Source organism: Streptomyces sp. NPDC012466 (assembly GCF_042955215.1).
GTDB lineage: Bacteria > Actinomycetota > Actinomycetes > Streptomycetales > Streptomycetaceae > Streptomyces.
This window is the reverse complement of record NZ_JBIBEQ010000002.1, coordinates 169,902-396,086: the sequence shown is the minus strand read 5'-3', so window position 1 is coordinate 396,086 and position 226,185 is coordinate 169,902. Positions and strand designations below refer to the sequence as shown.

Sequence of the window (226,185 nt, the reverse complement as noted above, 5' to 3'; positions counted from 1 at the left end):
ATGGCCTTGCTCGCCGCACGGAGGATCTGAGCGCTCTGCCAGCGGGGAAGGTCGCCGGCACGCTCTCCCGGCTGTTCTTCGCGCTGCGTCCTGACCTCACTTGGAGGGCGCGGGTTGTCTCTGTAGACACGAACCGGATTGCCGTGACGCTCAGCAGGAACGGTCGGCACGCGGAAAGTGTCATCTTCAGTCGTCTGGATCTTGGCCTGCCCGCAGACGAAGACGGAAAGGGCCAGGACCGCTTGCGCGCCCAACTGCTCACGGGAGCCGCCGCAATCATTCTCGTGAGGCTCAGCCAAGCTCACCCTGAGCTCCGGCCGAGTCTCTGCGGTGCGCAGCAGTGGAGGAGCGTCACCCTTCAGGTCATCGCGAGCAGCGCGTCTCTTATCGACAGTCCAGATCAACGGATTCCTATGCTGGGTGGAGCGGTTCACGAAGATCCAAAGAACATGCTGGCCCGCTTGGAGTATCTGTGGGCACTTCAGGGATCAGCCTCGTTCGGCAGCCCTCTCTATCGTCAAATTGCTGAGACTACCGACACGCTGCTGGAAGATCTGACCGGCGAAAGTTTGCGCGCACTCCGCATCCGCGGCTACTACCGCAGCACCGCCCAGTGGCTCAATATGCACGCTCAAGGCGGTTACACCGATCGCAGCCTGCTTCAACGTGCGCGGCGGTCCGTCGAGAAACTGGAGGAGGCCTGTACACCCATTGCTGATCAGTACACACTGGTTACTCACCTCGCCGACCGCGCCAGGCCGCTTGCTGCGACCTTCAGCGAAACGATCGAGGCTCTGCGGACACGAGAACCTCCGGCCACAGCACCCAAGCCCACGGAGTTCCTGTCACCCCGGCTCTCATATGAGAACGCCTGCCTCGACTGCGCGCTGTTGCAGATCAGCAGAGACAATGTGTCGCCGGCACTGCCCTATGCGGATCATGCCGTGCAGCACCTTCGGGTAGGGCTGCCAACTTCGCGGGACACAGAGCTCGCCGCCAAAGATCCCTGCCTTGCCTTACTCCGTGGCGAGTCCGGGTTTCAGTCTCTCGTCGGCGCGCCGCCTGCTGAGTTTCTGAAGGTGCAGACGTTCGCCGGCGCGGCATTTGCTGGTGTGGCCAGGAAACTCGAAGCAGCAGGACTAAGCAGCCCCGAGGAGATCATCCTTCGTGCATCCGGACCAAAGAGGAGAGCTGAACTGGCGGAATACCTGAGTGTATCGCCTCTCCTGGTCGACCGGATCCTTCAAATAGCTTTCCTCTCCAGGGTGCATCCGGACCTGGCCGATCCGAGGATGCTCAACATGCTTCTGAAGATCGGCATCGATTCGCCCGCCCGGTTGAGGGAGGTGGTCCGGACGGGGGCTGAGTCGCTGATGCAGCAACTGAGGGAATTGGCCGCGGCGGAGGGCGCATCAGCTCTGCAGGGGATCGAGCGGCCGGACGGCTGGTTGGCGGCTGCAACGCGCTGACCAGATATCCCCGGGGTGTGCAACTCGCGCACGGCGTCGGCATCCCAACGGGCCCGGCCGAGCAGGTGCTGCATGCCATCCGGGGTGGCTTCTCCGGCCCACTCGGCGATGCTCCAGCAATTCTTGCGTGGCAGGTCCGACAGCAGCCCCAGCATCAGATCCCGTACCCGACGCCGGGGTTCAACCCGGGCGAACCGGCCGGCTATCCGGCTCATCAGGCCCTCGAACGCTTCCCGCCAGCGAGCAGGGTCTACGCTGTGACCTGCGGCCACCGCAAGATCGTTAGTCTTCGCACACCGATGATCAGCGGTGGCCGCAGCCGTCTTAACGTCGGCCCTGACCAGCCAACATCACGATCTGTGCCTGGAGTAGGCGGCGGTCGAAGGGGCGACGCAGGCGCGCCGTCCCGTATCAGGAGGACATATGCGACGTGGCGAAGTCTGGTGGGCAGATTTCAACGAGCAGCGGGCAGTCCTGCCGTCCGCGAAGCTCAGCGAGATCGAGGATGCCCTTCGTCTCGGTGGACTCAAGTAGTCAGAGAGGGACGGACGCCGCCCATGGCGCGGCCGGTCTCGTCGAGATGGTCAATGGTGGCCGCGCCATATCAGCGGCGCCCCCACTCACAAGATCACGATCTACGGCTGGAGTACTAGTGATAGCTGTTAGCCGAATCTAGAACTCGACTGGCCAAAGCGCGAAAAAGACCGTAACTCCGTTCGCCAGCCATCCATCGGTAGAGGAACTCTCCACTTGGTAGCGGGTGCGGTGACGGAGGAGGTACTCGTGGAGGAGAAACGATCACTCGGCCCACTCCCAGGAGGCTTTCGGCCCAACTGCGGTACCAGGAGGCGGCTTCCGACGCAGCCGTCGCGACGTCAGGAGGTCCAGCGACGTTCACACGTTCAACTGCCTTCTCCATCGGGAGCTGCAGGGTCATCGCCTGATCCAGGAGCTCCCTCAAGCGTGCACTCGGGGGCTGATGCTCATGGTAATGCTCTTGGGCTGCGCGTACAGCGCTCACATACTCGGTCGTGGCATCAGTGAAGGCGGCGTAGGCATCATGGCGCTGTTGCCATACCCGTTGTTCATGCTGCGCCTGCCGCGTCGATCGACCGTTCGTTTGGGCTGCGCCCCAAGCTCCAAGTGCTCCGAGACCAGCGCCTACCACCGCCGCGACTGCCCCCACAAGAGCTATCTCCCCCGCATCCATAGTGGCATTGTCCCTGCTGCGTAAGTCATACCGGCCGCCAGCGCGCGAAGCATCCCGGTAGTGCCCTGTTGGAGACGCAGGCCGAGCGACGGAGTTGGACCGGCGACACCGCATGAATCTACCGTCGCCATTAGGGTTAATCGGAAGGGTTCGCGGTCATCGCCCCGTCGACGTCCATCGGAAGAACTTCCCGCCCAGGACCGTGTACATCGAGGACCGGACGAACCCCCGAAAGCCCCATGGCGCCATGCTCGGCTGTTGTGCACGAGCGAGACGGGCGGGGCGATCAGACGCGGTAGCTGGGCGAAGGTGTGGGGCCGCGCAAGGTACGCGTCCCCGAGGGCACCACGCTCCACGACCCGCGCCACTTCTACGCCTCCGTGCTGATCTAGAGCGGCGCGACGCCTAAGCAAGTTCAGATGCGCCTCGATCACGCTGAACGTCTACACGCACCCTCGGGAGGCGGAGGCGGAGGCGGATCGGACGGCCGACATGATGGAAGCCGTCCTGAGTGATGCCGCTGAGAGTGCCCTGAGGTCATGCAAAACGGCTGACTTCCCAGGTAGGGAAGTCAGCCGTACACCCTGTGCGGAGGTGCCGCCCCGCTCTCGCGCGTTCCGTCCAGGGCCTGAGGAGGCTTATCGCGGCAGACCGTCGCGCAGGCATACGACGGTGCCGGTCCGGGCCGCGGTCACCAGGGCGCCGAGGGTGGGCAGCCGGGTCGCCAGCGGGGTGGCTTCCAGGTCGGAGAGGGCGAAGAGGCCGTGGTGGTCGTGCTCCGCGCTGCGCTGGACGGGCTGCCCGGCCGGGAGCCGGCCGCCGTGGAAGTAGAAGTCGATCACCGGCCCGGTGCCCAGCACATCGGCCCGGTGGTCGTACCCGATGAACCGCAGGTCCCCTTGGAGGGTGATGCCGGTCTCCTCGTGCAGCTCCCGGCGCGCGGCACCGACGGGGTCCTCGCCGGGGTCGAGCATGCCGCCCGGCAGCCCCCAGAGCCCCGCCGCGGGCTGCCCCCCGGCGTAGCGCAGCAGCAGGATCCGGTCCTCGGCGTCGAGCAGCAGGACGCAGGACGCGACGATGGTCTGCGGCAGTGTCTTGACCCACTCGGCACGGGGCAGCACACGCGGCGCGTTCGGGGCGGGCACGGTCGTGTCCACGGTGGTGTTCCTTCCGTCGGCTGGGCAGCCCGGATCGAGCTGCCCGAACGGTGGAACGGCCGGACCCGCCGATGGTCACCGGCGCATGGGGCTCAGGTGTCGCACGCGACCCCGTCGTCGTCCCGGTCCAGGTGGGAGGCGTACCCGGGCTCACCCCGGTGGATGGGGGCGGCGCCGGCGGAGCGCACGGCGCTGCAGTTGGCGTAGTACACGTCCCCGCCGCCCTCCGAGCCGCTGTCGTCGGCCGCACCGCCCGCTGCCGGCTGTGCGGTGACCGTGGTGGTGACCTTGACGGTCTTCGTGGCGGTGACGGTGGGAGCGGGCTCCGGCTCCTGCGCGGGCGGCGTCGCGGTGGTGGTCGCCGTCGCGGTGACGGTGACGGTCGGCCGGGGCTCGGCGGACGCGGGCTTCGCGTCGCTCGTGGTCTCCCCGCCGCCGGCGCCCGCACCCATGCCGATGAAGAGGGCCAGCCCGAGCGCGGGCAGCACGTAGCGCTTCCTGGCCCAGCGGGGCGCCGGTCCGCCGGGCCGCGCCGGGGGCGGTGCGGGGTACGGGGTGTTGTGCGGGCCGGTGTACGGATTGGTCATGGTCATCCCCCCAGGGCTGATGCGTGAGGGGATGACCGTAGAGCCGGGCGGCCCGGCGTGAGGGAGGGGTGACCAACTTGTGATGGTCGTGTGAAGTCGGGCCGGGTGGCTACGAGCGGAACGGCCCCGTCACCTCGTACGTGATGCCGCCCGAGGACGAACCGCTCGTGCCTCGCTGGCTGGAGAAGTAGAGGCGGGTGCCGTCCGGGGAGAAGGCCGGGCCGGTGATCTCCGAGGCGGACTGGCCCTCGACGCGCAGGAAGGGGGCCACGACGTCGGCGGGGGTGATGACGCAGATCTCCATGGTGCCGCCGTCCTCGGCGACGAAGAGGTCGCCGGAGGCGGAGCCGGTGACGTTGTCCACGCCGGTGAGCGGGGCCGTACCGCCGGTGACCAGGGAGTCGTCGTAGGCGAGTTCGATGGTCTGGGCGGCGGCGTCGTACCGCCAGACGCGGTTGTCGCCCTTGGTGGTGAACCAGCAGGTGTCGTCGGCGTAGTAGCAGCCCTCACCGCCGTTGAACCGCTTGGCGCCGGGCACCTGGTTGCGGGTGGCCGTCGCGCCGGAGGGGTCGGGGACCCGGGACCAGGTCACCGGGCCGCTGGTGCCGGTGCCCGCCACCATGACCTCCAGCGTGCCGGAGGACAGGTCGCCCCAGGCCGCCGGCCGGAAGCGGTAGAAGCAGCCGTCGGTGACGTCCTCCGTCAGATAGACGACCCGGCGGACCGGGTCGGCCGCGGCCGCCTCGTGCTTGAAGCGGCCCATCGCGTCCCGGCGCACCGCCGCCTTCGCGCCCCACGGGTCCGTCTCGTAGACGTAGCCCCGGTCCACCTCTTCGCAGGACAGCCAGGTGTTCCACGGCGTCGTGCCGCCCGCGCAGTTCTGCCGGGTGTTCGACAGGATGCGGTACGCGCCCGTGATCACCCCGGCCGACGAGAACCTCACCGCGCTCGCGCCGCCCGAGGGGTTGATCTCGGAGTTGGAGACGTAGATCCAGCCCGTGCCGTCGGCGTAACAGGCGCCGCCGTCCGGGGCGTTGTGCCAGGTGTACGACGTGCTCCCGACCCGCTGGCCGGACCGGGCGATGACCCGGCTCGTGAAGCCGCCGGGGAGTCTGATGCCGTTGGCGTCCGGGGAACCGAGCGGCCCGTAGGGGCCGGTGCCGGGCTGGGCCGGGGCCGCGTACGCGGCGCCGCGCCACAGGGTTCCGCCCAGAGCGGCCGATGTGCCGCCGAGGACGGCCGCACGCAGGAGGCTACGACGTTCCACTCTCACTCCAAGAGGTGCCGTACCGCCCCGCCGCCGGTCGACGGCAGGGTCGTGCGTGGGGGGAGGCGGAAAGGACGCTAAGGGGGTGGGATTGACGGGACATGGACAATTCGTGGCCGGGGGGCGGCATGCTGGGTGCGGCCTGGGCCCCACGGCCGTCACCGCTACGCGGGCAGCGCCGGAACCTCTCGTCTGGGCCTCCTCGGACGCTCGCCGCCCGGCCCCGGGCCACCCTCGCCCGCAGGCCGCGCGGACGGCAGCCGGATCACCACGTCCAGGCCGCCGGTGGCCGCCGCGCGCAGGGCCGCCTCGCCGCCGGCGGCGTGCGCGAGACGCTGCACCAGGGCCAGACCGAGTCCCGTACCGCCCTTGGGCGCACCCGGGGCGCGCCAGAAGCGGTCGAAGGCGCGGGCCCGCTGCTCCTCCGTCATGCCGGGGCCCTCGTCGGTGACGTGCAGGTCGACACAGCGCGGGCGGCTGTCGCGCAACGCCCGCCGGGGCGGGGCCTGCCGCCGCAGCTCGATCGTGACGGTGCTGCCCGCCGGGGACGCCCGCAAGGCGTTGGAGAGCAGGTTGTCCACGATCTGCTCGACGGCCCCCGGCACCGCGAGCACCGGGCCCACGCTGCCCGCGAAGAGCACGAGGGAGACGTCCTGCCGCGCGAACAGGGGCTGCCAGGTCCGGTGCCGCTCCGCGCAGACCGCGCCCACGTCGACGGTGGCGGGGATGGCCGCGTGCTCCTCCAGCCGGGCCATGGCCAGCAGCTGCTCGACCATCCGGGCCAGCCGGTCGGTCTCCGTGACGGCGGCGGTGAGGCTGCCCCGGGCCCGGGCGGCGATGTCCGGCTCCAGGTTCTCCAGGCGCAGCCGCAGCGCCGCCAGCGGTGTCTTCAGCTGATGCGAGGCCTCACCGGCGAACGCCCGCTGCGACGCCAGCAGATGGGCGAGCCGGGCCGCGGTGCGGTTGAACGCGGCGGCCAGACTGCGCACCTCCGGCGGACCTCTCGTGATCGTCACCGGCGCGAACCGCCCGCCGTCGGCCAAGTCGTGCGTGGCCTGCTCCAGTTCACGGATGGGGCGGCCCGCCCAGCGGGCGAAGGCGAAACCGACCACGGCGACCGCCGTCAGCACCGCCAGTCCGCCCAGCGCCAGCAGCAGCCACACATGGTGGACCCGCTCGTGCACCGTCCGGGTCGGCACGGTCAGCCACACCGCGCCGGCCGGCCGCGCCTGACCGCCCACCGGAGCGGCCACCGACAGATACTCGACCCCGCCGATCGTGGAGGTCCGCACGTCCACCGTCGACGTGCCCCGCAGCGCGGCCGCGATGCCCGGCCGGGCGGCCAGGCCGCCGGACACCTCGGCATCCACCGGGTGGGAGGTGGCGAGCGGCGCCCCCGAGGCGCCGACGATCACCACCCTCCCGCCGATGCGCCGCGCGCAGTGCGCCACCCGCGCGGGCAGATCCCGCTCGGCCCGCCCCGCCGCCAGGGACAGCGCGGCGTACGCGGAGACCGACTCGGCCTCGTCCTTCGCCGCGTTGACGACCCGCTCCCGCTCCCCGCGCGAGTACACGAAGCCCAGCGGGATCTCCAGGCAGAGCAGCACCAGCGCCGCGAGGCTGAGGTAGCTGAGCAGCAGCCGGCGGGTCACGGAGAGGCCACCCGCGCGTCCGGTCCCGTGTGCACCGACAGCCGGAATCCGACGCCCCGCAGCGTCCTGATCCACGCCGGGTGCCCCAGTTTGCGGCGCAGCGCGGCCACATGGACGTCCAGCGTCTTGGTCGGCCCGTCGTAGTGCGGGTCCCAGACGCGGTCGAGGATCTGCTGCCGTGAGTAGACCGCGCCCGGGTCCTCGCTGAGCAGCGCCAGCAGGTCGAACTCCTTCGGCGTGAGCAGGACCGGGGCGTCACCGACCCAGACCTGGCGGGTACGGCGGTCCACGACGAGCGGGCCCGGGTCGTGCGCCGGATCGGGAGCGGACTCGTACGAGGCGGTCGCGGGGGGTTCGTAGGAGAGGGCCGGGGCCGGATCGTCAGCGGGAGTCGGCTCGTACGCGGGCACGGGAGCCTGCTCGTACGGCGGCGGTCCCGGGGTGCCCCGGGCGCCCGGAGCGCCGGAAAACGCCTGAGGGGCGCGGTGCGTGCGGCGGGTCACCGCGCGGACCCGGGCGACCAGCTCGCGCACGCTGAAGGGTTTCGCCAGGTAGTCGTCGGCGCCCAGCTCCAGGCCCAGTACGCGGTCGGCCTCCTCGCCGCGCGCGCTGAGGATGACGATCGGCACGTCCGAGACCTGCCGGATGCCCCGGCAGACGTCGATGCCGTCCATGTCCGGCAGCCCCAGGTCGAGCAGGACGACGTCGTTGTACGGACCTCTCAGACCGTCCGTCCCGGTGGCGACGTGGTCGACCGTCAGACCGAAATGGCCGAGCCCTTCGGTGAGCGGCTCGGCGATCGTCTCGTCGTCTTCGATGAGCAGCACTCGTAGGCCCATACGTCCCGTCTCTCCGTGAAACCGGCATGAATCCGGGCAGCGTGAATCCGCATTCGCCGCCAGGGAGTTCACACGCTACAAGAAGACGCCGCTCCTGGGAATCCGGCCGAAGAATGGTCAATTGCTGTCCGGGCTCTGGAGTTTACTTAACCTTCCTCTGTGGGTCGGCGGTCTACGGTAGGGCACGCAGGATGAACTCCCAGTTCAGGAGGCTGCGGTGAAAGCTTTGCTGGATCGTGCCCGCACATTCAGGACACGCGTCGATTTCGACAGCGGCGAATACCGGAAACTGGCCGAAGGGCAATATCCGGAGGCGCTGTTCATTACCTGCTCGGACTCGCGGGTCATCCCGGCGATGATCACCGGCGCGCGGCCCGGGGAAATATTCGAGCTACGGAACGCGGGCAATATCGTGCCGCCCTACGGACGGCCCGGGGTCTGTGGAGAGGCGGCCACCATCGAATACGCACTGGAGGTGCTCGGGGTTCAGGACATCGTGGTGTGCGGTCACTCACACTGCGGCGCGATGGGCGCGCTGAAGTCCGGCGACGACCTGTCGGCCCTGCCCGGCGTGGACGCCTGGCTCCGCATCGCCCGCCCGGAGCTGACCTCCGTACTGGAGAGCGCGCCGGACGACCCGTCCCTGCCGGAGGTGTCCCAGGGCAACGTCGTCAACCAGCTGGCCGCGCTGCGGAGTTACCCGGTGGTGCGGCAACGGCTCGACTCGGGCCGGCTCCGGCTGCACGGCTGGTACTACGAGGTCGACACCGGGTTCGTCTACGAACTCGGCGACGAAGGCGACTTCCGGGTGCACGCCGCGTGAGCGGGGCGCATGCGCGGGGGCGGGCGCGGGGCGGCGGCCCGGCGAGCGGACGGCCGCCCGGAGCGGCGGGATTCACGGGTGACCGGCGTGCCGGGGGACTGCCGGGCGGTGAGGGGGGCTGGAGGGAGGGCGGCCGCCCGCCGGGAGGCGACGCGCAGGGGTGGACCGGAGCCGTGGGGGACTCGGGGGGCTGGTCGGCGGGTGGTGTCGCGGGGGGCACGGGGACCTGGTCGGAGGGTGGCCCTGCGAGGGGCACGGGGACCTGGTCGGAGGGTGGCCCTGCGGGGGACTCGGGAGTCTGGTCTGCGGGGGGCTCGGGGGGCTCGGGGGGCTGGTCGGCAGGTGATGTCGCGGGGAGGACGGGAGTCTGGTCGGCGGATGGTTCCGCCGGGGGCGGGGGCACGGAGCCCTGGCCGGCGGGTGGTTCGAGGGGCGGGGTGCCGGGAGGCACGTCGGGTGATCCCTGGGGCGACGCGGGGGCAGGCGTGCCGGGTGATCCGGCGGGCCGTAGCGGGGGAGGCGGAGGCAGGGCCGGTGAGCCCGGCGGCCGGGGGCCCGGTGGGCCGGTAGGCGGCGGTTCGAGGGGTGGGCCGCCGGGGGGCCGCGGGGACGGCGCAGCAGGGCGCCGGGCCCGCGGAGGGAGTCTGGGCGGCCTGGGCACAGGCGTCGCAGGCGTCGTCGGCCGTGGTGCCCTGGGTGGGCTGATCCGCGGGGTGCTGGGCGGAGCCCGGGGCATCGCGGGCAAGGGCGGCGCGCGGGGGGACCTCGCCACCGACATCACCGCCTCCCTCGTCGTCTTCCTCGTCGCCCTGCCGCTGTGCATCGGTGTCGCCGTCGCCTCCGGCGTCCCCGCCGAACTCGGGATCATCTCCGGGGTGATCGGCGGTCTGGTCGTGGGCGCGGTCCGGGGCAGCACGCTCCAGGTCAGTGGCCCGGCCGCCGGACTCGCCGCGTTGGTCGCGGAGACCGTCGCGGAGGTCGGCGTGGCGATGCTGGGCGTGATCGTGCTGTTCGCCGGCGTCCTCCAGATCGTGCTGGGACTGGTGCGGCTCGGCCGGATGTTCCAGGCCATCTCGGTCGCCGTCGTCCAGGGCATGCTGGCGGGCATCGGTGTGCCGCTGATGTTCAGCCAGGCCTACCCGATGGCCGACGCCAAGGCTCCCGGCACCGCGCTGGAGAACATGGCCGGGATCCCCGGGCTGGTGGCCGCCGTCCTGACCGACCCGCAGGCGATGATCGCCACCCTGCTCGGCGTCGTCACGGTCGTGCTCAGCTTCCTCTGGAAGAAGGTGCCCGGCCCGGCCGGGAGGATCCCCGCCGCGCTGGTCGCCGTGGGCATCGGCATGGCGGTCGCCGCGCTGCCCGGCGTGAACGTGAAGACCCTCCAGGTGGGCAACCTGCTCAACTCGGTGCAGGTACCGGGCGCGGAGCAGTTCGCCGGACTCGCCGACGGGACGATCATCACCGCGATCCTCACCTTCACGGTGATCGCGTCCGCGGAGAGCCTGTTCACGGCCGCCGCCGTGGACCGTATGCACAGCGGTCCGCGCACCCGCTACAACACCGAGCTGATCGCCCAGGGCGCCGGCAACACCGTCGCGGGCCTCCTCGGCGCGCTCCCCATCACCGCGGTGGTGGCGCGCAGTTCGGCGAACGTCCAGGCCGGGGCCAAGACCCGGCTCTCCCGCACCCTGCACGGCCTGTGGCTGCTCGCGTTCGCGCTGCTGCTGCCGCAGGTGCTCGCGCTGATCCCGATCTCGGTGCTCGCCGGCGTCCTCGTGCACAGCGGCTGGAAGCTGTTCGGGCCCGCCGAGTTCCCGAAGATGTGGCGCCAGGACCGGGGTGAGTTCGCGGTGATGACGCTCACCATGCTGGTCATCGTGGCGACCGCGCTGCTGGAGGGGGTCCTGTTCGGTCTCGCCGCGGGGATCGTGCTGGCCGCGCTGCGCATGTCGCAGACCGTTGTCCGCCAGCACGTGGAACAGGACACGGCCAAGGTCGTCATGGCGGGCAACGCCACGTTCCTGCGGCTGCCGAAGGTCATCGACGCGCTGGAGGCGGCCGCCGCGTCCGGAAAGCCGCGGATCCGGCTCGACCTGACCGGTGTGACGCACCTGGACCACGCCTGCCGCAATCAGGTCGAGGAGTTCACCGCCCAGCAACGCGGACTGGGGCTGCGGGTGGAGCTGCTGATGCCGGGGGAGGCGAAACCGGCCGGTGCCGCGACGCCCGCCCGCGAGGCTCCGGAGACGGCGCCCCTGCCCAGGCGTCCGGTCACGGGGCCGGCCGAGCAGGCGGAACAGGTCAAGCAGGCGGAACAGGCCGAGCAGTCGGAGCAGGCGGGGGAACCGTCGCCCTGGCCCGCAGCCGACGCCGAGTGGTTCTACCTCGACACACGGCCCCTCCCCGGGGAGCACGCACGCTCGCCCCTCGTGGGCTGACCGACGCCCGGCCGGACATGCCGCGGTGGCGTGCGCACCCGAGCGGGTGTGCACGCCACCGCGTTCGTGCGGGGGGCCGGATCAGCCGCAGCTGCCCGAGATCCACCGGTGGGAGCGGACCTTGTACGTACCGGCCAGGTTGCCGCCGTGCTGCTGGCGGGTGCAGCCGATCCGGTCGGAGTAGTCGGCGCCCCGGTAGTACGCCACGCCGCTGGAGCTGCTGGTGCCGGCGTTCCACACGGACTTCACGTTGGTCGTGGCGGCCCAGGAACACCTGACGGCGCCGTTCTGCCAGTCGGGGTCGGCCACGTCCCACGAGCACTTGCTGCCGGTGAAGTTGGAGCCGGTCCAGAAGCAGACGTGCCCGGACGCGCAGTCCACCGCGGCGGGCGCGGCCGGGGCCGCCGACGCGGAGCTCGGCACGGCCAGGGCGGTGACGGCGGCGGCGCTGACGGTGAGAACCGCGAGCAGCGAGTTCGTACGAGAGTGCCGGCGTACGGAAAGGCGCATGGGGCTGGTCTCCTCGGAAGTCGGGGGACGGTGGAGCGGACGGCCCGACGCTGGCAAGGCACGACCGGGCCGGGCAAGGACGAAGCGGCCTGCTGGGATGCCGGGACGGCGTCCCGCCGCCCGCCTGGCGCGTTCCGGAACCGTTGGGACGGCCATGGGACGCCTTTGGTGGCACAGTGTCGGCACAAGACGCCCGACCAGCGTCCTGTTGGGGATTCCGAGGGGGGAGAGGCTTTGTCCGTATGCCCAGAAACGGAGCGGTTCGCCGCGCTCCTGCGTTCGCTGAAGAGCCGGTCCGGGCTGAGTTACGAGGCCCTCGCCAGGAAGTCCGGGCTGGCCGGTTCGACGTTGCACCGCTACTGCCGGGGCACGTCGGTGCCGCAGGACTACGGGAGCGTGCACCGGCTGGCCACGGTCTGTGGCGCGACCCCGGACGAACTGCGCACCCTGCACCGCCTGTGGGCGCTGGCGGACGCGGCACGGGCGGCAGCGGCCGGTGCGGGGGAAGACGAGGAACTCACAGCGCAGGACGAAACCGCGGAGCGGACTGACGACACGCGCCCGGCCACGGGCCCGAACACCGGCCGGTCCGGGGAGCCGGCTCCCGACCCGGCCGGGGAGCCGGGCCCGGACCTGGCCGGGGAGCCGGACGCCGCGCCGCGCACCCGCCCCGCCGGATGGTCACGCCGACGCCGACTGCGCACCTCCGTCGTCACGGCCGTGCTCATCACCGCCGTCAGCGTCTGTGCCTGGGCCCTGTCGAACGGCCGGTCGCCCGCAGGCGGCGGACGGAGCACCGGCGAGGACCGGCCGTTGTCCTCGGCCACCTGCTCGCCCGTGATCGCGATGGGCGAGCACGACGGCTGCGTGCGCGAGGTGCAGCGCCTGCTGCACGCCAAGGGCGCGGACATCGGCGTGGACGGGGACTTCGGGCCGCAGACCCTGCGCCGCGTCACGGCCTTCCAGGTGCTCGCCGGACTCCAGCCCAACGGAGTCGTCGGGGAGCCGACCAAGAAGGCGCTGTACACCTCGCGCGTCCGGATGGACGTGTGGTCGCCGAGGAAGGTGCGGCAGCGGGTCCGGGAGGTGTTCCCCGAGGTACCGGACAAGGCGGTGGCCATCGCCGACTGCCAGTCCTTCCTCGACCCGCTGCACATCCTCCCCAACACCAACGGCACCCGGAACTGGGGACTGTTCCAGATCTCCGACGCCCGGCTGCGCGAGCTGGGCGGCACACCGCGGGAGGCCCTGGACCCGGAGTGGAACATCCAGGCGGCCCGGACGCTGTGGAGCCGGGACCGCGACTTCGGTGACTGGCCGCACTGCGAACGCGCCGCCGACGCGCCCCGCTCCCCGACGCCCCGGCACTCGCCCGCGACGACACGGCCACCGCGCTGAAGGGTGACGACACGGCCATCGCGCTGAAGGGTGACGACACGGCCACCGCGCTGAACGTGACGACACGGCCACCGCGTCGAACGCCGTCTCCGGAGCTCCGCCGGCGCACGGCGAAACACCCCTCGGGGGAGGGGTGTTCTCACGCCGGTGTTCTCAGGCCCGGTCTCCCTACGCCGTGCGCACCTCGTAGGCCGTCACCCGTACCGACTCGTCGTCCAGGCACTGGCCGGACGTCAGGTCGAAGCGCTGCTTCAGCAGGGGGGAGGCCACGAAGGGGCGGCCCTGGTGGCTGCCGGTGAGACCCCGGGAGAGGACCGCGGCGCCGGTGAAGGGGTCGCGGTTGTCGATGGCGAACAGATCGCCGGAGCGGTCGCGGAAGATCGCGGCCTGCCGGCCGTCCGGCAGCAGTGCGGCCACCCCGCGGCCCGGGAGCAGCGTGCTCAGCTCGCAGACCGTGAACCAGTCTCCGTCCAGGGCGAGTTCGATCTTGAGGTCGGTGGTCTCGGGTGCCAGGGTCATCGCTGGGCGCTTCCTTCCAGTACGTCAGCGGCGGGTCGCATGCCGATGGACAGCAGCGGCAGGTCGGGCTTCATCTGGTCGCGCTCGGGCACGAAGGCGACGACCGGGTCCGGGGTGTCCGGGGCGTTCACGAAGGACACGAACCGGGAGAGCTTCTCGGGGTCGTTGACGGTCTCGGCCCACTCGTCGCGGTAGTGCGCGACATGCGCCCGCATCAGCTGCTCCAGCTCGTCGCAGATGCCGAGCGAGTCGTGCACGACGACGTCCCGCACGTGGTCGAGGCCGCCGGGGATCCGCTCCAGCCACGTCGAGGTGCGCTCCAGACGGTCGGCCGTGCGGATGTAGAACATCAGGAACCGGTCGATCAGCCGCACCAGTTCGGCGTCCGACAGGTCCTGCGCGAGCAGGTCCGCGTGGCGGGGCGTCGCGCCGCCGTTGCCGCCGACGTAGAGGTTCCAGCCGTTGGCGGTGGCGATCACGCCGAAGTCCTTCGACTGGGCCTCGGCGCACTCGCGCTGGCAGCCGGAGACCGCCGACTTCAGCTTGTGCGGGGAGCGCAGGCCCCGGTAGCGCAGCTCCAGGTCGATCGCCATCTTCACGGAGTCCTGGACGCCGTAGCGGCACCAGGTCTGGCCGACGCAGGACTTCACCGTGCGCAGCGACTTGCCGTAGGCGTGGCCGGACTCGAAGCCGGCGTCCACCAGCCGGGCCCAGATCAGCGGCAGCTGCTCGACGCGGGCGCCGAACATGTCGATCCGCTGACCACCGGTGATCTTCGTGTAGAGGCCGAAGTCGCGGGCGATCTCGCCGATCACGATGAGCTTCTCCGGGGCGATCTCGCCGCCGGGGATCCGCGGCACGACCGAGTAGGAGCCGTTCTTCTGCAGGTTGGCCAGGAAGTGGTCGTTGGTGTCCTGCAACGCCGCCTGCTCGCCGTCCAGGACATAGCCGCTCGCGCCGATCGTCGGGGCGAGGGAGGCGATGATCGAGCCGACGGTCGGCTTGCAGGTCTCGCAGCCGTCACCGCCCCGGGCCTCCTCGCGGCCGTAGCGGTCCAGCAGGTCCTGGTAGGTGGTGATGCGCAGCGCGAGGACGATCTCGTAGAGCTCCTCGCGGGTCTGCGAGAAGCAGCCGCACAGGCCCTTGTCGACCTCGACGCCGCTGGCCTCCAGTTCGGCGTTGACGAGCTGGCCGAGGACCTTGACGCAGGAGCCGCAGCCGGTGCCGGCCTTGGTGCACTTCTTCACCTCGGGCACGGTCGTGCACTGGTGGTCGGTGACCGCGCCGCGGATCGTTCCCTTGGAGACGTTGTGGCAGGAGCAGACGATCGCGTCGTCCGGCAGCGCGGACGGGCCGAGCTGGACGGACTCCCCGGCACCTGCGGGCAGCACCAGCGACTCGGGCGAGACCGGCGGGACCGAGCCGGTGAACGCCTTCAGCGTGCCGTACGCCTCCGCGTCACCGACCAGGATGCCGCCGAGCAGCGTGCCGTCGCGGCCGATGACCAGCTTCTTGTACAGGCCCGCGCGGGAGTCGGAGTAGACGACGTCCAGGCAGTCCTCGGCGGTGCCGTGCGCGTCACCGAAGGACGCCACGTCCACACCGAGCAGCTTCAGCTTGGTGGAGAGGTCGGCGCCGGTGAAGGACGCCTCGTCCGAGGCGATCGTGGCCGCCGCCGTCTCGGCCTGCTCGTAGCCGGGGGCGACCAGGCCGTACACCCGGCCGTCCGCCGCCAGCGCGCACTCGCCGATCGCGAAGACGTGCGGGTCGGAGACCGTACGGCACTGCTCGTCGACCGTGATGCCACCGCGCTCGCCGACCGTCAGACCGCAGTCGCGGGCCAGTTGGTCGCGGGGGCGCACACCGGCGGAGAACACCACCAGGTCGGTGGCGAGTTCGGAACCGTCGGAGAGCTTCATGCCGGTGACCGAGCCGTCCTCGCCGACCACCACCTCCTGCGTGCCCACACCCGTGTGGACGCTCAGGCCCATCTCCTCGATGGTGCGCAGCAGCGCGGCACCGCCGCCGTCGTCCACCTGGACGGGCATCAGGCGCGGCGCGAACTCCACGATGTGGGAGGTGAGCCCGAGGCCCTTGAGGGCGCCGGCCGCCTCCAGACCGAGCAGACCGCCGCCGACCACGGCACCCACCCGGGCCTTCTTCGCGTACTCCTCGATCGCGAGCAGGTCCTCGATCGTGCGGTAGACGAAACAGCCCTCTGCGTCCTTGCCCGGGACCGGCGGCACGAAGGGGAACGAGCCGGTGGCCAGGACCAGCACGTCGTAGTCGACGACGAGACCGGAGCGGGCGGTGACCTGGCGGGCCTCCCGGTCGACGCTCTCCGCCGGGTCGCCCACGTGCAGCTCGATGCCGTGGTCCCTGATGAACTCCATGTCGGTCATGGACAGGTCCTCGGGCGTCCTGCCCGAGAAGTACGAGGTGAGCTGGACGCGGTCGTACGCAGGGCGTGGCTCCTCACAGAGCACGACCACGCGGTGCGTGGCGGTCAGGCCGCGCTCGGCGAGCGCTTCGAGGAAGCGCTGGCCGACCATGCCGTGGCCGACGAGCACGATCGTGGGGGTGCCGGTGGACATCAGGAGCCTCCATCGTTGGTAAGCAGGTGGAGCAGAGGACCGCCGTCGGAGGGGAGCGGCTCTGCTCCCTCCCAGGCGCGGGCGAGCGCGCCGACGGTGCCGAGTTCGCCGACGAGGACCCCGCCGACCAGGCGGTCGTCGCGGACGACGACCTTGCGGTAGGTGCCGCGGGTGGCGTCGGTGAGCTGGACGACGTCGTCGCCCGGGAGCGCCTCGGTCTCGCCGAACGCGGCGAGGTCGAAGGGACTGTCGTGCCCCGTGAGCGTGAGCCGGGTCAGCGACCGTGTGCCGGTGTACCGGGCGGTCGTGTCACCGGCCAGCAGCGCAGCGAGCGCGTCGGCCTGTTCGAGCGCGGGAGTGGCGAGTCCGTAGAGCACGTCGGCGTGCTGGGCGCAGTCGCCGACGGCGTGGATGTACGGGTCGGAGGTGCGCAGCTCGTCGTCGACGACCACGCCCTTGCGGACGTCGAGTCCCGCGGCCTGCGCGAGACCGGCCCGGGGGCGGACACCGCAGGCGACGACCACCAGATCGGCGTCGAGCGCGTAGCCGTCGGCCATCTCCACGGAGCGGACCGCGCCGCCGACGCAGCGCACGTCCCGTACGCGGCACTCGGTGTGCACCTCGACGCCGAGGTCGGTCAGGTGCCGCTTGACGAGCTTCGACGCGGACGGGTCGAGCTGGCGCTCCATCAGCCGTTCGGACTGCTGGGCGAGCACCACCTGGGCGCCGCGCAGGGCGAGCGCCCGGGCCGCGGAGACCCCGAGGAGCCCGCCGCCGACCACGACGGCCCTCGCCCCCGGCCGGACCGCCTTCGACAGGCCCAGGCAGTCGTCCATGGTGCGGAACGCGTGGACACCCTCGGGCAGTTCGTGGTTCTCGGTGAACAGCCCGCGCAGCGGCGGCAGTACGGGGTTGGAGCCGGTCGCGAGAACGAGCCGGTCGTATGCGATCACCGTCCCGTCCGCGCAGGTGACGGTCCGCTGCTCGCGGTCGACACCGACGACCCGGCCGCGCATGATCCGCGCCGGTGCCGGGAGGGCGATCACCTCGGGGCTGTACCGTCCGGCCAGCACCTCGGCGAGCAGCACCCGGTTGTAGGGCCGGTGCTCCTCCTCGCCGATCAGCAGCGCGGGCGTGCCGAGCTCGCCGAGCCGCCGGGCGAGCCGTACGCCCGCGAGGCCGGTGCCGATCACCACCACACGCTCATTCGAGGTCATGTCCTCGACCTTGCGGTGCCGGTGTTACCCGGCAGCATCACCTCTGTTTCCCGCGGGGAACGCTGCCCTCAGCGGGGCGGGGTGGTGGGTGTGAGGGTTCCTGAAGTGCGGTGACGGCGGGCTGTGAGGTGCGTCGTACCGGCGCCGCGACGGCCTCGCATAGGGTCGCGATCATGCCCGACATATCGCTGACCATGATCGTCCTGCTGTGCGTCGCGGCCCTTGCCGCCGGCTGGATCGACGCCGTGGTCGGCGGGGGCGGCCTCCTGCTGCTGCCGGTGCTGCTGCTCGGACTGCCCGCGAACACACCCGCCGCGTACGCGCTGGGCACCAACAAGGCCGTCGCCATCGTCGGCACCACGGGCGCGGCCGTGACGTACGCCCGCAAGGCCCCCGTGGACGTCCGCACCGCCGTCCGCATCGGGCTGGCCGCCCTGGCCGGATCCTCCGCCGGGGCGTTCTTCGCGGCCGGCATGAGCACCGACGTCCTCAAGCCGGTGATCATGGTGGTGCTGCTCGGGGTCGCCGCCTTCGTGATCCTGCGGCCGGCCTTCGGCACGGCCCCCGCGACCGGCCCGGCCTCCCGCCGCCGGATCCTCGCCGCGATCGGCCTCGCCGGCCTCGGCATCGGCTTCTACGACGGTCTGATCGGCCCCGGCACCGGCACCTTCCTGGTCCTCGCGCTCACCGCCGTCCTCCACCTCGACCTCGTCACCGCCTCCGCCACCGCGAAGATCGTCAACTGCTGCACCAACGCGGGAGCGCTGGCCACCTTCGCCTGGCAGGGCGCGGTCCTGTGGCAACTGGCCGCCCTGATGGCCCTCTTCAACCTCGCGGGCGGCACCCTCGGCGCCCACACCGCCCTGAAGCAGGGCAGCGGCTTCGTCCGGATCGTGCTGCTGACGGTCGTCTTCGCCCTGGTGGCGAACCTGGCGTACGAGCAGTGGCTGGCCTAGGGCCTTCGCAGGTCCAGCAGTTCGACCATGCCCGTCCCGTCCTCGTCCCCGTGCCCCTGCGCGAGCCGCCGCTCCATCAGCTCCATGTACGGCGTCAGCAGTTCCGGGCTGACCCGCTGCTCCTCGGCCGTGCGCAGCAGGGTGGCGTTGCCCGCGACCTGCATCGCGAGGTTGGAGACGACGTTCCGGGTGTAGTCGCCGCCCTGGATCCGGTCGGCGCTCTGGTGCGCCGCCGGGGCCATCGCGGTCAGCCAGTCCACGAGCAGCGGTGCGAAGTCCTTCGGTGCGATGTCCTCCGGGCGGATCAGCGCGAAGGCGTGGGTGATGCCCGCGAACATGCCGCTCATGGCGCTCAGCAGCGCCACGTCGTGCAGCGCGGCGAACCCCGGATCGGTCCCGACGTAGCGGGTGCCGGCCGGGACGGCGAGGGTGTCGCGGTGCTCCTCGAACAGCTCGGGGGAGCCGCTGTAGAAGACGTAGCCGCCGGAGTCCGGGACGCCGATCATCGGCGGGACGGCCATGATCCCCGCGTCCAGGAAACGCGCGCCGCGCGCCTCGGCCCAGGCGGCGCGCGCACGGCCTTGGGCGGGGGTGCCGGTGGTGAGGTTCACGAGGTCCCGCCCGGCCAGATCGGCCCCGTCGAGGGCCTCGCCCACGGAGGCGTCGTCGAGCAGGCAGGCGATCACGAGGCGGTGCGCGGTCACCGCCTCCGCGGCGGTCCGAGCGACCGTGGCGCCCTCGGCGGCGAGGGGCTCGGCCCGGGCGGCGGTGCGGTTCCAGACGGTCACCTCGTGTCCGGCGGCCAGCCAGACGCGGGCGAGGGCGGTGCCCATGGCCCCGGTGCCGAGGAGGGTGAGAGGGGTAGGAGAGGAGTCAACTGCGGTGTCTGTCATGGCGTTTAGGCTCGTCGTGGGGAAGCGCCCGCTCAAGTACGTACTTGGAAGTGGGTGGTTACCCCGGGGGAAGGGTGCAGGCAGCGAAGGGGGAGGAGCGGCATGGGGACGACAGGGCGGCGGCCGGGGGCCTACGTGTGCGGGATCGACGCGGCGATGGACGTGATCGGCGGCAAGTGGAAGGTGCTGATCCTCTGGGCGCTGAACGAGCGGCCGTGCCGCTTCGGGGAGCTGCGCCGTGAACTGCCGGGCGTCACCGAGAAGGTGCTCGCCTCGCACCTGCGGGAGATGGAGTCCGACGGCCTGGTGCACCGCGAGGCGTACGACGAGGTGCCGCCCCGCGTGGAGTACTCGCTGACGGAGCGGGGCAAGTCCCTGAACGAGGCGCTGGAGCCGCTGGGGGCCTGGGGGAGGGCCAACGTCCTGGGAGCGTCACCGGCTGCCGGTCAGGTGGGCGAAGACGACGACGTTCCCCTGGTATCCGGTGCCGCGTGAGTAGCCGCCGCCGCAGGTGATGACCCGCAGCTCGGGCCGGCGGGCGGCGCCGTAGACCTTCTCGTCGGGGAAGTCCTTCGCGGCGTACACCTCGACGGCGTCCACGGTGAACACCGCGACGCCCCCGTCCCGCCGGTCCACCTCGATCGTGCTGCCCCTGGCCAGGGCGCCGAGGCCGTAGAAGACGGCGGGCCCGTCGGCGTTGTCGACGTGGCCGGCGACGATCGCGGTGCCCCGCTCGCCGGGAGTGGTGCCGGCCTCGTACCAGCCGGCGAGGTTCTCGTCCGCGGCGGGCGGTACGTCGAGACTGCCGGTCCTCGTCAGGCCGAGGCCGGTCAGCGGGGCGTTCACCCGGATCGCCGGGATGCGGATGCGGTCGGGCGGCGAGGGCGGCAGCGCGGGCGCGGCGGGCCGCTCACCGGCCCGGCCGTCCAGCCCGGCCCGGGCCTGCGCGGCGGACGGCTGCGGCGGGGCGTGCGTCCCGGCGCCGTCGCGCAGCAGCCACGCCCCCGAGCACAGGGCGAACACCGTCACGGCGGCCATGGCGGCGTCGGCCGGGGTGCCGAACCTGATGCCGTGCGGGAACCTGCGCATACCCGACCCCCTTTCTGATCTCCCCCGATGGTCCGGGAGCCCCACCCCGTACCCCCCTCCGGGCCGCGAGGGGCGTCGGACCCGGAGGGGGAGGGGACATGCGGTACCGGCGACGGACAGCGGAGGGTGTCCGTCAGATCCCGTCGCCTCTCGCCCGGCGATGCAGGAGCCAGGTACCGCCCGCGGCGGCGACGGCGAGAGCCGCCACACCGGCCGCGGTCTGCACGGGGTCGGGGCCCAAGGCGCCACCGACCCCCGTCTTCACGCTCCCCCGGGGATGCACCTGAGCGTGCACGGACGTCAGCGTGACCACCAGGTCCCCGGTGATCCGCCGGCCGCTGCCGGAACAGGTCGCGGTGATCTCGTACGTGCCCGGCTGCGCACTGGGCGGCACCCTGAACCGCCCGGTCGCGTCCTGCCCGTGTGCGTCCGGCGCCAGGCTGAGGGAACCGGCCCCGACCGCGCCGGCGTCGCCCGTCGCCGGGCCGCCGTCGCCGCAGGCCGCCGTGCGCACCGTGACCTGACCGCCGGGCACGACCGAGGCCGGGGAGACCTCCAGGTCATCGGCGGACGCGCCGTGCGCGGGGGCCGCGGCGAGAGCCGCGGCGGCGACGGCGAACGCGGTGGCGGTCAGCGGCCGGGCGGTACGTCGCATCGGTGCTCCCTCGAGCGGTTCGGTCGTGCGCCTGCCCTTCCGAGGTAACGGGCAGCGGCACGGCCGCGCTTGCTGAGGGGGCGTCAGAATTGGGGTGAATGGGTGTCAGGGGCTGTGCAGCCGGCCCGCGCTCGCGGTCGTTTCGGCAGGTCACGGGGGTTCGGCGGAGGGGGTTGCGGAAAAGCGCGGGGAGCGCGTGTGAACGGGTGACCGGGAGGTGCGCGCCGGCGCTTGACCTCAACAATGGTTGAGGTACGAGGCTGTGCCGCATGAACACCACCGCTACCGACTCAACCGCCCGGCAGACCACGACCGACCCGCTCCGACTGACCCTCGTCGTGGGCAGCAACCGGCACGGCCGCTTCGGCCCCGTCGTCGCCGACTGGCTCCTCGGCCGCATCCGGGACCGGGACGACCTGGCCGCCGAGGTCGTGGACGTCGCCGAGGCCACGTTGCCGATGTCCCTCGAACCGACCCCGGAGGCGACCGCCGCGCTGTCCGGCATCACCCCGAAACTGGCCCGCGCCGACGCCTTCGTGATCCTCACCCCCGAGTACAACCACTCCTTCCCCGCGGGCCTGAAGAACCTCGTCGACTGGCACTTCACCGAATGGCAGGCCAAGCCCGTCGCGCTCGTCTCCTACGGCGGAATGTCCGGCGGCCTGCGTGCCGCCGAGCACCTCCGTCAGGTCTTCGCCGAGCTCCACGCCGTGACCGTCCGCGACACCGTCTCCTTCCACAACGCCGGCGCCTCCTTCGACGACCGGGGCGTCCTGCGCGACCCGTCCGGCCCGAACGCGGCGGCGAAGACCATGCTGGACCAACTGGTGTGGTGGGGGCATGCGCTGCGAGAGGCCAGGCAGAGGCGGCCGTACGGCGGCTGAGCCCGCTTTCAGGCACGCCGGCCGCCCGCTCGCGCCTCCCTCACACCCGAATGCGCGCACCTCCACACCCGCGCGCTCCCGGACGCGCGGGCACCCTCACACCCGCGTCCGCCAGTCCCCGCTCGCGATGGTCCGCCCCCGGGCGCGCAGCCGCGCGGCGACGGCGGGCGCGGCCACGTACACCCAGGCCCGGACGGCCACTCCGTCGGCCTCCCGTACGGCCTTCCGCTCGACGCGCACGTACAGACTGCGCGGATCGCCCGGCACGTACTCCTCCAGCCGGTCCAGCTCGGCGAGCAGCCCCTCGTACGCCTCCGGCAGGGCGGTGACCAGCTCGCCGCCGACCGGGCCGCCGCCCGGTTCCTCGACCGCGTACGGATAGCCCGGCCCCTGGTACAGCACCGCGTCCGCGAGCCGGGCCGGTTCCTCGGAGCGGGTGCGGCCGCGCAGCAGGAGGTCGTGATTGACCTCCCCCGGACGGAGGGTGCCGTAGACGAAGAAAGGCAGGGTCACAGGAACGATTCTGCACCCTCACACACCTGCACAGCGGGGCTATGGACATGCCATGTCCACGCCGCCTTAACTCGCGGTCAACATCAACGCCGCCCCCCGGTCGACCCCACGCGACCGGGTGCGCCCGTATGAGGAGACCGATGAGTCGGATACGTCATGTCCGCGGTTCCCGTCTCGCCCTCGCCGGTGTGGCCGTCACCGGCACCACCGCCCTGCTGGCCGCCGCCCTCTCCCCGGCCGCCGGCGCGGCGGACCGGCCGGCCGGGGCGAGCGCGATCGAGCACGCCGAGGCGGTGCTCGCGGACCGGGCCGGGGCCCTGGGCCTCACGTCCGCCCAGGAGACGAAGGTCCGGGACGTCGTCGTCGACGAGGACGGCACCCGGCACGTCCGCTACGACCGCACCTACCACCGACTCCCCGTCCTCGGCGGCGACTTCGTACTCCACCTGAACCCGGACGGCACCTACCGCGGCGCGAGCCGCGCGACGAGGTCCGCGCTCTCCCTGGCGAGCGTCACCCCGAAGGTGACCGCCCCGAAGGCCGCCGACCTCGCGGCGAACCTGCTGCGCGCCGCGCACCTCGGCGAGACCCTGAAGAAGCTCACCGCCAAGCCGCGGCTGGTCGTCGACGCCCTGCACGGCGCCCCGAAACTGGCCTGGCGGACCGACGCGGTGGCCCACGACGAACTCGGCAACCCGGTCGGGCGCACGGTGCTGACCGACGCGGCGACCGGGGCCCGGATCGACGCCTGGGACTCCATGGAGTCGGCGTCGGGCGACGGCAAGTCCCTCTACGGCGGCACCGTCCCGCTGGAGACGACGGCGTCCGGCTCGTCGTACCTGCTGAAGGACGCGACGCGCGGCGGCACGTACACCGGCGACGCCGAGAACAAGACGGACAAGTGCCTGCTGACCGTCTGCCTGACCCGCGCCCCCGCGACGCTCTTCACGGACGCCGACAACCAGTGGGGGACGGGCACGACCGCCGACCGCTCCACGGTGGCGGTGGACGCCCAGTACGGCACGGACGTCACCTGGGACTACTACAAGAAGGTCCACGGACGCAGCGGCATCGCCGGCGACGGCAAGGGCTCCTTCAACCGCGTCCACTACGGCAAGGACTACAACAACGCCTTCTGGGACGACACCTGCTTCTGCATGACCTACGGCGACGGCGACGGCAAGCTCATGGGGCCGCTCGTGTCGCTGGACGTCGCCGGGCACGAGATGTCCCACGGCGTGACGTCGAAGACGGCGGCGCTGACGTACTCGGGTGAGTCCGGCGGCCTGAACGAGGCCACGTCGGACATCTTCGGCACGCTGGTGGAGTTCCACGCCGCCAACGCCGAGGACCGGGGCGACTGGCTCATCGGCGAGAAGGTCGTCCGCTCCGGCCTCGGCCGCCAGGCCCTGCGCTTCATGGACAAGCCGTCCCGGGACGGGAAGTCGGCGGACTGCTGGAGCGAGGAGCTCGCCGACCTCGACGTGCACTACTCCTCCGGCGTCGGCAACCACTTCGCCTACCTGCTCGCGGAGGGCAGCGGCAAGAAGTCCCTCAACGGCGTCGGCTACGACTCCCCGACCTGCGACGGCTCCACGGTGAGCGGCATCGGCCGGACCGCCCTGGGCAAGATCTGGTACCGCGCGCTGACGGTCTACATGACGTCCTCGACGGACTACGCGGACGCGCGCACCGCGACCCTGAGCGCGGCGAAGGACCTCTACGGCGGCGACAGCACGGAGCGGAAGGCGGTCGCGGCGGCCTGGAAGGCGGTCGCGGTGAGCTGACCCCTACCTCTCGACGGCCTCCAGCCGCACCGCGCACGCCTTGAACTCCGGCATCCGGGACGTCGGGTCGAGCGCGGGGTTGGTGAGGGTGTTGGCGCGACCCTCGCCCGGCCAGTGGAAGGGCATGAAGACGGTGTCGGGCCGGATGGCGTTCGTGATCCTCGCGGGCGCCACGGCCCGGCCCCGCCGCGACACGACGGCGACCGGATCTCCCTCGGCCGCCCCCAGCCGCGCCGCCAGCCTCGGGTGCAGCTCCACGAACGGCCCGGGCGCGGCGGCGTTCAGCTCCGCCACGCGCCGGGTCTGCGCCCCGGACTGGTACTGCGCCACGACCCGCCCGGTGGTGAGCAGCACGGGGTACTCGTCGTCCGGTTCCTCGGCGATCGGCCGGTGCGAGACGGGCACGAACCGCGCCCGGCCGTCCGGCGTCGCGAAGCGGTCGAGGAAGAGGCGGGGCGTGCCGGGGTGCGCGGCAGGTGTCTCCCGGGCGGGGTCGTCGCCTGCGTCCACCGCCTCCACGGCGGCCGGACACGGCCAGAACACCCCGTCCTCCTCCACCAGCCTCCGGTACGTGATCCCCGAGTAGTCGGCCGCCCCGCCCGCCGATGCCCGGCGCAGCTCCTCGAAGACCTCCTCGGGGTCCGTCGGGAAACCCTTCTCCACGCCCAGGCGGGCGGCCAGTTCGTGGAGGACCTCCAGGTCGCTGCGGACCCCGTCGGGCGGGGTGATCGCCCGCTGCCGCAGCAGGACCCTGCCCTCCAGGTTGGTCGTCGTGCCCGTCTCCTCGGCCCACTGCGTGACCGGCAGGACCACGTCCGCGAGGGCCGCCGTCTCCGACAGCACCACGTCGCAGACCGCCAGGAAGTCCAGCGACCTGATGCGCTCCTCGATGTGCGCGGCCCGCGGCGCCGACACCACCGGGTTGGACGCCATCAGCAGCAGCGCCCGGATGTCGCCGCCCAGCGCGTCCAGCAACTCGTACGCGCTGCGCCCCGGCCCGGGGAGGCTGTCCGGGTCGACACCCCACACCTCGGCGACATGCGCCCGCGCGGCCGGGTCGTCGAGCTTGCGGTAGCCCGGCAACTGGTCGGCCTTCTGCCCGTGTTCGCGCCCGCCCTGGCCGTTGCCCTGCCCGGTCAGGCAGCCGTACCCGGACAGCGGGCGGCCCGCCCGGCCGGTCGCCAGGCACAGGTTGATCCACGCGCCCACCGTGTCCGTGCCCTTGGACTGCTGCTCGGGCCCCCGGGCGGTGAGCACCATCGCCGACTCCGGCTCGCAGAACATCCGTACCGTCTGCCGGAGTTGGGGAACGGACACCCCCGTGATCCGCTCCACGTACTCCGGCCAGTGCGCCATCGCCGCCGCCCGCGCGTCCTCCCAGCCGGCCGTGCGCTCCCGCACGTACTCCTCGTCCACCCGCCCCTCGGCGATCACCAGGTGCAGCAGACCCAGGGCGAGGGCCAGATCCGTGCCCGGCCGCGGCGCCAGGTGCAGGTCCGCCTGCTCGGCGGTCTTGGTGCGGCGCGGGTCGATCACGATGAGCGTGCCGCCGTTCTCCTTCAGCTCGGTGAAGAACCGCAGCGACGGCGGCATGGTCTCCGCGAGGTTCGACCCGACGAGGATCACGCAGCCCGACTTCGGGATGTCCTCCAGCGGGAAGGGCAGCCCCCGGTCGAGACCGAACGCCTTGATGCCGGCGGCCGCCGCCGACGACATGCAGAAACGCCCGTTGTAGTCGATCTGGGACGTCCCGAGCACGACCCGCGCGAACTTGCCGAGCGTGTACGCCTTCTCGTTCGTCAGCCCGCCCCCGCCGAACACCCCGACCGCGTCCGGCCCGTGCTCCGCGCGCGTGCGTCCCAGTCCCGCCGCGATCCGGTGCAGCGCCTGGTCCCAGGAGGCGGGCACCAGCGCGCCGCCTTCGTCGCGGACCAACGGGGAGGTCAGCCGGACGTTCCGCGCGAGCACCGCGGGAGCCGTACGGCCCTTGCCGCACAGCGCGCCCCGGTTCACCGGGAAATCCGCACGCTCGCTCACCTCGACGGTCCCGTCCGGCGCGGGCGTCAGGTTCATCCCGCACTGCAGGGCGCAGTACGGGCAGTGCGTGGGCGTCGCGGTGTTCTGCATGCCGTTCAGCGTGCGTCGGCCGTGTTACGCCCGGGACGGTTCCCTGTTACGCGGCCGGGACGGCAACCTCCCCGCCACCGCCCCGCCCGCGTGAGGCGGGAGCCCGCTGCCCGGCGAGGCACAGGCCCGCCCTCCTTCAGGTCGTCGCCGACCGGCACAGACGTTGCCCGTGGGGCGAAAAACGCCACATGTGGCTCATTGCGTTCCTTTCTTGGCCGGTCCGACCTCGTTGAGAGTTGAAGCAGCCGCACTACGCTCTCGCTACGCGCAGCGCTCGCACGACTCCGCACGGCGTTCGACACCCGGGCATGCCCGCCGCTCACGGCTGCATCCACCCGCGGCACCGCCGCGGGTGGCAATCCGACCTCGAAACAGCCAGGAGGCCACCCGACCATGCCTCTGCGCCACTTGACCCCCCACGACCAGCGGCTCTTCGTGCAGTACGGCCGCGGCCCCACCGTCCCCGTCCCCGACCCGCTCCTGCACCACGCCGTCGCCCGGCACGCCACGGCCCGCCCGCACACCGTGGCCGCCGAGCACCAGGGCGCCCGCATCACCTACGGCGAACTCGACCGGTACGCCGGCGCCCTCGCCGCCCGGCTGGTCCGCGAGGGCGTCCGCCCCGGCGACCACGTCGGCCTGTTCGTCCGCCGCTCGATCCCGATGCTGGTCGGCCTGCTCGGCATCCTGAAGGCCGGCGCCGCCTACGTCCCGCAGGACATCGGCCTCGCGCCCCCGGCCCAGCTCACCCACGTCATCCGCACCGCCCGCACCCGGGTCGTCCTCACGGTCGCCGAGCACGCCCCCCGCGTGCCGCTGCCGGACGGCCATCTGCTGCTCCCGCTCGACGAGCCGCTGCCGTACGCCCCCGCCCCGCGCGTCCGTGTCACCGGCGACGACGGCTGCTACGTGCTGTTCACCTCCGGCACCACCGGCCGCCCCAACGGGGTGAAGGTCACCCACCGCAACGTCGCCAACCTCCTGCTCACCGCCCCGGGCGGGCTCGGCGTCCGGCCCGGTGACCGCGTCGCCCAGCTCCTCAACATCGCCTTCGACATGGCCGCCTGGGAGATCCTCGGCTGCCTCGCCCAGGGCGGCACGCTCGTCATCCGCGGCAGGGACCTCGCCGCGGCGGCCCGCACGGCGGACGTGCTCGTCGCGACCCCGACCGTGCTGTCCGGCCTCGACCCGGCCGCCTGCCCGAAGGTGCGCACCGTCGCCGTCGCGGGGGAGCCCTGCCCCCGCCCGCTGGCCGACCGGTGGGCCCGGCAGGCCGTCTTCTTCAACGGCTGCGGCCCGACGGAGACGACGATCGTCAACACCATGAGCCGCCACGACCCGTCCGCCCCCCTGCTCACCATCGGCCGCCCCACCCCCAACAACACGGTCTACGTCCTCGACGCCGACCGCCGCCCCCTGCCGATCGGCGAGGTGGGCGAGATGTGGGCCGGCGGCGACTGCGTCTCCGCCGGCTACCTCGGCGACGACGCCCTCAACGCCGAGCGCTACGCCCCCGATCCGTTCCTAGGCGGCGGCCGCCGCATGTTCCGCACCCGCGACCTCGGCCGCTGGACCGGCGAGGGCGAGCTGGAGCATCTCGGCCGTACCGACGACCAGGTCAAGGTGCGCGGCTTCCGCGTCGAGCTGGACTCCGTCTCCTCGGTCCTGGAGTCGGCCGCCGGCTGCACCCGGGCCGTCACCCTGAAACGCGACGCCCGCACCCTGGTCTCCTTCGTCTGCCCGGCGGACGTCGACCCGGACGCGGCCCGCCGCGCGGTCGCGGACGCCCTGCCGTACTACTGCGTTCCCGAGCAGGTGCTGCCGCTCGCCTTCCTCCCCGAGACCGACCGCGGCAAGATCGACAAACAGGCACTGCTGCACATGATCGAGGAGCGCGTGGCGGTGGCACGATGACCACGTCCCCGCCCCGGACCCACCCGGCCACCGGCGCACTCCCGCCGCTCCTCCCCGCTCCCCGCCGCCTGCTCAAGCACCCCCGCCTGATGCACTACAACCGCCTGGCGGCCCTGGTCCTGCTCGTCAACGGGGCCTTCGCGGCGACCGCTCGGCCGCTCGACGCGCCCACCCTCGGGCACGCGGCCCTCGCCAACCTCGCCCTCGCCGTCGTCGTACGCCAGCAGTACGTCATCAACCTGCTGTTCCGGCTGGCGACTTCGGCGCCGACGAGCTGGCCGCTGCGGGTCCGCTGGACGCTGGGCAAGGTGTACCACTTCGGCGGACTGCACGTCGGCGGGGCGCTGGCGGGCACGGCATGGTTCCTGGCGCTGACGGTCACGACGCCGAACGGCCCGCTCATGGCAGTCGGCTGGACGCTGATCGCCCTCCTCGGGCTCGTCATCGCCACGGCCCTGCCGCCCTTCCGCTCCCGCCACCACGACCACTTCGAGAAGATCCACCGCTTCGGCGGCTGGACGGCCCTCGGCCTGTTCTGGACGCACACACTGCTGTCGTCGCCGGGTCCCTGGGAGGTCGGCGTGCTCGCCGTGATCACCTTCAGCGTGGTCCTGCCCTGGCTGCGGCTGCGCAAGGTGGACGTCCACCTCGAACGCCCCTCCTCCCACGTGGTGCTGGCCCGCTTCGACCACGGCGAGACCCCCTTCGCCGGTTCCTCCACCGCGATCAGCCGCAGCCCGCTGAGGGAATGGCACTCCTTCGCCAACGTCCCCACCCCCGGCGAGTCCGGCTTCCGGCTCACGGTCTCCCGGGCCGGCGACTGGACCGGCTCCTTCATCGACGACCTGCCCGAGCGGGTGTGGGTCAAGGGCATCACCACGGCCGGCGTCGCCAACATCGAGGTCCTCTTCACAAAGGTGGTCTACGTCGCCACCGGCAGCGGCATCGGCCCCTGCCTGCCCCATCTGCTCGCCGCCCAGGTGCCCTCCCGGCTGGTCTGGGCGACCCGCGACCCGCGCGCGACCTACGGCGACGCCCTGGTCGACGAGATCCTCGCCGTCCAGCCGGACGCCCTGATCTGGGACACCTCCCGGCACGGCAAACCCGACATGGTGCGCCTCGCCCACGAGGCCCACCGGGACTTCGGCGCCGAAGCGGTCATCTGCATCTCCAACAAGAAGCTGACCTGGCAGGTGGTCCACGGCCTGGAACGGCGGGGCATCCCGGCGTACGGCGCGATCTGGGACTCGTAGAAGGGGATGTCGATGAACAACCTGAAGCTGGAGCGCAACGGCCGGGTGGTGACCGTACGTCTGCACCGCCCGCACGTACGCAACGCGCTCAGCTCGGAGCTGCTGTCCGAACTCCTCGACGCCGCACGCCCGTTGGACGCGGATCCCGAGGTCGGCTGTTTCGTCGTCACCGGCTCGGACACCGTCTTCGCGGCGGGCGCCGACATCAAGGAGATGGCCGGAAAGTCGGCCGTCGACATGGCTGCCGAGGACTACTTCGCCGCCTGGGAGGAGTTCGCGGACCTCCGCACCCCGAAGATCGCCGCCGTCAAGGGCCATGCGCTGGGCGGTGGTTGCGAGCTGGCGATGATGTGCGATCTGGTCGTCGCGGGGGAGTCGGCCGTCTTCGGGCAGCCCGAGATCAAACTGGGCGTGATCCCCGGCATCGGCGGCACCCAGCGGCTGACCCGGCTCGTCGGCCGGGCGAAGGCGATGGACCTGGTCCTCACCGGCCGCACCATGGACGCGCGGGAGGCTGGACGCTGCGGTCTCGTCTCCCGCGTGGTCCCGGACGAGCGGGTCCTGCCCGAGGCCCTCGAAGCGGCGGCGGCGATCGCCTCCTACGGCGGCGCGGCGGTCAGGGCGGCCCGCGAGTGTGTCGACCGGGCCCTCGAAACCGGCCTGCGCGACGGTGTCCGCTTCGAACGCCGCGTCTTCCACGCCCTGTTCGCCACCGACGACCAGAAGGAGGGGATGACGGCGTTCCTGGAGAAGCGCCCCCCGCGCTTCCACGGACGCTGACGCCGGACCGGTCAACCGAGAGGGTCTTCGGCCGTCGCCAAGGCCCTCTCCACCCCCGGCTCCCGGGGACCGAGGAACCGGGGATCCGGCCGGAACACCGCGTCCAGAGCGGCCTTGCCGGCGGCGAGGACCTCCCGGGCGCCCCCGTAGTACCAGGTCGCGTCGTGCACGGCGTCCACCCCGACCCCGTAGGAGGTGACCCCCGCCGCCTGGCACAGCGCCACCGCACGCCGGATGTGGAAGCCCTGGCTGATCAGCACGGCCTCGGCCACCCCGAAGATCTTCTTCGCGCGCACGCAGGAGTCCCAGGTGTCGAACCCGGCGTAGTCGCTGACGATCCGCCCGTCGGGCACCCCGTGCCGCGTCAGATACACGCGCATCGCGTCCGGTTCGTCGTAGTCCTCACGGCTGTTGTCGCCGGTGACGAGCACCACCTCGACCCGCCCCTCCCGGTACAGCCTCGCCGCCGCGTCCAGCCGGTGCGCGAGATACGGCGAGGGCTCCCCGTCCCACAGCCCGGCGCCGAACACCACGGCCACGTCGGTGCGCGGCACATCCGCCGCCGTACGCAGCCGGTCACCCGCCACGGTGTACATCCACGTCGCCGGAAGCAGCGCGAGCACGCACCCGGCCATCACGGCCTGCACCAGCCTCCGCTGCCCCCGCCGGGTACGCGGCAGCCGCGGTCCGCGGAACGTCACACGACGCATCGGACGGTCCCTCCCCAGGTCGGCCTCTCGACAGTCAGGGACGTCCTCCCGGGCCGGCCGGTTCATCCGCATCCGCGTGACCAGCTTCACTCGATTCACCGAAACCGCAGGTCACGCCACCTCACACGCCCCTGTCTCACATCGTGAAGCGCTGGAAAACACCCGTGACGCCCAGGCAACGGGAAGGCAACGTGGCGCCGCGACCATCGGTACATGCCCCGTCAGCTCAGCCTCGTCCCGCCGCCCGCCCCGCGCCGCCCGGCCCCGCCCGCCCTCGTGGTCGTGGCCCACGGCAGCCGCGACCCCCGCGCGCTGAGCACCGTGAGCGCGCTCCTCGACCGCGTCCGGGCCCTGCGCCCCGACGTGCCGGTGCACCTGGGCCACATCGAACTCAACGCCCCCCTGCTCCCCGACACCCTCGCCGCCCTCGGTGACCGGGAGGCGGTCCTCGTCCCCCTCCTCCTCAGCCGCGGCTACCACGTCAAGCAGGACATCCCCGAGATGGCCGCGGCCTCCCCGGCCCGCACCCACCTCGCAGCACCCCTGGGTCCTCACCCCCTGCTGGTCGACGCGCTCCAGGCCCGTCTGACGGAGGCCGGCTGGGGTACGACACCCCGCCGCACCAGCGCGGTGGTCCTCGCCGCGGCGGGCTCCCGCGACCCGCACGCGAAGACGGACACCGCCCGCACGGCCCATCTCCTGGCGGCCCGCCTCGGCGTCCCCGTCATCCCGGCCTACGCCTCGGCGGCGACCCCCACCGTCCCCACGGCCGTCCGCACCCTCCTCGCCCGGGGCCGCCACCACATAGCCCTGGCGTCCTACTTCACGGCCCCCGGCCGCTTCGCCACGGAGTGCGCCCAGAAGGCCCCCTGGATAGCGGCGGCCCCCCTGGGCACGCACCCGGCGATGGCCGAGCTCGTCCTCCACCGCTACGAGGAAGCACTGGCGACGGCCGCCGAACCGGTACTCGCCTCGGCCTGACACCGGCGACGGGGACACGCCCTCAAGGGGGCGGGGCTGTATCGATATGCGGCTCCGCCGCGTGGGCGCGACCGGCCCGAAAGAACCCGCACCCGCCCGGGAAAAGAGCCCGGCACTCGCAGACGCGCTTACTGTCGTCACATGGACGGCACCGCACGAACCCCCACCGCCTACGACCCGACGTCAGTCGACCGCTGGGCCCCGGAACCCGACAAACGCCCCGGCCGCACGGCCTTCCAGCGCGACCGGGCCAGGGTCCTGCACAGCGCCGCCCTGAGAAGACTCGCCGGCAAGACCCAAGTGGTGACGCCCGGCACCCTGGGCCCCGCCTGGGACGCCAGCCCCCGCACCCGCCTCACCCACTCCCTCGAATGCGCCCAGGTCGGCCGTGAGCTGGGCGCGGCCCTCGGCTGCGACCCGGACCTCGTGGAAGCCGCCTGCCTCTCGCACGACCTGGGCCACCCGCCCTTCGGCCACAACGGCGAACAGGCCCTCAACGAGTTCGCGGCCGACTGCGGCGGCTTCGAGGGCAACGCCCAGTCCCTCAGACTCCTCACCCGCATCGAGCCCAAACGGTTCACCCCGGAGGGCTCCGTCGGCCTCAACCTCACCCGCGCCACCCTCGACGCCGCCACCAAGTACCCCTGGCCCCGCGGCGCCCACCCCACCGACCCGGCCTCCCGCAAGTTCGGCGTCTACGAGGACGACCGCCCGGTCTTCGACTGGCTCCGCAAGGACGCCCCCGGCACCCGCACCTGCTTCGAGGCGCAGGTCATGGACTGGTCCGACGACGTGGCCTACTCGGTGCACGACGTGGAGGACGGCCTGCACGCCGGCCACATCGACCCGAACTGCCTGCACGCCGACCCCGAACGCCGGGACGTCTTCCAGGTCGCCCGTGGCCGGTACGTCCCGGCCGACACCGACCCCGCGGAACTCGCCGAGGCCCTGGACCGGCTCCTCGCCCAGGAATGGTGGCCGCACGGCTACGACGGCACCGCCGTCGCCCAGGCCCGCCTCAAGGACGCCACCAGCCAGCTCATCGGCCGCTTCTGCCTCGCCGCCGAGACCGCGACCCGCACCGCGTACGGCGCCGGACGGCTCACCCGGTACGCCGCCGAACTGGTCGTCCCGCGCGAGACCCGCATGGAGTGCGCCGTCCTCAAGGCCGTCGCCGACCTCTACGTCATGCAGCGCGCCGAGCAGGAGCGGCTGCGCGCCGACCAGCGGATCATCGTCGCCGAACTGGCCGAGGCGCTCACCGCCCGCGCCCCGGACGGCCTGGACCCGCAGTTCCGCTCCCTGTTCGGCCGGGCGGCGGACGACAGGGCGCGCAAGCGGGTGATCGTCGACCAGATCGCCTCCCTCACCGACCCCTCCGCCCGTTCGCTTCACGCCCGTCTGACGGGGCGGGGACGAGACTGACGCGACGGGCGGGACGCGAGCACCCCCGAATGTGACCCTCCGTGGCCTGATCGGGTCACTCCCTCTTCCCGCATCACGCTCCGTGCGGGACGCTCGCAAGTGGCGACACCCGCTGTGTTTTCTGGGGAGACACCCCCAGACCCCCGTAGGAGGCATCACGTGGTCGACGCGGATCAGACATTCGTCATCGTCGGAGGCGGACTGGCCGGCGCCAAGGCGGCCGAGACGCTCCGCGCGGAGGGCTTCACCGGCCGCGTGATACTGATCTGCGACGAACGCGACCACCCCTACGAGCGCCCGCCCCTGTCCAAGGGCTACCTCCTCGGCAAGGAGGAACGCGACAGCGTCTTCGTGCACGAGCCCGCCTGGTACGCGGCCCACGACATCGAGCTGCACCTCGGCCAGACCGTCGACGCGATCGACCGGACGGCGAAGACGGTCCGCTTCGGCGAGGACGGCACCGTCGTCCGCTACGACAAGCTGCTCCTGGCGACCGGTGCCGAGCCCCGCCGACTCGACGTCCCGGGCACGGACCTGGCGGGCGTGCACCACCTGCGCCGCCTCGCCCACGCCGAGCGCCTCAAGCAGGTCCTGACCAACCTCGGCCGGGACAACGGCCACCTCGTCATCGCCGGCGCCGGCTGGATCGGCCTGGAGGTGGCGGCGGCGGCCCGTGAGTACGGAGCGGAGGTCACGGTCGTCGAACACGGGCCGACCCCGCTGCACGGCGTGCTGGGTCCGGAGCTCGGCCAGCTCTTCGCCGAGCTGCACCGTGAGCACGGCGTGCGTTTCCACTTCGGCAGGCGGCTGACGGAGATCGTCGGCCAGGACGGCATGGTCCTCGCGGCCCGCACCGACGACGGCGAGGAACACCCGGCGCACGACGTGCTGGCCGCGATCGGCGCGGCCCCGCGGGTCGCTCTCGCGGAGGCGGCCGGGCTGGAGATCGCCGACCGGGCGCGGGGCGGTGGCGTCGTGGTCGACGAGCGGCTGCGCACCTCCGACCCCGACATCTACGCGGCCGGCGACGTGGCCTCCTTCCACCACGCCCTCTTCGGGACCGGTCTGCGGGTGGAGCACTGGGCCAACGCGCTGAACGGCGGCCCGGCCGCCGCCCGCGCCATGCTGGACCGGGACGTGACGTACGACCGGGTGCCCTACTTCTTCTCCGACCAGTACGACCTGGGCATGGAGTACTCCGGCTGGGCGCCCGCGGGCAGCTACGACCAGGTGGTGATCCGCGGGGACGCCGGCAAGCGCGAGTTCATCGCGTTCTGGGTGAAGGACGGCCGGGTGCTGGCCGGGATGAACGTGAACGTGTGGGACGTCACAGACAAGATCCAGCGCCTGATCCGTTCGAAAGCCCGGGTCGACACCGAGGCGCTCGCCGACCCGCACGTGCCGCTGGACGGCCTCGCCTCATAGCTGTCGGGAGTGCCGGTGCGCCCCCGCGCTGCAATTCCCGGGGGCGACCCCGGACCCCCGGCCGCAGAGCCGTCTCGCCCCAGGAGTGTCAGTTCGGCCCCGTAGACTCACCTCGTGGCAGGACGGATCAACGACGAGGACGTGAAGGCGGTACGGGACGCGGTCCCGATCGACGCCGTGGTGTCCGAGTATCTCCAGCTGCGCAACGCGGGCGGCGGAAACCTCAAGGGTCTGTGCCCGTTCCACGACGAGAAGTCCCCGTCCTTCCAGGTCAGCCCGAGCAAGGGGTTCTTCCACTGCTTCGGCTGCCAGGAGGGCGGCGACACCATCACCTTCGTGATGAAGATCGACCACCTCTCCTTCTCGGAGGCGGTCGAGCGCCTGGCCGGCCAGGCGGGCATCACCCTGCGCTACGAGGAGGGCGGCTACAACTCCTCCCACCAGCGCGGCGAGCGGATCCGCCTGGTCGAGGCCCACAAGATCGCCGCCGACTGGTACATGGAACAGCTCGCGACCAGCCCGGAGGCCGACACCGGCCGCCAGTTCCTCGCCGAGCGCGGCTTCGACCAGGCCGCCGCCCAGCACTTCTCCGTCGGCTACAGCCCCCAGGGCTGGGACCACCTCACCCGCTACCTGCGCGGCAAGGGCTTCACCGACAAGGAGCTGATCCTCTCCGGCCTCTCCCAGGAGGGCCGCCGCGGCCCCATCGACCGCTTCCGGGGCCGCCTGATGTGGCCCATCCGCGACATCGGCGGCGACGTCGTCGGCTTCGGCGCCCGCAAGCTCTACGAGGCGGACAACGGCCCCAAGTACCTCAACACGCCCGACACGGCGATCTACAAGAAGTCCCAGGTCCTCTACGGCATCGACCTGGCGAAGAAGGACATCGCCAAGGCGTCCCGCGCGGTCGTCGTCGAGGGCTACACGGACGTCATGGCCTGCCACCTCGCCGGCGTCACGACCGCCATCGCCACCTGCGGCACCGCCTTCGGCGGCGACCACATCAAGATCCTCCGCCGGCTGCTGATGGACAACGGCTCGGCCCGGGTCATCTTCACCTTCGACGGCGACGCCGCCGGCCAGAAGGCGGCCCTGCGCGCCTTCGAGGACGACCAGAAGTTCGCCGCCGAGACGTACATCGCCATCGCCCCGGACGGCATGGACCCCTGCGACCTGCGCCTCGCCAAGGGCGACGAGGCCGTCGCCGACCTCGTCGAACCCCGCACCCCGCTCTTCGAGTTCGCCCTGCGCCAGATCGTCAGCCGCTACGATCTCGACACCCCGGCGGGCCGCGCGGCCGCGCTGGACGAGGCCGCCCCGGTCGTCGCCCGCATCAAGAACAGCGGCGCCCAGCACGAGGTCGCCGTCCAGCTCGCCGGCATGCTCGGCATCCTCGACACCCAGTTCGTGGTCAAGCGCGTCGCCCAGCTGGCCCGCTGGGCCCGCGACCGCGGCGGCAAGGGCCCGGCCCCGGAGCGGCACCAGCAGGGGCAGCAGTACGCCGGCCCGCCCCAGCCGGCCACCTCGCGGGGCCCGGCCCTGAACCTGCGCAACCCGGTCTTCGCCACCGAGCGGGAACTGCTCAAACTCGCCCTCCAGCGCCCCGAGTTGGTCTCCCCGGCCTTCGACGCCTACGGCGTGGACGAGTTCACCGCTCCGCCCTACGCCGCCGTCCGCCAGGCCATCCAGGACGCGGGTGGCGCCGAACCGGGCGTCGCGGACCCCCAGGGCTACCTGGTCCGGGTCCGTGAGGCCGCCCCGGACGACGCGGTCCGCGCGATGGTGACGGAGCTGGCGGTCGAGGCGATCATGCTGCACAAGGGCGTGAAGGGAGTCGACGAGGTGTACGCGGGCGCCCAGTTGGTGACCGTCCGCCGCCGGGCCGTCGAGCGCCGTATCCGCGACATCACGGGCCGGCTCACCCGCCTCGGCGCCCAGGGCGACCCGGCCCAGCTGGCCGCCGTGCAGAACGAACTGTGGGTCCTCCAGCAGTACGACCAGACCCTCCGGGAGCACGGCGCCGCCGCGCTCTGACTCCGGTCAGGGCTCGATCCCCTCGAACGTCGGCGTCACCGCCCGCACCAGCCGGTCGGCGAATTCCCGCTCGTCGTCCCGGAAGCGCGGGTACTCGGTGACGAAGTGGTTCCACTCCACGTACCCGACGGCCTCCACCACGTCCTCCAGCAGGATCTTCTCGCGGTAGGGGTACGGCCACTCGCCCGACAGCCGGAACACCTCGTGCAGCAGCTCGTAGCGCAGCGGGTGCCGCTCGGCCAGCAGGACGGCGTCGTACAGGTCCTTGCCCTGGGCGTGCATGTCGTTGATCACCCACATCAGCTTCCACGCCAAGGACAGCTCCGGCGTCGCCGCCCGGACGATCGTGCCGCCGGGCAGCTCCACTGGCTCGGGCTCCTCGGGGAGCCGCTCGTTGAAGACGAAGTCCAGCTGGACATGGCCGCCGGGCAGTCCGGGCGCGTTCCAGGGGAGCACCATGCGGCGCCCGGGCACCCGCTCATAGGTCCAGATGTCCTCGACCACCGCGTCGCGCGCCGAGATCCCGACCTCCCGCCCCCGGGCATCGGCCAGCTCCTGTGCCGCCTCGGCGATCCCGGTCAGCATCCGATCCGTCCGGCCCTCCTCCATCCGCCAGGTGTGCGGTACCACGACGAAGTCCAGGTCGCCGGGCTCGCGGGCGGCCTCCCCGAACCACGCCGACATGAGCACGCTGCCGCGCAGCACCAGCGAGTCCACCCACTCCGAGCCGGACATCGCGGCCAGAACCAGATGCAGGGCCCGGCGGCGGGCGGCCCGCCACGCCTCGCCCCGCGTCGGGTCCGTGAAGCGCGGGTCGGTGGCCCGGTAGGCGTTCTGATGGTGTTTCAGGGCCGGGTCGAAGACCGGGCGCTGCGTCACGTCGTCCCCCGGTACGGGCCGCAGCGTCTTCGGCAACCGCCCCACCCCGCGGGTGGCGTCGTCCAGCGGCTCGTGGGGTATTACCCGGCTCTGCCAGCCGAACCTCTCCCACGCCGTCCCGGTCATGTCCGTACCCCCATCGTTTCCTCCAGCCATCCGTCGTCCAGCGACATGTCACTGTCGTGAAGCACGAACTCCCGTTCCACGCCCAGCACTTCGAGGTCGCCCAGCTCGGTGAGCAACCGCTCCAGCGCCCGGCCGGCGCCCCCGGCGTCGACCGAGTGGCAACGCTGGGTCACGAACCGCTCGTGCCAAGGGCCCCGCACCCGCCGGGCGTTCCACGACAGATGGGCGCCGTGCGGCACGACACGCGCGCCGAGGGTCGAAAGGTCCGTGCCCGAGTCGAGCAGCAGCTTCACGTGGTGCTCGAAGTACAGCCCGCCGCCGCACGGTTCGCGCGGCACTTCCGGCGCCCACGGCGACGACTCGATCTTCACGCGCACCGGTTCGAAACCGTCCGCCCGCAGGCGCGCCGCCACCTCCCGCGCCCGGGCCGCTTCGCGGGCGTACGACGGCGAACCGGACAGGGTGAGCATCGGCTGGTCGCGCATCCGGCCCCTGGCCAGCACGATGTGCGTGAGCTTGAACCCGGCCTCGGCCGCCCAGCGACGCAGCCGCGCGGACTCGCCGGGACCGGCGCAGCGAACCGTCACATGCGATTCGTACAGGGAAGCGGACATCGGCCGATCGTCCCAGACCGGGGACGCGTGTGGCACCCGGGTTTCCCACGAGGGGCGACCGCGCGGTCACGGACCGGAAGCAAAAAGTCATCGCACGCCCCTCGTGGCGGCGATGTGTCTTACCCCACACTGGGTTCCGGTGCCTGAGTCCTCGGAGCGCGGCCTGCCCGTCACCGACGGGTCCCGGACCCCCGCGGTTCCGCTCATCGCGTACGGGACGGAAAGCGGCGAGGCCGTCGACTCCGCCCCCGAAGTACCGCTGCCGCCCCCCTTGGCAGCGATCATCCTGGAGGTCGCCCCCGTGCAGACCCAGACCCTCACCCAGACCGACGTCGGTGCCGCCCCCGGCGCCGACGGCACCGCCCCGGACGCGGATCCCGACGCCCTGTCCGCGGTTCCGGCGCAGGGCCGCGCCGTGCACCACCCCGAGTCGGAACCGGAGCCGCAGGAGCCGCCCGCCGAGGCCGTCGAGACGGCGGAGCCCCCCGAAGCCGTCGAACCCCCGCCGGTCCGCACCGAGACCGGCGGCCCCTCCTCGGACCTGTTCCGCCAGTACCTGCGGGAGATCGGCCGCATCCCCCTGCTCACCGCCGCCGAGGAGGTCGAACTCGCCCGCCGCGTCGAGGCCGGCCTGTTCGCGGAGGAGAAGCTGCGGCTCACCCCCGACCTGGACAGTCAGCTCGCCCTCGACCTGGACCGGCTCGTCGTGATGGGCCGCGTGGCCAAGCGCCGTCTGATCGAGGCGAACCTGCGGCTCGTCGTCTCCGTCGCCAAGCGCTACGTCGGCCGCGGCCTGACCATGCTCGACCTCGTCCAGGAGGGCAACCTCGGCCTCATCCGGGCCGTGGAGAAGTTCGACTACGCCCGCGGCTACAAGTTCTCCACGTACGCCACCTGGTGGATCCGTCAGGCCATGTCCCGCGCCCTGGCCGACCAGGCCCGCACGATACGGGTCCCGGTCCACGTCGTGGAGCTCATCAACCGGGTCGTCCGCGTCCAGCGCCGCATGCTCCAGGAGCGGGGCTGTGAGCCGACGCCCGAGGAGGTCGCGGCCCACCTGGACCTGCCGCCGGAGCGGGTCGGCGAAGTCCTGCGCCTCGCCCAGGAACCGGTGTCGCTGCACGCGCCCGTCGGCGAGGAGGACGACGTCGCGCTCGGCGACCTCATCGAGGACGGCGACGCCGCCAGCCCCGTCGAGTCGGCCGCGTTCCTCCTGCTCAAGGAGCACCTGGAAGCGGTCCTGTCGACCCTGGGGGAACGGGAGCGCAAGGTGGTCCAGCTCCGCTACGGCTTGGCGGACGGCCGCCCCCGCACCCTGGAGGAGATAGGCCGCATCTTCGGCGTGACCAGAGAACGCATACGGCAGATCGAGTCCAAGACCCTCAACAAACTGAGGGACCACGCTTTCGCGGACCAGCTGAGGGGTTACCTGGACTGACGTCGGCTGAGGGCCGGCGGGGGCGGGCCGCGCGGTTCCCGCGCCCCTGCGGGGGCGCGGGAACCGCGCGACCAGCCACGACACTGCCGCGCTCGACCGACGGCGGATCGCGGCACCTCCAGCGGAGCGCTCAGTCGACCTCGGCCACCGCCTGCGCGAACTGCGCCTGGTACAGCCGGGCGTAGGCCCCGTCCGCGGCGAGCAGTTCCGCGTGCGCGCCCTGCTCCACGATCGACCCGTTCTCCATGACCAGGATCGTGTCCGCGTCCCGGATCGTCGACAGCCGGTGGGCGATGACGAACGACGTACGCCCGTGCGCCAGTTTGGCCATCGCCTTCTGGATCAGCACCTCGGTGCGGGTGTCGACCGAGCTGGTCGCCTCGTCCAGCACCAGGATCACCGGGTCGGACAGGAACGCCCGGGCGATGGTGATCAGCTGCTTCTCACCCGCGCTGACCCCCGTCCCCTCGTCGTCGATCACGGTGTCGTACCCGTCCGGCAGCGTCCGGACGAACCGGTCCGCGTGCGCCGCCCGGGCCGCCTCCTCGATCTCGCCCCGGGTCACCTTCCGGGACGCGCCGTACGCGATGTTCTCCGCGATCGTGCCGCCGAACAGCCAGGTGTCCTGGAGCACCATGCCGACCCCGGCCCGCAGTTCGTCCCGCGACATCCGCGCGATGTCGACACCGTCGAGGGTGATGCGCCCGCCGGTGACGTCGTAGAACCGCATCAGCAGGTTCACCAGCGTCGTCTTGCCGGCGCCCGTCGGGCCGACGATGGCGACCGTCTGCCCCGGCTCGACCTTCAGCGACAGGTCCTCGATCAGCGGCTTGTCCGGGTCGTAGCGGAACGACACGTGCTCCAGCGCCACCTGCCCGCGCAGTTCCTCGGGCCGCACGCCCGGCACCGGATCGGCGCCCTGCTCCTCGGCGTCGAGCAGCTCGAAGACCCGCTCCGCCGAGGCGACACCCGACTGCACCAGGTTCGCCATGGACGCCACCTGCGTCAGCGGCATGGAGAACTGCCGCGAGTACTGGATGAACGCCTGCACATCACCGATCGACAGCGAGCCCGAGGCCACCCGCAGCCCGCCGACGACCGCGACCAGCACATAGTTGAGGTTCGACACGAACATCATCAGCGGCTGCATGACCCCGCTGTTGAACTGCGCCTTGAACCCCGCCTCGTACAGCGCGTCGTTCTGCTCGGCGAACTGCCGCGCCGACTCCTCCTGCCGCCCGAACACCTTCACCAGGGCGTGCCCGGTGTACATCTCCTCGATGTGCGCGTTCAGCGTGCCCGTGGAACGCCACTGCTGCACGAAGTGCGGCTGCGACCGCTTGCCCACGCGCGTGGCCACGACGAACGACAGCGGCACCGTCACCAGCGCGACCAGTGCCAGGATCCAGGAGACGTAGAACATCATCGCGAGCACACCGATGATGGTCAGCACCGAGTTGATGAGCTGCCCCATCGACTGCTGGAGCGTCTGTCCGATGTTGTCGATGTCGTTCGTCGCCCGCGACAGCACCTCACCGCGCTGGCGCTGGTCGAAGTACGACAGCGGCAGCCGCGACAGCTTCGTCTGCACGTCCTCGCGCATCCGGAACATGGTCCGGTTCACGGCCCGGTTCACCATCCGCGTGGCGACCGCCATCAGCAGCCCGGCCACCGTGAACACGCCCAGCGCGAGCAGCAGCACATGCCCGACGGCCGTGAAGTCGATGCCCTCGCCCGGGGTGAAGTCGGTGCTGCGCAGCATGTCGGCGACGTCACCGTCCCCGCGCTGCCGCATGGAGTCGAGGACCTGCTCCTTGGTCGCCCCCTCGGGCATGCCCCGTCCGACGATGCCCGCGAAGACCAGGTCGGTGGCCTTGCCGAGGATCTTCGGCCCGACGACGTTGAGCCCGACGCTGAGCACCACGCACAGCAGCAGCACCCAGATGGTCACGCGCTCCGGCCGGAACTGCGCGACGAGCCGTTTGCCCGATCCCTTGAAGTCCAGCGAGCGCTGGTCGGGGCCGCCCCCGGCCATCATCCGCCCCATGGGCCCCGCCATCAGGCAGCCTCCGCTTCCGTCAGCTGGGAGAGCACGATCTCCCGGTAGGTCTCGTTGTCCGCCATCAGCTCGTGGTGCCGTCCGGTGCCGACGACCCGGCCCTCGTCGAGGACCACGATCCGGTCGGCGTCCCGGATGGTCGACACCCGCTGGGCGACGATCACCACGGTCGCCTCGGCGGTCTCCTGCGAGAGCGCGGCCCGCAGGGCGGCGTCCGTGGCGTAGTCGAGCGCGGAGAAGGAGTCGTCGAAGAGATAGATCTCGGGCCGCTGCACCAGCGTCCGGGCGATCGCGAGCCGCTGGCGCTGACCACCGGAGACGTTCGTCCCGCCCTGCGCGATCGGGGAGTCGAGCCCGCCCTCCAGCCGCTCCACGAAGTCCTTGGCCTGCGCCACCTCCAGCGCGTGCCACAGCTCCTCGTCGGTGGCGTCCGGATTGCCGTAGCGCAGGTTGGTCGCCACGGTCCCCGCGAACAGATACGGCTTCTGCGGCACCATGCCGACCGTCTTGGCGAGCAGCTTCGGTTCGATCTCCGCCACCTCGACGCCGTCCACGAGCACCTGCCCGTCGGTCGCGTCGAACAGCCGCGGGACCAGCCCGAGCAGGGTGGACTTGCCGCTGCCGGTCGAGCCGATGACGGCGGTCGTCTCACCCGGCCGGGCCACCAGGTCCACGGACCGCAGCACCGGTTCCTCGGCACCCGGATAGCGGAAGCCCGCCCCGCGGATCTCCAGATGTCCGTGCCGGCGCAGCTCCCGCACCGGCGCCGTCGGCGGCACGACGCTCGACGAGGTGTCCAGCACCTCCTGGATGCGCTCGGCGCACACCTCCGCGCGCGGCACCATCATGAACATGAAGGTGGCCATCATCACGGACATGACGATCTGCATCAGATAGGCCAGGAACGCCGTCAGGTCACCGATCTGCATCCCGCCGCTGTCGATCCGGTGCGCGCCGAACCAGACCACGGCGATCGACGACAGGTTCACCACCGTCATGACGATCGGGAACATCAGCGCGAGCAGATTGCCGGTGCCCAGCGCGACGTCGGTGAGATCGCTGTTGGCCTTCCGGAAGCGCTGCTGCTCGTACTCGTCCCGGACGAAGGCCCGGATCACGCGGTTGCCGGTGATCTGCTCGCGCAGCACCCGGTTCACCGAGTCCAGCCGCTCCTGCATCGACCGGAACAGCGGCCGCAGCCGCCGCACGATCAACGTCACGCAGATGCCCAGCACCGGCACGACCGCCACCAGCACCCCGGACAGCGGCACGTCGAGACCGAGCGCCAGCACGATGCCGCCCACACACATGATCGGCGCCGACACCAGCAGCGTGAACGTCATCAGCGCCAGCATCTGCACCTGCTGGACGTCGTTCGTCGTCCGGGTGATCAGCGAGGGAGCCCCGAAGTGACCGACCTCACGCGCGGAGAACGACTGCACCCGGTCGAACACGGCACCGCGCACGTCCCGCCCGAATGCCGACGCCGTACGGGCGCCGTAGTACACGGCGCCGATGTTGCACACGACCTGGACCAGCGAGATGCCGATCATCAGGCCGCCGTAGCCCAGGATGTAGCCGGTGTCGCCGTTCACGACACCCTGGTCGATGATGTCCGCGTTCAGCGTGGGCAGGTAGAGCGTGGCGCAGGTCTGCAGGAACTGCAGCAGCACCAGCAGGGTGATGGGTCTCTGGTAGGGCCTGAGAAAGGTCCGCAGAAGTCGTATGAGCACGCTGCTTCTCTCGGAGTGGGTGACGGGGGCGAGTGGTTGCCCCTGGCCCCTATCGTCGAACACTCCACCCGCGTTACCTCAACCGAATTGACCCAACAGGCCCTCAAGCCGGTCAGAGGGCCCCCGGATGCGTCTGCTCCCGCACCGCCACGTACTGCTGCCGCACCGCCTGCCCCACGGCCAGCTCGTCCCCGGGCTCCAGCACCTGCGCCACCGCGCCCTGCCAGGCCGGCGGATTGCGCACGTCGAGCGTGCCCTGCGACGCCCCGAGCGCCCAGGCCGCCTGGCGGGCGGCGCCGATCGCCGCGTAGTCCGCGGGCTGCGGCACCACGACCTGTGTCCCGAACAGCATGGGCGCCGCCGCCTGCACGGCGGGCAGTTCGGCGGCCGGCCCGAGCAGGAACACCCGCCGCACCTCCACACCCCGGCCGCGCAGTACGTCCAGCGCGTCCGCGAGCCCGCAGAGCATGCCCTCGAACGCGGCCCGCGCCAGGTGCTCCGCCTTCATCGACTCGCGCCTGAGCCCGGCCAGGGTCCCGGCGGTGTGCGGCAGATTCGGCGTCCGCTCACCCTCCAGATAGGGCAGCAGCACCAGTCCGTGCGACCCGGGGGTCGATTTCATCGCCAGGTCGGACAGGCTCTCCAGATCGGGCAGCCCCAGCAGCTCCGCGGCCCCGCGCAGTGCCCGTACGGCGTTCAGCGTGGTGACGACGGGCAGGTGCATGCCGGTCGCGTCCGCGAGCGCGGTGATCATCCCGGACCCGTCGACCAGCGCCTCGGGGTGCACGGCCATCACGGACCCGGACGCGCCCAGCGACACCACCGCGTCCCCGAGGCCGATGCCCAGCCCGAACGCCGCCGCCATGGTCTCGCCGGTCCCCACGGAGATCAGCAGCCCTTCCGGCGTCGTACCGGCCGCGTCCGCCGGGCCGATCACCTCCGGCAGCATCACCTGGTGCCCGAGCGCCAGCTCGACCAGATCGGGCCGGTAGGCACCCGTCGCCGCCGACCAGTAGCCGGTGCCGGACGCCCCGCCGCGGTCGGTGGTCCTGCGGACCGGCCGGCCCAGCAGCTGCCACACCAGCCAGTCGTGCGCCTGGAGGAGGATCGCCGTGCGCCGCGCGTTCTCCGGCTCGGTCCGGGCCATCCAGCGCAGCTTCGTGATCGGCTGCGCGGCCTGCGGCACACAACCCACCGCCTGCGCCCACGCCTCGCGCCCGCCGAGCGCGTCGACCAGATCGGCCGCGGCGACCTGCGTCCGCTTGTCACCCCCGACCATCGCCGGCCGCACGGTGTTGCCCTGGGCGTCCAGCGGCACGAGGGCGTTCTGCTGCGCCGAGACGCCGATCGCCTGCACGCCCTCCAGCAGCCCGCCGCCCGCGGCCTCGCCCAGGGAGAGCAGCCAGGCCTGCGGATCGACGTCCGACGGCCGGCTGCCGCTCTCGGGAACCTCCACCGGATGCTGCGCATATCCCTGCCTGAGCACGGCTCCGGAGTCCGTGTCACAGACGACGATACGAGTGAAATCGGGTGAACTGTCCAACCCGGCGACTATCCCCATGGCCAAAATTCTGCCGTACGCTCCGCCTGGGTTGAGCCGTGGGCGCCGTGGATCTTGGCGCCGGAGGGCGGGTGCGGGGTTCGTCGTGGCTGGTCGCGCAGTTCCCCGCGCCCCTTCAGGGACGCGGCTGTACCCGGCGCGGGGAACAACTGTTACGTGTTGCTCGTGCCCCAGTCGTCCTCGCCACCGTTGTGGGTGGCCCGCTCGCGGAGCTGGCGGACCCGGTCCGCCACGGACTCCGGGACCCGGTCGCCGACCTTGTCGCTCACCACGTGGTACGCCTTGCCCGCGAATTCACGGCCCTGGTGGGCCGCGGTCTCGGCGGTGTTGCGGACGGCGGGGTTCTGGGCGAACTGCCGGGCTGACTTCTTCAGCTGCTCGTAGCGCTCGCGCCCGGCCCTCGTGCCCAGCACGTAACCCAGGACGACTCCGGCGACGAACGTGAGCCGGTAACGCATCGCGGCCACCCTTTCCTTGCGTAGGTCTCCAGTGCGGCGTCGGTGCCGGGGAGTACCGATTGGCGGAGCACCCCCCTGCTTGCGCTAATGTATGTGTCGCAGCGAACGCGCGCCCCCTGGCGAATACCCAGGTAGGTGCGTTCGATGCACAACGAGACCTTCCTCGGTAGCTCAATTGGCAGAGCAGCCGGCTGTTAACCGGCAGGTTACTGGTTCGAGTCCAGTCCGGGGAGCTCGTTCCTCCGTAGCTCAATTGGCAGAGCAGCCGGCTGTTAACCGGCAGGTTACTGGTTCGAGTCCAGTCGGGGGAGCAGGTTGAACGAGGGCCCCTCTCAGGGGTCCTTTTTCATGTCCGATCCGCTGTCCCGGGAACCGCGCGGCGCCCTGCGCAGTCCTCAAGGTCACGTAGGCCGTGCGCAGCCGCCCAGCCGAAGCAGGAGATCGTATGAGCGGCTATGCTGCGGCAGACGGCGCGCACACATGTACGCGACACGCCGCTATGGGGCGGTAGCTCAGCCGGTTAGAGCAGCGGACTCATAATCCGTCGGCCGTGGGTTCGAGTCCCACCCGCCCCACCACGCGCTACACGCGCAGAACCGTTTCTACTCGCGAGTGCGCGAGAATGACGCCGCCGCTCCGCGGCGCGCACCCGGTTCACTCGCCCGGCCCCGCGGCACGAGCCGGGGAACGGTGGGCTGCTGACGGTCCGTCGGCAGGGGCGACCGGCGTGCCGGAGGCCGATCCCGTCGCGGCCGGTGTCGCGCCGTGGTGGCGTTGGCGGTGGGTGTAGGCGGTGATCGCCTGCCACAGGTCGCGGCGGTCGGCGTCGGGCCAGAGCCCCGCAGTGAAGTGCAGCTCGGCGTAGGCCGTGTGCCAGGGCAGGAAGTTCGAGACGCGCTGTTCGCCGCCCGTGCGCCAGAGCAGGTCCACGTCCGGCAGGTCCCCGAGGGGCAGATGGCGTGCGAAGTCGTCCTCGGCGATCAGACCGGGCTCCAGATGGCCGGCCCGGGCCCGGTGGGCCAGGGCGGCGGCCGTGCGGGTGAGCTCGTCCCGGCCGCCGTAGTCGATGCACATCGTCAGCGTCAGGCCGGTCCGGGCGCGGGTGGTGCGCTCCCGCAGGTGCAGGAGATCGACCAGATCCGGAGGCAGGCGCCCGGCGCGGCCGTGCCAGCGCAACCGGACGTCGAGGTCGCGGAAGGGGTTCTCCGCCAGTTCGCTGCGCAGGAGGTCGAGGATCGCGTCGACCTCCTCAGGGTCGCGACGCCAGTTCTCGGTGGAGAACGTATAGAGCGTCAGATGGCGCAGGCCGATCTCCAGCGCCCCGTGGACCATCTCGCGGACGGTGACGGCACCGGCGCGGTGGCCCTCGTGCCGGGGCAGGCCGCGCTGCTGGGCCCAGCGGCCGTTGCCGTCCATGATCACGGCGACATGGGCGGGCAGCCGGTCGGGCGGGATCCGGGGCGGCTGCTCTCCGCCGGGATGGGACGGCGGCTGCCGGAAGCCGCCGGTGGGTGCCGGCCGGGCGGGTGCCGGTGACCGGTGCGGGCCGGGGTGGTGCCGTGGCGGAACCGTCAGCGGGGTCAGGCTCCAGGCCAGGGCCGCCCGGGTCCGGGCGGGGGCGAGGATGCGGGCCCGGACATGCAGCGGGGGCCGGGGCGGTGAGCGCAGGAGGGCCGGGCCGGCGGCGTCGACGGCGTCGAGCTGGGCGCGCAGCAGGGCGGCCATGGTGTCCAGGACCGTGGCGGGCCCGGGGTGCATGCCGCGGGTGAGGGCCTCCTGGGTCACCCACTGGCGGGCCAGGCCGGTCAGATGCGTGACCAGGGCGGCGACGGCGGGGCTCCAGCGGCGCCGCACCAGGTCGGCGGCGGACCCGGGGTGACGGTCGAGGACCTCGGCGGGCAGCAGCAGGTCGCCCTGGGCGAGGTCGGCGGACAGGTCGGTGAGGATGTCGGTGAGCCGGACGCCGTCGAGGAACTCCTCGTAGGTCTCCCGGGTGTCCAGACGCAGCGCCACGGGGACACCGGCCCGGTCGAAGACGGTGCGGACCAGGCCGAACCAGGGCAGGAGATTGTCCCGGCCCCAGGTGCGCCACTGCCCCCAGTCGGCGAAGTGCCTGCCGTGGGTGTCGTCCTGGACCTGGGCCATGGCGTCCCGCAGCTCGGACAGGTCCAGACGCCAGCGGCCGGCGGTGTCCACCAGGGCGTGGCGGATCGGGTCGGGGCTGGAGCCGGTGGGCAGTTCGCGGTGCAGGGCGGTGGTCCACGCTTCGACCCGGGCGGCCCGCTCGGCGGCGGGCGCGGTGCGGTCGTCGCCCAGGTCGTCGAGCGCGTTGGCGGCCGCCCACAGGGCGTGGAGCGCCGGGCGCAGGGCCGCCGGCACCAGCTGGATCAGCGCGTACTCCGCCGGGTCCTGGTCTCTCGTCCGGCGCCGGCACAGTCGGTAGGCCGCCCGCAGCGCCGGATCGGCGCCGGTCACCGGCCGTCCGGCGGTTTCGGGGGTCACCTGTGGGTCTGCCGGTGTGGTGGTCGCGGGAGGCACATCGCTCACACCGAGGACGATACGTCCTGGTTGCGCGCGGTGATCACAGGGGCCGGGCGCGCGTCAGCGATCCACCCCGGGCGCGGGGCCGGGAACGTCACGGCCCCGGCCCGGGGTCCGGCCGCACCGCCTCGGTGATGCCGGCCCGGGCCGCCTCCAGCTGAGCGGCGAACGCGATGCCGAGGAACAGGGCCACACCCGTCAGGTTGGCCCACAGCAGCAGGGCGACGAAGGCCGTCAGCGGCCCGTACACGGCGCCGAAGGACCCGCTCTTGGCGACATAGAGCGCCAGCAGCCAGGTGGCCGTGATCCACAGCACCAGATGGACGGCCGAGCCGAACGCCAGCCAGGTGTAGCCCGGTTGGTCCCGGCGCGGCGCCCAGCGGAAGATCACCGACGAGGCGACCCAGGCGAGCACCACGCCCAGCGGCACGTCGAGAGCGCCCCACCAGTCGAGCCAGGTGCGGGACCAGCCGAGCGCCCGCACCACCGCGCTGCCGACGGCGTCACCGGCCACGAGCACCAGGAACCCCAGGACCATCGGCATGCCCGCGGCGAGGGCGAGCAGCAGGGACCGGCCGTACTTGAACAGGAAGGGACGGTCCCGCTCGATGCCGTAGATGCGGTTGGCGCCACGCTCGACCTGGGCCATCGCCGAGGCCAGGTTGAGGACGGCGAAACCCAGGCCCAGCCACATGGCGACCGCGCCCCAGACACCGGAACCGGCACTGCGCTCCGTGCTGCCGAAAGCGTCCTCGATCAGCTTCGCGCTGGCGCCCGGGACGATCTCGCCGAGCGTGAGTTCGATGATCCGTCCCACGCTCTCCGTGTGCACGGTGGTGGCCACGCCGACCAGGGCGATGGTGAACGGCACCATGCCGAGGACCACCTGGAAGGCGAGGGAGCGCGAGTTGCTGAATCCGTCCGCGTAACGGAACCGGGTGAACGCGTCGATGAGCAGCCGGCGGCCGCCGTAGCGCCGCAGCGCGGTGAACGCCTCGTCTCCGGAGAGTTCCTCCCCGATCATGTCCCGCGTCTGCGGGACATGCACAGCGGTACCCATCGAGAAGGTCCCCTTCTGCCTGCCCTGTGTACGGGACCAGCATGCCGGGTGATCCGGCGGCGTGGTGGGTCAGAAGGGCATGCGACCGCGCGTGCGGCGCCCGGCCGAGCCGCTGCGGCTCACGGCGCGGGAACTCGTGTGGAAGGGCTTGCTGAAGAGCCTGCCCAGGACACCGGGAGCCTTGCCGCCGGCGCGGGCGCCGGCGCCGAGAGAACGCTGGGTGCCGCGTTCGGGGTGGCGCGAGAGACGGGGGACGAGGAAGGCCAGGACGGCCAGGAGCACGCATCCGGCGATGACGACGGCGATGACCACGAAGCAACTCCCTTGAGTGGTGGGAAGATACGGGTGCCCCGTCGCGTCACCTCCATGTGGCCCGCTGGGCGCCGGTGCCGTCCGCCTCGTCGTCTTCGCCCTCGGCGCCCGCCTCGTCGCGGTCGCCCTCCGCCTGGGACGGGGTGGGACGCGGAGTCGTGTCCCGCTCGTCGTCGCGGTCGCCTTCGGCCTGGGAGGGGGTGTGGTCGCTCATCGTGTTCCTCCTTGTGCGGTTGCCGGCTGCCGGGTACCCCGGTGGGGCCGGGAGCACCGGCCCCGCGCGCGGTACCACTGGCCGGCCAGCAGCACGGCCAGGACGAGCTCCACCGCGTCACCGCCGTAGTACATGAGCTGCGAGGCGACGTGCAGGTCGGCGGGGGCGTGGGTGGTGCCGGACGGGCCCGTGGCCCACAGGCTCTTCGCGAGGATCGCGTGGGCCGCGGAGGCGGCCAGGAGGGTGCCGCCCCGCACGAGCTGGCCGGGCCGGTGACGGATCGGGTCCACGGCGAGGAGCGCGAAGGTGAAGAGCGTGCCGGTGGCGAAGAGGTGGAGGTACACCAGGGGGTTGTGGTGGACGGCGGGCGGGAGCGGGGCCCGGTGGAGGAGCCACAGGCCGCCGATGTCCAGGGCCGCGGCGACGGGTGGGAAGACGAGCGCCGTGACGAGGCGTGAGCGGGACAGCGAGACCAGGGCGCGGCGGCCGGGCGGCGGGAGGGTGCGCAGGGCCAGCGTGACGGGCCGGGCCAGGACGATCGGCAGCGGAGCCGCCATGCCGGCCGTCAGATGGGCGGCCGTGTGGGCGGTGAACGGCGGCAGCCACACCCCCCACGGCACGGCGAACGCGGCCACGAGCAGCACCCCGCCCAGCCAGAACCCGGCGTCGCGGCGCACCGGCCAGCGGTCCCCGCGGCGCCGCAGCCGGGCGGCGCAGGCCGTGTAGAGCAGACAGGCCACGAGGACGAGCACGGGCAGGGGAGCCGGGGTCGTCACCGTGCCCTCCCCTGCCGGGCGCGGCGCCCGGGGAGCAGGCCGGCCGGCGGGAACAGGACGGCGGTCACGTTCCGCGTCCCGCCGTGCGGCCGGGGGTCGACCCCGCAGTGGATCCGGCGCGGGCGCGGCGGATCGCGTTCGCGGGGCGGGCCGGTGTGGAGGAACGGGCCCGGTACCCCGGCCGGCCGGCCGCCGGCTCACCGGCCGGGGAACGGTGGCACCTCACCCGTCCCTGGTCACGGACACGGGGGTCGAAGCCCATGGGGTTCTCCTCGGCGGAGGCGGGCCGGAGCGGGCCGCCGGGTACCCGGGGCCTCCGGGCGCGAAACCGGGCGCCTCCGGCCCCTCAGGCCTCGCGGCGCCTCGCGACAGCCCTCTGCAACGCCGTGCGCAGCTCGGCCGACGGCGGCGGGCCGTCCGCTTCCGCACTCGCCGTCACCGCCGCGGCGACATCCCGCAGCTTCGTGTTCGACAGCTGCGACGCCTCCCGCAGGATGTGCCACGCCTCGTCGGACGTACAGCCGTGGGTGGCCATGAGAATGCCCCGGGCCTGGTCGATGACCGGACGCGAGGCGATGGCCTGGCGGAGCTGCTCGACCTCCTCCTGGAGCTCGTGCAGGCACTCCGCGCGTTCCAGGGCGACCGCCGAGGAGGCCGGGGCGGCCGGCGCCGATGCGACGACCGGGCCGGTGGCGTCCAGGCCGGTCAGCGGGTCGGTCGTGTCCAGACCCGCCAGCTCCAGGATCCGGCGCGGCTGGCCGTTCCAGTTCGTCGCCGTCACCGTCCGCAACCACTGCCGGCCGTGGTCGGCCAGCACGTCCAGGAACTGCAGGCCGGCCGTGTCCATGAAGTGCACGCCCCCCATGTCCAGCTCGACCCGGGTGACGGTGGCCGGCAGGTCGGCCAGGGTTCTGTCCAGGATGTCCGCGCAGCCGTGGACGAGCTCGCCCCGCGGGGTGAGCTCGGCGCGGTCCGCGTCGACGCGGCCACAGATGACCAGGGTGTCCAGCCCTCCTGTGAGTCGTGGTGATGCCGCTGAGGTCATGTCACCGCCTTGTCGGTCCTCGTCGGTCGTGTTCGTCTCGCCGGACTGCACGACGTCACTCGCCCCCGTGGACGTCGGTGTGACCTGCGCCTGCCCGCAGTACGGCGTACTACACACGTCTCGGGGGAATGAGCTTGTACCGTACGGGTACGAGCGCTGTGGTCCGGAAGAAGCGTGGGGAGAGGGGCTTGAACACTCGGCAGCAGGTGTCGGCGACCGGCCCGCGCGGACCTGTGCCGGGCTTGGCGGTGTTTCCGCTGGCCGGGCAGCAGGGCGTCAGGGCAGCCGGTGAGATCGGCCTGACGACGCGTGCGATCTGGGAAGGCGTACTCGAGCAGGCTGTTCGCGAGGATGAGGACGTGTATTACTTGGAGCTGTCCGAAGTGACGTTCGTCGACGTCGCGGGCGCCGGTGCGCTCGCGGCCGCCGCCGGGCAGCTCCGTGACGGCCGGAGGTTCGTGGTGCGCCGGCCGCCGGCGGCGCTGCGGCGCACGCTCGACCTGCTGTGGCCCGACCAGGCAGGGATCGAGGTGTCGACGTGACGACCACCGCGGTGACCGAGCCCTTCGGGCCCCTCGACCCCTTCGTCCACCCCGCGCTCTTCTACCGGGACGAGCAGGAGTACCTCGACGGCACCCTGCCCTTCGTGTACGCCGGCCTGGAGGCGGGCGAGCCGGTCGCCGTCGCCGTGCCCGGCAAGAACCTCACCCTGATCAGGGACGCGCTCGGGGACGCCGCCGAGTCCGTGCGGCTCCTGGACATGCGCGAGGCGGGACGCAACCCCGGGCGGATCATCCCCGGCGTGCTGCGCGCCTTCGCCGATGCCCAGCCCACCGGCCGCCGGGTGCGGATCATCGGCGAGCCCGTCTGGGCGGGGCGCTCCGACACCGAATACCCGGCCTGCGCCCAGCACGAGGCGCTCATCAACGCCGCCTTCCGGGGCCGCACGGCGACCATCCTGTGCCCGTACGACATCGCCCGGCTGCCCGAGCACTTCGTCGCCGACGCCTACGCCACCCACCCCACCGTCATCCACCCGGGCTCCGACGTCGCCCAGGAAAGCGACGCGTACGCCCCCGGGGACGTCGTCAGCCGCTACAACGAGCCGCTGGAGCCCGTGCAGGAGGCGCTGACGTTCGCCTTCGACTCAGACTCGCTCTCCCAGGCCCGGCACGTGGCCGTCGGGGAGGGGGCGCGGCTCGGCCTCGTCGGCGTGAAGCGCGAGGACCTGGCCCTCGCCGCGGCCGAGCTCACCACCAACAGCGTGGTGCACGGCGGCGGTTCGGGCGTGCTGCGGCTGTGGGCCGAGGAGGGGTACGTGGTGTGCGAGGTCCGCGACGAGGGGCGGCTCGCGGACATCCTGGCCGGCCGCCGGCCCGTGCCCCGCGACCAGCGCGGCGGGCGCGGGATGCTGCTGGTCAATCTGATCGCCGACCTGGTGCGGGTGCACCGGAGCGACAGCGGGACGACCGTGCGCTGCTGGTTCGCCCGCTGACCGGCGGCTGACGCTCAGGAGCCCAGCGGGTCCAGGGCCAGCGGCGCGATCCTGCCCTCCAGCATCGCGCCGAGCCCCTGCACGGCGCACACGTCCGGGCGCTCGGCGATGTGCACCGGCATGCCGGTCGCCTGCCGCAGCATCTGATCCAGGCCCGGCAGCAGGGCGCTGCCGCCGACCATCATGATCCCCCGGTCGGCGAGGTCGGCGACCAGGTCGGGCGGGCAGGCCCGCAGCACCTTGCCGATGCCGTCGAGGATCGCCGTGAGCGGTGTCTGGATGGCGTCCCGGACGGCCGCGGTGTCGACCTGGACGGAGCGGGCCAGTCCCGTGGCGACGTCCCGGCCGTGGATCTCCGTGGAAGCCGGGCCCTGCGGGGTGAGGCCGTTGCCGGACAGGGCGAGTTGCAGCGGCCGGACCGACTGGCTCGGCAGCATCAGCTCGTGCTCGTGACGCAGGTGCTGCACGATCGCCTGGTCGACGGCCTCGCCGCCCACCGGGATGCGTTCGGCGGTGACGATCGCGCCGAGCGACAGCACGGCCACCTGCGTGGCCGCCGCCCCGCACACCATGATCATGGTCGCCTCGGGCTGCTCCACGGGCAGTCCGCAGCCGACGGCCGCGGCGATGAGGGTGTCGACCAGTTCCACCCGGCGGGCGCCCATGCCGACGAGTGTCTCGATCGCCGCACGCTGGGCCAGCGGGTCGGCGTCGTGCGGGGTGCAGGCCGCGGCCCGCAGGATCGGCTTGCGGCGCAGCGCGCGGCGCATCTTGTCGCCCAGCAGGTGCCGCAGCATGCGCTGCGCCATCTCGATGTCGACGACGGTGCCTCCGGACACCGGCCGGACCACCCGGATGTAGTCGGGGGTGCGGCCCGTCATCTTCTCCGCGAGTTCGCCGACCGCGATCAGCGCGCCGGTGCGGGTGTTCACGGCGGCGGCGGACGGCTGGTCGACGACGAGACCCGCGCCCTTGACGTAGACGCGGGTGCGGGCCGCCCCCAGGTCGACGGCGAAGTGGCAGCGGCGCAACTGCTCCAGACTGGCGGTCATGGCAGGTCCTCCCGAGAGCACAGACCGTGGGGGGCCGCCAGGTGGCGGGCCTCGCGGGCGTGGGTCCGCCGGGCGGCGGGCCTCCTTCGCATCGTGCGCGGGAGCGGGCTCGGCCGCCTTTCTTAGGGGGCCGGGCGGGGCGCCGCCGAACGGGGGTATCGACCTCCGGTCACAGGGAGTGCGCGGCCTCCAGCAGGGGCGCGAGGGACGGCACCGTGGTCTCGCAGCCGGCCTCGCGCAGCTGCCGGTCGGTGGTGGTGTTCCGGGCGAGGCCGATGAAGCGCAGCCCGGCCCGCTGGGCGGCCGCGAGTTCGGCGATCGTGGAACCGATGACCAGGCCGGTGGCGGCGGACCCGTCACAGGAGTCGAGGGCGCGCAGCATGCAGTCCGGGTGCGGGGTGAGGAGCCCCAGGTCCTCGGCCCGCCCGTGGACGCCGGCCAGGGGGAGCGCGCCGTAGGGCCGCAGGTAGCGGGGCACGGCCTCGGCGCAGACGTCCGTGATGACACAGACGCGGCGGCCGGAGGCGTGCAGGGCGCGGACCAGGGGCGCGGAGTTGTGTGTCGCCGGCGCGTGCGGCACCGCCTGGAGTTCGAGTGCGTCGAGACGCTCCCGCAGCAGCGGCCCGAGCGGGTCGCGCGCGAACGCCCGGAGCAGGTCCAGAGGATGGGCGAACGTCTCCCGCACCGCGCCGGGCAGGGCGTGCCCCGGGTCACGGTGCTCGTCGACGAGGGTGAGCAGATCGCGTACGGCCTCGCGTGCGGTGGTCGCCGAGAACAGCCGGGCCATCGGGCCGTCGAAGCCGAGCAGGACCGTCTCGGCCTCGCCGAGGAGCTGGGGCAGCGGGCGCTGCGCGGGCGCGGCTGCCTGCGGTCCGGGCACGGCGGCGCCCTCCGGGCCGAGCTGCACCGACGCCGTCACCGACAGTCCGGGCACCGGCCAGCGGCGCAGCCCGGCGTTGACCGCGCGCTGGGCGGCACCGGCCCGGCGCAGCGGATGACGGCGGGTGATCCGGGTCGCCTCCTCCAGCAGATGGCCGAGCAGCGGCTCGGACACCCGGCCGACCTCGGCCCGCACGAAGGCGACCGGATCCTCCACGTGCCAGGACAGTTCGACCGCGGCGGTGAAGGCGCCCTTGCCGGAACTGGGCAGGGAGACGCGGTGGTGGGCCTGGCGCGGGGTGAGGTCCACCTCGTAGTAGGTCACGAGCCGCGGCGGCCGGTCGTCGTGCGGCCGGGCGGGGTCGAGGAGGGTCAGCGGGCCGTCGGGCCGGGTGTGGACGACGGCCGTGCGGCCCGGAGCCGGTACGCCCAGCAGGCGCAGGTCGCGTGTGATGAAGGGGCCCCGCACCAGGTCGCGCGCCTCGGGCTCCGGCGCCGTTTCGGGGGACAGGGGGCAGTGCCAGGCGACGGGCGGGGTGTCGGTGGCGCCGTCCTGGAAGAGCGGCTGGAAGCGCTGGGGGCCCTGGGCGGCCGAGCTGGCGGCGAACTGCTCGTAGACGGCCGGGGAGACGACGACCTGGATGCCGGCGGGCACGGGCGGCGGTCCGGGCGGCGGGGTGGGCCGGTCCCAGAACGTGACGGTCAGGGGCGGCGGGTCCACGAGCCCGGTGAGGACGCCGGGCAGGCCGCGCAGGACGGCGACCAGGACGGGGAGGAGGTAGGTGCCGGGTGCGGTGAGGACCTCGTAGCCGTTGCCGCGGACGCGTACGTCGAACCGGTGGGGGGCGAGCGCGCCGCGGGAGAGCATCTCGTGCACCGCGTACTCGAGGGTGATGCGGGCCTCGGGGCGGCCGGTGAGCTCGTCGGCCTCGAAGAGGATCGTGGGGGCGGAGATCCCGGGCCGGGACAGCAGGTCCGCCCTGAGGGTGCGCAGCCGTTCCCGGGCGGCCGCGGCGGCCGGGCCCGGGACGCCGTCGAGGGGCTCGCCGTACCAGAGGCCGAGGGCGCGCCGGGTGTCGCCGGTGCCGTCGGCGAGGAGTCGCTCGCAGTGCAGCACGTCGACGTACAGGTCGGGCGCGTGCAGGGCGTACGAGCGCGAGAAGGAGACGAGGCGGTCGGGGGGCAGCACCTCGCGGACCTCCGCCGCCAGGCGGGCGAGGCGGGCGGCGGCCTCGTTCTGCGGCAGGGGCTCCTCCCACAGGCCCCTGGCCAGCTCGTCGTGGGTGAGGCGCCGTCCGTGGCGGAGGAGCAGCATGCACAGCAGGGCCCGGGCCGTCGGCGAGGGCGGCTCGATGTCCCGCGTGCCGTCGCTGATGCGCAGCGGGCCGAGCAGGCTGAAGGAGCGCGCCGGCGGCCACGGGGCTCCGGCGTGAAGGCGGGCCGCGTAATCGGCGGCCTCGGGCAGCCGGTGCCGGTCGATCAGGTGGAGCAGCTCCTGGTGCTCGTCCGGGATGCGCGCGCCCGGTGCCACCTGCTTGAGCAGCCACCGGAACTCGGCGAGGTCCGACTCGGCGTCCTTGCCCGACGACTCCTCGCCCAGGGCGAACCGGCTCAACAGCAGGGTGCCGTCGGGCCGCAGCAGCAGACCCGCGGGCCCGCGCTCGCCCCGGACCAGACCGTGCGCGTGCAGGGCCCGGAGCCCGGCCGTGCCCTGGCTCACGAGGGTGGCGAACACCCGGAAGGAGAGGCCCGGCAGCACCTCGGACACGGTCAGTCCGTCCATGAACTCCGTCACCAGGTACGGCTCGTCGTCCTCCACACCGAAGTCGAGCACCCGCACGACATGCGGATCGTCCACTCCGGCCAGCACACCCGCCTGCTCCAGGAAGCGGTCGTGCTCGGCGGGACGGCCGCGGTAGCGGCGCACGATCACCTGCCGGTCCGTGCGGACGTCCAGTGCCTTGGACACCCGCCCGTCCCATCCGTGCCGCGCCCCCAGCCGGTACCGCCCGGCGAACAGTTCCTCCCCGCCCAGACGCCGCACGGTCTCCCGGCTGACCGTCGCGAACGCCGTGCCCGCCTCGCCCGGCCCATCGTCCGTCTCGGCCCGGAACGCCCCGGCCGCGAGCCCCGCACGCTCGTCGATGAGGCCCCCGACCTGTGCGAGGAACTCCCGTGTCCGGCCACGGGCCGTGCGGGGCAGGGAGCGCAGCAGCAACTCCCGTACGCCGGGCCGGAACGCGTAGGAGCCGGGTGGGCCGGGGGCGGCGGTGAGCATGCCGCTGAGGATCACCTCGGCCAGGTGCTGGGGGCGCGGGTCGCGCTCCAGGGTGCGCTGGACCAGGCGCATCACCGGGACCGAGGGGACCGCCAGCGCGAGGTGTCCGGCGAGACGGAAGGCCTCCGGGGACGCGGTCGCGCGAAAGCGCAGGACCAGGTCCTCGGGGGAGGAGGCGGTGATGTCGGGGGTGGGCTCGGCGGGGGGCGCGGGGGCGGGCGGCAGCCAGGCCGCCGCACCCGGTGTCCGGGCGCCGCCCGGGTCGGAGAGCAGGGCCGCCCAGTGGGCGAGCCAGGGGGCGCCCGGTTCCAGGACCGGCAGCGGCAGGGCCCGCTCCGGGGGCGGTGACGCGTCGTACGGGGTGAAGGCGAGTGCCGCCGAGGGGGCCGCGGTGGACGGGGACGTCAGCAGGCCCGGCTCGGCGGGCAACGCCGTGGTGGCCCACAGGTGTTCGGGCAGCGGCTGGACCACGGCGAGCGGCATGCGGTGGGCCCAGTGCCGCAGGGTGCGGTACCAGCGGTCGCCCGCCTCGCCGGGACGCCACTGCGGGCCCATGCAGTCACTGACGACGAGGGTGACCGTACGGCCGTCGTCGAGGACGGGGACCTGACGGGCCCGGCCGTCGGGCGTGGCCGGGTGCAGGGTGACCGTGCGGAAGATGCCCGACTGGGCCAGGGCGGTGTGCAGTTCGCTCACCAGGGGGCGCCAGACCGGCATGGTGGGGCCGGTGTCGTGCACGAGGTTCAGGCGCAGCCAGCGGTCGGGCGCCGGGCGCAGCACGGGGAACCACACGTCCGGGTGGGCGCCGAGCCGCGCGATCCGGTCGGCCGTCGCCCGCTCGTCCAGCAGGCGCAGATGCGGGGAGGGCACCTTGCGCTGGAGCGGACGCAGCGCGCGCTGGAGTGCGAGCGGGCGGGGGAGCATCGGAGGCGCCGGCGCGAGGAGGGGCGATCCGCCGCCGGGGCGGCGCGGGTGATCCTGGGAGCGCGGGGCGGGGAGACGGAGGGGGACGCGGTCGGGGGCGGCCGTGACCCGGGCAGCGGGCTCGGCGGGCTGCGGCGGTACGGGGGCGGCGGGGGCTCGCTCCCCGGGGGCGGGAGGCCTCCCCTCGGCAGCCGGGCCTCGGGGATCGAGGGCCGGGCCGGTCGCGGCCTCTCCGACCGGCTGCCCCAGCCGGCTCGCCAGCCAGAGCAGTTCGGCGATCTCCCGGGGCGTCGGCGCGGCACCCGCCGCCGACAGGGCCGCCGCCAGCCGGGCGACCGGGGACGGCCCGGGTCCGGCCTCAGAAGCCATCGCCGTCGGCCGTCGCGCTGAGGTACGGCATCAGCTGCTCGGCGAGGTCGTCGCGGGACTCGGCGTCCAGACCCGCGACCCCGGTGAGGTAGAGGGCGTTCAGCAGCTGGTCGGTGGCCAGCTCACCGCCGGAGGCCCGCTCCAGGAAGCGGGTGATCAGGCGGTCCGCGTCACCGTCCGGCGTGTCGAGGTGGGCCCGGACGATGTGGGTGAGCTGGTCCCGGTCGGGGCGGCGCAGCTTGAGCCGGACGCAGCGGCGCAGGAAGGCGGGCGGGAACTCGCGCTCCCCGTTGCTGGTCAGCACGACGAACGGAAAGGCCCGGCAGCGGACCCGGCCGCGCCGGACGGTGACCGGGGTGTCCGTGCCGTCGGCGAGGACCTCGGCCCCGCCGTCGCCGGAGTGCCGGGCCGCGCGGACCAGTTCCGGGATCTCGTACTGGCCCTCCTCCAGGACGTTCAGCAGATCGTTCGGCAGGTCGAGGTCGCTCTTGTCGATCTCGTCGACGAGCAGCGCGCGGGGCCGGTCGTAGGGGAGCAGGGCCGTGCCGAGCGGGCCGAGACGCAGGTGGTCCTCGACACCCCCGGGCCTGTCCCGCCCCTCCCGGGCCGCGTACAGCCGGGACAGCGGGTCGTACTGGTAGAGGCCGTCGGCCAGCGAGCTGCGGCTGGTGATGTTCCAGCGCAGCACCGGGCCGAGCCGCAGCTCGCGCGCCACCGCGTAGGCGAGGGAGGACTTGCCGGTGCCGGGCGGGCCGGTGACGAGCAGCGGCCGGCGCAGGCACAGCGCGGCGTTGACGAGCCGGACGCTCTCCTCGGTGGCGACGTACGTCTTCGCCCGGTGCACGCGGTCGGGGGAGACGGCCGTCGCGTCGTCGCCGTCGTGCGGCGGCGGCAGGGCGGGCCCGCCGTCGAAGGCACGCCAGGGCGGCGGGTCGGGCAGGTCGTCGATGCCGTCGTGCGGCTCGCTGCGGCCGGTGTAGACGGACCAGTGCGGCATGGGGAGTGGTCTCCGCTCTCCGTTTTCGTGCGGGTGTCTCTCGGGCGCGTGGCGGGCGGGTGGGTCAGGCCACCGGCGACCTCGCGTGCAGGGCGGCGACGGCGTGCGGGTCGGTGAAGAGCCGCGGGTCGTCCCAGAGCAGCTGGATGCCGCGGGCCCAGTGGTCCTCCTCCGCGTGCGCCTCCTCGCGCAGCGCGAGGACCTGTCGCGGGAGTTCGGCGGGCGGTACGGCCGCGACATGGGCGTCGAGCGCGTCGAGGAACGCCTTGCCGGTGCAGCCGTCCGCCCCCCCGCACTCCTCCTGCCCGGAGCCGCAGCCGCCGCGCGACCACACGATCACCGGGGCCGGCGCGGCGAGCGAGACGTCGAAGTGGGGCCGGGTGCGGGAGGCCGCCGGGGCGGTGCCGAACCCGGCGAGGCAGGCGTCGCGCTGCCGCAGCCGCAACCGCAGCCGCCCGGGCTCCTCCGGTCCGCCGCACTCCACCCGGTGCATCCGCGCGCCCGGCCAGGAGTCGAGGCGCTTCCACGCCCGGGTCAGCACGTGCCGGGTGCTGGCCTTGCGACGGGTGTGGTCGGTGACGACCAGCGGGTACACGCAGCCGAGCGGGGTGTCGTCGTCCGGGGCGCTCTCCCAGCGGTCGACCGGCCAGTCCAGCCAGTCCCGGGGCAGCGCGAAGGCGACCAGCTCGTCCGCGCCGGGCGTCAGATACCGGAAGGCCGCCTCGATGCCGTCCCGTACGTACGCGTGCAGCCGGTGCCGCTCGACCGTGCCGGAGTCCACCGGGTGCCGCCGCCCCCCGCTGTACGCGGACACCTCCACCCGGACCAGGCCGTCGCCCGCTCCGCTGTGCCCGAGCTCGACGAGGATCGGCGACCAGTCGGGCACCGACGGCTCCACGGCCGGGATGTGCAGCAGGTCCTGGAGCCGGTCGGCGAACCGGGCGACGGTCCGTGCGGCGCCCGGCCCGTCGAGTTCGCACAGCACGAACAGGGCCGCCGACCACAGCGAGTCGAACCCCTCCTCGGGCGGCGGGGGATCGAACGGGTCGGCCGCCGCCGTGTACAGCCGCACCGGGTCGCAGTCGACGCCGGCGCGGGCCGCCTTCTCGACCAGGGCGCGCAGCCGGGCCCGGTCGGCGCCGGTGTGGTCGGAGGTGGGGACCATGCTCTCCAGATCCGGCCAGTAGCGGGCCATGACCTGGGTGGGCATCATCCGGCCGGTGCGCACGTCCCGGCTGACGGAGTCGGCGGTGACCATGCCGACGACCTCGCCGGTGTCGGCCAGGGTGACGGCGGCCCCGCTGAAACCGGGGGCCAGGGGCTGGCCGCCCGGCTGCCAGGCCTCCAGCTGGAGCCACTCCCGTCTGATCAACTGCGGTGCGGTGACGCGGTATTCGGCGAGGGTGCCCTCGTCGAAGCCGTCCGGGAAGCCGTAGACGACGAGTTTGCGGGCCGTCGTGCCGTGCGCCGCGTCGACCGGGGCCAGCGCGGCCGGGGCGATCGGCATCTCCCGGTCGAGTCGCAGCACGGCCAGGTCGCCGGGGTCGGTGACGCCGCCGCTCCAGCCGCCGTGGGCGACGACCCGGGCGGGGACGGGCGGGGTGCCGGGCCGCTCCGTGAAGGTCACCGCCAGGTCCTCGCCGTCGGCCACGACATGGGCGCACGTCAGCACCGTGTTCGGGGTGACCAGGAAACCCGCTCCGGTCACCCGGCCCCGTAACTCGATGCGGGCGTGCCATTCGGCGCTGTTCAGAGCGCTCACCGGTGCGCTGCCCACGGCGCTGTTCATGAGGCGGCGCCGGCCTCCGGGGCGGCCGGGGCTCCCGGCGCGGACGCCGCTTCCGGGGTGGACGGGGACCAGGTCAGCTTGACCACCAAGTGGCCCTCGGCGGTGCCCTTGGCGATGAACGCGCCCGTCTCGGCGGCCAGTTTCACGCCGAACTCGATCTCCACACCGTCGGGCCTCAGGGAGCCGTCCCGGAAGACACGCAGCGCCGACTCGGCCGCCGCACGCACCCCGTCCAGGGCGCCCTCGAAGGTGTGGGCCGCCCGGACCGCGCCGTCGCCACGGGAGACCAGGCGGGAGCCGGACCGCTCCTCCACCGCCTCGACCGCGACCACGGCGCCGTCACCGGTTCTGAACTCGACCAACCCGTCCACGACACCCCCGTCGTCCGATTGCGCTGGGCAGCACCATTGTGACGGAAGGTACGTGATGACGCGGAGGGCATTCACCGAACTCACCCACCGACGGTCCCCCGGATCACCCCCAGCTCCACCAGGTCCTGCGGACGGATGCGGAGCTGGTCCGCGGTCGCCTCCACCTCGCGCGGCGGTCGTTTCAGGATGGCCGCCGCGAGCTCCGGGGCGATCACCGAGAAGTAACTGTCGGGTGTGGCCCAGGTGTTGCCGGGAGCGGCCAGGGCCAGTGCGCCGCCGGAGCCGCCCTCACCGATCACCAGCGTGGTCACTGGGGTGCCGGCGCTCGCGACCGCGCCGAACAGGTCGGCGATCGCCGCGCCCGCCCCCTGCCGCTCCGCCTCCGCGTCGTTGGCCGCGCCCGGGGTGTCCACCAGGGTCAGCACCGGGATGCCGAGCCGGTCCGCGAGACGGATCAGCCGGGCGGCGGTGCGGTATCCGGCCGGCCGGGTCGCGGTCCCGGTCTGCGCGGCGTACGCGACCGTACGGCCCTCGTGCGTGCCGAAGCCGCACAGCACGCCGTCCGGGTCGGTGCCGCCGCAGCGGTCGCCGCTGATCGCGACCCGGTCGGTGAAGTAGGCGTCCAAGTAGGCCGTGGCACGCGGTCGCCGGGAGGAGCGGGCCCGCCGGACGGCGTCCCAGCCCGTGACGGGCAGGACCCCGGACTCGCCGAGCGGCTCGGGCGGCGGGGCGGGCGTGACCGACGGGCACGTCAGCAGCCGCAGCCACCGGCCCAGCGTCTCGCGCAGCTCCTCCGGCCGTACGACCGCGTCCGCCGCGCCCGCCGCGACCTGCGCCTCGGCCGTGTACGCCGCCGGGTCCGCGTCCGCCGGCCGCACCCGGGAACCGGCGAAGCCGACCTGGGCCCCGGGCAGCGCGAGCACCACGTCGGCGCCCGCGCCCAGGGTGGCCCACCCGCCCCCGGTGGTCGGATCGCGCAGGACCGCGACCTGCGCGAGACCGGCCTCCCGGGTGAGCGCCGACTGGCGGGCCACCCGCTGGAGTTGGGTCAGCGCGAGCATGCCCTCCTGCATCCGGCTGCCGCCCGTCGCCACCAGCGGCACCACCGGGAGGCGGCGCTCACGGGCGTACGCGTACGCCGCCTCCAGCCGGTCCCCGGTGCGCTCCCCGAGGGAGCCGCCGAGGAAGCCGAACTCGAACGCGATCAACACGGCCCGGGTACCGCCGACGCGGGCGGTGCCGCACACCACGGACTCCTGCTCGCCGGTGCGTTCGGCGGCCCGCGCGCGGGAGTCGTCGTAGCCCGGCCAGGCGAGCGGGCCGTCGGGCCTCGACGGCCTTGCGGGGACGGGAAGTTCGGCGAACGTGGCGTCGTCGGCTAGGGCGGTGACGACCGCGCGGGCGGAGAGGCGCTCAGCCATGGGCCAGCGCCCGCTTCAGGATCTTCCCCATGTCGTTTCGGGGCAGCGCGTCCAGGTGGTGGACGACCCGTGGCCGCTTGTGCGGGGCGAGCCGCTGCGCCACATGGCCCGCCAACTCCTCCAGCCCAGGCGGCGACTTGGGGTCGGCCGGCACGATCCACGCCACGATCCGCTCGCCCAGGTCGGCGTCCGGCTCGCCCGTGACGGCCGCCTCCCGCACCCCGGGGTGTTCCAGGAGCGCGTTCTCGATCTCACCGGCACCGATCTTGTAACCGCCGCTCTTGATCAGGTCGGTGGCCTTGCGGCCCACGATCCGGACGTAGCCGTCGGGGTCGCGCACCGCCATGTCGCCGGTACGGAACCAGCCGTCGGCGGTGAAGGCGGCGGCGGTGGCGTCGGGGCGGTTGAGGTACTCGGTGAACAGGTTCGGCCCGCGCACCTGGATCTCGCCGACCGTCTCCCCGTCGTACGCGGTGACCTCCGAGCCGTCCTCCTCGACCAGCCGCAGCTCGACGCCCGGCAGCGGTACGCCGACCGTGCCCGGGCGGGCCTCGCCGTCGGCACGGACGCTGGTGTTCATCAGCGTCTCCGTCATGCCGTACCGCTCGATCACCCTGCGCCCGGTCGCGGTCGCGATCCGGCCGTGGTCGTGCACGGGCAGCGCGGCGGAACCGGAGACCAGCAGCCGCGCCCCGGTCAGCGCCTTCACCAGATCCGGGTCGCTCGTCACGGCCTCCGCGATGCGGTGGTACATCGTCGGCACGCCGAACAGCATGGTCGCCCCGCCGTTCAGCTCCCGGGCGACGCCCTGGGTGCTGAAACGGCCCAGGTGCCGCACCGAACCGCCGCGCCGCAGCGGGCCGAGGACGCCCAGGACCAGCCCGTGCACATGGAACAGCGGCAGCCCGTGGACGAGGACGTCGTCGCCGGTCCACTGCCAGGCGTCGGCCAGCGCGTCCAGGGTGCTCGCGACGGCCCGGCGCGGGATGACGGCACCCTTGGGCGGGCCCGTGGTGCCGGAGGTGTAGACGATCAGGGCCGGATCCTCCGCTCCCGCACGGTCCTCGGGGGCGGTGCCGGGGGCGTGCACGTCGACGTCCACACGGGTGAGGTCCCGCAGGGGGGCGGGGAGTTGGTCGTCCGGGGCGGTGAGCACGAGGCCGGGGGCGCTGTCGGACAGGATGTGCCCGAGCTCCTTCTCGCCCGACTTGGGGTTGAGCGGCACGGCGGGCACACCGGCCAGCAGCGCGGCGACGACCGCGACGGCCGTCTCCATCGTGGGCGTCGCCCAGACGGCGACCCGGCGGGCCTCCCCGATGCGTTCCGCCGTCGCACCGGCCGCGGCGGCGAGCTCGCCGTACGTCAAGGAGCGCTCACCGAACCGCAGGGCGGGCCGGTCGGCCGAGCCGCTGGTCAGGGCCGGGAAGAGAGAAGTCACGCGTCACATCTCCTTAGCTGTTCGCCTGTCACGGTTCACCGGCGGTACGCCCCCGGCCGGGGACGGACCGCCGGTGAACCGTCATGCCGCCGCCGGTACGACCGCCCCCCTCCCTCCGTACACCATCAGCCGCCGGAAGAAACGCTCACGCTCGACGTCCGGGCGGCCGTCATGCCGACAGCGCCGATCTCCCCTCTTGACCTCTCGGGGGACCTCCTAGACGCCCGCGCGGTCCGCGCTCTCCACCACGTCCGCCACCACGCAGCTGACATTGTCCGGGCCGCCCGCCTCGTTGGCCGCCCCGACCAGGGCCCGGACGGTTTCGTCGGGTGCGGCGGGTGCGGCGAGGAGTTCCCCGACGCGCTGTTCGGGGACGACGGCCGACAGGCCGTCGGAGCAGAGCAGATAGCGGTCGCCGGGACGGGCGTCGTGCAGACGGAGGTCCGGGGCCGTGGAGGTCCCGCCTCCGGTGAGCGCCTTCAGCAGCAGCGCGCGCTGGGGGTGGGTGGCCGCCTCCTCGGGCGCCAGCCGTCCCTCGTCGACCATCGACTGGACCATCGTGTGGTCGTGGGTGATACGGAACAGTTCGCCGTCGCGCAGCAGATACGCGCGGGAGTCACCGATGTGCACCAGCGCCAGCCGAGAGCCCGTCCACAGCAGGGCCGTCAGGGTCGTGCCGATGTCGTCGGAGCCGCCGGCGACGTCCCGGACGGCCTGTTCGGCGCCCCGCACCGCGTCCTCCAGGGCGTTGAGGACGCCGCCGGCCGGGACCTCGTCCGTGTCCAGGAAGCGCAGTGCCTCCACGGCGGCGCTGCTCGCGGGCGCACCCCCCGGCCCGTAGCCGTCGGCCACGGCGAGCAGCCGGGTGCCCGCGTAGGCGGTGTCCTGGTTGGCGGGGCGCACGCGGCCGGTGTCCGAGTGGGCGGAGTAACGGAGTTCCAGCATGGTGGTGTCCTTCCCGGGCCCTCGCGGGTCCGTCGTCAGGTGATCGACCAGGAACGCGGCGAGGTCCCGCCGGACCGCCGTCTCCGCCTCGACCCGCGCCCAGTAGGCCCGGATCTCCCGGGCGGCGGCGGTGGAGTCGCGGTCGTGCAGGAGGCACACCCGGCGGATCTCGGCCAGCGGCATCCCCAGCCGCCGCAGCCACGCCACCAGCCGAGCCTGCTCCAGCTGCCCGGCCGTGTAGTACCGGTATCCGGTGCCGGGGTCCACACGGGCGGGGCGCAGCAGGTCCAGCTCGTCGTACAGGCGCAGTGCCTTCGGCGAGAGCCGGCACGCCTTCGCGAACGCGCCGATCGTGAGCATGGCCATGCGTCCCCCTGCGGTCCTCGGGTTCGTCCGTTCCGCCACCGATGCTGGGGCTTCACCAAAGGTGAAGGTCAAACGGGGTGTCGCGGTTCCGGAGGGGATTGTTAGCCTGCGACGGACATCGAGTCGATCGCCCGTACGAGGATGGAGTCGCCGTGGCCGGCACCCCGCGCATCGCCGTCGTCACCTACGACTCCCGCGGCGAGGAGCACAAGGACCGGGACCTGCCGGTGCTGGTGGAGGCGCTGCGGGAGGCGGGGGCCGGGGCCGTCGCCGTGCACTGGGACGACCCCGCGGTGGACTGGGCCGGGTTCGATCTCGTCCTCATCCGGTCCACCTGGGACTACAGCTGGCGCGCCGAGGAGTTCACGGCGTGGGCCGAGCGGTGCGGGAAGGCGACGCGGCTCGCCAATCCGGCCGACGTCGTGCGCTGGAACGCCGACAAGCGCTACCTCGGGCAGCTCGCCGAGGCCGGAGTGCCCGCCGTGCCCACCCGGTACTTCGCGCCCGGCGACCCCGTCGACCTGCCCGCCGACCGCGAGTACGTCGTCAAGCCCGCCTCCGGAGCCGGTGCCCGGTACGCCGCCCGCTACCCGGCCGGGGAGCGGGACGCCGCCGCACGGCAGGTCGAGCGGATGCACGCCGAGGGGTTCACCGTGATGGTGCAGCCCTATCTGGCCGGCATCGACACGCACGGCGAGCGGGCCCTGCAGTTCTTCGGCGGACGCCTGCTGCACGCGAGCGTCAAGGGCGCCGTCCTCGCGCCCGGCACGCCCTACGACGCCGACAAGGTCGCCCATCCCGACCTGCGTCCCTGGGAGCCGACCGGCGCCGAACTGGCCGTCGCCGAGCGGGCGCTGGCCGCCGTGCCCGGGGACGCGGAGCCGCTGTACGCGCGCGTGGACCTCGTCACCGGACCGGACGGGGAGCCGTGTGTGATGGAGCTGGAGCTGATCGAGCCGAACCTGTTCCTCGATCTGCACCCGGACTCCGTGCCGCGCGTCGTGCGGGCGGTGCTGGACGCCGCCGCCGGCTGATCGACAGGGCTCCGCCCACGCCTTCCGGGAGACCGAGGAGCGGGCGGGCCCCGCACCTCAGGACCGCCTTCCCCGGCCGGTTCGGGGCCCGTCAGTCCTGACGGCCGGTGACGGACACCCGCTGCAGCAGCCCCCAGGTGAACTCCGCGACGGCCTCCCTCCGCACCCCCTGCGCGTCGGGCGCGGTGAACGCCAGGCCCCACCGGGTCGGTGCCGTGCCCTCCAGGGGGCGGGCCGGGGCGAAGGCGCGGGCCGCCTCGTCGACCGTGCAGGACCACGGGGTGAGATCGTCGAGCGTGCGCAGCTCGGGGCCCGGGACGCCGGGGGCGCGGACCAGCCACTCGTTCCACACCGCGCCGTTCGGCGCGGTCAGCACCTCGAAGCGCAAGGAGGGCCAGAGGGGCACCGGCCACAGCCAGGCCTCGCAGTCGAGATCGCCGATCCGGCGGGGCGTACGGGACTCGGGTTCGCCCAGCACTTGGCGGTACCTGGACAAGGGCGCGCGGGAGCGCGGGGAGCGGACCATGGCCTGCCAGCGCTTGTTCGCCTCGCGCATGTCCGCGATCGACACCCCCAGCTCATGCCGGGCGTCCTCCACCAGGCCGGGGTTGTGGTCGGCCATGCGGCGCAGCAGCACCAGCTGGAAGCCGAGCGGGGTGAAGGGGCTAGCGGGGTGTTTTGCGGAGGGCATGGGACCCATCGTCGCCCACCGGGGTCCTGCCGGGGCGGCGGCCGTCGGGCAGGAACAGCACGGAGTTGACGTAACGCGGGCCCCTGAGGGCGGAGGAGGGCAGAACCCTGCGGAGCAGCCCGTGGGAGACGACGTAGGAGGCGTCCGCCTGGTGGCTCTCCAGGGGGAACCCGGCCAGCGGCACCCAGGTGTCGCCGGGCAGCACCCAGCCGTCGTAGCCCAGCAGGGACAGATAGGTCACCACCGGCGCGATCGGCTGGATGCGGGACTCCAGTTCCACGAACAGGGCCGGCCGGTCGCGGGCCAGCAGACCCGTCGCGCCGCGCAGCACCGCCGGTTCGTTGCCGTCCACGTCGATCTTGATGAAGCCGACGTCGCGCAGGCCCAGCTCGTCCAGCGTGACGCAGGAGACGTCCAGCGCGCGGCCGTGGATGTCGCGCCGCACCAGCGAGGACACGCCCCGGTCGCCGGAGTCGTCCGGCGGCAGCCACAGACGGGCGATGCCCGGCCGGTCCGAGGCTGCCGCCCGGATCACGCGGACGTTCGGCGGCGCGGCGGCGGCCAGCAGCCGGGCCAGATGGGGCACCGGTTCGACCGTCACGACCTGCTCGGCGAGGCCGGCCAGGCGGTGCGTCCAGGGCCCGTACCAGCCGCCGACGTCCACCGCCGTGCCGCAGTCCGGCGGGCACAGCTCGGCGAGCCGGGCCAGCTCCGGTTCGAACCGGGGATAGAGCGCCCGGGCCGTCGCGGCCACCAGACGGGTGGGCAGGAGAGGAGCGAGGCGCGCTGCCAGGCTGGTCACGGTGCCATCCTCTTGAGGAGTTCCTCGTGCACGTCGTCCGGCACCTGCTCGCCCGAGGACGGCAGCAGCTGCGGAATGCCGTCGGTGATCGGGTAACGGCGGCGCAGGCGCGGGTTGTACAGCGCCTCCTCCTGCCCGTCCTCCCCGGCCAGCAGGTGCAGCGGGCCCTTGTCGATCGGGCAGGCAAGGATCTTCAGCAGCGGGTCGTCGGGCTTCATGGGGATGCCAGCTCCTTGGCGGGTGGGGAGGGTTGGGGAGCGGTGTCGTGCTTCGGCATGGTCAGCAGCACGGCCACCGCCAGGGCCGTGCCCGCCACCCGCAGCGCGAGCCGCAGCGGCTCGTCCGGCAGGGCCTCGCCGAACGACACCGTGCCGAGCACCGCCGTGAACAGACTGGTCACGGTCGTGCACACCGGCACGATCAGCGACGCCCGGCAGCGCTGGAGCGCCGCCTGCGACATCACCAGGCCGAACACGCCGGTGAACAGCAGCAGATACGGATACGGGGAACTCAGCAGGTCCAGGGCCGCGCCGCCGATCCCGCTGGTCGTCAGGTGGCTGGAGACGCCCTTGATGGCGAGAGAGCTCACACCGTAGAGCAGGCCCACGGCCACGCCGTACTCGACGCCGGTCGTCGGGCGCCGGTGCCGGTTGCGGGTGCGCCGCTCGGCGGAGGCGTACAGCCACACCCCGGCCGCCAGCGAGGGCACGCACACCAGCAGGATCAGCTGGTAGGGCGCGTCCTGGCTGACGGTGTCGGAGCCCTCCCGCAGCGACAGCACCACCATCAGCAGCGCCAGCAGGATCGCGCCCAGCGCGTACCGCTCCCGGCCGGAGGTCTCCTCCCCGAGCAGCCGCGCCGACAGCAGCACGAGCAGCACCAGGCCGGAGACGAAGATGCCCTGCGCGGCGGCGATCGGCAGGGTGCGGTAGACGACGAGCTGGGCGCCGAAACCGGCGGCGAGGGCGAGGGAGCCGCCGATCCACAGGGGACTGCCGAGGACGAGACGCAGCAGCCGGGCCGGCTGCCGGATCGACACCTCGGGCAGGGAGGTGAGCGCCCGTTTCTCCAGCACGAAGCCCAGGCTGTACAGGGTGTTCGCCAGCAGGGCCGCGGCCACTCCCCACCACATGCGTTACGTCCTTCGGGCGTGCAGCAGCAGGATCGACGCGAGCTGCGGCCGGGCGCAGGCCAGCCGGTCCAGCGGCCGCAGCGGGCGCGGCACGCCGTGGAAGGGGGCTCCTTCGAGCCGTACGACCGTGAATCCGGACGCGGCGACGAACTCCCTGAGCGCGCGGGCGGTGTAGAGCCGCAGATGCCCCACGACCTCTTTGCCCGGGCGGCCGTGGATGCCGCGCAGGCTGACCTCCGAGAACACGGGCTGCACCCCGGCCAGCAGCAGGCCCCGGTTGTACCAGGCGGCCAGATTCGGCGTGGACAGCATCAGGTGGCCGCCCGGGCGCAGGATCCGCCGGATCTCGTCGAGGGCCGCGTCCGGGTCGACGAGGTGCTCGATCACCTCGCTGAACAGCACGGCGTCGGCCGAGGCGGACGCGAACGGCAGCCCCCCGCCGGTGAGTTCGCCGCGGACCGCGTACGGGATGCGGGTGCGGGCGCGGCGCAGGGCGTCCTGCGACCAGTCGACGCCGATGACGCGGTGGCCGGGCAGGAGCGGGGCGGCGGTGGCGGCGGCGGTGCCGTCCCCGCAGCCGATGTCGAGGACCGTGCGGGGGGTCCGGGTCGCCGGTCCGAGGGCGCGGGCCAGCATGCGGGCCTGGCGGAGGCTGCGCGGGGTGCCGGAGGCGACCGGGACGGCCGGGTTCTCGTAGAAGTCGCGCAGGTCCCGGGGTGGGGGGCCGGTGGTCGTCGGCGTCGTCACGGGGTCACCTCCGTGGTGTGCAGATAGTGCTCGAAGAGGTCGCGGAGGTGGGCGCCGTCGCCATGGCTGAGCAGGGCCTTCGACCAGCGCAGGGCCAGATGCAGACGGCCGGCCGTGGAGGCGGTGGTCACGGTCAGACCGCGGGGCATCCGGGCCGGCGCGGAGAACCAGACGGCGTGCGCACGGCCCGCCTCCTCCCCGAAGTCCAGCGGGTAGGGGATACGGCCGATGTTGCTGAGCAGGGTCGTCGACGTCCAGGGCGCTGCGGCCCGGCGCAGGGTGCGGGTGAGGGCGGCGCGGGCCGTGACGGGCGCCCAGGGCGCGGTCAGGAGGGCCGCGCCGTGGCCGAGTTGGGGGCGGGGCAGGGACTTCAGGGCACGGGTCCGCTCCGCGGTGCGGCGCAGGAGGGCCGGCATGTCGGTGACGTCCAGCTCCCGCGGCGCGTAGGGGACCTCCACCAGACGCGTGCCGTTGCCGATGGGCATCGTCGTGTCGCGGGGGCGGTCGTCCACGGGCATGGTGATGCGCAGGGGGCGGGGCCGGGCGCCGTGCTCCCTGTTCCAGTGGGCGATGGTCAGGGCGGTGGTGACCATGAGCTGGTCGTTGACGGTGTAGGGGGAGCCCTTGGGGCGGTGCGGGAGGGGGAGTTCGGTGACGAGCATGCCGTTGCCCGGGGAGGGGTCGGGCGTGCCCCGCGCCACCCGCGCCGGGGGCGACCAGCCGGCCGGGGTGTCCGCGGCTTCCTGGAGGGCCTGAGGCGCACGGACCGGGGGTGCCGCGGGGGCGTTGTCCCTGCCCCCGTACAGCTCGGCGGCCGTGGCCAGGACGCGCAGGCAGGCCGGGCCGTCGAGGGCGGTGTGGTTGATGGTGAGGAGGAGGACCGAGTCCACCACCTCGAGCCGTATCGGCGGGGACGCCGACAGCGGCGGCGCGTCCGAGAGGGCCCGGGTCCTGGCGTCCCGCAGGGCCCGGGGGCCCGACGGGGCGAAGGTCACCACCTCCACATCCGGCTCCGGCGTCAGCTCCCACTCGTAGCGCCGCCGGTACCAGGGCCCCCGCGCCTCCCGCATCAGGATCCGCGGATGCCGGTGCAGGGCCTCCAGGAACGCCTTGCGCAGACGCGCCTGGTCGAGGGGGCCCGGGAGGTGCACCTCGATGTGGACCGTTTCCGGTTCCGCCTCCTGGAGGCAGTGGCGGGACACCTCGTCCACCACCGGGAACGGAATGCGTGCCGGTGCCGTCATGCGGGCTTGCCCTCCCCGGGGTCCGTCCTCGGCAGCTGTTGCGTCGGCGCCTGCGTGGACGGCTCCTCGCGCAGGCTCACCAGTCCCGCGAACAGGCCGATCAGGGCGAGCAGTTGGGCCGGATGCCCGAACGCGCCCCCGCCCGCGCCCACCGGTTCCCCGGCCCCGAGCACGGCGGCGATCCCCGCACCGGCCAGGGCGGCGAACGCGATCGGCACCAGCAGGGCGAGCCGCCGCGAGGCCAGCAGCGCCAGCGCCGGGACCAGCAGCGCGAACCAGCCCGCGATCACCACCCCGACCAGCGTCAGCGCCACCGCGCCCAGCCACAGGCCGGGTGGCGGCGGGACCGCCTGGGGCGCGTCGGGGTTGGCGGCGCGGCGCCGCCACAGCGCCAGGCCCAGCAGTACCGCGATGCCGACGCCGCTGCCGATCAGGGCGGCGTCGTACGTCGTGGCCGGCTCGTAGGACAGCTCGACGTCGCCGCCCGCCCCGGCCGGGACCCGCCAGCCCTGCTGCCAGCCGTCCAGCCGCACCGGGGTCAGTTCCCTGCCGTTCAGCGTGGCCCGCCAACCGTCGTTGAAGTTCTCGTAGGTCGTGAGGTACGAGGCGGCGCCCGAGCCGACCGTCACCTGGCGGCGGTCACCCAGCCAGTCCCGGATCCGCAGGTCGCGCCCGGCCGCCGCGGCCTCGGGGACCGTGCCGCGGGTCAGGGTCACGTCCGTGAGCGCGAGCGGGCCGGCGTCCCCGCCCTCCAGCCGGTGGTCTCCGGCGGGAAGCCGCACCTCGGTGCCGGCCCGGCCGTCCTGGCAGAGCGTCACCTGCACGCCCCGCCGCTCCACCAGGTCCCGTACGGTGCCCTTCACGCTGGACTGGTACAGCTCACCGTCCAGCGCCACGTCCGGGCCCTTGCCGCACGGCAGGGAGAACGTCCGAGTGCCGTCCGGCTGCGGCGTGCGGTACTGGTCGAGGGAGGGGAGGTACGCCTCCGTGAGGCCCACCGGGAGGCGCAGGTCCTCGTCGGCGACCGGGTTGTGCAGGGTCAGCGGGGCCGTCTCGGTGATCGTGATGTCGAGCCGGTCGGTGGTGATGGCCGGGAAGCGGACCCAGCCGTTCTTGTCGACACCGGCGATGGCGGCGCCGTCCGGGGAGCTGATGTGCACCTCGGAGGCCCGGGCGGACAGGCCGCCCGCGGGGGCCAGGACCAGTTCGCCGACCGGCTGCTTGCCCTGCCAGCGCAGGTGGATCGTCGGCCGGTCGCCCGCGATCCACGCCGTCGTCAGGTCGCCGTCGGTGAGGTTGCGTGCCGCGAGGCCCGCGCCGAGGCGCGCCGTGGAGTCGGCGGTGGCGACGATCCGGGCCTGCTGCTCGGGCGCGACCTCGTAGAGCAGCTCGTCGAGTTCCCCGCCCGGCACGGGCACCGCGCTCGCCCTCACCTCGTACGTCCCGGCGGCCGGAGTCGTGAAGCGGCGGTGCAGGCCCGCCTCGGTGCCGGTCGCGGAGAGGCCGGTCGGGTCGGAGGCGCGGTGCAGGGAGACGACGGTCGCGGCCGAGGTGGCGTCCTCGGCGTCCGCCGGGAGCCGCAGCAGCCGCGTCACCCGCACGTCCGGCAGGCCGATCTCGGAGAAGCCCGCCCCGGTCAGACCGGCCCTGCGCGCCACGGAGTCGACGATCGTCAGCTTCATCCACCGCGTCGCGCCCTCGGGCGCCTTGACCCGCTGGGTCGTGCCGTCGGGCCGGAGGAAGCTCGTCTTCGAACCCTTCTCGGTCTCCACCCGCACCTTCGTCGCCGCCGACCGCACGCTCTCCTGCGGCAGCGGCGTGACCTTGAAGGAGGACGGCATGTCGTAGGAGCCGGTGAAGCCGATGCGCAGCCACTGTCCGTCCGGCGTGTCCGGCGAGCCCTCCGCCCAGGCGGTGTCCGGGTTGCCGTCGAAGGCGTTCACCGGGTCGTACTGCGGGAGGTGGAAGAGCCAGTTGCCGTAGGAGGACGCCGACACCGAGCGGGCACCGCGCAGTTCGGCCACCGTCTGGTGACCGGTGCCCTCGGTGGGCAGGATCTGGCGCGGCTTCTCACCCGGGTCCTGCAGCGCGTCCGGCGCGTTGCGCTCGTCGCGCGTGTACGTGTACGACGTACCGGAGTTGACCAGCCCGAACCGGGTGTCCGCCCGCCGCAGCCCGTCCCCCACCACCTGCACGGCAGGGGTGCCGAGCCCGGGGTGGTTGTCGCCGGTCAGGACGGCCGCCCGCCCGCGCAGACGCGACGCCAGCGGCAGCAGCGCCTCCGGCCCGCCGGAGACCACGGCCGTGTCGGCGACCGGGGCGAGCCCGGCCTGCCCGGGCCGGATCACGTCGTCCCCCGTCGGCCGGTAGATCTCCACGGCCCGCTGCCGCGGATACAGCCCCTCCACCTGGAGCGGTGCGTCCTGCGCGATCCGGCCGCCGGTCATCACCGGCCCGAGCCCCGTCACCCGCTCGTACCCCGACTGTTCGAGGGTGCGTTTGACGGTCGTGGTGGGCACATACCCGATCTGGTCGGGATCGAGGTCGTTGCGGACCACGACGTAGTACAGCCCGGCCCGGCTCAGGTAGTCGGCCAGCCCCGGTACCTCGGCGCCGGACATCAGCGCCTGCTCGACGGCGTCCATCGCCCGCCGGTTGCCGGGCGTGCCGAACGGCACGTAGTCGCGCTGCGCCCACCGCGACTCGGCGAGCACGTCCAGCGGCTGGTCGATGGGGGAGCCCCAGGTGTAGACGCCGTGCGCGGTCGCGGGGACGACCAGGGCACGCGAGTCGGGCGAGTACTTCTCCAGCCAGTCGGCCGTGGCCTGCCAGTAGGCCGGGAGCTTCTGGAACGAACCCGGGTTCAGGATCGAGCCGTTGAGGTACGGCCACAGCAGGCCGGGCAGGATCAGCACCGCCGCGACCAGCGGGGCGAAGCGCCGGCCGCGCACCTGCCGGGCCCCGCGCGGCTCGGCCGCCACCCCCACCAGGTGGGCCAGCCCCAGCACCAGCGCCAGTGCCAGGCCCGTCTGGAACTTGTAGATGTTCCGGAACGGCGACAGCCACCCGTCCAGCCAGTCCTGCACCACCCCGTGGAACGGCGCCCCGAACGCCCCGCCGTACCCGGCGAGCAGCACCAGCGCCGTCACGAGCACCGTCAGGACCAGCCAGCGCCGCTCGGGCAGGTCCCGCCGGGCCAGGCCGGCGAGCCCGAGTCCGGCCGCGAGCGCCGAGCACAGGATCACGACGACGGAGGAGGCGACGGCCCAGCCGGCCGGCAGCCACGCGTCACCGAGGTGCAGATAGGCGACCCAGTTCCCGGCGCCGCGCAGCGCCTCGGTCGCCGACATGGTGTCCGTGGTCGTCCGCGCCGTCTCTATATAGGGGAGGAAGTTCTCGCCGTAGACCCCGAGCAGCAGCAGCGGCACCCACCACCAGGCCGTCACCACGATCACGGCCGGTGTCCACCAGGCGATCAGCTTGCGCTGCCGCGGCCCCGGGGGCCGGGACAGCAGATACAGCCCGACCGGCAGCAGGGACGCGAGCGTCGCCGACGCGTTGACCCCGCCCATGAACGGCACGAGCAGCGCCGACCGCAGGGCCGCGACCCGGGCGGTGTACCGCTCGTTCGTCAGCGGCAGCAGCACCCACGGCAGGAACGCGCCCGGCAGTGCCGCGGCCGACGTCGACCCGATGACGGTCGTGAACACCGGCCACAGCGCGTACGCCACCGCGCCCAGCAGCCGGGACGCCCCGCTCCCCACCCGCAGCCGCTCCGCCAGCCGCAACGCGCCCCAGAAGGCGACGGACACGATCAGCGACAGCCACAGCCGCTCCGCCAGCCACACCGGCAGGCGTACGAGGTCGCACAGCCAGTAGAACGGCAGCATCGGCCACAGATAACCGACGTACTGGTCCTGGATCCCGCCGAACCCGGCCCGGTCGTGCCACAACTGGCCGAGATCGGCGAGGAACTGCCCCGGATCGACCGTGACGCCGAGCTTGGTGTCGAAGGTCTGCCGCCCCGGCCGCACCGCGAGGAACAGCACGAACACCACAGCCCAGAAACCCAGCAGCCAGCGCCGCGACCGCGGGCCGTCGGGCGGGCCCGAGGCGGTCGCGGTGGTGGGAACGGCTGCCGGGGGAGGAGCCTGGACCGTGGTTGTCATGGGGGACACCGCCGCAGAATGAGGAGGAGGTTCCAGGTGGCGAACTCGCGGATGCCGGGCGCCTTGACGACGGTCTCCGCGAGGAACGGCCAGTAGCGGGAGCGCGCCGAGACGACCGTGACGTCGTCCCGGGCGCGCACCTGCCTGAGGGTGGAGCCGATGTGCACCGCGAACAGGTTCTCGCCGAGCGTGTGCTTGGCGGGCCGACCGGTCCGCCGCAGGTAGCGGGCCCGGGCCCGCTCGGCGCCGAAGTAGTGCCACGGGGCCCACTCGTGCCCGCCCCACGGCGACAGCCAATTGGTGAACGACACGTAGATCAGCCCGCCCGGCCGCGTCACCCGGGCCAGCTCACTGAGGAACGTCTCCGGATCCGCCACGTGCTCCAGCACGTTGGAGGAGAAGGTGACGTCCGCGACGCCGTCCCGCAGCGGCAGCAGGTAGCCGTCGGCGACCACGGCCGAGTCGGGCGGCCGCCCGCCGAGTTCGGCCAGGTCGGGCTCGAAGAGGAACGCGTGCGCCCCGCGGCGCCGGAACTCCTCGGTGAAGTACCCGCTGCCGCCCCCGACGTCGAGGACGGTACGCCCGGCGACGGACCCGTCGTAGGCCTCGACCTGGTCGACGGCGTCGCGGGCCAGCAGCGAGTAGCAGGCCTCGGGATCGTCCTGCTCGCGGAGGAAGGCGCGGAACAGGGCGATCGACCGCCGAAGCGAGGGGTCCTTGGAACCGGGGTGCCCCAAGGTGCCTTCCCGGGGACGCGACGCACTGCGCAGGGGCGGTGTCACGGGGCCCAGCCCTTCACCGCCTCCGCGGCGACCGCTCTGAACTGCCGGACCGTACGGTCCCACCGGAACTGCGCCGCCCGCTCCCGGGCCGCCTTGCCCATCAGCTCCCGCTGCCGGCCGGACAGGGCCAGCGCGCACCAGGCCGCGGCGAACGAGGACTCACCGCGCGCGAGGATCCCGGTCTCACCGTCCACCACGGAGTCCTTGAGCCCCGGCACGTCGAAGGCCACGCTCGGCGTCTCCCGCGCCGCGGCCTCCGTCACGACCAGACCCCACCCCTCCACGGCGGAGGGATGCAGCAACAGCCAGGCGGCACAGAGCAGTCGGTGCTTCTCGGCCTCCGTCACGTATCCGGTGAACTCCACACCGGGACCGGCGAGCCGCTCCAGACGTTCCCGCTCGGGCCCGTCACCGACGATCACCAGCCGGCCGCCGGTCACGGGCCGGACCCGCTCCCACAGCCGCAGCAGCAGATCGATCCGCTTGTACTCGACCAGCCGCCCGACGGCGACGAAGAGCGGCTCGGCCGAGCGATCGGCTCTCGGGCCCGGCTCCTCGACCCCGTTGTGCACGACTCTGATCCGGTCCCGTTCGACCCCGATCGCCCGCAGCGCGTGCGCGGTCGAGGAGGACACGGCGACGAGCAGGTTGCGCTGCTGCGCCCCGGTCAGCGCCCAGTGTTCGAGTCTTCGGCCGATGCGGGCCGCCGGCGCCAGCGGCCCGCCGAAGCGCATCTTCCACAGATCCGTGTGGACGTGGTTGACCAGGCACAGCGTCGGCCCCTGGTGCCACAACGGCGCCAGATACGGCATGCCGTTGCACACCTCGACCAGCAGATCGCAGTCGCCGACCCGGCGGGTGAAGGCCGATCGTGCGCGCAGGTAGTGCCCGTAGGGGCCGCCCGCCGACACGACCCGGTAGGCGCGGAAGGACGCGGGCCCCCCGCACAGCAGGGTCACCTGGTGGCCCAGGCGGGTCAGGCCGTCGGCGAGCTTGTCGACCAGCAGTTCGGAACCGCCGGCGGACGGGTTGTCCAGATCACGGTGGGCGAGGAAGACGATCCGGCGCGGAGGTGGGGGGAGCGCCGGAAGGTGCTGCGGCGCGCTGGGGGACGCGGTGCGCAGCGTGGACGGCACGTGCTGGGGCATGGGTGCTCCAACTCGTCTCGGGGTGCGGAACTCAGCGGGGGGAAACCGTGGGGGGTGGGTTCGTCTCGGAGGGGTCGGCCTGTGGGTGGCCTGAGCTCTTCCTGGGAGGGGAGTGTGGACGGGATGTGCTCGGGTGGGGTTGGACAGTTTTCGCCCGGACGTTCGCCACGGCTACTCACCGACGTGACAATTTCCGGCTTTGTTGGAGCTGACGTCACATCACATCGTGAGGGTGGGCTGGGGCATACCGGATGTATCCGTCGGAACGGGGTGCTCCGGCTCCTTCCGCCCACGTGCCACGAGAACGCCGCCCACCACAGCGAGTACGAAGCCGCCGATCGCCGCCCCGATCGGCAACGTCGTGCCCACCATCCGCAGTTGCCCGCTGTCCCGCTTCGCCTGCCGCACCGCCTCCTTCTGGGTCGCGGTGGTGAACGCGACCTTCCGGCTGTCCAGCAGCACCGCCGCGTCCTTCTTCCCGCCCGGCGCCCGCAGGGTCCGCCTCGGGCCGGTCTGCGCGTAGATCACGCGGCCCGTCGCCTGGTCCACGACCAGCTCGAAGCCGTGGTTGGAGTACCACTCCTCGGCCAGCACCTGCGGCCGATTCGGCTGGTCGACGAGGGTGCCGGGCACCATGCGCGTGCCGGTCCTCGTCGGCGGCACCGAGCCGGTGAATTTGTAGCCGGTGTAGCCCTGGACCTTCGCGGTGCCCCGGTAGTGCAGCACGACCGTGTCGCCGAGGGTGTTGTCCCACCACTGGTAGGAGCGTTTCTGCACGTCGAAGGGGAACTTCAGGTACGCCTCGCCCTCGATGTACGGCTTCTCGCCGCAGCAGTGCACCGGCCGCGTGGTCTTCCGGTCCATCACCCAGCGGTGCGGCACGAAGTCCAGCGCGTCGTGCGGGTCGGCGGCCGGCAGCGACTTGTCGGTGTCGACCGTGGTCGTCACGTCCCAGACGGCGTTGCCGCTGCGTTGGCTGTCCTCGACGTTGCCCCGCACCCGCTGGGTCACGGTGATCTTCCGGTCGGGCACCGTCTCGATCCGGTCAGTGTCGAAGACGCTGCCCCGGCCGGTGTAGACGGCGGTGGTGTCGATGTCGATCGGGTTCACCGCGGCACGCGGCTCCACGTACCAGGCGAGCAGGGGCGCCAGCACCAGCAGGAACGTGCCGACACCCAGCAGGACCAGGGAAAAGGGAGAGGTTGTACGGCGCATCCGGGCACTCCAGTGGCTTGGGACGGCTCGACGTACGAGAGGGCCGGCACGGCGGAGGGATCAGCGCGTGCGGCTGGGCCGGGAACCGTAGGCCGCTCTTGACGGGGTGTCAATGCTTGTCGAGACTGGGCGCGACAGGCAGGGACGGGACCCCGGGGTGGGGAAACCTCCGGACGATCTCCGGACGAATCCGGACAGAGAGGCTGACCCTGCGATGTCCAGACTGCTCGCTGCCGCGCTGACCGTCGCGCTCGCCGCCGCCCTCGCCGTGGGCGCCGCGCTGGGCGTGGTCGCGCTGCTCCAAGCCACACCCGACCAGCCGAACACCCCCCTGATCACGTACGAGCGAGCCGGTCAGGGGAGTTGACCGTGACGGCCGCCCGCACCGCAGCTCTCACCACCCGCTCGGCATGGCACGACGTACCGCGCTTCCAAGTGCGCCGGTTCGCCGCCATCGCCATGGCCGAGGCGCCCGCCCTCGCCGAGGAGATCCTCTGCGAGATCCAGCGCGAGTACCCGCATCTGCCCGTCGTCCTCGACGACTCCGGCGAGCCGATGGCCCTGGTCGGCATCCGCCGCGCCATCGAGGTCTTCGTGCAGCACCTGGAGCACTCGGAGGGACGCCCGACCGTCCCGCCCGGCGTCTTCCAGGAGTTCGGCCGCGGCGAGGGCCTGAACGGCCGCTCGCTCGACTCCCTCCAGGCCATCTACCGCATGGGCGTACGCCTGGCCTGGCGCCGCTTCGCCGACATCGGCCAGCGCGTGGAGATCCCGCCCCCGGCGATGTACGAACTCGTCGACGCGGGCTACGAGTACCTCGACGGCCTGGTCGACCAGTCCGTACGCGGCTACGCCGAGGCCGCGGCCCGCCAGGCCGGCGAACGCCTGCGCCTGCAACGCCGCCTCATGGAACTGCTCCTCGCCGAGCACCACCGCGGCGACCCCGCCGAGGCCCTGACCGAACGGGCCGCCCGCATCGGCTGGCCCTTACCGGCGAAGGTCGCGGTCGGCGTCCTGCTCCGCCCGGCCCGCGAGGCGATGGCGCCCGCGGTCGGCCAGGGCGTCCTGCTCGACATGGAGTACGAGCAGCCCCGCATGGTGGTGCCCGAACCGGACGCGGCGGGCCGCTCCGAGCTCATGCACCGGGCCCTGGCCGGCTGGTCCGGCGCGATCGGCCCACCGGTCCCGCTCACCGACGCGGCGAAGTCCCTGCGCTGGGCGGAGGCGGCGGTCCGCCTGATGGAACGCGACCTCCTCCCCGGCGGCGAGGTCCTCTACTGCACCGAACACACCGAGGCCCTCGTCCTCCTCCAGCCCGAGGAACTCATCGACGACCTGGCCCTGAGATGCCTGGCCCCCCTGACCCACTGCGGCCCCACCCACGGCCGCCGCCTCGCCGAAACCCTCCTGGCCTGGCTGGAGACCCGCGGCGGCGCCCCGGAGGTCGCCACCCGCCTCGGCGTCCACCCCCAGACGGTCCGCTACCGCCTGCGCCAGATCCGCGAACTGTGGGGCGACGAGATCGACGACCCCGACCGCCGCTTCGAACTGGAACTGGTGCTGCGGGCGCAGCGGCTGCGGGGGCAGCTGGGGGTGACGCGGGGGCGGCGGTGAGCCGGGCGGCACATCCGGCGACGACCACCGCCGCCCCGGTGTCACACCGCGGCCCGCTCCTTCGCCACCGCGCGCCCAGGGGCGGGGGCGTCCAGGTGCGCCACCGAGGTTTCCACGTGCGCCCACCTCTGCGACACCTGTGACGTGTCGCACACCGGGCACTTCCATGTGCACGCCACGCGCTCGTCGTGTGCTCGGGCGTTTCCGCTCGCAGGGGGTCTGCCCATTGCCCGGGCATACCTCTATGGCTAGCCTGTGTTCGTCATGCCGATCGCCTGTTGAAATCTCGAACGCAGGCGCCTGAGACATATTAGGGAGGGGGCCGGTCGTGGGACGCCTCGTACCAGCCGTGACCCGGGCTCTCGACATTCTCGAGCTCTTTCTCGACGGGGACGGGACGCTCTCCGCCCCCGACATCGTGCGCAAGCTCCAGCTGCCGCGCACCACCGTGCACGAACTGGTGACCACGCTCGCCGCCCGGAAGTACATCGTCCCGATGCCGGGCCAGCCCGGACGCTACCGGCTCGGTGTGCGCCCGTACCAGCTCGGCGCCCGCTACGCCGAGCAGCTCGACCTCGCGGCCGAGGGACAGCTGGTCGCCCGGTCCGTCGCCGAGACCTGCGACGAGACCGTGCACGTGGCGATCCTCGAGGACACGGACGTCATCTACATCGCCAAGGTCGACTCCACGCACGCCGTGCGGATGGTGTCGGCGGCCGGGCGCAGGCTGCCCGCCCACTGCACCTCCGTCGGCAAGATGCTGCTGGCCTCCCTTCCCGAGCCGGAGCTCGCCGCGCGCATCCCCGACGACGCCGAGCTGGTCGGGATGACCCCCAACAGCATCACCGACCCGGGCGCTCTGCGCGAGGCCCTGGCCGAGATCCGTGAGCGCGGCCTCGCCGTGGAGAACCGCGAGTCCAACCCGGACGTCTCCTGCGTGGCCGCACCGGTCCGCGACCGCACCGGGCAGGTCGTCGCCGCCCTGTCGATCTCCGTGCCCATGATCCGCTGGAGCGAGGAGCGCCGCGCGGAGCTGGAGCAGCTCGCCGCCAAGGGCGCCGCCGAGCTGTCCGAGCACCTCGGTCACCGGAGCCCGGCATGACGAGGCCGTACGAGGTCGCGGTGCGGGCCGAGGCCGAGCTCGGCGAGGGCCCGACCTGGGACGCGACGGCCGGACGGCTGCTGTGGATCGACATCCTCGGCTCGCGCCTGCACACCTACGACCCGGCCACCGGGCGTCGCACGGTCCGCCGCACGGAGCAGCACATCGGTGCCGTCAAGCCGCGCGCCGGTGGCGGGCTCGTACTGAACCTGCGCGACGGGGTCGGCCTCCTCGACCCGGACGGCAGCTTCGGCTGGCTCCACCACGAGCCGGTCCCCGGCCGCCGCGGCAACGACGCCGCCGTCGCTCCCGACGGCGCGCTGTGGGCGGGCACGATGCGCTACGACGAGGCGCCGGGGGGCGGGACGCTGTCCCGCGTCACCGGCGACGGCTCGGTCGGGGTCGTGCTCGACGACGTGGCCGTCAGCAACGGCACGGGGTGGAGCCCCGACGGGCGGCTGATGTACTACATCGACTCCCCGACCCGGCGGGTCGACGTCTTCGACCACGCGGACGGCCGGATCTCCGGGCGGCGGACCCTCGTCGAGATCGAGGAGGACGCGGGCTTCCCCGACGGGCTGACCGTGGACGCCGAGGGGTGCGTGTGGGTCGCCCTGTGGCAGGGCTCGGCGGTGCGGCGGTACACACCCGGCGGTGAGCTGGACCGGGTGATCGAGCTGCCGGTGCCGCTGGTGACGGCGTGCGCGTTCGGCGGGGCCGGGCTGACCGACCTGTACGTGACGACGGCTCGTGTGGGCCTGACCGAGCCGCCCGCGCTGGCGGGCTCCCTGTTCGTCGTGCCGGGGGCGGGCAAGGGACTGGCCCTGCCCGCGTTCGCCGGCTGACGAGGGACGGGGCCGGGCGGCGGACGGGGCGGGACGGAGGCGGCCGGGCTCCCGGCACGCCCGCACGTGAGGACGCCGACGCGCGCGGACCGGACCCGGCCGCCCCCGTCTCAGCGTCCCGTCCGGTCCAGCCGCCGCAGGACCGCACGCTCCTCCTCCGTCAGCGGCGCCCCCACCGCCGCCGGCAACGGCGGCCCGCTCAGCGTCGCCAGCACCGTCGAGGGCCGCAGCAGCCGCGTCGGCCTCGTCGTCATGCTCATCACGTCCCAGACCGCCGACGCCGCCGTGTACGAGCCGGTCGCGGTGCGGATCATGCGGCGGGTGTAGGCGGTGACCAGACGGTCGGCGACCCCGGGCGAACCCCCGCGCGTGCCGGGATACCAGACGTCCTGGCTCACCGCCATCGTCCACGCGGCCTCCACCGGCCCGGCCGCCCGCCGCTGCACACGCCGGGCGAGCCCGGGCTCGCCGAGGCCGGACCTTCGCAGCTCCCGGTCCAGCTCCCGGGCGCCCAGCGCGGCCACCGACATGCCCTGCCCGTAGGCGGGGTTGAAGGTGGCCAGCGCGTCACCGAGGACGACGAGGCGCTCGGGCCAGGAGCGCACCTTCTCCAGGTACCGGCGGTGATTGCTGGTGCTGCGGCTGACATGGACCTCGGTGAGCGGTTCCGCGCCGGAGATCAGCCGGCCCACGATGGGGTCGGGCAGGTCCAGGGTGTAGCGGAGGAACGCGTCCGGATCGGACGGCGGTTCACCGCCGCCCCGCGTGCCGGCGAGGCTGACCATCCAGCGGTCGCCCTCGATCGGCAGCACCATGCCGCTGCGCCCGGGCCGTCCTTGATACGGATCGGCCTGCACCATGGTCAGGGGGAAACGCCCGGCCCCCTCGGGAGTGCGGTAGAGGCGGGTGGCGTTCACCAGGCCGGCGTCCACCGTCTTCTCACGCACGTCGTCGACGCCCAGCCGTGCCAGCCAGGTCACGATCCGCGAGCCGCGTCCGCTCGCGTCCACCACGAAGTCGGCGGCGAGTTCCTCGTCCCCGGCGGCGGTCGAGAGGCGCACCCCCGTCACACGCTGCCGCGACCCCGTCAGCTCCAGCACCCGCGCCTTGCGGATCACCACCCCGGTGTTGTCCAGCACGGCGCCCCGGACCGCCCAGTCGAGCAGGGCCCGGGTGCAGGTCAGCATCCGCGGTCCGGGATGACGCCAGCGCCGGAACCAGCCTTCGGGCGTGAGGGCGACCATGCCCGAGCCGAGCGGAATCTCGTGCGCACCGGCGGCGAGCAGATGCTTGCGCATGCTCACGCCCGGCACCAGGTCCTCCATGGGGGCCAGACCGCCGGCCATGAGGAGATGCGCGTGACGTCCCTGCGGCAGGCCCTTGCGGTGCTCGGGCCCCTCGGGCAGATCGTCCCGGTCGAGCACGACCACCTCGTCCGCGACGGCGGACAGGGCCGCCGCGGCCAGCATGCCGGCCAGACCCGCACCGATGACGACAGCTCTACGCGACATGCGACTCCTCGCACTCAGCCATGAAGGCTCCCCCGCCCTGAGGGCATTCCCCGACGTCCGGCCACGGCCGTGCGGCGGACAACACCGGCCGCCGGCACCGGTTTCGAGCCATGTGGGCCCCGATCCGGACGGCTCTCACCGTACCTTCACGTACCGTGCGTGCGGCCCCCTGTGCGGGTCTCGTCCTCGAATTCGGCCGGGCGCGACGGGCAGGACGGGCTCCTGCCGCGGCCGGCACGGCACCCGTGGCCGCGGGAGGCAGCCCAGGGGACGAGGTCAGCCGGTGAGCGACCTGCCGTCCGTGTGGTCATGGGTCAGGGCGCGGATCGCCCGGAGGTCCTCCGTGCGACGCAGCGCCCGGGACACGGCGCCGATCTCGCGCAGCAGGTCCGTGGTGTCACGGGCACCGGTGCCGTCGTCCTCCCGGGTCCGGTTCCTGGCGTCGGCCGCGTCCAGGATCGCCGCGGTGGCGCCGAGTGCCTTCGCCAGATCGGGCGGGTGGCCGAGGGCGAGGGCCGCGTCGTGGAACCGTTCGCGCCGGTCCTCGTCGATGTGCCGGGCGAGCGGCAGCAGCACGTCGCGGATGAACGTCTCCCGGCGTACCAGTCGCAACTCCGGCGTCGCCCGCAGCAGGAACGGGACCCCTTCGCCGTTGACCGTCTTCATCAGCAGGTACAGCGGCCGCAGTTCGTGGTGGGCGAGCCGGACGTGCCAGCGGCCGTGCAGGTACTGCCCGGCGTGCGGGAGGATGAAACCGACCGCGATGAGCACGGCGGACAGGCAGGCGAGCGGCGGGGCGACGGCCGTGCTCAGCCAGTCCACGTTCCGCCCGGACCAACGGGCCGCCACGGCGCTGATCTTGGCCGCGTCGAAGAACAACTGCGCCGCGTAGCCCACGCCGAGGAACTTCAGTCCCCAGCGCAGCAGCGAGTCGAGCCCGTCCGTGCGCACCCAGTTCCAGATCAGCCCGTTGGTGACCAGCGCGGCCACGGTGTGCGCGAGCAGATAGAGCACGATCACTTCGCGCATGTACGGGGTGTTCGCGTAGTACGTGTCGAGATCTCGCAGCCGCTCCACCGGCACGTCCGCGAGGGCGAACAGCACCCACATCGCGACGATCACACCCGAATAGACCGCCACGACCCCGCGCATCGCGCGCCGGGTGCGGTCCGAGCGGTCGGACAGGCCGTTGCGCCAGGAGATGATCAGCAGCAGGCAGAAGGCGCAGAACGCGGTGAGCAGCGAGTAGACCCAGGGGCCGGAGAAGTTCGCCACCCCGGTGAGCCGGTTGACCCGGGCGATCGTCGACGGCGCCACGAAGACGAACACCGCGCAGGCGAGCAGCAGCAGCCCGCCGACCGCGCGCAGCATCGGGTCCTTCCACAGCCGGATGATGCTCGGCAGCTTGATGGCCAGGGCGGCGGCCAGGACCCCCGCGGGGATCCACCAGAAGTTCGGATAGAACTGGTTGACGAACTCGACCGGGGTCATCGCCACCGTCCTCACGGTGCCGCACCTCCTCGCGGCCCCCGGTAGCCCAGCGACCGCTGCACGGGTTCGAGGGGGACGTCCGGCCCGCGCCCACCCGGCAGCAGCGCCCGGCACCCCGCCGCCAGCCGCAGTCCGAAGGCGTCGGCATCGGCCTCGTCCCGTTCCCGGGAGCCGTTGCGGGCGGCCACCGCCAGCGCGCCGTCCTCCCATCCCGGCCGGTCGGCGAAGGCGTGGGCCGCCGCCGCGCCCGCCCCCCGGTGATGACCGTGCCCCGCGTGCAGATGCCACAGTTCGTGGCCCAGGATGACCAACTGCTGCACGGCCTCCGCCCGTTCCTCGACGATGACCAGGTCGAAGTCCTGGAACTCCACCCACAGACCGGTCACTTCGATCTCGTCGGGGAAGCGCTCGAACCGCAGCTGGATGGGCCGTCCGCCGCGCCGCGTGCTCATCTCCTCGCACAGCGCCCGGCACAACGACCGTACGTCGGTGGGGTGCTCCGGTCTCTTGCGGACCGCGGTGGCGAGCTGGGCGGCCAGGCCGCGCATCGCGGAGCCACTGCGCGAGAGCCGGAGCGCGGCGGTGACTCGGGCGGCTGTCATCCGCGCGCCCGCGATGTCCATCGCTCCCCCTTCTCGCCGCCGGCCGGCCTCTCGGCGGATCCGAGACTACGCGCCCGAAAGTGTGCGCGTCATGCGATCCGGTGTCCGATGTTCAACGCGGAACGACCGTTCCCGACCTGAATGTCCGGACCGAACTTGGGCCGGACCATTGACGCGCAAGCGCTTCGAACTTACGGTCCCGTTCGAAGTAACGAGCGCCATCCGACATATCGAACGGTACTGGTCATCGATCGTAAGGGCAGGGCATGGGACGACCTGACCTGAACCGCAGGCAGCTTCTCGGCGGGCTCGGCGGACTCTTCGTCGCCGGCAGCTTCGGCTTCGCCGCGCTCGGCACCGGAGCCGACGCGCTCGCCTCCAGCGCCGACACCCGTGTGCGCTACTGGAACCTCTTCAGCGGCGGCGACGGCACCAACATGATCGCGATGCTGGACGCCTTCCGTAAGGCGAACCCCCGCATCGACGTGAAGGACTCCACGCTCCAGTGGGGCAACCCCTTCTACACCAAACTCGCCATGGCGGCCGCGGGCAACCGCGCCCCCGACCTCGGCGTCATGCACCTGGGCCGGGTACCCGGCTTCTCGCCCGGCCGCCTCCTGGACCCCTGGGACGTCGGCCTGCTCGCCAAGTACGGCGTACGGGAGCAGGACTACAACCCCACCCTGTGGAAGCGCGGCGTCATCGACGGCAAGCTCTACGCCCTTCCGCTCGACATCCACGTCCAGCTCTGCTTCTACCGCAAGGACGTGCTGAAGAAGGCGGGGCTGCTCGGCGACGACGGCCGGATGATCCCGGTCACCTCCACCACCGAGTGGTTCGACGTCCTGAAGAAGGCCAAGCAGGTTCAGAAGAAGGGCCTCCAGACCATCGGCCTGTGGACCAACGACCAGAACTTCCAGTGGTGGTTCTTCGTCGCCTTCTACACCCAGCTCGGCGGCACCTGGTTCAACGACGCCCACACCGAGGTCACCTTCGACACCGACAAGGCCACCCAGGTCCTGGAGTTCCTTCGCCGGCACGTCACCGACGGCTATGTCGTGCCCGGCGCCCCCACCGGCGAGCAGTTCGTCAACGGCGCCCCCTTCACCTGGGAGGGCAACTGGTCGGTGCCGGTCTTCTCCGGCGCGAAGCTCGACTACGGCGCCACCCCGCTGCCGCCGGTCTTCGGCACACAGGCCACGCACGCCGAGTCGCACGCCTTCGTCCTGCCCCACCAGTCCGGACGCGGCGGCGCCACCAACGAGGGCGCGCACGAACTCGCCGCCTACGTCGTCAAGCACGCCCTCCAGTGGGCGGCCGGCGGCCACATCCCCGCATACACGCCGACGCTCTCCACGGCCGCGTACAAGAAGCTCGCCCCGCAGAACGAGTATGTGAGCGCCATGGACCACCAGGCCACCGAGCCGAAGGTGTGGTTCGCGGGATCCACCGGCGTCCTCGCCCAGGACCTCGGCCCGGTCGTCGTCTCCTCGACCATGGGCTCCGCCAAGCCGGCCGCGGTCGCGCAGCGGATGAAGAGCCGGCTCACCAGGCTCCTCGCCTCGCAGAACCCGATGGACGGCAGGACCGCCGCGCAGGGAGGTGCGGTCGCATGACGACCAGCGCTCAGACCGTCGTCGCACCGGCCCGGGCGAGGACCGCCACGGCCGCCGCGACCGTCCGCCGCAAGCAGGGGTTCCAGCACGGGGGCTGGTTCGTCGCCCCGTTCCTGGCGCTCTTCGCGCTGTTCGTGATCTGGCCGCTGCTGCGCGGCCTCTACCTCAGCTTCACGGACGCCAACATCACGGGCGAGGGAGCGAGCTTCGTCGGCCTCGACAACTACCGCGAGGCCCTGAAGGACGCGGCGATGTGGGACGCGCTCGGCCACAGCGCGTACTTCACGCTCCTCGTCGTCCCCTGCATCACCCTCCTCGCCTTCCTGCTCGCGATGCTCGCCCACACCATCGAGCGCGGGAAGTGGCTGTGGCGGCTGTGCTTCTTCACGCCGTTCCTGCTCCCGTCGACGGTCGCGGCCAACATGTGGCAGTGGCTGTTCACCCAGGGCATCGGCCTGTTCAACGAGACCTTCGGGCTCGACACGCCCTGGCTGACCGACAAGTCGTACGCCATGCTCGCCATCGTCATCACCACCCTGTGGTGGACGGTCGGCTTCAGCTTCCTGCTCTACCTCGCCGCACTCCAGGGCATCCCCGCCCACCTGTACGAGGCCGCGAAGCTGGACGGCGCCAACGCCTGGCACCGCATGGTCCACATCACCCTGCCGATGCTGCGCAACATCACCGGCCTGGTGATCGCGCTTCAGATCCTCGCCTCGCTCCAGCTGTTCGACCAGGCCGTCGTGATGATGGACTTCAGCCCCGGACCGGAGCTCAGCACGCGCTCCTTCGTCCAGTACACCCTCGAACAGGGCTTCACCAGCTACCGCGTGGGCTACGCCTCCGCGATGTCCGTCATCTTCTTCGTGATCATCGCAGTCGTCGCCCTGGCGCGGATGTGGCTGCTGCGCAACCGAGCGGAGGGCACCCGATGAGTAGCACCGAGATACGGCTCAAGCCCCGCAGTCCCTGGACGCCCGGCCAGATCGTCCTGACCGTGCTCGGCGTCGCCGTCTCCGCCGTCTTCATGGCGCCGATCGCCGCGGCCCTGCTCACCTCGCTCAAGTCCGAGGCCGAGGCGGCCGAGATCCCGCCGCACTGGGTGCCGGAGGACTGGACGGGCCAGGCCTGGAAGGCCCTCTTCGAGACCGGCAACATCACCAACTGGTTCGTGAACTCCCTGGTCGTCTCGGTCTGCGTGACGTCCGTCGTGCTGCTGGTGAGCGCCCTGGCCGGCTACGGCTTCGCCCGCACCGAGTTCCGCGGCAAGAACGTCCTGATGGGCGTGGTCATGGCCGGCCTGATGGTCTCCCCGGCGGTCCTCGGCGTCCCCCTCTTCACCACCGTCCAGCAGATGGGGATGGTCGACACCTACTGGGGCATGATCCTGCCGCAGTGCGCGCCGGCCGCGATGGTCTACATCCTCTACAAGTTCTTCCAGGGCATCCCGCGGGAGCTGGAGGAGGCCGCGTTCATCGACGGCGCCGGACGCTGGCGGGTCTTCTTCACCATCGTCCTGCCGCTCTCCCGCCCCTCCCTCGCCGCGGTCGGCATCTTCACCTTCATCGCCTCGTGGAACAACTTCCTCTGGCCGTACATGGTGACCAACAACCCCGACCTGATGACCATGCCGAACGGCATCGCGACCGTCATGAACTCCTACGGCATCCAGTGGGCCCAGCTGATGGCCGGCGGTCTCATGGCGGGCCTGCCGCTGATCATCGTGTTCGTCTTCTTCCAGCGCCAGATCGTGGCGGGCGTCGCCCACACGGGACTGGCGGGGCAGTGACCGTGCGCGGCACTCTTTCCGCCGTCGCCGCGGCCACGCTCCTGGCCCTGCTGCCCCCCGCGGCACAGGCGGCCGGGACCTACCCCGACCCGCGCCCCCTCACCGGCCAGGAGATCATCCACGACCCGACGGTCTCCCGGCTGACGTCCGGCGGCTACGTCGCCTACTCCACCGGCGGCGTCATCGGCGCCCGCCTGTCGAAGGACGGCAGGCACTGGACCGACGCCGGCAACGCCTTCGCCGAGCCCCCGGCCTGGTGGTACGAGTACAACGACAAGGCCGACCCCTGGGCCCCGGACCTCTCCCGGCGCGACGGCCGCTACTGGCTCTACTACGCCGTCTCCTCCTGGGGCACCAACCACTCCGCGATCGGCGTCGCCACCTCCCGCACGGGCCTGCCCGGCACCTGGACCGACCACGGCAAGGTCTTCACGTCCCGGACGAGCGACACCTGGAACGCCATCGACCCGGCCGTCGTTCGCGCCGACGGCAGACTGTGGATGTCCTTCGGCTCGTACTGGACCGGCATCCGCATGGTCGAGCTGGACCCCAGGACCGGCAAGGCGATCCCGGGCGCCCGGGTCCACCACCTGGCGACCCGCCCCGACGCCCCCTACGCCGTCGAGGGCCCGGCCCTCGTCCGGCACGGCCGCTACTACTACCTCTTCGCGTCCTACGACGCCTGCTGCCAGGGCGTGAACTCCACGTACCGGATCAGGGTCGGCAGGTCCGAATCGATCACCGGCCCCTACGTCGACAGCACCGGCAAGCCGATGCTGGAGGGCGGCGGCGACCTGGTGCTGGAGGGGCACGGCCGCTACATCGGCCCGGGCGGTGCGTCGGTCTTCAAGGACAGAGGTAAAGATGTCCTGGCATACCACTACTACGACGCGGAGGACGAAGGCACCCCGAAGCTGGGCCTGAATCCCCTGCGCTGGACGAGAACCGGCTGGCCAGTCGCCCTCTGAGGGCGCGGGGAACCGAGCGAGCACCCACCGACCACCCGCAGACGAAACCGAAACCCCGAAAGGCGAACATGCACACCGCCCGCTTCACCCTGGACCCCGCTTTCACCGTCGGCGAGGTCAACCCCCGTCTCTTCGGCAGCTTCGTGGAACACCTCGGCCGCTGTGTCTACACCGGCGTCTTCGAACCGGGCCACCCCACCGCCGACGACAAGGGGCTGCGCCAGGACGTCCTGGACCTCGTGCGGGAACTCGGCGTCACCGCCGTGCGCTACCCCGGCGGCAACTTCGTCTCCGGATACAAGTGGGAGGACTCCGTCGGCCCCGCCGAGGACCGCCCCCGCCGCCTCGACCTCGCCTGGCACTCGACGGAGTCCAACCGCTTCGGCCTCTCCGAGTACATCGACTTCCTGCGCAAGATCGGCCCCCAGGCCGAGCCGATGATGGCCGTCAACCTCGGCACGCGCGGGGTCGCCGAGGCCCTCGAACTCCAGGAGTACGCCAACCACACCTCGGGCACCGCCCTGTCCGACCTGCGTGTCTCCCACGGCGACAAGGACCCCTTCGGCATCCGGCTGTGGTGCCTCGGCAACGAGATGGACGGCCCCTGGCAGACCGGCCACAAGACGGCCGAGGAGTACGGCCGCCTCGCCGCGGAGACGGCCCGGGCCATGCGCCAGCAGGACCCCGGCGTCGAACTCGTCGCCTGCGGCTCCTCCAGCCAGTCCATGCCGACCTTCGCCGAGTGGGAGGCGACGGTCCTGAAGGAGACGTACGACCTCGTCGACTACATCTCGCTGCACGCCTACTACTGGCCCGAGAACGGCGACCTCGACTCCTTCCTCGCCTCCGCCGTCGACATGGAGTCCTTCATCGACAACGTCGTCGCGACCGCCGACCACGTGGGCGCCCGGCTCAAGTCGAAGAAGCGGATCAACCTCTCCTTCGACGAGTGGAACGTCTGGTACCTGCCCGAGTGGGAGGCCCGCGCCAAGACCTTCGAGCAGGACGACTGGCCCGAGGCCCCGCGCCTGCTGGAGGACAACTACAGCGTGATGGACGCGGTGGTCTTCGGCTCGCTGCTCATCGCCCTGCTCCGGCACGCCGACCGCGTCACGGTCGCCTGCCTCGCCCAGCTCGTCAACGTCATCGCGCCGATCATGACCGAACCCGGCGGTCCGGCCTGGCGGCAGACCACTTTCTTCCCGTTCGCGCAGGCGTCGCGGTACGGCCGCGGCCAGGTCCTGGACGTTCGCGTGGACTCCCCGAAGCACGAGACGAAGAAGTACGGCGAGACCGACCTGCTGCACGCCACGGCCGTGCGCGCCGAGGACGGCACCGTCACCGTCTTCGCCGTCAACCGCAGCCGCACCGACGCCCTGCCGCTCGAAGTCGCCCTGAGCGGCCTCGACCTGGCGCGGGTCGTCGAACACAGCGCCCTCGCGGACGCCGATCCCGACGCCCGCAACACCCTCGACGACCCCGAGCGGGTCACCCCCCACCAGGTCGACGGCACGGCCCTCCAGGACGGCACCCTGAGCGCCGTACTGGAGCCGCTGTCCTGGAACGTGATCCGGCTGGCGTGACGGGCGGACCGGTCGATCCGGTCAGACCGGTTTCACGGGCACCCCTCCGGCCGCGGCACCCAGCAGCGTCAGCCGCACGTCCCCCGGCCCGGAGGGTGTGGTCCCGTCGGACAACACCGCCAACGCCAGTGTGTTGGCACCACGTGTGCGCAGGATCCCGTTCGGCAGCACGAAGGTGTGCTGCGGGCCCACGTCGTTGATGTACTGGCCCATGTTCCAGCCGTTGAGGAAGATCTGGACGCGGTAGGCCCGGCCCGGGTCGTCGTCGAGGACGAGTCCGACCGAGGCGTCGACGCCCGGGTCGACGTCCAGCCGGAAGTCCGTCCGGTACCAGGTGACGCCCTGCCGCCGCTCGGCCCGGGGCAGTTCGGCGCCCTTCCAGTCCTTGTCGTCGTACTCCGGCAGGTGCCAGCCCTCGCGCTCCCCGTGCAGCCCGCCGGTGTTCAGCGGCCCGCGCACGGGGTCGGGCGTGGCGGTGCCCTGGATGCGCCAGGTGACCTCGGGGGAGGCGCCCTCGAAGGTGACGGCGGTCAGTCCGCGCGCGGCCTTGTGCGTGTCGAGCGCCTTGCCGTCCATGTCGTGCTGCATCCGCCGCACGAGCACGGACAGCACGTGCCGCTGCCCCTTCTTCTCCTCACGGAACCTCTTGCGCAGTTCCTTCGGCAGGCCGAAGCGGGCCTTCGCGGTCCACGTCCCCTGCCGCGCCCGGGCCTTGTCCGGCACCGGCATCCGGTGCGTGCCCAGCGGCTCGCCGTCCAGCCAGGCCATCAGCAGCCCCTGGGTGCCGGTGCTGTAGGCGAGGGACACGGAGTCGATGCCGCTCGCGCCGGTCCACTCGCCCCGGTACCAGACGTCGCCGTAGTGGAAGCCGTAGTCGTCGGCGAACAGGACGGGCTGCCCGTCGGGCACGGGCGTGGTGCTGAAGGTCGTCGTCCTGTCGGCCGTCGTCCACTCCGAGTCGTCGAAGTCCGGTTCGGCCTCCGGGTTCCCGGTCCGGCGCCGCCAGCCGTCCAGGGCGGGCAGGACCGGCCGGGACACGCCGGGCAGCGGCCGCAGCGCCAGCAGACTGCCGGAGGCGCTGATCCGGCTGGGGACCGGGCGTCCGTTCCAGGTGACGTGGGTGATCCCGCGCGGCCCCCACACCTCCAGGCCGGTCTGCCCGGTGGTGTCGCCGGTGAGGTGGACGGTGGAGCCGCGCAGCTCGGCCGAGCGCAGCAGGGCGGGGCCGTAGACCAGGAGCGGACCGGACGGGGTCTCGTAGGGCCACAGCCGCAGGGCGGTGGCGTCGTCGGCGAACAGCACCAGCATCGGCGTGTCCACACCGTCGCCCTCGACCCGCACCCGGCTCAGCCCGCCGGCGCCCAGCGGAGCCGTGATGTTCAGCTTGCCCAGGTTGTACGCCCAGGCGGGCTCCGCGTCCAGCCGCATGGGCGTCGGCTCGTCCGCGCACTCCAGGACGACCTGGGCCATCTCGCCCCGGCGGCCCGCGAACACGGCGATGTCCTGCCGCCCGGCGGTCAGGCTCAGCATGGGCTGGACGGTGGAGTGCACCAGCGTCCGCTTCCCGAGCCTCAGACCGGCGGCGATCAGCTTGGCGTCCCGGGCTGGGACGGTGACGGGCACGTCGATCCCGGCGTCCGGCAGCGTCGAGGAGACCGCCTCGCCGGTGTCGTTGCGCAGGACGTAGAAGTGGGCGCCGGTGTCGGGGTTGGTCAGGTGGTAGACCTTGAGCCGCTCGTCGGTGGCCCGCACCGTCTTCGCCCGGTTCAGCTTGGCGAGGTCGGGCACGAACCGCAGCAACTGCCCGGTCTGGTGCATCGGGGCGAGCTTCGGGGTGGCGTTGCGGGCCTCGTCGAAGGCGGCGCCGTAGTCGTACGAGGTGTAGACGGCCGGCGCGGGCAGCCAGCCCCAGGAGGTGCCGCCGTACGTCATGTAGACGTTGTGCAGCGTGATGCCGTTGGCGAGGTTGGTGAGGTGGAAGCGCCGCTCGTACGCCGCGTCCCGGGTGCGGCGCGCCTCGGCGTACCCCTTGCCGTCGAACCAGGAGCCGCCCCACGGGTCGAACCAGCCCCCGCCGAACTCGGGCAGGAACCCGGGCGTCTTTGGACTGGCCGTCGCCCCGCCCTTCGCGCCGCCGGCCCCGAAGAGACCCCAGTCCGGCGGCACCCGGTCCGGCTCCGGATACCCGTCGAACCCGTACAGCCAGCGCCCCTTCTCGCCGCCGGTGCCGAACGACCCCGGGGCCCAGTGGCCGTTGCGGCCCTTGTCGTTGTGGAACAGCGGCACGTCGATGCCGTCGGCGCGGACCTTCTCGTAGAGGTACGCCATGTAGGCGCGCCCGGACGGCTCGTCGACGTGGGCGTCGTACTCGTTCTCGATCTGGTAGAGCAGGACGGTGCCCGTGCCCCGCGTGAACAGCCGCTTGGCGACGATGGCGTTGACCGCGGTCAGCCACTCGTCGACGTAGCGCAGATACGTCGGGTCGGAGGTCCGGGCCCGGCCCTCGGTCGCGGTCAGCCAGCCGGGGAAGCCGCCGGCGTCGACCTCCGCGTTGATGTACGGCCCCGGCCGCAGGATGACGTACATCCCCGTCTCGGCGGCCGTCCGCAGGAACAGGTCGAGGTCGCGCACGCCGGTGAAGTCGTACCGGCCGGGCGCGGGGGAGTGGTGGTTCCAGGCGACGTAGACGCTGACGGCGTTGAAGCCGTGTGCGCGCATCTTCTCCAGCACGTCCCGCCACAGCGACGGGCTCGGCAGCCGGAAGGGGTGCATCTCGCCGGACCAGAGCACCAGGCGGCGGCCGTCGACCAGCAGCGAGTAGTGGTCGAAGCCGACCTCGTGCCGTCTGCCGTCCGCGCCCGGCACCGGGGGCGGCGGGCCGGTGGGGGCGGTGCGTGCCGGATTGGCGGAGGTCGGCGACCCGCTGCCGGTCAGCGCGAAGCCGAGCGCCGCCGTGCCGGCCAGAGCGTGGAAGGTACGCCTGCTGAGCTCCAAGGGAGCGCCTCCTGTTGTGCCTTGCGGTGCGTGGTGCGTGGTGCGTGTGCACGATGTGTTGCGCGGTGCGTGTGCTCAATGTCTACAGGGTGACGGCGACAATGGTCCTATGAGGATCTCGGCACGTGCGGACTACGCGGTACGAGCGGTCGTGGAGCTGGCCGTCCGGCAGGGGGAGGGGCCGGTCAAGGCGGAGGCCGTCGCCACCGCGCAGGACATCCCCCACAAGTTCCTGGAGGGGATCCTCGGCGATCTGCGGCGCGGCGGTGTCGTCGACAGCCGGCGCGGCGGGGGCGGCGGCTATCGGCTGGCCCGGGAGGCCGCGGAGATCACGGTAGCGGACGTGATCCGGGCCGTGGACGGGCCGATCGTCTCGGTGCGCGGCGAGCGGCCGACCGGCCTCGCCTACTCCGGCACGGCCGAGCCGCTGCTGCCGTTGTGGATCGCCCTGCGGGCCAATGTGCGCAGGATCCTGGAGGGCGTGACGATCGCCGACCTCGCGGCCGGGACGCTGCCCGAGCCGGTGGAGCGGCTGGCGGCGGAACCGGCGGCCTGGGAGAACCCCTGAGGGGTGGCGGCCGGGTGCCGCGCGGTGCGTGGTCCTCATTCCGTCCTCGGTCCTCGCTCTGACGCACTGGTGCAACGCACCCTATGCGCCTGCCGGTACCCGGGTGAATTCCCGCCAGTGTGAATGGCCGGACAGCGACCTGGCCCACCCCTGCCGCCCTGCGTACGATGCGACCGCCCCCGCTCTTCACATCTCCTTCATGGAACGGTCACAGGTGGGGGTGCGTGCACTTGCCGCTCTGACATGTGCATGTTCATCTACCCTCACGATCCACCCCCCACGAACGGATGGGAGAACCATGGCCGGTGGCCTGCTCCTGAGCGGCGCGATCGCCGCGCTGCTCACCAGCGCACTTCCCGCGCAATCCCCGTCCTCCGGGTTCGACGACCCGCCCCCGGACAAGATCATCATCAAGGTCGCCACGGTGAACGGCTCCGGCTGCCCGCAGGGCACGGCGGCGGTCGCCGTTTCCGAGGACAACACGGCGTTCACAGTGACCTACAGCGACTACCTCGCCCAGGCCGGCGGGAACTCCGACCCGACCGCGTTCCGCAGGAACTGCCAGCTCAGCCTGGTCGTCCACGTCCCCGGCGGCTTCACCTACGCCATCGCGAGCGCGGACTACCGGGGCTTCGCCGCCCTCCAGCGTGGCGCGAGCGCCTCCCAGCGGGCCTCGTACTACTTCCAGGGCTCGCCCAGCACGGTGTACAAGAACCACCCCTTCAGCGGCCCCCTCAACGACAACTGGCAGGCCACCGACGAGACGGACTGGGCCCAACTGGTCTACGCGCCCTGCGGAGTCCAGCGCAACTTCAACATCAACACCGAGATCCGAGTCAACGCCGGCACCCAGTCGGCCGACAAGGTCAGCTTCATGACCATGGACTCCACGGACGGGGACATCAGCACGGTGTACCACCTGGCGTGGAAGGAGTGCCCGAAGAAGTCGTGACGGTGTGAACGGGGCGGCCTCACCGGGCCCGTGGTCCGGTGGGCCGCCCTTCGTGGTCGTGAGCGTCGTCCGGCCGGTGACCGGGCTCCGCCCCGGCCAGCGCCGTACCGAGAAGCACGTAGGCGGTGAGGGCCAGGAGCGGTATGTGCCCGCCCGGGCGGTCGATGTCGTCGGTGAAGTACCCGGAGAGCACCGCCCAGCCCAGCCCGCCGACGAGCACGAGGACGGTGTTGCCGCTCTCCCTCATCACCCCCATGCCGGCCCACAGCAGGAAGGGCATGAGAATCCATGAAGCGGCCGTGGTGAGCAGGAACTCGAAGGCGCCGGCCCACATGGCGTCCTCGCTCGCGGCCGCGCTGTCGCGTGCCCCCGCGAAGCCGGCGTACATGAGGGAGTGACAGGTCGCGGTGGAGACCGCGACGGTGACGGCGCCTTTGACTGATCGTGCGTAGCGCATGGCGGGAATCCTCACTCTTCGATGGGGGGCGGTCAGTCCAGGGGCGTGAGCGCCGCCGCGGTGGCCGTCACGAAGGCCTCCGGGTTGTCCAGCATGATGTTGTGGCCGCAGTCGGGGATCGCGACGACGGACACTCCGGCCTCGGTGAGGGCGTCGGCGCCCGGGAGCGGGCCTTCGGACTGCGGGAGCAGGAAGGTGCGGGGGATCGTCAGCTCCAGCAGGAGCTCGCGCATGGTGGGGTCGGTGCCGCGCGTGAGGTGGAACGCGCTGCGGTGCAGGGCCTCCCGGCCGGCCAGGCGCATCGTGGACCACCAGTGGGGACCGACCCGGTCGCGGACCTCCTCCCAGCCGCCGCCCGTCACGAACTCCTCCTCGGAATAGGCGGCGATACCGCTGCTGCCCGACGAACCGGGTCGATCAGGACCAGCCGGGAGACCAGGTGGGGGTGGCGGGCCGCCAGGACGATCGCCACCGAGCCGCCCATGCTGTGGGCGATCAGCTCTGCGCCGGAGACACCCGCCGAGGTCAGGGCGCCGGCGAGCGCGTCGGCGTGTGATTCCAGTGTGTAGTCGAAGTGCGCCGGGCGGTCGCTGATGCCGTGACCCAGGAGGTCCAGCAGCAGTGAGCGGCGCCCGGCCAGCCTCGGATCGACCGCGACCTCCGTGAAGTAGGCCGGCGAGGTGGCGCCCAGGCCGTGCACGTAGACGCGCGGCGGCTCCTGCCCCGGAAGGTCGACCCAGCGGATTCGATCGCCCTCGGGCGTCACGGCGGCGCTGCGCACTGTCTGCATCTCCTGCGGTCACGAGTTGGCGGAGAAACGACAGTAGCCAGCGGTGGAGGTGGCAGGGTCTCGCACCATGGAGTTCTTCTGCTATCACCGTGACCGGTCCGGCTCCCTGCCGTTGCGGGAGGAACTGGGGGAGGCGCACTGGGCCTACATGGACCGGTACGAGGCGGAACTGATCGCCCGCGGGCCGACGTTCGCCGCCGACGGGGAGACGCCCACCGGCAGCGTCCACATCGTCGATCTGCCGGACCCCGCCGCCGCCCGCGCGTTCGCCTTCGACGAGCCCAACCAGCAGGCCGGCGTGTACCGGGACGTCCTGCTGCGGCGGTGGCGCAACCTGCTGGGGCGCACCATGTGGGACTTCCCCGGGAGCCGTACGGAGGGCCATCAGTACCTGGTACTCGGCCTCGGTGAAGGCCCGGGCGCCGACCTCGACGTACCGCCCGGCCGCGACGACCTGATCGCGTACGGGCCGCTGCTGTCCGACGACGGCGACATCTGGGTCGGTACGGCTGCGCTGGTCCGGGCCCCGGACGCGGAGTCGGCACGTGCCGTGCTGACCCGGGAGCGGTACGCCGTCGTCGAGGTGCACGACTGGGAGTTCGGCGGACGCCGGTGACGACCCGTCGAAGTGTCCTGTGGGGCGGGTGTGAAATTCCTTGCGTCTGGCGGGTGTTGAGCGCGACATGACCCAGAGACCGGCACCCCGCCCCCTGTCCGACGAAGCACTCTCCGACCTGCTCGGCAGACAGCAGTTCGGCACGCTCGCCACCGTCAAGCGCAGCGGCCACCCGCACCTGACCACCATGGTGTACAGCTGGGACCCCCAGGCCCGCATCGTGCGGTTCTCCACGACGGCCGACCGCGTCAAACTCGCGCACCTGCGCCGCGACCCGCGTGCGGCGCTGCACGTCCAGGGCGGAGACGTGTGGTCGTTCGCCGTCGCCGAGGGCGAGGCCGAGATCTCCGACATCACGACCACTCCGGGCGACCCGGTGGGCCGCGAACTCCTCGCCATGATCCCGCCGTCCGCCAGGCCGGAGGACGAGGAGACCTTCCTGCGGCACCTGGTGGACGAACGCCGCGTGGTCATCCGGCTGAAGGTCGACCGGCTGTACGGAACGGCACTCGACATCGACGGCTGAGTCGCCGTCCGCCGCCGATCACCGGTCAGGCGAGACCGTGGGTCTGGACGTCGCGCGGCAAGGAGGGGCCGGCGTGTCGGGAGCGGGGCGCCGGTTCCGCCAGCCGCCCTCCGCCGCGAACGGCCCGCCCCGGCTGCCGATCATCGCCACCGCTTCCTCCCGGGCCGCCCCGACCGCCCGGTGATCCCTCGGGCTCACCACGCCGAGCCGGCGGCCCTGTGCGTACTCGTCCTCGTCTTTCCAGTCCCCTTGCGACCAGAAGGCGTTCACGCTGAACCAGGCCTCCGGCGGGACCCACCGCAGGTGTGTACCGCGGAGCCGGGGCGGCGCCCCACGACCCGTGCCTCGGGTCGTGTCCTCGGCCACCCGGAGGGCGTGGGCGCTCCACACCTTCCGGCGGAACAGGCCACGTCGCGCGGCCACCTCGCCCGGCCGGAACCGTCGCATGGCGCACCTCCCGAACGCTGACGCGCCGCGTCGGCGCGGGGGTTGTCCCGCGGTCGCCGGCCTGTCGGCGTACGCGCCCGGGGTGAGCCGCTCGCGGTTGTTGCTGCGCGGAGCATTGACGCGCAAGGGGTTCGATTCTACGGTCCGTTCGAACTTGCGATCGCTGTTCGAGATATCGAGCAGCCTTTCACCCCCACCGCAAGGAGAGGACCCGCATGAGCCGCAGTCCCCGCACCCTCCGCAGGCGAACCGCCCTCTTCGCCCTCCCCGCCGCCGCCCTCCTGGCGCTGATTCCGGGCACGGCGTCCGCGTACCCCAACCCGGGCCGGGTCACCGGTGACGTCGTCACCCACGACCCGTCGATGATCCGCACCTCCTCCGGGCAGTACCTGCTGTACGCCACCGGCGGCGGCATCGCCAACAAGACCTCGAGCGACCGCACCGCCTTCCGGAACGGCAGCGACGCCTTCTCCAGCAGGCCGAGCTGGTGGCGGACCTACTCCTCCGTCCCGGAGGCCTGGGCGCCCGACATCTCGTACCACGGCGGCAAGTACCTGATGTACTACTCCGTCTCGAAGTTCGGCTCGAACACCTCCGCCATCGGCCTCGCCACCTCCAGCACCGGCCAGCCGGGAAGCTGGACCGACCAGGGCACCGTCTACACCTCGAACTCCGGCAGCGACTTCAACGCCATCGACCCGAACCTCTTCGTGAACGACGACGGCAAGTGGTGGCTGTCGTTCGGCAGTTGGTGGACCGGCATCAAGATGATCCAGATCAACCCGTCCACCGGGAAGCAACTGGCCGGCAGCACCACGCGGTACTCGCTCGCCTCCCGCCCCACCGGGACCAAGGCCGTCGAGGCGCCCTTCATCGTCAAGCGAGGCGGCTACTACTACCTCTTCGCCTCGTACGACACCTGCTGCAACGGGACGAGCTCGACGTACAAGGTCAAGGTCGGGCGAGCATCCAGCGTCACCGGGCCGTACCGCGACAAGAACGGCGTCGACCTGATGAACAACGGCGGCACGCCCGTCCTCGAGTCGCACGGCAGCGTCATCGGCCCCGGCGGCCAGTCGATCATGAACGACGGCGACGGCGACCTGATCGTCTACCACTACTACGACGGCAACGCCGGCGGCACACCCAAACTCGGTATCAACCTCCTGAACTGGAGCAGCGGATGGCCCGTCGCCTACTGACCCTGCTGGCGGCCCTGCTGCTCGCGCTGAGCCTCGGCCAGCCCTCCGCGAGCGCCGCCTCCTTCTCCAACCCGGTCAAGTCCGTCAAAGGCGCCGACCCCTGGATCTCCTACCACGACGGCAACTACTACCTGGTGACGACCAGTTGGACCGACGTCATCACCGTCCGCAGATCCACCACCCTCGCCGGGCTCTCGACCGCGCCCAGCGTGCAGGTGTGGAAGGGCGATGCCGCCTCCCGCTGCTGCAACATCTGGGCGCCGGAGCTGCACTTCCTCAACGGCCGCTGGTACCTGTACTACGTCGCCGGGCAGAACGTCTCCGACTACAACCCGACGCAGCGCAGCCACGTGCTGGAGAGCGCCGGGTCCGACCCCATGGGCCCGTACACCTACAAGGGGCAGCTCAACAGCGCGTGGATGCTGGACCCGAGCGTGCTGAACGTCGGGGGCAGGCTGTACATGCTCGGCAGCGCGAACACGGGCGGGACGCAGAACGTCGTCATCGCCCCGATGTCCAACCCGTACACCGTCAGCGGCTCGTACTCGACGATCTCGACCCCGACGTACGCCTGGGAGCGGCAGGGCGGCACGGTCAACGAGGGCGCGGAGATCCTGCAGCGAAACGGCCGGACCTTCCTGATCTACTCGGCGAGCGGCTGCTGGACGCCCGACTACAAGCTCGGGCAACTGGAGCTGACCGGCTCCAACCCGCTGTCCGCCTCCTCCTGGACCAAGAAGTCCACGCCCGTCTTCCAGCGCAGCGATGCCAACGGGGTCTACGGCCCCGGTCACAACGGCTTCTTCACCTCGCCCGACGGCCGCGAGAACTGGATCGTCTACCACGCCAACGACTCCGCCTCCGAGGGCTGCGACAACGGCCGTACGACCCGGGCGCAGAAGTTCACCTGGAACTCCGACGGCACGCCGAACCTCGGTACCCCGGTGCGGCTGGGGGCCTCCCTCGCCGGACCCTCCGGCGAACCCGCCTCCGCCGCGACGACCTACACGGTCACCAACCGCAACAGCGGCAAGTGCCTGGAGGTGGCGGGCGGTTCCTCGGCCGACGGAGCCGACGTCCAGCAGTACGGGTGCAACGGAGGCGCCAACCAGCGCTGGCGCCTGGAGGACCTCGGCGACGACACGCACCGGCTGGTGAACGTCGCCACCGGCAAGGTCCTGGACACCGCCGACTGCTCGACCGCCGACGGCGCGGACCTGCGCCAGTGGTCCTGGCTGAACAACACCTGCCAGCGGTTCCGGTTCGTCGCCACGGACGGCGGCCACGTCCGCATCGTCAATCAGGCCACGGGCAAGGTGGCCGACGTCGCCGACTGCTCCACGGCGGACAGCGCTGACGTACGCCAGTGGACATGGCGCAACAACAATTGCCAGCAGTGGAAACTGACGGCGGTGTAGTCACCTCGGAGGGCGCGGGGAACCGCGAGACAAGCCACGACGGACCCCGCGCCCGCCCGGTCACAGAATCCGCCTACGGCGAGAACGCGCTATCCGGCCTGCCCCATCCCCGCCGCGTTGGGCCAGTTCTGCGCGGCGGGCCACCCCGTGGCCGGCGCCGGCGTCAGCCCGTTCGTACCCCGCACCTGCGCGGCCGTCAGCCCACCCCGGGCCGGGACACCGGGCGGCGTGGGCCCGGTGAACGGCGCGGCCATGGGCGTCGGCGCGGCCATGGGCGTCGGCGCGGGCATGGGGGCCGGTGCCGGGGCTTGGGCCGCCGGCGCCAGGGGCGGTGCCGGGGCGGCCATCGGCTGGGGAGCGGGCTGCGGCACCGACTGCGGCATCTGGGGCTGCGGCATCTGCGCCGCAGCCGGCATCGGCATCCCACCGGTCGTGCCCGCCGGTACGGCGGACGCGGCGGCGGGGAGCGGCACGCCGATGCCGGTGACCGGAACGGGGGCGGGGGCCGGAGCGGGGGCGAGTCCCGGCCCACCGCCGGCACCGGTACTCGCGGCCGCGGGCGTGGGCACCGGCGCGGGGGAGAACCCCGGGCCGCCCGCACCCGCGCTCGCGGCAGCCGGAGCCGCGGCGAGCCCCGGCCCCCCGGCGGCAGCCGGCGCCGCGGCCATCCCCACGGCCTGCGCCGCGAGCCCCCGCATGCCCGACCCGTTCGTCTCGCTCACCAGACGGTCCACGGCCGCCGTACCCGAGCTGTAGCTGGTCCCGTTGCCCAGCTCGGGTACGGCGGCTCCCCTCCTGGACGTCCCGTAGAGCACCTGTTCCAGGCCGGACACCAGGCGACGCACGTCCACCTGGGGGCGCACCACGAGACGCAGGAAGCGACTGGACGAACCGATCTTGTTGCCGCACTCGCGGACCAGGATCCGGTGCTCGGTGAGCATCCGGTCCCGGACCACGGTGCCCTCGGCGCCCACGGGGAGGCGCACGAAGAGGAAGTTGCCCTGCGACGGGTAGACCGTGAGGCCGGGCAGGGAGGAGAGCTGGCCGGCCATGTCGAGGCGGTCGCGGCGCACCTGCGTCAGGCTCTGCGCGTACTCGGCGCCGTGCTCCTTCAGCATGAAGACGACGTGCTCGGCGAAGGAGTTGAGGTTCCACTTCGGGAGCATCGAACGGACCCGGCCCGCGAGCGCCGGGTTGGCGACGAGGTAGCCGAAGCGGATGCCGTGCAGGCCGAAGTTCTTGCCGAGGCTGCGCAGCACGACGACGTTGGGCCGCAGCATCGCCTCCTGGACGACGGACGGTTCGGCCTCGGCGTCCGCGAACTCCAGGAACGACTCGTCGACGACGATCAGGTCGAGGTCGGCCATGGCGTCCATGAACTGCACGACGGCGTGCTTGTGCAGGAAACCGCCGTCGGGGTTGTTCGGGTTGCAGATCACCGCGACGCGGGTGCCGCGGGCCCGGATGAACTCGGCGTACTGCGCGAGGTCGAGGGCGAAGCCATTGGACTCCTGGAGCGGGAACATGTCGACCCGCTTGCCGGTCTCCATCGGCTGGTCGGTCCAGCGGCCGAAGGTCGGGACGGGAACGGCGAGGGACTCGCGCACCAGCAGGTGGTCGATCCAGGTGATGAGCTCGGTCGAGCCGTTGCCCATGGCCACGCACTGCGGGGGCAGCTGGAGCAGGCTGCACAGCTCGGCGGTGATCGTGTCGGCGCTGCTCGGGTAGTACGTGATGATGTCGCGCAGCCGGCCCGCCATGTCCTCGAACATGGCCGGGGTCGGGAAGTACGGGTTGCAGGGGATACAGAAGTCCACGGGGCCGGCTCCCTCGCCGCCCTCGCGTGTCAGAGCCGCCATCGACGGGCTGTGTGCCGCGGTACTGCGGAACAGCGACGTGACGTTGTCGGCCATGGAACCTCCGTATGAGGCGGGCCCGTTGGGGACGGCCGGGCCCGACGTTCAAGGGCGGCCCGCGCGGGGGAGCGCGGGCCGCCCTCTCATACGGAGACCACGGAGGCACTGTTCAACCGTCGGGAAAACGGTCGGAACATGTGCTCCTTCTGTGAAGGCCTGTCAGGGGCCTCAGCAGCCGAACGTGTGGATCGTGGTCGTCCGGTAGGTCTGCCCCGGTCGCAGCACCGTCGACGGGAACTTCGGCTTGTTCGGCGAGTCCGGGAAGTGCTGCGTCTCCAGGCACAGCGCGTCGCCCTGCCGGTAGGTGCGGCCGGACGGGCCGGTCAGCGTGCCGTCGAGGAAGTTGCCGGAGTAGAACTGCAGGCCCGGCTCGTTCGTGGCGATCTTCAGGCTGCGGCCGGAGGCAGGGTCGCGCAGGGTCGCGACGTGCTCGGGCCGGGCGGTGATGCCCTTGTCGAGGACCCAGTTGTGGTCGAAGCCCTTGGCGGTCACCAGCTGCGGGTGCGAGACGCGGATGTCCCGGCCGATCGGCTTGGCCCGGGTGAAGTCGAACGGCGTGCCCGCGACCTTGGCCAGCTCGCCCGTCGGGATCAGGCCCGCGTCGGTGGGCGTGTAGCGGGAGCCCGCGATGTGCAGCTCGTGGTCCTCGATCGTACCGCTGCCCTCGCCGGCCAGGTTCCAGTAGACGTGGCTGGTGAGGTTGACGACGGTGGCCTTGTCCGTGGTGGCCTCGTAGTCGATGCGCCAGTCGCCGTGCCGGGTGAGCGTGTACGTCACCTTCGTCTTGAGCGTGCCCGGGTAGCCCATCTCGCCGTCGACGCTCGTGTAGTACAGGTGCAGACCGACGTCGGAGCCCTTGGTGAACGGCTCGACGTCCCACACGCGCTTGTCGAAACCCTGGGTGCCGCCGTGCAGGCTCTGCTCGCCGTCGTTCACGGACAGCTGGTAGTTCTTGCCGTCGAGGGTGAACTTGCCCTTGCCGATGCGGTTGCCGTAACGGCCGATCAGCGCGCCGAAGTACGGGGTCTTCGCGACGTAGTCCTCGAGGTTGTCGAAACCCGCGGAGACGTTGGCGTACCGGCCGCGACGGTCGGGGATCTCCAGGGACTGGACGACACCGCCCCAGGACAGGACCTTCAGGCGGGTGCCGCCGTTCTCCAGCGACCAGCTGTAGACCTTGGTGCCGTCGGCCAGCTTGCCGAAGAGCGTCTTCACCGGCTTCCTGCCTCCCGTGGCGTGCGCCGTGCCGCCGAGCGTGGTGGCGGCTATGCCCGCCGCCGCTGCTCCCGCGATGACCGTGCGTCTGTTCAGTTCCATGTGTGCGGCTCCCGATAAGGAGAGGGCCCCGCCTGGTGGCGGGGCCCCGATCTGACTTATGAACCGACCTTGCGCTTGTTCCACACGTCGAACCCGACCGCCGCCAGCAGCACCAGGCCCTTGATGACCTGCTGCCAGTCGGTGCCGATGCCGACGAGGTTCATACCGTTGTTCAGCACGCCCAGGACCAGGCCACCGATGATCGCGCCGAGCACGGTGCCGACACCGCCGCTCATCGACGCGCCGCCGATGAACGAGGCCGCAATCGCCTCCAGCTCGAAGTTGAGGCCGGCCTTGGGAGAGGCCGCGTTGAAGCGGGCGGCGAAGACCAGACCCGCCAGGGCCGCGAGCATGCCCATGTTCAGGAAGACCAGGAAGGTGACCTTCTTGTCCTTCACACCCGACAGCTTGGCCGCCGGGAGGTTGCCGCCGATGGCGTAGATGTGGCGGCCGATGATCGCGTTGCGCATGACGTAGCCGAAGCCGACGAGCAGCACGCCCAGGATGAGCAGCACGATCGGGGCGCCCTTGTAGCTGGCCAGCAGCATGGTGAGCGTCAGCACCGCGGCGCCGATCGCGACCAGCTTCAGCAGGAACAGCTTGGCGGGCGGGACCTCCAGGTTGAACTCCTGCTGCCGCTTGCGGTCACGGACCTCCTGGAAGATCACGAAGGCGATCATCGCGAAGCCCAGCAGCAGGGTGAGGTTGTGGTAGTTCGTGTTCGGGCCGACCTCGGGCAGGAACCCGTTGGCGACCTTCTGCAGCCCGTCCGGGAACGGGCCGAGGGTCTGGCCCTCCAGGAAGATCTCGGTCAGACCGCGGAAGATCAGCATGCCCGCCAGGGTCACGATGAACGACGGTATGCCGCCGTACGCGATGAAGAATCCCTGTACGGCACCCGCGACCGCGCCCACGGCCAGGCACAGCACCACGGCGAGGGGCCACGGCAGGTCCTGCTTGACCATGAACACGGCGGCCATCGACCCGACGAAGGCCGTCAGCGAGCCGACCGACAGGTCGATGTGGCCGGCGATGATGACCAGCATCATGCCGATCGCGAGGATCAGGATGTAGCTGTTCTGCAGCACCAGGTTGGAGACGTTGCGCGGCAGCAGCAGGTCACCGTCGGTCCAGACGGCGAACAGGACCACGATCAGGCCCAGCGCGATCAGCATGCCGTACTGCCGCATGTTGCGGCGCATGCCGTCGATCACCAGCTGCAGCAGGCCGTCGGCCGCGGCCCCTCCGCTCTTGCCCGGGGGCGCGGGGGCCGGGCTCTTGGCGGTCACGTCCGTGCTCATCGGGTTACCTCTTTGTCCTTCGTCATCTGACGCATCAGCGATTCCTGGGAGGCCTCGGCCCGCGAGAACTCACCCGTCAGCCGCCCCGCGGCCATCGTGTAGATGCGGTCGCACATGCCGAGCAGCTCGGGCAGCTCGGAGGAGATGAAGACGACCGCCTTGCCCTGGGCGGCCAGCTGGTCGATGACCGTGTAGATCTCGTACTTGGCACCGACGTCGATGCCGCGCGTCGGCTCGTCCAGGATCAGCACGTCCGGACCCGAGAAGATCCACTTGCTGAGGACGACCTTCTGCTGGTTGCCGCCGGACAGCTTGCCCACCGGCTCGAACACCGTCGGCGCCTTGATGTTCATGGACTTGCGGAAGCCCTCGGCGACCTGCCGCTCCTCGTGCTCGTCGACCACACCGCGCTTGGCGACCTTGCCCAGGGCGCTCAGCGAGATGTTCCGGTTGATGGTGTCGATGAGGTTGAGGCCGTAGTGCTTGCGGTCCTCGGTGACGTAGGCGATGCCGTGCTTGACCGCCTCGGGGACGGACTTCGTACGGATCTCCTTGCCGTCCTTGAGGACGGTGCCGCCCGCGTACCGGCCGTAGGTCCGCCCGAAGACGCTCATCGCGAGTTCGGTGCGGCCGGCGCCCATGAGACCGGCGATCCCGACGATCTCCCCGCGCCGCACGTGGATCGACACGTCGTCGCACACCTTGCGCTGCTGGTCGATCGGGTGGTGCACGGTCCAGCCCCGGATCTCCAGGGCGGGTGCCGCGCCCTCCTCGGGCTCGTGCGGCGACCGCTCGGGGAAGCGGTTCTCCAGGTCGCGGCCGACCATGCCGCTGATGATCCGGTCCTCGGTGGTCTCCGCGGCCTTCACATCGAGGGTCTCGATGGTCTGGCCGTCGCGGAGGATCGTCACCGAGTCGGCGACCTTGCGGATCTCGTTGAGCTTGTGGGAGATGATGATCGAGGTGATGCCCTGCTTCTTCAACTCCAGGATGAGATCCAGGAGTTTGCCGCTGTCCTCGTCGTTCAGGGCGGCGGTCGGCTCATCCAGGATGAGCAGCTTCACCTTCTTCGACAGGGCCTTCGCGATCTCCACGAGCTGCTGCTTGCCCACGCCGATGTCGGCGACGCGGGTGTCGGGGTGGTCGCCGAGACCCACCCGGCGCAGCAGCTCGGTGGCGTGCCGCAGCGTCTCGGTCCAGCTGATGATCCCCCGGGTGGCGTGCTCGTTGCCGAGGAAGATGTTCTCCGCGAGGGAGAGGTAGGGCACCAGCGCCAGTTCCTGGTGGATGATCACGATGCCGCGCTCTTCGCTGGCCCGGATGTCCTTGAACTGGCAGACCTCACCCTCGAAGAGGATGTCGCCCTCGTACGTGCCGTGCGGGTGGACGCCGGAGAGGACCTTCATGAGGGTCGACTTGCCGGCGCCGTTCTCCCCGCAGATGGCGTGGACCTCGCCCTGCTGGACGGTCAGTGTGACGTCCGACAGCGCCTTGACGCCGGGAAAGGTCTTGACGATCGAGCGCATTTCCAGGACGGGTCCCGCCATGGTCGTGCCTTCCAATCAGTGGTGAATCTCGGTCGGTGGCGGGGACTACTTGAGGTCGCTCTCCTTGATGTAGCCGGAGTCGACGACCTCCTTCTGGTAGTTCGCCTTGTCGACCGCGACCGGCTCCAGCAGGTAGGCCGGAACGACCTTCGCGCCGTTGTCGTAGGTCTTGGTGTCGTTGACCTCGGGCTTCTTCTTGTTGAGCAGCGCGTCGACCATGTTCGAGGACACCTTGGCGAGCTGGCGGGTGTCCTTGTAGACGGTCATCGACTGCTGGCCGGCGATGATCGACTTCACCGAGGCGACCTCGGCGTCCTGGCCCGTGACGACCGGCAGCGGCTTGCTCTTGGAGCCGTAGTCGTCGGACTTCAGCGCCGACAGGATGCCGATGGAGATGCCGTCGTAGGGGGAGAGGACGGCGTCGACCCGCTGGCTCTTGTAGGCCGAGGTCAGGATGTCGTCCATGCGCTTCTGGGCGGTGCCGCCGTCCCAGCGCAGGGTGGTGACCTGGTTGAGCTTGGTCTGGCCGGAGCGGACGACGAGCTGCTTCTTGTCGATGTAGGGCTGCAGGACCTTCATCGCGCCCTGGAAGAAGTAGCGGGTGTTGTTGTCGTCGTTGGAGCCGGCGAACAGCTCGATGTTGAAGGGACCCTTCTTGGAGCCGTCCTTCAGGCCGAGCTTCTCGACGATGTAGCTGCCCTGGAGCTCGCCGACCTTCTCGTTGTCGAACGAGGCGTAGTAGTCGACGTTCTGCGTGCCGAGGATCAGGCGGTCGTAGGAGATGACCGGGATGTTCGCGTCCTTGGCCTGCTGGAGCACGTTGTTCATCGACTTGTTGTCGATCGCGGCGATGATCAGCGCCTTGACGCCCTGCGTGATCAGGTTCTCGACCTGCGAGACCTGCTGGTCCGGGTCGTCCTCGCCGTAGACCAGCTTGGTCTTGTAGCCCTTGGACTCCAGGTCCGCGACGACGTTCTTGCCGTCGGCGATCCAGCGCTCGGAGGACTTGGTCGGCATCGCGATGCCGATGGTGGCGCCCTTGGTGTCCCCTTCGGCCTCCTTGCCGCCACCCTCGCCGCTCTGACCGCAGGCGGACAGGGTCAGGGCGAGGGACGCGGCTCCGGCTATGGCGGTGAGGGCGGCTCTGCGGTTACGCATGATCGTCATCCTTGATCTGTGGCAGGGCTCGGTCTGGGAGGCGCGAAGTCGCTCCGGGTGGTCGTGCCGGAAAGACCGAGAAGAGATGTGTCGGATTGTGGTCGGCTGTGTCTTCTTTTGTGAAGCCGAGTTTCCGGAACGTTATGCCGAGATTTCGAACCGTTGCAGATCGCCGGGCATCCGGGACCCGAGCGGTGCCATGTCGCCGTCCGCGCCGTGGCGGGCCAGCAGGTCCAGGGCGAGCCGGCCGCGGCGCACCCGCTCCTTGGCGGTGGCCAGCGTCAACTCCCGCATGTGGTGCCCGTACGGGTAGATCCCGGGGGCCTTGGACAGGCCGAACTTCAGGTACAACGGGGCCCCGCGTCTGATGAGTTCGGCCACCTCGTACATCCGGACGTAGCCGCCGAGGTCGTCGGGGGCCTCGATGTACATGTCCATCGGGGCGCTCGACACCCGTCGTATCTCGGTCAGGTGATCGAGCGTCAGGTCGCTGGGCACATTGACCGAGTCGGCGCCGAGGCGCTCGTAGACCGCGTACGCGGCCGGGTTGACGGGGCCGATGAGCGCGGAGACCTTCAGCGTCGTGTCGGCCGGGATGATCCCGGCGGCCCGGGCCCGGTGCAGCGTCCACAGCACGCCCTCGTCGGCGACGAGCAGGCACTTGACGCCCAGCTCCGTGGCCCTGACGGCGTCTTCGACGCAGCCGGCGACGGCGTCGTGGCCGCGGGCACGCAGTCCGGCGCCCCGCGAGTCGGTGCGCGTGGACCCGCCGATGTCCCAGGTGCCGCGCGGCCCGGTGAACAGGCAGAGCTCGATGTCGCGCTCGGCCGTCGCCTCGACCATCTCGGTGATCTCGGCGTCGGACAGCATCCACACGCCGCTGCCCTGGCTGATCCGGTGGATCGGTACGTCCAGCCGCGAGGCCTCCTTCAGGACCACCGCCAGTGCCTCGGGACCCTCACAGGAGGGGATCTCGGTGCGCCAGCGGCCGCCGCCCGGGAAGGAGTGCGGAGAGGCGTCGGCGGGGTCGGGAGCGGGCGCGTTCAGGCCCAGGGCGGTGAGCGCCTGCTCACCGGGCCTGCGTGCTGCCGGAGCGGAAGCGTCGGTCACGGGAATGTCCTTCGGTTCGATATGTCGGACGATGTTCGCGGCTCTGGGGCGCCGAGGCAAGGGGTACGGCAAAGTTGGGTGTACGCCGGTACGGGAGCCGTCAGGTTGCCCCCGTACCGGCGTACGTCTAGGGGCGGAGCAGGACCTTGCCCACCTTCGGGTCGCCGGCCCCGACCAGCTCGATGGCCTGCGAGAACTCGGTGAGCGGTAGCTCGTGCGTCACCAGCGGCAGCGGGTCGAGCAGACCGGCGGCGAACACCCGCACCGTGTGCGCCCAGGCGTCCGGCGGCGCACCGAACACGGTGTGCACCTCCAGCTGCCGTACGACGAGGTCGGTCGGGTCGAGACCGTCGGCGTCCGGCGCCGGGATGCCGGTCAGGACCAGCCGGCCGCCCCGCCTGAGCAGACCGGCCGAGATCCGGGCGGCGTCCGCGGACCCGGCCGTCTCGATCACCACGTCGAAGTCGTCGGGGAGTTCCTGGTCCTTCGTCCGGAAGTCCGTCGCGCCGTACTGCCGTGACAGCGCCTCGCGGTCCCGGCGGGTGCCGACCACCAGCAGCTCGGCCGGCGAGTTCGCCTTCAGGAACTGCACGGCGAACATGCCGAGGGTGCCGGTGCCGACCACGGCGACGCGCTCACCGGGCTGTGCGTTGCCCTTCAGCGCGGCGGCCGCGATGCAGGCGGCGGGCTCCAGGAGGGCGGCGGCCGTGAGGTCGCAGTCGTCCGGGAGGGCGTGCAGGAGGCGGGCCGGGAGGGTCAGCGTGGCCGCCATCGCGCCCGGCTGGGTGAACCCGGTCTCCTCGTACCCGGCCGTGCACAGGGTCGTGTCGCCCGCGTGGCAGCGGTCGCAGACCTGACAGTTTCGAAAGCCCTCGCCGACGACCTTGCGGCCGACGAGGGACGCCGGGACACCGGCGCCCACGGCCTCCACCGTCCCGGACCACTCGTGGCCCGGGGTCAGCGGATAGCGCACATAGCCCTCGGGGCGGTTGCCCTGGTAGACCTCGCGGTCGCTGCCGCAGATGCCCGAGGCGTGGACCCGCACGAGGGCCTCGCCCGGCTCGGGCGGCCGGGGCTCGTGCGGGACGAGCCGGTGCTCGCCCGGGGCGTCGACGACGACCGCGGTGCTCACTGCGAGCCCTTCGGCTTGCGCTGTTCCCAGCCCTCCGCCCAGAGGTCGAACCGGGCCTGCTGCTGCGGGAACTCGGCAGCGGCGTCGACGTCCAGCTCCACCCCGAGGCCCGGGGCGTCGGAGAAGTGGAAGCAGCCGTCCTCCGGGTTCACCTGCGGGGCGCCCTTGACGACCTTCTTGATCTCCGCGTCGGCGAAGTCGTTGAAGTGCTCCAGGATCTTGAAGTTCGGGGAGGTGAAGCCGACCTGAAGGGACGCGGCGGTCAGGACCGAGCCGCCCACGTTGTGCGGAGCCACCAGCATGTAGTGCGTCTCGGCGGTCGCCGCGAGCTTGCGGGTCTCCCAGATGCCGCCGATGTGGCCGACGTCCGGCTGGATGATGTCGACGGCCTGGCTGTCGAACAGCTCGCGGAACTCGATCCGGTCGTGGATGCGCTCACCGGTGGCGACCGGCATGTCGACCTTGGCGGCGACCTTCTCCAGCGCCTTGAGGTTCTCCGGCGGGACCGGCTCCTCCAGCCACGCCGGCTTGAACGGCGCCAGCTCCTTGGCCAGGCGCACGGCCGTGGCGGGGGAGAAGCGGCCGTGCATCTCCAGCATCAGCTCGGCCTCGGGGCCGATGGCGTCGCGGACGGCCTCGATCAGGGAGACGGCGTACAGCGTCTCCTTGTGGTCCAGCTCGAAGTGCCCGGTGCCGAAGGGGTCGATCTTCAGTGCCCGGTAGCCGCGCTCCATGACCCCCTGGGCGGCCTTGTGGTACGCCTCCGGGGTCCGCTCGGTGGTGTACCAGCCGTTGGCGTACGCCTTGACCTTGTCCGTGACCTTGCCGCCCAGCAGCTGCCAGACGGGGACGCCCAGGGCCTTGCCCTTGATGTCCCAGCAGGCCATCTCGATCACGGCGATGCCGGACATCACGATCTCGCCCGCACGGCCGTAGTCGCCGTACTTCATGCGCTTGACGAGGTCCTCGACAGCGAAGGGGTCGGACCCGAGGATGTGATTGGCCTCGGCCTCCCTCAGGTATCCGAGAAGGGCGTCGGTGTGTCCCAGCATCCGGGTCTCGCCGACTCCGGTGATGCCTTCGTCGGTGTGCACCTGGACGTACGTCAGGTTGCGCCACGGCGTCCCGACCACGTGTGTGCTGATTCCGGTGATGCGCACGGCGGTTGTCCCTCGCAGGTTCGTCGGCTCAGTTCTGTCAGTTTGTTCCGTCAGCGTCCCGTTCGTGCTCCGGCGACTCGGACTGTTCGAGATTTCGGCACACGTTCGAAATGCTGGCGTGACAGTAAGGATCGGGCGGCGGGGGTGTCAATGGGTCGCGCGCATAACGGTTTCGACAGTTTCGAAACCCTCGAGGAGGCGTGTCCCTACAGAACCTTCACAGATGGATCTAGGAACGTGACCGGCGCGGAACTTAATCTTCCCGCGTCATGGACTACTGCGACCCGTGCCGTCGGCACCTCAACGGCGCCCTTGCCTGCCCGGGGTGCGGCACCTCGGCCGAAGCGCTGCGCCGGCCCGAGCCGGAGTACGGCGGCTACGGCGCCACCGCGTCGGGGAGCACGGGCGACGCTCCGGAAGGGCCCGCAGAGCCGTACGCGCCGGACGACGCACACGGCGACGACGAGGGCGAGGACGAGGACGAGGGCGACGGCGAGCACCTGGGACGTGCCGCGCGTCGCCGCGGGCGGGGGCGCGGGCCGGCCGCCGACGGCCCGGGCGGGGCGAGCCGGCGGGACCGCAAGGCCGCGGCGCACCGCCGGCGGCGGCGCAGGACCCTCTTCGTGGCGGCCGGGTTCGTGCTGGCCGCGGGGGGCCTGAGCCTCGCGGAGCTCGGCATGGACGCCCCTAGCTCCACACCCAGGCCGGCCGCCGCCGGAGGCGAGTCCCCGGACGGGGACGCGTCGGCCGAGGTGGGGGAGCCTGGCAGCGCCCCGGGCGGCGAGACGGGGGCTGACGGCGCGTCGGATTCCCCGTCCCCGGACGCATCCGGTTCACCCTCCACGTCGGCGTCCCCGAAGGACGGCGCGTCGGAGTCCCCGAAGGGCGACGAGCCGAGCAAGGACGCCGAGTCGGCCACGGCGGGCGATTCCCCCGACCGCCCGACCGCCGCCCCCACGGCCGCTCCGCCGGCCCCGGCCCCGACGCCGACCTCGGACCCGACCACCCCGGCACCCGAACCGGAACCCACCCCGTCCCAGACGTGCAACCGGTTCCTGTGGTGGTGCACTTAGGGTCTGTCGTTCGCATCGTGTTGGCGTCGCGGAGCCCGGTGCGCCCGTGTGGGGCGTTGTCGCCGGCTGCCAACTCCCCCACGGGTTTCCGCACTTGGGCGGGAGAGGCCCCGAGCGCGTCGCCGCCCTCCTCCGCCTCGCCGCTGCACGCACCGGGCCCGGCTCGGCTCGGCTGACGGGAGCCGAGCCTCACGGCCGGCCTGATCGAAACGATGTGCCCCAGGGGGTGTCCGCACAGTCCCGCCTGCCCCGCGACGCCCGGCACGCCGGGAGTGCGCACCGGACACCGCAGGGCCCGCCTTCCGGGCGGACGGCGCGACTAGCGGAGCGCCCCCTGGCGCCTTTCGGCGTTCGGTCCCGGGCCGTGGTTCCGTCGAGGAGCGAGACGTGCCGCTCGACATCGTCGGTGTGTCGCCCCGGCCGAGGCCGGGGTCGCCGGTCTTCGTCGTCTGCGCAGACCGGGACGAGGGTGTCGACGGGCAGGACACGGCGGGCCGTCGCGCTCGCGAGGGCCCGGGGCCGCCTCGTCGCGCCAGGCGAAGGAGTGCCGGGCGAAGGAGTGCCGGCCCGCTCGCGGTGCGGAGCTCCTCGGGCAGGCACCCGAGGGCGGCGGGGCCTCAGCCCAGCATCCGCCGCAGCGCGTCCCGCAACGCCACCCGCTCACCCTCGGAAAGCCCGGCCAGGGGCTCCCGGGCGAACCGCAGCGACTCCCGCAGGCTCCGGGCCACCCGCCGCCCCTCCGGCGTGGCGGCCGCCACCTTCACCCGGCGGTCGGCGGGAGCCGGCTGCCGCTCGACCAGCCCCCGGGCCTCCAGCCGGTCGACGATGCCCGTCACATTGGACGGCTCGCACTTCAGCTGCTGGGCCAGCCTCCGCATGGGCAGCGGTTCGAGGCACAGCAGGCTGAGCAGCCGTGCCTGCGCGCCGGTCAGGGCATGCTCCGCAGCCGCCGACTCGTAGTCCTCGTGGAACCGCGCCACGACCTCCCCGATCAGCTCGACGACCTCGAGGGTCAGCGGATCCGGGTGGTTGGTCGTGTCGCGGGGCGTCGGGGTGGTGGAGGCCATGCCCTCGAGGGTACCCGGTTATTTGACAACCTGAAATTTTCAGGAGCATGGTTGTTTCAGGTACTGAAGCATTCATCGAGCCAGTGAGGTAAGGCGCATCATGACCGACACCCCCACCCTCCCCGCCGTCAGCCGCGAGTGGCACCTGGCGAGCCGCCCCGTCGGCTGGCCGAAGCCCGAGGACTTCGCCTTCGTCGAGGTGGAGGTCCCGCAGCCGGGCGAGGGGCAGGTCCTCGTCCGGAACAAGTACCTCTCCGTGGACCCGTACATGCGCGGCCGGATGAGCGACGCGAAGTCCTACGTCGCCCCGTTCGAGATCGGCAAGGTCATGCAGGGCGGCGCGGTCGGCGAGGTCGTGGCCTCGAACGCCGAGGGACTGTCCGTCGGTGATCATGTGCTGCACTTCTTCGGGTGGCGTGAGTACGCGGTCGTCAACGGGAAGAACGCCGTGAAGGTGGACCCGGAGGCCGCGCCGCTGTCGACGTACCTCGGTGTGCTCGGCATGACCGGCCTCACCGCCTACGCGGGCCTGCTGCGCACCGCCGCCTTCAAGGAGGGCGACACCGTCTTCGTGTCCGGCGCCGCCGGTGCCGTGGGCGGCCAGGTCGGGCAGATCGCCAAGCTGAAGGGCGCCTCGCGGGTCATCGGCTCCGCCGGGTCGGACGAGAAGGTGAAGCTCCTCGTGGAGGAGTACGGCTTCGACGCCGCCTTCAACTACAAGGACGGGCCCGTCGCCCAGCAGCTGCGCGCCGCCGCCCCCGACGGGATCGACGTCTACTTCGACAACGTCGGCGGTGACCACCTGGAGGCGGCCATCGGCTCCCTCAACGAGGGCGGCCGGATCGCCGTCTGCGGCATGATCTCCGTCTACAACAACACCGAGCCCGCCCCGGGACCGAAGAACCTCGCCCGCCTGATCGCCACCCGCGGCCGTATCGAGGGCTTCCTGGTCGGGGACCACTACGACCTGCAGCCGCAGTTCGTGCAGGAGGTCGCCCCCTGGGTCGCCTCCGGCGAGCTGAAGTACCGGGAGACCGTCGTCGAGGGCATCGAGAACAACCTGGAGGCGTTCCTGGGTGTTCTGCGGGGCGACAACACCGGGAAGATGATCGTCAAGCTCTGACGCCTTCATAAGGTTTTCGGCATGCGGTAACTTGTTTCCGAATCCGTCCCGGCCCGGGCGCGAGCCGCGGCGGACGACCGAAGGAACACAACCGCATGCCGATCCAGCAGTCCGACGTCCTGTACACCGCCGTCGCCACCGCAGAGAACGGGCGCGACGGACGGGTCGCCACCGATGACGGCACGCTCGACGTCGTCGTCAACCCGCCGAAGGAGATGGGCGGGAGCGGCGCCGGCACCAACCCGGAGCAGCTGTTCGCCGCCGGCTACAGCGCCTGCTTCCAGGGGGCTCTCGGTGTCGTCGCCCGCCAGGAGGGCGCCGACCTCACCGGTTCGACCGTGACCGCGAAGGTCGGCCTCGGCAAGAACGGGGACGGCTTCGGGATCATCGTCGAGATCTCGGCCGACATCCCGAAGGCCGACCGGGGCACCGCCCGGTCGCTGATCGAGAAGGCCCACGAGGTGTGCCCGTACTCGAAGGCGACGCGCGGCAACATCACCGTGACGCTGGTCTGACGACAGTCGTTGCACGGACGGAGGCCGCACCCTTGGACGTGGGGTGCGGCCTTCGCCCGTGTCCGGGCTCAGAGGGCGAGCGCCGCCGCGTGGACCGCCCGCACCAGACGGGCGTTCTCCGGGGCCGCCCCGCCGGGGAAGGCGAACCGGCGGCGCGTGTAGCCGTAGGCGAGGCCGCTCCACGGGTCCGCGAACGCCTGGGAGCCGCCCGCGCCGCTGTGCCCGATCGTCCCGGCCCCGAGGAACGGGTGCCACGTGTCAGCCGTCATCTGGAAGCCCAGCCCGAACGACTTGTGCGCCCGGGCCACCAGGTCGTAACCGGCCGAGTGGAACTGGCCGAACTCCGCCACCGTGTCCGGCTTCAGCAGCGCCGGCTGCTCGCCCACCTGGCTGATCGCCGCCGCGTACATCCCCGCCAGGCCCCGCGCGGAGGCCACGCCGCCCACCGACGCCGGGCCCTTCGCGCGGATCAGCGGCATGTTCGGAAGGGAGGCCAGGTCGGTCGGCTCCGCCGCGTTGCCGTTGAACGCGATCGAGGCGAGCGCGTGCGGACCCGAGGGCGTGGCGTCGAGGAGGGCCTGCTGCTCGGGGGTCGGGGCCATCGGCTGGGTGCCGCGGAAGCGGGGTTCCTCGGGTGCGGGCAGGCCCAGGTGGAAGTCCAGGCCGTACGGGGTCCTGATCCGCTCCTGGTAGACCTCCTGGAGCGTGCGGCCGGTCGCGCGGCGGACGACCTCACCGGCCAGGGCGCCGGCGACCAGCGCGTGATAGCCGAACGCCGTGCCGGGGCGCCAGAACGGCCGCTGGTCGGCGAGGCGCTCGGCGAGCTGGCGGTCGTCGGCCAGCTCCGCGAGGGTGAAGCCGCTGTCGGTGCCGACCACGCCCGCCCGGTGCGCCAGCAGATCCCGCAGTGTCAGGGCACCCTTGCCCTCGGCCGCGAACTCCGGCCAGTAATACGTCACTTTGCGGTCCAGTTCGAGCGTGCCGTCCTGGACGAGCAGGGCCACGACCAGATAGGCGGCGCCCTTGGTGGACGAGAACACACCGTAGAGGGCGTCCGCGCCGGCGCCCGCCCACAGGTCGACGACCTTCCGGCCGTGGACGTAGGCGCACAGCTGCCCCTCGTAGTCGGCTCGCTCCCCGGCGACGAACGCGGCGAACTCCTCGCGCACCGCCTCGAAGCCGTCCGCCACGGTGCCGTGGATCTCCTGCGTCATCCGCTCTCCTCAACTGAACCGCTGTGTGCCACTGTGAACAATGCCCTCGCCACCTGCGGGAATTCCCCCTTGGGGTGGTCCCGGAAGAGTGGTTCGGTACCGAAAAGGACCGTGTGACCTCCGCTGACGACCGACGCCTGCCCGGCGGCGCCGGCCGGACCGCCGGTGCCGTCCCGCAGCGGCCGCCAGTGCCCGGAGACCAGCGGGTTCCCGATCGCGTACGACTGTTCCACGCGGACGCCCGGTCCGGGGTCGGTGAACCAGAGCGGGGCGTAGACGAAGCCGTGCGCCGGCGCGCCGCGCGTGAGGGCGCCCGAATTCGTCACCCGCACGACGCCGTTCGCGTCTTTGTTGCCCTGAACCGGCTTGACGGCCAGCAGGCCCGCCGCCGCGTTCAGGGCCGCTCCTGTCGCGCCCCGGCCGACCAGGCCGTGGCCGTCGAGGAAGGAGTCCAGGGCCTGGCGGGCGGGGGCGGTCAGGGCCGCGTGGTCCAGCCCGGCGGACACGAACAGCACGTCCGTGCCCGACCAGTCGAAGCCCGCGTTCAGGACGGCCGTCGAGACCGGTGTGACGTCGAAGCCCATCTCCCGCAGGGCGAACAGCTCACCGGGCGTGACGGCGGCGGCGACGCGAAGGCGGTGGAGCCGTGCGGTGCCGGTGTGCCGCGTCGCCGTGAAGGAGACGTCGTGGGCGCGGGCGGCGGTGAGCGCCTCACGGCGGGCCGACGCCGGGACGATCACGCTGCCGTCCGCCGCGCTCCGGACCGGAACGCCCTGTCGCAGCAGCGAGTTGAGGGCGGCGACCTCGCGCGGATCGGTCAGTCGCAGCCGGAGATCGCCGCGAGCGGGCACGTGGGCGACGGGCGTGGCCTCGCCGATCGTGCGCAGGGGCGCGCCCCGCAGGCTGCCGGAGGGCACCCGCTCGACCGTGGCGCCCCACAAACTGCCCAGGCTCCAGCCGGAGATGTCGTACATCACCGACACCTTGTCGCTGATGTCCCGGCCGTCCGCCAGCAGCACGTTCGCCATGCCGCGCCTGGGCTGGTGCATGTCGACGACGTACGAGCCGCCGGGGTACGTCCGTCCGGCGAGCCGGAAGGGGCGGGTGGCGCGGGTGACACGGACGTCGTTGGCGAGGAGGTGATCGACCAGGCGCGCCGCAGCCGGGGCCGAGCGCTGGGTGCGGGCGTCACCGGGCGGGATGACGTAGGCGCGCGGGAACGTCGTCGTGTAGACGTCCTCCGGGCCGATCCCGGGGACGCCGGGGACCGTCTCCGGGGACACCGGCACCTGCGGGGCGCCCGTCGCGCCGCGGCGGAAGACCTCGATCTGGTCGGTGATCAGGGTGCCGCGGTGCTCGCGGACGTGGGTCAGGGTCGCGCGGATCGCCGCGCCGGCCACGGCCGTGTTGATCGCCGCACGGCGGCGCAGCTCCGGGACGGGCAGCTCGTCGTACTCCTCGTTGTTCACCGCCAGCGGGATCTCCACCGTGTGGGCGGCCACCGTGCCGTGGAAGGCCGCGTACTGCGGGGTGAAGATCGGCGGCCAGTCGTCCCAGCCCTCCTGCTGGTCGCGGAACGGGATCTGGGCCGGCTCCACACCGTCCCTCGCGGGCGTGTAGCCGAGGGCGTTGACCGCGGACTCCATGCCGAGGGCGTTGGCGTAGGTGTTCTTCAGGAAGAGGTCGTACTCGTAGTTCTCGCCGTGCGGGGGAGTGGTCGGCTCGATGAGGGTGCCGTTGACGTAGCCGTGCAGGTCGAGCAGGACGGCCGGCTGCTTGCCGAGCTCGATCTGCCGCATCGCCCGCGTCTCGGGCTGGGAGGCGGTGACGAAGTCCCGGTTCAGATCGAATCCGTTGGCGTTGGAGCGGGTTCCGGCGATGCGGCCGTCCGGGTTGGCCGTGATGTTGAAGTACAGGCGGCTGTGCGCGAGGAGGTCCCTGGTCTTGGCGTCCCCGGCCGTCGCGAGCTGCTCGATGACCTTCAGGGAGGCGTCCGTGCCCTCCCACTCGTTGCCGTGGATGTTGCTGTTGACGAAGACCGGTGTCTTGTAATCACGCTTGATCTCGGGGGACTTGGCCGCCGCCGCGGGTGCGTTCCCGATCAGCTCGCGCATCCGCTCCTGGGCGCGGGCCTGCCGGGCGGTCTCCGGGGCGGTGACGGTGACGAGGTACAGGCGGTGGCCGCCGGCCGAGCGGCCGGTGACCTCCACACTCACCCGGTCGCCGAGGCGCTGGAGTGCGTTCAGCTTCGGAGCGATCGCGTGGTACGGCGTGAGGCCCAGCTTCAGGGATCTGTCGCCCGGGTTCTCCGGGTCGGGGGAGAGGGTCCGGCGGCGGGGGTAACCACGGTCGGCCGTCGCGCCGGAGGCCTCCTGCGGAGCGGCCAGGGCCCTGCGGGCCGCGCTCTCGGGTGCCCGGGCCGCCCGGTCGTCCGCCCCGGCACCCTCCCGGGTGACGGGCTTCGGGTCCGCGCCGGCCGTGCCGGGGGCGAGCAGAAGTGCCCCCGCCGTGGCGAGGGCGAGGGTGACGATCAGCGCGGGTCTCGCAGGAACGGTTCTCGTGGTGCGCACGCGTACCTCCTCCTGGGTCTTCCTGAGATCGGTACGGCGAGGTGTACCGGTTCGACTCAACGGCAACAAGGGCGCGTTGGTGTCACCGGTGACCCGGATGGCTCCACCCGGCGCGCCTCGCCCGACCCGGGCGGCCTGTGACCGCGGTGTGACCGGAGCGCGTCAAGAGCGCGACAGGGGCCCGGATAGGGTTTCCCCATGCGCGATCTAGGGACGGGTTTCCGGTACCTCCTGAAGGGCCAGCGATGGGTGGCCCGGCACGGCAGGAGTTATGGCTTCGGGCTGCTCCCGGGCCTGATCACCCTCGTCCTGTACGCGGCGGCGCTGGTTGCGCTGGCGCAGTGGGGCGAGGACGCCGTCACCTGGGCGACGCCCTTCGCCGACGGCTGGTCCGGCCCCTGGCTCGGCCTCTTCCGCGGCTTCCTGACCGCCGTGCTGTTCGCCCTCGCCCTGCTCCTCGCCGTCGTGACGTTCACCGCGGTGACCCTGCTGATCGGGCAGCCCTTCTACGAGAACCTCTCCGAGAAGGTCGACCGTGACGTGTCGCCGGACGGGCACGCCCCCGAGTCGGGCCTGCCGCTCTGGCGCGAACTGTGGATCTCCGCCCGCGACAGCCTCCGGATCGTGGTGCGGGCCGCCCTGTGGGGGGTGCTGCTGTTCGCCTGCGGCTTCATCCCGGTGGCCGGGCAGACGGTCGTCCCGGTGCTCGGATTCTTCGTCACCGGGTTCTTCCTCACCGAGGAACTGACCGCCGTCGCCCTCCAGCGCCGCGGTGTCGAACTGCGCACCCGCCTCACCCTGCTGCGCTCCCGGAAGACCCTGGTCTGGGGCTTCGGCACACCGCTCGCCGTGTCCTTCCTGGTGCCGTTCGTCGCGGTGTTCCTGATGCCGGGCGCGGTCGCGGGCGCCACCCTCATGGCACGTGACCTGCTGGGCGAGGAGATCGACGAGGGCGGCGCGGGCGGCGAGAAGGGCGACGGGGCCGTCACGCACTTTCCGCAGCCACCTTCAGGATCGCCCTCACCTGGGCGATGATGTCCAGCCGGTTCCGCACGAACTCCGGGTCGGTGACCTCCGTGGTGTTCCCGGCGCCGAACTGAAGCACCGGTGTGTGCACATGCCCGCCCGGCAGGGTCTCGTGCAGCCCCAGCCGGTCCCGCAGCAGCGTCACCCGGTAGGCGATCTCGTTGGAGAGGTAGTCCCCGCCACCGCCCGCGCGAGCGGTGGAGCCGGGCGTCGGCCCGTCGGGGCGTACGACGGGCTCGGTGCCGCCGGCCGGGATCTCGGTGACGCCGGTGTTGTCGTACACGGGGAAGCGGCCGGTGTGCGCGGCGACGATCGCCGCGTGGGGCAGGGTGGTCGTCGTCCACTGCGGCTGCGAGGCCGGGTCGCTCACCGGCACCGTCTCGGTGCGGCCGATGCCGTCGTTGTCCCCGAAGCCGCCCCGCCAGGCCCCGTTGGTCCGCTCGATGTCGAACCTGCCGACCCGGCCCTGGCTCACCGTCGTGAACAGGTCGGCCTCGGGCAGGTGCGGCCGCAGGGCCCGCTCCACGGTGCCGTCGGTGAAGTCCTGCCAGCGCACCGGGAAGACGGCCGTCTCGATCCGGGCCGGGCCGTCCGCCGTCTCGATCACCGTGCCGTCGAGGGCCAGCGCGGTGGCGCCGGACGGGTTGGAGATACGGATGTCCCGGTCCAGCGTGAACGGGTCGAAGCCGGTGAGCAGGATCCGCTTCAGGCCCTTGCCGTGCGGGTAGCCGATGGCCTCCTGGCCGCGCGAGGTGCGCTCCAGTTCGTCCAGCAGCGCGGCCCGCTGCCGGTCCGTCAGGCCGAACGCGGGCTCCCAGGTGCGCACCTCACGCGTCATGCCGAGCCGCGCCCAGTACAGGGGCCGGTCGTCGTCGCGGCTGAGGTCCCCGGTGACGGGACCCCGCCCCTGCGCCCGGTCGACCGCACGCCGCCACAGCCGCGTGCCCTCGCGGGTGACCGCCCGGCGGGCCTCCCCGTAGGAGCGGGCCGCGTCGAGGGCCCGGGCCAATCGCGGGGCCACGGTCTCGAATCCGGAGCGGCGCAGGATCTCCTGGGGCACCGCTCGGTCGAGCCGCTGCTCCTCGACGGTGGGAGCGGGTGCCGCCTGGGCGGCGCTCGCGGCCGTCGGGGTGGTGAGGCCGGCCAGCAGGGCGAGGCCGAGGAAGCCGAGGCGAACGGGTATGGACTTCAAGGGTGTTCGGGCCTTCCGTCGCGGTGGGGGGTCGGTGCCGGACGGCCGCAGTATCGCGTGACGGGTGTGGTCCACGCCATGGGTGGGGGCGTGCGGGGCTCGTGCGGAGTTCAGACGGGGATCTTCGCCGTCGCCTCCCGTACCGCGTCCAGGAAGGCCGAGGCGGCGGGGGTCAGGGACCGGCCGCGCACGGTCGCCGCGTACACCGCCCGCGCCGGGGCGCCCTCGTCGCGCACCCGCAGCAGCGTGATGTCCGGGCGTACGGACGCGGCCGCGAGCGCCGGTACGAGGGTCACGCCGAGCCCGGCTGCGACGTAGCCCTGCTTGGCGGTCCACTCGCCGACGACATGGACGACCCGGGGACGGAAACCCTGGCGCAGCGCCGCGTCCAGGAGGGTGCCCTCGGGACGCGCGCTGCCGGAGATCCAGTCGGCGTCCGCGAAACGGCCGAGCGGCACCGGGCCCTCGTGGCGGGCGAGGGGGTGGTCGTCCGGGACGGCGACGTACAGCGGCTCGTCGAGGAGGTGGTGGAGCGCGAAGGACTCCAGCGGCGCGCGACCCGTGGTCGAGACGACCGCGAGGTCCAGGTGACCGGCCGTCAGCCGGTCCAGCAGGGCGGGGGAGAAGCCCTCCTCGCGGGTGACCCGGACCCGGGGGTGGCGGGCGCGGAAGAGGGCCAGGGCGTGCGGCACCAGGGCCGCGTCGGCGGTGGCGAAGGCGCCGAACCTGAGCCGTCCGCCGGCCGCCTCGCGCAGGGCGCCGAGTTCGCGCCGGGCCTCGTGCAGCGCGGCGGCGACCGTCTCGGCGTGCGGCACCAGCAGCCGCCCCGCCTCCGTCAGCGCCACCCCGCGCGGCAGCCGGTCGAAGAGCGGGCCGCCGCCCAGCGCGGCCTCCAGCGAGGCGACTTGCCGGGACACCGCCGACTGCGTCCAGCCGAGCGTCCGCGCCGCCACGGTGAACGAGCCGTGCCGGGCCACCTCCAGGAAGACCCGCAGCCAGACGGTGGACAGCTCGGGGCCCGTGTCATGCGTGTTCGGCATGGTGGCCATGCTAGACATTCGCTTGTCGCATCATCGGCGTCACGCCTAGCGTCGGCGGCATGCAGATCACCCTGGACAACCCCGCCTCCGCGCCCGGGCCTCTGAGCCCCTACTACTCCCAGGTCGCCCGCATCGAACAGGCCGACGGCAGCGCCCTGTTGTTCGTCTCCGGGCAGATCGCCGAGGGCGCCACACTCGCCGAGCAGACCCGGGGTGTCTTCGAGACCCTCGCCGCGCTGCTGGAGGCCCACGGCGCGACCCTGGCCGACGTGGTCAACATCCGCACGTACCTGACCGACATCTCCCGGCTGGAGGAGTACGGCGCCGTGCGGAGGCGGTTCCTGACCGGCACCCCGCCCACCAGCATGACCTTCGAGGCGTCCCGGCTCTTCCGCCCCGAGGCCCTCGTCGAGGTGGAGGTCGTGGCCGCCGTACCCGCCCGCTAGGTCAGCCGGCGTCCTCGCCGAGCAGGGTCAGGAAGTCCCGGAACGCGGACGCCATGTCGACCGACTCCGGGTCCAGCAGCCACTGGTACTGGAGCCCGTCCAGGATCGCCACGAGGAGCGGTGCCGCCCGCTCGGGAGTGAGGCCGCTCGGCAGCCGGTCGCCGTACTCGGCGCGCAGCACCTCGGCCATGCCGGCCCGCACCCCGACATAGCGCTCCGTGAAGTACGCCCGGGCCGGATGCCCCTCCGTGACGCTCTCGCCGAGCAGCGCCGAGAAGGTCTGGACGATGGCGGGCCGCATGGCGTTGTACTCGACCAGCGACGCCAGAAGGTCGAGCCGCAGCCGCCCGGCCGGCAGCGCGTCCCAGCGGTCCCGCTCCTGGAGCACCGCCACCAGCAGCGCCTCCTTGGTCGGGAAGTGGTGCAGCAGCCCCTGCTGGGTGAGCCCGACCCGCTCGGCGACCGCGGCCAGGCTCGCCCCCCGGTAACCGCGCTCGGCGATCACCTCCAGAGCGGCCCGCACGATCTCCGCGCGCCGTTCCTCGCTTCTCGTCCTGGCCGTCATGGCGTCACCGTACGACATGCCGAACAGCTCATCATCACGAGCAGATAACGAAACCTACCGCGTCACAGGCGACCGGTGCACGATGGTGACATCCAGCGGCTTTCGACGTGGAGGTGCCGACGTGGCGGAGACAGCAGAGGTACGGCGCGAGGCGGCGGTCGAGGCCGCGCTCGGCAAGCTCGACCTGGACGCCAAGACGCGGCTGCTGGCCGGCCAGGACATGTGGAGCCTGCCCGCGCTGCCGGAGGCCGGACTGGCCTCGCTGGTCATGTCCGACGGCCCGATCGGGGTCCGCGGCGTGCACTGGAGCGCCGACGACCCGTCGATCGCCCTGCCCTCCCCGACCGCTCTCGCCGCCACCTGGGACCCCGGCCTAGCCCACCGGGCCGGCGTCCTGCTCGCCCAGGAGGCCCGCCGCAAGGGCGTCCACGTCCTGCTCGCCCCCACGGTCAACCTGCACCGCTCCCCGCTCGGCGGCCGCCACTTCGAGGCCTACAGCGAGGACCCGTACCTCACCGGGCGGATCGGCGCCGCGTACGTCCGCGGCGTCCAGTCCGGCGGTGTCGGCACCACCGTCAAGCACTTCGTCGCCAACGACGCCGAAACCGACCGCCTCACCGTCGACAACCTCGTCGGCGAACGCGCCCTGCGCGAGCTGTACCTGGCCCCCTTCGAGGCGATCGTCGAGAACGCCCATCCCTGGGGCATCATGACCGCCTACAACTCCGTCAACGGTCCGACCATGACCGAGCACCACCACCTCGTCAACGAGGTCCTGCGCGGCGAATGGGGCTTCGACGGGGCCAACGTCTCCGACTGGACGGCCGCCCGCTCCACCACCGGCGCCCTCACCGGCGGCCTCGACATCGCCATGCCCGGCCCCGGCACCGTCTACGGCGAGGCCCTCGCCCGGGCCGTCCGCGGCGGCCGGGCCGACGAGGCCCGGGTCGACGACGCCGTGCGCCGCGTGCTGCGCCTCGCCGCCCGGGTCGGCATCCTGGACGGCGCCGAGCCGGTCGTCACCGACCTGCCCGCCCCCGTCGACGGCGAGGCGCTCGCCCGCGAGATCGCCCGCCGCTCCTTCGTCCTGGTCCGCAACGAGAACGGCGTGCTGCCGCTGAAGCCCGGCCGGATCGCGCTGATCGGCGCCGCCGCCCGCGACGCCCGCGTCCTCGGCGGCGGCTCCGCCACCGTCTTCCCCGCCCGGGTCGTCTCCCCGCTCGATGGCCTGACCGCCGCCCTCCCCGACGGCACCCTCACCTATCGGGTCGGCGCCGATCCCAACACCGAACTGCCCGTCGCCGACCAGGGCTTCGTGCTGCGAGCCGTCTGCCGCGACAGCGAAGGCACCGTCCTCGGCACCCGTTCCGCCCCCAGCGGCCACATCCAGTGGATGGGCGCCGACCTCCCCGACGGCGTCACCCACGGCACCCTGCACAGCGTCGAACTGACCGGCACCTTCACTCCGCGCGAGACCGGCACGCACACCTTCGGCTTCAAGGGCCTCGGCCCCTTCAGGCTGACCGTCGCCGGCACCACGTACTTCGACGGCGTCCAGCGCCCCGGCGAGGACGGCGATCCTTTCGCCGCGTTCTTCGGCGCGCCGGTGCCGCACGCCCGGGTCGACCTCACGGCGGGCGAACCGGTCGGCATCTCCCTCACCCACACCGTCCCGCCGCCGGACGACCACCCCATGCGGGTCATCGGCTTCACCCTCGCCCACCAGGACCCGCAGCGCGACCCCGACGACCTCATCGCCGAGGCCGCCGAGGCCGCTCGGGCCGCCGACACCGCCGTCGTCGTGGTCGCCACCACCGACCGCGTGGAGTCGGAGGGCTTCGACCGCACCGACCTGCGCCTGCCCGGCCGGCAGGACGACCTGGTCCGCGCCGTCGCCGCCGCCAACCCCCGCACGGTGGTGGTCGTCAACTCCGGTTCCCCGGTGGAACTGCCCTGGCGCGACGACGTCGCCGCCGTGCTCCTGTCCTGGTTCCCCGGCCAGGAGGGCGGCGCGGCCCTCGCGGACGTCCTCACCGGAGCCCACGAACCCGGCGGGCGCCTGCCCACCACCTGGGGCTCCCTCGCTGACGCCCCGGTCACCCGGGTCGTCCCCGAGAACGGCGAACTCCCCTACGACGAGGGCGTCTTCATCGGCTACCGCGCCTGGGAGAAACACGGCCGCAGCCCCGCCTACCCCTTCGGCCACGGCCTCGGCTACACCGACTGGACCTACGACTGCGTCGAGGTGGAGGAGACCGCCGAGACGACCACCGCCAAGGTCCGCCTCCGCAACACCGGCGACCGCCCCGGCCGCGAGGTCGTCCAGCTCTACCTCGCCCCGGGCGAGCCCGATGCCACCCGCCCGGCCCGCTGGCTGGCCGGTTTCGCGGCCGTCGAGGCCGCTCCGGGCGACAGCGCCGAGGCCGTCGTCGAACTGCCGCGCCGCGCCTTCGAGATCTGGGACGAGGCGACCGGATCGTGGTCGCTTGTGAAGGGTTCGTACGAGATCCAGGTCGGACGCTCGTTCGCCGACCGCAGGATCACCGCGACGATTAACGTCTGATCCGGGACGCGTTCCCCACCGAGCAGCCCCGGTCCGGGACCTGACCTCCGGACCGGGGCTCGTGGCCGGTCACCCGGCACCTCAGCGGGTGCCGAACCCGTACACCGTCTCCGAGCGGTACACCGCGCCCGGCCGCAGCACGGTCGTGGGGAAGTCCGGCCGGTTCGGCGAGTCGGGGAAGTGCTGGGTCTCCAGCGCGATGCCGTCGCCGGGCGCGAAGGGCTCACCCAGATGGTCGGCGGTGTACAGCTGGAGGCCGGGCTCGGTGGTCGCCACCGTCAGCACCCGTCCGGACGCCGGGTCGTGCAGCTCGGCGACCGCCACCGGAGCGTCCGTCACACCCTTGTCGAGCACGAAGTTGTGGTCGTAGCCGGAGCCGGTCTTGCGGGCCTCGCGGAAGTCGAAACGCGTACCGGTCACCTCGTCCGGCTCGCCGGCCGGGATCAGGTCCGCGTCGACGGGCGTGTACCGGGAGGCGGCCAGCCGCAGCTCGTGACCGCCCGTGTCACCGGAACCGGCCAGGTTGAAGTAGCTGTGGTTGGTCAGGTTCACCACGGTCGGCGCGTCCGTCACCGCCTCGTACGCGATCCGCAGCGCCCCGCCCTCGTCGAGCGTGTACGTCGCCGAGACCTCCAGCCGCCCCGGGAACCCCTCCTCGCCGTGCGGGCTGACCCGCGTCAGCCGCACGCCGTGCGCGACGGGCTCCGCCTGCCACACCCGCTTGTCGAAGCCGCACGCCCCACCGTGCAACGAGTTCGGCCCGTTGTTCGGTTCCAGTGCGTACGTCCGCCCGTCCAGGGTGAACCGGCCGCCGGCGATCCGGTTGGCGTAGCGCCCGACGAGGGCGCCGAGGTACGGCTCCGGGTGGGCGAGATACCCGTCGAGGTCCGGGAACCCCAGCACCACGTCCCCGGCCCGGCCCTCCCGGTCCGGCACCTCCACGGACTGCACGATCCCGCCGTACGACAGGACCCGCACCCGCACGCCCGCCCGCTCCAGCGTCCAGCGGTGCACCGGGGTCCCGTCGGAAAGTGTCCCGAAGAGTTCGTTCATGTGCGGAACTCTAGGACAGAGCCTGGGTCAGGGGTTCTTCGCGGTGACCGTGCGGTACGCGATCTCCGCCAGCCGGGCCTGTCCGTTCACGCTCGGGTGGAAGTAGTCCCAGCGGCTCAACTGGGCGGTGCCGAAGCGGTAGTCGTACACCGCGCCCCCGTCGTAGCGGCACCGCTTGTCCTCGGCGCAGACCTCCCCGAGGACCTTGTTGTAGTCCTCCACCCGCTGGTGCACCGTCTCCCGACGCAGGGTCGCCGCCGAGTCCAGGGCGTCCGGCTCGCCCAGCATCGACGGGCAGATGCCCAGCTTCCACACCTGCTTGCCCATCGGGCTGGAGCGGCCCTCGGACCACAGCCGCTTCAGGTTGGGCACGCTCGCCACGAACACCTGCGCCTTGGGCAACGCCTCGCGCAGGCTGCGCAGGGAGTCCTCGAAGTCGGCGCGGAAGGCGGAGACCGGAGTCATCGCCGAGGGCGTGGACCGGCAGGCGTCGTTCGCCCCGACCATCACCGTCACCAGCTGAGGTTTCCGCCGCACCGCCTGTGCCATCTGTCCGGGCAGATCGGCCATCCGCGCCCCGGTCACGGCGTAGTTCCAGCTCCGCCGGGCGGCCCCGGTCCTCCCCAGCAGCCGCACCGCGAGCGAGTCGACCTCGGGGCTCGCCCCGGTCGCCCAGGACGCCTCCGGACAGTCCGACAGCACGTCACATGCGTCGAACCCCCGCGTGATGGAGTCACCGACGGCGGCCACGGACCCCGGACTGCGGTCCCACAGGGGTGTGGGCTTCGGCGACGGCTTCGCCGTCTCGGACGGGGCCGCGGCGTCACCGCCCACGGCGTCACACCCGGCGGCACCCAGCACGGCCGCCGCGACCACGGCCACAACGCCCCGAGTGCGACGGCCTCGCTCCCGCATACCTGGTCCCATCCCCTCGCCACGCCGTGCCTGTCTCCCCAACCCATGACAACGCACGAGGGTTCCCGGCCGATCAGGTGCAACGGCTCACACCCGCACAAGCGTCCCCCTGGGTGAATGGCGGGCGTTTCCCGGCACCTGGACCGACCGTACGTCACACTCCTTGCGCCCCCGCACGGTAGCCTCGCCATCAACGTGACCCGCCGGTCACAGCCGTTCCGCCCGTTTGCACCATGTCCCGCTCTGCCCGGAGGTTCCGGTGACGACACGTGGAGTTCTGTACGTGCACTCCGCGCCGCGCGCGCTGTGCCCGCACGTCGAGTGGGCCGTCGCCGGGGTGCTCGGCACACGCGTCAGCCTGGACTGGATCCGCCAGCCGGCCGCACCGGGCACCTGGCGCTCGGAGTTCTCCTGGCAGGGCCAGGCGGGTACGGCGTCCAAGCTGGCCTCGGCGCTGCGCGGCTGGCACCTGCTCCGCTTCGAGGTCACCGCGGAACCCTGCCCCTCCGCCGAGGGCGAACGCTACAGCTGCACCCCCGACCTGGGTATCTACCACGCCGTCACCGGCATCCACGGCGACATCCTCATCCCCGAGGACCGGCTCAGAGCGGCCCTCCAGCGCTCGCAGCGCGGCGAGACCGACCTGGAAGCCGAACTGAGCAAACTCCTGGGCAAGCCCTGGGACGACGAGCTGGAGCCGTTCCGCTACGCGGGCGAGGGCGCCCCGGTCCGCTGGTTGCACCAGGTGGTCTGAGACACACGTGAAGGGCCCCCACCACTCGGGTGGGGGCCCTTCACGTGTGCATGAACGCTGCTCAGATCGTGCGGAACGCCAGCACCACGTTGTGCCCGCCGAAGCCGAACGAGTCGTTCAGCGCGGCGATACGGCCCTCGACCGGCAGCTTGCGAGCCTCACCGCGGACGACGTCGGCGTTCGCCTCGGCCTCCGGGTCCAGGTTCTCGACGTTGATGGTCGGCGGGGCCACCCGGTGGTACAGCGCGAGCACGGTCGCCACCGTCTCGACACCACCGGCACCACCCAGCAGATGTCCGGTCATCGACTTCGTCGCGGACACCGCGAAGTGGTCGGCGTCGTCGCCGAACACCTTCCGCAGCGCCTTGAGCTCGGCGATGTCACCGGCCGGCGTGGACGTCGCGTGCGCGTTGACGTGCACGATCTCCGCCGGGTCCAGGTCGTTGCGCTCCAGCAGGTTCTGCAGGGCGTGCGAGATGCCCCGCCCCTCCGGCTCCGGCTGCACGATGTCGTGCGCGTCGGCGGAGATGCCCTGCCCGACCGCCTCGGCGTACACCCGGGCACCGCGCTTGGCGGCGTGCTCGGCGGACTCCAGGACGACGACACCGGCGCCCTCGCCGAGGACGAAGCCGTCACGGGCGGTGTCGTAGGGACGCGACGCGCCCTGCGGGTCGTCGTTGTTCTTGGACATCGCCATCATGTTGCCGAACGCGGCGATGGGCAGCGGGTGGATCGCCGCCTCCGTGCCACCCGCGACGACGACGTCGGCGCGGCCGGTGCGGATCATCTCGATGGCGTAGCCGATGGCCTCGGCGCCCGAGGCGCAGGCGGAGACCGGCGTGTGCACGCCCGCCCGGGCGCCCACGGCCAGTCCCACGTTGGCCGACGGGCTGTTGGGCATCAGCATGGGCACGGTGTGCGGGGAGACGCGGCGGACGCCCTTCTCCTTCAGCACGTCGTACTGGTCGAGCAGGGTCGTCACGCCGCCGATGCCGGAGGCGATGACCGCGCCCAGCCGGTCGGGGTCGATGGCGGGGTCCTCGCCGGCCTTGGCTTCGAAGCCGGCGTCGGCCCAGGCCTCCTTGGCCGCCACCAGCGCGAACTGCGCCGAGCGGTCCAGTCGGCGGGCCTGCGGCCGCGGGATGACCTCGGTCGGCTCCACGGCGACCGGGGCCGCGATGCGGACCGCCTGGTCGGCGGCCCACTCCTGCTCCAGGGGCTTGACACCGGACTTGCCGGCGATCAGGCCCTCCCAGGTAGAGGCTGCGTCGCCACCCAGCGGTGTGGTTGCGCCGATACCGGTGACGACCACGGTGCGATTGGTCGAGCTCACGGGAATTCTTTCTCCAACGGATCCGAGGATTAAGCGGCGCCACCGCCGGGTGGCGGGGCAGTCAGCCAGTAGGTCTGATCGGCTGATCAGGCCTGGTGCTTGAGGATGTAGTCGGTCGCGTCACCGACGGTCTTGAGGTTCTTGACGTCCTCGTCGGGGATCTTGACGTCGAAACGCTCTTCGGCGGCGACGACGACCTCGACCATGGACAGCGAGTCGACGTCCAGGTCGTCGGTGAAGGACTTGTCCAGCTGGACGTCCTCAACCGGGATGCCGGCGATCTCGTTCACGATCTCGGCGAGACCGGCGACGATCTCTTCCTGAGTGGCGGCCATGTTGGCGCTCCTTCGTAGATATCCAGAGGGTGTGGCAGGTGTTTCCTCCCGTGCCGGATCGCATGATCCGGCACGGAGTGCCTAGGGGAGGGTAACGACAGTCGCGGCGTACACGAGACCCGCCCCGAAGCCGATGACGAGCGCGGTGTCGCCGCTCTTTGCCTCTCCGGTCGCCAGGAGCCGCTCCATCGCGAGCGGGATCGAGGCGGCCGAGGTGTTGCCGGTGGTGCGGATGTCACGCGCGACCGTGACGTGCTCCGGCAGTTTCAGCGTCTTCACCATCGAGTCGATGATCCGCACGTTGGCCTGATGCGGGATGAAGACGTCCAGGTCGTTCACGGTGAGCCCGGCCGCGTCCAGCGCCTGCTGGGCGACCTTCGCCATCTCGAACACGGCCCAGCGGAACACCGCCTGGCCTTCCTGGGTGATCGCGGGGAACTTCTCGACCGTCCCGTCGCGGTAGTCCGTCCACGGCACGGTCTGCTTGATGGTCTCGGACTTGTCGCCCTCGGAGCCCCACACGGTGGGGCCGATCGCGGGCTCCTGGGCCGGGCCGACCACGACCGCGCCGGCGCCGTCCCCGAACAGGAAGGCCGTCGCGCGGTCCTCCAGGTCCGTCAGGTCGCTCAGCCGCTCGACGCCGATCACCAGCACGTACTCCGCCGAACCCTCGACGACCATGCCCTTGGCGAGCGTGAGGCCGTAGCCGAAGCCCGCGCAGCCCGCCGAGATGTCGAACGCGGCGGCCTTGGCGGTGCCCAGCTTGTCCGCGATCTCGGTGGCGACGGCCGGGGTCTGCTTGAAGTGCGAGACGGTCGAGACGATCACGCCGCCGATCTGGTCGGCGGAGATGCCCGCGTCGGCGATGGCCTTGCCGGACGCCTCCAGCGACATCGCGGCGACGGTCTCCTCGTCGGAGGCCCAGTGCCGCGTCTCGATGCCGGAGCGCGAGCGGATCCACTCGTCGGACGAGTCGATCGTCTCCAGGATCACCTCGTTCGGCACGACCCGGGTCGGGCGGTAGCCGCCCACACCGAGGATGCGCGCGTACGGGGCGCCCTTGCTGGGCTTGATCTTCGCCATGCTCTCGGGCTCCTTCTCAGGCACTCTGCTCGGCGATGAGCGCGCGGGCGGCGTCGAGGTCGGCGGGGGACTTCAGGGCCAGCGTCTTCACCCCGGGCAGGGCCCGCTTGGCGAGACCGGTGAGGGTGCCGCCGGGGCACACCTCGATCAGGGCGGTGACGCCGAGCTCCTTGAAGGTCTCCATGCACAGGTCCCAGCGGACCGGGCTGGCGACCTGGCCGACCAGACGCTCCAGCACCTCGGCACCGCCGGCGACGGTCCGCCCGTCCTTGTTCGACACGTAGGTGACCTTCGGGTCGCCGGGCGCCAGCGCCTCGGCGGCCTTGGCCAGCGTGTCGACCGCCGGTGCCATGTGGTGGGTGTGGAAGGCTCCGGCGACCTTCAGCGCGACGACCTTGCGCACGCCCTCGGGCTTGTCCGCCTCCAGCGCGGCGAGCTGCTCCTTGGTGCCGGCCGCGACGATCTGGCCCGCGCCGTTGATGTTCGCCGGGGTGAGGCCCAGCTTCTCCAGGTGCGGAACCGTCACCTCGGGGTCGCCGCCCAGCAGCGCGGCCATCCCGGTCTCGGTGACCGCGGCGGCCTCGGCCATGCCGAGCCCGCGGGTGCGGACCAGGCGCAGCGCCTCCTCGTGGGGCAGCACCCCGGCGAGCGAGGCGGCGGTGAACTCGCCGACGCTGTGCCCGGCGATGGCGCCGACCTGGCGCGGGAGGTCGGCCGGGTCCTCGAAGAGCAGGGACGCGGACACCAGTCCGGCCGCGACCAGCAGCGGCTGCGCCACCGCGGTGTCGCGGATCTCCTCCGCGTCTGCCTCGGTGCCGTAACGGATCAGGTCGAGTCCCGCGGCGTCCGACCAGGCCTCGAGGGCACCGCGAACACCGGGGAGGTCGAGCCATTCGGTCAGGAAGCCGGGCGTCTGAGCGCCCTGGCCGGGAGCGACGAGTACGAGCACTCTCACACTCTCTCTTGGGTACGGGCACGGCCGCCCGTGGGGACAAGGACGAAGAACACGAGGGGGTTTTGTCGAGCCTCGACAAAACCTTAGGGCTGGAGATCTCCATCGACCAGACGCCCCAGGATCAGCGCGATCCGCAGTGTGAACGCAGAGCGTACATCGGAGGGTGACCAACCGGTGACGTCAGTCACACGTCGAAGCCGGTAGCGGACGGTGTTGGGATGGACGAACAGCATCCGTGCGGCGCCCTCCAGACTGCTCGCCTGTTCGAGGTAGACGCTGAGGGTCTCCAGGAGCGCGGCCCCGGCTTCCTCCAGTGGTCTGTAGATCTCCTCCACCAGTTGCTCACGGGCCGAGGGGTCCCCGGCCATCGCCCGCTCGGGCAGCAGGTCGTCCGCCAGGACCGGGCGCGGGGCGTCCTGCCAGGCCGAACACGCCTTCAGCCCGGCCGCGGCGGCCTGCGCGGACCGGGTCGCGGCGAGCAGGTCGGGCACCACCGGGCCCGCCACGACCGGCCCGGCCGCGAACGGGCCGATGAGCGACTTGGCGACGGCCAGCGGGTTGTCGCTGCCGCCCGCGATGACGACCAGCCGGTCGCCGAGCACCCCGGTGAGCACCTGGAGTTTGGCGTGCCGGGCCGCGCGCCGTATGGCCTCGACGGTCAGCTCGCTGTCCCCGTCGGGCGCCGTGCCGAGCACCACGCACACGTGCTCGGGGGAGTTCCACCCGAGGGCGGCGGCCCGTGACACGGCCCCCTCGTCGGCCTCGCCGCTGAGCACGGCGTTCACGACCAGGGACTCCAGCCGGGCGTCCCACGCACCGCGTGCCTCGGCGGCCTGCGCGTACACCTGGGCCGTGGCGAAGGCGATCTCGCGGGCGTAGACGAGCAGCGCCTCGCGCAGCACCCTCTCGTCGCCGGGGGCCGCGACCTCGTCGATCGCGCTCTCCATGACCTCGATGGTGGTGCGCACCATCTCCACGGTCTGGCGCAGTGTGATCGCCCGGGTCAGCTCGCGCGGCGCGGTGCCGAACACATCGGTGGAGATGGCCTGCGGGGCGTCCGGACGCCGGAACCACTCGGTGAACGCGGCGATGCCCGCCTGTGCGACCAGACCGATCCAGGAACGGTTCTCCGGGGGCATGGCCCGGTACCAGGGCAGCGTCTCGTCCATCCGCGCGATGGCCTGCGCGGCGAGCGATCCGGACGACTTCTCCAGCCGCTTCAGCGTCGCGGCATGCGGATGGACGTCGTGGGCTGCGGCTTCGTTCTTGCTGGTTTCGGGTTCGGGCACGGGGACAAGACTGCCTTATCCGGACGGGAAGGTGGGCTGCCGGGTCTACCGTGGACTTCGTGATGGACATGCGGCGCGCGGGCGAGCGCTACCAGGGCGGCGACCCGGCGGCCGGAATCGAGTCGCGGCACGCCTTCTCCTTCGGCCCCCACTACGACCCGGACAACCTCCGCTTCGGCGCGGTGCTCGCGTGCAACGAGGAGCGGCTCGCGCCCGGCGCCGGATTCGACGAACACCCCCACAGCCACACCGAGATCGTGACGTGGGTGGTGGAGGGCGAGCTGACCCATCGGGACTCCGCCGGGCACGAGTCGGTCGTACGGCACGGCGATGTGCAGCGGCTCAGCTCGGCGGGCGGGGTGCGCCATGTGGAGCGCAACGACGGCCCGGAGCCGCTGACCTTCATCCAGATGTGGCTGGCCCCGCTCCGGCCCGGCGGCGACCCGTCCTACGAGGTCGTCCGCGGCATCGCGGACTCCACGCCCTACGCGCTCCCGGAGGCCGGCGCGATGCTGCACGTGCGGCGCCTCGGGCCCGGGGAGCGGACGGCGGTGCCGGACGGGCCGTACACGTACGTGCATGTCGTCCACGGTGACGTCCGCCTGGACGGCGAGGAACTGCACGCGGGCGACGCGGCCCGGATCACGGACGCCAAGGGCCTGGAGGCCGAGGGTGTGACCGCCGCGGAGCTGCTGATCTGGGAGATGGCCTAGAGGCCGGGCCCCCTACAGCTCCGCCAGCACCGCGTCCGTGAAGGCCGGCCACGCCTCGGTCGCCCACGGCCCGAACGCCCGGTCCGTCAGCGCCACACAGGCCGCGCCCGCGTCCGGGTCGACCCACAGGAACGTACCCGACTGCCCGAAATGCCCGAACGTGCGCGGCGAGGACGAGGACCCCGTCCAGTGCGGCGACTTGGAGTCGCGGATCTCGAACCCGAGCCCCCAGTCGTTGGGGTTCTGGTGGCCGTACCCCGGCAGGACACCCTTCGTGCCCGGGAAGTGCACGGTCATCGCGTCGGCGACCGTACGCGGATCCAGCAGGCGCGGTGCCTGCACCTCGGCGGCGAACCGCAGCAGGTCCTCGACCGTCGACACCCCGTCCTTGGCCGGGGAGCCCTCCAGGGTCGTCGAGGTCATACCCAGCGGCTCCAGCACGGCCTGTCGCAGGTACTCGGCGAACGGGATGTCGGTGGCCTTCGTCACATGGTCGCCGAGCTGCTCGAAGCCGGCGTTGGAGTACAGCCGGCGTTCCCCGGGCGGTGCCGTGACCTTGTGCTCGTCGAAGGCGAGGCCCGAGGTGTGCGCGAGCAGATGCCGGACCGTCGACCCGGTGGGGCCCGCCGGTTCGTCGAACTCGACGGCACCCTCCTCGTAGGCGACGAGCACCGCGTAGGCGGCGAGCGGCTTGGTCACCGACGCGAGCGGGAACCGCTGCCCGGCCGGGCCGTGCGTGCCGAGGACGGTGCCGTCCGCTCGTACGACCCCCGCCGCAGCGGTGGGAACCGGCCAGTTCTCGATCAGCGCGAGGCTCTTCAGCGACATGCTTTCGAGCCTATGCGCTCAGAGCGTCAGCTCCGGCAAGGGGTCGGGCTTGGGCCGGAAACCGAGGGAGACGTACAACGGCTCGGCCTGAGCCGAGGCGGTCAGCTGTACACGCCGGGCGCCGCGCTCGCGGAACCACTCCAGCGGCGTGGTCATGCGGGCGCGCGTACCCTCCCCAAGCTCTCGACTTCGCTCGACCAGGGGATACCCCCATCGCCGCGCGCCAGGTGGCGACGCTGAACACAAAGCCCACCCTGCCCTGCGGGTCGCCCGGCTTGCCGACGCGCTGGTCGATCGTCCCGGCCACCAGCGAGGCCAGCGCCCCTTCCCGCTCGGGGTGGTCGACGACGGACGCCGCGAACTCCCCGTCCCGCTCGCCGAGTCCGCCCCTCAGGCTTGGCGAGCCGCGGGACTTCCTCGGCGTTCTCGGGCAAGGCGCGACGCACCACACTCGTGACTCCGTACGCTGACCAGCCGGATCAAGAAGTGTCCTGCCGATTTCTTACCGTCGGCGCTTGCTTGGAGTGCACTCCAAGGTTCTAGCGTTGGGGTCATGACGGTGATGGAGACCACGGGCACCAGGACCGACACCTGCGCCGGACCGCCGCAGCAGAACCGGCGCCCGGACGGCGAGGACCGCTACACGATCAGCGAGGTCGTCGCCCTGACCGGACTGACGGCACACACCCTGCGCTGGTACGAGCGGATCGGCCTGATGCCGCACATCGACCGCTCCCACACCGGCCAGCGCCGCTACACCAACCGCGACCTCGACTGGCTCGACCTCGTCGGGAAGCTCCGTCTGACGGGCATGCCGGTGGCGGACATGGTCCGGTACGCGGAACTGGTGCGCGAGGGCGACCACACCTACGGCGAGCGCTTCGAGCTGCTGAAGACGACCCGCGAGGACGTTCTGGCCAGGATCGACGAACTCCGGGGCACGCTCGCCGTGCTCGACCGGAAGATCAGTTTCTACGCGGACGCCGGGCGGGCCCTGGCGTCGGAGAGGTCCCGATGACGGACGGCAGGATCACGACGGCGAAGCTCGGCGACAACGGCCCGGAGGTGGGCGTCCAGGGCCTCGGTTGCATGGGCATGAGCTTCGGCTACGGCCCCTCGGACGCGGACGCGTCCCGGGCCACCCTCGAACGGGCGCTCGAACTGGGCGTCACTCTCTACGACACGGCCGACGCGTACGGCGCCGGCGAGAACGAGCGGTTCCTGTCACCGTTCTTCAAGGCCCATCGTGACGAGGTCGTCATCGCGACCAAGTTCGCCCTGTCGATCCCCCCGGACGACCCGACGCGGCGCATCGTCCGCAACGACCCGCCCTACATCCGCCAGGCCGTCGAGGAGAGCCTGAAGCGCCTCGACGTCGACGTCATCGACCTCTACTACATGCACCGGCGCGATGTGAACGTGCCGATCGAGGAGAGCGTCGGCACCATGGCCGACCTGGTCCGCGAGGGCAAGGTCAAGCACCTCGGCCTGAGCGAGGTCACGGCCGGTGAACTGCGTGCCGCCCACGCCGTCCACCCCATCGCCGCCGTGCAGTCGGAGTGGTCGCTGTTCAGCCGCGACATCGAGACGCACGTCGTCCCCGCCGCCCGCGAGCTGGGCGTGGCCCTCGTCGCCTACTCGCCCCTCGGCCGCGGCTTCCTCACCGGCTCCTTCACCAACGCCGAGCAGGACCTGAGCGCCGGTGACTTCCGCCGCCAGCAGCCCCGCTTCACGGGGGAGAACGCCACGGCGAACGCGACCCTGCTGGAGCTGATCCGCTCGGTGGCCAAGGCCCACGACGCGACCCTCGGTCAGATCGCCCTGGCCTGGACCCAGCAGCAGGCGACGATCCACGACCTCCCGGTCATCCCGATCCCGGGCACCCGCAAGCCCGGCAGGGTGGAGGAGAACACTTCGGCGACCAGGATCGTCCTGACCGACGAGCAACTGGACCTGCTGGACGGCATAGCCGCCCAGGTGGCGGGCAACCGCTACGCGGACATGACGTTCACGTCGGCGGGCCGCGAGTAGAGGTCCTCGGACACGGGGAACTGCGCGACCGGCCACCGGCCGGCGCGCAGCACCCCGCCGACGCTAGAGCTGCGCCAGCAACTCCGCCTTCTTGACCGAGAACTCCTCATCCGTCACCAATCCGGCCTGATGCAACTCACCCAGGTGACGGATCCGCTCGGCGATGTCCGCGGGATCACGGCGCGGCGCGGCCGCGGCCACGGCCGCCACCGGGCTGGACGTCCGCACGGCCGCCAGCACCGCCGCGGCGAACGGCAGGGACTCGTGAACCGGCCCGTATCCCAGCCCGAACACCACCGCGGCCGGGTCCTGATCGGCCTGTGAGGCGGACCCCGCCGCCTCGTCCCGCCGCAGCAGCCGCAGATGCCCCTCGAACACCTCCGGCGAGCGCCACTCCACACCGTTCAGCTCTCCGACGGAGAAGCTCTGGTCGCCGGCCTTCCACTTCGCCGAGGACGCGCCTGTCCAGAACCACCGGAAGTTCACGGTCCGCCCGTCGAAGGACGCCTTGCCGTCGTACGCCTTGAACGACAACGGCCCCTCGGGCGGCGGTACGAGGAACCGTTCGGACGGCCCGGACTCCGTCAGCAGGGTCCGCAGCTCGTCGGCGTAGTACTCCGCGAGGACCTCCCGGTCGGCGGGCAGCACCAGCCGGTAGGGATCGCCGCTCTCCTTCAACTGCCCGGCGGCCGCCTCCATCAAGGGGTCCGCCCCGGGGCGCGGTTCGACGCGCAGCACGACCGTGCCGTGTTTCCCGCGCGTCAGCGTCACTCCGGCGATCGCCTCCAGGGGGACACGACGTTCCCCGAGGGCCTGGAAGAGCTTGGGTGTTCGAATCCCCCGTTCGTAGCGGATGAGCACGGAGTCGGACTCGAACTCCCAGGCGGCATGAAATCCGGCCAGTACGTCACCCATGCGGCTCATCGTATGCGGCACGCGCTCCTCCGTCCCCCTCCCGAGCAGACCGCAATTCCTTCGCCTCTACGCGCGTCAGGCCGCCGCCGTGCCGGACAAACCGGTACGGCAGACGCCGTCTTCGTGCGCGCAGTGCACCGAGCGGTATGCGCCGACGCCGATCTCTGCGAAATTGAACAGACTTGCCGTTCCCGGCTCGAAGTAGCCCGCGTGACCCTTCGCGCCCGCCGCCGACAGCACCCGCGCCCCGAACCCGGAGGACACCGGGTCGGCACCGTGGCCCAGCCCGCCGACCTCCAGATAGGGCACGTCCTGGATCCAGTCGTCGGAGTCGCGCATCGCCCACACCCGGGCGGTGGTGTCCAACTGCGCGGCCTTCTCGACGCGCATGCCCGGGCTGCCGGCCACCGCGATGTCGGACACCCGGCCGGGCAGCGCGGGAGCCGCGACCCCGCACACCACGGAGCCGTAGCTGTGGCAGAACAGCGAGACCGGCGAACGGCCAGGCAGCGCCCGCACCAGGGCGTTCAGCCGTACGGCACCCTCCTTGGCGCGCATCGCCGTGGCCGAGTCGATGCCGAGCCCGCTGGGCGCGGTGTAGTCCGCCCAGGCGATGACGGCCGTACGGGTCGAGGGGCTGACCTTGCGCTCGGCCGCGTACAGGGACGTGGCCATGCCGACGGGCGCCGAGTACTTCCGGCTGGTGCGCTGGAAGGTGAGCAGGTCGGTGTCGACGCCGGGGACGACGACCGAGACCCGCTCCGCCCTGCGCAGGTTGCCGAAGACCTCCGCCACCCGGCCCGAACCCTCCGGGTCGAAGGCCAGGATGTGCCGGCCCGGCTCCATGAGGTCCTCGAAGCGGTGCATCCTGCGCCCCGCCTCGCGCTGCCCGGCTTGCGTGAGGCGCTTGTCGTGCATGCGTTCCCGCTCGACCTTGCGGGCCTTGGCGAGCGCGAGGTGGTTGGCGCGGTAGCGCATCTCGACCGGCGCGCCGTTCATGTTGCCCACCGCGAGTGAGTACTTGCGGATCAGGGTCGAACGGTCCTGCTCGGTGAGCGAGGTGAAGAAGCGGGCCAGCATCGCCGGCTCGGACTGCGGGTCCGGCAGCCGGTGCCCGCCGATCCGGCCGTGCTCCCAGGCGGAGAGCGAGGCTTGGAGCGGCGTGGCGCCCCGCTGGTTGCGCAGGGCCGTCCAGCCGGTGGTCGCCAGCATCACGAACACGACGGCCAGAGCGAGCAGTGCGCGCCAGACGTTCAGTTGCGGGGAGGTGTCGAAGGAAGTCACTGAAAGGACACACTAGGAGAACGAGAGGGTCTCGCGTCAACCAAGTGACCGGGATCACGTTTCGTCGGGTGCGCTAAGGGGACCGCTCCGCACGCCAGTTCCCGGCCAGGGCGGGGCCCACCTGGTCCAGGTATGTCGTGGTGAGTTCGCGCATTCCGTCGAGGCTGAGGTCGTCCCCCGCGGACCACAGCCGCTCGGTGACACGAATCACGCCGCCGAAGAGGGCCACGACGATCCTCGGCCGGGGATCGGCGTCCACGTCGAGCCCCTCGCGCTCGGCGATGATGCACGCGAGCTGCTCCTCCAGCTCCGCCGACCGCCGCAGATGGGCGGCGAGCAGCGCGGGTGTCGACTCGATCACCCGGTAGACGCGCATGTGGAGCTCGATCGGCACGAGCTCCTCGACGGCCTCGTTGATCGCGTCCCAGCTCTCCAGCACGGCCCGGCGCAGCGCCTCCAGCGGCACCTCGTCCGGCGGGCGGGTCCGCAGGGCCTCGACGACGAGCGTCTCGGCGAGGCGCGGCACGAAGAACGCCGTCTCCTCCTTGCCGGCGAAGTAGCGGAAAAAGGTGCGCTGCGAGACGTCCACGGCGGCGGCGATGTCGTCGACGGTCGTCTCCTCGTACCCGCGCGTGGCGAACAGTTCCAGCGCGGCCCGCAGCAGTGCGTCCCGGGTGCGCTGTTTCTTTCGTTCGCGCAGGTTCAAGACAAGCCTCTCGTCTGAAGTGTTTGCCCAGTTCAGGCTATACGGGGATGTCGTGTCAGTAACCGGCTAGTGAATTGGTTTGTCAATTGTCAGTGACTGTCACTAGCCTCGCGGCATGACTAGTCAGACCACCATCGACACGACGGGGCCGGGGGGCAAGGAACCGGCGTCGCCGTCGGGCGCGGCGCCGGCCAAGGGGCTGCGAGGGCACCCCTGGCTCACCCTCATCACCGTCGCTGTGGGGGTCATGATGGTGGCCCTCGACGGCACCATCGTGGCCATAGCCAACCCGGCGATACAGAAGGACCTCGGCGCCACGTTCGCCGAGGTCCAGTGGATCACCAACGGCTACTTCCTCGCCCTCGCGGTCTCCCTGATCACCGCGGGCAAGCTCGGCGACCGCTTCGGTCACCGGCAGACCTTCCTCATCGGCGTCGTCGGCTTCGCCGCCGCCTCGGGCGCGATCGGCCTGTCCGACAGCATCGCGTTCGTCGTCGTCTTCCGCGTCCTTCAGGGCCTGTTCGGCGCGCTGCTGATGCCGGCCGCGCTCGGCCTGCTGCGCGCCACCTTCCCGGCCGAGAAGCTCAACATGGCCATCGGCATCTGGGGCATGGTCATCGGCGCGTCCACCGCGGGCGGGCCGATCCTCGGCGGTGTGCTCGTCGAGCACGTCAACTGGCAGTCCGTGTTCTTCATCAACGTGCCGGTCGGTGTCCTCGCCGTCGTCCTCGGCGTGCTGATCCTGCTCGACCACCGGGCGGAGAACGCCCCGCGCTCCTTCGACCTCCTGGGCATCGCCCTGCTGTCGACCGCCGTGTTCTGCCTGGTGTGGGCGCTCATCAAGGCCCCGCCGTCCGAGTGGGGCTGGGGCGACCCGAAGACGCTCGGCTTCCTCGGCGCCTCGGTGCTGTGCTTCGCGCTCTTCGCCTTCTGGGAGACGAAGGTGAAGGAGCCGCTGATCCCGCTCGCGCTGTTCCGCTCCGTGGCGCTGTCCGCCGGTGTCGTGCTGATGGTCCTGATGGCCATCGCCTTCATGGGCGGCCTGTTCTTCGTGACGTTCTACCTCCAGAACGTGCACGGCATGAGCCCGATCGACGCGGGCCTGCACCTGCTGCCGCTCACCGGCATGATGATCGTCGGCTCGCCGCTGGCCGGCGCGATGATCACCAAGTTCGGGCCCCGCGTCCCGCTCGCGGGCGGCATGGCGTTCACCGCGATCGCCATGTACGGGATGTCCACGCTGGAGACGGACACCGGCAGCGCCGTCATGTCGCTCTGGTTCGCCCTGCTGGGCCTCGGCCTGGCGCCGGTCATGGTCGGTGCGACCGAGGTCATCGTCGGCAACGCGCCGATGGAGCTCTCGGGCGTCGCGGGCGGTCTCCAGCAGGCCGCCATGCAGATCGGCGGCAGCCTCGGCACGGCCGTGCTGGGTGCCGTCATGGCCTCCAAGGTCAACAGCGACCTCGCCGGCAACTGGGAGAAGGCGGGCCTCCCGCCGCTCACCCCGGAGCAGGAGCACCAGGCCTCCGAGGCGGTCCAGGTCGGCGTCCCGCCGGTGGCGCCGGGCACGCCGGACGCGATCGCCGCGAAGATCACGGGCGTCGCGCACGACACGTTCATCTCGGGCATGAGCGCGGCCTCGCTCGTCGCGGCCGGGGTCGCCGTGGTGGCCGTGCTGGTCGCGTTCCTCACCAAGCGCGGTGAGAACGCGGAGGCCGGCGCGGGCGCGGCGCACATCTGACGCTCCCCGGCGGCTCGTTCGCCTATCAGGGTGAACGGAACCGCCGAACCCTCCCCTTCGGCAGGCGCGGCAGGTCACAGTGGGTCAAGTCCTCCGCAGGGCATGGAGGACGGACGCTGCGGCGCGCTGCCGGAGGGGGGCAGCGCGCAGGCGGCGGGATTGAAGCCCGCTGACGGGGTACTCGCCATGCCGTACCCGAAAAGAACCCCAACCGACCGAGGGTTTACGGGAGTTGATGATGGCGAGCTTCGGACACGGTACGCGCAGGCACCCCCGCTCACGTGGCCGGACGTGGTCACGGACCGGGACGGATCGCGCGACACTCGGACTCATCGGAGTCATCTGCGCCGTTGCGGGCTTCTTCGTGCTGGGGATCGTTCTCGGTCCCGCCGCGATGGTCTGCGGCTGGCTCGCCATGGGCCGCGCGTGGTCGGGCTCCCGCCCCACCGCGGCCGTGATCGCCCTGGTCCTGGGCGCCATCGACACGCTCCTGGCCGTCATCTGGCTGTCCGGAGCGGCCACACCGGGCGTGGGCGTGTTCTGACCCGGGTGAACAGTGTGAGAAGGGCCCCCGGCCGCTCGGCCGGGGGCCCTCTCGTCATTCCACCGGGGTGCCCTTGAGCGCCGCCAACTCTCCCCGCAGCGCCCGCACCTCCTCCGTCAGCTCCCGTATCGCCTCGGTCTGCCGCCGCTCCTCGACGTCGTCCTTCTCGAACCGCGCGATGAACCACGCGGCGATGTTCGCCGTCACCACACCGAGCAGCGCGATCCCGGACAGCATCAGCCCGACCGCCAGCATCCGCCCCAGCCCGGTGGTCGGCGCGTGGTCCCCGTACCCGACGGTCGTCATCGTCGTGAAGGACCACCACACCGCGTCACCCAGCGTCCTGATGTTCCCGTCCGGCGAGTCCCGCTCCACCGAGAGCACGGCCAGCGACCCGAACATCAGCAATCCGACCACCGCGCCCACGACATACGTCGTCAGTCTTATCTGCGAGGCCATCCGCGCCCGCTGCCCGACCAGCAGCAGCGTCGACACCAGGCGCAGCAGCCGCATCGGCTGAAACATCGGCAGCAGCACCGCACCCAGATCGAGCCAGTGCGTCCGCACGAAGGCCAGCCGGTGCGGTGCGAGCATCAGGCGTACGCCGTAGTCGAGGGCGAACGCGGCCCACACCACCCACTCGACCGCCGTGCACACCTCGACGACATCCCGGTCCGCGTCCGGCCGGACGATCGGCACGGCGTAGGCGACGGCGAACGCCAGGGCCAGGCCGAAGAGGGGGCGCTGTGTGTGCTGTTCCCAACGCAGTTGGGCCGACTGCTGCTGCATGGCCGCATCGTAGAAAAGGTGAAGGGGTGGTGTGCCCACGGTGTCCGTGAGGCTCACCACCCCTTGACAGGGCTTGACGTGTTATGCGTCGCCGCCCGCGGCGCCCGGGTCCGCCGCCGACACGTCGAGCAGCTGGTACCGGTCGATGGCCTGCTTGAGCACCGAGCGGTCGACCTTGCCCTCACGGGCCAGCTCGGTCAGCACCGCCACCACGATCGACTGCGCGTCGATGTGGAAGAACCGCCGGGCCGCGCCCCGCGTGTCCGCGAAGCCGAAGCCGTCCGCGCCGAGCGACTGGTACGTCTGGGGCACCCAGCGCGCGATCTGGTCCGGAACCGACCGCATCCAGTCCGAGACGGCCACGACCGGCCCCTGCGCGTCCGCCAGCTTGCGCGTCACGTACGGCACCCGCTGCTCCTCCTCGGGGTGCAGCAGGTTGTGCTGCTCGCAGTCCACGGCCTCGCGCCGCAGCTCGTTCCAGGAGGTCGCCGACCAGACGTCCGCCTTGACGTTCCACTCCTCGGCCAGCAGCTTCTGCGCCTCGACGGCCCAGGGGAGCGCGACACCGGACGCCAGGATCTGCGCCGGGATCGAGCCGGCCGTGCCCTCGCTGAACCGGTAGAGGCCCTTGAGGATGCCGTCGACGTCGACGTCGTCCGGCTCGGCGGGGTGCTGGATCGGCTCGTTGTAGACGGTCAGGTAGTAGAAGACGTCCTCGCCGTGCGGGTGCTCCTCGGAGGAGCCGTACATCCGGCGCAGGCCGTCCTTCACGATGTGCGCGATCTCGAAGCCGAACGCCGGGTCGTAGGCCACGCAGCCCGGGTTCGTGGAGGCCAGCAGCTGCGAGTGGCCGTCCGCGTGCTGGAGCCCCTCACCGGTCAGGGTCGTACGGCCGGCGGTCGCGCCCAGGACGAAACCGCGCGCCAGCTGGTCGGCCATCTGCCAGAACTGGTCGCCGGTGCGCTGGAAACCGAACATCGAGTAGAAGACGTAGACCGGGATGAGCGGCTCGCCGTGCGTGGCGTACGCCGACCCGGCCGCGATCAGCGACGCCGTGCAGCCGGCCTCCGAGATGCCGTCGTGCAGCATCTGGCCGTTCGGCGCCTCCTTGTAGGCGAGCAGCAGATCGCGGTCGACCGACTCGTACTGCTGGCCGAGCGGGTTGTAGATCTTCGCACTCGGGAAGAACGAGTCCATGCCGAACGTGCGGTACTCGTCCGGCGCGATCAGCACGAACCGCTTGCCGATCTCCTTGTCCCTCATGAGGTCCTTCAGGAGCCGGACGAAGGCCATCGTCGTCGCGATGGACTGCTGGCCCGAGCCCTTCTTCACGGTCGCGTACGTCTTCTCCTCGGGCAGCGCCAGCGGCTTGGAGCGGACCACACGCGTGGGCACGTAACCGCCGAGACCCTTGCGGCGGTCGTGCATGTACTGGATCTCCTCCGAGTCCCGGCCCGGGTGGTAGTACGGCGGCACGCCGGACTCCAGCTCCTTGTCCGGGATCGGCAGGTGCAGACGGTCGCGGAAGCGCTTGAGGTCGTCGACCGTCAGCTTCTTCATCTGGTGCGTGGCGTTGCGGCCCTCGAAGTTCGGGCCCAGCGTCCAGCCCTTGATCGTCTTGGCGAGGATCACCGTCGGCTGGCCCTTGTGCTCCACGGCCGCCTTGTACGCCGCGAAGATCTTCCGGTGGTCGTGGCCGCCGCGCCCCAGGTGCAGGATCTGGTCGTCGGTCATGCCCTCGACCATCGCCCGCAGCCGGTGGTCGTCACCGAAGAAGTGGTCGCGGATGTACGCGCCGGTCTCCGTGGCATACGTCTGGAACTGCCCGTCCGGCGTGGTGTTCATCTTGTTGACCAGCACACCGTCGCGGTCCTGGGCCAGCAGCGGGTCCCAGGTGCGGTCCCAGACCAGCTTGATCACGTTCCAGCCGGCACCGCGGAAGATCGACTCCAGCTCCTGGATGATCTTTCCGTTGCCGCGCACCGGGCCGTCGAGGCGCTGGAGGTTGCAGTTGACGACGAACGTGAGGTTGTCCAGGCCCTCGCGGGCGGCGATGGAGAGCTGGCCCAGCGACTCCGGCTCGTCCATCTCGCCGTCGCCGAGGAACGCCCAGACGTGGGACTTGGAGGTGTCGGCGATCCCGCGCGCCTCCATGTAGCGGTTCATGCGCGCCTGGTAGATCGCGCCGATCGGGCCGAGGCCCATCGACACCGTCGGGAACTCCCAGAAGTCCGGCATGGACCGCGGGTGCGGGTACGACGACAGCGCGTGCGGCGCCTTCGACTTCTCCTGGCGGAAGCCGTCCAGGTGCTGCTCGCTGAGCCGGTCCAGCAGGAAGGCGCGGGCGTAGATGCCCGGGGAGGCGTGGCCCTGGAAGAAGACCTGGTCGCCGCCGTCGCCCTCGTCCTTGCCGCGGAAGAAGTGGTTGAAGCCGACGTCGTAGAGCGAGGCGGAGGACGCGAAGGTGGCGATGTGGCCGCCGACGCCGATGCCGGGGCGCTGGGCCCTGGAGACCATCACCGCGGCGTTCCAGCGGGTGGCGTTGAGGACCTTGCGCTCGATCTCCTCGTTGCCCGGGAAGAACGGCTCGCTCTTGGTGGGGATGGTGTTGACGTAGTCCGTGCTGCGCATCTCCGGCACGGCCACGCGCTTCTCGCGGGCCCGCTCGATCAGCCGCAGCATCAGGTAGCGGGCGCGCTCCCGGCCGCGCTCGTCGACGGCGGCGTCGAGGGAGTCGAGCCACTCCTGCGTCTCTTCGGGATCGAAGTCAGGAACCTGACTCGGAAGGCCGCCAATGATGATCGGGTTGCGATCGGATGCGGAAGCCACGCTGTTCCTTACCTGTCAGAGGGCCGTGCGAGGGCCGCTGTTTCGCTGTCGTCGCTGGGCGTCGTCGCTGGGGGCTGCGCCGTTCCCCATGGTCCACCTCGGGGCCGTGAATCGTCATCTCTACCGGACGGTAACCCGAGCATGAGATCGACTCCGCCTCGGCTTCGTGACGTATGGGGCGAATACATTCGAGTCTCGTACCCACAGACGATTCCCAAACGCGCAAACAGGGCAGAAAGGTGTGGTGTACGTCACCTAGGGCCATGATGGTGTGCCTGGAGTTGCGGCGACACGGCCAGGATCGTCACCGTTTCGGCGGTCTGAACGGCCGGGTACTTGCGCGATCGGTCCCGCCCGTGTGGACTACGGCCAATGCTTCGCGCACGCGCGTGGCTGAGATATTTCCAAAACATGATCAGGAGGCAACCCGTGAGCGCGACCGCGGACCACGCGGAGGAGCGGACGAACCCTGCCGCCAGGCTGGGGTTCCAGCCCGGGCAGGTGGTCCAGGAGATCGGCTACGACGACGACGTGGACCAGGAGCTCCGCAAGGCCATCGAGGGCATCATCGAGGCCGACCTGGTGGACGAGGACTACGACGACGTGGCCGATGCCGTTGTGCTGTGGTTCCGTGACGACGACGGCGACCTGACGGATGCGCTGGTGGATGCCACCACGTACATCGAAGAGGGCGGCGCGATCCTGCTCCTGACGCCGAAGACCGGCCGTTCGGGGTACGTGGAGCCGAGCGACATCTCGGAAGCCGCCACCACGGCGGGTCTGACGGCGTCCAAGAGCGTCAGCGTCGGCAAGGACTGGAGCGGCAGCCGGCTGGCGACGCCCAAGGCCGCCAAGTCCAAGCGTTAGTCGTACGGCGGGGCGGGCCGGCGCTGTCGGCCCGCCCTCCGGCCTGTCCCGGTGCCTGCGTAGGGTGGTCCCACCCGAGGAGACCACGAAGGGACACCCACAGCGATGGCGATCCAGGTCGGCGAGAAGGCCCCCGACTTCGAGCTCAAGGACAACCACGGCCGGTCCGTGCGGCTGTCCGGCTTCCGGGGCCGCAAGAACGTCGTGCTGCTCTTCTACCCCTTCGCCTTCACCGGCGTGTGCACCGGCGAACTGTGCGAGCTGCGTGACAACCTGCCGCAGTTCTCCGACCGCGACACCGAGCTGCTCGCCGTCTCCAACGACTCCATCCACACCCTGCGCGTCTTCGGCGAGCAGGAGGGCCTGGAGTACCCGCTGCTGTCGGATTTCTGGCCGCACGGCAACGTCTCGCGGGCCTACGGCGTCTTCGACGAGGACAAGGGCTGCGCCGTGCGCGGCACCTTCGTCATCGACAAGGAGGGCGTCGTGCGGTGGACCGTCGTCAACGGCCTGCCGGACGCGCGCGACCTGAACGACTACGTGAAGGCGCTCGACTCCCTGTGACGCCGGTCGGGCGGCAAGCGCTCGACACCCGCCGAATTGTCGGCCTCAGGGCCTGCGTGCGGCGGGAACCCGTCACTAGGATCGACTCGTTGATCCGACATCCGAGCACAACGGGGCATCCCGCCCCTGGACACCAATGGAGGACTCGTGGGAGTCAGCCTCAGCAAGGGCGGCAACGTATCGCTGAGCAAGGAGGCGCCGGGCCTGACCGCGGTCATCATCGGTCTGGGGTGGGACGTCCGCACCACGACCGGCACGGACTTCGACCTGGACGCCAGCGCGCTGCTGCTGAACAACTCCGGCAAGGTCGGCAACGACCAGCACTTCATCTTCTTCAACAACCTCAAGAGCCCGGACGGCTCCGTCGAGCACACCGGTGACAACATCACCGGTGAGGGCGAGGGCGACGACGAGCAGATCAAGATCAACCTCGCCGGCGTCCCGGCCGACATCGAGAAGATCGTCTTCCCGGTGTCCATCTACGACGCCGAGACCCGCCAGCAGTCCTTCGGCCAGGTGCGCAACGCGTTCATCCGCGTCGTCAACCAGGCCGGCGGCGCCGAGATCGCCCGGTACGACCTGAGCGAGGACGCCTCCACCGAGACCGCCATGGTCTTCGGCGAGCTCTACCGGCACGGCGCGGAGTGGAAGTTCCGCGCCATCGGCCAGGGCTACGCCTCGGGTCTGCGCGGCATCGCGCAGGACTTCGGTGTGAACGTCTGAACCACCTGACGGGCCCTGCGACAGGGCCCCGAGGTCTTCTTGTCCGGCGCCGCACGGTTTACGTGCGGCGCCGGACGTGCAGGACCACCTCAGTAACACCACCGGGCCGGTGGCCCAAGGGGAGGGACAGCATCATGGGCGTCACGCTCGCCAAAGGGGGCAATGTCTCCCTGTCCAAGGCCGCACCCAACCTCACTCAGGTGATGGTCGGGCTCGGCTGGGACGCGCGCTCCACCACCGGAGCGCCCTTCGACCTCGACGCAAGTGCCCTGATGTGCAACAGCGGGCGCGTGCTCGGGGACGAGTGGTTCGTCTTCTACAACCAGCTCAAGAGCCCGGACGGCTCGGTCGAGCACACCGGTGACAACCTCACCGGCGAGGGCGACGGCGACGACGAGTCGCTCCTGATCGACCTCTCCAAGGTCCCGCCGCAGTGCGACAAGATCGTGTTTCCCGTCTCCATCCACATGGCCGACGAGCGTGGCCAGACCTTCGGCCAGGTCAGCAACGCCTTCATCCGTGTGGTGAACCAGGCCGACGGCCAGGAGCTCGCCCGCTACGACCTGAGCGAGGACGCCTCCACGGAGACCGCGATGATCTTCGGCGAGCTCTACCGATACCAGGGCGAGTGGAAGTTCAGGGCCGTGGGGCAGGGGTACGCGTCGGGACTGCGGGGCATCGCACTGGACTTCGGGGTCAACGTCTCATAACGCGTTATGAGCAAAATCCAGGGGCCAGTGGGGTGCGCAGGGGGCCCGACTAGACTTCGGCTTCAAAAGTTCGTAAAGCCGGGTACGGCGCGGGGGAGCCCCGTACACACACGATTGGGTAGCCAGTGGTTCTGAAAACCTTCGGGTGGTCGTTCGCGGTCACCGCGCTCGGCCTGGTCGCGGCGGTCTTGTTCGGCGGGTGGACCGCGCTCGGCATCGTCGCGATCCTCTCCGTCCTCGAGATCTCGCTGTCCTTCGACAACGCGGTGGTCAACGCCGGGATCCTGAAGAAGATGAATGCCTTCTGGCAGAAGATCTTCCTCACGATCGGCATTCTGATCGCCGTCTTCGGCATGCGGCTGGTCTTCCCTGTCGTGATCGTCGCGATCAGCGCCCAGCTGGGCCCGATCAAGGCCGTCGAACTCGCCCTGAACGACAAGGACCGCTACCAGCAGCTGGTGACCGACGCCCACCCGTCGATCGCCGCCTTCGGTGGCATGTTCCTGCTGATGATCTTCCTGGACTTCATCTTCGAGGACCGGGACATCAAGTGGCTCGGCTGGATTGAGCGCCCGCTGGCCAAGCTCGGCAAGGTCGACATGCTGTCGGTCTGCATCGCGCTGATCGTCCTGCTGATCTCGGCGATGACCGTCGCCACCCACGCCCACCAGCACGGCGGCACCCACGTCGACAAGGCGGAGACGGTCCTGCTCGCCGGCATCGCCGGTCTGATCACCTACATGATCGTCGGCGGCCTCTCCGGCTACTTCGAGGACAAGCTCGAAGAGGAGGAGGAGCGCGAGCACGAGGCGGAGGAGGAAGCCGAGCGCAGCGGCAAGCCCCGCTCGGCGGTCCAGCTGGCCGGCAAGGCCGCGTTCTTCATGTTCCTCTACCTCGAGGTCCTGGACGCGTCGTTCTCCTTCGACGGCGTGATCGGCGCGTTCGCCATCACCAACGACATCGTCCTGATGGCCCTCGGTCTCGGCATCGGCGCCATGTACGTCCGGTCGCTGACGGTCTACCTGGTCCGCCAGGGCACCCTCGACGACTACGTCTACCTGGAGCACGGCGCGCACTACGCCATCGGCGCCCTCGCCGTGCTTCTGCTCGTCACCATCCAGTACCAGATCAACGAGATCATCACCGGCCTCATCGGCGTCATTCTGATCGCCGCCTCCTTCTGGTCCTCCGTGCGCCGCAACAAGGCGCTGGCGGCGGCCGAGGGAAAAGCCGGCTCGGACGAGAAGACTGAGGTCTCGTCCGGGGTGTGACACCCCTCCGGGTGAGGAACGCTCTGTGCGGGGCGGCCACCGAGGCGAGTCCTCGGCGGCCGCCCCGTCGGTCGTCAAGGGCCGCGGGTATGGCGATGACCCGCGGTCTCCAAGTGAACGTGGGGGGCGGAATGGGCCTGTTCGACGGACTCCGGCGCGGTGACGCGCAGTTCGACTCGGGCGACGCGTCGACCAACGCGATCGAGCTGACCAAGCGGCGCGCGCAGATATCACTCAGCAAACAGGGCGCGGCCACCGGCCATCTGCGCGTCAACCTCAGCTGGCGGATGCGCACGTCCGACATCGGCGGCAACCAGCGCGAGAGCCTGCTGCGCCACCCCTTCCGGGCGCTCAAACCCCCCGAGGTCGTCGGCCACAGCCAGAGCATGGTCAACGTCGACCTCGACCTCGGCTGCCTCTACGAACTCCAGGACGGCAGCAAGGGCGTCGTCCAGCCCCTCGGCGGCTACTTCGGCGACGTCAACGCCGCGCCGTACGTCAAGCTCAGCGGCGACGACCGCTTCGGCTCCGCGTCCGGCGAGACGATGTACATCAACCTCGACCACCGCGACCAGATCAAGCGGCTGCTGGTGTTCGTCTACATCTACGACCAGACGCCCGCCTTCGACCGCGCGCAGGCCATCGTCACCCTCTACCCGAGCAACGGACCCCGCATCGAGATCCACCTCGACGAGCGCCAGCCGCAGGCCCGCTCCTGTGCCGTCGTCATGATCGAGAAGGTGAAGAACGAGATGGTCGTCCGCCGCGAGGCGAAGTTCGTCTACGGCTTTCAGGCCGAACTCGACCGGCTGTACGGGTGGGGGCTGCAGTGGGGCCGGGGTTACAAGACCAAGGTCGATCGCTGACCCCGAGGCCCCGGCCGACGTCGCTGCCCGGCTCCGCCTAGCGTCCGGCGAACTGCGGGCCCTGCGGCGGCAGGGTGAAGTCCGGGTCGGGGACCGCCGTGACCGGTGGCGGGTAGCCGTAGCCGGTCTGCGCCCCCGCCGCCCCCGCCGCGGCCGGTGCCTGGGGATAGCCGTACGCGGGGCGGCCGGTGGGCTGCGGGTAGCCGTAGGCCGGCTGAGTCACCGGCGGCTGCTGGGGATACCCGTAGGCGGGCTGCGCGGGCACTCCGGCCGGCTGCTCCGGGGGCAGCGGCACGGAGACCTCGGGAGACTGCTGCCCGGGACCGGCGGTCGTCTGCTGAGCGGGCGTGTTCGTGGTGGGCGGCGCGGGGACCGTCGTGGTCGGCTCCTCGGCCGCCTCCGACTCGTCCACCGAGATGCCGAAGTCCGTCGCGAGCCCCCTCAGCCCGTTCGAATAGCCCTCGCCCAGCGCCCGGAACTTCCAGCCCTCACCGCGCCGGTACAACTCCCCGCAGATCAGCGCGGTCTCCTGGCCCGTCTCCGGCTTGACGTCGAAATACGCCAGCGCCTCGGCGTCGGAGCCCGCGGCGTCGTACAGCAGGATGCGCAGCGCCTGTACGCGGTCGAACGTCACGCCGTCCGCCGATGCGACCAGCAGAATCCGGCTGACTTCCTGCTCGACACCGGTGAGTTCCGTCTGGATCGTGTCCGTCAGGCCCTCGGCGTCCCGCTTCTTGCCGAGCCGCCACACCTTCCCGGCCGGGTGCCGGGGCTGGTTGTAGAAGACGAAGTCCTCGTCGGAGCGCACACGCCCGTCGGGGCCGAGGAGCAGCGCGGAGGCGTCGACGTCCGGAACCCCCTGCCCGGGTGTCCAGCGCAGCACGGCGCGCACCGTGGTGGCTTCCAGCGGGACGTTCGACCCCTTCAGCATCGCGTGCGTCATGCGGTCATCCTGCCTTCTCGGTCCTGCTCACGACAACGCGGGGGGCGCGGTCGCGAGCGGCGCCCACTGCCGTCGCGGACTACCGTTGTCCTGGCCGGGTACTGGCTGTGATTGCCCGCGTTACCTGAAATTCATGCCTGATGGGAACCTCTGACATGGACTTCTACGTACTATTACCGGCCAGCTTTCATCGATTCGCAGGCCGCACAACCACCACGGGGGAGTTCCATGCGTCATTTCGGGCACATCGCCCCTGAGGTGCGGAAGCGGCTCTTCTATCGCGAGCCGTGCGCGTTCACCCCGGACTCACCGGCCCGGCTGCTCTCGGCCGCCCTGGGCGCCACGCTCTACAGCCCGGCCACCCGGCCGCGCCTCGCCGACGACATCCTCAAGCAGGCCGGGCGCGGTGTCGTATCGATGGTGCTGTGCCTGGAGGACTCGATCGACGACGCGGACGTCGGCCCCGGCGAGGAGAACCTCGTCCGCCAGTTCACGGCCCTCGACGACCTCCCGGACGCCGACCTGCCGCTGCTGTTCATCCGGGTCCGCGCCCCCGGGCAGATCCCCGACCTCGTACGACGCTTCGGACCCGCCGTCCGGCTGCTGTCCGGGTTCGTCCTGCCCAAGTTCACCGAGGAACGCGGCATGCCCTTCCTGGAGGCCCTGGTCGCCGCCGAGGCCGAAAGCGGCCGTCGCCTTTTCGCCATGCCCGTGCTGGAGTCCCCGGAGCTGCTGTACCGGGAGTCCCGCGTGGAGACCTTGGAGGGCATCTCCCGGGCGATCGACAAGTACCGCGACCGCGTGCTCGCCCTGCGCCTCGGAGTGACGGACTTCTGCTCCTCCTACGGGCTGCGCAGAGGCCCCGACATGACGGCCTACGACGTGCAGATCGTCGCCTCCGTCATCGAGGACGTGGTGAACATGCTGGGCCGCGCCGACGGGACCGGCTTCACCGTGACCGGGCCGGTGTGGGAGTACTTCCGGGTCCAGGAGCGCATGTTCAAGCCACTGCTGCGCCAGAGCCCCTTCCTGGAGGTGCAGGCCGCGGAACTGCGCGAGAAGCTGATCGAGCACGCCATGGACGGCCTGCTGAGGGAGATCTCCCTGGACCAGGCCAACGGCCTGCTGGGCAAGACCTGCATCCACCCCTCCCATGTCCTGCCGGTGCACGCCCTGTCGGTCGTCAGCCACGAGGAGTTCTCCGACGCCCAGGACATCCTGCGCCCCGAGCGCGGCGGCGGTGGTGTGATGAGGTCGGCCTACACGAACAAGATGAACGAGGTGAAGCCGCACCGGGCCTGGGCCGAGCGGACCCTGCTGCGGGCCGAGGTCTTCGGCGTGGCGAACCAGGACATCGGCTTCGTGGAACTGCTGGCGGCGGGACTGCCCGGCTGACGGCACGACGCAAGGGATTCATGGAGAAGGCCGAGAAAGCGGAGAAGGCGGAGAAGGCAGTGAACCAGGGGGAGCACCATGAGGTGCGCGACGAGGCCGACCGTGTCTGGTCCGGCAGCTGGGTCGCCGAGCGGCTCGGTGTCGAGCTCGTCGGCGGCGACCGGCTGACCGGCCTGCTGGGGCTGGCGCTGCGCCGCAACCCCAAGCGGGCCCACCTGCTGGTGTCGAACGTGCTGGGCAAGCACGTGCCGCAGTCGCCGTCCGTCGTGTACGACCACGGGTTCGAGCTCGGCCGCCGGGTACGTGACCTGCTGGGCGCCGACGAGGCCCGCAGGGCCGTCGTCCTCGGCTACGCGGAGACCGCGACCGGCCTCGGCCACTCCGTCGCCGACGGACTGGGCCCCGCCCCCTACCTGCACTCCACCCGCCGCCCGGTCGACGGTCTCACCCCGGCCGGCGGCTTCGAGGAGTCCCACTCCCACGCGACCTCGCACCTGCTGCTGCCGGAGGACCCCACGCTGCTCACCGGCGACGGGCCGCTGGTCCTGGTCGACGACGAGTTCTCCACGGGCAACACGGTGCTGAACACCGTCCGGGATCTGCATGAGCGGTATCCGCGGCGGCGGTACGTCGTGGTGGCGCTGGTGGACATGCGGTCGGCGGCCGATGCCGGCCGGCTGGAGGAGTTCGCCCGCGAGATCGGCGCGCGCGTCGACCTGGTCACGGCGGCTTCGGGGACCGTACGGCTGCCCGAGGGGGTGCTGGAGAAGGGGCAGGAGCTGGTGGCGCGGTACGAGGCCGCGAGTGCCGCGCCGGATGACCGGCCGTCTGCGGCGCCGGCGCCCCCGGTGCCGGACGACAGCCGTGTCCACCCCCGCGTCACCCGCGTGAACCTGCACTGGCCCGCCGGTCTCCCCGACGGCGGGCGGCACGGCTTCACCCCCGAGCACCGCGCCCGGCTGGAGGCCGCCTTGCCCGGCATGGCGGCCCGGATCGCCGACGCGCTGCCCGACGGCGCCCGGCGCGTACACGTACTGGGCTTCGAGGAGCTGATGTACGCCCCGCTCAGGCTCGCCCGCGAGCTGGAGCGGACCACCGACGTCGAGGTCCGCTACTCCACCACCACCCGCTCGCCCGTTCTCGCGGTCGACGACCCCGGCTACGCGATACGCACCCGCCTGGTCTTCCCCGCTCACGACAACCCCGCGGACGGCTCCGGCGAGCGATACGCCTACAACATCGCCGGCGCCGGCTTCGACGCCGTCGTCGCCGTCGTCGACTCGGCCGCCGACACCCCCCGGCTGCACGCGCCGGACGGCCTGCTGGCCCGGCTCGCCGCGCACACCCCGCAGGTCCTCCTCGCCGTCGTACCGTCGTACGCCCCCGAGGCCCCGCACGCCCCCGAAAGGCCCTCCATGCTGCCCGAGCCCCTCCGCGGCCCCGCCTTCTCCTCGTACGCCCCCGAGGAGGTCGGCTGGCTGCTCCAGGACCTCTCGGACGTCACGCTGGAGGCGCCGACCGAGGAGCGCGAGGAGGCGATCCAGAGCGGCGGCGCGCACTACGCGGAGTCCCTGCCCGTGGAGTACCAGCCGAGCGAGCAGTACCAGGAGCTGTTCCACGCCGCACTGGAGACCTCGGCGGCCCGTATCGCCCAGGCGGTCGGCGTGGTCACGGAGACGGTCCTCGCCGAGCGGTCCCCGCGTCCGGTCCTGGTCTCCCTGGCCCGCGCGGGCACCCCCGTCGGCGTTCTCATGCGCCGCTGGGCGCAGTACCGGCACGGCCTCGACCTGCCGCACTACGCCGTGTCGATCGTCCGCGGCCGCGGCATCGACGCCAACGCGCTGCGCTGGCTCGCCGAGCACCACGACCCGCGGGACGTCGTCTTCGTCGACGGCTGGACCGGCAAGGGCGCCATCACCCGCGAACTCGCCCAGGCCCTCACAGAGTTCGAGAAGACCGACGGCATCAGCGGCTTCAGCCCCGAGATCGCCGTCCTGGCCGACCCGGGCTCCTGCGTACGCACCTACGGCACCCGCGAGGACTTCCTCATCCCCTCGGCCTGCCTCAACTCCACCGTCTCCGGCCTGATCTCACGGACCGTGCTGCGCGCGGACCTGGTGGGCCCGCACGACTTCCACGGGGCGAAGTTCTACCGCGAACTCGCCGGTACCGACGTCTCGGTGACCTTCCTGGACGCCGTGTCCGCCCGTTTCCCCGAGGTCACGGACGCGGCCTGCGCCCAGGCCAAGGACCTGCTCGCGACCGACCGCTCGCCCACCTGGGAGGGCTGGGCCGCCGTGGAGCGCATCAGCGAGGAGTACGGCATCCACGACGTGAACCTCGTCAAGCCCGGCGTCGGCGAGACCACCCGGGTCATGCTGCGCCGCGTGCCCTGGAAGGTCCTGGCGCGTGCCGGCGCGGGCAGCGACCTCGACCACGTACGCCTGCTGGCCGAGCAGCGCGGCGTGCCCGTCGAGGAGGTCGACGCACTGCCCTACACCTGCGTCGGCCTGATCCACCCCAAGTACACCCGGGGCGCGACCGGCGCCGACGGCAAGGCGGTGACCCTCTGATGCCCGCACTCGTCGCGAGCGACCTCGATCGCACCCTGATCTACTCCTCCGCCGCTCTCGCGCTGACCATGCCGGACGCGCGGGCACCCCGGCTGCTGTGTGTGGAGGTGCACGAGAGCAAGCCGTTGTCGTACATGACGGAGACGGCGGCCCAGCTCCTCACCGACCTGGGCGACGCGGCCCTGTTCGTGCCGACGACGACCCGGACGCGCAAGCAGTACCAGCGCATCAGCCTGCCGGGCCCACCGCCCACGTACGCGATCTGCGCCAACGGCGGCCACCTCCTGGTGGACGGCGTCTCCGACCCCGACTGGCACGCCCGGGTCACCGCCCGGCTGGCCGACCAGTGCGCGCCCCTGGCCGAGGTGCAGGAACACCTGCTGCGGGCCGCCGACCCGGTGTGGGTGCGCAAGCACCGCGTCGCCGACGACCTGTTCGCCTACCTCGTCGTCGAGCGGGAGCTGCTCGACGAGGACTGGGTGAAGGAACTGGCCGTGTGGGCGGAGAACCGCGGCTGGACGGTGTCCCTCCAGGGCCGCAAGATCTACGCCGTTCCCAAGCCGCTCACCAAGAGCGCGGCGATGCGGGAGGTCGCGCGGCGGACCGGGGCCGATCTCACGCTCGCCGCGGGTGACTCCCTGCTCGACGCCGATCTGCTCCTCGCGGCCGACCGGGGCTGGCGGCCGGGACACGGAGAGCTGGCCGACACCGGGTTCACTGCCCCCTCGCTCAGGGCGCTTCCCGACCGGGGTGTCCTCGCCGGGGAGCGGATCCTGCGGGAGTTTCTGGGGGCAGTACGGGGCGCCGGCGCTGTGCCTGGGCCGGGCGCCTGAGAACTCGGGTGTCCTGGTCGTCGTGCGGGTGCGGCACCGTCGTGGCCGTTCGCGCAGTTCCCCGCGCCCCTTCACGGCGTCGTAGCAGCCGTACTGCGATGAACGCCGCCACCGCCACGGCAGCCACGGCGAGGACCACCTTGGAGTAGGTGGAGACGATGTCCGACACCTGGTGCCAGTTGGCGCCGAGGAAGTAGCCCGCGAGCACGAACACCGTGTTCCAGATCGCGCTGCCCAGGGTGGTCAGCCCCAGGAACACCGGCAGACGCATGCGTTCCACGCCCGCCGGCACGGAGATCAGGCTGCGGAAGATCGGGATCATCCGGCCGAAGAACACGGCCTTGGTGCCGTGCTTCAGGAACCACGCCTCGGTCTTCTCGATGTCCGAGACCTTCACCAGCGGCAGCCGGGACGCGATCGCCACCGTCCGGTCACGGCCGAGCAGCGCGCCGACCCCGTACAGCGCGAGCGCGCCGATCACCGAGCCTGCCGTCGTCCACAGCAGGACCGCGAGCAGGCTCATCCGGCCGCTGCTCGCGGCGAACCCGGCGAGGGGCAGGATCACCTCGCTGGGCAGCGGCGGGAACAGGTTCTCCAGGGCGATGGCGAGACCGGCACCCGGCGCGCCCAGCGCGTCCATCAGGTCGTTGACCCACTGCGGCCCGGCGTCCGCTGCGATGGCTGTCATGCCACCACGCTAGGAAACCGAAGCTGAAGAACTCCTGAGGAAAGGCGTCAGCCGCAGCAGCCGCCACCGCAGCAGCCGCCCCCGCCGCCACCCGGGCCGGGTGCCGGGGCCGGGGCGGAGGCCGAGCCGCCGACCGCGACCGTGGAGAGGAGCTTCACCGTGTCGTCGTGACCCGAGGGGCAGGCCGCGGGGTCGGAGGACTCCGCCATGGGACGGCTGAGTTCGAAGGTGTCGCCGCAGGTCCGGCAGCGGTACTCGTAGCGAGGCATGCGCACAGGTTAACCGGCACGGTCAATGGCCGGCACCGCGTTCGTCGCGGATCTCGGAGACCACGTGGGCCACCGTCCGGCGGACCGCTTCCGTCTCCGTGAGGAAGTGCCAGTAGTCGGGGTGGCGGCCCTCCAGGGTGGCGAGCGCGCGGTCCAGGCGGGACACGGCGTCGTCCAGGGGGCGGGCGTGGCGCGGGTCGGGGGTGTTGCGGCCGGCCATGGCGAGGCGCTGGGCGTCGCGGATGGCGAAGCGGGTGCGCTCGATCTCCTGCTGGGGGTCCTTCTGCACGGCGTTCAGACGGCGCAGCCGGTCGCCGGCGGCCGAGACGGCCTCGTCGGTGCTGTTCAGGAGGGCTCGTACGGTCGACAGCAGGGCGGTGGCGTCGGCCCAGCGCTGTTCGCCGCGGGCGGTGTGGGCCTCGGCCAGCTTGGTCTCGGCCCGGCGGACGTTGTCGGCGGCGTCGTCGGGGACGTGCTGCAGGTCCTGCCAGCAGGCGGCGGTGAAGCGGCGGCGCAGTTCGCTCAGGGTCGGTTCGACCTGCGTGGAGCGGGTGGTGAGGGCCTGGGCGCGGGTGCGCAGGGAGACGAGCCGGTGGTCGATCTCGGCGGCGCGGTCCGGCAGCCGCTCGGCCTCCACACGGACCGCCTCGGCCTCGCGGGTGACCCGCTCGGCCCGCTCCAGGGTCTGCGGCACACCGTGCTGTCCGGCGCCCTGGTTCAGCTTGGTGAGCTCCGGGGAGAGGGCGGCGAGCCGGGCGGCGAGGTCGTCCGCCTTCAGGCCCGACGCTCGGACGGCGTCGAGGGCGTTGGAGGCGGCGAGCAGGGCCTGCCGGGCGCGTTCGACCGCGGGGGCGAGACGGGCCAGTTGTGTCTCGGCCTTGCCGAGGAGGGGGCCGAGGCCGTCGGTGAAGCGGTCGAGCTCCTGCTTGACCCGGCCGAGTTCCTCCTTGGCGGCGGTCAGCTCGCCGCGGGCGCGGGCGGCGGCGGAGGCCTCCAGGTCGTCGCGGTCGAGGTCGTGGGCGTCGACGGCGTCGATGTACCGGTGGCTGGCCTCGTCGATGCGCCGGCCGAGGGCGTCGAAGTCGGCGACGGCGCGCCGGGCGGCGGGGGAGTCGTCGACGGCGGTGATCGTCTCGATCGAGATGCGCAGGTCGCGCTGGGCGGTGTCCAGCTCGTAGAAGGCGGCCGCGGCGGCGTCCTTCGCGGCCTGGGCCTCGGCCCGCTGGTTCTCGGCCCGGCCGCCGAACCAGCGCCGGGTGCCCCCGCCCGCGAAGGCGGCGGGCAGGGCCAGTGCGGCCAGCAGCGGCAGCATCGTCAGGGCGAGCGTGTCGCGCAACGGGCCGGGAGTGCGGAGGAGGCGGCGGCGCGGACCATGCGCGCGCGGCACCGACGGCGAGTACGGCTGCGCTGGAGTCGCCGTCACATCCCTCTCCCGTGCTGTGGTCCACCCTGCCCGGTGTCATTCTCCCACCGGTTAAGGACGAACACACGGGCCGGTCAGTTCGCCGTTCGGACCGTGACTTTGCCGTCGCCGGTGTGGGCGGTGACCGCATGGGAGCTGGTCTCGTCGCGGGGCACGGACACATCGACGCCGCCGTCGCCGGTCTCGGTGGTCACGCGGTACGTGGCCCGGGGCAGTGCGATGTTCACGGAGCCGTCGCCGCTGCGGGACTCCACCCGGTCCGGTACGACGCCGAGTTCGAGGCGGACCGAGCCGTCGCCGGTGTGGGTGCGGACGTCACGGGAGGAGACGTCCGCCCGGATGGATCCGTCTCCGGTGCGCAGCTTCAGGGGGCCGGTGGTGTCGGTGACGCGGACGGAGCCGTCGCCGGTGCGGATGTCCAGGGGGTCGCGGAATCCCCGGGCGCGGACGCTGCCGTCGCCGTCCTGCACCTTCACGGTGATGCCGTGGGGCACCTCGATGCGGTGCTTGGCCGAGCAGTCGGCGACGACGCCGGAGCACTTCAGCCGCAGCACCAGGCGGTCGTCCCGCATGTCCCAGGTGACCTCGGGCTCATTGCCGACGACGACCGACCCCTTGAACCAGCGGGTGACCTCGATCTTGCCCGCCGGGTTGTCGCCGGCGGCGACGATCTCCAGGGCCGAGTCGTCGGAGTCGACGGTGAGGGTGCGGCCCTGGAGGCCGAAGGACCGGTGGTCGGGGTCCGTGTCGTCCCCCGCCGACGCGGCGCAGGCGCTGAGACCGGCGACGAGCACCACGACGGCACCCGTGAGGGCGGCGGTGCGGACGGAGACGGCGCGTGAGGTGCCGGTGGTGCGAGTGGTGCGGGCCATGACGATCTCCCCCTGGACGGACGACGGGCGCTCCGGGGCGCTCTACGACCGTAGGGATCCGGGGCCCGCCGGGGGATCCGGGCCACTCCCGGATCGGGGGTGGGGTTAACCCCAGGTGCGGGGCCGACGGGTCCCGCGATACGGGTTTGCGGGACCGTGCCCCGGGCAATGTAGGCTGTCGACTCGTCCTGGACGCGTGGTCCGGGAGCCGGGTGCGTAGCTCAGGGGTAGAGCGCCTGCCTTACAAGCAGGATGTCGGCGGTTCGAAACCGTCCGCGCCCACAGCGCCGAGTCCCGGGTCGAAGGCCCTCCAGGAACATCCCTGGAGGGCCTTTCCTGTTGCTGCCCGGCTGCAGGGGCCAGGAGCGGTCAGTAGTTCGCGTTGGCCAGGAGCTCGCCGTCCTTGTCGTAGACCGTGACGAGGCCGTTCTTCGACTCGTAGCAGGAGGTGAACGCGGAGGCGATCAATTTGCCCTCGCCCTGGTGGGGGCCCATCAGGCCGCCGCTGAAGTCGGTGAAGACCTCGGCCGCGTCGAGGATGTCGTTGCGCTTGTCCGCGCCGGTCACCTTCGTGACGTGCTCGACCGCGGACTTCTCCGTGTCCGTGCCGTTCTTGGCGACGCAGTCGCGGAACTGCTCGGCCTGCGGCTTTTCGTCCGCCGGCCCGGCCTTCTTGGGGCTGTCGCCCTCCGGCTTGCCGTCGGCGGTGACGGCTTTGTCCTTGTTCGAGGTGTCGGCGCTGTCGTCTCCTCCGCCGCCCGTGGCGACGGCGGCGATGACGACGAGGGCGAGGATGCCCGCACAGCCGAGTCCCGCGATCTTGCCCACCCCGCGCTTCCTGGGCGGCTGCGGCGCCGGGGCGCCGTAACCGGGCTGCTGCGGCTGCGGCTGGGGCTGGTCCGGCTGCTGCGGGTACTGCTGGCTCATGGATCTCCCTCGGAATTTCGTGTGGTGCGGGTGTACGACCCGTCGGGGGAGCCGCCCGGTTGTCGACGGTTGGATGAGTTCATCCGATGGGGCTACGGCCCGTCGCACACCTGACGGCGACCCGCGTGTGCGTCCGCCCCGGTGCGGAGTCGGGGTGGGGCCTGTCTCTACGATGTGCGGGTGAACAGTCCCGAGCAGCGCGCTCCGCGCCCCGCCGTGCGGCGGTGGCGTCTGCTGTGCGTGCTGGGGCTGTTGGCGGGGCTGCTCGGCATGCACGGGCTGGCGCCCGGTGGCGGTCTGCCCCGGCAGAGCCACGGGCAGCAGGCGCGGGCACTCCCGGCCCACGGGCTCTCGGCCCCCGCCGTCCAGGCACACGCGCTCCCGCTCCACGCGCCTCGCACCCATGCGCCCCGGATCCACCTGCCCCGGACCGAGGCCATGCCCTACGGGCACTGCGGTGAGGGGCACGGGCGGCATGCCGACGCGACCTGTGCGTCGGGGGCGGTGAGCGGTGGGCCGGTGCTGCCTCCGCCGGTCGCCGACCCGGTCCCCGTGGTCGTGACGGAGGCCGCCGTACGGGCGTATGCGGTCGCGGATACGGATGGTGCCCGCGCCCCGCCTACCCTCGCCGAACTCCAGCTTCTGCGGATCTAGACACCACGCACCACGCCGACCGGTACCGGCCGGCCGCGTCGTGGTGCCTCGTCGTGTCCGAGAGCCATTCCTCGCAGCAGTGCAGAAGCAGGAGTTCACGCATGAGCAACAACGTTCGTACCCTGGCGCGCCGCGCCGCCCTGGTGGCCGCGACGGGCGCCGCGGCGGTCGTCCTCACCGCCTGCGGCGCCGACGACGCCGCAGGCGGCGCCGGTCACGGTGACGCCGGAAGTCACAGCCCCGCCGCCTCCCAGTCCCCCACCGGTGCCCACAACCCCCAGGACGTCGCCTTCGCGCAGGGCATGATCCCGCACCACCGGCAGGCGCTGGAGATGGCGCGGCTGGCCGCGGACCGGGCCTCCTCCGGGGCGGTCAAGGAACTCGCCGGGCGGATCGAGAAGGCACAGGACCCGGAGATCCGGACCATGACGGGCTGGCTGAAGACCTGGGGCGCGGACGTTCCCGCGTCCACGGGCGGCGGAACGGACCACTCCGGCACCGACCACTCCGGCTCGGGCCACTCCGGCATGCCCGGCATGATGGGCGAGCAGGACATGGCCGCGCTGGAGCGGCTGACGGGCAAGGCCTTCGACGTCCGGTTCCTGACCCTGATGGTCGAGCACCACGAAGGGGCCGTGGAGATGGCCCGGACCGAGCGGAACAAGGGCCGCTACGCCCCCGCCAAGGCCATGGCCGACGACATCGTCAGCGCGCAGAACGCCGAGATCGGTGAGATGAACAAGCTCCTCGGCAAGAGCGGGAGCCGAACCGAAGGCTGACCCGGTCAGGCGTCAGGAGGTTCCGCCGGTCTCCTCCGGCGGAACCTCGTGCGCGTGCTTCAGCCCCGAGCGGGCCGCCACCCGCTCGGGGCCGGCGAGTTCGGACCAGTAGCGGTGGGTGCTGACGAACACCGCGAGTTCGTGTTCCCGCCGCCGGAGTTTCTCCACTTCGGCCTGTTCGTCGGCGGTCCAGCCGGGGGAGGCGGGGCGTTCCACCTTGCGCCAGCCGTTGTCGTCGCTGAAACCGTCCAGCGGCTCCACCGACCAGGGAAGCCGCTTCAGCAGGGCCGAGAGCTCGGCCCGGACCTGATGGAGTTCCTCCTGACCGGCCAGGAGGTCACTCGGAAAGTCATAGGTCGTAGCCACGGCCCAATGATACGCCTGTTCGAATTTGGCAGGCGAGTTCGTTCCTGGGGTTCAGGCGAACGGGTGTACCTCGCGCACCACCCGGGCCACCACCGGAGCCGGAATCCCGTGCCGCTCGGCCGCGCGGAGCAACGCGCCGCCGATGGCGTCCAGTTCGAGGGGCCGGTCGGCCTCGGCGTCGCGCTGCATCGACGACTTCGTCGACGGCGGGAAGGCGTCGTAGCGGGCGAGGGCCTGGGCCGGGTCCGCTGGGCCGCCGCACGCGCGGCTGATCGCGGCGGTCTCCTCCACCAGGGCCGTCAGCTCGTCGCGGTGGCGGGTGCGGATCTCGCCGAGTGGGAGACCGTAGCGGGTGGTCAGCAGGGCGAACGGCGCCAGGAACGACATCTTCGCCCACAGGGCCGCCGTCTCGTCCTCCAGCACACGGGTGGCCGGACCGGCCGCGGCGAAGGCCTCGGCGAGGGCGTCGAGGCGGGGCCGGGGCACGTCCGTGCCGGTCAGGTCGATCTCCGCGAAAGGGCTGCCGTGTTCGACGACGCCCGGGGCCACGCGGGTCGACTCGACGCGGATGACGGCGGGGGCGACGCGGTCGGGGCGGTAGCGGGCGCGCAGGGCCGCCGGGTGTTCCACACCGTTCAGGAACGGCACGAGAAGGCCGTCGGACAGCGCCGGGGCGGGCACCCGCGCCAGCGCAGCGTCGAGGGCGGTGTGCTTGACGGTGACCAGGCACGCGTCGACCGGTTCCCGCAGTTGGGTGTCGGCCTCGACGCGGGCGGTGAAGTCGCCGAAGCGGGCGCTGCGGATCTGGATGCCGTCGGTGCGCAGGGCCTCGGCGGTCTTCTCGCCGGACAGGCAGATCACGCGGTGGCCGGTGCGGGAGAGCAGGGCGGCGAGCAGACCGCCCACGCCGCCGGGGCCCAGGACGGCCACGGTGAGTTCGTTCGCCACGAGGAGTTCCTCTCGTCGGTCGGCCCCGGGACGGTGGCCGCCTCGGAGCGATCATGGCAGGTATCGCTGTCGTACGAGGGCCGTAAGGGTGAGACTGGGGGCATGTGCCGGAGTATCAAGACGCTGCGCCCGCCCGCGATGCCCGAAGAGGCCACGGAGGCGGACGTGCGCGCTGCCGCCCTGCAGTACGTGCGGAAGGTCTCGGGCTTCCGCGCCCCCGCCGCTCACAACCAGGAGGTGTTCGACCGCGCCGTGGAGGCCGTCGCGCAGGCCACGGCCGAGTTGCTGGACGGTCTGGAGGTCCGCGGGGCCGCGGCCAGGAAAGCGAGCTAGCGCGAGGCCGGTGGCCTCAAGGCCTCAGACCGCCAGTTCGGGCCGCGGTTCCGGTTGCGGCACGGGTGCGGCCTTCGTTTCCCACAGTGCGGTGGTCCGCCGGTAGCCGTAGACCACCGAGGCCATCACCAGCAGCAGGAGGGGGCCTGCGAGCCACGGGTAGGCGGCCATCTCCAACGGCAGGAAGCGGTAGGACGCCAGCAGCGCCGCGAAGACGATCGTCCCGTAGGCGATCAGCCACCTGCCCGCGCGGTCCCAGCCGAGGTCGTACGTGCGCAGCGCGGCCTCGACCGTGTACGCGAAGACCACGCCGGCGACGAGGTCCACGCCGTAGTGCCAGCCGAAGCCCAGGGTGGCGGCGAGGGTCGCGATCAGCCAGAACGTGCCGGCGAGGCGCAGGGCGCGCGGTCCCGTGCGGGAGTGGATGAAGATCGTGGTGGCCCATGCCGTGTGCAGGCTGGGCATGCAGTTGCGCGGGGTGATCTCGTCGAACGGCAGCTCGTACGGGGTGGTGATCGGCGGCAGGGTGTTCGGCCACAGGTTCGCGGCCGCCCAGTGCCCGCCCTCGGGACCGTAGGCGAACATCGGCCCGACCACGGGGTAGATCATGTAGAAAGCCGGCCCGAGCAGGCCGATCAGCAGGAAGGTGCGCACCAGGTGGTGGCGCGGGAAGCGCTGTTCGGCCGCCACGTTGCGCAGCTGGTACAGCGCCACACAGACCGCGGCCACCGCGAGCTGGGCGTAGACGTAGTCGAGGGCGTGCTCGCCGATGGGGCCGCTCGCCTCGAGGAGACGGCCCGCCAGCCACGACGGGTTGCCCAGCGCGTGATCGGCCATGGCGACGTACGGGTCGAGTACGACCGGGCGGGTCTTCGACGTGATCAGCAGCCAGGTGTCACCGGTCTTGCGGCCGGTCACCAGCAGCAGACCGAGCCCCACGCCCTTCAGCATCAGGACGCGCTCGGGGCCGGTGCGGCGGGTGAGGGCGATGACCGCGCAGCCCAGGATCACCCACAGCGCGCCGTTGCCGAAGGGGTGGCCTTCGGCGGGATAGGTGCCGGTCGCCCAGCGGACCAGCAGGAAGACGAGGTCGATGCCGATCGCGGTGCCGAGGGCGGTGAGCCGTTGCCGCCAGGTGAGCACCACCATCATCAGCGCCATGCTGGCGTACAGCAGGAACCCGGACTTGGGGGCGTAGATCACCTCGCGGGCCTGGGCGGTGATCGGCCCCGGTACGCCGAGGTGGTGCGCCACGATCTGGAGCGCGATCAGGAAACCGAGAGTGATCACGCCGGCCGTGATCCACAGCATCGCCCGGGGGTGCCGTCGCGCGGCGAGCGTGATCCGTCTGGTTCGAGAGGCTTCCCGGGACGCCGTGGTGGTCAATGTCTCAGCCGCTTCCAGGTCTCTGAGTGGTCGTGGTGGTGAGTCGCAGCTCGGTCTACGACGTCCGCGGCTCGCGCCGCATCACATACGCCGCCCCTGCCCCGGCGCCGAACAATGCCCCCACCGACACCGCCGTCGCCACCCAGCTCGCGCCCAGCCAGTGGGCGCCGAAGTAGCCGAGGGCGACGCTGTAGGTGGCCCAGGTGAGACCGGCCAGGGCCGACCAGGGCAGGAAGTCGCGGGCGCGGCGGTGGGCGGCGCCCGCGCCGAGGGAGACCACCGAGCGGCCGGCGGGAGCGAAACGGGCGAGGACGACGAGGACGCCGCCGCCCTGGGCGAGGGCCGCTCCGAGACGCTCCTGCGCGGTGGTCAGACGCCGGGAGCGGGAGATCGCCCGGTCCAGCCGGGCGCCGCCGCGCCAGGCGAGCCGGTAGGCCACCAGGTCACCCAGGACGGAAGCGGTGGCCGCGCACAGGGTCAGCGCGAGGATGTCGGGCACGTCGGTCGCGGTGCCCGCTGCCGCTGCCGTGGTCGCCGTGATCACCAGAACGCCGCTGGGCAGCACCGGCAGGAACACGTCGAGCAGGACGGACAAGGCCACCGCCGCGTAGATCCATGGGCTGGCGATCAGCAGCCCCACTTGCTCCAGCACCGCAACTCCCCGTGACTCCCCCGTGGGCCAGACCGTGCCGCGGTGTCGCGGGGGGAGCGGCAGGAGTGGCCATGACAGCCATAGAGCGTACGCCTGGGGCGTGACGGGCGGTTCACGGGGGGCTCATACGTTCGGTGCGTACTGTTCACCTCGTCGCGGATCGCCCCGGCTTGTCGCCATTTGGGCGAAGGTCGTCACCGTCGCCCGGATCGACGGCCGGTGCAGACGGAGCGGCGCCTCCCCCCGGGGGGAAGGCGCCGCTGGGTGTCCGGGTGGCCGGGTGGCTCAGGCGGCCACCGGGGTCTGGTCCGCGGAGCGCTGCTCCTGTGCCGCGGTCCGCCTGCTCAGCAGCCGGTCCAGGCCGAACGCGCCGGACCCCGTGAAGATCAGCAGGAACATGGCCCAGCAGTACATGGCCGCGCCCTCGCCGCTGTTCTCGATCGGCCACAGGCCCTGGGGCTGGTGGACCTTGAAGTACGCGTACGCCATCGCGCCGGAGGAGATGAACGCCGCAATGCGGGTGCCGAGGCCCAGCAGGACCAGGACACCCCCGACGAGTTCGATGACGGCCGCGTACCAGTTCGGCCAGGCGCCGGTCGCGGCGGTGCCGCCCTTGCCGTCCACGCCGCCGAGGACGCCGAAGAGCGCGACGGCGCCGTGGCAGGCGAACAGCAGACCGACGACGATCCGGAACAGGCCGAGCGCATACGGCTGGGCGCCGTTGAGGCGAGCGGTCATGTGGGGGGTCTCTCCTTCGGTTGGCCGGCCTTGGGGAGGCCGGTCGGGGACGGATACCGCGGAGTAACCCACGTTAGGTGTGCCTAATTGATGGTTGCAAGTTCAACATTTGGCCACTGCTCAGCCTCCCGTGGGGGCCCCGTTTCGGGTCCCGTCGCACGTAGAACGGCTCTCGCCACCGCGTCCGCGTCCGAAAGGGTGACCGAATCCACCCCTGGGCGGGCTCCCGCGGCGGTCACCCAGTGCACGCCTTCTGTCGGCACTCCGAACGCGAACAGCCTTTTGTGTGCAACTCCTTGACGATCCATCAGTCGATAGGGACGCGGGGTGACGTCCAACCCGCCCGTCTCGTAACCGTCCACGGTGTGCGGGCGGCACCGCCCGCTCCGCAGCAGGCCGGCCAGGAGGTCGTCGGCGGTGCGCCGCACGTCGGGTTCGGGCAGCCGGGCCTCTATGAGGGTTTTCACACGGACGGCCGAACCCGGCACGTCGGGGGAGTGCGCCGTCCAGGCCCCGTCCTCGTCCGACACCCGCAGCCGCGGCCCGAGCACCCGCACCACCCCCGCCTCGACCAGGGCCGCGAGTTCCTCGATGCGGCGCCGGGGCGGGCCGATGGACAGGAACGCGTTGAGCGGTGTGTACCAGCGGTCCAGGTGGTCCCGGCGGGAGGCGCCGGCGAGGCCGCCGTGGTCGACGATCAGCCGGAGTTCGTTGCGCAGGTCGCGCAGCACGTCGAGAGCCGCCTTCAGCGGGCCGTGTACATTGCCCAGGGCGGCCTGGGCCGCGTCCTCACGCAGATACGACAGCAGCCAGTCGCGCCACTCGCCGGGATGGGCGAAGTCCCGTCCGGCGTACGGGCGCGAGATCCGCTCCCAGCACCAGCGGTCGGCCTCCGGCACCCCGAACGCGTCCAGCAGCGACGCCGCCTCCAGGGGGTCGTCGTGCGGGACGGCGAGGAAGCGGTCGGTGAACTCCCGCTCCCGCCCCGCGCGGGCCCCGGCCCGCCGGAGCAGCGCGGCGTAGTAGACCGCCTCCACCTCCTTCGCCACCAACGGCCATATCTCCGTGCGGAAATCGGGTGCCTCCCCGGAGTCGGCGCGCTTGCGGAAGCCCGCGATCACCTCCGGGGTGAGGGCCAGCGGGACGTGCCGGCCGTACGGCCCCTTCGCGTTGTCGCCGCGCGCCTGGTAGGGGACGCCGCGCCGCGAACCGGCGAAGAGCCGCGGCTCGCGGCCGGAGGGGAGGTAGCGCAGCCCGTCGGCGTCCCGGACGAAACGGCCTCCCCGGCCGGTCGTCAGCAGAGCCGTGTGGTCGAAGAAGTTGAGACCGAGGCCGCGCAGCAGGACGGGCTCGCCCGGGGGTATGGAGGACAGGTCGACGTCGGCCGGGTTGGCGGGCGGGACGTGGCGCAGACCGTGGTGTGCGGCGTGGGCCGCCAGACGCCGCAGATCGGGGTCGGCGGCCGTCGGCAGGTGTCCCTGGGCCAGGACGACCGCGGACAGGCCGGTCAGGGTGCGGCCGTCGTCGAGGGTGAGGCTCTGGCGGTCGCCGGGAGTGTCGTCGAGCCGTACCGCACGGGCCCGGTGGGTCTCGATCCGTACGGTCGGCGGCGCTTGCCGTACGACCTCGGCGAACACCCACTCCAGGTAACGCCCGTAGTCGGCCCTGGTCGGGTACTCGTCCGGGCCCAGGCCGCCACCCGCCCACTCGTACAGGCTCGGACCCGGGCGGATCGGCCCCGAGCAGTCCACGCTGTCGTCGGTGAACAGGGTCACCTGGCAGGCCACGGTGTTCATCAGCAGCTCGGGCGACTGGGCGGTGCGCCAGACGCGGCCGGGGCCGGGCGGATCCGGGTCGACCACATGGACCGTCAGCCGGACCCCCGGCGCCAGGAGTTCCGGGGCGGAGGCGCACAGGCGTTCCAGGACGCTGGTGCCGCGCGGTCCGGCGCCGACCAGGGCGACGGAGACATCCGCGGGTCTCGCGGCCGGTGCGCAGTCCTCGGCCGGTACGGATTCCTCGGTTTCCTCGGGCGACGCAGACAAGGGTGGGACTCCCGGACGTGTGGGGCGCGTGTCGGCGGTCCGCCGGGCAGGAAGCGGACGGTCCGCCTCATCATGCCGTCGCCGGGAGCGGTGACCAGGGTTCGTGGGGAAGGATTGACGGTCGCTGTGGGATGCCTCACTAGCATCACGGGACATCGCCGGACATCACTGAACACAGCGGAAGAATCAGGCCGAACGGGTGGTCAGGGGGCGAGTTCGGTGTCCAGGAGTGTCGTCAGGCTCGGCCCCGCCCCCTGCCGGGCCTTGGCCTGCTCCAGCCGCAGCCGCGCCGAACGGCCGCGCAGGGTCAGTGTCATGAGCTGGTTGCCGAACCAGGGGCCGCCCGTCTTGCGCCAGCTGACCGGCGGGTCCGGGAGGCGGCCGTGCCGGGCGAGGCCGCGGCCGAGGCCCCGTGCCATCGCGCTCCAGCCGATGCGGAACGCCAGGCGCATCGACAGCGGGACCGAGTTGTGGACGGGCGAGCACACGAGCTGCACCACCCGGGCGTCCGGAGCCGAGCCGGGCCAGGAGGGCTCGGCGATGTAGGCGTGGTGCACATCGCCGGACAGCACGCACACCGTCGCCGGCGCGTCCCGCCCCGAGCCCGCCTCGGCGATCAGCTCCGCCAGCCCCGCGAAGGACGCGGGGAACGCCGACCAGTGCTCCAGGTCGGCGGCGCGCCGCACCTTCTCCCCGAACCGGGCCCACCGGGCGCCCCGCTCGCCGCCGCACAGCGCCGCGTTCCACCCCTCGGCGTCATGCACCAGATGCGGCAGCAGCCAGGGCAGCGAGGTGCCGATCAGCAGGTGGTCGTACGCCTCGGGCGTGTCCCGCACCTGCTCGCGCAGCCAGGCGTCCTCGCCCGGGTCGAGCATCGCGCGCTCGTCCTCGGCCAGGACCCGGGCGGCCCGGCTGTCCACCATCACCAGGCGTACGCGCCCGAAGTCGCGCCGGTAGCTCCAGCGGACCGAGGCCGCGTCGGCGTCGGCCCGGGCGGCGAAGGTGCGCAGCACATCGGTGCCGTCGGAGGCCTCGCACACCGCCTCGTACACCGGGTCGGCCGCCAGCTCCTCGAGGGAGAGGTTCCCGAGGTGCTGGTGGACCCAGTACGACATCAGGCCGCTCAGCAGCCGCTCCTGCCACCAGTCGGTGGAGCGCATGTCGGCGAGCCAGGCGGCGGAGGTGTTCCAGTCGTCGATGACGTCGTGGTCGTCGAAGATCATGAAGCTGGGCACGGTGGACAGCAGCCAGCGGATGCGCGGGTCGAGCCACGACTCGTAGTAGAGGTGGGTGTATTCCTCGTAGTCCGCGACTCCGTTGCCCGGCCCTTCCTTCAGGTCGCGGCGGCCCGCCAGCCAGCGTTGCGTGGAGTCGGAGGTCTCGTCGGCGTACACCTGGTCGCCGAGCAGCAGCAGGACGTGCGGCCGCTCGCCCTCCGGGTCGGCCGCGAGGCGGGTGGCGAGGGCGTCCAGGGCGTCCGGGCCGACGGGGTCGTCGCCGCCCGCCGGCGGGGAGGCCCAGCGGCAGGAGCCGAAGGCCACGTCGAGGCCGCCCTGTGGCCCCGGCGCGTGGATCGCCGAGGGCGGGAAGGGAGAGCCGGGCAGCGGCCACACCTGGGCGCCGTCGAGGAACACCTCGTACGTGGTGGTCGTGCCGGCCGTGAGGCCGGTCACCGGGACCAGCGCGTAGTGGTGGCCCGCGATCTGGAAGCTGCGGGCCGTGCCGCCGGCGCCGTCGGCGCAGCGCACCTCGGCGGTGCACGGACGGCTCGTCTCGACCCACACGGTCGCGGACGAGCCGTCGGTGTACCTCAGCAGCGGTCCGAGGCGCAGTGCGCTCATGTCGTTCCCCTTCCGTCGCCCCGTACGGTACGGAACGACGGAGGTCAGCGGGGAGGTCCCGACACGAAATCAGCGTGTCAGCAGCTCGCCAGGTGGTTCTGCAGCGCGGACTTCTCGGCCGAGTCGACGGAGAGGCCGTAGTAGTACTTCACCTGCACCCAGGCGCGGACGTAGGTGCAGCGGTACGCCGTCCGGGAGGGCATCCAGGTGGCCGGATCCTGGTCGCCCTTGGCCTGGTTGACGTTGTCGGTGACCGCGATGAGCTGCGGGCGGGTGAGGTCGTTGGCGAACGACTGGCGGCGGGACGTCGTCCAGGAGTCGGCGCCGGAGTCCCAGGCCTCGGCCAGCGGGACCAGGTGGTCGATGTCCAGGTCGGAGGCGGCGGTCCAGGTGGCGCCGTCGTAGGGGGAGTACCAGCTGCCGCTGGTGGCGGCGCAGGAGGAGTCCTGCTGGACGTTCGAGCCGTCGCGCTTGAGGACGACCTCGCGGGTGTTGCAGGTGCCGGACTGCGTGATCCAGTGCGGGAAGAGGTCGCGGTTGTAGCCGGTGCGGTCCTCGGCCGTCACGGTGAGCGTGGCGAGGTAGGAGCGGGCGGTGGCGCCGCTCACGGGGGTGGGCAGGGCGGCGGAGGCCGTGGGGGCGTTGAAGAGGGCCACGGAGGATATGAGGGCGGTGGCCGCCGCGGCCACGCTCAGCCGTCGACGCGCGTAGAACCTGGGCATGCGAACTCCCTGGGCAGAGGGGGGTGTTGGCTTGCGAGCGAGGGGAATGCTCGCGGTGCCGTGTTGCGCACAGGTGTGCGCCCGGTGAGAAGTTAGTGACGCGTCCATGACATGACAAGGTTCCGGCGGAAAGTTTTCACGCCGGGGGCGTCGCGTAGCATGGACGGCGCAGAAGGGGAGTAGCTCTTCGCCGGACCGTCGACATACTGCTCAGCTCGCCTGAGCCGGCGCCCGGAGGCCGGTCCTTTCCCGGACCTGCCAGCGAGACCTTCGGCAAAGCAGTGCACGCCCGTGCCCCCCGGCGCGGGCGCCGAGTGTGCTGCCGTGCCGAGGTGTCGTGTGTGAAGGTCCAGCACTCTCGGTGGGGCAGCCCCGACCGATTGAGGAACCCTTGATCAGCCTGACCGTCACGGCCGTCGTCTTCGGCGTCGTCTTCCTCGCAGAACTGCCGGACAAGACCGCCCTCGCCGGCCTCGTCCTCGGCACCCGCTACCGCGCCTCCTACGTCTTCGCCGGGGTCGCCGCCGCCTTCGCGCTGCACGTCGTGCTCGCCGTCGCGGCCGGCAGTGTGCTGACGCTCCTGCCGCAGCAGATCGTGCAGGCCCTCACGGGCGTGCTCTTCCTGGGCGGGGCCGCGGTGCTGCTGCTGAGGAAGGGCGAGGACGAGGAAGAGGTCCGCAAGCCGGAGAACCAGTCGTTCTGGAAGGTCTCCGGTGCCGGGTTCATGCTCATCCTGGTCGCCGAGTTCGGCGATCTCACCCAGATCATGACCGCGAACCTGGCCGCCCGTTACGACGATCCGCTCTCCGTCGGCCTGGGAGCGGTGCTCGCGCTGTGGGCCGTGGCCGGCCTCGGCATCGTCGGCGGCAAGGCGCTGATGAAGAAGGTGCCGCTGCGGCTGATCACCCAGATCGCGGCGCTGGTGATGCTGGCGCTCGGGGTCTGGAGCCTGTGGGAGGCCGTGACCGGTTGAGCCGGGCGAGCTGAACAGTCGGTGAATGTCCGCGGGGGCCCCTGGCGCGCAGGCGGACTTGTTTTGTACCGTGGAGGAACAAAGTGGCCTCCGCCCGTTTTCCCTGACCGGCGGGCGGGGCCGCCTTGTCCCTCCCGGGGACGTGACGGCCGTGATCCGCCGTCCGCCCCCTCCCGCGCTGGTACGCGCCCCGAGCCTTGGAGCTGCCGATGACGGCCACCGCCGTGCTCACCGCCCGCGCCCTCCTGCTGGACATGGACGGCACCCTCGTCAACTCCGACGCCTCGGTCGAACGCGTCTGGCGGCGCTGGGCCGAGCGTCACGGGCTCGACGGGGACGAGGTCATGAAGGTCGTCCACGGCCGGCAGGGCTACGCCTCCATGGCGCTGCTGCTGCCCGGCCGGCCGATGGAGCAGAACCACGCCGACAACGCCCGGATGCTCGCCGAGGAGACGGCCGACACGGACGGTGTCGTCGCGATCCCCGGCGCGCCGGAGTTCCTGGCCTCGCTGCGGGGGCTGCCGCACGCGCTGGTGACCTCCGCCGATGTGCCGCTCTCGACCGCGCGGATGGCGGCGGCCGGGCTCGAACTGCCCGAGGTGCGGGTGACCGCGGAGTCCGTCGGGGCGAGCAAGCCCGACCCGGAGGGTTTTCTGAAGGGTGCCGCCGAGCTGGGGATCGCCCCCGCTGACTGTGTCGTCTTCGAGGACTCCGGGGCCGGGATCGCGGCGGGGCGCGCCGCCGGCATGACGGTCGTCGGGATCGGGCCCCGGGCCGCGTTCCACGAGCCGGACGTGGTGGTCGAGGACCTCACGAAGGTGCGCGTGGAGGCCACGGCGGACGGGACGATCCGCCTCCACATCGGCTGAACCCCGGCTGATCGGGTCGCCCCGGCTGCGAGGGGACGCGCGTCACCCGGGTGGAGTCGCTGCGCGCGTCACGCGGGCGGCGATGATGCGTGCGCACTCCAGGGACTCGGTGTGCGTCGTGTCCACCTCCACGTCGTAGCTCAGGCCCTCGTGCACGACGCGGGCCTGGGACGCGGCCATGCCGCGGACCCGGTCTCCCCGCGCGACCTCACGGCCCGCGGCGACCTCGCCGTCGCACCGGACGCCGACCCACAGCACGGCCAGCCCGGACAGCGCCTTCTCCCACCGCTGCCGGGACGCCGGACCGCCGAGGAAGACGTCGTCGACGATGATCCCGGCCCCGGCGCGGGCCATGGCGGCGATGCCCTCGGTCCAGGCCGCGTCCAGGGCCCGGAACTCCGCGCCCACGCTCACGCCGCCGTCCGCCCCGAAGGTGATCCCGCCGTCCGAGTCCCGCAGCTTCGCGGGCAGTGCCTCCACGAACGAGTCGACGCCGAAGGCCAGCCACGGACCGGGCAGGACGTCTTGCAGGCACCGGACGATCCCGGACTTGCCCGAGCTCGAACCGCCGTTGAGAACGATCACTTGAGTGGTCACGGCGTCACAGTAGGGCGGCCGGACCGGTCACGGCTCCCGGGTTTCCGACTCCAGCTTGGCCCTGGTCTCCCGGTCGTAGACGCCGAGGTCGTCCACCTGGATGCCGCGCGACCACTGGTAGGTGCGGACCGCGTCCTCGAGCCGGTCGTCGAAGGTGCCGTCGGTGTCGTCGTCGTAGAGGTACAACTGGCGCAGCCGGAGCTGGAGTTCGCTCACCTCCGGGCCTCGGTCGCCCAGGCGCAGGACGGTGGGGCCGGTCTTCTGGCGGCCGCTGTCCGGGGGCGCCTGTTCGGGGCCGGTCGCGGGGGCGGACGTCTGCGGTGCCGACGGGGAGGGCGACTGCGACGGGCTCGCCGAGGCGCTCGGTGCGGACGGCGACGGGGAGGCGGACGGGCTCCCGCTGCGGGAGGGTGAGGGAGCCGGTGCGGCGGGCGCCGGTGGAGCCGCCGACGCGCTGCCCCTCGGGGCCGTGGAGGCCGCGCTGCTCGACGGGGCGTCCGGCACACCCGCCCGGATGCCGTCCGGCAGGGCGGTGTCCCGGGACGGGCTCTCGTAGGAGAACAGCCCGGTCGCGTACCCGGCCGCCGTGACGACGGCGACGCAGGCACCGGCGGCGGCGATCAGCAGGGTGCTGCGCCGACGCGGCCGACGCCTGCCCGACCGGCCCTCCTGCGGCGCGCCACGGTCTGCCCCCACCGTGCCGTCGAACATGCGCAGGTCGGTGACGCTCGGCTCGGTCGCGACAGGGGCCAGGGGCGGCGGAGGCACCGGGGCGGCGGGAGCGGCCGGCAGCACGGCGGTCGCGTCCGGGTCGACCGGGCGCAGGGGCATGGTGACGTCGGCGGATGAGGCCGGCTGAGCGGCGCTCCCGGGGGGTGAGACCTCGGCGCTCGGGAACGTCGCCCCGGTGTCCGCCGCCGGGGCCTGGCCCGGTGTGCTCGTGGCGGTGGGCCCGGGGTCCTGGGTGCGCGTGGCGTGCGCGGGGCCGGTTTCCGGCCGCCGGTGGGTGTCTTCGGGTCTCCGCGGGGCGTCCGGGTGCGGGGGCGGAGCGCCGGTGTCCGTCGCCGCCCCGGCCGGTGCGCTCGCGGCTGTGGGTCCGGGGGTCTCGGCGTGCGGTGTCTGCGCGGCGCCGGTGCCCGGCCGCCGGGGCGCGCCGTCACGTGCCCGCGGGGGAGCGGAGGCGCCCGGACGGGAGGCGTGCGGGGTCGTCTCGGGTGAGTCGGCCGGGGGCGCGGTGGACGGGGCGTCCTCGGACCCAGCCCTTGGTCCCCCCGGGCGTGCGGGCGTCGGCGCCTCGGCCGCCGAGGAGGGCTGCCCCTCGCCGGACGTACGGGAGGCGGCCTCGCCCGGTCCGGCGGACCCGCCGCCGTCGATCTCCACGTACGGGCGGATCCTCAGGGGGTCGAAATCCTCCGCTGCCGCCGCCTGGGCCGTGCGGGCGTCGCGGAGGGCCTCTGCGGCGCGGTGGGTGCAGGCGCAGGCGGGGGTGTTGTCCCGCTGTCTGGGTGCGCCGCACTCCGGGCACGGGTGGCCGTTCGGCGGTTCCACGCGTTCCTCCCTCCCCTCGCGAACTCCAGAGATTATCCAGATCTTCTCCACAGCGCGGTCGACGAGCCCCCGGAACCACGGCTTCCAAAAGGGCCCGGCGGGCCATAACAGGTCACAGCGGTCACGATGGAAAATGTCACAGGAGTCTCGGGAGGTCTCATGGCCGGTGACGGGAACGCAGCCACACTGTCGCCCCAGAACGCCACAGCTCAGGAGCAGGTGGCCGGGAACGTCCTGGTCTCCATCGGCGCGCTGCTCCTCGGCATGCTGCTCGCCGCCCTCGACCAGACCATCGTGTCGACCGCGCTGCCCACCATCGTCAGCGATCTCGGCGGTCTGGATCACCTGTCCTGGGTGGTCACCGCGTACCTGCTGGCCGCGACGGCCGCCACCCCCCTGTGGGGCAAGCTCGGCGACCAGTATGGGCGCAAGAGGCTCTTCCAGACGGCGATCGTGATCTTCCTGATCGGATCCGCGCTGTGCGGCACGGCCCAGGACATGGGCCAGCTGATCGCGTTCCGGGCTCTCCAGGGGCTCGGCGGCGGCGGGCTGATCGTGCTGTCGATGGCGATCGTCGGCGATCTGGTGCCGCCTCGTGAACGGGGCCGCTACCAGGGACTGTTCGGTGCCGTCTTCGGCGCGACCAGTGTGCTCGGACCGCTGCTCGGCGGGCTGTTCACGCAACACCTGAGCTGGCGCTGGGTCTTCTACGTCAACCTGCCCGTCGGTGTCGTCGCGCTCGCCGTGATCGCGGCCGTCCTGCACATCCCGCGCACGGCGCGCCGGCATGTCATCGACTACCTCGGCACCTTCCTCATCGCCGCCGTCGCCACCTGCCTGGTGCTGGTCGCCTCGCTCGGCGGGACGACCTGGGCCTGGGGGTCGTGGCGGATCGTCGGCCTCGCGGTCCTGGGCGTCGTCCTCGCCGTCGCCTTCGTGGCCGTCGAGCGGCGGGCCGCCGAACCCGTGCTGCCGCTCAAGCTCTTCCGCGTGCGCACCTTCACCCTCTCCGCCGTGATCAGCTTCGTCGTCGGGTTCGCGATGTTCGGCGCCATGACCTACCTGCCGACCTTCCTCCAGGTCGTGCAGGGCGTCAGTCCGACCATGTCCGGTGTGCACATGCTGCCGATGGTGCTGGGCCTGCTGCTGGCCTCGACGGCCTCCGGGCAGATCGTCAGCCGCACCGGCCGCTGGAAGGTGTTCCCGATCGCCGGCACCGGCATCACCACGCTCGGGCTGCTCCTGCTCCACCAGCTCGACGAGCACAGCTCCACCGCCGAGTTGAGCGGCTTCTTCTTCGTCTTCGGGCTCGGTCTCGGCCTGGTGATGCAGGTCCTCGTGCTCATCGTGCAGAACGCCGTCCCCTACGAGGACCTGGGTGTGGCGACCTCCGGCGCGACCTTCTTCCGCTCCATCGGGGCCTCGTTCGGTGTCGCCGTCTTCGGCACGGTCTTCGCGGGCCGGCTCGGCGACCAGCTCACGGACGCCTTCCGGGGCACCCGGCTCCCGGCCGGCGTCTCGGTCGACGCGCTGGAGGCCGACCCGCGCGGCATCGCCGCCCTGCCGCCCGGCCTGCGCCCGCCGGCCCTGCACGCCTACGCCGTCTCCATCACGGACGTGTTCCTGTACGCCGCCCCGGTCGCGCTCCTCGGCTTCGTGCTGGCCTGGTTCCTGAAGGAGGACCGGCTGCGCGGCTCGGTCACCGCCCCCGACGTCACCGAGACCCTGGCCAGCAACCCCGTCGAACGCTCCTCGTACGACGAGGTGTGCCGCGCGCTGTCGGTGCTCGGCACCCGCGCGGGGCGGCGCGAGATCTACCGGAAGATCACCGCCCGGGCGGGCTACGACCTGCTGCCCGCGACGAGTTGGATGCTGCTGCGGATGCGGCGCTACGGCTCGGTGGAGCCGGGCGTGCTCGCCGACACGATGCCGGTGCCCCTGACGGTCGTCATGGAGGCCGCCCGGCAGGCCGAGGAGCGCCGCCTCGCCGTGCGCCGGGGCGTCGACATGCTCCTGACCCACCAGGGCCGCGAGGTCGCCGACCGGCTGGCCGAGGCCCGCGAGGAGTCCCTCGCCGAGCTGCTCGGCGACTGGTGGGGGCCGGACCGGCCGACCGATCTGGTGGACCTCGTGCGGGAGATGAACGGCGAACTGTGCGGATCGCGGCGCGAGCGGCCGTACGGCGCGCGCCCCGCGCGGGAGTCGGCCTGAGATCAGGCCAGGTCCTTGCTGAACCAGTGTTCCGCGTACGGGTCGTCGTTGTGCGGCGCCGTCTCCCGGTAGCCGAGGCGGGCGTACAGGCCGCGGGCCTCGACGAGATCGCCGCGGGTGTCGAGGATCATCCGGGTGGCGCCGAGTGCGCGTGCGGCGTCCTCGGCGGCCCCGACCAGGAGCGGGGCGCCGCCCCTGCCGCGCATCGACGCGTGCAGGAACACCCGGGTGAGCTCGGCGGTCGTGCCGTCCAGGAGCCGTACGCCCGCGCTGCCGGCCGGCTCACCGCCGTACCGGGCGATCAGCAACCGTCCCCGCGGCGGCGCGAGATCGGCACCCGGCCGGGCGGCGATCTCCCGCTCCAGCTCGGCCGGGTCGGTGCGGCGTCCCTCGTGCAGCAGGTACCAGCGGTCGCTGACCTCGGTGTAGTAGGCCCGCCAGAGGGCGGCGGCGACGGGGGAGTCGTACGGTTCCGGCGTCACGGTCCAGGTCATGAACCGCATTCTTCACAGGCGCCCCACCGGACACGCAATCGAATAGTTCCGGCCGTGTGTTCGCGCCCCGGTTGCGCCCGGGCGCCGTTTGGATACGGGCTTTGGGGCTACCCGACGGGCGAACCGGCTCGCGAGGAGAGCCGGTTGGGCCGAGAACCCGGAAGGCATTCATGTCCACTGGCCTGATCATTGCTCTGATCGTGATCGCGGCGGTCGTCGTCATCATCGCGGCCGTCATGACCCTGCGCGCCCGCGGGCCTCGGCGTGGCCCGAGCCTGAAGCGGCGCTTCGGACCCGAGTACGACCGGGCCGTGGCCCGGCACGACGGTGACGCCAAAGCGGCCGAGCGCGAGCTGACCGAGCGCGTGCAGCGCCACGGCGACCTGCGCGAGCGGTCGCTGGAACCGGCACAGCGCGAGCAGTACGAGGCGCGCTGGACGGCCGCCCAGGAGCGGTTCGTCGACTCGCCGCGCGAGGCCGTCGCCGAGGCGGACCGGCTGCTCGCCGAGGTCGCCGGTGCCCGGGGCTTCCCGGACGGCGGGCAGTACGAGGAACAGCTGGCCGCGCTGTCGGTGCACCACGCCCACCACGTGGACGGCTACCGGCGCGTGCACCGCGCGGCGCATCTGCGCGCGGAGGACGCCCGCGACGGCGGCCAGGGTACGGAAGACATGCGTGAGGCCATGGTGGCGGCCCGCGCCCTGTTCGAGGAGCTGGTGAAGCCGGCCCGCCACGACGGCGGCCACCCCGGCGGACGCCACGAGGAGGGACGGCACGACGGGCACCACCGTGCCGGACTGAACGGCGGCCGCAAGGCTCCGGCCCGCGGCGGCCATCTGCCGTGGGCGATGAACCGACGTCAGGCGAAGGAGAGTTGAGGCAATGACCGACATGACCCGCCCGCCCGGCGACCATACGCCGGCCGCCCCGGACGCCCGCGGCGAGAGCGCTCTGGGCACCGGCCGCCACCCGACCGCACCGGGCACGGGCCACGACACGGCCCGGGACCTGGAGGCGGACCGTGGCACCGGCCGTGACCTGGGCGCGGACCGTGGCGTAACCCACGGCACCGACGCCGACCGCGCCGCGGCGCACGGTACGGATGTGCCGGGCGCCGACCGGCCCGGCGGCACCGAAGTCCGCCGCGGCGACCACGGCACCGGCACCGGCACGGACAAGGCCGGCGCCGTGAAGAACCGGTCCCGCCTCCTCGCCCACGAGGAGTCCGACAAGCTCGGCTCGCAGTTGCAGCACGCCGTCGCCGGATTCGTCGACGGGCCCCGGGCCGCCGTCGAGGAGGCCGACCACGTACTGGAGGAGATAGCGGCCCGGTTCACCGAGGCCGTCACGCAGCGCCGGCGCACCCTGCGCCACTCCTGGCAGTCCGTCGAGGGCGGCGAGAGCAGGTCCGTGTCGTCCGCCGACACCGAGCAGCTCCGGCTGGCCCTGAAGGACTACCGCGAGCTGGCCGAACGGCTGCTGCACGTGTGAGACGGGGTCGATCCCCCCGTCACCGGTCCGCCCGGCGCTCCCGCCACTGCCGTACGACGTCCTCGACGTCGTACGGCTTCTTTCCCAGCGGGGGGCCGGGCGGCGGCTTGAACATCATGGCGCGGACCTTGTCGTTGATCTCGCCGATGATCTTCCGCACGATCCGCTCCGAGGGGGCCGCGAGCGCGGCCTCCAGCGCGTCCTCCGCCTCCTTGCGCAGCGCCAGCGTCGGCGGGAGCACGGAGAAGCCCTCGCGGGCCATCTTCCGCTTGACCCACCACAGTTCGTCGTAGGCACTCTCGACGTCACGCGGGAGCGGTTCGCCCGCTCCGGGCAGCCGGTCGAACTCCCCGCGCGCCTCCGCGTCACGGATCTGCTTGTCGACCCAGGACTCGAAGTCGACGCCGGGTGGCTTTCGCTCGGTCATGAGGCCATTGTGCCGGACACCGCGCGGCCTGGCGTTCTATCATGCGGCGGGCGAAGGGCCCGGCAGGCCCACCCAGGACGTTCTCAGGAGGAGCGCACGTGCTCGAACTCACCATGGCCACCGTCGCGGAGGCGGAGGCGGGTGCCACGGCCGGCATGCTCATGGCCGAAGCGCCCAGCGAGCCGGGCGCGGTGCTGCGGGTGGGCCGCGACAAGTCCGTGTGCCGGCTGAGCACGCCGGACGACTGGCTGTTCGTCTCCCGCGTCCACCTTGAGTTCCTGTGCGGTCCGGAGGGGACCTGGCAGGTCACCTGGCTGCGTGGCTCCCAGCCCGACCCGTCCTCCGAGGTGCGGCTGATCATGGGGGAGTACGTCCAGCCCCTCGCCTACGGCGGCACCGTCCCGCTGCCCAGGGGCGGCAGCGGCGAGATCATCGTCCAGGACCGCACCGCCCCGCGCAGCGTCAACGTGGGCTTCTACCACGAGGCGTGACGGCGCGGGCTCACGCCAGCACGCGCGCCAGCGCGAACCCGTCGTAGCCCTTCATGCCCACCGTCTGGATCGCCGTGCCGCTCAGCCGCGGATGGCCGGCGATCAGCTCGATGGCGGCGCGGGTGCCCGTCACGTCCGGGGCGGTGCTGTCCGCGTCGACGACCCGGCCGCCGCGCACGACGTTGTCGAGGACGATCAGGCTGCCGGTGCGGGCGAGCTTGATCGCCCACTCCACGTAGTGCGGGTTGTTGACCTTGTCGGCGTCGATGAAGACCAGGTCGAACGGGGGCGGGTTCTCGTCCGCCAGCTTGGGCAGCGACTCCAGGGCCGGGCCCACCCGCACCTCGACCAGCTTGTCCAGGCCGGCGCGGGCGATGTTGCGGACGGCGACCTCGGCGTGCAGGGGGTCGTACTCCAGGGAGACCAGCCGCCCGTGGGCGGGCAGGGCGCGGCCCAGCCAGATGGTGCTGTAGCCGCCGAGGGTGCCGATCTCCAGGATGTGGCGTGCGCCCTGGATCTGGGCGAGGAGCTGGAGGAGCTTGCCCTGGTTCCCGGCGACGTTGATGTGCGGAAGCCCGGCGGCGTCGCTGTCCCGCAGGGCGGCCGCCAGGGCTTCGTCGTCCGGGGCGAGGTGGGCGGTGAAGTAGGCGTCGACCTCGTCCCAGACGTGCGACTCGCTCATGCACCTCTACCTTTCGTCAGCATAGTTAGCATCCCTAACTACTGGCGCTGACGAAGATAGTTGGTCGCGCGGGTCGCTGTCAGCGGGATTTCACCCGGCGTGTCGGCCCGCCACCGAGGGGGCCGAGCCGGGCAGCGGACGACCCGCCGACTCCGCCATGCGCCACACCGCGAAACCGCCGATCACGGCCGCGGCCATCATGTAGTAGGCGGGCATCATCATGTTCCCGGTGGCGCCGATCAGGGCCGTGACCACCAGCGGCGTGGTGCCGCCGAACAGGGACACCGAGACGTTGAAGCCGATCGACAGCGAGCCGTAGCGGACCTTCGTCGGGAACAGTGCCGGCAGCGCGGAGGGCATCGCCGCGGTGAAGCAGACCAGCAGCAGGCCGAGGGCGCCCATGCCGAGCGCGACCGCGATCAGGCTGCCCTGGCGGATCAGCAGCAGGGCCGGGACGGACAGCAGCAGGAAGCCCGCGCAGCCGGTGGCGATCACCGGGCGGCGGCCGACGCGGTCGGTCAGCGCACCGGCGAACGGCTGGACGACCATCATCACGGCCATCACGCCGAGGACGACCAGCAGGCCGTGCGTCTCGTCGTAGTGGAGCTGGCCGGTCAGGTAGCTCGGCATGTACGACAGCAGCATGTAGTCGGTGACGTTGAAGACCAGCACCAGGCCGACGCAGAGCAGCAGCGCGCGCCACTGACCGGTGACCATCTCGCGCAGCGGCGTCTTCGGGCGGTTGTTCTCGGCCTTCTCCGCCTCGGCCGCGAACGCCGGGGTCTCCTCCAGACGCAGCCGCAGGTAGAGGCCGATGATGCCCATCGGGCCCGCGATCAGGAACGGGACGCGCCATCCCCAGGAGGTCAGGTCGTCGGCGGAGAGCAGGGCGGTCATGATCGTGACCAGGCCCGCACCGCCGATGTAGCCGGCGAGTGTGCCGAACTCCAGCCAGCTGCCGAGGAAACCGCGCCGCTTGTCGGGGGCGTACTCGGCGATGAAGGTCGAGGCACCGGCGTACTCGCCGCCGGTGGAGAAGCCCTGCACGAGGCGGGCCACCAGGAGCAGGATCGGCGCGCCGACACCGATCGTCGCGTACGACGGGATCAGACCGATCGCGAAGGTGCCCGCGGCCATCATGATCATGGTGAGGGCGAGGACCTTCTGGCGGCCCACGCGGTCGCCGAGCGGGCCGAAGACCATGCCGCCGAGGGGGCGGACCAGGAAGGCCGCGGCGAAGGCGCCGAAGGTGGACAGCAGCTGCGCGGTGGGGTTGCCGGAGGGGAAGAAGACCTTGCCGAGCGTGACCGCGATGTAGCTGTAGACGCCGAAGTCGAACCATTCCATGGCGTTGCCGAGCGCCGCCGCCTTCACGGCGCGCTTGACGAGCGCGGGGTCGGTGACGGTGGGGTCGGGGGTCTTCGCGGCGCGGCTCTTTCCGAGGGCGGGGGCGACGACTGAGGCAGTCGACAAGACTCGCTCGCCTACCTTTCGACGGGGACAGGGACGCGGTCCCGCGCGGCGGCGCTGTCGTACGGGCCGAAAAAGCGACGATAGGCGGATTTGATCCGCTTACGGGCGGTACGCATTTCGTTGCACACGGCACGTAAATCGTGGCTGTGCTGGTGCTTCTGCCCGACGGAAAGCGGTCACAACCGATCTTCATGTGACCCTTATCGCGTCCGCGAGAAGTGATCACATCTTCTGCGCACGGTCGTCGTTGCCCGCGTCTTCTTCCCCGGAGGCGCGCGATCCCCATAGGGTTCACGGGAGGAATCTCCGCATTCCGGACATGTGGGGTTAAGTGGCGGGAAAGGCCGACCAGGCGTGGCGGATGCAGATCACGGCGGACGACCGGCGAAAGGCTCCCGAGCGACGGCCTCCGGTGAGGCCCGCACCCGCCTGCGCGCCGCCCGCCTCGGGCTGTGGCTGATCGCCGCCCTCCTCGCCGCCCGGCAGGTCGCCGTCGTCCTCGCCACCCCGCGCGGAGAGCGGCTGACGGACCTGGAGACCTGGGTCGGGCCGAACGGCGTCCTGCACGTGAACGGCTCGCTGTACGACTCGACGCGCTTCACGGGCACCCCCTTCGGCGGCCTCGCCCTCAAGCCCCTCACCCGTTCGGCCGAACAGGCCCTCGGCTGGGGCTGGACCTTCGGCACGCTGCTGCTCGTCGTCACCCTCGGTCTGATCGCCGCCCGCGCACTGCCCCAGCCGGTCAGCCGCCGCACCGCCCTGCTGGCCGCCCCCGTCGCGGTCAGCCTGCTCATGCTGTCCCTGCCCGTCCGCAACACCCTGTGGCTCGGCCAGACCAGCATCATCCCCGTCCTGCTCGTGCTGCTCGGCTGCTTCACCGCGCACGGCCAGCGGACCAGCGGTCTGCTCATCGGCCTGGCGGCGGCGCTCCAGCCCACCCTGCTGCTGTTCGCGCCCCTGCTGTGGTTCACCGGCCGCAGCCGCGCCGCGCTCGCCACCGGCGCCACCTTCGCGGCCTGCACCGGCCTCGCCTGGGCGGCGATGCCGCACGACTCCCACCGCTACTGGGTGCACCACATGGCGGGCGTCGGCCTCGGCGGCCCGGCCGACGACCTCGCCAACCAGTCCCTGCACGGAGCCCTGCTCCGGCTCGGCCTCACCGGCCCCCTGGAGATCGCCCTCTTCCTGGCCCTCGGCGCGGCCGTCGCCGTCCTGGCCCTGCGCCGGGCCGTGCGCTGCTTCCGCGACGGCCAGTTGCTGCTCGCCGTCGCGATCACCGGCTGCGCCGCGATCGCCGTCTCGCCCACGGCCTGGCGGCACCAGCTGCTGTGGGTGCTGCTCGCGGTCGCCGGCCGGGCCGGCAGCCGTGCCTCCGACCGGTACGTGTGGCCGGTCGGCGTCGTCCTGGTCATGACTCTGCCGGCCACGATGCTGCTGCCGGACCTGGACGCCCTCCACCCGCTGCGCGACAACGCCGTCCTGCTGGCCGCACTCGCCGCGGCCACGGCCGTGCCGTTCCTGTCCCGCGCCTCGCCGTACTACCGCTCGCCGCTTCCGGTCGCGTACGCGCCCGCCGTCCCGGCCCGCTTCCGGCGCGTGCCGCTGATGCCGTTCCTGCGCCGGGTCCTCACCCGGCCCAACCCGCTCCTCGAACTGCTTCTCCTGCGCGTCACCTACGCCGCCTACTCCGAGGTCCGGCTCGCCGCCACCGGCGGCAGCAACTCGGCCGGACGCGCCGAGGCCGAGGAACACGGCACGCAGATCCTCGGCCTGGAGCGCGCCCTGCGCCTCGACATCGAGCACTGGGTCAACCACACCGTCGTCAGGATCGACTGGCTGCGGGACTTTCTCGACCACTACTACACGTCGTTCCACTTCATCGTGCCGCTCACCGTCCTCGCGGTCCTCTACCTGCGCCGCCCCGGCGACTACCGCTGGGCCCGCTCCGCCCTCGGCTTCGCCACCCTGCTCGCCCTGGCCGGCTTCTGGCTCTACCCGCTGGCACCGCCCCGTCTGATGCCGTCGCTCGGCTTCATCGACACCGTGCACGGCGTCCAGGACTTCTCCCGGCCCGACTACGGCACGCTCACGCACCTGACCAACCAGTACGCGGCCATGCCGTCCCTGCACTTCGGCTGGGCGCTGTGGTGCGGACTCGTGATCGCCGTCCTGGCGCCGCGGTGGTGGATGAAGGCGCTCGGCCTGCTGCATCCGCTGTGCACGGCCTCCTCGATCGTCGCGACGGCCAACCACTGGGTGCTCGACGCGGCCGGGGGAGCGGTGGTGGTGGCGGCGGGCTTCGGCCTCACGTACCTCCTCCAGGGCCCGCGGGCGCGCACGGGGACGGCGGCCGCCGAGTTCAGCAGCGAGACTGCGGATCAGCGGAAGGACCGTACTCGGAGCTGATCCGGCCCAGGTGGGCCGAGTGGTCTGGTCGCCGTGGGCGGGGTTCATCGGCGGGTGAAGACCGCTATGTCGTTCCCGAAGGCGCAGGCCAGCAGGCCGTCTTCACTGAGCGAGACGGCACTGCACGGGCCGGGCAGGTGGATGACGTCGAGGGTCGTGCGGTGTTCCAGGTCCCAGATCCGGACGGTGTTGTCGGCGGAGCCGGTGAGGGCGACGGGGCGGCCGTCGAGTTCGGTGAGAGACACCGTCCAGACGGATCTGGTGTGGCCGGTGAGCGGGCGACCCAGGGGGTGGCAGGTGGGCAGCTCCCAGATTTGCACGGTCCAGTCCTCGGAGCCGGTCACGGCGATCGGACGGTCGTTCAGCTGTCCCACGGCCAGGGTTCTGAAGGAGTGGCTGTCCGGTGTCCTCGCGAGGGTGTGACCGGTGATGGGGTCGTGGGACCGCAGCTGCTGACCCAGGCTGCTGGACGCGAGAACAAGGTGCCCGTCGACGACGCAGCAGTCGGCCCACATGCCGATGTCGTCCACGACAAAGCGCTCCGTCAACTTGCCCGTCGCCAGATCCCAGACCCGGACCGAACCGTCCATTGCGCCCGTCACCACGACCTCGCGATCGTTCAGCCCCACACACGCCGTGCACGACTGGTAGTGGTCCTCGGCCACGAAGGGCCGGTGCACCGCACGCCTCGTGGCGAGGTCCCAGACCAGCACACCACCCCTGCTGGTACCGGAGACAGCGATCGGACGGCCGTCCAGTACTTTGCACGTGATCGACCCCACCTCCTCCGCGTGGTGGGTCAACGGCTCGGAGCTGCGGAACTCCGGCGACAGGTGCCACACACGCATAGTGGTGTCCTGGGAGCCGGTGACCAGGACCGGCAGGCCGTCCACCCTCGCGTGATCGAGAGCGAGAACGCGCTGGGTGTGCCCGACGACCGGGCTGCCGAAGGAGCGGCGGGAGAGGTCCCAGATCCGGAGGGTGTCGTAGGCGCTCGTGATGACGACCGGCCGGCCGGCAAGCTCCGCGTACGCCACGGACAGCAGGGGGAAGGCATGACCGCCGATGGGCGGTCCCACGGGCTGCCGGGCCTCCAGGTCCCAGATCTGCGCCGTCCCGTCCTGATAGCCGACGACTGCGACAGTCCGGCCGTTCAGCACGGCGCACACCACCGACGAGGCCCAGCCCTCGTGCCCCCCGAACTCGCACACGATCTTGCGCTCCCCGGGATCCCAGACCCTCACCCGGCCACGGTCGTCGGCGCTCACGACGACGGGGCGGCCCTCGAGTTCCGTGAACGTCACATCGTGGTACCAGGTGTTGCCCGTCCTGCCACCAAGCCGCCCCACACGTCGACGGGTCGTCAGGTCCCAGAGGCACAACGAGTCCGTCGAGCCGGTGACGACGGCCGGACCGTCGCTCAGTACGGCGCAGGCCAGCGCCTTCACCGACCCGGCACCCACCACCGGCCGGCCCAGGGCCTGGCGGGTGGTCAAATCCCACACTCGCACTGTGTGGTCGGAGCCGCCGGTGACAGCGACGGGGCGGCCGTCCAGTTCGGTGCACGCCACCGCGTAGACCGCGTCGGAGTGGCCGGCCATCGGCTGGCCGATCGCCCGACCGGTGCCGAGGTCCCAGAGTCGTACCGTCATGTCGTGAGAGACGGTGACGGCGACCGGACGGCCGGCCACCTCGGCGCACGCCACCCCTTTGATCTCCCCCGTATGTCCGGTCATGGGTACGCCGACCTGCTCACCGGTGGCCAGGTCCCACATCCGCACCGTCAGGTCCTTTGAGCCGGTGACCGCGACCAGTCGGCCGTTCACTTCCGTGCAGGCCAGTCCCTCCACCAGCCCCGTATGGCCGGTCAGCGCATTCCGCAGATTGCTCGACACCTGCCCACCGGACGCCGCCAGCGGTCTCCACGCCCGCTTGCCCGCCTTCGCGTTGAGCGTCTCGACAAGGTGCGGCACGTTGAACCGCGCCGCCTCCACCGCAAGCACCTGGCGTCGCGCCGACGTATCCAGATGCCGAAGCACGTGCAGGCAGGAGCGGAACACCGCCGTGTTCAGCTGAGCCTCGTCGCTCTCGGCCTCCAGGAGACGGGGCATGAGCGTCTCGTAGTCCGCGTGAACCAGGTACTCGATGTCGGACAGCAGGGCGTCCAGCTGACCGGCGGCGGCGTGGGTCGCCAGGTGTCGAAGGGCGTACGGGTGGGCTCGGGCCCAGTCGGGCGAGCCGTCGACGGCGTACGGCACGGACCGCCGCAACACCGTTGTGAACCCCCGCTGCACCCGCCCCGCGTCCTGCCCCTGCCGCAGATACTCCGCCATCGACTCGTGGTACAGCCGGTACACCGACCGCCCGTCCTCCATCGCCTCCACGACGTACGCCCCGGCGTCGCGCCGCAGTTGGTGGATGTCATCGTTCGTGTACGGGTGGCCGGCGAGTTCCGAGGCGAGGGGGGCCCAGATGTCCTCCCAGGGCAGGCCCTGGCCCTCGGCATAGGCCAGAGGGCGGAGGAGCGCGAGGATCCGGGCGGCGTCGTCGCCGAAACGCTGGTGGAGGTCGCGGTGCATGGCGTCGGCCGCCGCGCTCGGGAGGGTACGGCGCCAAGCCGGGTCGAAGGGGTCGGGGAGGTCCGGGGTCGCGGCGAGGGTGCCCGCAGTGATGCGGGCGACCAGGAAGCAGTTGGCGGCGGCGGTGGCGACCGCTTGGGCCACCCCCATACGGAGGTCCATGGGACAGTCGAGGTAGGGCGAGTCCGGGTGGGCGTCCAGCAGGTTGCGGACCGTGTAGACGAGCACGGCCTCCGGGTCGGCGTACCGGGGCGAGTCGAGGTTGATGTGCTCGTCCGCGTGCAGGCCGAGCGGACCGAAGAGGTGCGGTCTGGTGCCTAGGAGCAGGCGCAGGTGCGGGGCCGCCAGTTCCCTCAGGGGGCGGAGTACCTGGCTGCACAGGGTCGTCGGTGTCGCCGCCTCGTCCAGACCGTCGACGAGGATGACGTGCGGGCGGTCGGGGACCGGGCGGGCACCGAGGTGGTTGAGGAGGTCCGCCACCGCCTCCGCCGGAGGCAGCCGCAGTGCAGCCGCCATCGCCCGGACGATCTGCTGGTCGGTGAGGCTCTGTGCGTACACCGTCGTGCCGATCGCGTGAGGGCGCGGAAGCTGGTTCTCCCGCAGCCCGATCGACGCCAGCGGCACCGTACGCCGGTACTCGGGATCGCTCACCGCAGCGAGCAATCCGAGCACGGCGGTCTTGCCGGAGCCCGGCGCGCCGGTGACCACCAGGGCCGGGCACGCCTCGGCGGCGGGGGCCGCGAGCCACTCGGTGATGTCGTGGAGGGCCCGGTGGCGGCCCGAGAACCACCAGCCGACCCGGCTTGGGTCGCTGTGGCCCATCGCCCGGCGCAGCAGCCGCGTCCGGAACTCCACGTCCCGGCGTTTGTCCTGCTCGTCCCACTCGGCCGCCTGTTGCAGGGCCATGTCCGTGTGGGAGAGCCGGTTGTCGTGCTTGGCGTTCGGCAGGAACGGTGGGATCTCGCCGGTCAGACCGATGATCTCCAACCCTATGTGCTGGAAGTCGGGGCGCTTGGGGTTGGTGCGGGTGGCGTTGACGACCGCGTCCAAGGCCAGCAGGGGCGGTGTGTAACCGGCCGTGGCGAGGCTGGTCACAGCCTCCGTCAGCAGTTCTGGGAACGCCCCCGTCTGCGCGAGTTCCCGCGGTTGCGCCGAGGTGATCACCGCCAGACCGGCCTCGTCCTCACGCCAGTCGTTCTTCAGCCTGGCCATCGTGGACAGCAGTTCGTTGCCGCCTTGGCCTGAGAAGCAGGTGTCCAGCATCAGCAGCAGCCGGCGCACCTTCGTCCCGGCGAGGATCTTGCGCGCCAGCGTGCTTGGCAACAGCGCGTCATACAAGTCGTCCGGCTCGGTGTCCGCGGTCAGCAGTACGTAGTCGCCGTTGTCGAGGACCTCCCCGTGCCCCGCGAGGTACACGGCGATGACATCGTCCGGACGGCGCTCCGGCGACCGGCAGAACTCGCGCAACTCGCGCGTCAGCTGATTCTTCGTCGGGTTCAGACCGAGGTCGGAGACATGTGTGTAGCCCAGCTCACCCGTGAACAGCTCTACGATCCCGCGCCGGGCATCGGCCAGGCCCGGTCGATCCCACTCAAGCTCGGCGGGAGCGTTGGGGTAGTGGCTGATCGCGATGGCGATGAGGTAGCGCCGCGGCTCGGCTCCGCTCATGCCAAACCCCCCGCCACCGCCTCGCCCGTCTCCTTCGCCGTGAGGTAGAGGGCCGCGTCGTGCGCGTGCGAGCCGTTGTGGACGACCTTGCCGGTGACGCCCGGACCGAAGAACAACGACAGGTCCTGCACGGCGGCGACGACATCACCCTCGTCGACGACGTTCGTCCACGACGACGTCCCCGGCCACGTATCCGGCCCCGGCCGGAGACGGTCGACCACCATCCGCATGCCCAGCGGCGATCCCAGCGTCACCAGCGCCCGCACGCCGTGCCCTGGCCGTGCGCACAGAGCCTCGAACGCGACGACCGAGCCCAGTGAGTGCGCGACCACGACCCGTGTGTCGGGTCCGATCGCCTCCTCGACCCTTCTCCTGGCCGTCACCCGCAGATCCTCGTTTGTGAGATAGCGGCGGACCTGCTTCAGGTCGAAGACGAGGGCCCGAAGGGAAAGGCCCCCGAAGAACCGCGAGTGCTGGAGGATCCTGAGGGCCGTCTGCGCCGCGCGCGGGGAGCGGGCCAGTGTGTCCCCGGCGGGCGGCGGCACGGCGGGATCGACCCGTGCGCACGCCGCCCACCACTCCATCAGCAACCCGGCTTCCAGATCGTCCACGTCGCCCGCCGTGAGCATTGGATCGCCAACGGACAGGGTGTGCCCGGCGGGCCGGAACAGGTCGCCGTAGAACGCCATGTGCAAGTCACCAGCGGTCAGTTCCGGGCCCCCCGCCCGGTCGAGCCCGTCGGCGAGTGCCGGCTCCCAGTCCTTCAGCAGCGTGTTGCTTCCCAGCCGCTGCTTGCCCACTCCGTGCACACCGACAATACGCGCCATCGCAGCCGTCCCCCGAGCTCAACAGGACTGTTCACTCTAGAGCGACGAACTCGGCCGCGCATTCGAACCACACGGTCTTCCCGCCCCCGGACCACAGCGACACGCCCCACTTGTCGGCCATCGCGTCGAGCAGGAGCAGTCCTCGGCCGTTCTCCGCGTCCGTGTTCAACGAGTCCGGTGTGCGCGGCAGTTCGTCACTGCCGTCCGTGACCTCCACCCGTACGCCGGTGCGCTGCCGCAGCAACAGCAGCGCGCAGCGGCGGTCCGGGACGTGCCGTACGACGTTGGCGAGCAGCTCGGTCACGCCCAGCTCCACGGCGTCCGACAGCTCGGGCATGCGCCACTCCCCGAGGAAGGAGCGGACGATACGGCGGATGTGCCGCGGGGCGTGCGAGCCGACGGTGAGGCGCATCGCGTACTGGGCGGGAATGTATTCGTTCACAGGACGAGCCTGACGTGCGGTGACTACCCTCGGCTACGGAACGGATACAACCCGTCCCGTGGTGGACGGAGTTGCGTGAGAGGGGCTCTGCGTGACCAACATCAACGCCCTTGACCCAGGTGCGTCCCCGCTCGACTACTACGGCTATGAGCTACGGCGCCACAGGGAGGCGGCCGGGCTGACGCTGAAGCAGCTCGGGGAAATCCTCAACTACACCGGCTCACTCGTGGGGCAGATCGAGACAGCCCGCAAGGTTCCGACACCGGAGTTCAGCGAACGGGCGGACGCGGCGCTGGGCACGGACGGCTTGTTCTCCCGGCTCGTCGAACTGGTGCTGCGCAGTCGGCTTCCGGCCTGGTTCCAGCAGGTGGCCGAGCTGGAGATGCGGGCCACGGAGATCTGTTCCTTCCAGACGCACATGGTCCTCGGGCTGCTCCAGACTCCGGGGTACGCGCGGGCTGTGCTCGGCGCGTTGGACCGTAGCGACCTCGAAGACCGTACGGCGGTGCGTCTGGCTCGCCAGCGGGTCTTCGACAAGGGGGAGCCGCCGGTCTTCTGGGCGGTCCTCAGCGAAGCCGCGCTGCACCTGGAGATCGGTGGGCCGGAGGTGATGCGGGAGCAACTCGCGCACTTGTTGTCGTTCGAGAACAACCCCCGGATCAACATTCAGGTGCTGCCGCTTTCGGTCGGGGCGCACGCGGGACTGACAGGCTCATTCGACCTCTACCACTTTGCCGGCGACCCGACCATCGTCTACACGGAGAGCTACGGCAGCGGGCATCCAACAGCGAATCCGGACACCGTCAAGAACTGTTCGCTCCGTTACGATCATCTCCGAGCTGCCGCGCTCTCGCTCAAGGACTCGGCAAGACTCATCCGGCGCGCAAGGGAGGAACGCTATGGAGATGCAGTGGCGTAAGTCGTCCTACAGCAGTGACCAAGGCGGCCAGTGCCTCGAAGTCGCCGAAACCCCGGAGGCCGCTGTCGCCATACGCGACAGCAAGAATCCGGCGGGACCGATGCTCACCCTCGATCCCGCCGCCTTCACCACCTTCGTCAACTGGACGTCTACAACCGCTGAATGATCGTGCCGGTGGCCAAACCGCCCCCCGCACACATGGTGATCAACGCGAACTCCTTGTCCGCGCGCTCCAGTTCGTGAAGAGCCGTCGTGATGAGCCGGGCCCCGGTCGCTCCCACCGGGTGCCCGAGCGCGATCGCGCCGCCGTTGACGTTCACCTTCGACAGGTCCTGGTCGAAAACCCGCGCCCAGCTCAGCACCACGGACGCGAACGCCTCGTTGATCTCCACCACGTCGATGTCCCTGAGGGACATCCCCGCCTTGCCCAGGACCGCCCTGGTCGCGTCGATCGGGCCGTCGAGGTGGAAGTGGGGGTCGGAACCCACCAGCGCCTGGGCCACGATCCGGGCCCGGGGCCGCAGCTTCAGCGCCCGGGTCATCCGCTTCGACGCCCACATGATCGCCGCCGCCCCGTCGGAGATCTGCGAGGAGTTGCCGGCCGTGTGCACCGCCGTGGGCATGATCGGCTTCAGGGAGGCCAGGGCCTCCGCCGTCGTGTCGCGCAGCCCTTCGTCCTTGTCGACCAGGCGCCACATGCCCTGCCCGGCGTGCTGCTCCTCCTCGGTCGTGGGGACCTGGACCGCGAACGTCTCCCGTTTGAAGCGCTCCTCCGCCCAGGCGTGCGCGGCCCGCTCCTGGGAGGCGAGGCCCAGCGCGTCGACGTCCTCGCGGGTCAGGCCGCGGTGGCGGGCGATGCGCTCGGCGGCCTCGAACTGATTCGGCAGGTCCACGTTCCACTCGTCGGGGAACGGCTTGCCCGGCCCGTGCTTCGAGCCCGACCCCAGCGGCACCCGCGACATGGACTCCACCCCGCACGAGATGCCGACGTCGATCACACCCGCCGCGACCATGTTGGCCACCATGTGCGAGGCCTGCTGCGAGGACCCGCACTGCGCGTCGACCGTCGTCGCGGCCGTCTCGTACGGAAGTCCCATGGTCAGCCAGGCCGTGCGCGCGGGATTCATGGACTGCTCGCCGGCGTGGGTGACCGTACCGCCGACGATCTGCTCGACGCAGTCGGCGGGGATGCCGGTGCGGCCCAGGAGTTCGCGGTAGGTCTCGCCCAGGAGATAGGCGGGGTGCAGATGGGCGAGCGCGCCGCCGCGCTTGCCGATCGGAGTGCGTACGGCTTCGACGATCACGGGTTCGGCAGCCATGGGTGCGGGTCCTCTCCGGGAGGCTCAGCGGAACTAGTACGCGTTCTAGTTCTGCAAGCAGTGTGCTGAGGCCCGCTCGGTGACCGCAAGGGTCGTGCGGGCAATTGGCGGGCCCGTGCCCCTTGCTACTTGTAGAACCCGTTACTACCGTCACCGCAACTCCGCACAGCTGATGGGCCGTCAGACCTCAGAGTCGGTACGAGTGGTGGGAGCCGCCCATGCCCTGTCCCGCGCTGCCCGACGGGTTCGACTTCACCGACCCCGATCTGCTGCACCGCCGTGTGCCCCTGCCGGAGTTCGCCGAGCTGCGCCGCGCCGAACCGGTCTGCTGGGTGCCGCAGCCGGCCGGTCTCGCCGGCTTCCAGGACGAGGGGTACTGGGCGGTCACCCGGCACGCCGACGTCAAGTACGTCTCCACGCATCCGGAGTTGTTCTCGTCGTCCCTCAACACGGCGATCATCCGCTTCAACGAGCACATCGAACGCGACGCCATCGACGCGCAGCGGCTCATCCTGCTGAACATGGACCCGCCGGAACACACCCGGGTCCGGCAGATCGTGCAGCGCGGGTTCACGCCCCGGGCCATCCGGGCGCTGGAGGAGCGGCTGCGCAACCGGGCCCGCTCCATCGTCGAGGCGGCCCGCGCGCACACCGGGCCGTTCGACTTCGTCACCCAGGTCGCCTGCGAACTGCCCCTCCAGGCGATCGCCGAGCTGATGGGCGTCCCCCAGGAGGACCGGGACAAGATCTTCGACTGGTCCAACAAGATGATCGCGTACGACGATCCCGAGTACGCCATCACCGAGGAGGTCGGCGCCGAGTCGGCCACGGAGATCATCGCCTACGCGATGAACATGGCCGTCGACCGCAAGCGGTGCCCGGCCCACGACATCGTCACGCAGCTCGTCGCGGCCGAGGACGAGGGCAACCTCAGCTCCGACGAGTTCGGTTTCTTCGTGCTGATGCTGGCCGTCGCGGGCAACGAGACCACCCGCAACGCCATCACCCACGGCATGCACGCCTTCCTCACCCACCCCGGGCAGTGGGAGCTGTACAAGAGCGATCGCCCGGAGACGGCGGCGGAGGAGATCGTGCGCTGGGCGACCCCCGTCGCCGCCTTCCAGCGCACGGCCACTCAGGACACCGAACTCGGCGGCAAGCGCATCCGCGCGGGCGACCGGCTCGGACTGTTCTACGCCTCCGCCAACCACGACCCCGAGGTCTTCGACGACCCGGACACCTTCGACATCACCCGCGACCCCAACCCGCACCTCGGCTTCGGCGGCGGCGGCCCCCACTACTGCCTGGGCAAGTCCCTCGCCGTGCTGGAGATCAACCTCATCTTCAACGCCATCGCCGACGCGATGCCCGGGCTGAAGCTCGTCGGCGATCCGCGGCGGCTGCGCTCGGCGTGGATCAACGGGGTGAAGGAACTGCCGGTCAGCACGGGCTGAGGGACATGGCCCCTGGGCATGGCGAAGGCGACGACCCCGGGGATCAGGGGGCCGCCGCCTTCGGTCTGTGGGGTGGGCCTGGTTCAGTGCCAGTACCAGTGGCCGGTCTGCGGGCCGTGCGGGGACGGCGGCAGCGGTCGTCCACAGAAGCAGCCGCGCCGGGTGCGTGCAAAGACCGCTCTTACTAGGGAGGGCAGCACACGCAGCGCAGGCCGGATGCTGTGACCGGGGCTTGTCGCTACGGCCCCGCCTCGTACATGACGCGGGTCACGTGGGCAGCCTCACTTCCCGGCGGCCTCGAACGTGACCGGCGTCTCGAAGGCGGCCCGGCGCGTGGCCCTGCGCAGCGCTCGGAGGACCGCCGGGCCGAGGGTCAGGGTCAGGACCACCGTGACGATCGCCCGGCCCAGGTCCCAGCCGAGCGACGTGGCGACGCAGTACGCGACGAAACGGGCCAGGTTCACGGCGACGGGCGCGTGCGGGTCGAAGGCCACGTTCGAGGCGAGGGCGCTCATGAAGGGCCAGCCCGCCATGTTCATCACCGTGCCGTAGGCGAACGCGGCGAGGAAGCCGTAGCCGGCGAGCATCGCGAGCTCTCCCCGGCCGCGCAGCCGGTCCGGGCCGGGCAGCAGGCCCGCGCCCATCGCGAACCAGCCCATCGCCAGCATCTGGAACGGCAGCCACGGCCCGACCCCGCCGGTGAGCAGCGCGGACGCGAACATCGTCACCGAGCCGAGGACGAACCCGAAGCCCGGGCCGAGCACCCGGCCGCTCAGCACCATCAGGAAGAACATCGGCTCGATACCTGCGGTACCGGCACCGATCGGCCGCAGGGCCGCCCCGGCGGCGGCCAGCACGCCGAGCATCGCGACGGCCTTCGGGCCGAGACCCGACTCCGAGATCGCCGCCGCCACGACCGCCACGAGCAGCACCAGCAGGCCCGCGAAGAGCCAGGGCGCGTCCTGCGCGTGCGCGCTGAGCCGCGAGGCGGGCGGGGTGAGGAAGGGCCAGCCGAAGCCGGCGATCCCCACGGCACTGACCAGGACCAGGGCGGCGAGGGAGCGGGGGCCGAGGCGGACGGCTCCGGCCTGCCGTTGCGTGCTGCTCATGAGGTGGCCGCGGAAGGGAGGGCGGCGCGGACCTGGGCGACCGTGAGCCAGTGCTGGGGCGCCAGGATCTTGGTGACCTGCGGGGCGAAGGACGGGGAGGAGACCACGATGTCCGCCGTCGGGCCGTCGGCGATCACCTCGCCCTCGGCGAGCAGGACGACCCGGTGGGCGAGCTCCGCCGCCAGTTCCACGTCGTGCGTGGCCAGCACGATGGCGTGCCCCTCGGCGGCCAGGGACCGCAGCACCGCGACCAGCCGGGCCTTCGCCGCGTAGTCCAGACCCCGGGTCGGCTCGTCCAGCAGGATCAGCGGTGGCCGGGCGGTCAGCACGACGGCCAGGGCGAGCGCGAGCCGCTGCCCCTCGGAGAGGTCCCGGGGGTGGGTGTCGTCGGTGACGCCCGGGAGCAGCTCGGTGACCAGGGCCCGGCAGGTGCCGGGGTCCGCGCCCGCGTCCTGGTCGGCCGCCGCGCACTCGGCGGCGACGGTGTCGGCGTAGAGCAGGTCGCGTGGCTCCTGCGGGACCAGGCCGACCTTGCGGACGAGGTCCTTGGGCGCCGTGCGGTGGGGGGTGCTGCCGCTGACCCGGACGGATCCCGAGCTCGGCGGGACCAGGCCGACCAGGGAGTTGAGCAGGGTGGACTTTCCTGCGCCGTTGCGGCCCATGAGGGCGATGGTTTCGCCCGGGGTGACGGTGAGGTCGATGTGGCGCAGGGCGCGGACGCGGGAGCGGGTGACGGAGAGGGCCTCGACTTCGGCCGCGCCTACCGGGGCGGGGCGTGCGGAGGGTTTGCGGGTGCCGGTCGCATGCGGTTGATCGCTCAGCTGCCCGCGCCCCTTCGGGGCGCTCTCCAGCCGTTGCCTCAGATCGGCCGCCCGGCGGCGGGCGTCGCGGACCGTCAGGGGCAACGGGGACCAGCCCGCCAGGCGGCCCAGAGCCACCACCGGCGGATACACCGGGGACACGGACATCACCTCGGCCGGGGGGCCCAGCACGGGGGCGGCCCCGGGGCTCGGCAGCAGAACGACCTGGTCGGCGTACTGGATGACGCGTTCCAGGCGGTGCTCGGCCATGAGGACCGTCGTGCCGAGGTCGTGCACGAGCCGCTGGAGGACGGCCAGCACCTCCTCGGCGGCCGCCGGGTCCAGCGCGGAGGTCGGCTCGTCCAGGACGAGGACGCTCGGGTGCGGGGTGAGGACCGAGCCGATCGCGACGCGCTGCTGCTGCCCGCCGGAGAGCGTGGCGATCGGGCGGTCGCGCAGCCCGGCGAGGCCCAGCAGGTCGAGGGTCTCCTCGACGCGGCGGCGCATCACCTCCGGGGCGAGGCCCAGCGACTCCATGCCGTAGGCGAGTTCGTCCTCGACGGTGTCGGTGACGAAGTGGGAGAGCGGGTCCTGGCCCACCGTGCCCACGATGTCGGCCAGTTCGCGCGGCTTGTGGGTGCGGGTGTCGCGGCCGGCGACCGTGACCCGGCCGCGCAGGGTGCCGCCGGTGAAGTGCGGGACGAGTCCGCTGACCGCGCCCAGGACGGTGGACTTGCCCACGCCGGACGGACCGGCCAGCAGGACCAGTTCGCCCTCCGGGACCTCGAAGTCGATGCCCCGCACGGTGGGTTCGGCGGCCCCGTCGTACGTCACGGAGACATCCTCGAAGCGGATCACGACGGCTCCTTGGGATCGGGGGCGACGAAAGCGGGCAGCAGGCCGAGCAGTACGGCAGCGGCCGGCCACAGGGGCAGGGTGGGGGCGACCAGGGGCACCACGCCGGGGTGCAGCGCCGCGGGATCGCGGGATCCGGCGAGGGCGAGCAGGGCCGCGACCGCGACGCCGGAGGCCACGACCAGCCCGGCGCGCACGTCCCAGCGGTCCGGGCGGTAGCGGGTCCGGAGCGAGCGGCGTCCGCCGAGCTTGAGACCCGCGAGGGCCGCGGCGAGACCCGCGAGGAGCACGGGGAAGCCGTAGCCGGCGCCGTCGGCCGTGAGGAGGCCGTACGTTCCCGCGCAGACGCCGAGCAGGCCGCCGAGGGTCAGGGCGGCGGTGGTACGCCGGACCGCGGGAGGGACCTGGGCGGTACGGCCGTAGCCGCGGGCGTCCATCGCGGCGGCGAGGGCGACGGAACGCTCCAGCGCGCCCTCCAGGACGGGGAGGCCCACCTGCACCAGGCCCCTGACGCCCCGGTCCGGGCGGCCGCGCAGACGGCGGGCGGCCCGCAGGCGCTGGACGTCGGCGATGAGGTTCGGGGCGAAGGTGAGGGCGACGACGACCGCGACACCCAGCTCGTACAGGGCGCCGGGGAGGGACTTGAGGAGGCGGGAGGGGTTGGCGAGGGCGTTCGCGGCGCCGACGCAGATGAGGAGGGTGGCCAGCCTCAGACCGTCGTACAGGGCGAAGGTGAGGGCCTCCGCGGTCACCTCGCCACCGAGGCGGATGCCCTGGGCCCAGGCGGGGAGGGGGAGTTCGGGGAGGGTGAGGAGGGTGTGCGTGCCGGGGATCGGCGAGCCGAGGACGGTGGCGAAGAGCAGCCGGATGAGGATCACGGCGAGGGCGAGTTTGACGAAGGCGCCGTAGGAGCGGGACCAGGGGGTGTCGGGGCGGCGGGTGGCCACCACGTAGGCGGAGACCGTGATGAGGAGGGCGAGGAGCAGGGGGTTGGTGGTGCGGGTGGCCGCGGTGCCCAGGGAAAGGGACCAGAGCCACCAGGCACCGGGGTGCAGTTGAGCCCGGTGCCGGTGCCCGGTGCTGCTACCCACGCCGTCGTACCTGCCAGATCGCCGCCCCGCCCAGGAGCACCACCAGGGCGATGCCCCCGACCAGGCCCAGGGACGGCCCGTCGTCCGACGGGGAGTTCTTCCCCGCCGCGGGCTGCTGCTTCTGCTGCTTCTGGGAGACCTGCTCGCCGCAGCCCTTCTCCGGATAGCCCGAGATCGCGCACAGCAGGGCGTTGGTGTCGTAGCGCAGTGGCTTGGCCACCGCGGCCAGGGCTTCGGCCGTCGTCGCGTCGGGGGAGACCCGGGCGCAGGCCGTGCGGGCGGGGGGCGGGGTCTCGCCCTCCGGGGCGTCCGACGGTGCGCCGAAGTCGATGACCAGGGCCACCCGCTTCCTGCCCTCCTGCGCGGGCGTCTTCGCGCAGATCGTCGCGAAGTCGGCCGTGCCGCGCGGCCGGACCGCGCTCGCGGAGTCCTCGCTCACCGCGAAGCGGAAACCCTGGACGTCGCCGTCCGAGGGGCGGGCCTGGGACGGGCCCTGGGTGGCGTAGACCCAGCGGCCGGCGTCGCGCTCCCAGAACGACCAGTACCGGTAACCGGCGGCCTGGGCCTGGCCCGTGCCCGCGCACAGCAGGAGCGAGGCCAGGAGGAGCAGAACGGCCCGGCGGATCACAGCTGCCGCTGCTTCTTGCGGCCGGTGAACAGGAACCCGATGCCGATTCCGGCGACCAGGCAGACGCCGACGTACCACCAGACCCCGAAGAAGTCCGAGCCGGAGTCCTCCTTCTCGTCCGCGGCCTTGGTCTTCCCTGCGGTCTGCGGGGCCGGGCCCGTCGCGTTGAGCTGCTTGACGAGGTCCGCACCGCCGAAGTCGCGCGGGTTCGTGCCGGTCGCGTGGGCGGCGAAGATCAGCTGGGCGTAGGCGGCCGGACCGCTCTGCGCGGCCCAGGAGGCGGAGTTCTTCTCCAGCCACCGCACGGACTTCTCCGCCTGCGCGGTGCCGCCCTGCGCGGCGAGCGCGACGACCGCGTCGGCGGTGTTGCCGAAGTCGGGCTGGGGCTCGGCACCCGCCAGCGCGGACATGAGGTGGTTGGCGTCCTTGGCGAGGGCGGCGGTGAGATAGCCCGCGCCGTTCGCCGCCGCCTGCTCGGGCGTGGTGGCCTTCTCGCAGGTCACGTCGGACGTCTTGCCCGACTTGACGACCATCCCCTGGCCCAGCGCGCCGAGCACACCGGCCGCCGTGGCGTCGGCGTTGGCAGCGAGCTTGCCCTTCTTGTCCGGCTGGAACGCGAACGCGCCCTCACCGTCCCCGCCGCAGGGCAGCGCGAGCTTCAGCAGGGCGTCGTAGGGCGACGTGCCGTCCTTCTCGACCTGGTCCGGCTTCTCGCCGGCCGCGGCGAGGGCGCCGATGACGATCGACGTCGAGTTGGTGTCGCTGGCGCCGCCGGGCGCGTAGCCCCAGCCGCCGTCCTTGTTCTGGACGGACTTCAGCCAGCCGACGGCCTTGCGGGTGACCTCGTCGTGGCCGCCGAGCGCGGCGAGGGCCTGCACCGCCGCCGACGTGGCGTTGGTGTCCAGCATCGTCTTGGCGTCGCACGCGGTGGTGGGATCGGGCCGGTACGAGGCGAAGGAACCGTTCTCGCACTGCTGGCGCACCAGCCACTGCACGGACTTCGCGGCCGGCTTCACCCCCACCGTGTCCTGCGCGAGCAGCGCGAGCGACTGGCGCCAGACGCCGTCGAACTTCGGGTCCGAGTCGCCGTACAGGGCGGAGGGGAACGCCTGGGACGGCGACGGGGACGGGGCGGCGGCGGCCGGGGTTGCGGCGCCGATCACGGCGACGGCGGCCAGGACCGCGGCGCTGCGGCGGACGTTCATGATCGGCGGGTGCCTCTCCCTGTGGGGGAGCCGGGCAGCGCGGGACACCCCGGCGGCTCGGCTCCGTATACCTCGACGGTGCCGTGCACCGGCCGGTTGCCGGGCACGTGAGCCGGTCACGAAACCGTACGAAGCGATCCGGCTCACCGCCTGGGAATGGCGGTTCACGATAGGGGTCTCCCCTGCTCGAGCGAAGTCGAGAACTTGGGGAAGGGTCAGCGCCGGAATTGCACCGGCTTCCCCCCGTACGGTGTGATGACGACCCGCTTACTGTACCCGCACGTAGGAAACGGGCCGAGGGGGCCGGGTGGGGGGCCTCGCTCCGCCCCGACCCGTGGCCACCCACGCGCCCGGCCCCGGAGGAGGCCCTGCGCAGGCGGGGTGCCAGTCCGGCGATGAGCCGTGTCGAGGTTGAACTCCTGGGCGTCACCGAGGAGTTGATCCTCTCCAGCGCGCAGACCGGCTAACGTGGGGTTCCCCCGACCTCACACGCCAGGAGCGTCCATGACCGACCAGGTGGAGAACTCCGAGCAGGAGCCGTTCCCCAAGATCGACACCTCGGTTCCGCACTCGGCCCGGATCTGGAACTACTGGCTGGGCGGCAGGGACAACTACGAGGTCGACCGGGTGGCCGGTGACGCGTTCCGCGAGATCTTCCCCGGCATCGAGACCGGCGCCCGCGCCGCCCGCTACTTCCTCGCCCGCGCCGTGCGCCACCTGGCCGGCGAGGAGGGCATCCGCCAGTTCCTGGACATCGGCACCGGGCTGCCCAACGTGGACAACACCCACCAGATCGCCCAGCGGGTGGCCCCGGAGAGCCGGATCGTCTACGTCGACAACGACCCGCTGGTGCTGGCCCACGCCCGCGCCCTGCTGACCAGCACGACGGAAGGCGTCACCAACTACGTCGACGCGGACCTGCGCGAGCCGGACACGATCGTCCGGGAAGCCGGGAAGACCCTCGACTTCGACCGGCCCGTCGCCCTCATGCTGATGGGCATCCTGGGCCACATCGAGGACCACGACGAGGCCCGCTCGATCGTGCGCCGGCTGGTGGACGCCCTGCCCCCCGGCAGCTACCTGGTGCAGTACGACTCGACCGACACCAGCGAGGACTACGTCCGGGCCATCCAGCAGTACAACGAGGGCGGTTCGATCCCGTACATCCTGCGCAGCCCCGAGCAGATCGAGCGCTACTTCGACGGTCTGGAACTGCTCGAACCGGGTGTGGCGTCCTGCTCGCGCTGGCGACCCGACGCCGCGGCCCTGGGCCTGCCCGCGGAGGTGCACCAGTACGGCGGTGTCGCCCTCAAGCGCTGACCCTCAGGTCTCCTGGAGGATGCGGTGCAGGACGGTCGGAGTCTCGTCCGGCGACTCGGCCTCGACCACCAGCCGGTTCATGGCGTCCCAGTAGCGCTCGATCTCGGCCGGCCGGTCGGGGTAGAGGGCGGTGGTGAGCTGCTCCAGGCAGACCACGTCGGGCAACTGCCCGCCGGGCAGCCGCAGAATGGTGACCGGGCCGCCCTCCGCGGCATGGCCGCCCGCGGCGAACGGCAGGACCTGGATCGTGACCTGCGGCAGCCGGCAGAGCTCGATGAGATGCCTGATCTGGGCGCGCATCACGCGGATGCCGCCCACCGGGCGGCGCAGCGCCGCCTCGTCGATCACAGCCCACAGCTGGGTCGCCGGCTGCCGGTGCAGGATCCGCTGGCGGGCCATCCGCAAGGCGACCCGGCGATCGATCTCCGCCGCACCCGCGTCCGGGTGCGCGAGCCGGACGACGGCCCGCGCGTAGTCGGCGGTCTGGAGCAGGTCGGGGACCCGCTGGACCTGGAAGCAGCGGATGAGGCTCGCCGCCTGCTCGGCCCCCAGGCAGGTCTGCATCCAGGCGGGCACCACATCGCCGTAGTGCCGCCACCAGGCAGGGGTGTTGGCCTGCTCGGCCAGGGCCAGCAAGGTGGCGCGCTCGGCCTCGTCCGTGACGCCGTAGAGGGTGAGCAGATCGGCGACGTCACGCAGTTTGAAGCCGTGGCGTCCGGCCTCCATCCGGCTGATCTTGGAGGCGGAGGCGCGGATGACGTGGCCCGCGTCCGCCCGGCCGATGCCCCGCTCCTGCCGCAGCCCGCGCAGCCGGGCGCCCAGGGCCAGCCGCGGCACCATGGGCCCGGCACATCCGCCCTCCAGGGCTCCGCTGCCGGGCGTCGTGCGTGCGGCCTCTTCGGTGCCCATGGGCGTCTCTCCCGGTGCGTGCGTTGCGTCCGACCATCCTAGGGGGCGCCCAGGACGTCAAGAGCCTTATGTCGCAGGCACGTTCGAGCCTGGGGTGGGTCCGCCGAAGGGGAGGTGGAGGGTTCGTGAGGCGAGCAGCCAGATCCCGTCGGCCCGGTGGAACGTGTCCTCGTAGTGCCCGATCTGGACCGGCGGCCCGGCCGGGATGACACCGCCCCCGTACCCGTCGACGCGGTACGTCGTGAAGTAGGAGATCGCCCCGGCCGTGTCCGGGGAGGTCACCGTGACCAGGACATTGGACATCATGCGGCGGGACAGCCGGTCGGCGGGACGGGAGCCGAAGTACCCGCGCAGGGCGTCGCGGCCCTTGACCAGCCGCCCGTCCTCCGGCCACTGCCAGACGCCGTCCTCGGTGAACAGCTCGGCGACGGAGGAGGGTTCGCCGAGATCCAGCCGGTGGACGAAGTCGAGGACGAGGCGCTCGCAGGCGCGTTCGGCGAGGAGGCGTTCCATGGGGTCCATGGGTGTTTCGTAGCATCCGGACGAGCCGACCGGCGACGCGTTTCACACCACGCGGTGCGCTTGACCCGCGTCGCCTTCACACCGCCACGTACGTCACCGGATCGCTCCCCGGCACCGCCTCCGCCCGCCCCAGCTTCACCAGCCGGCGCAGATGGGCCTCCGCCTCCGACACGGCGATGGTGCGGGAGCCGTAGGGGATCTGCTCCCAGGGGCGGTTCCACTCCATGCGCTCGGCGAGCCGCCAGGGGGTGAGGGGCTCGGCGAGGAGGGCCAGCAGGGCGGTCAGGCGGGTCTCGTGGTGGGTCAGGAGTTCGCGCACCCGGGCGGCGGCGTCGGAGAAGGGGTGCTGGTGGGCCGGGAGCACTTCGGCGGGGGCGAGGCGGCCCACGCGTTCGAGGGAGTCGAGATAGTCGCCCAGGGGGTCGGTCACTGTGGTGTCGTCGGGGTCCTCGTACAGGCCGATGTGCGGGGTGATCTCGGGGAGCAGGTGGTCACCGGAGAACAGGCGGCCTCGGCCGGGGAGTTCGGCGGGGTGGGTCTCCTCCAGGTGGAGGCAGACGTGGCCCGGTGTGTGCCCCGGGGTCCAGATGGCGCGCAGGCGGCGGCCGGGCAGCTCCAGGAGTTCGCCGGGGACGATGTCGCGGTCGGGCAGGGCGGGGGAGAGGCCGGGCAGGGCGCGCGGGCGGGGCGCCCGCAGCGGGGCGATGTGCTCCTCGGGGGCGCCGGCCGCTGCGAGCTTGGCCGCCATGTACGAGAACCAGTGCTCGGGGCGGGCTTCCCGGGTCCGCCGTACGACCGCGGTGTCCGCCGCGTGCATCGCGATCCACGCGCCCGACGCCTCCCGGACCCGGCCGGACAGGCCGTGGTGGTCGGGGTGGTGGTGGGTGACGACCACGCCGTGGATCTCGGCGACCGAGGTGCCGCACGCCGTGAGGCCCTGCGCGAGGGTGTCCCAGGACTCCGGGTCGTCCCAGCCGGTGTCGATCAGGACCGGGCCCCGGTCGGTGTCGACGACGTACACCAGCGTGTGGCCGAGCGGGTTGTCCGGGATCGGGACCCGGAGGGACCGGACGCCTCCGCCGTGGTCGGTCACCTGTGTCATGGGCTCCCCCGTCGCCGGCTCCCCGTCACTATAACTAGAACGGGTTCCTATGGGAGTCACCCCGCGGTGTGCGGTCCGTGGACTCCTCGGGGCGGGACTGGTATCTGTGGGCGTATCTGATGCACCGTCAGAGCACGCTTCCGGGGAGGCAGTCGGCCATGACCGAGCTCGTGGAACACGGACAGCTGTTCATCGGCGGGGAGTTGACCGACCCCCTGGGCCAGGACGTCATCGAGGTGATCTCCCCGCACACCGAGGAGGTCATCGGACGCGTCCCGCACGCCTCGACGGCGGATGTGGACCGGGCCGTGACGGCGGCGCGGCGGGCCTTCGACGAGGGGCCCTGGCCGCGCATGAGCCTCGACGAGCGGATCGAGGTCGTCGGCAGGATCAAGGACGCCATCGCCGTCCGGCACGACGAGATCGCCCGCCTGATCTCCGCCCAGAACGGCTCGCCCTACTCCTGGAGCGTCCTCGCCCAGGCCCTCGGCGCGGTGATGGTCTGGGACTCGGCGATCACCGTCGCCCGGAACTTCACCCACGAGGAGCGACGCGACGGCGTGCTGGGCAGGATCCTCGTACGCCGCGAACCCGTCGGGGTCGTGGCCGCCGTGGTCCCCTGGAACGTCCCGCAGTTCGTCGCCGCCGCCAAGCTCGCCCCGGCGCTGCTCACCGGCTGCGCGGTCGTGCTCAAGCCCTCCCCCGAGTCCCCGCTCGACGCCTATCTGCTCGGCGAGATCGCCCGGGAGGCCGGGCTTCCGGAGGGCGTGCTGTCCATCCTGCCCGCCGACCGGGACGTCAGCGAGTACCTGGTCGGGCACCCCGGCATCGACAAGGTGTCCTTCACCGGGTCGGTCACGGCCGGCAAGCGCGTGATGGAGGTGGCCGCCCGCAACCTCACGCGCGTCACGCTCGAACTCGGCGGCAAGTCCGCGGCCGTCGTCCTGCCCGACGCCGACGTCGAGACGGCCGTGGCGGGCATCGCCCCCGCGGCCTGGATGAACAACGGCCAGGCCTGCGTCGCCCAGACCCGCATCCTCCTGCCGCGCTCCCGCTACGACGAGTTCGCCGACGCCCTCGCCGCCGCGGCGGGTGCCCTGACGGTCGGCGACCCGCTGGACCCGGCGACCCAGGTGGGGCCGCTGGTGGCCCGGCGGCAGCAGCAGCGCAACCTCGACTACATCCGCATCGGGCAGGAGGAAGGCGCCAAGATCCTCACCGGCGGCGGACGCCCGGCCGGCCTCGACCGCGGCTGGTACGTCGAGCCGACCCTCTTCGGCGACGTCGACAACTCCATGCGCATCGCCCGCGAGGAGATCTTCGGCCCGGTGATCTGCCTGCTGCCCTACGACGACGAGTCCGACGCCGTGAAGATCGCGAACGACTCGGACTACGGCCTGAGCGGCAGCGTGTGGACCGCCGACGTCGAGCACGGCATCGACATCGCCCGCCGGGTGCGCACGGGCACGTACTCGGTCAACACCTTCAGCCTGGACATGCTCGGCCCGTTCGGCGGCTACAAGAACTCGGGCCTGGGGCGGGAGTTCGGGCCCGAGGGGTACGGCGAGTACCTGGAGCACAAGATGATCCACCTCCCGGCGCAGGCGTAGCGATGGGTGACCGCTGGCACGTCGAGGTCGACCGCTCCCTGTGCATCGGCTCCGCCCAGTGCCTCCACCACGCACCGGACGGCTTCCGTCTGGACACCGCCCGCCAGTCCCGTCCGCTCGCCCCGGACATGGACGCGAACGAGCGGGTGCTGGAAGCGGCGGAGAGCTGTCCCACGGAGGCGATCACGATCACGCTGCGGGACGGCGGGGAGGCGGTGTTCCCACCGGAGGAATAGCGCCCGAACAATCATGATGAGAGGGGTTTCATTCCCCTATGGGGGCTTCTATCCTGGAAGTCGGCCTACGAGGCGAGTGAGGGAGTCCGACCGGAGTGGCCGACGTCGGCAGGAGGCTTCGGCTTCCGCTGGTGCCGACTGCGACGGTAGGGCTGAGAGGCCGAAGGGAGCCGGGCCGAAAGCCGGCACCCCGAGGCGACCCCCATCACCTGATCCGGACCATGCCGGCGAAGGGAACCCGTCTCGTAGGTCCTCGCCGTGTCCGGGGGCTCACGGGGTGGTCGGCGCCGTCAGGTCGATCAGACGGCACACCGTCTCGATGTCGATCTTCACCTGGGCGATCGAGGCCCGCCCCGACAGCCAGGTGATCAGCGCCGAGTGCCAGGTGTGCTCGATGACCCGGACCGCCGAGAGCTGCTCCGGAGTCGGGTTCTCCAGACCCATCGCGTCCAGGATGATCGCCGTCGTCTGACGGGAGACCTGGTCGACCTCCGGGCTCACGCTGCGGTCGGCGAAGGTCAGTGCGCGGACCATGGCATCGGCCAGATGCGGCTCGCGCTGCAGCGCCCGGAAGGCCCGCATCAGCGTCTCCGCGACCCGCTCGGCCGCCGTCTCGCCCTGCGGGGGCTTCTTCCGCAGGGTGCCGTGCATGTGCTCCAACTGGTCCTGCATCGTGGCGACCAGAAGGTGGATCTTGGAAGGGAAGTAGCGGTACAGCGTGCCGAGGGCCACCTGCGAGGACTCGGCGACCTCGCGCATCTGCACGGCGTCGAAGCCGCCCCTGCTGGCCAGTTGCGCGCTCGTGTGCAGGATGCGGCGCCGCCGGGCCTCCTGCCGCTCCGTGAGGGGGGCGGAGGCGGGGGCCGCCGCTCTGGCTTCCACCTTGGCCGGCTTGTTCACCTTGGCGCTCACCTTGGCTTCTGCGGGCATGGTTCGAATCCCGTTCCGTGACCGTCCGTGAGGACGAGTGATCACACAGCATGGCACGGCACCGGCCGTGGCGTGAATCACCTGATCCACTGGTCACAGCGCCCTTACCTGCCGGTAGATTCGGAGCCTCCGAACGATCAAGTCTGAAACTTGTTCTAGATTAGCGTCCCGGCGTAATCTCGCGGGACAGTGCAGGGAGAAGGGGGCTCGGAGTGACCGCTGAGGCCAGGGAGACCGGGGCCCCGGAGGACCCCGCTGCCGACGGCTTGCGACCGCTCGACATCGCGCTCCTCACCTATAAAGGGAACCCGTTCTGCGGCGGCCAGGGCGTCTACGTCCGGCACCTCTCGCGCGAACTGGCCCGCCTCGGACACCGGGTCGAGGTCATCGGCGCCCAGCCGTACCCCGTGCTCGACGAGGGCTACGACGGGCTGAGCCTCACCGAGCTGCCCAGCCTCGACCTGTACCGCCAGCCGGACCCCTTCCGCACACCGGGGCGCGGCGAGTACCGCGACTGGATCGACGCGCTGGAAGTCGCGACGATGTGGACGGGCGGCTTCCCCGAACCCCTGACGTTCTCGCTGCGCGCCCGCCGCCATCTGCGCGCCCGCCGCGGCGCGTTCGACGTCGTGCACGACAACCAGACCCTCGGCTACGGCCTGCTGGGCGATGTCGGCGCGCCCCTGGTGACGACCATCCACCACCCCATCACCGTCGACCGGCAGTTGGAGCTGGACGCGGCGGACGGCTGGCAGCGACGGTACTCGGTGCGCCGGTGGTACGCCTTCACCCGCATGCAGAAGCGCGTCGCACGGCGGCTGCCGTCCGTGCTCACCGTCTCCGGCACCTCGCAGCAGGAGATCATCGACCACCTCGGTGTCCGGCGGGACCGCATCCACGTGGTCCACATCGGCGCCGACACCGACCTGTTCTCGCCGGATCCGTCGGTGCCGGTCGTGCCGGGCCGGATCGTGACGACGTCCAGCGCGGACGTGCCGCTCAAGGGCCTGGTGCATCTCGTCGAGGCGCTGGCCAAGGTGCGGACCGAGCACCCCGGCGCCCATCTCGTCGTCGTCGGCAAGCGGCCCACCGAAGGGCCGGTCGCCCAGGCGATGGAGCGGTACGGCCTCGCCGGGGCCGTGGAGTTCGTCAAGGGCATCTCCGACGCGGAACTCGTCGACCTCGTGCGCTCGGCGCAGGTCGCCTGCGTGCCGTCGCTCTACGAGGGCTTCTCGCTGCCGGCCGCGGAGGCCATGGCCACCGGGACGCCGCTGCTCGCCACGACCGGTGGTGCCATCCCCGAGGTCGCCGGCCGCGACGGGGAGACCTGCCTGGCGGTACCGCCCGGCGACGCGGGCGCGCTCGCCGCGGGCCTCGGCCGGCTGCTGGGCGACCCGGACCTGCGCGCACGCCTCGGTGCGGCCGGGCGCGAGCGGGTCCTGCGGCACTTCACCTGGGCCAGGGCGGCGGAGGGCACGGTGGCCCGCTACCGCGAGGCCATCGCCCGGGCCGGGAGCGACGGTGGTCGCACGGCCTCCGCGGCCCCCGGCCGTTCCGCGACCGGAGACACCCGCTCCGCGCACCGGGTTTCCGGCCGTTCCGCGCCTGGAGCCGCCACCGGTTCGGCGGATGCCGACTCCCCGGCCGGGGCCGTCGCTTCGGCGAGTGCCGGACCGGTGACTGCGGCCGGTGCCGGATCCGGGGCTCCCACAGATGTAGAAGGCGTCAACTCCGAAAGCAGGGCCACGTGCTGACCGTCGACTTCTCCCGGTTCCCGCTCGCCCCGGGTGACCGTGTCCTGGATCTCGGCTGTGGGGCCGGGCGGCACGCGTTCGAGTGTTACCGGCGGGGCGCGCAGGTCGTGGCGCTGGACCAGAACGCCGAGGAGATCCGCGAGGTCGCCAAGTGGTTCGCGGCGATGAAGGAGGCCGGCGAGGCCCCCGAGGGCGCCACCGCCACGGCCATGGAGGGCGACGCCCTCGCGCTGCCCTTCCCCGACGAGTCCTTCGACGTCGTGATCATCTCCGAGGTGATGGAACACATCCCGGACGACAAGGGCGTCCTCGCGGAGATGGTCCGGGTGCTCAAGCCCGGCGGGCGCATCGCCGTCACCGTCCCGCGCTACGGCCCCGAGAAGGTCTGCTGGAGCCTCTCCGACGCCTACCACGAGGTCGAGGGCGGCCACATCCGCATCTACAAGGCGGACGAACTGCTCGCGAAGATCCGCGAGGCCGGCCTGAAGCCGTACGGCACGCACCACGCCCACGCCCTGCACTCGCCCTACTGGTGGCTCAAGTGCGCGTTCGGCGTCGACAACGACAAGGCGCTGCCGGTGCGCGCGTACCACAAGCTGCTCGTCTGGGACATCATGAAGAAGCCGCTGGCCACCCGGGTCGCCGAGCAGGCGCTGAACCCGCTGATCGGCAAGAGCTTCGTGGCGTACGCGACCAAGCCGCACCTGCCGCGCCTGGCCGACAACGGGGCGGACGCCACGTGACCACTCCCCGGACGGAACATCTGGTCCTGCCCGGGGTCCTCACCGCGGGGGAGGCCGCCGCGACCGTCGCCGGCATCCTCGCCGTGCAGCGCGAGGACGGTGCGATCCCGTGGTTCCGGGGGCACCACCTCGACCCGTGGGACCACGTCGAGGCGGCCATGGCCCTCGACACGGCCGACGAGCACGAGGCCGCCGAGCGCGCCTACCTGTGGCTGGCCCGGCACCAGAACGAGGACGGCTCCTGGTACGCGGCCTACACCGACGGCGAGTTCGACGCGGTCACCGACCGGGGCCGGGAGACCAACTTCGTCGCCTACATAGCCGTGGGCGTCTGGCACCACTACCTCTCCACCGGCGACGACGCGTTCCTGGACCGGATGTGGCCGACGGTGTACGCGGCGATGGAGTTCGTGCTGCGCCTCCAGCAGCCGGGCGGGCAGATCGGCTGGCGGCGCGACGACGACGGGACGGAGACGACGGACGCCCTGCTGACGGGGAGCTCCTCCATCCACCACGCGCTGCGCTGCGCGCTGGCCATCGCCGAGCAGCGGGAAGAGCCCCAACCCGACTGGGAGTTGGCGGCGGGTGCGCTGCGGCACGCCATACGCCACCACCCCGAGCGGTTCCTCGACAAGAACCGCTACTCGATGGACTGGTACTACCCGGTGCTCGGCGGTGCGCTGACCGGCGCGGCGGCCAAGGCCCGCATCGAGGAGGACTGGGACCGGTTCGTCGTCCCCGGGCTGGGGGTGCGGTGCGTGGTCCCCAACCCGTGGGTCACCGGCGGTGAGTCCGCAGAACTCGCCCTCGCGCTCTGGGCGATGGGGGAATCGGACCGCGCACTGGAGGTCCTCCAGTCGATCCAGCACCTGCGCGATCCGGAGAGCGGGCTGTACTGGACGGGCTATGTCTTCGACGACGACGCGATCTGGCCGCGGGAGCTGACCACGTGGACGGCGGGGTCGCTGTTGCTGGCCGTGGCCGCGCTGGGCGGGCACGAGGCCACGTGCCAGGTCTTCGGCGGCGACGAGTTGCCCAGCGGGCTGGAAACGGACTGCTGCGCCTGAGAGCTCGGGTGGTGGGTGCCCAGTGGCGGGCGCGGGTCGTATGCGGCTTTTCGCGCAGTTCCCCGCGCCCCTGGGGGCATCAATGCCGGTGTACTCGATTGGCGATGGCGTGGCCGATGAACAGGTACACCACCGCTGCCAGACCGTAGCCGCAGACCACTCGGGCCCAGGCCTCGTCGAACGTGAACAGGTCGTGCGACCAGCCGGCGAGCCAGCGGGCCGCGTCGTGGATGAACTGGACGAACGAGTTGCCGGGGTTGGCTTCCAGCAGGTACATCAGAATCCACAGGCCCAGGATGAGGGCCATGATGTCGGCCACGACCGCGACGATCGTGCCGGCCTGATTCGCACCGTTGCGATATCGAGGGGACATACCTTCCGGATTGCCCTTGAACTCTGGATGAAACCGGGGATTCGCTCAGGAGTTCAACTCCGCCAGGGCCCGCAGGGTGGGAAGGTCGGGGCTGAGCAGCAGGAGGTCCGTCACCGGTCCCTTGCGCCACAACTCCAGCCGTTCGGCGATGCGTTCACGCGGGCCGACCAGGGAGATCTCGTCGGCGAAGGCGTCGGGGACGGCGAGCACCGCCTCCTCCCGGCGGCCTTCGAGGAACAGCCGCTGGATCCGGCGGGCCTCCTCCTCGTACCCCATGCGGGCCATCAGGTCGGCGTGGAAGTTGCGGGCCGCGTGGCCCATGCCGCCGATGTAGAAGCCGAGCATGGTCTTGACGGGCAGCAGGCCCTCGGCGACGTCGTCGCAGACCCGGGCCCGGGCCATGGGGGCGACGAGGAACCCCTCGGGCAGGTCGCCCAGGGCCGGGCCGTACACCTCCGGCCGGGTCGGTGACCAGTACAGCGGCAGCCAGCCGTCGGCGATGCGGGTCGTCTGGGCGACGTTCTTCGGGCCCTCCGCGCCGAGGAGGATCGGCAGGTCTGCGCGGAGCGGGTGGGTGATCGGCTTGAGGGACTTGCCCAGGCCGGTGCCGTCTTGGCCACGGTAGGGGTGGGAGTGGAAGCGGCCGGCCAGTTCGACGGGGGCCTCGCGGCGCAGCACCTGCCGCACGACGTCGACGTACTCACGGGTGGCGGTGAGCGGGGAGGCGGGGAACGGGCGGCCGTACCAGCCCTCGACGACCTGCGGGCCGGACAGGCCGAGACCCAGCATCATGCGGCCGCCGGACAGATGGTCCAGGGTGAGGGCGTGCATCGCGGTCGTCACCGGTGACCGGGCCGCCATCTGCGCGACCGCCGTGCCGAGCCGGATCCGGGAGGTGTGCGCCGCGATCCAGGTGAGCGGGGTGAACGCGTCCGATCCCCAGGACTCCGCCGTCCACACGGAGTCGTAGCCGAGCCGCTCCGCCTTCTGCACCAGGCGCACATGGTCGGGGGACGGGCCGCGGCCCCAGTAGCCGAGCGCGAGACCGAGCCGCATCCCTACTCCTTGACGGTCCGTCAGTTCGCAGCGGCACTGTACGGCAACGGCCCCCCGCCCGGAAGGGCGAGGGGCCGTGAGAGGTCGCGAGGCTCAGCCGCGCTGGATGCCCGACGTGTCCTGGAGGACACCGCGACGGCCGTCCTGCGTCTGGGCGACCAGGGCCGCTCCGCGCTGCTCGACGGCCAGGTACCAGGTGCCCGGCGCGAGTTCGGCGATCGGCGTCGGCGAACCGTCCTCCGGGAACAGCGGCCGCGGCACCGGCACCGCGAACCAGAACGGGGAGAAGTCCCCGGCCGGCGGCTGCGGAGCCTGGGCCTGCTGGGGCTGGCCGCCGAACGGCTGCCCGGCCTGCTGCGGCTGGCCCGGCTGCGGGTGGCCGTAGCCGCCGGGCTGCTGCGCACCCGGGTAGCCGTAACCACCGGGGGGCTGGGCGCCGTAGGGCTGCGGGGCGGCCGGACGGGGGGCCGGGAGGAGGGCGCCCTTGAGGGCCGGGACGAGGGGGGTGGCGAGGGCGGCGGCGGCCATCAGCAGCGTGGCGACGAGGGCGAGGATCATGCCGATGCCGGGGCTCGGGGCACCGTCGCTCGCGTTCTCGCCGATGTTGTCGAAGCCACCGGGCACATCGAAGATGTTGCCGAGCGCGCTCCACGCGGCGAACACCGTGAAGGCGGCGCCGAACTGCCCGAGCTCGATCCCCGCGATCTTCGGGGCCTGCGGCAGGCCGCGGGAGACGACGACGAGCGCCGCGCCGATGATCCCGGCCAGCACGACGCTGAACACGACCGGGCCGCTGCCCCACAGGCTGGGGAGGTCGACGCTGTCGGGGACATTGTCGAACGAGTAGAGGTCGAGGAACGACGCGATCAACAGCAATACCGCTGCTCCGATCACCACGCCGTCGCCCCGAGTGAGGGAGCGGATATTCACTTCAGGTCCTTCGTAGGTCGTCTCATCGTCGGTAGAGGCGTCGCTGTCACCATGCCGCCGTCCGGACTCGGTGTGAAGCGCGGGGGTGGCCCCTCATCGTAAGGAGGACCCTATCGTCCGCCCGATCAGGGTGTCCGCCGGGATCTGCCGGTTCGGGACTACCCGCGCAGGAAACTCACGATTCCCTCAGAGATCCCTTGCGCCGCCTTCTGTCGCCACGCGCCGCTGGTGAGCAACGCCGCGTCCTTGCTATCGCGCATGTTGCCGCACTCGATGAACACCTTGGGAACCGTTGACAGATTGAGACCGCCCAGGTCCTTACGCGTGACGAGACCGCTGCCGTCGCCGATGTAGTTGGAGGGCGCGCTGCCGGTGACGGCCACGAAGCGGCCCGCGACGCGCTCGCCGAGATCGCGGGAGGGACCGACGATCGCCCCGGTGTCCGCGGCGCCCGCCTTGACCGCGCCGGGCAGGATCACGTGGAAGCCGCGGTTGCCCGCGCCCGAGCCGTCCGCGTGGATCGAGACCACGGCATCGGCCTTCGCCCGGTTGCCGATCCGGGCCCGCTCGTCCACGCACGGCCCGTACGACCGGTCGCCGTCCTGTGTCAGTTTCACCGTGGCGCCCTGCTTCTCCAGGAGGGTGCGCATCCGGTGCGCCACGTCCAGCGTGAACTTGGCCTCGGTGTAACCGTCGTTGGTGGACGTGCCGGTGGTGTCGCACTCCTTCAGGTTCGTCCCGATGTTCACCTTGCGGTTGATATCGGACGCATGCTGGAAGTTGCCCGGGTTGTGCCCCGGGTCGATGACGACGACCTTGCCCTTGAGCGGGCCGGAGGCGGCGGGCGCGGAGGCCGAGGACGGGGCCGTGGGCTCCGGGGAGGGGTTCGGCTGCCTGGCGTCGTCGGAGGGCGCGCTCGACGCGGCGGGCGGCGAGGACCGTACGGCCGCCCGACCCGAACCCCCGTCGTCCCCCGAGCCGCCCACCGTCTCGTACACCAGCCAGCCGAGCAGCGCCCCCGGTACCAGCGCGGCGAGCGCCACGGTCAGGGGGCCGCGGCGGGGGCGGCGGGGCTGGGGAGGTTCGAAGTCCGGGCCTACGTACGACACGCCTGCCACCCTAGCGGCCGTCGGCGGGGGCGGCGGGCCGCGGACGGCCCGACCGGGTGCCGGCTACGTCCCGTTCCCGTCGCCGTCCCCGTGCCGTACCGCCTCCTTCACCCGGGCCTCGACGTCGTGACGCGGTGTGCCCTCCTGTTTCGCGTACTCGGTCACCGCCGCCTGGACGTCCCGGGCCAGGTCGCGCCAGGCGCGCCAGGCCGTCTCCCACGTGGTGGTCTGCTGGTCGCTCCACTTGGTCTGGGTGGGCGGCCCGTACGCGTCCTGGAGGTGACGCACGCGCGCGTACGCCTCGTCCGCCGCGCGCTGCTTCTCCACGAGCTCTGCGAAGGTGTGTGCCACGCGCCCGGATCCTTGGGCAGCGGCTCTCTCCCGCCGACTCGCCACGCCGCCCGTGGGCCGACCGGGAAGGGGTGCCGGGGGCGCAGTTCACCCGCCCAGCCGCCGCGGGCCGTGCCGGTGCGTCAGATGCCCGGCCCCGTGCGGCGCAGGACCCGCAGCGAGTCCGTCGCCGAGACCTCGGTGAACGCGCCGGACGCGAGAGCCCGCAGGTAGACGCGGTAGGGGGCCTGGCCGGTGAACTCGTCCTGCGGGTCGGGGAAGACGTCGTGGATGAGCAGCAGGCCGCCCTCGGCGACGTGCGGGGCCCAGCCCTCGTAGTCGGCGGTGGCGTGCTCGTCGGTGTGGCCGCCGTCGATGAAGACGAACCCGAGCGGCGTCCGCCAGAACGACGCGATCCGCGGGGAACGCCCGACCAGCGCCACCACGTGCTCCTCCAGGCCCGCCCGGTGGAGCGTGCGGCGGAACGTGGGCAGCGTGTCCATCAGGCCGATCTCGGGGTCGACCGTCTCCGGGTCGTGGTACTCCCAGCCCGGCTGCTGCTCCTCGCTGCCGCGGTGGTGGTCGACGGTGAGCGCGCTGACCCCGGCCGCGCGGGCCGCGTCGGCGAGCAGGATCGTGGACCGGCCGCAGTACGTGCCGACCTCCAGCAGCGGCAGCCCGAGCCGCCCGGCCTCCACGGCCGCCGCGTACAGAGCCAGGCCCTCGCCGGTGGGCATGAACCCCTTCGCCGCCTCGAACGCGGCCAGGATCTCGGGCTTCGGCGCCGCGGGCATGGGGTTCCTCTCGGTCGTACGACGGTCAGGGCGCCATCGTGCCGCACCCCCTGCCGAGGGGACGACAGGGGGTACCGGTGAGTAGTCGGGGCGGGGGGCGGATCAGGCGGAGACCGTCTCGCCCGGGAGCGACAGGTCCAGGTCGACCGGGCGCTCGTCGCCCGCGTGGGTCGCGGACGAGGCGAGCGGGCCGTGCCCGGTGGCCCGGGCGGCCACGACGTAGGACCCCTGGGCGGGGACGGTGAGCGCGTAGCTGCCGTCCTCGGCGGAGAGCGTGGCGCCGGCCTGGTGGCCGCGGCGGTCGATCAGCGTGACCTTGGCGCGGGCGACCGGTGAGCCGTCGGCGTCCAGCACCCGGCCGCGGAAGCCGCGCAGGGCCTGCTCGGCGCGCTCCAGCGCGGCGTCCTCCTCGCTGCCGGCGCGCAACTGCGGCGTGCCCGACGGCCGTCGGCCCGGCAGGAACAGCGCCAGCAGCAGGCCCACGGCCACCGCGCCCGTCGCGATCAGGAAGGAGACCCGGAAGCCGTGCATGGTCGGGATCTCGACGCCGCCGACGTTGTCCGCGGTGTTGGCCAGCACCATGCCGATCACGGCGCTCGACACCGACGTGCCGATGGAGCGCATCAGGGTGTTGAGGCCGTTCGCCGCACCCGTCTCCGACGCCGGGACCGCCCCCACGATCAGTGCGGGCAGCGAGGAGTAGGCCAGGCCGATGCCCGCGCCCAGGAGGACCGCGATGACCAGGCTCTGCCAGGCGGCGCTCATCAGGCCGAGGCCGGCGCCGTAGCCGATCGCGATGATCAGCAGGCCGAGGATCAGGGTGACCTTGGGGCCGTACTTCGCGGACAGGCGGGCGTAGACGGGCGCGGTGAACATCATCGTCAGGCCGAGCGGCGCGACCAGCAGACCCGCGACGACCATCGACTGGCCGAGGCCGTAGCCGGTGGACTTCGGCAGCTGGAGCAGCTGGGGCAGGACCAGGGAGACGACGTAGAAGGAGACGCCGACCATGATCGAGGCGAGGTTGGTGAAGAGGACGGCCGGGCGGGCCGTGGTGCGCAGGTCGACCAGCGGGGCCTTCAGGCGCAGCTCCATCACGCCCCACAGCACCAGCACCACCGCCGACGCGGCGAACAGGCCGAGCGTGGTGCCGGAGGTCCAGCCCCAGTCGCTGCCCTTGGTGATCGGCAGCAGGAACAGCACGAGCCCGGCGGAGAGGCCGAGCGCGCCCGGCAGGTCGAAGGTGCCCTCGGCGCGCATCGGGGACTCCGGTACGACGAGGAGGGTGAGGGCGATGGCCAGCACGCCGAGGCCGGCGGCGCCGTAGTACAGGGCGTGCCAGTCGCTGTGCTGGGCGACCAGGGCGGCGGCGGGCAGGGCGAGGCCGCCGCCGACGCCTATGGAGGAGCTCATCAGGGCCATCGCCGAGCCGAGCTTCTCGCGGGGCAGCATGTCGCGCATCAGGCCGATGCCGAGCGGGATCGCGCCCATCGCGAAGCCCTGGAGGGTGCGGCCGGTGATCATGAGCAGCAGATCGCTGGTGAGCGCGCTGACCAGGGCGCCGACGACCATCACCGCCAGGCTCAGGATCAGCATGCGGCGCTTGCCGTAGAGGTCGCCGAGGCGGCCCATGATCGGGGTGGCGACCGCGCCCGAGAGGAGGGTCGAGGTGAGGACCCAGGTGGCGTTGCTGGGGGCGGTGTCCAGCAGTTGCGGCAGATCCTTGATCACCGGAACGAGCAGGGTCTGCATCACCGCGACAACGATGCCCGCGAAGGCGAGCACCGGGACCACGGCCCCGCTCGCTCTGCCGGCGGGGCGGTCTGTCGTCGTCTGCGTCATGGAAGAGGGCCTCCGGGCCGGGGTGCGTCGGGGTACGTGGATTCTGAACCTCGTACGTCCAGGCAACTATTCCGTTGCTTTGGCACCCTAACGAAATGTTGACCTTTCCTTGGGATTCGCCGGAGTCCTAGGCCCCGGGACCGAGGTCACGGCCCGGCGAAATCCCGATGCAACGGGTGCGAGGCGGTTGAGAGCATGACACCCATGCTCGAATCCGCCGACGCCGCCACCGCCCGCACATCCCGCATATCCCGACTGTCCCGGCTGCGTCCGCGCGGGGCGCCGCCGATGTGGCTCGTCGTGGCGCTCACCTGCGCCGGGCAGTTCCTCGTCGTGCTCGACGTGTCCGTCGTCAACGTGGCGCTGCCGTCGATGCGGACCGGGCTCGGGCTCAGCGAGCAGGGCCTGCAGTGGGTCGTCAACGCCTACGCCATCGCCTTCGCCGGGTTCATGCTGCTCGGCGGGCGCGCCGGGGACCTCTACGGCCGCAAGCGGATGTTCCTCGTCGGGCTCGGCCTGTTCACGCTGGCCTCGGCGGCGGGCGGGCTGGCGCAGGACGACTGGCAGCTGCTCGTGGCGCGGGCCGTGCAGGGGCTGGGTGCGGCGGTGCTGGCGCCCTCGACGCTGACGATCCTCACGGCGTCGGTGCCGGAGGGCGCCGCCAGGGCCCGGGCCATCGGGACGTGGACGGCGGTCGGGGCCGGCGGTGGCGCGGCCGGCGGTCTGGTCGGCGGGCTCCTGGTGGAGACGCTCTCCTGGCGCTGGGTGCTGCTGATCAACGTCCCCGTCGGGGCCGTGGTGCTGTGCGCGGCCGCCTGGTTCCTCACCGAGGGCCGGGCCGGGGACGGCCGGCGCCTCGACCTGCCCGGCGCGCTGCTCGTCACGGCCGGCCTCGGCACGCTGGCCTACGGCATCTCCCAGACGGAGGCTGCGGGCTGGACGGCACCGGCCACCGTGCTGCCCCTGCTCGCCGGTCTGGCCCTGCTCGGGGCGTTCCTCGCGGTCGAGGCCCGCACGGCGAGTCCGCTGATGCCGCTCGGCCTCCTGCGCGTCCGCTCGGTCTCCTCGGCGAACGTCTCGATGTTCCTGTGCGGCTCCGCGATGTTCTGCATGTGGTTCTTCATGACCCTCTACGCGCAGAACGTCCTCGGCTACACCCCGCTCGAGGCCGGCCTCGCCCTGGTCCCGAGCTCCCTCGCCGTCATCCTCGGCTCCAAGCTCGCACCCCGCCTGATGCGCCCGATCGGCCCGCGCAACGTCGCAGCGCTGGGCACCCTGGTCGCCGTGGCCGGCTTCGCCTGGCAGTCCACGATGACGCCCGACGGCTCCTACGCCACGGCGATCCTCGTCCCCGGCATCCTCATGATGCTCGGCGCGGGCCTGGCGGCGACCCCCCTCGCCTCCCTGGCCACGTCCGGCGCCGCCCCCGAGGAGGCGGGCCTGGTCTCCGGGCTCGTCAACACGTCCCGCACCATGGGCGGTTCCCTGGGCCTGGCCGTCCTGTCCACCCTGGCGGCGGCCGAGTCGGCGGGCCACACGACCCCGCAGGCCCTGACGGCGGGCTACGCACTCGCGTTCCGGGTGGGGACCGGGGTGCTGGCGGCCGGGGTCGTGCTGATGTGGGTGTGGCTGCCGCGGCGGGCGGCCCAGGTTCCGTGAGGGGCGCGGAGGCTCAGAGCCGGCCCCGGCGGCGGGCCTCGCGGAGGGCTTCCACGCCGCTCCCGCCGGGGAGTTCGACGTCGAGGAAGGCGGCGTCCGGGTGGTGGGCGAGTGCTGCCGCCTCCAGGATCGCGCCCCCCGTGGCCACCTGGGCGACGACCCCGATGTCGTCCTCCATCTCCGGCAGCAGGGCGAGCGCACCGCGCATCACGCCTCCGTCCGCGGCCGGCATCACGCGGATGGGCCGGCCGGTCACGGGCCCGGGGCGGGGCGGGGCGTGTCCAGCAGCGAGGTCAGCGTCCGCATGAAGGACGCCGCCGAGTGGTCGGCGTGGTCGCGGATGCGTGCCGCGACGGCCTCGGCGCCACCGCCCTCCAGGAGGTGGACGATCCGGTCGAGGTCCTGCCCGTACCCCTCCCGGGTGGTCAGGTAGAAGTCCGTCGCGTCGTACGCCATGTGGAAGACGTGCTTCTTCACATCGCTCAGCGTCAGATAGTCGTCGTGCGTCTTGGGGGTCGGCTCGGGCGCGCCGACGCACACCGCCGGGGTCCCGGCGCCCCAGGAGTTGACGGCCAGGTGATACGTGTCCGTGATGACCAGCCGGTAGCGGGGGAGGGCCCCGACCAGGTCGCCGACGGTGGGAACCCCGGGGCGGGCCGCGATGTGGCCGACCGGGGCCGGGACGTCCCGGTCGAACCAGGGCAGCCACTCCAGCGGGGCGCCCAGCCGGTCGGACAGGCCCTGGCAGAAGGCGGGCAGCCAGTCGGGGATCGGTGTACGGGCACCGAGGAAGACGCCGATCGCGCCGCCGTCGGGAACCGACCGGGACCACGGCGTGGTCGGCAGGTGGTCCAGGTCGCCGGGGCGGGACAGCAGCGCCGCGTCCGAACCGAAGTGGTCGGTCGTGCGGTCCCCCCGCAGGTGCGCGATCTTCGCCGCCGACAGCGGATCCCGCACCCACATCCGGTGGCTGCGCCTCACCAGACGGGAGAACAGCGGGCCGTACTCCTTGTCCTCGTAGTCGGACTGGGTGTTGTGCAAAATCGTCCCGCCGTAGCTGAGGGTCCGCGCGAGGACCTCGTCCGGCTGGTCCGCGAACAGCAGGGCCCGGTTCAACTGTGCCCGGGCGTCGTCCCGGTCCACGGCGAAGCCGAAGTCGAGCAGGCGGTTCGTCGCGTCCTGCGCCAGATAGTGCCGGGTGTGCAGGAAGTCGCCCCAGAAGACGACCGCGTCATGGTCGCGGAGCGAGTCGAGGTGCTCGGCCAGCGGCCGGAAGCGGAAGGGGAACGCGGTGCCGCGCGCACCGTCGCGCAGCGGCACGGTCTCCGGCGTGTGCAGTGTGTACCAGGTGGCGTCGCACGCGGTGTCCATCCGCCGCCGCAGGGACTCGAACGCCAAGTCCACGGTCAGCATGCCCGTGTTGCGGTATCCGATGTTCGGCGCGGTGATGACGGCGACGCGTCCCATGTGCTCCAGTTCCCCTAGCCGTTGCCGGCGCCCTCGACGTGTGGTGGCGCGGACCACCGGCCAACGTACACGTCCGTGTCGTCGCGGAGGTGTCCCGCCCCCGCCGGCTGCGCGTCCCCCGCGTCGAGCGGAAGCCCGACCGATCTGACACGGTGTCAGGAGGCTTCACAAGTGCCGGGGCCTGGGCTATACAGAGGGCGCGGGACTGGAACGCGTTTCAGTTCGTGTTCCCGTTCGGTCCCAGACGGCCTCGGTGCGGCCGACGGTGCGGACGGCCGTACCGAGGTCCCTCCTCCGGCGATCAGGAGCCCCATGCCCATCGACGCAGCCACGGCGCTCGCGGCCGAACCACGGACCGGCGAGCTCTCCTGGGACCACAGGGACGTGCAGCTCTACCACCTCGGCATCGGCGCGGGCAGCCCCGCCACCGATCCCGACGAGCTGCGCTACACCCTGGAGTCCCGGCTGCACGTCCTGCCGAGCTTCGCCACCGTCGCGGGCGGCGGAAAACCAGGCGTGACCAGCGGGCTGTCCATGCCCGGCATCGAGGTCGACCTGGCCCGCGTCCTGCACGGCGGCCAGAGCCTCGTGATCCACCGGCCCCTCCCGGCGACGGGCACCGCCACCGCCACCCACCGGATCGCCGCCGTGTACGACAAGGGCACGGCGGCCGTCCTCGTCCTGCGCACCGAAGTCGCTGACGCCCAGGGCCCGTTGTGGACCAACGACGCGCAGATCTTCATCCGCGGCGAGGGCGGCTGGGGCGGTGACCGCGGCCCCTCGGCCCGGCTGGAGCCTCCCACCGGCGCACCCGACCGGACGGTGGAGCGACCGACCCGCGAGGACCAGGCCCTGCTCTACCGCCTCTCCGGCGACTGGAACCCCCTGCACGCCGACCCGGAGTTCGCCAAGGTCGCCGGATTCGAACGGCCCATCCTGCACGGCCTGTGCACCTACGGCATCACGCTCAAGGCCGTCGTGGACACGCTGCTCGGCGGGGACGTGACCCGGGTGCGGTCGTACACCACCCGGTTCGCCGGGGTCGTGTACCCGGGGGAGACCCTGCGGATCCGCATGTGGCACACGCCCGGATCCACCCGGGTCGCCGTCGCTGCCGTGGAGCGTGACGACGCCCCCGTCCTCGCCGACACCATCGTCGAACACACCTGAGTCCACCACGCCGTACGAGGGGAGCCCGCACCATGCGCGCAGCCGTACTGCACGAGATCGGCCAGGACAAGCTGGAGGTCCTCGACGACGTCGAGGCGGTGGGGTTCGGGCCCGGCAAGGTGAGGATCCGGGTGCGTGCCACGGGGCTGTGCCATTCGGACCTGTCCGCCATGAGCGGGGTGCTGCCGCAGCCCGCGCCCTTCGTGCCCGGGCACGAGGGCGCGGGCGAGATCGTCGAGGTCGGCGAGGGCGTCACGCACCTGAAGGCCGGTGACCGCGTCGTCGTGTGCTGGCTGCCCGCCTGCGGCTCCTGCCCCGCCTGCAAGCGCGGGCAGACCGAGCTGTGCCTGGCCGGGTTCATGAACGCGGGCACCCCCAACTTCAAACGGCCGGGCGGGGACGTCTTCGGCTTCGCCGGCACCGGCACCTTCACCGAGGAGGTCGTCGTCGACGCCGGCTGCGCGGTGCCGATCCCCGACGACGTGCCCTTCGACATCGCCGCGCTGATCGGCTGCGGGGTGACGACCGGCCTCGGCGCCGCGCTCAACACGGCCGACCTGGAGGCCGGTTCGTCGGTGGCGGTGATCGGCTGCGGGGGCGTCGGCATCTCCGTCATCCAGGGCGCGCGGCTCAAGGGCGCCGCGGAGATCGTCGCCGTCGACCCGATCGCCGCGCGCCGCGAGTCCGCGCTCACGTTCGGCGCCACCCGGGCGATCCCGCCCGACGAACTGCCCGACGCCAAGCAGCAGATCACGGCCGGCGAGGGCTTCGACCACGTTTTCGAGGTCGTCGGCAAGTCCGCCACGGCGCGCACCGCGTACGACAACACCCGGCGCGGCGGCACCCTCGTGGTGGTCGGCGCCGGAGCCATGGACGACTTCCTCCAGCTCAACATGTTCGAGCTGTTCTTCGACGAGAAGCGGATCCTGCCGTCCATGTACGGCGGCGGAGACGTGCTGCGCTCCTACGAGCGCACCATCGCCCTGTGGCGCGCGGGCCGGGTCGACCTGGCGGGCCTGATCACCCACCGGGTCCCGTTCGCCGACATCAACGAGGCCCTGGACCAGATGCGGACGGGGACGGCCCTGCGCACCTGCATCGAGATGTGAGGACCCACGCCATGGCGCTGCCCCTGGAGGGACTGTCCGCGATCGTCACCGGCGCGGGCCGCGGCCTCGGCCGGGCCGAGGCGCTGGAACTCGCCCGGCTCGGTGCCGCGGTCGTCGTCAACGACTACGGACAGCCCGGCCGCGACGGCACGGGCGAGGCCTCGGCCGGGCCCGCCGAGGAGGTCGCCGCCGAGATCCGCGCGGCGGGCGGGACCGCCCTCGCCCACACCGGCGACGTCTCCGACTTCGAGCAGGCGCGCACACTCGTCGAGTCGGCGTGCGACGCGTTCGGCAGGCTCGACATCCTCGTCAACAACGCGGGCATCCTGCGCGACCGCATGGTGTTCTCGATGTCCGAGGAGGAGTGGGACTCCGTCCTGCGCGTGCACCTCAAGGGTCACTTCAACACCACCCGGTTCGCCGCCGCGCACTGGCGCGAGCGGTCCAAGCGGGCCGGGGAGCCGGTGTTCGGGCGGATCGTGAACACCTCCTCGGAGGCGTTCCTCGCCGGTTCCGCCGGGCAGCCCAACTACGCGGCGGCCAAGGGCGGGATCGTCGGCCTCACCACCTCCACCGCCCTCGCCCTCGGCAAGTACGGCGTCACGGCCAACGCCATCTGCCCGCGCGCCCGCACCCGCATGACGGAGGACGTCTTCGCGGGCGTCGAGCAGTCCCCCGGCCCGGGCCTCGACCCGCTCGCCCCCGCGCACGTGGCCCCCCTAGTCGGTTATCTGGCCTCACCCGCCGCCGCCCACGTAAGCGGGCAGCTCCTCGTGGTGCACGGCGGGACGGTCGCCGTCGTCGAACGGCCGCGGATCGCCGCCAAGTTCGACAGCAAGCAGGACACCTTCACCTACGACGAGCTGGAGGCCGTCCTCGGGCCGTACTACACGGACCGTCCGGCGGGGGAGACGTTCGCGGCGGTGGAGGTACTGGGGCTGAAACGCGGGTGAGGCACACGGGCGCTCGGAAGCGCACGGGCTCCGGTGAAGCACACGGGCGCTGGGAAGCGCACGGGCTCCGGTGAAGCACACGGGCGCTCGGAAACGCACGGGCGCCGGTGAAGCACACGGGCTTCGGTGAACACACGGACGCGGGTGAAAGGCACCGACGTCGGGTGAAGGACACGGAACGGCCCTCCCCGCTTGTGGCGGGAAGGGCCGTTCGCCGTCTGGTGACTGACGTGCCGTCAGGCCGTGGTCACGGCCTGCTCGGTCTGCGCCACCGGCTTGCGGTGGCGTCCGCGCGGAGCCGTCCCGCCGTCCTGCGTGGAGACCTCACCACGATGCCGGCCGGGGCCGGAGGAGGACTGCTGGACGTCGGCGTTACGCGGCTGGTTCGTGCTGGCGTCGCTCATCGGATGGAATTCACCCCGTCAACATGATCTTTTTACAGCCGGGTGAGTCTAACCGGCACCCCTGAGCTCGAATCCAGGCGGCCACGCCAACCGGCACTAGTTCGTTACAAGGCGTCCCAACGGCGCTTCCCGAAGGGGCACAGGGCGTGGCGCCGAGGGCGCCGGAGCAGGGGCGGACGGCGCTGACGAGGCGGGGGGTTCGTGCTCCCCGGGCCCCCCGGGGGGTTCCGGAACCGGGGCTGCCGGCTCCGGCTCCGGCGGCACGGCCCCGGGCGGACTCACCCGCGCCACCCCGCACGGCACGGCCTCCGTCGCGTACGGCAGCCGCAGCACCCCCTCCGGTGTCCACAGGCCTGTGCCCGTCAGCCACCCCTCGGGCGCCCGGAGATGGTGCACCCGCCGCTCGGCGGGCCGCCACACACCGACCCAGCTGCCCGCCGGCCCGTCCAGCCGCAGCGCCACCGCGCAGCTCTCGGGCGTGAGCACCTGCCCCGGCTGGATCGCGAACGGCGTGACGGAGCAGTCGCGCAGCCGCAGACACTCCGGGAAACGCACCGGCAGCGAGCTGCCCAGCACGCCCCAGCCCAGCCGGTCCTGCCCCGGCGAGGGCGCGTCCGAGCGGACGATCAGCAGGCCGCTGTCGAGGTCGGCGAGCAGCAGCCGGTCGTCGCTCTCGGCGGTGATCTGCAGCAGCGGCGACACCTCTCCACCGCCGTCCAGGTCCACCACGACGGTCTTGACGCGCCCCCCGCTCTCCCGGTCCAGCGCCAGCAGCCGTCCCGTCCGGTCCAGCCAGACCCCGCCCGTGCAGCGGCCGGGCAGTTCGGCCAGCCGCTCGGGCCCGAAGGCGCCGCCCGCGACCAGCCACACCGACGTCGACCGCGGCCCGACGGCGAGGGCGTAGGCCCGTTCACCGCCCGGGGCGGGCGGCAGCAGCCGCAGCCGGGCGGTCCCGTCCGCGCACTCGACCGCGCCCAGGGGCAGCTCGCCGGTGCCGGGCCCGGTCGGGTACAGCAGCGAGAAGGCGTGCCGCGTGGCCACCACCCGGTGGATGAGGACCCGCCCGTCGCTCATCGGCTGCACCTCGGTGCCGGGCTCCTCCGGCTGGTTGCGGGGCAGGGGCACCGCGTACGGCTCGGGGCCGTCCAGGGTCCAGCGCTCCGGGAACCAGGAGTCGCCGGCCGACGCGAGACGCGCGCCGTAGGCACCGTCCGCGGTGAGCGTGCAGCCTGCCGGCGCGGTCCCGTTCTCGTCCTCGTGTCCCGCCGAAGGCTCGATCGCACAGGCCGTCATCGTTCGGTCACCTCCAGTGACGAACGTAGTTATCGCACGCGCGGGCGGGGAATTGCCGGGGCGCAGGCTTCACACATAAGGGTGTTCCAGGAACGATTCGCCTGAGGAAAAGGGGGCGATT

198 protein-coding genes, 4 tRNA genes and 3 pseudogenes are annotated in these 226,185 nt (G+C 72.0%); 81 read left to right on the top strand and 124 right to left on the bottom strand.

Annotation, left to right across the window (positions count from 1 at the left end; genetic code table 11):
* The first annotated feature begins 143 nt into the window (after positions 1–143).
* Positions 144–1,469 carry a DUF4332 domain-containing protein gene (locus ACFY9E_RS09310; protein WP_390980972.1) on the top strand — a complete coding sequence of 442 codons (1,326 nt, stop codon included), beginning with the start codon at positions 144–146 and terminating at the stop codon, positions 1,467–1,469.
* A gap of 23 nt (positions 1,470–1,492) precedes the next feature.
* Here ACFY9E_RS09310 and ACFY9E_RS09305 read toward each other — a convergent pair.
* The 6 genes and pseudogenes from ACFY9E_RS09305 to ACFY9E_RS09280 form a co-directional block, all read right to left on the bottom strand.
* Positions 1,493–1,741, bottom strand: a pseudogene (locus tag ACFY9E_RS09305) (IS701 family transposase); the annotation flags it as partial.
* A 1,576-nt stretch (positions 1,742–3,317) separates the two neighbouring features.
* Positions 3,318–3,836, bottom strand: coding sequence for an NUDIX domain-containing protein (locus ACFY9E_RS09300; RefSeq protein ID WP_390980970.1), 519 nt, complete (start codon positions 3,834–3,836; stop codon positions 3,318–3,320).
* Positions 3,837–3,928: 92 nt separating this feature from the next.
* A complete protein-coding gene (locus tag ACFY9E_RS09295; RefSeq protein WP_390980968.1) occupies positions 3,929–4,423 on the bottom strand; it encodes an excalibur calcium-binding domain-containing protein in 495 nt (164 codons plus the stop codon).
* Positions 4,424–4,532: 109 nt separating this feature from the next.
* Positions 4,533–5,690: an alkaline phosphatase PhoX gene (locus ACFY9E_RS09290; RefSeq protein ID WP_390980966.1), complete on the bottom strand. Its 1,158-nt coding sequence runs from the start codon at positions 5,688–5,690 to the stop codon at positions 4,533–4,535.
* Positions 5,691–5,854: 164 nt separating this feature from the next.
* Positions 5,855–7,342 (bottom strand): ATP-binding protein, encoded by a 1,488-nt coding sequence (locus ACFY9E_RS09285; protein WP_390980964.1) that lies wholly within the window; start codon positions 7,340–7,342, stop codon positions 5,855–5,857.
* Entirely contained in the window at positions 7,339–8,181 is an 843-nt protein-coding gene (locus ACFY9E_RS09280) for a winged helix-turn-helix domain-containing protein (RefSeq protein ID WP_390980962.1), read from the bottom strand. Before ACFY9E_RS09280 ends, ACFY9E_RS09285 begins: the two co-directional genes overlap by 4 nt.
* Before the next feature lie 217 nt (positions 8,182–8,398).
* Here ACFY9E_RS09280 and ACFY9E_RS09275 point away from each other — a divergent pair, with 217 nt between their 5' ends.
* Positions 8,399–9,004 carry a carbonic anhydrase gene (locus tag ACFY9E_RS09275; RefSeq protein WP_390980960.1) on the top strand — a complete coding sequence of 202 codons (606 nt, stop codon included), beginning with the start codon at positions 8,399–8,401 and terminating at the stop codon, positions 9,002–9,004.
* A 713-nt stretch (positions 9,005–9,717) separates the two neighbouring features.
* Positions 9,718–11,445: a SulP family inorganic anion transporter gene (locus ACFY9E_RS09270; protein ID WP_390980958.1), complete on the top strand. Its 1,728-nt coding sequence runs from the start codon at positions 9,718–9,720 to the stop codon at positions 11,443–11,445.
* A gap of 81 nt (positions 11,446–11,526) precedes the next feature.
* Here the strand turns inward: ACFY9E_RS09270 and ACFY9E_RS09265 are convergent, their stop codons facing one another.
* On the bottom strand, positions 11,527–11,955 hold the full coding sequence (locus ACFY9E_RS09265; protein WP_390980956.1) for a peptidase inhibitor family I36 protein: 429 nt from the start codon (positions 11,953–11,955) through the stop codon (positions 11,527–11,529).
* Between the two features lie 234 nt (positions 11,956–12,189).
* Here ACFY9E_RS09265 and ACFY9E_RS09260 point away from each other — a divergent pair, with 234 nt between their 5' ends.
* A complete protein-coding gene (locus tag ACFY9E_RS09260) occupies positions 12,190–13,353 on the top strand; it encodes a helix-turn-helix domain-containing protein (protein WP_390980954.1) in 1,164 nt (387 codons plus the stop codon).
* Positions 13,354–13,521: 168 nt separating this feature from the next.
* Here ACFY9E_RS09260 and nirD read toward each other — a convergent pair whose 3' ends face one another.
* From nirD to ACFY9E_RS09245, 3 genes are read right to left on the bottom strand one after another with little or no spacing between them, the layout of a single operon-like run.
* Entirely contained in the window at positions 13,522–13,872 is a 351-nt protein-coding gene (nirD, locus tag ACFY9E_RS09255) for a nitrite reductase small subunit NirD (protein ID WP_390980952.1), read from the bottom strand.
* Complete coding sequence (nirB, locus tag ACFY9E_RS09250) at positions 13,869–16,466, bottom strand: nitrite reductase large subunit NirB (RefSeq protein WP_390980950.1); 2,598 nt, start codon at positions 16,464–16,466, stop codon at positions 13,869–13,871. The genes nirD and nirB overlap by 4 nt, the downstream gene beginning before the upstream one ends.
* Positions 16,466–17,683 (bottom strand): FAD-dependent oxidoreductase, encoded by a 1,218-nt coding sequence (locus tag ACFY9E_RS09245; RefSeq protein ID WP_390980948.1) that lies wholly within the window; start codon positions 17,681–17,683, stop codon positions 16,466–16,468. The genes nirB and ACFY9E_RS09245 overlap by 1 nt, the downstream gene beginning before the upstream one ends.
* 173 nt (positions 17,684–17,856) lie before the next feature.
* Here ACFY9E_RS09245 and ACFY9E_RS09240 point away from each other — a divergent pair, with 173 nt between their 5' ends.
* The gene (locus ACFY9E_RS09240; protein WP_390980946.1) at positions 17,857–18,639 is read left to right on the top strand and encodes a TSUP family transporter; all 783 of its coding nucleotides are present in this window, start codon (positions 17,857–17,859) and stop codon (positions 18,637–18,639) included.
* Here ACFY9E_RS09240 and ACFY9E_RS09235 read toward each other — a convergent pair.
* On the bottom strand, positions 18,636–19,532 hold the full coding sequence (locus tag ACFY9E_RS09235) for an NAD(P)-binding domain-containing protein (RefSeq protein ID WP_390980944.1): 897 nt from the start codon (positions 19,530–19,532) through the stop codon (positions 18,636–18,638). The genes ACFY9E_RS09240 and ACFY9E_RS09235 overlap by 4 nt on opposite strands.
* A gap of 102 nt (positions 19,533–19,634) precedes the next feature.
* On the opposite strand from ACFY9E_RS09235, the gene ACFY9E_RS09230 reads away from it, so the two are divergent.
* Positions 19,635–20,027, top strand: coding sequence for a winged helix-turn-helix transcriptional regulator (locus tag ACFY9E_RS09230; RefSeq protein WP_390980942.1), 393 nt, complete (start codon positions 19,635–19,637; stop codon positions 20,025–20,027).
* On the opposite strand, the gene ACFY9E_RS09225 is transcribed toward ACFY9E_RS09230, so the two are convergent.
* Together ACFY9E_RS09225 and ACFY9E_RS09220 are read right to left on the bottom strand one after the other, a co-directional pair.
* On the bottom strand, positions 19,965–20,621 hold the full coding sequence (locus ACFY9E_RS09225) for a class F sortase (RefSeq protein WP_390980940.1): 657 nt from the start codon (positions 20,619–20,621) through the stop codon (positions 19,965–19,967). The two genes, ACFY9E_RS09230 and ACFY9E_RS09225, sit on opposite strands and share 63 nt — an antisense overlap.
* Positions 20,622–20,754: 133 nt before the next feature.
* Positions 20,755–21,276, bottom strand: a complete 522-nt coding sequence (locus tag ACFY9E_RS09220; RefSeq protein WP_390980938.1) for a hypothetical protein — start codon at positions 21,274–21,276, stop codon at positions 20,755–20,757.
* 269 nt (positions 21,277–21,545) lie between these two features.
* Here ACFY9E_RS09220 and ACFY9E_RS09215 point away from each other — a divergent pair, with 269 nt between their 5' ends.
* Entirely contained in the window at positions 21,546–22,160 is a 615-nt protein-coding gene (locus ACFY9E_RS09215) for an NAD(P)H-dependent oxidoreductase (protein ID WP_390980936.1), read from the top strand.
* Positions 22,161–22,256: 96 nt separating this feature from the next.
* On the opposite strand, the gene ACFY9E_RS09210 is transcribed toward ACFY9E_RS09215, so the two are convergent.
* Positions 22,257–22,673, bottom strand: coding sequence for a gamma-glutamylcyclotransferase (locus ACFY9E_RS09210; RefSeq protein ID WP_390980934.1), 417 nt, complete (start codon positions 22,671–22,673; stop codon positions 22,257–22,259).
* Positions 22,674–22,813: 140 nt separating this feature from the next.
* On the opposite strand from ACFY9E_RS09210, the gene ACFY9E_RS09205 reads away from it, so the two are divergent.
* Entirely contained in the window at positions 22,814–24,460 is a 1,647-nt protein-coding gene (locus ACFY9E_RS09205; RefSeq protein WP_390980932.1) for a M4 family metallopeptidase, read from the top strand.
* A gap of 3 nt (positions 24,461–24,463) precedes the next feature.
* On the opposite strand, the gene ACFY9E_RS09200 is transcribed toward ACFY9E_RS09205, so the two are convergent.
* Complete coding sequence (locus ACFY9E_RS09200) at positions 24,464–26,587, bottom strand: molybdopterin-dependent oxidoreductase (RefSeq protein ID WP_390980930.1); 2,124 nt, start codon at positions 26,585–26,587, stop codon at positions 24,464–24,466.
* Between the two features lie 393 nt (positions 26,588–26,980).
* Between ACFY9E_RS09200 and ACFY9E_RS09195 the strand changes: the two genes are divergently transcribed.
* Genes ACFY9E_RS09195 through ACFY9E_RS09185 form a run of 3 tightly spaced genes read left to right on the top strand, consistent with a single transcriptional unit; the run spans position 26,981 to position 30,534 of the window.
* Complete coding sequence (locus ACFY9E_RS09195; RefSeq protein WP_390980928.1) at positions 26,981–28,501, top strand: amino acid adenylation domain-containing protein; 1,521 nt, start codon at positions 26,981–26,983, stop codon at positions 28,499–28,501.
* The gene (locus ACFY9E_RS09190) at positions 28,498–29,754 is read left to right on the top strand and encodes a hypothetical protein (protein WP_390980926.1); all 1,257 of its coding nucleotides are present in this window, start codon (positions 28,498–28,500) and stop codon (positions 29,752–29,754) included. Before ACFY9E_RS09195 ends, ACFY9E_RS09190 begins: the two co-directional genes overlap by 4 nt.
* 12 nt (positions 29,755–29,766) lie before the next feature.
* Positions 29,767–30,534 carry an enoyl-CoA hydratase-related protein gene (locus ACFY9E_RS09185; RefSeq protein WP_390980924.1) on the top strand — a complete coding sequence of 256 codons (768 nt, stop codon included), beginning with the start codon at positions 29,767–29,769 and terminating at the stop codon, positions 30,532–30,534.
* An 11-nt stretch (positions 30,535–30,545) separates the two neighbouring features.
* Here ACFY9E_RS09185 and ACFY9E_RS09180 read toward each other — a convergent pair whose 3' ends face one another.
* Complete coding sequence (locus ACFY9E_RS09180; protein WP_390980922.1) at positions 30,546–31,244, bottom strand: ElyC/SanA/YdcF family protein; 699 nt, start codon at positions 31,242–31,244, stop codon at positions 30,546–30,548.
* Between the two features lie 213 nt (positions 31,245–31,457).
* Here ACFY9E_RS09180 and ACFY9E_RS09175 point away from each other — a divergent pair, with 213 nt between their 5' ends.
* The 4 genes from ACFY9E_RS09175 (at position 31,458) to dnaG (ending at position 37,109) form a co-directional block, all read left to right on the top strand.
* Complete coding sequence (locus ACFY9E_RS09175; protein WP_390980920.1) at positions 31,458–32,225, top strand: CbiX/SirB N-terminal domain-containing protein; 768 nt, start codon at positions 31,458–31,460, stop codon at positions 32,223–32,225.
* Positions 32,226–32,366: 141 nt separating this feature from the next.
* On the top strand, positions 32,367–33,650 hold the full coding sequence (locus ACFY9E_RS09170) for a deoxyguanosinetriphosphate triphosphohydrolase (RefSeq protein WP_390980918.1): 1,284 nt from the start codon (positions 32,367–32,369) through the stop codon (positions 33,648–33,650).
* A 159-nt stretch (positions 33,651–33,809) separates the two neighbouring features.
* Positions 33,810–35,075, top strand: coding sequence for an FAD-dependent oxidoreductase (locus tag ACFY9E_RS09165; protein ID WP_390980916.1), 1,266 nt, complete (start codon positions 33,810–33,812; stop codon positions 35,073–35,075).
* Between the two features lie 114 nt (positions 35,076–35,189).
* Complete coding sequence (gene dnaG, locus ACFY9E_RS09160) at positions 35,190–37,109, top strand: DNA primase (RefSeq protein WP_390980914.1); 1,920 nt, start codon at positions 35,190–35,192, stop codon at positions 37,107–37,109.
* A 6-nt stretch (positions 37,110–37,115) separates the two neighbouring features.
* On the opposite strand, the gene ACFY9E_RS09155 is transcribed toward dnaG, so the two are convergent.
* Positions 37,116–38,114, bottom strand: a complete 999-nt coding sequence (locus tag ACFY9E_RS09155; RefSeq protein ID WP_390980912.1) for a nucleotidyl transferase AbiEii/AbiGii toxin family protein — start codon at positions 38,112–38,114, stop codon at positions 37,116–37,118.
* Positions 38,111–38,728 (bottom strand): hypothetical protein, encoded by a 618-nt coding sequence (locus ACFY9E_RS09150; protein ID WP_390980910.1) that lies wholly within the window; start codon positions 38,726–38,728, stop codon positions 38,111–38,113. Before ACFY9E_RS09150 ends, ACFY9E_RS09155 begins: the two co-directional genes overlap by 4 nt.
* A 139-nt stretch (positions 38,729–38,867) precedes the next feature.
* Between ACFY9E_RS09150 and ACFY9E_RS09145 the strand changes: the two genes are divergently transcribed.
* Positions 38,868–40,166, top strand: coding sequence for a sigma-70 family RNA polymerase sigma factor (locus ACFY9E_RS09145; RefSeq protein WP_390980908.1), 1,299 nt, complete (start codon positions 38,868–38,870; stop codon positions 40,164–40,166).
* A gap of 130 nt (positions 40,167–40,296) precedes the next feature.
* Here the strand turns inward: ACFY9E_RS09145 and ACFY9E_RS09140 are convergent, their stop codons facing one another.
* The 4 genes from ACFY9E_RS09140 to ACFY9E_RS09125 all read right to left on the bottom strand — a co-directional run bounded on the left by ACFY9E_RS09140 (position 40,297) and on the right by ACFY9E_RS09125 (position 45,977).
* Positions 40,297–42,225, bottom strand: coding sequence for an ABC transporter transmembrane domain-containing protein (locus tag ACFY9E_RS09140; protein ID WP_390980906.1), 1,929 nt, complete (start codon positions 42,223–42,225; stop codon positions 40,297–40,299).
* Positions 42,225–43,958, bottom strand: a complete 1,734-nt coding sequence (locus ACFY9E_RS09135) for an ABC transporter transmembrane domain-containing protein (protein ID WP_390980904.1) — start codon at positions 43,956–43,958, stop codon at positions 42,225–42,227. The genes ACFY9E_RS09140 and ACFY9E_RS09135 overlap by 1 nt, the downstream gene beginning before the upstream one ends.
* Positions 43,959–44,070: 112 nt before the next feature.
* On the bottom strand, positions 44,071–45,519 hold the full coding sequence (locus ACFY9E_RS09130; RefSeq protein ID WP_390980903.1) for an FGGY family carbohydrate kinase: 1,449 nt from the start codon (positions 45,517–45,519) through the stop codon (positions 44,071–44,073).
* A 152-nt stretch (positions 45,520–45,671) separates the two neighbouring features.
* Positions 45,672–45,977: a YtxH domain-containing protein gene (locus tag ACFY9E_RS09125; RefSeq protein ID WP_390980901.1), complete on the bottom strand. Its 306-nt coding sequence runs from the start codon at positions 45,975–45,977 to the stop codon at positions 45,672–45,674.
* Positions 45,978–46,137: 160 nt separating this feature from the next.
* On the opposite strand from ACFY9E_RS09125, the gene ACFY9E_RS09120 reads away from it, so the two are divergent.
* From ACFY9E_RS09120 to ACFY9E_RS09110, 3 genes are all read left to right on the top strand, one after another.
* Positions 46,138–46,210: transfer RNA gene (locus ACFY9E_RS09120), tRNA-Asn, on the top strand.
* Between the two features lie 5 nt (positions 46,211–46,215).
* Positions 46,216–46,288: transfer RNA gene (locus ACFY9E_RS09115), tRNA-Asn, on the top strand.
* A gap of 190 nt (positions 46,289–46,478) precedes the next feature.
* A tRNA-Ile gene (locus ACFY9E_RS09110) sits at positions 46,479–46,555 on the top strand.
* Between the two features lie 76 nt (positions 46,556–46,631).
* Here the strand turns inward: ACFY9E_RS09110 and uppS are convergent.
* The 6 genes from uppS to ACFY9E_RS09080 form a co-directional block, all read right to left on the bottom strand.
* A complete protein-coding gene (gene uppS, locus ACFY9E_RS09105) occupies positions 46,632–48,524 on the bottom strand; it encodes a polyprenyl diphosphate synthase (RefSeq protein ID WP_390980899.1) in 1,893 nt (630 codons plus the stop codon).
* Between the two features lie 88 nt (positions 48,525–48,612).
* Entirely contained in the window at positions 48,613–49,578 is a 966-nt protein-coding gene (locus tag ACFY9E_RS09100; RefSeq protein WP_390980897.1) for a YhjD/YihY/BrkB family envelope integrity protein, read from the bottom strand.
* Between the two features lie 69 nt (positions 49,579–49,647).
* Entirely contained in the window at positions 49,648–49,890 is a 243-nt protein-coding gene (locus ACFY9E_RS09095; RefSeq protein WP_390980895.1) for a DUF6411 family protein, read from the bottom strand.
* Positions 49,891–49,936: 46 nt separating this feature from the next.
* Positions 49,937–50,104, bottom strand: coding sequence for a hypothetical protein (locus ACFY9E_RS09090; RefSeq protein ID WP_390980893.1), 168 nt, complete (start codon positions 50,102–50,104; stop codon positions 49,937–49,939).
* Complete coding sequence (locus ACFY9E_RS09085) at positions 50,101–50,880, bottom strand: cytochrome c oxidase assembly protein (RefSeq protein WP_390980891.1); 780 nt, start codon at positions 50,878–50,880, stop codon at positions 50,101–50,103. The genes ACFY9E_RS09090 and ACFY9E_RS09085 overlap by 4 nt, the downstream gene beginning before the upstream one ends.
* Positions 50,881–51,226: 346 nt before the next feature.
* A complete protein-coding gene (locus ACFY9E_RS09080) occupies positions 51,227–51,925 on the bottom strand; it encodes an ANTAR domain-containing protein (RefSeq protein ID WP_390980889.1) in 699 nt (232 codons plus the stop codon).
* 188 nt (positions 51,926–52,113) lie between these two features.
* On the opposite strand from ACFY9E_RS09080, the gene ACFY9E_RS09075 reads away from it, so the two are divergent.
* Together ACFY9E_RS09075 and ACFY9E_RS09070 are read left to right on the top strand one after the other, a co-directional pair.
* The gene (locus tag ACFY9E_RS09075; protein WP_390980887.1) at positions 52,114–52,467 is read left to right on the top strand and encodes an STAS domain-containing protein; all 354 of its coding nucleotides are present in this window, start codon (positions 52,114–52,116) and stop codon (positions 52,465–52,467) included.
* Entirely contained in the window at positions 52,464–53,420 is a 957-nt protein-coding gene (locus ACFY9E_RS09070) for an anti-sigma factor RsbA family regulatory protein (RefSeq protein WP_390980885.1), read from the top strand. Before ACFY9E_RS09075 ends, ACFY9E_RS09070 begins: the two co-directional genes overlap by 4 nt.
* 14 nt (positions 53,421–53,434) lie before the next feature.
* Here ACFY9E_RS09070 and ACFY9E_RS09065 read toward each other — a convergent pair whose 3' ends face one another.
* The 8 genes from ACFY9E_RS09065 to ACFY9E_RS09030 all read right to left on the bottom strand — a co-directional run bounded on the left by ACFY9E_RS09065 (position 53,435) and on the right by ACFY9E_RS09030 (position 66,249).
* Complete coding sequence (locus ACFY9E_RS09065) at positions 53,435–54,472, bottom strand: rod shape-determining protein (RefSeq protein WP_390980883.1); 1,038 nt, start codon at positions 54,470–54,472, stop codon at positions 53,435–53,437.
* A 169-nt stretch (positions 54,473–54,641) separates the two neighbouring features.
* The gene (locus ACFY9E_RS09060) at positions 54,642–58,922 is read right to left on the bottom strand and encodes an SAV_2336 N-terminal domain-related protein (protein WP_390980881.1); all 4,281 of its coding nucleotides are present in this window, start codon (positions 58,920–58,922) and stop codon (positions 54,642–54,644) included.
* Positions 58,912–59,919 (bottom strand): AAA family ATPase, encoded by a 1,008-nt coding sequence (locus tag ACFY9E_RS09055; protein ID WP_390980879.1) that lies wholly within the window; start codon positions 59,917–59,919, stop codon positions 58,912–58,914. Before ACFY9E_RS09055 ends, ACFY9E_RS09060 begins: the two co-directional genes overlap by 11 nt.
* Before the next feature lie 64 nt (positions 59,920–59,983).
* Positions 59,984–61,708 (bottom strand): trypsin-like peptidase domain-containing protein, encoded by a 1,725-nt coding sequence (locus tag ACFY9E_RS09050; RefSeq protein ID WP_390980877.1) that lies wholly within the window; start codon positions 61,706–61,708, stop codon positions 59,984–59,986.
* The gene (locus ACFY9E_RS09045; RefSeq protein ID WP_390980875.1) at positions 61,705–62,079 is read right to left on the bottom strand and encodes a CU044_2847 family protein; all 375 of its coding nucleotides are present in this window, start codon (positions 62,077–62,079) and stop codon (positions 61,705–61,707) included. The genes ACFY9E_RS09050 and ACFY9E_RS09045 overlap by 4 nt, the downstream gene beginning before the upstream one ends.
* An 80-nt stretch (positions 62,080–62,159) precedes the next feature.
* On the bottom strand, positions 62,160–63,500 hold the full coding sequence (locus ACFY9E_RS09040) for a carboxyl transferase domain-containing protein (protein ID WP_390980873.1): 1,341 nt from the start codon (positions 63,498–63,500) through the stop codon (positions 62,160–62,162).
* Positions 63,493–64,938 carry an AMP-binding protein gene (locus ACFY9E_RS09035; RefSeq protein WP_390980871.1) on the bottom strand — a complete coding sequence of 482 codons (1,446 nt, stop codon included), beginning with the start codon at positions 64,936–64,938 and terminating at the stop codon, positions 63,493–63,495. Before ACFY9E_RS09035 ends, ACFY9E_RS09040 begins: the two co-directional genes overlap by 8 nt.
* 216 nt (positions 64,939–65,154) lie before the next feature.
* On the bottom strand, positions 65,155–66,249 hold the full coding sequence (locus tag ACFY9E_RS09030) for a MerR family transcriptional regulator (RefSeq protein WP_390980869.1): 1,095 nt from the start codon (positions 66,247–66,249) through the stop codon (positions 65,155–65,157).
* Positions 66,250–66,401: 152 nt separating this feature from the next.
* On the opposite strand from ACFY9E_RS09030, the gene ACFY9E_RS09025 reads away from it, so the two are divergent.
* Positions 66,402–67,283 carry a RimK family alpha-L-glutamate ligase gene (locus ACFY9E_RS09025; protein WP_390980867.1) on the top strand — a complete coding sequence of 294 codons (882 nt, stop codon included), beginning with the start codon at positions 66,402–66,404 and terminating at the stop codon, positions 67,281–67,283.
* A 91-nt stretch (positions 67,284–67,374) separates the two neighbouring features.
* Here the strand turns inward: ACFY9E_RS09025 and ACFY9E_RS09020 are convergent, their stop codons facing one another.
* From ACFY9E_RS09020 to ACFY9E_RS08975, 10 genes are all read right to left on the bottom strand, one after another.
* Entirely contained in the window at positions 67,375–67,983 is a 609-nt protein-coding gene (locus ACFY9E_RS09020; protein WP_390980865.1) for a hypothetical protein, read from the bottom strand.
* On the bottom strand, positions 67,949–68,776 hold the full coding sequence (locus tag ACFY9E_RS09015) for an FkbM family methyltransferase (protein ID WP_390980863.1): 828 nt from the start codon (positions 68,774–68,776) through the stop codon (positions 67,949–67,951). Before ACFY9E_RS09015 ends, ACFY9E_RS09020 begins: the two co-directional genes overlap by 35 nt.
* Positions 68,773–68,994, bottom strand: a complete 222-nt coding sequence (locus tag ACFY9E_RS09010) for a Trm112 family protein (RefSeq protein WP_390980861.1) — start codon at positions 68,992–68,994, stop codon at positions 68,773–68,775. The genes ACFY9E_RS09015 and ACFY9E_RS09010 overlap by 4 nt, the downstream gene beginning before the upstream one ends.
* A complete protein-coding gene (locus tag ACFY9E_RS09005; protein WP_390982024.1) occupies positions 68,991–69,896 on the bottom strand; it encodes a hypothetical protein in 906 nt (301 codons plus the stop codon). Before ACFY9E_RS09005 ends, ACFY9E_RS09010 begins: the two co-directional genes overlap by 4 nt.
* A 15-nt stretch (positions 69,897–69,911) precedes the next feature.
* Complete coding sequence (locus tag ACFY9E_RS09000; protein ID WP_390980859.1) at positions 69,912–70,655, bottom strand: methyltransferase domain-containing protein; 744 nt, start codon at positions 70,653–70,655, stop codon at positions 69,912–69,914.
* On the bottom strand, positions 70,652–71,899 hold the full coding sequence (locus ACFY9E_RS08995; protein ID WP_390980857.1) for a condensation protein: 1,248 nt from the start codon (positions 71,897–71,899) through the stop codon (positions 70,652–70,654). The genes ACFY9E_RS09000 and ACFY9E_RS08995 overlap by 4 nt, the downstream gene beginning before the upstream one ends.
* Complete coding sequence (locus ACFY9E_RS08990; protein ID WP_390980855.1) at positions 71,896–76,068, bottom strand: alpha-(1->3)-arabinofuranosyltransferase family protein; 4,173 nt, start codon at positions 76,066–76,068, stop codon at positions 71,896–71,898. Before ACFY9E_RS08990 ends, ACFY9E_RS08995 begins: the two co-directional genes overlap by 4 nt.
* Positions 76,065–76,805, bottom strand: a complete 741-nt coding sequence (locus ACFY9E_RS08985; RefSeq protein ID WP_390980853.1) for a methyltransferase domain-containing protein — start codon at positions 76,803–76,805, stop codon at positions 76,065–76,067. Before ACFY9E_RS08985 ends, ACFY9E_RS08990 begins: the two co-directional genes overlap by 4 nt.
* A gap of 41 nt (positions 76,806–76,846) precedes the next feature.
* Positions 76,847–77,998: a glycosyltransferase gene (locus tag ACFY9E_RS08980; RefSeq protein WP_390980851.1), complete on the bottom strand. Its 1,152-nt coding sequence runs from the start codon at positions 77,996–77,998 to the stop codon at positions 76,847–76,849.
* Between the two features lie 219 nt (positions 77,999–78,217).
* On the bottom strand, positions 78,218–79,213 hold the full coding sequence (locus tag ACFY9E_RS08975; protein ID WP_390980849.1) for a porin PorA family protein: 996 nt from the start codon (positions 79,211–79,213) through the stop codon (positions 78,218–78,220).
* A 214-nt stretch (positions 79,214–79,427) separates the two neighbouring features.
* Here ACFY9E_RS08975 and ACFY9E_RS08970 point away from each other — a divergent pair, with 214 nt between their 5' ends.
* The 4 genes from ACFY9E_RS08970 (at position 79,428) to ACFY9E_RS08955 (ending at position 82,774) form a co-directional block, all read left to right on the top strand.
* Positions 79,428–79,580 (top strand): hypothetical protein, encoded by a 153-nt coding sequence (locus ACFY9E_RS08970; RefSeq protein WP_167526629.1) that lies wholly within the window; start codon positions 79,428–79,430, stop codon positions 79,578–79,580.
* A 2-nt stretch (positions 79,581–79,582) separates the two neighbouring features.
* Complete coding sequence (locus ACFY9E_RS08965; protein WP_390980847.1) at positions 79,583–80,827, top strand: helix-turn-helix domain-containing protein; 1,245 nt, start codon at positions 79,583–79,585, stop codon at positions 80,825–80,827.
* Between the two features lie 328 nt (positions 80,828–81,155).
* Positions 81,156–81,929 carry an IclR family transcriptional regulator C-terminal domain-containing protein gene (locus tag ACFY9E_RS08960; RefSeq protein WP_390980845.1) on the top strand — a complete coding sequence of 258 codons (774 nt, stop codon included), beginning with the start codon at positions 81,156–81,158 and terminating at the stop codon, positions 81,927–81,929.
* A complete protein-coding gene (locus ACFY9E_RS08955) occupies positions 81,926–82,774 on the top strand; it encodes an SMP-30/gluconolactonase/LRE family protein (protein ID WP_390980843.1) in 849 nt (282 codons plus the stop codon). Before ACFY9E_RS08960 ends, ACFY9E_RS08955 begins: the two co-directional genes overlap by 4 nt.
* Positions 82,775–82,884: 110 nt before the next feature.
* Here the strand turns inward: ACFY9E_RS08955 and ACFY9E_RS08950 are convergent, their stop codons facing one another.
* The 3 genes from ACFY9E_RS08950 to ACFY9E_RS08940 form a co-directional block, all read right to left on the bottom strand.
* Complete coding sequence (locus ACFY9E_RS08950; RefSeq protein ID WP_390980841.1) at positions 82,885–84,285, bottom strand: FAD-dependent monooxygenase; 1,401 nt, start codon at positions 84,283–84,285, stop codon at positions 82,885–82,887.
* Positions 84,286–84,561: 276 nt separating this feature from the next.
* Positions 84,562–85,776: a DUF6545 domain-containing protein gene (locus ACFY9E_RS08945; RefSeq protein ID WP_390982022.1), complete on the bottom strand. Its 1,215-nt coding sequence runs from the start codon at positions 85,774–85,776 to the stop codon at positions 84,562–84,564.
* A gap of 11 nt (positions 85,777–85,787) precedes the next feature.
* Complete coding sequence (locus ACFY9E_RS08940; RefSeq protein ID WP_390980839.1) at positions 85,788–86,399, bottom strand: toxin-antitoxin system, toxin component family protein; 612 nt, start codon at positions 86,397–86,399, stop codon at positions 85,788–85,790.
* A 245-nt stretch (positions 86,400–86,644) separates the two neighbouring features.
* Between ACFY9E_RS08940 and ACFY9E_RS08935 the strand changes: the two genes are divergently transcribed.
* The 5 genes from ACFY9E_RS08935 (at position 86,645) to ACFY9E_RS08915 (ending at position 92,334) form a co-directional block, all read left to right on the top strand.
* The gene (locus tag ACFY9E_RS08935) at positions 86,645–87,994 is read left to right on the top strand and encodes an extracellular solute-binding protein (protein ID WP_390980837.1); all 1,350 of its coding nucleotides are present in this window, start codon (positions 86,645–86,647) and stop codon (positions 87,992–87,994) included.
* On the top strand, positions 87,991–88,929 hold the full coding sequence (locus ACFY9E_RS08930; protein WP_390980836.1) for an ABC transporter permease subunit: 939 nt from the start codon (positions 87,991–87,993) through the stop codon (positions 88,927–88,929). The genes ACFY9E_RS08935 and ACFY9E_RS08930 overlap by 4 nt, the downstream gene beginning before the upstream one ends.
* Positions 88,926–89,783 (top strand): ABC transporter permease subunit, encoded by an 858-nt coding sequence (locus tag ACFY9E_RS08925; protein WP_390980834.1) that lies wholly within the window; start codon positions 88,926–88,928, stop codon positions 89,781–89,783. The genes ACFY9E_RS08930 and ACFY9E_RS08925 overlap by 4 nt, the downstream gene beginning before the upstream one ends.
* Positions 89,780–90,751, top strand: coding sequence for a family 43 glycosylhydrolase (locus ACFY9E_RS08920; protein WP_390980832.1), 972 nt, complete (start codon positions 89,780–89,782; stop codon positions 90,749–90,751). Before ACFY9E_RS08925 ends, ACFY9E_RS08920 begins: the two co-directional genes overlap by 4 nt.
* Positions 90,752–90,819: 68 nt before the next feature.
* Entirely contained in the window at positions 90,820–92,334 is a 1,515-nt protein-coding gene (locus tag ACFY9E_RS08915) for an alpha-L-arabinofuranosidase C-terminal domain-containing protein (protein WP_390980830.1), read from the top strand.
* A 21-nt stretch (positions 92,335–92,355) separates the two neighbouring features.
* On the opposite strand, the gene ACFY9E_RS08910 is transcribed toward ACFY9E_RS08915, so the two are convergent.
* A complete protein-coding gene (locus tag ACFY9E_RS08910; protein ID WP_390980828.1) occupies positions 92,356–95,328 on the bottom strand; it encodes a beta-galactosidase in 2,973 nt (990 codons plus the stop codon).
* A gap of 109 nt (positions 95,329–95,437) precedes the next feature.
* Here ACFY9E_RS08910 and ACFY9E_RS08905 point away from each other — a divergent pair, with 109 nt between their 5' ends.
* Both ACFY9E_RS08905 and ACFY9E_RS08900 read left to right on the top strand, forming a co-directional pair.
* Complete coding sequence (locus ACFY9E_RS08905) at positions 95,438–95,896, top strand: Rrf2 family transcriptional regulator (RefSeq protein WP_390980826.1); 459 nt, start codon at positions 95,438–95,440, stop codon at positions 95,894–95,896.
* Positions 95,897–96,194: 298 nt separating this feature from the next.
* Positions 96,195–96,848, top strand: coding sequence for a DUF4360 domain-containing protein (locus ACFY9E_RS08900; RefSeq protein ID WP_390980825.1), 654 nt, complete (start codon positions 96,195–96,197; stop codon positions 96,846–96,848).
* Between the two features lie 19 nt (positions 96,849–96,867).
* Here the strand turns inward: ACFY9E_RS08900 and ACFY9E_RS08895 are convergent, their stop codons facing one another.
* Together ACFY9E_RS08895 and ACFY9E_RS08890 are read right to left on the bottom strand one after the other, a co-directional pair.
* A complete protein-coding gene (locus tag ACFY9E_RS08895; protein WP_390980823.1) occupies positions 96,868–97,305 on the bottom strand; it encodes a hypothetical protein in 438 nt (145 codons plus the stop codon).
* Positions 97,306–97,337: 32 nt separating this feature from the next.
* Positions 97,338–98,086, bottom strand: a pseudogene (locus ACFY9E_RS08890) (alpha/beta fold hydrolase).
* Positions 98,087–98,162: 76 nt separating this feature from the next.
* On the opposite strand from ACFY9E_RS08890, the gene ACFY9E_RS08885 reads away from it, so the two are divergent.
* From ACFY9E_RS08885 to ACFY9E_RS08870, 4 genes are all read left to right on the top strand, one after another.
* Entirely contained in the window at positions 98,163–98,711 is a 549-nt protein-coding gene (locus tag ACFY9E_RS08885; RefSeq protein WP_390980821.1) for a YciI family protein, read from the top strand.
* A 67-nt stretch (positions 98,712–98,778) separates the two neighbouring features.
* Complete coding sequence (locus ACFY9E_RS08880) at positions 98,779–99,237, top strand: TIGR03618 family F420-dependent PPOX class oxidoreductase (protein WP_390980819.1); 459 nt, start codon at positions 98,779–98,781, stop codon at positions 99,235–99,237.
* Positions 99,238–99,899: 662 nt separating this feature from the next.
* The gene (locus ACFY9E_RS08875; RefSeq protein ID WP_390980817.1) at positions 99,900–100,886 is read left to right on the top strand and encodes a family 43 glycosylhydrolase; all 987 of its coding nucleotides are present in this window, start codon (positions 99,900–99,902) and stop codon (positions 100,884–100,886) included.
* Positions 100,868–102,304 (top strand): family 43 glycosylhydrolase, encoded by a 1,437-nt coding sequence (locus ACFY9E_RS08870; protein ID WP_390980815.1) that lies wholly within the window; start codon positions 100,868–100,870, stop codon positions 102,302–102,304. The genes ACFY9E_RS08875 and ACFY9E_RS08870 overlap by 19 nt, the downstream gene beginning before the upstream one ends.
* Positions 102,305–102,393: 89 nt before the next feature.
* On the opposite strand, the gene ACFY9E_RS08865 is transcribed toward ACFY9E_RS08870, so the two are convergent.
* From ACFY9E_RS08865 to ACFY9E_RS08825, 9 genes are all read right to left on the bottom strand, one after another.
* Entirely contained in the window at positions 102,394–104,217 is a 1,824-nt protein-coding gene (locus ACFY9E_RS08865; RefSeq protein WP_390980813.1) for an aminotransferase class I/II-fold pyridoxal phosphate-dependent enzyme, read from the bottom strand.
* Between the two features lie 171 nt (positions 104,218–104,388).
* On the bottom strand, positions 104,389–105,537 hold the full coding sequence (locus ACFY9E_RS08860) for a galactose-1-epimerase (RefSeq protein WP_390980811.1): 1,149 nt from the start codon (positions 105,535–105,537) through the stop codon (positions 104,389–104,391).
* 56 nt (positions 105,538–105,593) lie between these two features.
* A complete protein-coding gene (mmsB, locus tag ACFY9E_RS08855; protein WP_390980809.1) occupies positions 105,594–106,838 on the bottom strand; it encodes a multiple monosaccharide ABC transporter permease in 1,245 nt (414 codons plus the stop codon).
* Positions 106,835–108,385 carry a multiple monosaccharide ABC transporter ATP-binding protein gene (mmsA, locus tag ACFY9E_RS08850; RefSeq protein WP_390980807.1) on the bottom strand — a complete coding sequence of 517 codons (1,551 nt, stop codon included), beginning with the start codon at positions 108,383–108,385 and terminating at the stop codon, positions 106,835–106,837. The genes mmsB and mmsA overlap by 4 nt, the downstream gene beginning before the upstream one ends.
* A gap of 45 nt (positions 108,386–108,430) precedes the next feature.
* Entirely contained in the window at positions 108,431–109,543 is a 1,113-nt protein-coding gene (gene chvE / locus ACFY9E_RS08845) for a multiple monosaccharide ABC transporter substrate-binding protein (protein ID WP_390980805.1), read from the bottom strand.
* A gap of 141 nt (positions 109,544–109,684) precedes the next feature.
* A complete protein-coding gene (locus ACFY9E_RS08840) occupies positions 109,685–110,653 on the bottom strand; it encodes a hypothetical protein (RefSeq protein ID WP_390980803.1) in 969 nt (322 codons plus the stop codon).
* A gap of 127 nt (positions 110,654–110,780) precedes the next feature.
* Positions 110,781–111,785 (bottom strand): alcohol dehydrogenase catalytic domain-containing protein, encoded by a 1,005-nt coding sequence (locus ACFY9E_RS08835; protein WP_390980801.1) that lies wholly within the window; start codon positions 111,783–111,785, stop codon positions 110,781–110,783.
* Positions 111,782–112,945, bottom strand: coding sequence for an enolase C-terminal domain-like protein (locus tag ACFY9E_RS08830; RefSeq protein ID WP_390980799.1), 1,164 nt, complete (start codon positions 112,943–112,945; stop codon positions 111,782–111,784). The genes ACFY9E_RS08835 and ACFY9E_RS08830 overlap by 4 nt, the downstream gene beginning before the upstream one ends.
* Positions 112,946–114,635: 1,690 nt before the next feature.
* Positions 114,636–115,085, bottom strand: coding sequence for a MarR family transcriptional regulator (locus ACFY9E_RS08825; RefSeq protein ID WP_390980797.1), 450 nt, complete (start codon positions 115,083–115,085; stop codon positions 114,636–114,638).
* 100 nt (positions 115,086–115,185) lie between these two features.
* Between ACFY9E_RS08825 and ACFY9E_RS08820 the strand changes: the two genes are divergently transcribed.
* Both ACFY9E_RS08820 and ACFY9E_RS08815 read left to right on the top strand, forming a co-directional pair.
* The gene (locus ACFY9E_RS08820) at positions 115,186–116,208 is read left to right on the top strand and encodes a zinc-binding dehydrogenase (RefSeq protein ID WP_390980795.1); all 1,023 of its coding nucleotides are present in this window, start codon (positions 115,186–115,188) and stop codon (positions 116,206–116,208) included.
* A 95-nt stretch (positions 116,209–116,303) separates the two neighbouring features.
* The gene (locus tag ACFY9E_RS08815) at positions 116,304–116,723 is read left to right on the top strand and encodes an organic hydroperoxide resistance protein (RefSeq protein WP_381461848.1); all 420 of its coding nucleotides are present in this window, start codon (positions 116,304–116,306) and stop codon (positions 116,721–116,723) included.
* Positions 116,724–116,791: 68 nt separating this feature from the next.
* Here the strand turns inward: ACFY9E_RS08815 and ACFY9E_RS08810 are convergent, their stop codons facing one another.
* Both ACFY9E_RS08810 and ACFY9E_RS08805 read right to left on the bottom strand, forming a co-directional pair.
* Positions 116,792–117,937: a serine hydrolase gene (locus tag ACFY9E_RS08810; protein ID WP_390980793.1), complete on the bottom strand. Its 1,146-nt coding sequence runs from the start codon at positions 117,935–117,937 to the stop codon at positions 116,792–116,794.
* A complete protein-coding gene (locus ACFY9E_RS08805; RefSeq protein ID WP_390980791.1) occupies positions 117,934–120,507 on the bottom strand; it encodes a M14 family zinc carboxypeptidase in 2,574 nt (857 codons plus the stop codon). Before ACFY9E_RS08805 ends, ACFY9E_RS08810 begins: the two co-directional genes overlap by 4 nt.
* 198 nt (positions 120,508–120,705) lie before the next feature.
* On the opposite strand from ACFY9E_RS08805, the gene ACFY9E_RS08800 reads away from it, so the two are divergent.
* The gene (locus ACFY9E_RS08800) at positions 120,706–121,542 is read left to right on the top strand and encodes an EI24 domain-containing protein (RefSeq protein WP_390980789.1); all 837 of its coding nucleotides are present in this window, start codon (positions 120,706–120,708) and stop codon (positions 121,540–121,542) included.
* On the opposite strand, the gene ACFY9E_RS08795 is transcribed toward ACFY9E_RS08800, so the two are convergent.
* Both ACFY9E_RS08795 and ACFY9E_RS08790 read right to left on the bottom strand, forming a co-directional pair.
* On the bottom strand, positions 121,493–122,725 hold the full coding sequence (locus tag ACFY9E_RS08795; protein ID WP_390980787.1) for a pyroglutamyl peptidase: 1,233 nt from the start codon (positions 122,723–122,725) through the stop codon (positions 121,493–121,495). The two genes, ACFY9E_RS08800 and ACFY9E_RS08795, sit on opposite strands and share 50 nt — an antisense overlap.
* 110 nt (positions 122,726–122,835) lie before the next feature.
* Positions 122,836–123,774, bottom strand: coding sequence for a LysR substrate-binding domain-containing protein (locus tag ACFY9E_RS08790; RefSeq protein WP_390980785.1), 939 nt, complete (start codon positions 123,772–123,774; stop codon positions 122,836–122,838).
* 50 nt (positions 123,775–123,824) lie between these two features.
* On the opposite strand from ACFY9E_RS08790, the gene ACFY9E_RS08785 reads away from it, so the two are divergent.
* Positions 123,825–124,211: a Rid family hydrolase gene (locus ACFY9E_RS08785; RefSeq protein WP_390980783.1), complete on the top strand. Its 387-nt coding sequence runs from the start codon at positions 123,825–123,827 to the stop codon at positions 124,209–124,211.
* 1 nt (position 124,212) lies between these two features.
* Here the strand turns inward: ACFY9E_RS08785 and ACFY9E_RS08780 are convergent, their stop codons facing one another.
* Positions 124,213–124,794 (bottom strand): TetR family transcriptional regulator, encoded by a 582-nt coding sequence (locus ACFY9E_RS08780; RefSeq protein WP_390980781.1) that lies wholly within the window; start codon positions 124,792–124,794, stop codon positions 124,213–124,215.
* A 64-nt stretch (positions 124,795–124,858) separates the two neighbouring features.
* Between ACFY9E_RS08780 and ACFY9E_RS08775 the strand changes: the two genes are divergently transcribed.
* The gene (locus tag ACFY9E_RS08775) at positions 124,859–127,339 is read left to right on the top strand and encodes a glycoside hydrolase family 3 C-terminal domain-containing protein (RefSeq protein ID WP_390980779.1); all 2,481 of its coding nucleotides are present in this window, start codon (positions 124,859–124,861) and stop codon (positions 127,337–127,339) included.
* Between the two features lie 81 nt (positions 127,340–127,420).
* On the opposite strand, the gene ACFY9E_RS08770 is transcribed toward ACFY9E_RS08775, so the two are convergent.
* Positions 127,421–128,392 carry a galactose-1-epimerase gene (locus ACFY9E_RS08770; RefSeq protein WP_390980777.1) on the bottom strand — a complete coding sequence of 324 codons (972 nt, stop codon included), beginning with the start codon at positions 128,390–128,392 and terminating at the stop codon, positions 127,421–127,423.
* Positions 128,393–128,419: 27 nt separating this feature from the next.
* A complete protein-coding gene (locus ACFY9E_RS08765; protein ID WP_390980775.1) occupies positions 128,420–129,307 on the bottom strand; it encodes an SGNH/GDSL hydrolase family protein in 888 nt (295 codons plus the stop codon).
* Positions 129,308–129,566: 259 nt separating this feature from the next.
* Here ACFY9E_RS08765 and ACFY9E_RS08760 point away from each other — a divergent pair, with 259 nt between their 5' ends.
* The gene (locus ACFY9E_RS08760) at positions 129,567–130,061 is read left to right on the top strand and encodes a DUF3145 domain-containing protein (RefSeq protein WP_363122290.1); all 495 of its coding nucleotides are present in this window, start codon (positions 129,567–129,569) and stop codon (positions 130,059–130,061) included.
* Positions 130,062–130,122: 61 nt separating this feature from the next.
* Here the strand turns inward: ACFY9E_RS08760 and fabF are convergent, their stop codons facing one another.
* The 5 genes from fabF to fasR all read right to left on the bottom strand — a co-directional run bounded on the left by fabF (position 130,123) and on the right by fasR (position 135,056).
* The gene (gene fabF / locus ACFY9E_RS08755; protein ID WP_390980773.1) at positions 130,123–131,394 is read right to left on the bottom strand and encodes a beta-ketoacyl-ACP synthase II; all 1,272 of its coding nucleotides are present in this window, start codon (positions 131,392–131,394) and stop codon (positions 130,123–130,125) included.
* 86 nt (positions 131,395–131,480) lie between these two features.
* Positions 131,481–131,729, bottom strand: a complete 249-nt coding sequence (locus tag ACFY9E_RS08750) for an acyl carrier protein (RefSeq protein WP_030341284.1) — start codon at positions 131,727–131,729, stop codon at positions 131,481–131,483.
* 81 nt (positions 131,730–131,810) lie between these two features.
* On the bottom strand, positions 131,811–132,812 hold the full coding sequence (locus tag ACFY9E_RS08745; RefSeq protein ID WP_390980770.1) for a beta-ketoacyl-ACP synthase 3: 1,002 nt from the start codon (positions 132,810–132,812) through the stop codon (positions 131,811–131,813).
* 16 nt (positions 132,813–132,828) lie between these two features.
* The gene (locus ACFY9E_RS08740; RefSeq protein WP_390980768.1) at positions 132,829–133,761 is read right to left on the bottom strand and encodes an acyltransferase domain-containing protein; all 933 of its coding nucleotides are present in this window, start codon (positions 133,759–133,761) and stop codon (positions 132,829–132,831) included.
* Between the two features lie 89 nt (positions 133,762–133,850).
* Entirely contained in the window at positions 133,851–135,056 is a 1,206-nt protein-coding gene (gene fasR, locus ACFY9E_RS08735; protein ID WP_030836904.1) for a fatty acid biosynthesis transcriptional regulator FasR, read from the bottom strand.
* Between the two features lie 62 nt (positions 135,057–135,118).
* On the opposite strand from fasR, the gene ACFY9E_RS08730 reads away from it, so the two are divergent.
* Positions 135,119–135,769, top strand: coding sequence for a pirin family protein (locus ACFY9E_RS08730; RefSeq protein ID WP_390982019.1), 651 nt, complete (start codon positions 135,119–135,121; stop codon positions 135,767–135,769).
* 12 nt (positions 135,770–135,781) lie between these two features.
* Here ACFY9E_RS08730 and ACFY9E_RS08725 read toward each other — a convergent pair whose 3' ends face one another.
* On the bottom strand, positions 135,782–136,597 hold the full coding sequence (locus ACFY9E_RS08725) for a serine hydrolase (protein WP_390980766.1): 816 nt from the start codon (positions 136,595–136,597) through the stop codon (positions 135,782–135,784).
* Between the two features lie 18 nt (positions 136,598–136,615).
* Positions 136,616–137,048, bottom strand: a pseudogene (locus tag ACFY9E_RS08720) (GNAT family N-acetyltransferase).
* Between the two features lie 102 nt (positions 137,049–137,150).
* On the opposite strand from ACFY9E_RS08720, the gene ACFY9E_RS08715 reads away from it, so the two are divergent.
* Both ACFY9E_RS08715 and ACFY9E_RS08710 read left to right on the top strand, forming a co-directional pair.
* Complete coding sequence (locus ACFY9E_RS08715) at positions 137,151–137,615, top strand: MerR family transcriptional regulator (protein ID WP_020271715.1); 465 nt, start codon at positions 137,151–137,153, stop codon at positions 137,613–137,615.
* Positions 137,612–138,628: an aldo/keto reductase gene (locus tag ACFY9E_RS08710; RefSeq protein ID WP_390980764.1), complete on the top strand. Its 1,017-nt coding sequence runs from the start codon at positions 137,612–137,614 to the stop codon at positions 138,626–138,628. The genes ACFY9E_RS08715 and ACFY9E_RS08710 overlap by 4 nt, the downstream gene beginning before the upstream one ends.
* A 63-nt stretch (positions 138,629–138,691) precedes the next feature.
* Here the strand turns inward: ACFY9E_RS08710 and ACFY9E_RS08705 are convergent, their stop codons facing one another.
* From ACFY9E_RS08705 to ACFY9E_RS08695, 3 genes are all read right to left on the bottom strand, one after another.
* Complete coding sequence (locus ACFY9E_RS08705; protein ID WP_390982016.1) at positions 138,692–139,552, bottom strand: DUF4429 domain-containing protein; 861 nt, start codon at positions 139,550–139,552, stop codon at positions 138,692–138,694.
* 66 nt (positions 139,553–139,618) lie between these two features.
* The gene (locus ACFY9E_RS08700; protein ID WP_390980762.1) at positions 139,619–140,827 is read right to left on the bottom strand and encodes an alpha/beta hydrolase; all 1,209 of its coding nucleotides are present in this window, start codon (positions 140,825–140,827) and stop codon (positions 139,619–139,621) included.
* 73 nt (positions 140,828–140,900) lie between these two features.
* Positions 140,901–141,533, bottom strand: coding sequence for a TetR family transcriptional regulator (locus ACFY9E_RS08695; RefSeq protein WP_390980760.1), 633 nt, complete (start codon positions 141,531–141,533; stop codon positions 140,901–140,903).
* A 115-nt stretch (positions 141,534–141,648) separates the two neighbouring features.
* Between ACFY9E_RS08695 and ACFY9E_RS08690 the strand changes: the two genes are divergently transcribed.
* The gene (locus tag ACFY9E_RS08690; protein WP_390980758.1) at positions 141,649–143,274 is read left to right on the top strand and encodes a DHA2 family efflux MFS transporter permease subunit; all 1,626 of its coding nucleotides are present in this window, start codon (positions 141,649–141,651) and stop codon (positions 143,272–143,274) included.
* Between the two features lie 235 nt (positions 143,275–143,509).
* Positions 143,510–143,818, top strand: coding sequence for a small hydrophobic protein (locus ACFY9E_RS08685; RefSeq protein WP_390980756.1), 309 nt, complete (start codon positions 143,510–143,512; stop codon positions 143,816–143,818).
* A gap of 54 nt (positions 143,819–143,872) precedes the next feature.
* Here the strand turns inward: ACFY9E_RS08685 and ACFY9E_RS08680 are convergent, their stop codons facing one another.
* Together ACFY9E_RS08680 and aceE are read right to left on the bottom strand one after the other, a co-directional pair.
* Positions 143,873–144,607, bottom strand: a complete 735-nt coding sequence (locus ACFY9E_RS08680; RefSeq protein WP_390980754.1) for an ion channel — start codon at positions 144,605–144,607, stop codon at positions 143,873–143,875.
* Between the two features lie 81 nt (positions 144,608–144,688).
* Positions 144,689–147,436, bottom strand: coding sequence for a pyruvate dehydrogenase (acetyl-transferring), homodimeric type (aceE, locus tag ACFY9E_RS08675; RefSeq protein WP_390980752.1), 2,748 nt, complete (start codon positions 147,434–147,436; stop codon positions 144,689–144,691).
* A gap of 429 nt (positions 147,437–147,865) precedes the next feature.
* Between aceE and ACFY9E_RS08670 the strand changes: the two genes are divergently transcribed.
* The 6 genes from ACFY9E_RS08670 to ACFY9E_RS08645 all read left to right on the top strand — a co-directional run bounded on the left by ACFY9E_RS08670 (position 147,866) and on the right by ACFY9E_RS08645 (position 152,437).
* The gene (locus ACFY9E_RS08670) at positions 147,866–148,303 is read left to right on the top strand and encodes a DUF3052 domain-containing protein (RefSeq protein WP_062926619.1); all 438 of its coding nucleotides are present in this window, start codon (positions 147,866–147,868) and stop codon (positions 148,301–148,303) included.
* 105 nt (positions 148,304–148,408) lie between these two features.
* Positions 148,409–148,867: a redoxin domain-containing protein gene (locus tag ACFY9E_RS08665; RefSeq protein WP_390980750.1), complete on the top strand. Its 459-nt coding sequence runs from the start codon at positions 148,409–148,411 to the stop codon at positions 148,865–148,867.
* Positions 148,868–149,014: 147 nt separating this feature from the next.
* Positions 149,015–149,590: a calcium homeostasis/redox stress adaptation protein gene (locus ACFY9E_RS08660; RefSeq protein ID WP_390980748.1), complete on the top strand. Its 576-nt coding sequence runs from the start codon at positions 149,015–149,017 to the stop codon at positions 149,588–149,590.
* Positions 149,591–149,724: 134 nt separating this feature from the next.
* Positions 149,725–150,300 (top strand): TerD family protein, encoded by a 576-nt coding sequence (locus tag ACFY9E_RS08655; protein ID WP_390980746.1) that lies wholly within the window; start codon positions 149,725–149,727, stop codon positions 150,298–150,300.
* A 125-nt stretch (positions 150,301–150,425) separates the two neighbouring features.
* Positions 150,426–151,571 carry a DUF475 domain-containing protein gene (locus ACFY9E_RS08650; RefSeq protein ID WP_390980744.1) on the top strand — a complete coding sequence of 382 codons (1,146 nt, stop codon included), beginning with the start codon at positions 150,426–150,428 and terminating at the stop codon, positions 151,569–151,571.
* 131 nt (positions 151,572–151,702) lie between these two features.
* Positions 151,703–152,437 carry a Tellurium resistance gene (locus ACFY9E_RS08645; RefSeq protein ID WP_390982014.1) on the top strand — a complete coding sequence of 245 codons (735 nt, stop codon included), beginning with the start codon at positions 151,703–151,705 and terminating at the stop codon, positions 152,435–152,437.
* Between the two features lie 37 nt (positions 152,438–152,474).
* Here the strand turns inward: ACFY9E_RS08645 and ACFY9E_RS08640 are convergent, their stop codons facing one another.
* Entirely contained in the window at positions 152,475–153,380 is a 906-nt protein-coding gene (locus tag ACFY9E_RS08640; RefSeq protein ID WP_390980742.1) for a TerD family protein, read from the bottom strand.
* A 228-nt stretch (positions 153,381–153,608) separates the two neighbouring features.
* Here ACFY9E_RS08640 and ACFY9E_RS08635 point away from each other — a divergent pair, with 228 nt between their 5' ends.
* From ACFY9E_RS08635 to ACFY9E_RS08625, 3 genes are read left to right on the top strand one after another with little or no spacing between them, the layout of a single operon-like run.
* Entirely contained in the window at positions 153,609–154,775 is a 1,167-nt protein-coding gene (locus ACFY9E_RS08635; protein WP_390980740.1) for an HpcH/HpaI aldolase/citrate lyase family protein, read from the top strand.
* 20 nt (positions 154,776–154,795) lie between these two features.
* Positions 154,796–157,348, top strand: a complete 2,553-nt coding sequence (locus tag ACFY9E_RS08630) for a phosphoribosyltransferase domain-containing protein (RefSeq protein ID WP_390980739.1) — start codon at positions 154,796–154,798, stop codon at positions 157,346–157,348.
* On the top strand, positions 157,348–158,181 hold the full coding sequence (locus ACFY9E_RS08625) for an HAD family hydrolase (RefSeq protein ID WP_390980737.1): 834 nt from the start codon (positions 157,348–157,350) through the stop codon (positions 158,179–158,181). The genes ACFY9E_RS08630 and ACFY9E_RS08625 overlap by 1 nt, the downstream gene beginning before the upstream one ends.
* On the opposite strand, the gene ACFY9E_RS08620 is transcribed toward ACFY9E_RS08625, so the two are convergent.
* The 4 genes from ACFY9E_RS08620 to ACFY9E_RS08605 form a co-directional block, all read right to left on the bottom strand.
* A complete protein-coding gene (locus ACFY9E_RS08620; RefSeq protein WP_390980735.1) occupies positions 158,078–158,869 on the bottom strand; it encodes a VTT domain-containing protein in 792 nt (263 codons plus the stop codon). The two genes, ACFY9E_RS08625 and ACFY9E_RS08620, sit on opposite strands and share 104 nt — an antisense overlap.
* A 47-nt stretch (positions 158,870–158,916) precedes the next feature.
* Entirely contained in the window at positions 158,917–159,138 is a 222-nt protein-coding gene (locus ACFY9E_RS08615; protein ID WP_390980733.1) for an FmdB family zinc ribbon protein, read from the bottom strand.
* 22 nt (positions 159,139–159,160) lie between these two features.
* Complete coding sequence (locus ACFY9E_RS08610; RefSeq protein ID WP_390980731.1) at positions 159,161–160,561, bottom strand: hypothetical protein; 1,401 nt, start codon at positions 160,559–160,561, stop codon at positions 159,161–159,163.
* 74 nt (positions 160,562–160,635) lie between these two features.
* Entirely contained in the window at positions 160,636–161,433 is a 798-nt protein-coding gene (locus ACFY9E_RS08605) for a DUF4097 family beta strand repeat-containing protein (protein WP_390980729.1), read from the bottom strand.
* 210 nt (positions 161,434–161,643) lie between these two features.
* On the opposite strand from ACFY9E_RS08605, the gene ACFY9E_RS08600 reads away from it, so the two are divergent.
* Positions 161,644–161,715 (top strand) — tRNA-Val (locus ACFY9E_RS08600).
* Between the two features lie 87 nt (positions 161,716–161,802).
* Here the strand turns inward: ACFY9E_RS08600 and ACFY9E_RS08595 are convergent.
* The gene (locus ACFY9E_RS08595; protein WP_390980727.1) at positions 161,803–162,360 is read right to left on the bottom strand and encodes a hypothetical protein; all 558 of its coding nucleotides are present in this window, start codon (positions 162,358–162,360) and stop codon (positions 161,803–161,805) included.
* 180 nt (positions 162,361–162,540) lie between these two features.
* Here ACFY9E_RS08595 and ACFY9E_RS08590 point away from each other — a divergent pair, with 180 nt between their 5' ends.
* Both ACFY9E_RS08590 and ACFY9E_RS08585 read left to right on the top strand, forming a co-directional pair.
* A complete protein-coding gene (locus ACFY9E_RS08590; protein WP_390980725.1) occupies positions 162,541–163,014 on the top strand; it encodes a DUF6153 family protein in 474 nt (157 codons plus the stop codon).
* A 101-nt stretch (positions 163,015–163,115) separates the two neighbouring features.
* Entirely contained in the window at positions 163,116–163,793 is a 678-nt protein-coding gene (locus ACFY9E_RS08585) for a DUF305 domain-containing protein (RefSeq protein WP_390980723.1), read from the top strand.
* Between the two features lie 12 nt (positions 163,794–163,805).
* On the opposite strand, the gene ACFY9E_RS08580 is transcribed toward ACFY9E_RS08585, so the two are convergent.
* Both ACFY9E_RS08580 and ACFY9E_RS08575 read right to left on the bottom strand, forming a co-directional pair.
* The gene (locus ACFY9E_RS08580) at positions 163,806–164,159 is read right to left on the bottom strand and encodes a hypothetical protein (RefSeq protein ID WP_390980721.1); all 354 of its coding nucleotides are present in this window, start codon (positions 164,157–164,159) and stop codon (positions 163,806–163,808) included.
* A 51-nt stretch (positions 164,160–164,210) separates the two neighbouring features.
* Positions 164,211–165,107: a 2-dehydropantoate 2-reductase gene (locus ACFY9E_RS08575; protein ID WP_390980720.1), complete on the bottom strand. Its 897-nt coding sequence runs from the start codon at positions 165,105–165,107 to the stop codon at positions 164,211–164,213.
* A gap of 102 nt (positions 165,108–165,209) precedes the next feature.
* Here ACFY9E_RS08575 and ACFY9E_RS08570 point away from each other — a divergent pair, with 102 nt between their 5' ends.
* Complete coding sequence (locus ACFY9E_RS08570) at positions 165,210–165,440, top strand: DUF2277 domain-containing protein (RefSeq protein ID WP_221754709.1); 231 nt, start codon at positions 165,210–165,212, stop codon at positions 165,438–165,440.
* Positions 165,441–165,464: 24 nt separating this feature from the next.
* Here ACFY9E_RS08570 and ACFY9E_RS08565 read toward each other — a convergent pair whose 3' ends face one another.
* The 6 genes from ACFY9E_RS08565 to ACFY9E_RS08540 form a co-directional block, all read right to left on the bottom strand.
* A complete protein-coding gene (locus tag ACFY9E_RS08565) occupies positions 165,465–166,751 on the bottom strand; it encodes a DUF5933 domain-containing protein (RefSeq protein WP_390980718.1) in 1,287 nt (428 codons plus the stop codon).
* 130 nt (positions 166,752–166,881) lie between these two features.
* Positions 166,882–167,478, bottom strand: a complete 597-nt coding sequence (locus ACFY9E_RS08560) for a VTT domain-containing protein (RefSeq protein WP_390980716.1) — start codon at positions 167,476–167,478, stop codon at positions 166,882–166,884.
* A 285-nt stretch (positions 167,479–167,763) separates the two neighbouring features.
* Positions 167,764–168,216, bottom strand: a complete 453-nt coding sequence (locus ACFY9E_RS08555; RefSeq protein WP_390980714.1) for a DoxX family membrane protein — start codon at positions 168,214–168,216, stop codon at positions 167,764–167,766.
* An 83-nt stretch (positions 168,217–168,299) separates the two neighbouring features.
* The gene (locus ACFY9E_RS08550) at positions 168,300–170,174 is read right to left on the bottom strand and encodes an FAD/NAD(P)-binding protein (protein WP_390982011.1); all 1,875 of its coding nucleotides are present in this window, start codon (positions 170,172–170,174) and stop codon (positions 168,300–168,302) included.
* A 290-nt stretch (positions 170,175–170,464) separates the two neighbouring features.
* Positions 170,465–172,102 carry an alkaline phosphatase D family protein gene (locus ACFY9E_RS08545; RefSeq protein WP_390980712.1) on the bottom strand — a complete coding sequence of 546 codons (1,638 nt, stop codon included), beginning with the start codon at positions 172,100–172,102 and terminating at the stop codon, positions 170,465–170,467.
* A 77-nt stretch (positions 172,103–172,179) separates the two neighbouring features.
* A complete protein-coding gene (locus ACFY9E_RS08540; protein WP_390980710.1) occupies positions 172,180–172,824 on the bottom strand; it encodes a DUF1524 domain-containing protein in 645 nt (214 codons plus the stop codon).
* A 391-nt stretch (positions 172,825–173,215) separates the two neighbouring features.
* On the opposite strand from ACFY9E_RS08540, the gene ACFY9E_RS08535 reads away from it, so the two are divergent.
* A complete protein-coding gene (locus ACFY9E_RS08535) occupies positions 173,216–173,797 on the top strand; it encodes a TMEM165/GDT1 family protein (protein ID WP_386492518.1) in 582 nt (193 codons plus the stop codon).
* A gap of 209 nt (positions 173,798–174,006) precedes the next feature.
* The gene (locus ACFY9E_RS08530; protein ID WP_390980708.1) at positions 174,007–174,666 is read left to right on the top strand and encodes an HAD-IA family hydrolase; all 660 of its coding nucleotides are present in this window, start codon (positions 174,007–174,009) and stop codon (positions 174,664–174,666) included.
* A 42-nt stretch (positions 174,667–174,708) separates the two neighbouring features.
* Here ACFY9E_RS08530 and cpt read toward each other — a convergent pair whose 3' ends face one another.
* Together cpt and ACFY9E_RS08520 are read right to left on the bottom strand one after the other, a co-directional pair.
* Positions 174,709–175,263 (bottom strand): chloramphenicol phosphotransferase CPT, encoded by a 555-nt coding sequence (gene cpt / locus ACFY9E_RS08525; RefSeq protein ID WP_390980707.1) that lies wholly within the window; start codon positions 175,261–175,263, stop codon positions 174,709–174,711.
* Between the two features lie 27 nt (positions 175,264–175,290).
* On the bottom strand, positions 175,291–176,811 hold the full coding sequence (locus ACFY9E_RS08520; protein WP_390980706.1) for a peptidoglycan-binding protein: 1,521 nt from the start codon (positions 176,809–176,811) through the stop codon (positions 175,291–175,293).
* Between the two features lie 159 nt (positions 176,812–176,970).
* Between ACFY9E_RS08520 and ACFY9E_RS08515 the strand changes: the two genes are divergently transcribed.
* Positions 176,971–179,022: a DHA2 family efflux MFS transporter permease subunit gene (locus tag ACFY9E_RS08515; protein ID WP_390980705.1), complete on the top strand. Its 2,052-nt coding sequence runs from the start codon at positions 176,971–176,973 to the stop codon at positions 179,020–179,022.
* A 2-nt stretch (positions 179,023–179,024) separates the two neighbouring features.
* Here ACFY9E_RS08515 and ACFY9E_RS08510 read toward each other — a convergent pair whose 3' ends face one another.
* The gene (locus ACFY9E_RS08510) at positions 179,025–179,516 is read right to left on the bottom strand and encodes a GNAT family N-acetyltransferase (RefSeq protein WP_390980704.1); all 492 of its coding nucleotides are present in this window, start codon (positions 179,514–179,516) and stop codon (positions 179,025–179,027) included.
* Between the two features lie 170 nt (positions 179,517–179,686).
* Here ACFY9E_RS08510 and ACFY9E_RS08505 point away from each other — a divergent pair, with 170 nt between their 5' ends.
* Both ACFY9E_RS08505 and ACFY9E_RS08500 read left to right on the top strand, forming a co-directional pair.
* A complete protein-coding gene (locus ACFY9E_RS08505; RefSeq protein WP_390980702.1) occupies positions 179,687–180,394 on the top strand; it encodes a hypothetical protein in 708 nt (235 codons plus the stop codon).
* Positions 180,395–180,398: 4 nt separating this feature from the next.
* Positions 180,399–181,007 (top strand): hypothetical protein, encoded by a 609-nt coding sequence (locus ACFY9E_RS08500; RefSeq protein WP_390980700.1) that lies wholly within the window; start codon positions 180,399–180,401, stop codon positions 181,005–181,007.
* Positions 181,008–181,026: 19 nt separating this feature from the next.
* Here the strand turns inward: ACFY9E_RS08500 and ACFY9E_RS08495 are convergent, their stop codons facing one another.
* Positions 181,027–181,434 carry a DnaJ family domain-containing protein gene (locus ACFY9E_RS08495; RefSeq protein WP_390980698.1) on the bottom strand — a complete coding sequence of 136 codons (408 nt, stop codon included), beginning with the start codon at positions 181,432–181,434 and terminating at the stop codon, positions 181,027–181,029.
* A gap of 98 nt (positions 181,435–181,532) precedes the next feature.
* Between ACFY9E_RS08495 and ACFY9E_RS08490 the strand changes: the two genes are divergently transcribed.
* Positions 181,533–181,925, top strand: a complete 393-nt coding sequence (locus ACFY9E_RS08490) for a hypothetical protein (RefSeq protein ID WP_390980697.1) — start codon at positions 181,533–181,535, stop codon at positions 181,923–181,925.
* A 10-nt stretch (positions 181,926–181,935) separates the two neighbouring features.
* On the opposite strand, the gene ACFY9E_RS08485 is transcribed toward ACFY9E_RS08490, so the two are convergent.
* Positions 181,936–182,607, bottom strand: coding sequence for a class I SAM-dependent methyltransferase (locus tag ACFY9E_RS08485; RefSeq protein WP_390980695.1), 672 nt, complete (start codon positions 182,605–182,607; stop codon positions 181,936–181,938).
* A gap of 90 nt (positions 182,608–182,697) precedes the next feature.
* Positions 182,698–183,981 (bottom strand): MFS transporter, encoded by a 1,284-nt coding sequence (locus ACFY9E_RS08480; protein WP_390982009.1) that lies wholly within the window; start codon positions 183,979–183,981, stop codon positions 182,698–182,700.
* A 453-nt stretch (positions 183,982–184,434) separates the two neighbouring features.
* Between ACFY9E_RS08480 and ACFY9E_RS08475 the strand changes: the two genes are divergently transcribed.
* Positions 184,435–186,486 (top strand): phosphatase PAP2 family protein, encoded by a 2,052-nt coding sequence (locus tag ACFY9E_RS08475; protein ID WP_390980693.1) that lies wholly within the window; start codon positions 184,435–184,437, stop codon positions 186,484–186,486.
* Between the two features lie 44 nt (positions 186,487–186,530).
* Here ACFY9E_RS08475 and ACFY9E_RS08470 read toward each other — a convergent pair whose 3' ends face one another.
* Genes ACFY9E_RS08470 through ACFY9E_RS08460 form a run of 3 tightly spaced genes read right to left on the bottom strand, consistent with a single transcriptional unit; the run spans position 186,531 to position 192,002 of the window.
* Positions 186,531–190,733 (bottom strand): caspase family protein, encoded by a 4,203-nt coding sequence (locus tag ACFY9E_RS08470; protein WP_390980692.1) that lies wholly within the window; start codon positions 190,731–190,733, stop codon positions 186,531–186,533.
* Positions 190,730–191,560: a hypothetical protein gene (locus ACFY9E_RS08465; RefSeq protein WP_390980690.1), complete on the bottom strand. Its 831-nt coding sequence runs from the start codon at positions 191,558–191,560 to the stop codon at positions 190,730–190,732. Before ACFY9E_RS08465 ends, ACFY9E_RS08470 begins: the two co-directional genes overlap by 4 nt.
* Positions 191,561–191,591: 31 nt before the next feature.
* Positions 191,592–192,002, bottom strand: a complete 411-nt coding sequence (locus tag ACFY9E_RS08460; protein WP_390980688.1) for an ATP-binding protein — start codon at positions 192,000–192,002, stop codon at positions 191,592–191,594.
* A 91-nt stretch (positions 192,003–192,093) separates the two neighbouring features.
* Between ACFY9E_RS08460 and ACFY9E_RS08455 the strand changes: the two genes are divergently transcribed.
* Both ACFY9E_RS08455 and ACFY9E_RS08450 read left to right on the top strand, forming a co-directional pair.
* The gene (locus ACFY9E_RS08455; protein ID WP_390980686.1) at positions 192,094–192,921 is read left to right on the top strand and encodes a Scr1 family TA system antitoxin-like transcriptional regulator; all 828 of its coding nucleotides are present in this window, start codon (positions 192,094–192,096) and stop codon (positions 192,919–192,921) included.
* Complete coding sequence (locus tag ACFY9E_RS08450) at positions 192,902–193,087, top strand: DUF397 domain-containing protein (protein ID WP_390980684.1); 186 nt, start codon at positions 192,902–192,904, stop codon at positions 193,085–193,087. The genes ACFY9E_RS08455 and ACFY9E_RS08450 overlap by 20 nt, the downstream gene beginning before the upstream one ends.
* Here the strand turns inward: ACFY9E_RS08450 and ACFY9E_RS08445 are convergent.
* Positions 193,071–194,240 (bottom strand): steroid 3-ketoacyl-CoA thiolase, encoded by a 1,170-nt coding sequence (locus tag ACFY9E_RS08445; protein WP_390980682.1) that lies wholly within the window; start codon positions 194,238–194,240, stop codon positions 193,071–193,073. The two genes, ACFY9E_RS08450 and ACFY9E_RS08445, sit on opposite strands and share 17 nt — an antisense overlap.
* A 218-nt stretch (positions 194,241–194,458) precedes the next feature.
* Between ACFY9E_RS08445 and ACFY9E_RS08440 the strand changes: the two genes are divergently transcribed.
* Positions 194,459–195,694, top strand: coding sequence for a cytochrome P450 (locus ACFY9E_RS08440; RefSeq protein WP_390980680.1), 1,236 nt, complete (start codon positions 194,459–194,461; stop codon positions 195,692–195,694).
* Between the two features lie 281 nt (positions 195,695–195,975).
* On the opposite strand, the gene ACFY9E_RS08435 is transcribed toward ACFY9E_RS08440, so the two are convergent.
* From ACFY9E_RS08435 to ACFY9E_RS08415, 5 genes are read right to left on the bottom strand one after another with little or no spacing between them, the layout of a single operon-like run.
* Positions 195,976–196,803, bottom strand: a complete 828-nt coding sequence (locus ACFY9E_RS08435) for an ECF transporter S component (protein ID WP_390980679.1) — start codon at positions 196,801–196,803, stop codon at positions 195,976–195,978.
* Positions 196,800–198,461 (bottom strand): ATP-binding cassette domain-containing protein, encoded by a 1,662-nt coding sequence (locus ACFY9E_RS08430; protein WP_390980677.1) that lies wholly within the window; start codon positions 198,459–198,461, stop codon positions 196,800–196,802. The genes ACFY9E_RS08435 and ACFY9E_RS08430 overlap by 4 nt, the downstream gene beginning before the upstream one ends.
* Complete coding sequence (locus tag ACFY9E_RS08425) at positions 198,458–199,549, bottom strand: CbiQ family ECF transporter T component (protein WP_390980675.1); 1,092 nt, start codon at positions 199,547–199,549, stop codon at positions 198,458–198,460. Before ACFY9E_RS08425 ends, ACFY9E_RS08430 begins: the two co-directional genes overlap by 4 nt.
* Positions 199,542–200,177 carry an SCO2322 family protein gene (locus ACFY9E_RS08420; RefSeq protein ID WP_390980673.1) on the bottom strand — a complete coding sequence of 212 codons (636 nt, stop codon included), beginning with the start codon at positions 200,175–200,177 and terminating at the stop codon, positions 199,542–199,544. The genes ACFY9E_RS08425 and ACFY9E_RS08420 overlap by 8 nt, the downstream gene beginning before the upstream one ends.
* A complete protein-coding gene (locus ACFY9E_RS08415) occupies positions 200,174–201,382 on the bottom strand; it encodes a prenyltransferase/squalene oxidase repeat-containing protein (protein WP_390980671.1) in 1,209 nt (402 codons plus the stop codon). Before ACFY9E_RS08415 ends, ACFY9E_RS08420 begins: the two co-directional genes overlap by 4 nt.
* 504 nt (positions 201,383–201,886) lie before the next feature.
* On the opposite strand from ACFY9E_RS08415, the gene ACFY9E_RS08410 reads away from it, so the two are divergent.
* Entirely contained in the window at positions 201,887–202,702 is an 816-nt protein-coding gene (locus ACFY9E_RS08410) for an SAM-dependent methyltransferase (protein ID WP_390980670.1), read from the top strand.
* Between the two features lie 3 nt (positions 202,703–202,705).
* Here the strand turns inward: ACFY9E_RS08410 and ACFY9E_RS08405 are convergent, their stop codons facing one another.
* From ACFY9E_RS08405 to ACFY9E_RS08395, 3 genes are all read right to left on the bottom strand, one after another.
* Positions 202,706–203,611, bottom strand: coding sequence for a Scr1 family TA system antitoxin-like transcriptional regulator (locus ACFY9E_RS08405; protein WP_390980668.1), 906 nt, complete (start codon positions 203,609–203,611; stop codon positions 202,706–202,708).
* Between the two features lie 66 nt (positions 203,612–203,677).
* Positions 203,678–204,133, bottom strand: a complete 456-nt coding sequence (locus tag ACFY9E_RS08400) for a nuclear transport factor 2 family protein (RefSeq protein ID WP_390980666.1) — start codon at positions 204,131–204,133, stop codon at positions 203,678–203,680.
* Positions 204,134–204,209: 76 nt separating this feature from the next.
* Complete coding sequence (locus ACFY9E_RS08395) at positions 204,210–205,235, bottom strand: MBL fold metallo-hydrolase (protein WP_390980664.1); 1,026 nt, start codon at positions 205,233–205,235, stop codon at positions 204,210–204,212.
* Between the two features lie 158 nt (positions 205,236–205,393).
* On the opposite strand from ACFY9E_RS08395, the gene ACFY9E_RS08390 reads away from it, so the two are divergent.
* The gene (locus ACFY9E_RS08390) at positions 205,394–206,845 is read left to right on the top strand and encodes an aldehyde dehydrogenase family protein (protein ID WP_390980662.1); all 1,452 of its coding nucleotides are present in this window, start codon (positions 205,394–205,396) and stop codon (positions 206,843–206,845) included.
* Between the two features lie 2 nt (positions 206,846–206,847).
* Positions 206,848–207,081 (top strand): ferredoxin, encoded by a 234-nt coding sequence (locus ACFY9E_RS08385; protein WP_390980660.1) that lies wholly within the window; start codon positions 206,848–206,850, stop codon positions 207,079–207,081.
* A gap of 270 nt (positions 207,082–207,351) precedes the next feature.
* Here ACFY9E_RS08385 and ACFY9E_RS08380 read toward each other — a convergent pair whose 3' ends face one another.
* Positions 207,352–208,011: a TetR family transcriptional regulator gene (locus tag ACFY9E_RS08380; RefSeq protein WP_390980658.1), complete on the bottom strand. Its 660-nt coding sequence runs from the start codon at positions 208,009–208,011 to the stop codon at positions 207,352–207,354.
* Positions 208,012–208,223: 212 nt separating this feature from the next.
* Here ACFY9E_RS08380 and ACFY9E_RS08375 point away from each other — a divergent pair, with 212 nt between their 5' ends.
* Genes ACFY9E_RS08375 through ACFY9E_RS08365 form a run of 3 tightly spaced genes read left to right on the top strand, consistent with a single transcriptional unit; the run spans position 208,224 to position 211,575 of the window.
* Positions 208,224–209,765: a glycosyltransferase gene (locus ACFY9E_RS08375; RefSeq protein ID WP_390980656.1), complete on the top strand. Its 1,542-nt coding sequence runs from the start codon at positions 208,224–208,226 to the stop codon at positions 209,763–209,765.
* Complete coding sequence (locus ACFY9E_RS08370) at positions 209,759–210,508, top strand: methyltransferase domain-containing protein (RefSeq protein ID WP_390980654.1); 750 nt, start codon at positions 209,759–209,761, stop codon at positions 210,506–210,508. Before ACFY9E_RS08375 ends, ACFY9E_RS08370 begins: the two co-directional genes overlap by 7 nt.
* A complete protein-coding gene (locus ACFY9E_RS08365) occupies positions 210,505–211,575 on the top strand; it encodes a prenyltransferase (protein WP_390980652.1) in 1,071 nt (356 codons plus the stop codon). The genes ACFY9E_RS08370 and ACFY9E_RS08365 overlap by 4 nt, the downstream gene beginning before the upstream one ends.
* A gap of 79 nt (positions 211,576–211,654) precedes the next feature.
* Here the strand turns inward: ACFY9E_RS08365 and ACFY9E_RS08360 are convergent, their stop codons facing one another.
* From ACFY9E_RS08360 to ACFY9E_RS08330, 7 genes are all read right to left on the bottom strand, one after another.
* Positions 211,655–211,948, bottom strand: coding sequence for a hypothetical protein (locus ACFY9E_RS08360; RefSeq protein WP_283969927.1), 294 nt, complete (start codon positions 211,946–211,948; stop codon positions 211,655–211,657).
* A gap of 45 nt (positions 211,949–211,993) precedes the next feature.
* On the bottom strand, positions 211,994–213,004 hold the full coding sequence (locus tag ACFY9E_RS08355) for an LLM class F420-dependent oxidoreductase (RefSeq protein WP_390980650.1): 1,011 nt from the start codon (positions 213,002–213,004) through the stop codon (positions 211,994–211,996).
* A gap of 93 nt (positions 213,005–213,097) precedes the next feature.
* Positions 213,098–213,934 (bottom strand): hypothetical protein, encoded by an 837-nt coding sequence (locus ACFY9E_RS08350; RefSeq protein ID WP_390980648.1) that lies wholly within the window; start codon positions 213,932–213,934, stop codon positions 213,098–213,100.
* A 158-nt stretch (positions 213,935–214,092) separates the two neighbouring features.
* Positions 214,093–215,043, bottom strand: a complete 951-nt coding sequence (locus tag ACFY9E_RS08345) for an N-acetylmuramoyl-L-alanine amidase (RefSeq protein WP_390980646.1) — start codon at positions 215,041–215,043, stop codon at positions 214,093–214,095.
* Positions 215,044–215,106: 63 nt separating this feature from the next.
* Entirely contained in the window at positions 215,107–215,394 is a 288-nt protein-coding gene (locus ACFY9E_RS08340) for a hypothetical protein (protein WP_390980644.1), read from the bottom strand.
* A gap of 122 nt (positions 215,395–215,516) precedes the next feature.
* Positions 215,517–216,167, bottom strand: coding sequence for a class I SAM-dependent methyltransferase (locus tag ACFY9E_RS08335; RefSeq protein WP_390980643.1), 651 nt, complete (start codon positions 216,165–216,167; stop codon positions 215,517–215,519).
* 102 nt (positions 216,168–216,269) lie between these two features.
* Entirely contained in the window at positions 216,270–218,009 is a 1,740-nt protein-coding gene (locus ACFY9E_RS08330; RefSeq protein ID WP_390980641.1) for an MFS transporter, read from the bottom strand.
* A gap of 195 nt (positions 218,010–218,204) precedes the next feature.
* Between ACFY9E_RS08330 and ACFY9E_RS08325 the strand changes: the two genes are divergently transcribed.
* Positions 218,205–219,668 (top strand): DHA2 family efflux MFS transporter permease subunit, encoded by a 1,464-nt coding sequence (locus ACFY9E_RS08325; protein WP_390980639.1) that lies wholly within the window; start codon positions 218,205–218,207, stop codon positions 219,666–219,668.
* 13 nt (positions 219,669–219,681) lie between these two features.
* Here ACFY9E_RS08325 and ACFY9E_RS08320 read toward each other — a convergent pair whose 3' ends face one another.
* Positions 219,682–219,876 (bottom strand): hypothetical protein, encoded by a 195-nt coding sequence (locus tag ACFY9E_RS08320; RefSeq protein WP_390980637.1) that lies wholly within the window; start codon positions 219,874–219,876, stop codon positions 219,682–219,684.
* Positions 219,877–219,920: 44 nt separating this feature from the next.
* Positions 219,921–221,135: a hypothetical protein gene (locus tag ACFY9E_RS08315; protein ID WP_390980635.1), complete on the bottom strand. Its 1,215-nt coding sequence runs from the start codon at positions 221,133–221,135 to the stop codon at positions 219,921–219,923.
* A 312-nt stretch (positions 221,136–221,447) separates the two neighbouring features.
* Here ACFY9E_RS08315 and ACFY9E_RS08310 point away from each other — a divergent pair, with 312 nt between their 5' ends.
* From ACFY9E_RS08310 to ACFY9E_RS08300, 3 genes are read left to right on the top strand one after another with little or no spacing between them, the layout of a single operon-like run.
* Entirely contained in the window at positions 221,448–222,305 is an 858-nt protein-coding gene (locus ACFY9E_RS08310) for a MaoC/PaaZ C-terminal domain-containing protein (RefSeq protein WP_390980633.1), read from the top strand.
* 32 nt (positions 222,306–222,337) lie between these two features.
* On the top strand, positions 222,338–223,414 hold the full coding sequence (locus ACFY9E_RS08305) for an alcohol dehydrogenase catalytic domain-containing protein (RefSeq protein WP_390980631.1): 1,077 nt from the start codon (positions 222,338–222,340) through the stop codon (positions 223,412–223,414).
* Positions 223,415–223,425: 11 nt separating this feature from the next.
* On the top strand, positions 223,426–224,367 hold the full coding sequence (locus tag ACFY9E_RS08300; RefSeq protein WP_390980629.1) for a 3-oxoacyl-ACP reductase: 942 nt from the start codon (positions 223,426–223,428) through the stop codon (positions 224,365–224,367).
* A gap of 236 nt (positions 224,368–224,603) precedes the next feature.
* Here ACFY9E_RS08300 and ACFY9E_RS08295 read toward each other — a convergent pair whose 3' ends face one another.
* The gene (locus ACFY9E_RS08295) at positions 224,604–224,771 is read right to left on the bottom strand and encodes a hypothetical protein (RefSeq protein ID WP_390980627.1); all 168 of its coding nucleotides are present in this window, start codon (positions 224,769–224,771) and stop codon (positions 224,604–224,606) included.
* Positions 224,772–224,867: 96 nt separating this feature from the next.
* Positions 224,868–226,064, bottom strand: a complete 1,197-nt coding sequence (locus tag ACFY9E_RS08290; protein WP_390980625.1) for a hypothetical protein — start codon at positions 226,062–226,064, stop codon at positions 224,868–224,870.
* Positions 226,065–226,185: the final 121 nt, after the last annotated feature.

Bases quoted from the DNA above. Each gene is read 5' to 3' on its own strand.
- ACFY9E_RS09295 (WP_390980968.1), bottom strand. From the start codon at position 4,423: ATGACCAATCCGTACACCGGCCCGCACAACACCCCGTACCCCGCACCG.
- ACFY9E_RS09280 (WP_390980962.1), bottom strand. From the start codon at position 8,181: ATGGGCCTACGAGTGCTGCTCATCGAAGACGACGAGACGATCGCCGAG.
- ACFY9E_RS09265 (WP_390980956.1), bottom strand. From the start codon at position 11,955: ATGCGCCTTTCCGTACGCCGGCACTCTCGTACGAACTCGCTGCTCGCG.
- nirD (WP_390980952.1), bottom strand. From the start codon at position 13,872: ATGACCCTGGCACCCGAGACCACCGACCTCAAGATCGAACTCGCCCTG.
- nirB (WP_390980950.1), bottom strand. From the start codon at position 16,466: ATGTCCACCGGCACCCCCACGATCGTGCTCGTCGGCCACGGCATGGTC.
- ACFY9E_RS09245 (WP_390980948.1), bottom strand. From the start codon at position 17,683: ATGACCTCGAATGAGCGTGTGGTGGTGATCGGCACCGGCCTCGCGGGC.
- ACFY9E_RS09240 (WP_390980946.1), top strand. From the start codon at position 17,857: ATGCCCGACATATCGCTGACCATGATCGTCCTGCTGTGCGTCGCGGCC.
- ACFY9E_RS09235 (WP_390980944.1), bottom strand. From the start codon at position 19,532: ATGACAGACACCGCAGTTGACTCCTCTCCTACCCCTCTCACCCTCCTC.
- ACFY9E_RS09230 (WP_390980942.1), top strand. From the start codon at position 19,635: ATGGGGACGACAGGGCGGCGGCCGGGGGCCTACGTGTGCGGGATCGAC.
- ACFY9E_RS09225 (WP_390980940.1), bottom strand. From the start codon at position 20,621: ATGCGCAGGTTCCCGCACGGCATCAGGTTCGGCACCCCGGCCGACGCC.
- ACFY9E_RS09220 (WP_390980938.1), bottom strand. From the start codon at position 21,276: ATGCGACGTACCGCCCGGCCGCTGACCGCCACCGCGTTCGCCGTCGCC.
- ACFY9E_RS09215 (WP_390980936.1), top strand. From the start codon at position 21,546: ATGAACACCACCGCTACCGACTCAACCGCCCGGCAGACCACGACCGAC.
- ACFY9E_RS09205 (WP_390980932.1), top strand. From the start codon at position 22,814: ATGAGTCGGATACGTCATGTCCGCGGTTCCCGTCTCGCCCTCGCCGGT.
- ACFY9E_RS09200 (WP_390980930.1), bottom strand. From the start codon at position 26,587: ATGCAGAACACCGCGACGCCCACGCACTGCCCGTACTGCGCCCTGCAG.
- ACFY9E_RS09195 (WP_390980928.1), top strand. From the start codon at position 26,981: ATGCCTCTGCGCCACTTGACCCCCCACGACCAGCGGCTCTTCGTGCAG.
- ACFY9E_RS09190 (WP_390980926.1), top strand. From the start codon at position 28,498: ATGACCACGTCCCCGCCCCGGACCCACCCGGCCACCGGCGCACTCCCG.
- ACFY9E_RS09185 (WP_390980924.1), top strand. From the start codon at position 29,767: ATGAACAACCTGAAGCTGGAGCGCAACGGCCGGGTGGTGACCGTACGT.
- ACFY9E_RS09180 (WP_390980922.1), bottom strand. From the start codon at position 31,244: ATGCGTCGTGTGACGTTCCGCGGACCGCGGCTGCCGCGTACCCGGCGG.
- ACFY9E_RS09175 (WP_390980920.1), top strand. From the start codon at position 31,458: ATGCCCCGTCAGCTCAGCCTCGTCCCGCCGCCCGCCCCGCGCCGCCCG.
- ACFY9E_RS09170 (WP_390980918.1), top strand. From the start codon at position 32,367: ATGGACGGCACCGCACGAACCCCCACCGCCTACGACCCGACGTCAGTC.
- ACFY9E_RS09155 (WP_390980912.1), bottom strand. From the start codon at position 38,114: ATGACCGGGACGGCGTGGGAGAGGTTCGGCTGGCAGAGCCGGGTAATA.
- ACFY9E_RS09150 (WP_390980910.1), bottom strand. From the start codon at position 38,728: ATGTCCGCTTCCCTGTACGAATCGCATGTGACGGTTCGCTGCGCCGGT.
- ACFY9E_RS09140 (WP_390980906.1), bottom strand. From the start codon at position 42,225: ATGGCGGGGCCCATGGGGCGGATGATGGCCGGGGGCGGCCCCGACCAG.
- ACFY9E_RS09130 (WP_390980903.1), bottom strand. From the start codon at position 45,519: ATGGGGATAGTCGCCGGGTTGGACAGTTCACCCGATTTCACTCGTATC.
- ACFY9E_RS09125 (WP_390980901.1), bottom strand. From the start codon at position 45,977: ATGCGTTACCGGCTCACGTTCGTCGCCGGAGTCGTCCTGGGTTACGTG.
- ACFY9E_RS09100 (WP_390980897.1), bottom strand. From the start codon at position 49,578: ATGGGTACCGCTGTGCATGTCCCGCAGACGCGGGACATGATCGGGGAG.
- ACFY9E_RS09090 (WP_390980893.1), bottom strand. From the start codon at position 50,104: ATGAGCGACCACACCCCCTCCCAGGCCGAAGGCGACCGCGACGACGAG.
- ACFY9E_RS09080 (WP_390980889.1), bottom strand. From the start codon at position 51,925: ATGACCTCAGCGGCATCACCACGACTCACAGGAGGGCTGGACACCCTG.
- ACFY9E_RS09065 (WP_390980883.1), bottom strand. From the start codon at position 54,472: ATGACCGCCAGTCTGGAGCAGTTGCGCCGCTGCCACTTCGCCGTCGAC.
- ACFY9E_RS09060 (WP_390980881.1), bottom strand. From the start codon at position 58,922: ATGGCTTCTGAGGCCGGACCCGGGCCGTCCCCGGTCGCCCGGCTGGCG.
- ACFY9E_RS09055 (WP_390980879.1), bottom strand. From the start codon at position 59,919: ATGCCGCACTGGTCCGTCTACACCGGCCGCAGCGAGCCGCACGACGGC.
- ACFY9E_RS09050 (WP_390980877.1), bottom strand. From the start codon at position 61,708: ATGAACAGCGCCGTGGGCAGCGCACCGGTGAGCGCTCTGAACAGCGCC.
- ACFY9E_RS09040 (WP_390980873.1), bottom strand. From the start codon at position 63,500: ATGGCTGAGCGCCTCTCCGCCCGCGCGGTCGTCACCGCCCTAGCCGAC.
- ACFY9E_RS09030 (WP_390980869.1), bottom strand. From the start codon at position 66,249: ATGGCCATGCTCACGATCGGCGCGTTCGCGAAGGCGTGCCGGCTCTCG.
- ACFY9E_RS09020 (WP_390980865.1), bottom strand. From the start codon at position 67,983: ATGGGTCCCATGCCCTCCGCAAAACACCCCGCTAGCCCCTTCACCCCG.
- ACFY9E_RS09010 (WP_390980861.1), bottom strand. From the start codon at position 68,994: ATGAAGCCCGACGACCCGCTGCTGAAGATCCTTGCCTGCCCGATCGAC.
- ACFY9E_RS08995 (WP_390980857.1), bottom strand. From the start codon at position 71,899: ATGACGGCACCGGCACGCATTCCGTTCCCGGTGGTGGACGAGGTGTCC.
- ACFY9E_RS08990 (WP_390980855.1), bottom strand. From the start codon at position 76,068: ATGACAACCACGGTCCAGGCTCCTCCCCCGGCAGCCGTTCCCACCACC.
- ACFY9E_RS08980 (WP_390980851.1), bottom strand. From the start codon at position 77,998: ATGCCCCAGCACGTGCCGTCCACGCTGCGCACCGCGTCCCCCAGCGCG.
- ACFY9E_RS08975 (WP_390980849.1), bottom strand. From the start codon at position 79,213: ATGCGCCGTACAACCTCTCCCTTTTCCCTGGTCCTGCTGGGTGTCGGC.
- ACFY9E_RS08970 (WP_167526629.1), top strand. From the start codon at position 79,428: ATGTCCAGACTGCTCGCTGCCGCGCTGACCGTCGCGCTCGCCGCCGCC.
- ACFY9E_RS08955 (WP_390980843.1), top strand. From the start codon at position 81,926: ATGACGAGGCCGTACGAGGTCGCGGTGCGGGCCGAGGCCGAGCTCGGC.
- ACFY9E_RS08950 (WP_390980841.1), bottom strand. From the start codon at position 84,285: ATGTCGCGTAGAGCTGTCGTCATCGGTGCGGGTCTGGCCGGCATGCTG.
- ACFY9E_RS08945 (WP_390982022.1), bottom strand. From the start codon at position 85,776: ATGACCCCGGTCGAGTTCGTCAACCAGTTCTATCCGAACTTCTGGTGG.
- ACFY9E_RS08940 (WP_390980839.1), bottom strand. From the start codon at position 86,399: ATGGACATCGCGGGCGCGCGGATGACAGCCGCCCGAGTCACCGCCGCG.
- ACFY9E_RS08935 (WP_390980837.1), top strand. From the start codon at position 86,645: ATGGGACGACCTGACCTGAACCGCAGGCAGCTTCTCGGCGGGCTCGGC.
- ACFY9E_RS08930 (WP_390980836.1), top strand. From the start codon at position 87,991: ATGACGACCAGCGCTCAGACCGTCGTCGCACCGGCCCGGGCGAGGACC.
- ACFY9E_RS08925 (WP_390980834.1), top strand. From the start codon at position 88,926: ATGAGTAGCACCGAGATACGGCTCAAGCCCCGCAGTCCCTGGACGCCC.
- ACFY9E_RS08915 (WP_390980830.1), top strand. From the start codon at position 90,820: ATGCACACCGCCCGCTTCACCCTGGACCCCGCTTTCACCGTCGGCGAG.
- ACFY9E_RS08905 (WP_390980826.1), top strand. From the start codon at position 95,438: ATGAGGATCTCGGCACGTGCGGACTACGCGGTACGAGCGGTCGTGGAG.
- ACFY9E_RS08900 (WP_390980825.1), top strand. From the start codon at position 96,195: ATGGCCGGTGGCCTGCTCCTGAGCGGCGCGATCGCCGCGCTGCTCACC.
- ACFY9E_RS08895 (WP_390980823.1), bottom strand. From the start codon at position 97,305: ATGCGCTACGCACGATCAGTCAAAGGCGCCGTCACCGTCGCGGTCTCC.
- ACFY9E_RS08885 (WP_390980821.1), top strand. From the start codon at position 98,163: ATGGAGTTCTTCTGCTATCACCGTGACCGGTCCGGCTCCCTGCCGTTG.
- ACFY9E_RS08880 (WP_390980819.1), top strand. From the start codon at position 98,779: ATGACCCAGAGACCGGCACCCCGCCCCCTGTCCGACGAAGCACTCTCC.
- ACFY9E_RS08875 (WP_390980817.1), top strand. From the start codon at position 99,900: ATGAGCCGCAGTCCCCGCACCCTCCGCAGGCGAACCGCCCTCTTCGCC.
- ACFY9E_RS08870 (WP_390980815.1), top strand. From the start codon at position 100,868: ATGGCCCGTCGCCTACTGACCCTGCTGGCGGCCCTGCTGCTCGCGCTG.
- ACFY9E_RS08865 (WP_390980813.1), bottom strand. From the start codon at position 104,217: ATGGCCGACAACGTCACGTCGCTGTTCCGCAGTACCGCGGCACACAGC.
- ACFY9E_RS08860 (WP_390980811.1), bottom strand. From the start codon at position 105,537: ATGGAACTGAACAGACGCACGGTCATCGCGGGAGCAGCGGCGGCGGGC.
- mmsB (WP_390980809.1), bottom strand. From the start codon at position 106,838: ATGAGCACGGACGTGACCGCCAAGAGCCCGGCCCCCGCGCCCCCGGGC.
- mmsA (WP_390980807.1), bottom strand. From the start codon at position 108,385: ATGGCGGGACCCGTCCTGGAAATGCGCTCGATCGTCAAGACCTTTCCC.
- chvE (WP_390980805.1), bottom strand. From the start codon at position 109,543: ATGCGTAACCGCAGAGCCGCCCTCACCGCCATAGCCGGAGCCGCGTCC.
- ACFY9E_RS08825 (WP_390980797.1), bottom strand. From the start codon at position 115,085: ATGGCCTCCACCACCCCGACGCCCCGCGACACGACCAACCACCCGGAT.
- ACFY9E_RS08820 (WP_390980795.1), top strand. From the start codon at position 115,186: ATGACCGACACCCCCACCCTCCCCGCCGTCAGCCGCGAGTGGCACCTG.
- ACFY9E_RS08815 (WP_381461848.1), top strand. From the start codon at position 116,304: ATGCCGATCCAGCAGTCCGACGTCCTGTACACCGCCGTCGCCACCGCA.
- ACFY9E_RS08810 (WP_390980793.1), bottom strand. From the start codon at position 117,937: ATGACGCAGGAGATCCACGGCACCGTGGCGGACGGCTTCGAGGCGGTG.
- ACFY9E_RS08800 (WP_390980789.1), top strand. From the start codon at position 120,706: ATGCGCGATCTAGGGACGGGTTTCCGGTACCTCCTGAAGGGCCAGCGA.
- ACFY9E_RS08790 (WP_390980785.1), bottom strand. From the start codon at position 123,774: ATGGCCACCATGCCGAACACGCATGACACGGGCCCCGAGCTGTCCACC.
- ACFY9E_RS08785 (WP_390980783.1), top strand. From the start codon at position 123,825: ATGCAGATCACCCTGGACAACCCCGCCTCCGCGCCCGGGCCTCTGAGC.
- ACFY9E_RS08780 (WP_390980781.1), bottom strand. From the start codon at position 124,794: ATGTCGTACGGTGACGCCATGACGGCCAGGACGAGAAGCGAGGAACGG.
- ACFY9E_RS08775 (WP_390980779.1), top strand. From the start codon at position 124,859: ATGGTGACATCCAGCGGCTTTCGACGTGGAGGTGCCGACGTGGCGGAG.
- ACFY9E_RS08770 (WP_390980777.1), bottom strand. From the start codon at position 128,392: ATGAACGAACTCTTCGGGACACTTTCCGACGGGACCCCGGTGCACCGC.
- ACFY9E_RS08765 (WP_390980775.1), bottom strand. From the start codon at position 129,307: ATGCGGGAGCGAGGCCGTCGCACTCGGGGCGTTGTGGCCGTGGTCGCG.
- ACFY9E_RS08750 (WP_030341284.1), bottom strand. From the start codon at position 131,729: ATGGCCGCCACTCAGGAAGAGATCGTCGCCGGTCTCGCCGAGATCGTG.
- ACFY9E_RS08745 (WP_390980770.1), bottom strand. From the start codon at position 132,812: ATGGCGAAGATCAAGCCCAGCAAGGGCGCCCCGTACGCGCGCATCCTC.
- ACFY9E_RS08730 (WP_390982019.1), top strand. From the start codon at position 135,119: ATGGACATGCGGCGCGCGGGCGAGCGCTACCAGGGCGGCGACCCGGCG.
- ACFY9E_RS08725 (WP_390980766.1), bottom strand. From the start codon at position 136,597: ATGTCGCTGAAGAGCCTCGCGCTGATCGAGAACTGGCCGGTTCCCACC.
- ACFY9E_RS08715 (WP_020271715.1), top strand. From the start codon at position 137,151: ATGACGGTGATGGAGACCACGGGCACCAGGACCGACACCTGCGCCGGA.
- ACFY9E_RS08710 (WP_390980764.1), top strand. From the start codon at position 137,612: ATGACGGACGGCAGGATCACGACGGCGAAGCTCGGCGACAACGGCCCG.
- ACFY9E_RS08705 (WP_390982016.1), bottom strand. From the start codon at position 139,552: ATGAGCCGCATGGGTGACGTACTGGCCGGATTTCATGCCGCCTGGGAG.
- ACFY9E_RS08690 (WP_390980758.1), top strand. From the start codon at position 141,649: ATGACTAGTCAGACCACCATCGACACGACGGGGCCGGGGGGCAAGGAA.
- ACFY9E_RS08685 (WP_390980756.1), top strand. From the start codon at position 143,510: ATGATGGCGAGCTTCGGACACGGTACGCGCAGGCACCCCCGCTCACGT.
- ACFY9E_RS08680 (WP_390980754.1), bottom strand. From the start codon at position 144,607: ATGCAGCAGCAGTCGGCCCAACTGCGTTGGGAACAGCACACACAGCGC.
- ACFY9E_RS08665 (WP_390980750.1), top strand. From the start codon at position 148,409: ATGGCGATCCAGGTCGGCGAGAAGGCCCCCGACTTCGAGCTCAAGGAC.
- ACFY9E_RS08655 (WP_390980746.1), top strand. From the start codon at position 149,725: ATGGGCGTCACGCTCGCCAAAGGGGGCAATGTCTCCCTGTCCAAGGCC.
- ACFY9E_RS08645 (WP_390982014.1), top strand. From the start codon at position 151,703: ATGGGCCTGTTCGACGGACTCCGGCGCGGTGACGCGCAGTTCGACTCG.
- ACFY9E_RS08640 (WP_390980742.1), bottom strand. From the start codon at position 153,380: ATGACGCACGCGATGCTGAAGGGGTCGAACGTCCCGCTGGAAGCCACC.
- ACFY9E_RS08635 (WP_390980740.1), top strand. From the start codon at position 153,609: ATGCGTCATTTCGGGCACATCGCCCCTGAGGTGCGGAAGCGGCTCTTC.
- ACFY9E_RS08630 (WP_390980739.1), top strand. From the start codon at position 154,796: ATGGAGAAGGCCGAGAAAGCGGAGAAGGCGGAGAAGGCAGTGAACCAG.
- ACFY9E_RS08625 (WP_390980737.1), top strand. From the start codon at position 157,348: ATGCCCGCACTCGTCGCGAGCGACCTCGATCGCACCCTGATCTACTCC.
- ACFY9E_RS08620 (WP_390980735.1), bottom strand. From the start codon at position 158,869: ATGACAGCCATCGCAGCGGACGCCGGGCCGCAGTGGGTCAACGACCTG.
- ACFY9E_RS08615 (WP_390980733.1), bottom strand. From the start codon at position 159,138: ATGCCTCGCTACGAGTACCGCTGCCGGACCTGCGGCGACACCTTCGAA.
- ACFY9E_RS08605 (WP_390980729.1), bottom strand. From the start codon at position 161,433: ATGGCCCGCACCACTCGCACCACCGGCACCTCACGCGCCGTCTCCGTC.
- ACFY9E_RS08595 (WP_390980727.1), bottom strand. From the start codon at position 162,360: ATGAGCCAGCAGTACCCGCAGCAGCCGGACCAGCCCCAGCCGCAGCCG.
- ACFY9E_RS08585 (WP_390980723.1), top strand. From the start codon at position 163,116: ATGAGCAACAACGTTCGTACCCTGGCGCGCCGCGCCGCCCTGGTGGCC.
- ACFY9E_RS08570 (WP_221754709.1), top strand. From the start codon at position 165,210: ATGTGCCGGAGTATCAAGACGCTGCGCCCGCCCGCGATGCCCGAAGAG.
- ACFY9E_RS08565 (WP_390980718.1), bottom strand. From the start codon at position 166,751: ATGCTGTGGATCACGGCCGGCGTGATCACTCTCGGTTTCCTGATCGCG.
- ACFY9E_RS08555 (WP_390980714.1), bottom strand. From the start codon at position 168,216: ATGACCGCTCGCCTCAACGGCGCCCAGCCGTATGCGCTCGGCCTGTTC.
- ACFY9E_RS08545 (WP_390980712.1), bottom strand. From the start codon at position 172,102: ATGAGCGCACTGCGCCTCGGACCGCTGCTGAGGTACACCGACGGCTCG.
- ACFY9E_RS08540 (WP_390980710.1), bottom strand. From the start codon at position 172,824: ATGCCCAGGTTCTACGCGCGTCGACGGCTGAGCGTGGCCGCGGCGGCC.
- ACFY9E_RS08530 (WP_390980708.1), top strand. From the start codon at position 174,007: ATGACGGCCACCGCCGTGCTCACCGCCCGCGCCCTCCTGCTGGACATG.
- ACFY9E_RS08515 (WP_390980705.1), top strand. From the start codon at position 176,971: ATGGCCGGTGACGGGAACGCAGCCACACTGTCGCCCCAGAACGCCACA.
- ACFY9E_RS08510 (WP_390980704.1), bottom strand. From the start codon at position 179,516: ATGACCTGGACCGTGACGCCGGAACCGTACGACTCCCCCGTCGCCGCC.
- ACFY9E_RS08505 (WP_390980702.1), top strand. From the start codon at position 179,687: ATGTCCACTGGCCTGATCATTGCTCTGATCGTGATCGCGGCGGTCGTC.
- ACFY9E_RS08500 (WP_390980700.1), top strand. From the start codon at position 180,399: ATGACCGACATGACCCGCCCGCCCGGCGACCATACGCCGGCCGCCCCG.
- ACFY9E_RS08495 (WP_390980698.1), bottom strand. From the start codon at position 181,434: ATGACCGAGCGAAAGCCACCCGGCGTCGACTTCGAGTCCTGGGTCGAC.
- ACFY9E_RS08485 (WP_390980695.1), bottom strand. From the start codon at position 182,607: ATGAGCGAGTCGCACGTCTGGGACGAGGTCGACGCCTACTTCACCGCC.
- ACFY9E_RS08470 (WP_390980692.1), bottom strand. From the start codon at position 190,733: ATGAGCGGAGCCGAGCCGCGGCGCTACCTCATCGCCATCGCGATCAGC.
- ACFY9E_RS08465 (WP_390980690.1), bottom strand. From the start codon at position 191,560: ATGGCGCGTATTGTCGGTGTGCACGGAGTGGGCAAGCAGCGGCTGGGA.
- ACFY9E_RS08450 (WP_390980684.1), top strand. From the start codon at position 192,902: ATGGAGATGCAGTGGCGTAAGTCGTCCTACAGCAGTGACCAAGGCGGC.
- ACFY9E_RS08445 (WP_390980682.1), bottom strand. From the start codon at position 194,240: ATGGCTGCCGAACCCGTGATCGTCGAAGCCGTACGCACTCCGATCGGC.
- ACFY9E_RS08440 (WP_390980680.1), top strand. From the start codon at position 194,459: ATGCCCTGTCCCGCGCTGCCCGACGGGTTCGACTTCACCGACCCCGAT.
- ACFY9E_RS08435 (WP_390980679.1), bottom strand. From the start codon at position 196,803: ATGAGCAGCACGCAACGGCAGGCCGGAGCCGTCCGCCTCGGCCCCCGC.
- ACFY9E_RS08415 (WP_390980671.1), bottom strand. From the start codon at position 201,382: ATGAACGTCCGCCGCAGCGCCGCGGTCCTGGCCGCCGTCGCCGTGATC.
- ACFY9E_RS08410 (WP_390980670.1), top strand. From the start codon at position 201,887: ATGACCGACCAGGTGGAGAACTCCGAGCAGGAGCCGTTCCCCAAGATC.
- ACFY9E_RS08405 (WP_390980668.1), bottom strand. From the start codon at position 203,611: ATGGGCACCGAAGAGGCCGCACGCACGACGCCCGGCAGCGGAGCCCTG.
- ACFY9E_RS08400 (WP_390980666.1), bottom strand. From the start codon at position 204,133: ATGGACCCCATGGAACGCCTCCTCGCCGAACGCGCCTGCGAGCGCCTC.
- ACFY9E_RS08395 (WP_390980664.1), bottom strand. From the start codon at position 205,235: ATGACACAGGTGACCGACCACGGCGGAGGCGTCCGGTCCCTCCGGGTC.
- ACFY9E_RS08390 (WP_390980662.1), top strand. From the start codon at position 205,394: ATGACCGAGCTCGTGGAACACGGACAGCTGTTCATCGGCGGGGAGTTG.
- ACFY9E_RS08385 (WP_390980660.1), top strand. From the start codon at position 206,848: ATGGGTGACCGCTGGCACGTCGAGGTCGACCGCTCCCTGTGCATCGGC.
- ACFY9E_RS08380 (WP_390980658.1), bottom strand. From the start codon at position 208,011: ATGCCCGCAGAAGCCAAGGTGAGCGCCAAGGTGAACAAGCCGGCCAAG.
- ACFY9E_RS08360 (WP_283969927.1), bottom strand. From the start codon at position 211,948: ATGTCCCCTCGATATCGCAACGGTGCGAATCAGGCCGGCACGATCGTC.
- ACFY9E_RS08355 (WP_390980650.1), bottom strand. From the start codon at position 213,004: ATGCGGCTCGGTCTCGCGCTCGGCTACTGGGGCCGCGGCCCGTCCCCC.
- ACFY9E_RS08335 (WP_390980643.1), bottom strand. From the start codon at position 216,167: ATGCCCGCGGCGCCGAAGCCCGAGATCCTGGCCGCGTTCGAGGCGGCG.
- ACFY9E_RS08330 (WP_390980641.1), bottom strand. From the start codon at position 218,009: ATGACGCAGACGACGACAGACCGCCCCGCCGGCAGAGCGAGCGGGGCC.
- ACFY9E_RS08325 (WP_390980639.1), top strand. From the start codon at position 218,205: ATGACACCCATGCTCGAATCCGCCGACGCCGCCACCGCCCGCACATCC.
- ACFY9E_RS08320 (WP_390980637.1), bottom strand. From the start codon at position 219,876: ATGCGCGGTGCGCTCGCCCTGCTGCCGGAGATGGAGGACGACATCGGG.
- ACFY9E_RS08315 (WP_390980635.1), bottom strand. From the start codon at position 221,135: ATGGGACGCGTCGCCGTCATCACCGCGCCGAACATCGGATACCGCAAC.
- ACFY9E_RS08310 (WP_390980633.1), top strand. From the start codon at position 221,448: ATGCCCATCGACGCAGCCACGGCGCTCGCGGCCGAACCACGGACCGGC.
- ACFY9E_RS08305 (WP_390980631.1), top strand. From the start codon at position 222,338: ATGCGCGCAGCCGTACTGCACGAGATCGGCCAGGACAAGCTGGAGGTC.
- ACFY9E_RS08300 (WP_390980629.1), top strand. From the start codon at position 223,426: ATGGCGCTGCCCCTGGAGGGACTGTCCGCGATCGTCACCGGCGCGGGC.
- ACFY9E_RS08295 (WP_390980627.1), bottom strand. From the start codon at position 224,771: ATGAGCGACGCCAGCACGAACCAGCCGCGTAACGCCGACGTCCAGCAG.
- ACFY9E_RS08290 (WP_390980625.1), bottom strand. From the start codon at position 226,064: ATGACGGCCTGTGCGATCGAGCCTTCGGCGGGACACGAGGACGAGAAC.